Here is a 191,717-nt window from a genome sequence, read left to right on the forward strand (position 1 = left end):
GCCCCCCCCCCCCCCCCCCCCCCCCCCCCCCCCCCCCCCCCCCCCCCCCCCCCCCCCCCCCCCCCCCCCCCCCCCCCCCCCCCCCCCCCCCCCCCCCCCCCCCCCCCCCCCCCCCCCCCCCCCCCCCCCCCCCCCCCCCCCCCCCCCCCCCCGGCGGACAGGCCCTGTTCAGCTTGGCCGATTGCTCGATATTAATCGGCCAAGCTGATAAAACCGCGTGCAATTTTGCTAATATTTGCAAAATTGCACGTCAATTAACCTCCGCCAGGTTAAAAATGGCTTTTTTGACGAGAAGCCCAGAGGCGTAATGAAGCCTCATTCGGAGCCTGCGGCATCCGCCAAAACTTCAACTATTCCTCGAATGTGCTTCTCAGCAATCCGAGCTCCTCGGCTCTTTGTCCCTGAGTGATTTTGCGTAATTTGCCGAGAGCTTTAGCGTCTCGAATCAATCGAAGTTTGAGCTCATAACGTTCCATGGCGATCCGTCGGGGATCGTCCTTCCTGTTGTTTCGTCGGAGAGGCTGCTTCGGGTTTGCCACGCACTTTTCAGGGCAACGGACGGGGTCTTGCGGAAGGTTATCCTGTGGAGGTTTCTGAAACGTTTGGTATGGTGTGTCGAGCACAGGTAAGCGGGCTCATCATAAGGCTTCTGATGGAATAACACGGACTGCCGGAACGGGCAGGCCGCTATGCCCGCAGTGAGGGATGGCTCGGCGTTTGGTGGTGCAGACCCGATTCAGGCGGGTTTTCCCGTGGCTGCGGGATGGTGCCATACTCTAGGCCCATCAAGCGTCGTTTGCCGGGATCAAAGCCCCACTTCTCCGTAGGGCCAGGCCACGCAGATTTTCGAGGGCGACTCATTCGAGGCCCCTTCGATAGTGCCGGTTTACGGCTGGTCTTAAAGGTGCGTCAGTCGGTCAAAGATGACACCATCCAACGTGTTGTAACCGACGGAGGCCATGTGTATCACTGATCGGTGGGCAGTTGACTGATGATCATACTCGAGCGAATGACGTGAAGTAAGTCCACGGCACAATGGAGTGACCAGTTAGGAATTAATTACATTAACTTTTTAACAGTTCTGCCCATTTAATGTGCCATTAAGCTTTGAGGGTGCCGTTAAATGTCGCGGAAGTCATTAAATGAGCAGGTCGAACCCTTTTAGGTTCCTATGTTATTAACTGATAGCAATCATCACATGAATAGATAGATATAGATGCAGTGGTGTCAGCAGATGTAGGGAGGACAATGGGCTCACACAGTGAAAGCCCAAAACAAAGCAATGATCAACAAGAGGCGGTAATGAGAGGTGATTCCCAAAAGAATCACCCCGACAGTTAAGTAAGGCAATACTGATGGTAGCGTAAACTTTTACCTGCCAGGTAATGGTATGAGCACAACGCTCACCCCATCTAACCTGGAGACTTACAATGGACCCATGCGCTTACCACGATACCCTGACTGACGACGAGATGTTGGACTGGTTAGGCGGATTGCACGGCGGTGCAATCATTTCCAATGCCCTCGGTCAGCCAATTACGATGCCTTCAGATCACTACTGGCGCAAGGATCTGATTTGGGTAGACCAGCAGCTAAAAACTATGTCCAATGGAAGGCAGGTTCTTGATCACCAGCGACTCATTCAGCCAGAGGCCTTCGGCGCTGAGAGAGTTGTATTGGCACCTGATCCGTTGTTAGAGATGTTGACCACGCTTTTCACCGTATTAGTGACCATGTTTCATGAGACGAACATTGGTCAATATTATCGACCTAGTCCCTACGCCACACGCTTCTTGTGGGCTTTTGGCCAGTGTGCGTACCTGAACGAGGTGGGGTTCAGTCAACCACCAGCGCTGAGCCGTGAGGCTGCAGAACAGGTAATCACGGATCTCAATCAACGCCTTGCCGCCTGGTATCAGAGCCAGCAGCAGCCGGACTTCACCTACGAATGTAATCGTAACCGGCGTAACAGCGCCAACAACTACAAGCGCCTGTGTGAGTTGATGGAGGCCCTCTTTGTTTGCCATAGCCGTTTGCAGGTTGTTCGAGTGGACATAGGCTACACTGAATTCGACAGCCCTTACATCGACTACGAGACGGCCCGCTACCATCGAGAGCAACTTTGCTACGCCTTTAACACCCACTCTCTGTTCAACCATCTATTAGGTTACGCCTGGAAGCTGGAATGGCAACCGAAAAAAGGCTTTCATTACCACCTCATTTTCTTCTTCGACGGTCATCAATGCCAGAAGGACATTACCCAGGCTCGTCTTATTGGTGAGATGTGGGCGAAAGCAATTACCGGGGGGCAAGGGCTTTACTACAACTGCAATCTTGATGCCGAGCGGCGCTATTGCTACAACGCCATGGGCCGCATCGACTACCATGATTTCGAAAAGCAGCGAGGGTTATACAAGCTGGCTAAGTACCTGACTAAGATCGACGAGTACGCCGCCATGTTGGTCGAAGGCAGAACTTTTCAGACTAGCCGCAAACCGGAACGTTACGATGGGCCAAGGCGCGGGCGGCCCCGTCTATACCAGAGCACCCACTTGACTCCCAGAAGTGCAGGCTTTTGAATTGACATTAGGGCAACTCGCTTCAAGTGGACGCTGGCCCGAAGGGTTCAACAGATGTAAGGGTGATGCATAAACTGGCCTGGCTAATTGTTCGTGATCAACCGAAAATCATGAGCAAAGGTTTGAAGTGGCCGGCAAGTTGGTCCAGGGAAGTCCATCGCAGTCTCAAGGTAAAGTATAACGTTAAGTGTAGCTATCCACTTCCAGTCTAAGAAAATTCATATAAAACAGTGATAACACACCGATGCATCATGGGTGTGTGCTGGGGTTTGGTGTTCTGAGCTGCTGACATGAACAAGTCCGGATAATCTTACTTTGGATGAAGCCACGGATTGTAAGAAAATTATGCCCGTGATGAAACGAGGGAGCACATTATGCCTGCCAGTGACCACGAACTCGAACAAGCTGGAGATCAATTAGCCGCAAAGTTGCTACAGCTGGGTTCCACGGTAGTGACTGCCGAGAGTTGCACCGGTGGCTGGGTTGCCAAGGTGCTGACAGATAAACCGGGATCTTCCGCCTATGTGGTGGGCGGCTTGGTCACCTACAGCAATGAAGCCAAGCAATCGTTGTTAGGCGTTACCGATGCCTCTTTGGGCAATCATGGTGCTGTTAGCGAACCGGTGGTGCGTGAGATGGTTGCAGGCGCACTTGCAGCCACCGGTGCGAATGTAGCGGTTGCCATTAGCGGGGTAGCCGGGCCAGGTGGGGGCAGTGAAGAAAAACCGGTAGGAACGGTTTGGTTTGCCTGGGGCGCCAGCATTGAGAGCACCGAAGCGGTTGTGCAGCACTTCAGAGGCGATCGCGATCAGGTGCGACGGCAGGCGGTTCTCTTTGCCCTGCAGGGAGTTAGCGGGTTTTTGAAGCAAACCTGAATGCTTTCACAATAACAGGGGTTGGCCTCTCTCTCGGGGTATGTTTTAATACTGTTCAAATATACAGGGAATTCGCTGTTACCACTGTACGGCTTCCCGATTAATCATACCTCCACCGGCTTGACTATCTTGCCGTTGGCCAAGGCAACAGAGGGTTTGCACTGATGGAAGACAACCGCAAAAAAGCATTAAGCGCAGCGCTGGGCCAGATTGAGCGCCAGTTTGGTAAAGGCGCAGTGATGAAAATGGGCGACCAGCCCCGCGAAGCCATTCCTGCGGTCTCCACCGGATCTCTTGGGCTGGACGTTGCCCTGGGTATAGGCGGACTGCCTTACGGCCGAATTGTTGAAATTTACGGCCCTGAAAGCTCTGGTAAAACAACTCTGACCCTCCAGGTTATTGCCGAAGCTCAGAAAGCCGGTAAAACCTGTGCCTTCATCGATGCTGAGCACGCGCTGGATCCCATCTACGCTGAGAAGTTGGGCGTTAACGTAGACGACCTTCTGGTTTCCCAGCCAGATACCGGTGAGCAGGCTCTTGAAATTGCCGACATGCTGGTACGCTCCAATGCGGTAGACGTCATCATTGTTGACTCTGTAGCGGCGCTGACTCCAAAGGCTGAAATTGAAGGTGAGATGGGCGATAGCCACGTCGGCTTGCAGGCCCGCCTCATGTCTCAGGCTCTGCGCAAGCTCACGGGCAATGTGAAACACGCCAACTGCTTGCTGGTTTTCATTAACCAGATCCGTATGAAGATCGGCGTAATGTTCGGCAGCCCTGAAACCACCACCGGTGGTAACGCGCTTAAATTCTACTCATCAGTACGTTTGGATATTCGTCGCATCGGTGCAGTAAAAGATGGCGACGAGGTTGTTGGCAACGAAACCCGCGTTAAAGTTGTGAAGAACAAGGTTGCTCCTCCATTCCGTCAGGCTGAGTTCCAGATTCTTTATGGCAAGGGTATTTATCACATGGCCGAAGTGCTCGATATGGGCGTTAAGGAAGGCTTTGTGGACAAGTCCGGCGCTTGGTATGCCTATAACGGCGATAAGATTGGCCAAGGTAAGGCCAATGCTTGCAAGTTCCTTGAAGAGAATCTGGAAATAGCAAAGGAAATTGAAGCCAAGGTGCGTGAAAGGCTGATGCCCAAGCCGGCATCCAAGAAAGATGCCGCTGCAGAAGCGCCTGTTGAAGCAGCAGGTGAGTTGCTTTAAGTCAGTATGGGAGGTGCTTTGTGGAACCTATAAAGAAATTGCTTATTGTTTCTCATGCGCCTTCTCCGAATACCCTCACCCTGCGCGATGCGGTCGCGCAGGGTGCAGGGCACGAAGATATCGAAAATGTTGAAGTAACCGTGCTGGCGCCCCTGGATGCTGGCCCGGATGATGTTCTTGCCTGTGATGCCATTATCCTCGGCACCACTGAAAATCTCGGCTACATGAGCGGCGCGCTGAAGGATTTCTTCGACCGCAGCTACTACCCCTGCCTGGAGAAAACCCAAGGTCTTCCATTTGCATTTTATATCCGGGCTGGCCATGACGGCACAGGAACGCGGCGCGCGATTGAAAGCATCACCACCGGGTTACGCTGGAAACTAATCCAGGAACCACTGATGTGCCGCGGAGAGTATCAGGATGAGTTCGAAGAGCAATGTCGGGAGTTAGGGATGTACGTTGCAGCCAGCCTGGATGCCGGGTTGGCCTGAGAAGTGTTAGCTGGCGAGGCGGTTGTAGAAGCCTTCGATGCGTGACAAAGCGTTGTCTACCGCTCTGGAATAGCCTTTTTTGTTAAGGTAATAGCTGAATTGAACACTTACCCGGTAGCCGGCCTGGAAAGGGCGGCATTCTACAACGCGGGCGCACACCTTTGATTCGCTGATGTACTTCCCTTCAAAGTCCATAAACAGGCGAGTACCAGGATCCAGCGGGCGTGGGCAGAGCAAGGCCATGCCGTAACGGTTCAGGTCGAGACAGGTGGCCTGGAAAGAAGGTTTGCTATTCTTGAAAAAACCGCGCTGACGAACTTGTACCTTAAGGCACGAAGCAGAATAGCGATCCTTGAGCCGGCGATCTTCGGAATCACTCATCGTAAACTGGCACCCATTGCTTATTATTATGTTGTTATAGCCGACTATAAGACTAAAGGCTGAGAGTCGGCTTGTGAAGTGTAGTGTTCGATGAAAGACGAGGGCAATGAGGAGATTGTGAAGCGTGACTTGCATCACAAAATCTTCCGCCTTTAAGCGTTTGTCACAATTCTTGCCCTCGAGCGCGACAGACAGGTTCACAGAACCTACAATGACCGGCCAATGAGTCAACCGTTACAGGACCCAACCTTGAAGTCACTGCCTCTGCATCAGCTTTACAAAGCCTGTGTTCTGAAAGATCTACCGTTCAAGTCGACCAGACAGCTGGAGCCGCTCGCGGAAATTGTGGGCCAGAATCGGGCCCAGGAAGCCGTGCGGTTTGCGCTTGCCATGCCCCATGGTGGCTATAACGTGTATGCCGTAGGGCGTAACGGCCTGGGTAAGCGCACGATGATGCTGCGTTATCTTGAGCACCACCTGGATACTGAGCAGCAAAGTCACGACTGGTGTTATGTCGCAGATTTTGAGGAGCCGCGGATTCCCAAGCTGCTGCAGTTGCCTGCGGGTAAGGGCGTGCTGTTGAAACAGGACATGGAAAAGCTCATGAGCCGGCTGGTGAAGGTCATTCCACAGACCTTCGATAGCGACAGCTTTCTGGAACGTTCAGAACAGCTCAAAGAAGAGTATGGCAAAAAGCAGGAAGATGAGCTCGAGAAGGTCGCTGCCCAGGCCCGCCGCAAGAAGGTCAGCCTGACCATCACCACGCCAGGTGGTTACCGTTTGGTGGCAATGAATGGTGATAAGCCGCATACCGCAGAGACGTTCAAGGCGCTAACGGATGCACAGCGCGACAAGTTCGAAGATTCAATCAACAAACTTGAGAAAAAGCTCCGGCAAGCACTTCGGAAATTGGCGGATTGGGAGCAGGAATATGCCGATGAACAACAGGCCCTGAACAAGGAAACGCTGGAAGGGATATCTGGCCACCAGATTGATGCATTGATTGAGAGCTACAAAAACCTGCCGGATGTAGTGGCTTACTTCGAGGCGGTACGCAAAGACCTGGTTGAGAATCTGGAGATTTTTCTCGACGACAACGAAGAGCAAGCAGCTATTGCCTATGCGTCGCTGGATAAAAAGATGCCCCGGCGCTATCTCGTTAATGTGGTGGTGCACCAGAAGACCAACGAAGTGCCAATGGTGGTGGAAGACAACCCCACTTATCACAACCTTTTTGGATACGTTGAGAACGTTACCTATAAAGGCACGGTATTTACCGATTTCTCCCTGATTCGGGCCGGCAGCCTGCACCGGGCCAATGGTGGTTATCTGTTGATGGATGCCATAAAGGTGCTTGAGCAGCCCTTCGTATGGGACGGCATCAAGCGGGCTTTGCGCTCGAAGTGCATTCAGATCAACTCTCTTGAGCGAGAGTTGACGCTCTCAGGCACCATCTCCATTGAGCCGCAGGCCGTGCCGCTGGATGTGAAGCTTGTGCTGTTCGGAGATCGTGAAACCTGGATGCTGCTGCAGGATTACGATCCCGAGTTTGCAGAGTTGTTCCGGGTGACTGCGGACTTCGAGAACGAAATGTACCGCTCCGAAGAAAGCCAGGTTATGTATGCAAAGTTTATTGCCAGCGTTGTCAAAGAAAAAAACCTGCTGCACTGCACCAATAAAGCTGTGGCAAGGGTCATCGAGCACAGCGCGCGTATGGCAGAACACCAGGACAGGCTTTCATTGCATGCTGCCAATATAGCCAACCTGCTGCGGGAATCGGACTTTTGGGCTCGCCAGGCGAATGCCAAGATGATTCAGGATGTTCATGTGGAAAGAGCGCTTGAGAGTGCGAAATACCGCAGTAGCCGTATCCGTGACCAGCTTTACGATTCAATTCGTGACGGCTCCACGTTTGTATCAACCCAAGGCTCGGTTGTGGGCCAGGTTAATGCGCTGTCTGTGCTCTCCACGGGAGGGTTCGAGTTTGGCTTGTCCAACCGCGTAACGGCCACCTGCTATTATGGGGATGGCGGGATTATGGATATCGAACGGGATGTGAAGTTAGGTGGCAATATTCATTCCAAGGGTGTGATGATTTTGAGTTCGTGGCTAGCCTCACACTTTGCGGTGATGGACCCCATGCACCTGTCTGCGAGCCTGACTTTTGAGCAGAACTACGGCGAGGTAGATGGTGATAGCGCCTCGCTGGCAGAGCTCTGTGCCCTGATATCTTCGCTTTCTGGCGTTCCGGTGCGACAAGACCTGGCCATTACAGGTTCCGTTAACCAGTTTGGCGAGGTGCAGCCGATTGGCGGCGTTAATGAAAAAGTTGAAGGCTTCTTTGCTACCTGTCAGCTCAAGGGTGGGCTTACAGGCACCCAGGGCGCCATTATTCCGGCCAACAACGTTCAGAACTTAATGCTGGACAGCGAAGTGGTTCAGGCTGTCCGGGAAAACCGGTTTGCGGTTTACTCAGTTTCAAATGTCGAGGAAGCGGTGACCTTGTTGTTGGGTAAGCCGGCGGGCAAGGCCGACAGTAAAGGCAACTATCCGAAACAGAGCGTTTTTGGCATTATCCAGCAACGGCTTGAGAAAATGCGTGAGCACGAACGCCAGGAACACGCCCGGGACGATCAGAAAGATCCGTCAATTCATTGACCGGTCGCCATAATAAAACAGACAGGAGAGAACACACCCATGACTGACATTCAGCAAACTGTATACGTGGTAGAGGACGACGAAGCCGTTCGTGACTCGCTGGAACTGTTACTGAAAACCGATGGCAAGTCGGTTAAAACCTATGAGAACGCGGCAGTGTTTCTCAAGGATTATTCCGAAAAAATGGCTGGCTGCATCGTGCTGGATATCCGTATGCCGGGCATGGATGGTATGGAGTTGCAGAAAAAGTTAAATGAAAAGCATTCTATTCTCCCAATCATTTTTGTGACCGGACACGGCGATGTCCCTATGGCTGTTGATGCCATGAAAGAAGGCGCCGTGGACTTTATCCAGAAGCCTTATCGCGAAGAAGCGTTGCTAGAGAAGATCGAAGCGGCGCTGGAACAGGATCTGGAACAGCGTAAAACACTGGGAGAGAAGCAGGAAATCATCCGCCGGGTTAAAAGCCTGACGCCTCGCGAACATGAGATTATGGATCGCATGATAGAAGGGCAGGCGAACAAGGTGATCGCTATCGAACTGGAAATCAGCCAGCGCACGGTTGAGATTCATCGCTCGCGGGTGATGCATAAGATGGGGACTCATTCGCTGGCACACCTGGTTCGAATGGTGCTGTCCGTAAAGAACCTTATCGACGAGAGGTGATCTGGCCGGCATCATGCGGTTATCTTTTTGACCGGCCTTTTTTTATATGACTGAAGTTGTCAGCGAAAATTCAGAAGTGACGGTTCTGCTGGTGGATGACAATCCACAGAACCTGAAAGTTCTCTATGAGACACTGAAAGATAAAGGCTATCGGTTGCTGATCGCCAATGAAGGCGAAAAAGCCTTGGATCTTGCCCACCGCCATCAGCCCGAAGTTGTCCTGCTCGACATCATGATGCCCGAAATGGACGGCTATGAGGTATGCGAACGCCTCAAAGCCGATCCTGAGACGGCTGACTGTGCCGTTGTGTTCCTCTCAGCCCTGGATGACCTGCAAGCGAAAGTCAAAGGCTTCGCGTTGGGCGGGGCTGATTATATCTCCAAGCCTTTCCAGTCCCAGGAAGTGATTGCCAGGGTTAAAACCCATGCCCGCGTTATTCGGCTTGAGCGTGAACTTCAGGCGCGAAACAGGGAGCTTCAGAGCGATCAGGCCCGTATCCTCAATTCGATCAGTGAAGGTATCTACGGGCTTGATGAGAAGGGCACGATCGAGTTCGCCAATCCTGCAGCAGGCATCATTATGCGATGCCCTGTTGAAGATCTGATCGGCCGGAATTTTTTCGATACCCACTTCAGTACAGCAGCCCAATGCCCTAGCGGACTCCCGGTTCATGCGACCTGTAGCCAGGGTGTGGCGGAAAATCAGCGCGATATAAGAATGCTGCGTGCCGATGGCACCGGATTTCCGGCTGAATACCGTTCCACGCCAAAGCTTGAAGGAGAAGAGTTGCACGGTGCGGTGGTTGTATTCCGCGATATAACGGTCGAGCTTGATGGCGAGCAGGCGCTGGAAGAGGCGCGAGAGCTGGTACAGGAGCAGCGTGACCAATTGGCGCACATATCCCGGTTGACCACCATGGGAGAGATGGCTGCAGGTGTTGCTCACGAGGTGAATCAGCCACTGACTGCAATTGCCAATTATGCTCGAGTCTCCAAGCGGATGATGTCCGTTGAAAACCCGAATTTGAGTCTGCTGCAGGAAACCCTTGATAAAATTGAGGCGCAATCGCACCGTGCCAGCGAGATAATTCGCAGGATCAGGCGATTTGTTAAAAAACCTGCGACTGGCAAAGAAGTGCTTTCTGTTCCTGCTCTGCTGGAAGACACCCGCGAGTTTGCGGAAGTGGACGCGCGCAACAACGACGGGGCCATTGAGCTACTTGTATCCGAGGATCTGCCGGAGGTGCTGGCTGACCCGATTCAGGTTCAACAAGTTGCGCTGAATTTGATCCGGAACGCGCTCGAAGCGACTCGCAGCCAAGAAGTTGCGTTGCCCGTTGAAGTAAGCGCGCGGCTCACGGACAAGGGCTGTGTTCGGATTGAGGTAAGGGACTATGGTGAGGGGCTTGCAGAAGATGCTGAGGAAAAGCTGTTTCTGCCGTTCTATTCCACCAAAGAAGAAGGCATGGGTATCGGCTTGCCTACTTGCCGCTCCCTGATACAGGCTCAGGGAGGGGAAATAGGGTTCGAGCGACCCGAAGATGGCGGCGCACGATTCTTCTTTACGCTTCCTGTCGCAGCATTACCCTCTTCGGGTGACGATGAGAGTTCCTCTGGCCCAATTTAGAGCCATTCAATGCGCCCACTGAGATGGGGAGCATCACCGCGAGCATTCAGCAGTTGATAGTCCCATGCGGTTTTCCCTTCCCGCCAGTTCAATTGGGCAGTTCCTGGTAAAAATACCGGTTTTTTGAACTGGCAACTTACCTTTACTGGCCCCGAATGCCACCCATCCTGTTGCCCCATAATCGCCAGAGCCTGTGCTTTACTCCACATGCCGTGGGCGATAGCGCGGGGAAAGCCGAAAGCCTTGGCGCTCAGGGCGTGCATATGAATGGGGTTGCTGTCACCGGAGACTTTGGCGTACTGACGCCCGATGGACTCCGCCACATTGATGTCCACCATGTTCGGGTATTGCTCGAGCGGCGGGGGAGTGGCTTTTTCCGCAGACCTGGCGTTTGGATCGGGTTGGCGGAAGAGCATGGTGCTATCGCCTTCCCAGACGACCGTGCCCGCGGAACGAGCGGTGGTGCCTACGTCAAACTCGATTCCTCGGCTGGTACGTTCTTGTCCGCCCAGTTTAACCTCCAGTTCCAGAACCTCTCCTTTTCCAATTGCCCTGTGCTGGGTAATGCTGTTGCGCAGATGCACCAGCCCAAGCAGTGGCAATGGAAAGGCTTTTTCCGTCAGCAGTTTCAAATGCAGTGGAAACGCAAGAATGTGAGGCCAGGTAATGGGTATGTGGTTGCTGGGGCTGAATCCGCATACACGCTCATATTGATTCAGATCATCGCTGGAAGTCTTTGCGTACAGGAGCTTGGCAGAAAGTTCCGGAAGCCTGATGTCGCTTTCAGAACTGACCTTTTTCGGTAATACAGCCTTACCGAACAGTGGGAGTAATGTTGGTGGGGTGTCTCTGTATATAAGTGTGTCTGACATAAGTGGTTCTCTCTGAAGGCAATACGATGATAGCTATGGCACGAAATATTGGTGAAAGTTGTTAAATGCAGGTACCTGATATGCATTGATTCTGGTACAACTGTGCGTCTGTGGCCTGATATGCTCTAATGAAAGACGATAGTCTAAGTAAACGTCTGAGCAAATCGGGCAGTTTCAGGGCTGATGCAGGTATTGATTACAGGCCTGCCGTCAGTCTGGCAAACCCGTGCTGACGACGCATTGACCTGGGGTGTTCCGGCGGGTGTCTGTCGGGCCAAAGTAGTATCCAATCGATACATAGCGGGATTTTATGCAGGAACTACGTGACGCGGGCGTGATGCTGCGCCTTATCTACGAGGCAATGAAAAAGAAGGGTCTGGATACCGATCTTGTTTTCAGCCGGCTTGGCGTGAATGCGGAGTATGTGTACACCGAACAGCTACGCACGCCCCACAGTGCCCAGATGTTTTTCTGGCAGGCGGTAGAAGATGTATCCGGTGATCCTGATATCGGGCTCCACCTTGGGCAGCTGTTACCGGTTTATAAAGGACAGGTTCTCGAGTACCTGTTTTTGAGTAGCCCTACGTTTGGTGAGGGGCTGCGCCGCGCGCAAAACTATCAGCGCTTGTTAAGCGATGCTGCCAATACGGATTTTTTCATCGAAGGTGAGGAGGCCTGCATGGTGCTGGATACTGCCTCTGATGAAGTTCGCCGCCTGCGACATTTTAACGAGTGCTTTGTGCAGGGCCTGCTTACTTTTTTCCGGTCCATCACGGATAACGAATTCCGTCCGTCGCGGGTCGAGTTTGAGCATGACCGTGAAGAAGGGCGCGAGTACGTTGCTGAATTGCTGGGTTGCGATGTGGTGTTTGGTGCAGATGAAAACCGCTTGTACTTCCCCGTGAGTTTGCTTTCTCATCCGTCCCCCCACGCAGAACCGGAACTCCTGGATTTGCATGAGCGCTTTGCCAGTGAGCAGGTTGCCCGGCTGGAGAAGAAGGATATTGTCGGGCAGGTGGAGCGCATCATTGCTGAATTACTGGATAGCGGTGAGGTAACACTGGATTCAGTAGCTACCCGGTTGGACATCAAGCCTCGCACGCTGCGCACCCGGCTTACTGAAGCAGAAACCAGCTTTAACCAGGTGCTGGCTGATTTCCGATACCGCTTGGCCCGGCAACTATTGGCGACAACAGACGAGTCGATTGATGAGATTGTCTATCTCACCGGGTTTTCCGAGCCGAGTACCTTCTATCGTGCGTTCAAACGCTGGTCAGGCATGACTCCCATTGAGTATCGGAAAACAGCTCAGGGCAAGGATGCGATGGTCGATGCGATGTAATATGCGGGGATTTATAGATTATTTTCGTAAAAGGCGTTGACTTAATCGGGCACCTCTTTATAATGCGCTCTCGTTGTCACCGAGCAATCTCTTGAAGGTTGCAATGCTTTGAAAGTATTTGGAAAGTAATCGGTTATAACACGTGGAGCGGTAGTTCAGTTGGTTAGAATACCGGCCTGTCACGCCGGGGGTCGCGGGTTCGAGTCCCGTCCGCTCCGCCACTATTTTAAAAAGCCGTTAGCTGCATAGCAGTTAACGGCTTTTTTCGTTTAAGTCTTCCTCATTGCATTGCATCTGCCGCTGGAAAGGCAGTCACTTCGCCTGCAGTGCTTCGCTCAAATAGTCCAACAGCATTCGAACCTTTGGTGATAAATGACGATTGTGTGGATAAATGGCCCAGATGCCATCGTCAGCTTCCTGGTAGGGTTCTAGCAGGCTAGTCAGCTTGCCGGAAGCCAGAGAAGGTTGAACGTAGTAATCCGGCAGTTGCACAATGCCGATGCCTTTCAAGGCAGCATCCAGCAGGGCCCAGCCGCTGTCACACATGATGTTGCCTTTGATTCGGACATTTTGTGGTTTTCCCATCACCTGAAATCGCCAGTAATCCAGGTTTCCCTGAAGGCAGTTATGCTTGTCCAGTTCCGAAAGAGAATGTGGGGTTCCGTGGGCAGACAGATAGGCGGGTGAGGCACATACATGCAGGGTTCTCGATGACAGTCGTTTTGCCATCATGCTGGAATCTTCGAGTTTACCCAGTCGTATTGCCAGGTCGTAACCACCCGCAACCAAATCCAGTTTCTGATTGGTCAGATTCAGCTGTACTTGAAGCTCCGGGTATCGCAGCACGAAGTTGTTAACCAGTGGAGCGATGTTTTTTTCGCCAAATGTCACAGGGGCTGTCAGCCTTAACTGACCTTTAGGCACCATCTGCAAATTGGTCATGGTGCGCTCCGCCTCTTCGAGGCCATCGAGCACTTGCCGGCATTGCTGATAGTAGATCTGTCCGGCTTCGGTCACCGAAACCCTGCGGGTGGTGCGGTAAAACAGCTTGGTTGATAGGCGGGCTTCCAGGGCACTGACCTGCCGGCTAACTTGAGCGGTTGAGATGCCCAGCGCCTTCGCTGCTGCAGTAAAGCTCTCTTCCTCCGCCACTGCCACAAACTCACTTACCCCTTCCCAAATATGCATGGTCTGCTTCCCGTGCTGTCGTTTGAGCTCCTCTGGAAAGAGCTGGTTTTTCGGATTTGCTCTTCCCAATTGTTACTCACTGGTAAAGGTGAGTTTATATAATATGGGATTATCAACCAGGGCGATAGACTATAGTATGTTCTTCATGGTGGCAGAAACCTCTGCCAGAGCTGGAACATAGATCGGAGAGCCACATGACTAAAACAATCAAATCCAAAGCCGCTATCGCCTGGGGCCCGAAACAGCCACTGTCTATCGAAGAAGTGGATGTTATGCCGCCGCAGGCCGGTGAAGTGCGAATTCGCGTTATCGCCAGTGGTGTGTGCCATACCGATGCATTTACCTTGTCTGGCGAAGATCCCGAAGGCATCTTCCCGGCTATTCTGGGTCATGAGGGTGGCGGTATTGTCGAATCTATCGGCGAAGGCGTAACCAGCGTTCAGGTGGGTGATCACGTAATCCCGCTTTATACCCCTGAGTGTGGCGAGTGCAAGTTCTGCACTTCTGGTAAAACCAACCTGTGCCAGAAAATACGTGAAACTCAGGGCAAGGGTTTGATGCCAGATGGCACCACCCGTTTTTCCCTCAATGGTGAGCCGATCTACCACTACATGGGTTGCTCAACCTTTTCTGAATACACTGTACTGCCTGAGATTGCGTTGGCGAAGGTCAACAAAGAAGCACCGCTTGAAGAAGTCTGCTTGCTCGGTTGCGGTGTGACCACCGGCATGGGTGCGGTGATGAATACCGCTAAAGTAGAAGAGGGTGCCACCGTGGCTATCTTCGGTATGGGTGGCATTGGTCTGTCGGCTGTTATCGGTGCCACCATGGCGAAAGCCAGCCGCATCATTGCCATCGATATTAACGAGAGCAAGTTTGAACTGGCCCGTCAGCTCGGCGCGACCGACTGTATTAACCCTAAGGATTACGACAAGCCGATTCAGGAAGTCATTGTTGAGCTGACCGATGGCGGGGTCGACTATTCCTTCGAGTGTATTGGTAATGTGGATGTGATGCGCTCGGCTCTTGAGTGCTGTCACAAAGGATGGGGCGAATCAGTGGTCATCGGTGTTGCCGGGGCCGGTCAGGAAATCTCCACTCGTCCATTCCAGCTGGTTACCGGTCGGGTTTGGAGAGGGTCTGCATTCGGTGGCGTAAAAGGGCGTTCTGAGTTGCCCGGTATTGTTGAACGGTATATGAAGGGTGAGTTCAAGCTTAGCGATTTCATCACTCACACCATGGGTCTGGAAAAGATCAATGAAGCCTTCGATTTGATGCATGAAGGTAAGAGTATTCGTACCGTTATTCACTTTGACAAATAACGAGGAGGGTCGCCTGAGCATGGCACGGGCGACCATTTATCAGGGAGATTGCAATGAATATTGAAAATCTTAGTCGAAACAAAAGTTTCGGTGGCTGGCACAAGCAGTACAGTCACCATTCAGAAACGCTGAATTGCGATATGCGTTTCGCTATTTATCTACCGCCACAGGCTGCCAACGGCAACAAGGTTCCAGCTCTGTACTGGTTGTCTGGCTTAACCTGCACCGATGAAAACTTCATGCAGAAAGCAGCGGCTCACCAAATGGCCGCTGAATTGGGCGTTGCTATCATCGCGCCTGACACCAGTCCTCGCGGCGATGATGTGGCAGATGACGAAGCCTACGATTTGGGTAAAGGGGCAGGGTTCTATGTAAACGCCACTCAGGCACCCTGGAACCGGCACTACCGCATGTACGATTATGTGCTGAACGAATTGCCGAATCTCATCGAGTCTGTTTTCCCGGTGAGTGATAAGCGGTCAATTTTTGGTCATTCTATGGGTGGTCACGGTGCACTGGTGCTGGCGATGCGCAATCCTGAGCGTTACCAGTCCGTATCGGCCTTTAGCCCGATCAGTAATCCGATAGATTGCCCGTGGGGAAAAAAGGCATTCACAGCCTACCTGGGCGAAGATACTGCCAGCTGGGCCGAATATGATTCCAGCCTGCTGATGAAAAAGGCCACGCAGTTCGTGCCTGCACTGGTAGATCAGGGTGAGGCAGATAACTTCCTGGTCGAGCAACTGAAGCCGGAAGCGCTGGAAGCTGCGGCAAAGGAAAGTGGCTATCCGCTGACTCTGAATCGCCACGAAGGCTATGATCACAGCTATTACTTCATTGCCAGCTTTATTGGAGAGCACTTGCACTTCCACGCTAAGCATCTGAACAAGTAATACTAATCCCCGCGGAACTGTTTCCTGTGTTCCCCCGGGCTTATTTCAAACCAGCGGCGGTAGGCTTTGTGCAATGCCGCTGGGTTGGAAAAGCCCAGTAACCAGGCAATTTCTGACAGTGATGTTTCAGTTTCCCGAATATAGTCTCGCGCCAAATGCTTTCTGGTTTCGTCCATAAGTTCTCTGAACCCTGTGTTTTCAGAGGCAAGTTGTCGTTGTAGTGTCCATGGTGTAACTCCCAACTTCGAGGCAATGGTCTCAAGGCTTGGTGTTTCTCCTCTAAACAGAGGTGTTAGTAAACTCTTTACCCTGTCTCCCGTTGTCCATCCTCGCTGAATGTCCCGCAGTTCCGCTTCACACATTAGTAGCAGCTTCTCGTGCATGGCCGGATGCGCCTGCAGGGTTGTCTGGCTCCATATATCTTGCCGCACCGTTATGCCGTTTGAGTCTGCCCCAAACTGAACCGGGCAACGAAACCAGGATTCATAGAGTTCATCCAGGCCGGTGGATGGGTATTCTATGCAGACTTTCTCCAGCACATCCCATTGCCCGCTCACAGTTCGCAGAAACTGAGTCCAGGCGCTTAGTACTGAGTCAACAACGAAATAATTAAATGCGTTGTAGGGCTGAATGGAATAAAACTGAATGAGCCGTTTTTCGGGATCTGCGGTGGGTGTTCCACGGCTATTCCGGCTGGTCAGCAGGGAATAGCGGATAAGTGTGTGTATAGCTTTGCCGGAAGTATTGGTGCATTCAGCTGTAAGGCCCGGCAATCCCATATCTACAGGCCTGGTCAATGCGCCCATGCGCAACCCCAGTGCGGGGTTGCCGCAGGCTTGAATTGCTGCATGCCCAAGCCTCATAAAGCGGGGAATGCTGATTCGAGCCTCAGGAGACGTGAGAGTTTGTGCGTTCAGTTGAAAGTGGCGAGCAAGTTCCTGCGAGTTTACGCCTTCGGCTTCAGCAGCCCGGAGCAATACCGAAATGTGGAGCACGCTGATATCGCCGAGCGGGTTGCGGTCCGGGAAGTGCTGAGGAGTGGTCGGATTCATGTGGATTCGCCACGAGCTGTTACCTGGGGATAGTATAATGTTATTCAGGGATATTGTTGAACGCAAGCCGCATGGGTACTTTAGAGTTCATCAAGAAAGAGCAGGGCGATTAAGACCCTGCCGTGATCAATTTGAGGAGACCAGTTATGACGACCAACACAGCACCAGGCCTTGCCAAGTATCCGAACCTGCTTGCACCGCTGGATTTGGGTTTTACTACGCTGCGCAACCGCACGTTGATGGGATCCATGCACACTGGCCTGGAAGAGGCTAAAAACGGTTTCGAGCGTTTGGCTGAGTTCTATGCTGAGCGGGCTCGCGGTGGCGTTGGCCTTATTGTAACTGGCGGTATAGCTCCCAACCCGGAAGGCGCTGTCTTCCAGGGCGCCGCCAAAATGACCAATGACGATGAAGTGGAAAAGCACAAGGTTATCACCAGTGCCGTACACAAAGCGGACGGTAAAATCTGCATGCAGATTCTTCATGCCGGTCGTTACGCTTATTCCCCTGCGTTGGTTGCCCCTTCTGCTATTCAGGCTCCGATCAACCCGTTCAAGCCCAAAGAGCTTGATGAAGCCGGTATCGAGAAGCAGATTGAGGATTACGCGGTATGTGCCGAGCTTGCGCAAAAAGCGGGCTACGACGGTGTTGAGGTTATGGGTTCTGAAGGCTACTTCATCAACCAGTTTATTGTTGCTCACACCAACCACCGCACCGACCAGTGGGGTGGCAGCTATGAAAACCGCATTCGCCTGCCCATCGAAATTGTGCGCCGTGTGCGTGAGCGTGTTGGAGAAAACTTCATTCTGGTTTACCGCCTTTCCATGCTCGATCTGATTGAAGATGGCAGCACATGGGAAGAAGTCGTTCAGTTGGCCAAGGCAATCGAAAAAGCCGGTGCTACGATCATTAATACCGGTATTGGCTGGCATGAAGCCCGAGTTCCTACCATCGCGACCTCTGTCCCCCGGGGAGCGTTTACCAAGGTTACTGCGCGGCTTAAGGGCGAAGTCAGTATTCCTTTGGTTACCACAAACCGCATCAACATGCCGGATGTTGCCGAAAATATTCTGGCAGAAGGCGATGCAGACATGGTGTCTATGGCACGCCCCTTCCTGGCGGATGCCGACCTTGTACTGAAAGCTGCTGAAGACCGTGCCGAAGAAATCAACACGTGTATTGGCTGTAACCAGGCATGTCTGGATCATACCTTCAGCGGCAAGTTGACTTCGTGCCTGGTGAACCCTCGCGCCTGTCACGAAACGGAACTGACATACGTAAAGACTGCCTCGCCGAAGTCGATTGCCGTAGTCGGCGCTGGGCCGGCCGGGATGGCATTTGCATCGGTAGCAGCAGAGCGCGGACATAAGGTGACCCTGTTTGACGCTGGCAAAGAGGTTGGTGGCCAGTTCAACGTGGCGAAGCTGATTCCAGGTAAAGAAGAGTTCTATGAAACCCTGCGCTACTTCCGTGTGATGTTGGAAAAGCACGGTGTTGATGTGCGGCTGGAAACCCGCGTGAGTGTTGACGACCTGAAAGCCGGTAATTTTGATGAGGTTGTGCTGGCAACGGGCGTTGAGCCGCGTACCCCGGATATTGAAGGTGTTGATCATCCGAAAGTCATTGGCTATCTGGATGCTCTGCTTGAGCGTAAGCCGGTGGGTCAGAAAGTTGCAGTTATTGGTGCTGGCGGTATCGGCTTTGACGTATCTGAATTTATCGTGCACAAGGGCACCTCAGCCGCACTGGATACTGACCACTTCATGCGCGAGTGGGGGGTGGATCTGACAGTGGAACATCGTGGTGGTGTTCAGGGTATGAAGGCTGAAGTTCCCGAGCCTGCCCGCGAAGTTTTCCTGCTGCAGCGTAAGGCGTCCAAAGTGGGTAAGAACCTGGGTAAAACCACCGGATGGATTCACAGAACGTCCCTCAAAAACCGTAAGGTTCAGATGGTGCCGGGTGTGGCTTACCGCAAGATTGATGACGAAGGCCTGCACATCACAGTCACCGCGAAGGGTGCAGAGCAGGGTGAAGACCGGGTGTTGCCGGTAGATACCATCATTTTGTGTGCCGGCCAGGAGCCGTTGCGTGAACTGCAAGGTGGGCTTGAAGCGGCAGGGCTGCCAGTGCACCTGATCGGCGGATCAGATGTTGCGGCAGAACTGGATGCCAAACGTGCGATTGATCAGGGTAGCCGACTGGCCTCTCAGATCTGATCACAAAACATTGCAGTTTTTACCTTTGCATCGGAAACTCTCTGAGTAGACTTTTAGTCTGTCAGAGAGTTTTTCGATTTTGGGGAGTCTGTAATGGTATCTGCCCGCCAGGCAACGGATGATTATTCGGCGGTTTTCTTTATAGAGGGCAACGAGGTGGCTCGGCAGATGCGGGCCAGCGAGTTTGGCGCTTTTCTGGACGGCTATGTAGGGCTATCAGACCTTGCTGAAACGGATGTGAAAGCCGTTCTTGTGGAGGTTGGCGGCGACCTTCTCGTGCGTTCGCTTGTGTTTTTCCGCATCTGGTTTGATGAGGAAGGCAGAGCTGACAGCAGCTGGAATGTGCCTATTGAAGAGCTTGCGCGCAAAGGTGCAAAAGGTCCGAATATGGGAGGCGGCGCGATTCGCCTGGTCTGTCGCAGCCTTTGCCCGGACCCCCAATATGCCTCTGAGTTATGGGACCCGGATATGACGCCGGGTAACAACCATTTCCAACTAATTCGAAAAGCGGTCAAAGCCAACGCGCTTAAATTCCGCCTTGTTGAGCCCGAAGAAGAAAATATCCCTGTCCTGCGTGCCGGGGAGCAGGATTCTGCTTTGGACGATGAATCCCGCACCGGTGCTGATCGTGCGCGCCTTGCCCAACTGATCCGTGAACAACGCTTGCGTATTAAAACACTGCAAAGCGTACACCGCGACATGCTGACTGAGGTGCAGCGAGAGCATCGGCTGGAAATCAGAGCGCTAAGTAATGAAATTGGTGATCTGGAGCAGAAGTGCGAGCGCCAAAGCCTGAACAACGAACAACTGAAACAACGCCTGGCGGAACGGAATCAGCAATACCTCACCATGCAGGAGCAAATGGCTTCTGGTGGAGCCGTCAAAGAACGCGGTGATGCCAATGTGACGGCAGAACTGGTTTTGCTCCGGGAGCAGTTGGATCGTAAACAGCGGGAGCTGGAACATCGGGATGAAAAGCTGGTTGCCCTGGAGCAGGAAGTGCACGAGCTCCGGCACCGGGAACCCATGGAAAACACCGTATTGAGGCACCTCAAGACCGAGTTGGTTTTTCTGGTGGCCTACCACCCCGGTGTCGGCCACCTGACCCTGCCTTATGATCAAATTGAAACCTACTTTAGCAATCCCACTGCCTATGCGGCGGAACGTTGTGGCATGAACGAGCCTGCATACCTTCAGTGGCTTGCACACTACGAGAATCCAGTGTGCCAGCATGGCTCCGGGAGCGATGCTCCCTGTGGCGAGCCGCTGTTGCGAGTGAGTCAGCCCGCGGAGTTCCGGCCTGGAGTCGACGACCGCTGCGAGAACCATCAACCCGAAAAATGAGCGGCCTTTGGAGGCACGCCCCAGAACTATTTTCAGTATCGGGGTGACTTTCGTTAGACTGTAGGTCAGATTGATATGGGCGTCAGCAGGATGGTCTGCTTTCGCCATGTTCCGACACCACAGGAAGCTTCATGGATCAATTCAGAAACATAGGCGTTATCGGCCGGATGGGCAGCGTTAAAGTGGTTGAATCACTGCGCCAGCTTAAACAGTATCTGGTCGCCAACCATTACCACGTTATCCTTGAGGAAGACACGGCCAGCATGTTGCCCGGTCACGGTTTGCAGGTTGCCAGCAAAAAGCTTCTTGGCGAAATCTGTGATCTGGTTATTGTGGTCGGGGGCGATGGAAGCTTATTGGGCGCAGCCCGAGAACTGGCTAAATCCAAGATTCCCCTGCTGGGTGTGAATCGCGGGCGCTTGGGCTTCTTGACGGATATTTCCCCCGTTGACCTGGAAGAGCGTCTGGGTAAGGTGCTTGAAGGAGAGTACATTGAGGAAACCCGGTTTCTTCTCGATGGTAACGTAGAGCGTAATGGCCAGCCACTGGGGTTTGGTACGGCGCTGAACGATGTCGTCCTGCACCCGGGTAAGTCTACCCGTATGATTGGTTTTGATTTGTATATTGATGGCCACTTCGTATACAGCCAGCGGTCGGATGGCCTGATTGTGTCCACCCCCACAGGTTCTACAGCCTATTCGCTCTCAGCCGGTGGGCCGATTATGCATCCGAAACTGGATGCCATCGTGCTGGTGCCCATGTTTCCCCACACCCTCAGTAGCCGCCCGATTGTGGTAGATGGCAAGAGTGAAATAAAACTGGTGATCGGGGAAACCAACGAAACTTATCCGCAAATCAGTTTTGATGGCCAGATGAATATTGCCTGCGCGCCGGGCGACATCATCCGCATCGCCAAAAAGCCTTTCAAAATTCGGCTGATTCACCCTACTGACCATAATTTCTATGCCACCTGCCGCGACAAGCTTGGCTGGGCAAGTGAAATAGCAGCGAGTTGATCATGGCTGGACCCAAGCATACTGCAAGTCGTGGTTACGACATCATCGGCGATATTCACGGCTGCGCGAATACGCTCGCGATGTTGCTCGAACAGATGGGATACAGCAAGGTAAACGGCGTATATCAGCACCGCCGGCGGCAAGCTGTGTTCATTGGCGATATTATCGATCGTGGCCCGAGAATTCGTGAAGCGCTGCACCTGGTAAGGAACATGGTTGAACGGGGATCTGCGCGTATTGTGATGGGAAACCATGAGTACAACGCTCTGGGCTACTGTACACGGGCGCGAGCTGGCAGCGGTAAAACCTGGCTGCGGGAACATAACCCGCGGCACGACCGCTTGATCCGGGAAACCCTGGAGCAGTTTGAAGCCTACCCTCATGAATGGAATGACTTCCTCGAATGGTTTTACACCATCCCCTTGTTTATCGAGGAAGACGATTTTCGTGCGGTTCACGCCTGCTGGGATGATGAACTCATTCAAAAGTTCAAACAGGTTCAAGGCGGCGCCTGCATCGATGAAGATTTCCTGCATGCATCTGCGGCAATCGACTCGTTTGCCGGGCAGGTTATGGATACCCTGTTGCGGGGGACAGATTTACGCCTGCCGCAAGGCATGAAAATAACCGGGCGGGATGGTTACGTTCGAGAGTTTTTCCGCACCAAATTCTGGGCCGACAATCCTCGCACCTACGCTGATGTGGTCTTCCAGCCAGACCCTTTGCCGCCAGAAGTGGCCGGCCGGGTTCTCAGTGAGGACGAGCGCAAGCAACTGATCAGTTACCCACTGGATGCGCCGCCGGTGTTCGTCGGCCATTACTGGATGGATAGTGAACCTGCACCGCTGAAACCCAACGTGGCCTGCATTGATTTCAGTGCCGTGAAATACGGCAGGTTGGTGGCGTACCGAATGGACGGCGAGCGCGAACTTTCCCCTGACAAGTTTGTTTGGGTGAATGTGGCTCGGGACCATAAGGATTCCCCGGATTATCCCACCAGTGAAGACAGCGTCGCCCGCTAGCGCGGCGGCACGAGTTGTCAGTCTGGATACCCCGCGAGGCAAGGTAGATTGTGTACCGAGTAAAGCAGCTAGATGCCAGTGTAGATCTTGGCGGGTTCAGCCAGTGGCTGAGAAGCCAGGGGGTTCCCCACAGAATCAGTGAAGAGGGTGGTTTCCAGGTGTTGTGGCTGGAGCATTCCGAACATGCTGGGCCAGTTCTGGAGGCTTTGGAGCGATTTCTGGCCGAACCCGGGATTCGTCAGGCAGTTGAGCGTCAGAACCATTCGCCTGTGTTTGTGGCAGGGCGGTGGCAGCCGTCTCCCCGTCATGCGCCTCTAGTGCTCGGTATCATCGCGCTGGGCGTGTTGATGGCCTGGCTCACCAATCTGGGCAGCAACGAGCTCACAGCGAGCCTGTTGATCGTAGACCCCCGAGCCTACGACTGGGGCACTATGGCGGAGCGCCTGGAAGCAGTGTTAGCTACGCTTGCCAGTGGTCAGATATGGCGGCTGTTCACTCCTGATTTCCTGCACTTCAGCTGGACCCACATTATTTTCAATTCTGTGATGCTGTGGTTTCTGGGAAGCCAGGTGGAGTGGTTTGATGGCCGTGGTCGGCTGGCTGTGCTTTTTGTCGTTACCAGTTTGTTGTCCAACGGGTTGCAGTACGTGGTGTCGGGACCATTTTTCGGCGGCCTTTCCGGGGTCGTGTATGGCGTCCTGGGCTACTGCTGGCTCAGCCAGAGAGCCTTGGCAAGATTCCAGTTTCCGCCTGCCCTGGTAACCTTTGCTGTGGTGTGGATGGTCATAGGGTTTACTCCTTTACCGGAGATGCTGGGCTTGGGCCGCATGGCAAACGAAGCACATTTGGGCGGGTTTGTTGCGGGCTTGGCGATAGCTGCCATTCTTCCGGCCCGTAACAAACAGAAAGCATAAAAAAACCCCACCAGAGGTGAGGTATGAAAGAAGCTTATTGCTCCTGATGAGAGAGACCAAATGATACGACCTTCGTCATTTGGTGGAGCAATGATAATCATTATCGTTTGCATCTGTCAAACGATTACTCTACTTTTTCATGAAGGTTTTTTCAGGAGAACCGGATGACTTACGAAGAACTTATTGAGCGGCTCGATCCCAACGTTTATCAAAACCTGAAGCAGTCTATTGAGCTGGGAAAGTGGCCGGATGGTCGCAAGCTAACCCCGAAACAGCGAGAGATAAGCTTGGAAGCCGTCATCTACTACGAAAATCTGCATAACATCCCTGAGCAGGAGCGTGTGGGATATCTTGATCGTGGAGCCAAAGCCGGCACTGCATGTGACCCTTCAGTGCGTCGCAATCAGCCAGGCGGGAACAACGTCGATCCCAATCAGTTTGTTGAGGTCAAGTCTTGAGTGATCTTACGGATGTAACCGGGCGACTCAGAAAAATGCCCGCAGAAGCTGGCGACCCTGTGTCCTATATTCTCGCGATCGGCGATGCCCGGGTGGCAATGAATGAACTTATAGGCAAACCCTTGCGCTTCGACTATGACGGTCTCATACGTTGCATTAACTGCGACCGAACCACCAAAAAGAGCTTTAATCAGGGGTTTTGCTACCCCTGTTTCCGAAAGTTGGCGGCGTGCGACAGTTGCATTATGAGTCCTGAGAAGTGCCATTATCATCTGGGCACCTGTCGTGAGCCAGAATGGGGTGAAACCCATTGCATGATTGAGCATGTGGTGTACCTGGCCAACTCATCAGGCCTTAAAGTCGGCATAACCCGTGGCTCCCAGGTGCCAACACGCTGGATTGATCAGGGGGCGGTGGATGCAATTCCCATGCTGAGGGTGGCTACCCGGTATCTTTCGGGCCTTGTTGAAGTGGCTTGCAAGGAGCATGTGGCCGATCGCACGAACTGGCGTGCCATGCTCAGGGGGGATGTTACGGAGCTGGACCTTGTGCAAGAACGAGAGCGGATACTGGCATTGATTGCCGGCGATCTTGCCGCGCTGCGTGAAGAGCACGGACAGGACTCCATTCGCGAGGTGGGCGAGCAGGGGCTCGAGCTCAGTTACCCCGTGCAGACCTGGCCCGAAAAAATCAAGACTCATAACCTGGATAAAACACCGGAAGTGGAGGGGGTTCTTGAAGGCATCAAAGGCCAATACCTGATTCTCGACACCGGGGTGATCAATATTCGCAAGTTCACCGGTTATGAAGTCCGTTTCCGGGTAATGGGTTCTTAAGATACCTGCTGCCCGCCCTATCTGATATTGCCTGATCGGCCCCGTATGGGCCGCTCAGGCTGGAAATCTGGAGACTATCAATGCGCACCAATCAGCCAACAACCATCCGCCTGAGCGAATACAAGGTGCCTGCGCACCTGGTAGATGCCGTCGACCTTCGCTTTGAGCTCTTTGACAATGGTGCAAGGGTGCACAGCACTTTAACGGTGCGCCGGAATCCGGAGTCCGCTGAGGAGTTTGCGCCCCTGGAGTTGGATGGCGATAGCCTCAAACTGGAACAGGTTATTTTGGATGGCCGGGAGTTGATGGCAGGTAATGACTATGATGAAACCGGTGCACAACTTGTTATAGCCAGGGTGCCCGCCCAGTTTGAATTAACAGTCGTAACCTGGATTGAGCCGCAGAACAACACCCGTCTTGAAGGGTTGTACAAATCTTCAGGAATGTTTTGCACCCAATGTGAAGCCGAGGGTTTCCGCTGCATTACCTATTTCCCGGATCGTCCCGATGTGATGGCGCGATACCGCACCCGTATTGAGGCAGACAAGGCGAGTTGCCCGGTGTTGCTGTCCAACGGCAATGACGTGGACAGAGGTGATCTCGAAGGTGGTCGCCATTTCGTAACCTGGGAAGATCCATTTCCCAAGCCGAGCTACCTGTTTGCTCTGGTGGCCGGCGATCTGGTGGAAAAACAGGATACCTTTACAACCTGTTCCGGCCGGGAAATCGATTTGCGCATATTTGTCGAGCCACGTAATGCTGCCAAGTGCCAGCATGCCATGGACTCACTCAAGCGCTCCATGCGATGGGATGAAGAGGTGTATGGTCGCGAGTACGACCTGGATATCTTCATGATTGTTGCCGTCGATGACTTCAATATGGGAGCCATGGAGAACAAGGGTCTGAATATTTTTAACTCGTCCTGCGTCTTGGCAAGCCAGGAAACCGCAACCGACCTTGCGTTTCAGCGCATTGAATCCATTGTTGCCCATGAGTACTTCCATAACTGGTCTGGTAACAGGGTAACCTGCCGTGACTGGTTTCAGTTGAGCCTGAAGGAGGGGTTCACAGTATTCCGGGATTCTACCTTCTCTGCCGACATGGGCTCGCCAACGGTAAAGCGCATTGAAGACGTAATCCTGCTGCGCACGGCTCAGTTTGCCGAAGATGCCGGCCCGATGGCACATCCAGTGCGGCCGGCCTCGTACATGGAAATAAGTAACTTCTATACCCTGACCATTTATGAAAAGGGTGCGGAGGTGGTACGCATGATTCATACCCTGCTGGGGCCAGAGCTTTTCCGCAAGGGCAGTGATCTGTATTTCGAGCGCCATGATGGGCAGGCGGTCACCACCGATGATTTTGTGAAGGCGATGGAAGACGCATCCGGTCGGGATCTTACCCAGTTCCGCTTGTGGTACGACCAGGCGGGGACACCAGTGCTAACGGTGTCAGACGACTATGATTCCGAGCGCGGTGTGTACAGTCTCAAGATACAGCAGGCAATTCCTGATACGCCAGGGCAGACGAACAAGAAACCACAGCATATTCCTTTCGCTTTGGGCCTGCTGGGCGCGGAGGGGGAGGCTTTGCCTCTAAGGCTGGTGAGTACAGAAGATGCGGCGAGTGCGCCAACCGAACGGGTTCTTGAGCTAACAGAGGCAAGCCACACGTTTGAGTTTCATGGTCTGTCGCAGAAGCCCGTGCCTTCGTTGCTTCGCCATTTTTCCGCGCCTGTGCGGCTGGTCTACCCATGGAGCCGAGAGCAGCTTGTATTTTTGATGAGCCATGATCCGGATGGCTTCAATCGTTGGGATGCCGGTCAGCGACTTGCTGTTGATGTAATCCAGTCACTGGTGGATTCCTCCGGGGCTGTTGATATTGATTCTCGCCTGGTGGAGGCATACCGAACCTTGCTGGCAGACAGGACGCTGGATCAGGCGCTGGTGGCGAAAATGCTCCATCTGCCTTCTGAGGCCTATCTGATTGAGCTGGCGGATAGCCCGGATGTGGCGGCAATTCACCGGACGCGCGAACAGGTGCTGAGCCATCTTGCAACCTCTCTCAGGGGTGAGTTGGTCGCCTGCTATCACCGTAATATGGATGACGGAGAGTACGAGGTAACACCTGAATCCGTCGCTCGTCGAAGCCTGAAGAATACGGCGCTCGCCTGGTTGCTGATGATCAACGACAATACCGGGCGCGATCTGGCTCTTCAGCAACTCCGCGAGGCCGATAACATGACCGATCGTATGGGTGCACTGAGAGCGTTGGTTAACTCGGATTATGCAGAGGAAAGAAGCCAGGCCCTGGCAGATTTCTACGAGCACTTCCAGAGCGATCCCCAGGTTGTGGAGCAGTGGTTCTCCGTGCAGGCATCCAGCGACAGGGCGGGTCAGTTACCGCAGATCCAGGCGCTTCTGAAACATCCAGCCTTTGACTGGAAAAACCCCAACAAGATACGTTCCGTTATTGGGGTGTTTGCAGGTCAGAATCTTGCGGCCTTCCATAATCCCGACGGGTCAGGCTATTCATTCCTTGCTGATCAGGTGTGTCGACTTGACGACAGCAATCCCCAGATTGCGGCACGGCTGGTTGCACCGTTGACGCGCTGGAAGAAGTTTGCACCTGCCTACAGCGCACTTATGCGTACTGCACTTGAACGGATTCGCGACAAGGCAGAGCTTTCGGCAGATCTTTATGAGGTTGTGCACAAAAGCCTTGAAGCCTGAGGTTTGGCTGGGGAAGGGGGCTGGCTGTGATTGATCGCACTTGATTACAGCCAGATACAAAATCGCACTTTCGATCGATAGACAACCTTGACGAATCGGCTAATCTGGTGGAAAGCCTGCCTTTCCATCAGGCAATAATAAAAAAGCCTTCCCATGGGCTTCCAGTTGAATTCAGGGCAATATATGAATCATAAAAAGAGTGCGATACTCGGGGGCTTGCTCGCCCTCACGATAGCATCATCCCCCTCTTGGGCTGCAGTTTCCTCCAGCGAAGCTTCCCGTCTCGGCAAGGACCTTACACCGTTTGGCTCCATCAAGGCTGGCAATGAATCCGGCACTATTCCGGAATGGACCGGCGGACTGACAGTGCCTCCGGCTGGCTATAAGGGGTCGGGGCAGCACCATATTGACCCCTTCCCGAACGACGAAGTGCTATTCACCATCAACGCGTCCAATAAAGATCAGTATGCAGAGCATCTGACGGACGGTGTTATGGCAATGTTTGAAACTTACCCGACAAGCTTCCGCATACCGGTCTACAAATCCCGTCGTACCCATGCAGTACCTGAGTGGGTGGCAGAGAACACCCGCGAGAATGCGGTGCAGGCGGAGATTGTTGGTAAGGGTGAAGGCCTGAAAGGTGCCTATGGCGGCTATCCGTTCCCCATTTTGAGTGGCAATGACGAGCAAAAAGCCTGGCAGGTTATCTGGAATCACCTGACCCGCTGGCGCGGAATTTCAGGCACGCGTCGCTCCAGTGAAGTTGCGGTCCAGAGCAATGGTGATTATTCGCTCGTGACCTCTCAGCAGGAAGCATTTTTCAACTTCTATAACCCTGAGGCGGATGAAAGTGAACTGGATAATATCATTTTCTACTACATCTCTTTCACTCAGTCTCCGCCCCGCCTCGCGGGCAGCGCCATCCTTATTCATGAAACCCTGAACCAGATCATCAGCCCGCGGAATGGTTGGGGTTATAACGCTGGGCAGCGCCGTGTAAGACGAGCTCCGAACCTGGGTTATGACTCTCCGATTGCATCGGCGGACAACCTTCGCACGGCGGATGACTCGGATATTTTTAACGGTGCTCTTGATCGTTATGACTGGACCTATGAAGGTTTGAAAGAAGTCTATGTTCCTTATAACAACTACCGTATTGGTGAAAAGGGTACCCGTTATTCGGAAATACTGGGTATGTCGCACATAAACCCGGACCTTACGCGCTGGGAGTTGCATCGTGTGCACGTGGTTGAGGCGACCCTGAAAAAAGGAGCGCGCCATATTTACGGAAAGCGTCGCTTTTACGTAGATGAGGACAGCTGGAACACCATACTACTGGACCAGTACGACGGTCGCGGCGAGTTGTGGCGCGTAACTATGGGTATCGCAAAAAATTATTATGAACTTCCAGGTGTGTGGACGGTCCTGGACGTCTATCATGATTTACAGGCCCGTCGTTATCATGTGCTTGGTCTGGATACGGAAGAACCCAATACTCGGGTCTTGACCGATGATATTCCGAACAAGCGTTACTATTCTCCGGCCTCCTTGCGCCGTCGGAGTGTTCGCTAAGGCGCGTGCTCAATTTATCAGTAGCGGGCTAAAACCGTAGTCTCCATGTTTGAGTCTGCGGGACAACATGCCGGTAACCCCAGGTGCCGGCATGTTTGCCGTTAATTGCCGGAGCTACCGGCCAGAGACTTACAGTTAAAAACAACACAATAGGCAATTTGAATGGCTAAAAGGTTGATGTGCAAGACGCTGGGGGCAGCCTGCCTCGGGCTTTCCATGGTTTGGACCGCGCCAGCCGCATTTGCGATTGCGGATCTCATTGAAACTCCGGCCCGCCAAACTGATCTGGCACCCACGAAACTCCTCAATGACGCCGCGCGCGCAGGCGATCGCATAGTTGCAGTGGGGGAGCGGGGACACATCATATATTCGGATGATGACGGGCAAACCTGGGTGCAGGGCAGTGTGCCCGTGTCCGTTACCTTGACCGCTGTGGATTTCGGTACCGAGACACACGGCTGGGCCGTTGGTCATAGCGGCGTAGTGCTTCATACCGAAGATGCCGGAGAGAACTGGAGCCTTCAGCTTACCGGAACCGATGCCTCCAAACTGGCTATTGAAAGTAAGGAAGAGCAGGTCGCGGCCATGGAGGAGCGCATTGAAGAGGCGCCTGAATCCGAAAAGGCCGATCTTGAGTGGGCAATGGATGACCTGGTGTTTGTTATAGAAAACATGCAGTCAGACCTGGATATCGGCCCGGTAAACCCATTGCTCGGCGTATGGTTTGAGGATGACCAGCACGGCTTTGTCATAGGCGCCTATGGCATGATCCTGCGCACAGAAGATGGCGGTCGTACCTGGAGCGACTGGGCATCGCAGATCCAGAATGCCCAGAACTTTCACCTCAATGGCATGGCTCGTATTACCGGCGGAGCGCTTGTTATTGTTGGAGAGGCTGGGCAAATCCACGTTTCTGTCGATGGTGGAGACACCTGGGAGCGGCGCGAGAGTCCGTATGAGGGCTCGCTGTTTGGAGTGATAGGAACCGGTCAGGTTAACGAGCTTCTGGCCTTTGGCCTGCGTGGCAACATGCTCTTTTCAGCCGATCTGGGAAAAACTTGGCGCATGGTGCCTAACAGTGCAGGTGCTACGCTTAATGATGGTTCAGTGGCTGATGACGGCCGGATAACTCTGGTTGGAAATGGTGGCACGGTGCTTATGAGCACCAATGGCGCAGAGTCATTTCGTGAGCACTTCCGGAATGATCGCGCAGGCATTATGAGTGTTGTTCCGGTATCTGGAACCAATCTTCTTGTTGTGGGTGAAAGCGGCGTGAAAATTACTGACGCGCGCGGAAAGAACCTTCAATAACGCCCTGATGTGGCAACAACTGAAAAAATAATAGAGGGGCTTTTGAATGTCCAACCCGAACCATGACAGGGGTGAACACTACCTGACAACGCCTAAGGCAGAACCGTTTCTGGAGCGCCTGATTTTCAATAATCGGGCCGTAATCCTTATTGGCTTCCTGCTGTTGACGGTGTTTTTGGGCTATAACGCTGTAAAAATCCAGCCGGATGCGAGTTTTGAGCGAATGATCCCGCTTGAGCACCCGTATATCATCAATATGCTGGATCACCGGAACGACCTGGAAAACCTTGGCAACTTTGTACGTATTGCTGTGGAAACCAAAACCGGTGATATCTTTTCTGCGGAGTACATGGAAACTCTGAAGCAGATCACCGATGAGGTTTTTTATCTTAACGGTGTGGACCGCTCGGGCCTGAAAACCCTGTGGACGTCAAACGTTCGATGGGTAGAGGTCACGGAGCAGGGCTTCCAGGGCGGCAACGTTATTCCCGATGACTACGATGGCTCGCCGGCAAGTCTGGAAAATCTTCGCCAGAACATACTTCGTTCTAATGAAGTGGGGCGGCTGGTATCAGATAATTTCCGATCCACGATCGTGTACGCACCTCTGTATGAAAAGAATCCTGAAACCGGGGAGCCTCTGGATTACGCAACGTTTTCCCGGGATCTGGAAGAGAAAATACGGACCAAGTACGAAGCGCAAAACCCGAACATAAAAATTCATATTGTCGGTTTTGCTAAAAAAGTTGGCGACCTGATTGAGGGTATTGGGTCGATAGCCTGGTTTGCTGGCATTACCATTCTACTGACAACCCTGCTGTTGTTCTGGTACTCCCGCTGCATCACCGGCACGTTGGTGCCTGTGTTCACCTCGATTGTTGCGGTGTTCCTGCAGTTAGGAGCCTTGAGGCTTTTGGGATACGGGCTCGACCCTTATTCGGTACTCGTGCCGTTCCTTGTATTTGCCATTGGTATCAGTCACGGCGTACAAATCGTAAATGCCATGGCGGTTGAAGCGGCGAAAGGCTTTGATGCTGTAACTGCTGCTCGCCTGGCATTCCGGGCGCTTTATATTCCGGGCATGTTGGCGCTGGTTTCCGATGCGTTTGGCTTCCTCACACTGTTCTTCATCGAAATTGATGTTATTCGGGATCTGGCCATTGCGGCCGGTTTGGGTGTGGCTTTTGTTATCATCACCAACCTGGTGCTCCACGTACTGATCATGTCTTACCTTGGTATTTCCAAGGGTGGCGTGCGCCACGTGCAGAATCACGGCGAAAAGCAGGATCGCAAATGGCGCCTGATGTCCTACTTTGCGCACCCCGGTGTCGCTCCAATTTCACTGCTTATTGCTGTGGTTGGTCTGGGTCTTGGCCTCTACTACAAGCAGGACCTTAAAGTTGGGGATCTGGATCAGGGCGCTCCTGAGCTTCGTGCCGACTCGCGCTACAACCTGGATAATGCCTATATCATCGACAACTACTCTACGAGTGCCGATGTATTGGTTGTGATGGTGAAAACTCCAGAAGAGCAGTGCACCCAGTACAATGTGTTACGTGCTATGGATTCACTGCAGTGGGAGCTTCAAAACACTCCTGGCGTTCAATCCTCTGCTTCGCTTGCTGACGTGTCCAAAATCGTTACCAAGGCTTTGAACGAGGGGAACTGGAAGTGGTATGAAATTTCCCGCAACCAGACCATCATCAACGCATCCATCCGTGAGGCGCCGTCCGGCCTTATCAACACCACGTGTAGCCTGACGCCTGTGCTGGTTTTTCTTGAAGACCACAAGGCAGAGACCCTGGAGACAGTGGTTGAGCGGGTGGAAGAATTTGCCAACAATAACAGTAATGATGAACACACGTTCCTGCTTGGCGCCGGTAACGCTGGTGTTGAAGCGGCTACCAACGAGGTTATCGCCAACGCCAAGGATATGATGCTAATCCTGGTTTACAGTGTGGTGAGCTTGCTGTGCTTTGCGACCTTCCGTTCTGTGAGAGCTGTGCTGTGTATTGTTGTCCCGTTAGGGCTGACATCGATTCTTTGTGAAGCGATCATGGCCGTGTCGGGTATTGGTATCAAGGTGGCAACCCTTCCGGTTATAGCACTTGGTGTAGGTATCGGTGTGGATTACGGTATCTATATTTACAGCAAGCTTGAGAAGTATTTGCTGGATGGCAAACCACTTCAGGAAGCTTACTTCGAAACTCTGCGTTCAACCGGTAAGGCCGTTATGTTTACCGGTGTTACACTTGGGCTTGGCGTAGTGACCTGGATCTTCTCGCCAATCAAGTTCCAGGCAGATATGGGCTTCTTGCTGTTCTTCATGTTCCTCTGGAATATGATTGGCGCAATCTGGCTGCTTCCTGCGCTTGCGCGATTCTTGCTACGGCCAGATCAAATGGTCGCCAAGGCTCGTGCTGCCAAATAGGAATGTCTACAACAAAAAAGCCCGCTTATGTGGGCTTTTTTGTTGTCCACTCAACTGGTTAGCGTGCTACCTCAAGCTTTATTTATGACGCAAAGTGGTCTATGTTCTATGGTGAGCGTGACACTTGCCCCCGTGCTCAGGCGGGCAGTTGATTACAACGATGATAATAAGGAATGATTCATATGACACTGAAACTTAAAGCCTCTGCATTTGCTATTGCTGCGGCTGTTACCTTGGGTGCTGCTTCTACCGCTGTTTCTGCGCAGGAGCAACGCTTTGTTACTATCGGAACCGGTGGTGTTACCGGTGTTTATTATCCGGCGGGTGGTGCTATTTGCCGCTTGGTCAATATGGATCGCAAAGAACACGGCATCCGCTGTTCCGTTGAGAGCACCGGCGGTTCTGTATATAACCTGAACGCAATCCGCCAGGGTGAATTGGATCTTGCCGTTGCCCAGTCTGACTGGCAGTACCACGCCTTTAACGGAACCAGCCAGTTCAAAGACGACGGTCCTAACAAGAAGCTTCGTGCTGTGTTCTCACTGCACCCTGAACCGTTCACCGTAGTCGCTAGCAAAGGCTCAGGCATCAAAAACTTTGAAGACCTTGCCGGAAAGCGGGTTTCTGTGGGTAACCCGGGCTCAGGCCAGCGCGCCACAGCCGAAGTGCTGATGAATGAAATGGGCTGGACCATGGATAAGTTCTCGCTGGCAGCTGAGCTCAAAGCGGCTGAGCAGTCCCAAGCCCTGTGCGATGGCAACATCGATGCATTCTTCTACACCGTGGGCCACCCATCTGGTGCTATCAAAGAAGCAACTACGTCTTGCGACAGCGTACTGGTAAATGTTTACAACAACTCAGCCAAAAAGCTGATCGATGACAACCCGTATTACCGGAAAGCCGTTATCCCGGGAGGCATGTATCGTGGCTCTGATAACGACGTAACCACCTTTGGTGTTGCAGCAACCTTCGTATCGTCAACGGATGTGCCCGACGACGTAGTATATGAAGTGGTTAAGGCAGTATTCGAGAACTTTGACAGCTTCAAGCGTTTGCACCCTGCATTCGCGAATCTGAACAAGAGTGAAATGGTAGCTGATGCTTTGAGTGCTCCGTTGCACCCAGGTGCGGCTAAGTACTACAAGGAAGCTGGCCTGATCGAATAATTCGATCCCAAGCACTTGAGTTGGCTGCGGGCAATCCCTGCCCGCAGCTTTAATTTTTCTATCGTTTCCCTCTGACAGGATTCTGCTATGACCAATAGCGACCCGAGAGCCGGGGATGGCATCGATAAGCAGAAGGTAGAGGAGTTTCTTCAAACCGAATCCGGTGGAAGGGCTGCAACTGGATCTGCTGCGATCATCCTTTTTGGTGTTCCTTTGCTCTGGTCTCTTTTCCAGCTTTGGATAGCATCACCACTACCCTATATTTTCGAATTTGGCGTGCTCAACTCTACAGAGTCGCGTTCGATTCACTTGGCATTCGCATCATTCCTGGCGTTTGCGGCTTTCCCAATGATCCGGGGGAAGCAGACGAATAAAGTGCCGATTTACGATTGGTTGCTGGCCCTCGCAGCTGCAGGGACAGCCTCATATCTTTACGTTTTCTATGATCAACTGGCAAGTCGCCCAGGATCCCCTAATACACAGGATCTTGTGGTTGCTCTGGCGGGCCTGGTTCTGTTGCTGGAGGCCACACGCCGCGCGCTGGGCTTGCCGCTGACGATTGTTGCCGGGGTCTTCATCATATACTCCCTCGCTGGCCCCCACATGCCAGATGTGATCTCCCACAAAGGGGCGAGCCTCAATAAGTTGGCTTCGCATCAGTGGTTGGGCACCGAAGGTGTTTTCGGTGTTGCTTTGGGCGTTTCAACCAGCTTTGTATTCCTGTTTGTGCTGTTCGGTGCACTGCTTGAGCGTGCCGGCGCCGGGAATTATTTCATCAAAGTTGCTTACGCCATGCTCGGCCACATGCGTGGAGGGCCCGCCAAAGCGGCGGTTGTTGCCAGTGGTCTCAGTGGCATTATTTCCGGTTCCTCGATTGCCAACGTGGTCACCACGGGTACCTTCACCATCCCGCTTATGAAGAAGGTCGGTTTTCCAGCCACCAAAGCGGGTGCGGTAGAAGTTGCAGCCTCGACCAACGGGCAGCTAACGCCGCCTATCATGGGCGCTGCAGCATTTTTGATGGTTGAATATGTGGGTATTTCTTACCTTGAGGTGATCAAGCACGCCATTCTTCCAGCAATGATTTCCTACGTGGCGCTGATTTATATCGTGCACCTTGAAGCCTGCAAAATGAACATGATCGGTGTGGAGCGCTTGAACAAGCCGACACTCGCTCAGCGCATGCTTGTGTGGGTGATGATTCTGCTAGGGCTGAGCGTGCTTACACTGGCTGTGTATTACGGCGTGGGTTGGATGAAAGACGTGTTCGGCAGCGCAGCTATGTGGGTGCTTACGCCCCTGCTGATAGCGATTTACATCGCACTTGTGGGCTATGGATCGAGGTTCCCGGACCTGGAGGATGATGATCCGAACGCACTTATGGATCAATTGCCCCCGGTGGGGCCAACGGTGAAAACCGGTCTGTATTTTCTTTTGCCTGTTGTGGTGCTGGTTTGGTGCCTCACGGTTGAGCGGTTCTCGCCGCAGCTGTCAGCATTCTGGGCCACGGTGTTCATGGTGTTTATCATTATTACCCAACGGCCGTTGAAAGCTTTCTTCAAAAACAGCGGTGATTATTTTGGTGGCCTGAAGCAGGGTGGAGTAGACCTGACCCAGTCACTGGTCACTGGCGCCCGCAACATGGTGGGCATTGGTGTGGCCACTGCCACTGCGGGTATCGTGGTGGGCACTGTGACATTGACCGGTATCGGCCTGGTTATGACGCAGTTCGTAGAGTTTATCTCCGGCGGTAACCTGCTTCTGATGCTGAGCTTCACCGCTGTCATCAGTTTGATTCTCGGTATGGGACTGCCTACTACGGCTAACTATATTGTGGTGTCTACCTTGATGGCGCCGGTCATCGTTACTCTGGGCGCAGAAAACGGCTTGTTGGTACCACTGATTGCCGTGCACCTGTTCGTGTTCTATTTCGGCATACTGGCTGATGACACGCCTCCGGTGGGATTGGCGGCTTACGCTGCTGCAGCGATTTCCGGGGCGGATCCGATAAGAACGGGTATACAAGGCTTCACCTACGACATACGGACAGCGATTCTGCCGTTCATGTTCATCTTCAACACTCAGTTGTTGCTGATCGGGCTAACTGGCTGGTTCGACTTGTTGGTGACTGTATTTAGTGCCGTGACTGCAATGTTGGTGTTCTCTGCAGCTACCCAGGGCTTCTGGTTTACCAAAACCCGTTGGTGGGAAACCATTGGCCTTCTGCTGATTACCTTCACTCTGTTCCGTCCCGGTTTCTGGTGGGATGAGATATACCCGCCCACTAACGACCGTCCCGGTTCGGAGTTAATGCAGCACATTGATGAAGTGGCACCAGGTCAGCCCATTATTCTGCAGGCCACCGGTATGTCGCTGTCAGGTGACGATGTCTCCAAATACCTGAAGTTGCCACTGCCTGCAGCCGAAACGCCAGAGAAGCGGCTGGCGGCGGCAGGGCTGGAGGTATCTGAAGCCGGTGACGTGATGAACGTCGAGTTCGTCAATTTTGGCAGCGATGCTGAAAAGGCGGGACTCAACTTTGGCTGGACGATAGATATAGTACAGGTGAAAAACCCACGTCCACCTAAAGAGTTGATGTTCATTCCAGCGCTGCTTTTGCTCGCGCTTTTGGCCTTTGTGCAGTTACGACGAAGGGCGGGTGAGGGCGAGCGGCCAGCATTCGTTCCCTCCCCATAGGCAGGCCAGCAAGTATCGTAAAGGCGCAGTAAGGCCCTAAGTAAACCCCGGCATTAACCCGTCGGGGTTTTTTCTGTTAAACTACGCCCCGAAACGGCTCGCGGTTTGTATCGCGGAACGCCGTAACCATGTGATCTCTGGTATAGATCACCGCTGAGTAATTAACAGGAGCTTTTCATGCCCGTCATAACCCTGCCGGATGGCAGTCACCGTAGTTTCGCAGAACCCGTTACCGTACACGATGTCGCCGCTGACATTGGAGCTGGCCTCGCAAAAGCCGCACTTGCCGGCAAAGTAGATGGCCAGCTTGTGGATACCAGCTATCGGATCGAGCAGGATGCCGAGCTTGCCATTATCACTGAGCGCGATGAAGACGGTGTTGATGTTATCCGCCACTCTACCGCTCACTTGCTTGCGATGGCGGTTAAAGAGCTGTTTCCTTCAGCTCAGGTGACTATCGGTCCGGTTATAGACAACGGCTTCTACTACGACTTCAAATTCGACCGGCCTTTTACCAATGAGGATCTGGCCCGAATTGAAAAGCGCATGGAAGAGCTCGCCAAACAGGATATACCCGTATCCCGCTCTGTGCTTTCCCGCAGTGAAGCGGTAAAGCTGTTTGATGAGATGGGCGAGGAATATAAAGTTCGGATTATTGAAGATATTCCGGGTGATGAAGATCTGTCCTTCTATCGCCAGGGCGACTTCATCGATCTTTGCCGGGGCCCTCACGTGCCCAGCACCGGCAAGCTTAAAGCATTCAAGCTGACCAAAGTTTCTGGCGCATTCTGGCGTGGCGATACCAACAACGAGCAGCTGCAGCGGGTTTATGGCACTGCCTGGGGTAACAAAAAAGACCTCAAAGCCTACCTGCATCGCCTGGAGGAAGCAGAAAAGCGCGACCATCGGAAACTTGGTAAAAAACTCGACCTTTTCCATATGCAGGAAGAGTCTCCAGGTATGGTGTTCTGGCACCCGGACGGCTGGACCGTTTATCAGGAAATTGAGCAGTACATGCGCTCAATCCTTCATCGCCATGGCTATAAAGAGATCAGAACGCCCCAGGTTGTCTCCCGCAGCTTGTGGGAGAAGTCCGGGCATTGGGACAAGTTCCGTGATGATATGTTTACCACGGAATCTGAAAAGCACGATTTCGCCATCAAGCCGATGAACTGCCCCTGCCATATTCAGGTGTTCAATCAGGGTTTGAAGAGCTACAAAGACCTTCCTCTGCGGCTCGCTGAGTTCGGCTCTTGCCATCGTAATGAAGCTTCTGGTGCGCTGCACGGCTTGATGCGGGTGCGTGGGTTTACTCAGGACGATGCCCACATTTTCTGTGAAGAAGATGCGATTCAACCGGAAGTGTCAAAGTTTATCGAGCTTCTCCATGAGGTGTATGAAGACTTCGGCTTTGAGGAGATTCTGTACAAACTTTCTACCCGCCCGGAAAAGCGTGTGGGGTCAGATGAAGTTTGGGATAAAGCTGAGGCCGCACTGGAAGAAGCCCTGAATCGCGAAGGAGTGGATTGGGAGCTGCTGCCGGGCGAAGGTGCGTTCTATGGCCCGAAAATCGAGTTTTCTCTCAAGGACTGTATCGGACGGGTGTGGCAGTGTGGCACTATTCAGGTAGATTTCTCTATGCCTGGCCGCCTTGGTGCCCAGTATGTTGCAGATAACTCCGAGCGCAAAACGCCAGTTATGTTGCATAGAGCAGTACTTGGCTCTTTTGAGCGGTTTATTGGTATCCTGATTGAAGAGTATGAGGGCGCGTTCCCTACATGGCTTGCTCCAACTCAGGTCGCAATTCTCAATATTACCGATAATCAGCGTGATTATTGTCAGGATCTGGCGAAAAAGTTGGATTCTTTGGGTTTTAGGGTTAATGCTGACTTGAGAAACGAGAAGATCGGCTTTAAAATCCGCGAGCATACAATTAACAAAGTTCCCTTTCTTGCCGTTGTCGGCGATAAAGAAGTCGAAAACAACGCCGTTGCGGTGAGAACCCGCAAAGGTGAAGATTTGGGAACCCTATCGCTTGAAGCGTTCGAACAACTTCTGAAAGAAGATGTTGAGCGCAAGGGCAGAATCAAGACGGAGATTTAACTATTAAACAGCGAACGAATCGGGGTGGGCGTACTCCAAAGGCGCCGATCAATGAGAATATTGATGCAACTGAAGTCCGCCTGATAGATGCCGAGGGCACGCAGGTAGGTGTAGTTCCGATCGCAGAGGCCCTCAAGATGGCAGAGGAGGCGACCCTGGATCTGGTACAGGTTACAGATTCCGATCCGATCGTCTGTAAAATAATGGACTATGGCAAAAAGGTCTTCGACGAGAAAAAGGCGAAGGCTGCTGCCAAGAAGAAGCAGAAACAGACGCAAGTCAAAGAGCTTAAGTTCCGACCAGGAACTGAAGAAGGGGATTATCAGGTAAAACTACGCAACCTGGTACGTTTCCTTGAAGGCGGGGACCGCGGCAAGATCACTATCCGGTTCCGTGGCCGTGAGATGGCACACCAGGAAATTGGTATGAAGCTCATGGAGCGCATCGAGGCAGATATCGAAGCGTTGGCGCAGGTAGAAATGCGCCCGAAAATGGAAGGCCGTCAGATGACCATGATTGTGGCTCCCCGCAAAAAGAAGTGAATCTGATTCAGTGATGAATCCCCTGCCTGTCGGTAGGGGTTTTGTCGTTCAGGTTCATATTGATGTATTAAAAAACAGAATGCGGAGTTTTAAAAAATGCCTAAGATGAAAACGAAGAGTGGAGCGGCCAAGCGGTTCAAGAAAACTGCTACCGGCTTCAAGCACAAGTCAGCCTTCACCAGTCACATCCTGACCAAGAAGAGCCCTAAGCGTAAGCGTCAGCTGCGTGGTACTTCATTGGTTGCCAAATCTGATGTGGCATCCGTAAAGCGTATGCTCCGTAAGTAACGCAGCAAACACTCTCAACGGTTTTAAGGTAGAAGGATTAAGGTATGGCTCGTGTTAAACGTGGCGTGGTTGCACGTCGTCGTCACAAGAAGATTTTAAAGCAGGCCAAGGGTTACTACGGCGCTCGTAGCCGTGTATTCCGCGTTGCCAAGCAAGCGGTTATCAAAGCCGGTCAGTATGCGTATCGCGACCGTCGTAACCGTAAGCGTGCTTTCCGCGCACTGTGGATTGCTCGTATCAACGCTGGCGCCCGGGCTAACGGCCTGTCTTACAGCCGTTTGATCGCTGGCCTGAAAAAGGCAAATGTTGAGATCGATCGTAAGGTTCTGGCCGATCTGGCCATGAACGAGCAGCAGGCGTTTGCCGCTGTTGTTGAGACGGCAAAAGCATCTCTCTGATCGCTTAGCTCTTTCATCGATTACGAATCGAGCCGGTGCCAAGCGCAGATTTATTCGCGTATCAGGCGCCGTTTAATAGGGGAAGGGCACGCTCTTCCCCTATTTTTGTTTAAAGATTTCTTTTTTGAAATCCTCATTTCTGGTTTGGAGCAGGGTCAATGGAAAACCTGGAGCAACTGGTTCAGGACGGTTTAACGGCGGTCGAAAAAGCCGACAGCTTGCAGGCGCTTGATCAAATTCGTGTTGAATATCTTGGCAAAAAAGGCGCTATTACCCAGCAGGCCAAAACCTTGGGTAAGCTTTCCGCCGAAGAGCGACCCGCCGCCGGCCAGAAGATAAATGAGGCGAAAGGACAGGTTGAACAGGCGATTAACGTCAAACGCAGCGACCTGGAGCGAGTTGCCATTGAGCAAAAACTTGCTGGCGAATCCATTGATGTAAGTTTGCCCGGACGAGGTCAGGACTTGGGTGGATTGCATCCGGTGACTCGCACACTGCAGCGTATCGAAGAATTCTTCTCCCGTGCCGGCTACACCGTAGAGCAAGGCCCGGAGATTGAGGACGATTACCACAACTTCGAAGCGCTCAATATTCCTGGCCACCACCCGGCCCGTGCTATGCACGATACTTTCTATTTCAATCCCGGTACCTTGTTGCGCACCCATACCTCTCCAGTGCAGATTCGCACCATGGAGGCTGGTAAGCCGCCGTTCCGTATGATTTGCCCGGGGCGTGTGTATCGTTGCGATTCGGATATGACCCACACCCCTATGTTTCATCAGGTTGAGGGGCTGCTGGTTGAGAAAAATGTCAGTTTTGCTGATCTGAAGAGCACAGTAGAGGAATTTCTACGGGTGTTTTTTGAGCGTGATCTTCAGGTTCGTTTCCGGCCATCTTATTTCCCGTTTACCGAACCTTCTGCTGAGGTGGATATTGAGTGGGGGCGCGAAGCCGATGGCAGTATCAAATGGCTTGAGGTTATGGGGTGCGGCATGGTTCACCCGAACGTGTTTGGGCACTGCGGTATTGATGCCGAGGAATATCGCGGCTTTGCATTCGGCATGGGCGTTGAGCGCCTGGCGATGCTCCGCTATGGCGTGAACGACCTGCGTATGTTCTTCGAGAATGATTTGCGCTTTTTACGCCAATTCCGTTAATAACACGTTTTACGGCATCCGAATTAAACGTCGAAACCGCATCAGAACAAGGCATTTACCATGAAATTCAGTGAGCAGTGGCTGCGCGAATGGGTCAACCCGGAAATCAACTCCCAGGAGTTGATGGATCAGATAACCATGGCAGGGTTGGAAGTCGATGGCTTCGAACCTGTGGCTGGCAAATTTGAGGGCGTCGTCGTTGGAGAGGTTCAATCTGTTGAGCCTCATCCGGACGCAGACAAACTGCGTGTATGCCAGGTAAGCGATGGCACCCAGGTTATTCAGGTTGTGTGTGGGGCCCCTAATGTACGTCAGGGTCTGAAGGTACCTTTTGCAGTGGTTGGTGCAGTGTTGCCCGGTGATTTTAAAATCCGCAAGGCCAAGCTTCGCGGCCAGCCGTCTGAAGGCATGCTGTGCTCTGAGTCTGAGCTGGGTTTGTCTGAAAGCCATGAGGGCTTGATGGAGTTACCCTTTGATGCACCCGTCGGAGCATCCTTGAGTGACTATCTCAAGCTGAATGATGTGGCCATTGATGTGGATTTGACTCCCAACCGTAGCGATTGCCTTTCAATTAAAGGTATTGCCCGTGAGGTTGGCGTTCTGAACAGCCTGGTTCCAGAGGCTCCGCAGATTGAGCCAGTAGAAGCTGTGCACTCAGAAGTTCCCGATATCCGCGTGGATGCACCGGAAGGTTGCCCCCGCTACCTGGGGCGTATTCTCCGAAATGTGAACCTCCAAGCCGAAACACCCTTGTGGATGCAGGAAAAGCTCCGCCGTTCCGGCGTGCGTTCGATTGATGCAGCTGTGGATGTGACCAACTTCGTGATGCTGGAGCAGGGCCAGCCAATGCATGCGTTTGATCGCGATGAAATCAGTACGGGCATTATTGTTCGTATGGCGCGCCCCGCTGAAAAGCTGGTTCTGTTGGATGGGCAGGAAGTCGAGCTTACTGAGCAGACGTTGGTGATTGCCGACCATGAAAAGCCAATAGCCATCGCAGGCATTATGGGTGGCGAGCACTCGGGTGTAAGTGCAAAAACCCGTGATTTGGTACTCGAGGCAGCCTATTTCGACCCGATTACGCTTGCGGGCAAGGCCCGTCACTTTGGCTTGCATACAGACGCCTCTCATAGGTTTGAGCGTGGGGTAGATTACGAGCTTGCCCGTGACGCTATGGAGCGAGCTACCCAGCTGCTGATGGATATCGTAGGCGGTGAGCCTGGAGAAATCGTTGAAGTGTCCAGCGCCAAGCATTTGCCAAAGGCGCGCTCAATTGACTTGCGATCCAAACGCTTGGCGGATGTGCTCGGTCTGGAAATTGACCGCACAACGGTTGAGGAAATTCTTATCCGGCTAGGATTTCGTGTTGATAAACTCCTGAAGGATGGCTGGCGGATTATGGTGCCCAGCTTCCGTCCGGATATATCCATTGAGGAAGACCTGATTGAAGAAGTTGGCCGCATCTATGGTTACAACAATCTTCCGGTCACCGAACCTACGGGCTCTCTCGGGTTGCGTGTAAATGACGAAGCAACCCGGCCAGTGTCTGCCATACAGAATTACTTTGTTTCTCATGGCTACCAGGAAGCGATTACCTACAGTTTTGTAGATCCGAAAGTACAAGCACAGGTGGATCCCGAGCATGAAGGTATTGCTTTGGCGAATCCTATTTCTTCGGATTTGTCCGTTATGCGAACCACTCTCTGGAGTGGTTTGCTGAAAACGGTTGCTCACAATCAGAATCGTCAGCAACCACGGATACGTTTGTTCGAGACAGGTTTGCGCTTTTTGCAGGATGGCCAGAGAATTGATCAACAGCCCATGTTGGCAGGTGTTGTTGTTGGCCCCCAATATCCTGAAAACTGGGTAAACGGTCGCAGAACTGCAGATTTTTTTGATGTAAAAGGTGAATTGGAAGGTCTTTTCAGTTTGCTGGGTATTCAAATCGGGTTTGTTGGCAGCCGGCACCCGGCTTTACACCCAGGTCAGACTGCTGAGCTAATCCGGGATGGGGAGCATGTAGGATGGCTGGGCACACTGCATCCACAAGTTCAGAAAAATCTTGAACTTAATGGCACCATTCTAATGTTTGAGCTATCCTTGAATTCGGTCATTACGGGATATGTGCCTAATTTCAAAGAAATTTCGAAATTCCCGGAAGTTCGACGGGATTTGGCGATTATTATTGGTAATGATGTCTCGTTTGCTGACGTAGAGCGTGTAGCCCGCAAGCATGCCGGCGAGCGATTAACAGCGTTGCGTGCGTTTGATGTTTATGAAGGTGAAAGTCTGGGCGAGGGTAATCGTAGTCTGGCTCTCAGTTTGTTCTGGCAGCATCCTGAACGCACGTTGAATGAAGATGAAGTGCATTCGCTCTTTAATGGTGTTATCAACGCACTGAAGGAAGAGCTGGGGGCAACACTGAGGAGTTGAGACATGGCGGCTTTGACGAAAGCGGAAATGGCAGAGCGCTTGTACGAGGAATTGGGCCTGAACAAACGCGAAGCCAAGGAAATGGTGGAAGCTTTTTTCGATGAGATCAGAGGCGCACTCAGCCACAACGAACAGGTAAAACTGTCGGGTTTTGGTAATTTCGATCTGCGGGATAAAAAACAGCGTCCTGGCCGAAACCCGAAAACTGGTGAAGAAATTCCGATAAGCGCACGACGTGTTGTTACGTTTCGCCCGGGCCAGAAACTGAAACAGAAAGTAGAAGCGTATGTTGGAACCCAGTCATAACAACGAACTCCCTACGATTCCCGGGAAGCGTTACTTTACGATAGGTGAAGTCGCAGAGCTGTGTGCGGTTAAGGCACACGTACTGCGTTATTGGGAGCAAGAGTTTCCGCAGCTGTCACCAGTCAAGCGTCGCGGTAACCGCCGTTATTATCAGCGTGCTGATGTGATAACCATCAGGCAGATACGCAGCTTGCTTTACGAGCAGGGCTATACCATCGGTGGTGCGAAGCAGAAGCTGAGTAGCCACGAAGTGAAAGACGACACAACTCAGTACAAGCAGCTTATTCGTCAAATGATTACCGAGCTGGAAGACGTCCTGGACGTGCTCAACGCCCCAGTAAAATAGACCGTGTAATTAAGTAGAAAAGCCGAAGCGATTTACCATCACTTCGGCTTTTCTGTATCTTGTATCCGGTCTTAGCCAGATTCGTTGCTTACTGCTTTTTGCAGGTTTTGATGCCGAGCAGTGAATAAGCAGGGCAGTTGCCCAGCAGAGCGGTCGCCAGTGGCACAATACCAATCCAGCCCCAAGGTGTTTGTGGCCCAACAAACACCAACGCCAGAAGCACAATGCCGACAATGGCGCGAATAATTCTGTCCGCAGAACCCATATTAATGCTCATAATCCATTCTCCTGTGTTGGTATGAGGCTACAGTTGTCACTTTAGCCCTCACCGTGAGTCCGTTCAGTGATAAAGTCACACTGACCCCTTCATTATTCAATGCCCATGGAAGAGTTCATGCTACAGCACAGTATTCTGGAGACGTTGCCCCGGGAGCTTCAAAAAGAAGCCCTTGAGAGTATTCAGGTTATGCGATTCCCGCCAGGTAAGATCCTGTTCCGGGCCGGAGAGCATTGCCAGGGCTTGCCCCTGATGCTCAGCGGTGCAATCAAAGTGCAGATGACGGGCGTGTCTGGTAACAGTATTGTGCTTTATCGCATGGGAGCCGATGACATTTGCACCTTGTCTATCGGTTGCCTGATGACAGGGTATGGCTATCGGGCAGAAGCTATCGTGGACGAAGAGGCTGAGGCAGCAATGGTTCCCCGGGGGCTATTTGACCGGCTGATGGACCAGTCTGCCGCCTTCCGTCTTGGAATAATGGAGTCATACGGACGCCGGCTGGATGACCTGATGCTCCTGGTAGAGGAAGTGGCATTTCGCCGAATGGATGAGCGCCTTGAAGAATGGCTTCAGGCTCGCAAAAGCCCAATACACATCACCCATCAGGAGCTGGCTGTTGAGCTCGGCACCGCCCGAGAGGTTGTTAGCCGGCTTTTGAAGGAGCTTGAGCGCAAGGGGCGGGTGAGCTTGGCGCGAGGGAGGATTGATGTCTCAGGTTAAGATTACAAGCGCCCCGAAGGTTTAGTCCGGAGCGCCCAAAGTGCTCAGTTGATCAGGCGAATTCTGGGTGACAGCTTAGCCTCATCCCAGTTAACTGTTGCCGGCTGAGTGTCTTTGCCGGTAAACAGGTGCCCAACCTCTGGTATGGCATAACGCAGATCGCCACGAGTTGGGCGTTGCTGGTTAAACTCCGCATGGCTGATGCCAACTTCCCAGATGTTATCTGAGCCTTCACTCGCCCAGCCCTCTGGGCGCAACTCAACGCGCACTTCGGATCCAATCAGGCTAACGGCTTCGATGCGCAGTGGAAGATTGGCGTGTGCGGCAGGCGCTGTGGCCAGGCGTACTTCATGGGGCCGCAGGTAGAGCTGAGCAGTGCCTTGGTGCTGGATGTCCGGAACTGTTACCCAGGCGCTGCCCTGGCTCAAGGTGCCATGCTTGATGTCACCAGACAGCACATTTACCTGCCCGAGGAAGTCGAACACGAAGCGGCTGTCTGGTCGGGCGTAAAGCTCAGTTGGCTCGTTCACCTGTTCCACATTGCCTTGGCTCATGACCACTACCTGATCCGATAGCTCCAGAGCTTCTTCCTGATCGTGAGTCACGAAAATGCTGGTGAAATGGAATTCATCGTGCAAATTGCGCAGCCAGCGCCGCAGGTCTTTACGCACCTTGGCATCCAGTGCACCAAAAGGCTCGTCCAAAAGCAGAATTTTGGGTTGTGTTGCAATGGAGCGGGCAAGGGCTACACGCTGTTTTTGACCGCCAGAGAGCTGAGCGGGGAAGCGATTGGCCAAATGCGGCAACTGAATCATTTCCAGCAGCTCGCCAACTCGCTTTTGAATCTCTGCTTTGGATGGACGCTGTTTCCGCGGCAGTGAATCCAGACCAAACGCTATGTTCTGTGCCACGGTCATGTGGCGGAAAAGGGCGTAGTGCTGGAACACAAAACCTATGTTTCGGTCACGTACGTGCAGCTTGGTTACATCTTTGCCCGAGAAACTGACTCGTCCGCTATCGGCAGACTCGAGGCCGGCAATAATGCGCAAGAGCGTTGTTTTGCCAGAGCCGGAAGGGCCAAGGAGTGCGGTCAGTTTGCCTTCAGGAATATTCAGAGAGACGTTGTTGAGCGCCTGGAACTTCCCGAAACGCTTGTTGATGCCATCAACAGTGATAGTCATTACGCTGTCTCCTCTGTTTGCAGACGATTCAGGGAGCGTGTCTGCCGCCATTCCACGAAACCTTTTACAGCCAGCGTAAATACAGCGATGCCGGCCAGTAGCGAGGCGCTCGCAAAAGCGCCAACAATATTGTAATCCTGGTACAACAGCTCGACGTGCAGGGGGAGCGTGTTGGTTTGTCCGCGGATATTGCCGGACACTACCGATACAGCGCCAAACTCGCCCACTGCCCGAGCGTTAGTCAGTACTACTCCGTAAATCAGCGCCCATTTGATGTTGGGCAGTGTGATTGTGCGGAATATTCTCCAGCCAGAAGCGCCCAGCACCACACCAGCCTCTTCTTCTTCGCTGCCTTGCTGCTGCATCAGCGGTATCAACTCGCGGGCAACAAATGGGCAGGTAACGAACACAGTAACCATCACAATGCCGGGCCAGGAGAACATCAGCTGCATGTCGTAACCAGCAAGCCAGCCGCCAACCCAGCCGTTACGACCGTAGAGCAGAAGGTATAACAAGCCCGCAACAACCGGAGATACCGCAAACGGAATATCAATCAGAGTGATCAGTAGTTTGCGGCCGGGAAAACGAAAGCGTGTGACAAGCCAGGCCAGTGCAGTGCCAAAAACCAGGTTAAGGGGCACGGTAAGCGCAGCCACAAACAGCGTCAGGCCGATAGCATGCAGCGTGTACTGGTCCGTCAGGTTGTCTGCCAGGGTTCCCCAGCCAGCGCCCAGAGCCTCAACAAAAATCACAAGTAATGGCACGATCAACAAAGCTAGCGCTATAGCGACAGCAATGCCGATCAACAGCCATTTTATTGCCGGGCTATCGCCAACACGCCGGTGCCGGGAAGATTGGGAGGCATTCATGGATTTAGCGCCCCTCTATGCGTTTAAGGTAGCGGGCCTGCCACAGGGTGATTGCAAAAAGCATCACTAGCGACACCATCAGTACCACGGAAGCTATGGCACTGGCGGCGGCATAGTCGTATTCCTGCAAGCGGACAAAAATCATCAGGCTGGTGACTTCGCTCACGTAAGGCATGTTGCCTGCAATAAAGATAACGGCACCGAACTCACCGAGGCTGCGGGTAAACGACAAGGCCACGCCAGTCAGCAGAGCCGGCCAAAGGGCAGGGAAGATTACCCGGCGGAACACCAGGCCATCGCTGGCGCCCAGGCTCACGGCTGCCTCTTCGTCTTCAAGCGCGAGTTCTTCAAGAACCGGCTGAACTGTGCGAACTACAAACGGCAGACTGGTAAACGCCATGGCCACAACTATTCCTACAGGCGTAAAGGCAACCTCAATTCCCAGCTTGCTCAGCCATTGCCCGTACCAGCCATTCTCTGCAAACAGTGTAGCGAGAACGATGCCCGCTACAGCAGTGGGCAGGGCAAACGGTAAATCAACGACCGCATCAATCAGTCGTTTTCCCGGAAATTCGTAGCGCACCAGAACCCAGGCCAGAAGTAATCCGAAGATGCCGTTAAACAGTGAGGCCGCCAGTGCTGCAAGGGCGGTAACTTTGTAAGAGGCGACTACCCGAGGGTCAGTGATTACAAACCAGAACTGATCGAAGCTCATGGCAGAAACTTCCATCACCAGCCCAGTGAGTGGCAGCATCAGGATAAGGCTGATAAACAAAAGCGAAATACCGAGGCTCAAACCGAACCCCGGTAGTACCCGCTTGCTGCGGTTTCCGATCCGTGGCCAGCGCTGAGAGGAGACTACAGCGCCGGCCTGGTTAGCCGTGGACATGAATTACCGCCGGCGTTGCAGTTGGTCGAGTTTGCCGCCACTGGCAAAGTGCTCTTTGGTGGCGTTTTCCCAGCTGCCGGCAATGGCATCGATGGGCAGCAGTTTTACTTCAGGAAAGCGATCTGAAGTTTCTTGCTTCACGGTCTCGTTATGAACCCGATAGTTGAATCCAGCCAGCAGGCGCTGGGCGTCTTCACTGTACAGGTGCTCAAGATAGGCTTTCGCAAGATCCTCGGTTTTGTTCTGCTTCACGTATTCATCGATCCAGGTAACCGGGAACTCTGCCAAAAAGCTTACTTTTGGCGTTACAACTTCATATTCACCATTGTCGTAGCGATCTGCCAAATTCAGTACTTCTGATTCAAATGTCAGAAGAACATCACCAATTTCACGCTCAATAAATGTAGTGGTTGCACCACGCCCGCCGCTGTCGAATACCTTTACGTGCGAAAGGAAATCCTGCAGGAAACTATCAATTTTTGTCTGGTCGTCGCCAAAGCGGTCCTGGGCGTAACCCAGGGCAGCCAGGTAAGTGTAACGGCCGTTGCCTGAGGTTTTCGGGTTGGGCATAACCAGGGCCACATCTTCTTTAATCAGGTCGTCCCAGTTTTGAATGTTTTTCGGGTTACCCTTGCGAACCAGAAACGCCATGGTGGAGTAGTAGGGCGAGCTGTTATTAGGCAGACGCTCGGCCCAGTTCTCCGGAATCAGGCCGCCACGAGTGTGCAGGATATCGATATCCGTAACCTGGTTGAAAGTCGCTACGTCTGCTTTCAAGCCCTGGATGATGGCCTGTGCCTGCTTTGAGGAGCCAGCGTGAGACTGGCTAACTTCAAGCGTTTCACCGGTTTTCTCTTCCCAGTACTGGTTGAAGTGCACGTTGTAAGCCGCAAACAGTTCCCGGGCAATGTCATAGGAGGTGTTAAGCAGCTCTCGATCGGCGGACACAGCCGGTTGTGCAAAAAGTGAAGCGCCTAGCGCAAGACCGGTAACCAGGCCCTTGAGTTTACTTGGCATGACAATCCCCTAAACCAGATGATTTGATGGTGGGTAATTTACCAAAGTCATCTTAAGTCTTGAAAGAATATAAAATGATTTATTCAGATCAATATGGAATAAGCGGGGGTGTGTCAGATATAAAAAAAGGGCACATCCAAAGATGTACCCTTTTCGTGATATTTGGTCGGGACGGTAGGATTTGAACCTACGACCCCTTGCACCCCATGCAAGTGCGCTACCAAGCTGCGCTACGCCCCGATTCGCTAATTTATGCCGTTACAAAGCTTGGCTTTGATGGCGTGTGCCGCGGAGACTTAAAAGAGGAATCTCAGTGGCTTAGCGGGAGCGAAGTCTACACTAGCCCGGGTTGAAAATAAACAGGCATTGTCGAATTCTGGTTCGAATTTTTAGCGTAGCTTGGTTTCTCTGAGTTTTTGGATGAATTCTGGTGGATCAAAGCTTTCTGCCTGTGAATCGGCCCAGTATTTATCGAAGACAGCCATGCCGGTTTTCCCTTCAAGCAGAGCGCCAGGGGCAAGGAAGGGGAATAGGTCGATGTATGAGTGCACTACTGTTTTCGATACCCGGCGAACTATGTGTTCGGGCCCGAGTTCACCAGGATGGCGCAGTCCAGAGGCTTCCAGCATGTTTTGCAGGGCATCCAGGGTGTTCTTGTGAAAGTTGTACACCCGTTGGCTTTTGTCTTCTACATCAAGCTTGCTGCTCCTTCTGGGGTCCTGGGTTGCCACCCCGCTGGGGCAGCGGCCGGTGTGGCAGTTCAGGGCCTGAATGCAGCCAAGCGAAAACATGTAGCCCCTTGCAGAGTTGCACCAGTCGGCGCCGAGGGCCAGAGTACGGGCGATATTAAAGGCCGAGGTGATTTTGCCAGCTGCGCCTATGGATATGTCTTCTCGTAGATTGGTGCCCACCAGCGTGTTGTGTACGAGGAGCAGGGCCTCTGTCATGGGGGTGCCAATGCGATTGATGAACTCCAGTGGTGCTGCACCAGTGCCACCTTCGCCGCCATCAATAACAATAAAGTCGGGTTTACGACCGGTTTCGAGCATGGCTTTTACAATGGCGAACCACTCCCATGGGTGGCCAATGGCCAGTTTGAAACCCACAGGTTTGCCGCCGGACAGATCCCGCAACTGATCCAGAAATTCCAGCAGTTCAATGGGGGTTGAAAATGCCGAGTGCTGTGATGGAGATACACAATCCTCTCCCACAGAAACTCCTCGGGCCTCTGCGATTTCCGGGGTTACCTTGGCGCCAGGAAGAATACCTCCATGGCCGGGTTTTGCACCTTGAGATAGTTTGACCTCTATCATTTTTACCTGGTCGAGCGTCGCATTCTTCCCGAACATTTCAGGGTTGAAGGTTCCGTCTTTGTGTCTGCAGCCGAAGTAGCCGGAGCCGATTTCCCATACCAGATCGCCACCGGGTTGTTTGTGGTAGCGGGAAATAGAGCCTTCGCCGGTGTCGTGGTAAAAGTCGCCCATTTTTGCGCCCGTGTTCAGGCTTAGAATAGCGTTGGCAGAAAGGGCGCCGAAACTCATGGCGGAAATGTTGAAAACACTTGCGCTGTATGGCTTTTCACAGCGTGAGCCAATCAGCACGCGGAAATTACTGTCTGGTATTTTGGTTGGGCGGAGGGAGTGGTTGATCCACTCGAACCCATCTTCGTACATTTTCAGTTGTGAGCCGAATGGCCGCTTGTCCAGCACATTTTTTGCCCGCTGGTAGATGAGTGTGCGCTGGTCCCGTGAGAACGGCTGCTCATCGTTGTCGGACTGGATAAAGTACTGGCGAATCTCGGGCCCTATAGATTCAAACAGGTAACGAAAGTGCACCATGATGGGGTAGTTTCGGCTGATAGTGCGTTTCTTTTGCAGCAAGTCGTAGGTGCCAAGTATCGCCAAAGCGCCGAATATGCCGGGGAAAAGATAACCTGCTTCAAAGTACAGGCTCAGGGAAAGCGAAACAAGAAAGCCTGCAATACTTAAAGCGTAAGCTGAGTACCGCATCGGGAATGTGGTTGTTTTCTCCATGAATTTCTCACTTGGCTCAGTAAATACTGTGAAGAGGGTGCATCAATCGGTTGGTCTTCAGTATATCCATGCGGTCCGTAACTTATAGCCGATTGCATGAGTTTTTTGCTTTCAAGTTCGTTGTTTGGTCTATGCTGAAGGAGTACTAATAGCGCTTTTGATGTTTTGAGCTCAAAACATTAATATGGCGCGCCTGTAACATTTGAATCCAGATTATTACGAATTTTCGATACCAAATTCAAAAATCAGGAGGCGCCATCACGTGGGCGACGTAGTTAAAGACGAGTATCAAACAGATTACGTAGCCGGCCAGGATAATGTAAGACCATTCGGGCTGGATCTGCACGCACCGGTATTTCCTATTACGGCAATACTGGTTGTGCTTTTTGTAGTGGGGACGCTCATGTTCCCGACAGCGGCTAATGAATTGCTGGTTGGCACCAAGGACAGCATCATCGAAAACTTCGATTGGTTCTTTTTGCTGAGCGCCAACGTATTTGTGGTCGTGTGTATTGCATTGATTTTTATGCCAGTAGGTAAAATCCGCCTGGGCGGTATGGATGCCAAGCCGGATTTTTCCACCATTTCCTGGTTCTCAATGCTTTTTGCAGCAGGCATGGGCATTGGCCTGATGTTCTGGGCGGTGGCAGAGCCGGTGGCTTATTACACGGACTGGTTTGGTACACCGTTCGGGGTTGAAGCGAACACGCCTGAGGCGCGCAAACTTGCCATGGGCGGCACCATGTATCACTGGGGTCTTCACCCGTGGGCTGTTTACTCCATTGTTGCGCTTTCTCTGGCATTCTTTGCCTACAACAAGAATATGCCGTTGACCATTCGTTCTGCGTTCTTCCCGCTTTTGAAAGACAGGGTGTGGGGTTGGCCGGGCCATATCATCGACACGCTGGCGGTTGTTGCCACAATTTTCGGCTTGGCGACCTCCCTCGGGTTTGGTGCGCAGCAAGCGGCGTCGGGCCTTAATTACCTGTTTGGTATGGGGTCAGGCATCAACGTTCAAATGGCGATCATTGTTGGTGTAACCGCAGTTGCGCTTTTGTCGGTACTGCGGGGTCTCGATGGCGGGGTTAAGGTGTTGAGTAATATCAACATGGCACTGGCAGGCATTCTTCTGTTCTTTGTTATTTTTGCCGGCCCCACCATGAGCATTCTGGAAAACCTCTGGGCAACATCGTCCAGTTATGTGGGCAACGTAGTGGCTTTCAGCAACCCGTTCGGCCGTGATGATGAAGCCTGGATGCGTGGCTGGACTGTATTCTATTGGGCCTGGTGGATTTCCTGGTCACCATTTGTAGGCATGTTTATCGCCCGGGTTTCCAAGGGCCGGACCGTTCGTGAATTTGTAATGGCAGTTCTTATCATCCCTACGGTTATTACCGCCGTGTGGATGAGCTCCTTTGGTGGTGCAGCGCTTGAACAGATTGATCAGGGCATTGGTGCGCTGGCAGAAGATGGCATCACAGAAGTATCCCTGGCGATGTTCCAGATGTTTGCAAACCTTCCGCTGACTGAGATCCTGTCGTTTGTTGGCATTGTGCTGGTGCTGGTGCTGGTGTTCTTTATCACCTCATCGGATTCTGGCTCGCTGGTTATCGACAGCATCACGGCGGGTGGCAAAACTGACGCACCTACCGCGCAGCGTGTATTTTGGGTGATTATGGAAGGTGCCATTGCAGCGGCACTGATCTTCGGTGGCGGTGCGGATGCGCTGAGCGCTATCCAGGCGTCTGCAGTGAGTGCGGGCCTACCGTTCACCGTGATCCTTCTGATCATGACTTGGGGCTTGCTGAAAGGTCTGGCTCATGAGCGCAAGTTGCTGATTGCACGAGGTGAAATGTCATAGGAAGTGACGCATAAAAAAACGGAGCCTTGGCTCCGTTTTTTTATGTTCGTTGTATTCCGTTCAAAGGCTCGCGAAGTTTTTCATAGCGTAGTTCGCGCGCTCACCGGGTGTGAAGTGAGGACGCTTGAGACGCTCAACAGCGCGCAGCCTGGGTAGCAAGCCGCGGCCGTTGGCCATCTGGATAGCCAAGCCTGGCCGTGCATTCAGTTCTAAAAGCTGTGGGCCATGCTGAGCGTCCACTACAAGGTCAACGCCCATGTAGCCCAACCCTGTTGCCTCGAAGCAGCGTGAAGCCATCTCCAGCATTTCATCCCAAGCTTCAATTTGGATGTTTTCGAGGGGCAAGCCAGTATCGGGGTGCAGTGTAATGGGACGGTTGAATTGCACCGCGTTCAGGCTTTTTCCTGTACCCAGATCCAATCCTACACCCACTGCACCTTGGTGCAGGTTTGCTTTGCCATCCGAGTCGGTTGTGGCAAGGCGTAGCATAGCCATCACCGGGTAGCCCTGGAATACGATTATGCGTATGTCAGGTACGCCTTGGTGTGAATAGCGAGCCAGCGATGGGGCAGATTCCACCAGATCTTCAACAATCGCTACATCCGGTGTACCCGCAAGTGAGTATAGGCCAGCCAGAATGTTGGTCAGGTGCCGCTCAAGTACCGAGGCGCCCACTCGTGCACCAGATGCCTTTACAAAGCTATCTCCGTCCCGGCCAGTGATCACCGTAATGCCTTTGCCGCCAGACCCCTTTGCAGGCTTGATGGCGAAACCTGCAAGCCCTTCCGCCATTTCCCGGAAGCGAGAGATTTCGTGTTGCTGCTTTACAACCTGCAGCAGCTTTGGGGTTTTCACATCATACTCGGCAACAGCCAGCTTCGTTTTGAGCTTGTTGTCCACCAGCGGATATGATGAGCGCTCGTTATAACGGGCAATGTAGGCAACGTTGCGCCGGTTCATGTTAAGCATGCCCAAGCGATTCAGTGCGCGCGGAGAGATCCAGTCCATATCAGTCGTAGACCTTCATTGGAGTAAAGCGTCTGAGCTCGCTGAGCTTGTAGCCGGTGTATTGGCCCATCAATAGAATCAGTCCCAGAATTGTCAGATGCAGTTCAGGGAAGTTGAATGTCAGGTGGCCTGCCAGGGGGGCGCTCATCAACAAGTAGGCGCAAATCGCAACGAAGAGGCTGCCTGAACCCTGAACCAGAACCTCCTGGCCACCTTCTTCCTCCCAGAGAATGGACATGCGCTCAATCGTCCAGGCGATGATGACCATGGGGAAGAAGGTCACGGTCATGCCTGTGTTGAAGCCCATCTGATAACCAAAGATGCTCAGGCCTGCGGTGATGAAAATAACCAGAATTATGAGGGCTGATATCCGTGACACAAGCAATAAGTTCAAGCTCGAAAGATATCCGCGCATTGCCAAGCCAATAGATACGACGGAAAGGAAGGCAACGAGGCCCGGCACCAGTGTAGTTTGAACAAAGGCCACGGCAATCAGCACCGGCATGAACGTGCCCGAGGTACGGATGCCAATGACGATGCGCATGAAGGCCACCACAAGCGCTCCCAATGGCAGAAGCAGAAGCATACGGAACATGCTCTGTTCTTCAATTGGAAGCTCATAAAAACTCAGAAAGCCCAGGCCATTGCCATCGGATTGCATGGCCGCCAGCTGAAGCGCCGGGATGGTTTGCCGGAGTATGGAGAAACTGATTTCGGAATTATCTCCGCCAACAACATCGAGTAAGGATTCGGAACCCTGTCGCCAAAGCAGCAGGTCTTCGGGAACACCCTGAGCGGCGGTTTTCGGGTTCAGGGTGAGCCACCTTTCTCCGTTATATATCTGCAGAAAAGGTGTTAGCTGTTGCCTGCGCCGAGCATCCTCAAGTTTCAGGCCATCGGCCGTGCGAGCAGGAATCCCCGAGTGGTTAAGCATGTCTACCAGTAGCTGCAGATAGTTATCTTCAGACACAAGAAGCGTTGTGTTCTGAACGCGGGTATCTGGCTGCATCAACCGGATCAGTTCGCGGGTCATACTTTCAGGTGTGCTTGAGCGAGCCTCTGCCTGGGCCAGAATTTCACGCACAGCTGTCGCCTGGGGTTCTTCCCAGAACAGTCGGCGGGTTTTTGGTGGTTGGGCGGGGGGAGTTTGCTCTGCGCCCGGGTCGGGTATGAACTGCGCCTTGAAGTACAAGGTTTGCGGGCCAGCAACTTCGCGCTTCGTCCACTCTGCACGCCGGCTACCCGCTTTATCAATAATCGAAAACCCGTAACCTGGCGAGGCAGCTTGCTCGGTCAGAATCCGGAATCCGGGCGGATGCTCAGGCACATTCAAGCTTGCTACGATTGGTTGATTTGATCCATTAAAGTCTACCCGGGCCTCAACCATCCAGACTGGGTGCTGTTCCCCGGTGAGCCAAGGAATTCCCAGTTCAACGTTGCGCCAAATGGCAAGTGAGATACCCGCAGTAATCAGCAGGAAGACAGCAATATAGAATGGCAGGCGGGAGGGGCTAGTCACGATTATTTCCCGTTGTCGTTATCTGTGCGAATGGAGTCAGGCAGTTCCGTTACGTACTCCTTGCCAACATCAATCAGCATGACATCCCGGAGAACGTTGCGGCCAATGAGTGCCTGGTACGTGAGGTTGCTCCGGTCTGAAAGCGTAAACTCTGCTACCTGTTGATGGTCACCAATGGAGAATTGTAGTTCTACTACTACGCGCCTTTCTGCGCCATCTGCACTGGCCTGAATTACTTTTACGCGCCGGGAAATCTCTTTCTCAAGGGTAACGAAATCTTTTGTGCCGGGAACTGGAACATCAAAACGCACCCAGTTGCTGCCGTCGCGTTCGAAACGGGTAATATTGCGAGCATCAATGGAGGACGTTTCAGCACCGCTATCAATGCGGGCTTTGTAGATCAGCCCGGGGCCGGCCAGATAAAAGTTCTCTACTTCGCCAACGATTACTTTCCCTTTAAGTCTGTCAGCCCGGCCTTTCGATCTATCGGTAGCGGGGCAGGCTTTCTGCGCAGGGATGGGGGGGCAAGAAGGCTTCGCAACTTGCGTTGCAATGGCATCCAGCACCTTTTGTGTTGCGACTTCGTTCTGTTCCAGAATCTTGTCGTGGCGAATCGTTGCGTTGTTTTCCATAGTGACCAGTGTCGCGCGCTGGGTCTGAACTGATGTGTTGAGATCGCCAAGATCGGATTTTGGCACCATGAAATACCTGTCTGCCGAGCAACCCGTCAGCAGAGCAGTGCCTGCTAAAACCACAACGGATAACGTCGATAGACCAGCTCGCAATTGTTTGGAACGCATTAAAAACCCCTGAGCCGGTTGCCGGTCACACCTGGAATAGAATGGGTGTAACAGTCATAAAAAAGATTAACGGAGAATATCCGGGGCAGGAGTATACAACAACCGACGTGTGTATTTGTTTTACAGTTGGTTAAGACGGATTCGCTATCTGCTCTGGCTGCTGCTTAGCGGAACAGAAAGTGGCTGGTGCCCAGAACCTCATCGGAACGTAAATATTCCTGAATCACCGGTGAGCAGTTGAGGTAAAAAAGAAGCAGCTCCTTTTGAATGTCCTGATCCTGAATCCGCGCGGCAAACACAATTAAATCGCGAATAGCATCGTCAGAGGCGGCATCCGACGTTTCGGGGCTCTTGCCATACCGGTTCTTGAGCAGGAGCGTGAGTCGTTCAAGGTGGAACTCGCCAGTGTGGGTAATGTGAGGCAGTAATCTGAAATCGCCTGAACCATAAAAATGAGGATCGCCTTCTCCGCACTCATTATAAGGGCTGTCGGTCTGTCGGAAATCAGCGCCCAGCTTTCGCCAGAGTTCTTTCAGCATGATAAAGGATCCAGTTTGGTTCGGTGTCGGCCCAATAAGCAGTTAACAAAGTGTAATCCGCCAGTTTTGGGCGACATATACTCTTTTAGTGGATATTACGGTGCGCGTCCATAGTCGGATTCGAGCGCATTACCAAATTGCCAAACAGTCGTGATGTACGCCGTGCATATGCCTCATGGCAAAGACTGCCGGCGAAAAGGTTATTGCGTTCCTATAGAATGTAGTGCGTGGGTAAGCTCACGTTAATCCGAACAAATACTGAACCAACCAGAGGAGCTTTACCTGTGCCCGAGGCCGTAAGTGAGTTTGCAGTATCCCGGCCAGAGATGTTGGTTGTATTGGTTACTCTGTTGTTTGCAACTCTGGTTGTTATTGTTGGGCTCATGGCAAAGGCAAGAGCGGAAAGCAAGGCGGCTGGCCTGCAATCTGATGTGGCGGCCCACAGCCGGAGAATTGAAGAGCTTTCAGAAGAACGCCAAAGCCAGCAGTTGAAAATTGACTCCCTCCGGAGTGAGTTGGGTGAGGCCCGAGCTTTACTGCGAGAGCAGCAGGTTGTGCTGAAAGAGGAGCGGCGGTCTGCTACCGAGAAGCTTGCGTTGCTGGAACGCAATCGGGATGCGCTGAAACAGGAGTTTGAAAATCTTGCCAACCGGATTTTTGAGCAGAAGAGTGAGCGTTTCACTCAGCAAACCCGCACAAGTATTGATTCCCTGCTCAACCCGTTTCGGGATCAGTTGCAGGACTTTCGGAAGCGGGTAGAAGATGTCTACACCACCGAAACCCGGGATCGACAAGCGCTTCGCAGCGAAATTAAATCGCTTCAGGACCTTAATCGCCAGATTACTGAAGAAGCTGCCAACCTTACACGGGCGCTTAAGGGCGACAAAAAAATCCAGGGCAACTGGGGAGAGTTGATTCTGGAGCGGGTTCTGGAAAAATCCGGGCTGCGTAAAGGTATTGAGTACGACACCCAGGGTAGTTACCGGGATGCTGAAAACCAGTTGCTTCGGCCAGATGTGGTGGTGCATCTTCCGGATAGCCGAAATCTGGTGATTGATTCCAAAGTGTCACTGGTGGCCTATCAAACATGGGCCACGGAAGAAGATGACAGTGCGCGAGAAGAGGCGCTTAAGGAGCACGTGGCTGCCGTGCGGAACCATATTCGCACTCTGAGTGCAAAAGACTACAGCCAATTAGGTGGCCTGCACTCGCCGGACTTTGTTTTTCTTTTTATGCCCATAGAACCGGCTTTTGTGGCAGCTTTTCAGCAGGACGAGAACCTTTTCTCAGAAGCCTTCGAGCGAAAGATTATTGTAGTCACACCAACAACGCTGTTGGCGACCCTGCGCACGGTTGAAAATATTTGGCGGTACGAACGCCAGAGCCAGAATGCCCGTTTGATAGCGGAGCGCGCAGGCGCTGTTTATGACAAACTCAGAGTATTCGTAGAAGCCATGGAACGCTTGGGCGGGCAACTGCATACTGCCCAGGTTACCTACGACTCGGCGATGAACACACTCACCAGAGGCCGTGGAAACCTTGTTTCCCAAGCCAACAGGTTTGTGGAGCTTGGCGTGCGGGTGAAAAAAGAACTGCCGAAGGCTGTCATGGATCAGGCCGAGGTGGATTTTGAGCAGAACGTGCCCCGCGAAGAGCCGGGTTCGGAAAATCAGGCAATCGGTGCAGATAACGATCAGGAGTAAGTACCATGGCAGTACGTTTTGGGAACAGCCGTTTACCCGCCTTGGCATTAAAAGGCCGGCAGCTGGCCAAAGTGGCAATTATTGCTTCGGCCTTGCTGGCAGGGCAGGCTGCCGCACTGGCACCGGAGCATGAAACCCGTCGCTTGATGCTGGCGACTGAAGAAGCAGTGGCCGCAGAAAACTGGGCTGAGGCGAGTGAGTATCTTAATCGCTTGCAGCTGCTGGATGCAGAAAAGCCCGCCGATTACTTCTACTACCGTGGCAGGGTAATGCTTCAGTCTTCGCACCTCAATGAGGCGCAAGCCGCACTCGAGGGCTATGTCACCAAAGCCGGAGCTGACGGTAGTCATTACCAAAGCGCCTTGAAACTGATTACCGATATTGAGCGGGCGCGGAAAGAGAAAGCTCTTACCCCTCAGATTGAAGGTGAGGCTAAAGTTGCGGTGATTGAGCCGGCAGGAGATAAGCGCCTTGAGTCTCTGCGCAAATTGTATCTGGCCGATACGGACCGCGAAGCTCTGGTATTGCACCTCAATAGCCTTTTTGGGGTTGCTGGATGGCGGCAGGACCAGGCAATTGTGCGACTTGATCGGCCAGCGGATATTGAATATCGCCTGAGCGTTAGCGGTGATGCAATCGCCTATCAGGAAATCAGGCGCAATAGCTCTGGCGGCGCCACACGGATAGCCGGCCAGATTCCCGTGTATGGGGTAAACCCTCAGGTCGAGTGGCGGTGCGACACGGCCTTGGCGACCTGTTGGGTGTACGATCCACGAGATGGCTCCCGCTTGTTCCAGCTTTCACCGAATCGCAGCCAGGCAGAAGAGATTGCCCAGACTCTGGGGCGACTGATTCGTAACCTGCAGGCCCCCTCCGGCTCCTAGCTTTCGGTTTTGAGGTTACCCCGCTCGCCTTCACGATAGGCACCCGGGGTAACCCCTGTCCATTTCTTGAAAGCCCGGTGAAATGTTGAGGGCTCTGTGAACCCGACTTTTTCTGCAATATCGTTAATAGACAATTCCTGCCGGCTTAAATAGTAAATTGCCATATCCCTACGCAGTAAATCCTTGATCTCCTGAAACGATGTGTTTTCCTGCTTCAGTCTGCGACGCAATGTTTGCGGGCTGGTATGCAGTTCGCTGGCAATCCATTCGAAATCGGGCAGGGGCTTTGAAAAGTCCCGACCAATGAGTGCCCTGATTTTTCCGGTAAATGTATTGCTCTCATCTGGGCGAGATAACAGATCTGCTGGTGACGTTTTCAGGAATTGCAGGATTTCCGGTTTATCCCTGATCACCGGTGCCGACAGAAAACGTTTATCAAACGTGAGGGCGGTGGAGTCGGAATCAAACTCGAGGGGACAATGGAAAATATGACGGTATTCATCGCCATGAGCGGGCCGTGGGTAATTAAACTCGGCTTTTTCCAGCTCTACCGGTTGGCCTACCAGCCAGCTGCCCAATCGATGCCAGATAACCAGAATGCTCTCGCGCAGAAAATAGTCGGGGTCGTGAATCTCGCCTTCAATGCGTGACACCAGTCGCACTTTTTGACCACCGGCTTCCAGCTCCATTGTGGCCATGGGATCAAATAGCCGGGAAAACTGATACGCGCGGCGATAAACTGCCCCAAGCGTAGGGCAGTCGATAACCAGCGCACACATGGTAGCAAAGGTGCCGGCTCGGGCTCGCCGTGGCCCCATGCCCAGAAACTCATCATCCATGCGGTACCAGGCAATCTGTAGCAGCGAACTGAATTGATCGCTATTGACCCGAGCCATCTCAATGCGCAAAAGATCAGGTGATATGCCTGCATCCCGAAGCATCTCCCCGGTATCAAGCCCCAAACGCTCAGCGCCAGACAGGGCAGCCTGCACAAAGTGCCGTGAAACTGTCAGATCAGACATTAATTTCGCCATTCCATAAAAACCAGACCCATCATAAAACCCCCAAGCCACAATGCAACCGAAGCCATTGTAAGAATTGGCTAATTGTAATGGCGTAACCGGCGGTTGGCCCTTATGGCAAAACCGGGCAGCATGGGGAAAGCACGAACAACCTATCACAAACAAGGAGAACACTATGGCAGGTCCGTTGACCTCGATGAAAATTCTGGACTTCAGCACGCTGCTGCCCGGGCCATACGCCACCATGCTTTTAGCAGACATGGGCGCAGAAGTATTGAGAGTAGAAGCGCCAGACAGGGTTGATCTTACGCGAGTGATGCCGCCCCACGATGCGGGCGTAAGCACCGCCCACGCATTTCTAAATCGGGGCAAACAGTCACTGGCGCTCAACCTGAAAAAAGAAGGCAGCAAAGAAAAGATTCTGGAACTGGTGAAGGATTACGACATAGTGATCGAACAGTTCCGCCCCGGCGTTATGGACCGGTTGGGTATTGGTTACGAAACCCTGAAAGCCATCAATCCCAAGCTTATATACTGCGCCATCACCGGCTACGGCCAGACTGGCCCATATAAAGACCGGGCAGGGCACGACATAAATTACCTCTCCATAGCCGGCGTGAGCAGCCATTGCGGCCGCGAAGAAGGCGGCCCCCCACCTATGGGTATCCAGATTGCCGACGTGGCTGGCGGCTCTCACCACGCAGTGATGGGCATACTCGCCGCAGTGATCCATCGCCAGCAAACCGGAGAAGGGCAGTTTGTTGATATCAGCATGACCGACGCCGCCTTCGCACTCAACGGCATGGCCGGTGCCGCTAACCTGGCTGGCGGCCAGGAGCAGAAGCCCGAGGGCGCCATGCTCAACGGTGGCTCTTTCTATGATTACTACAAAACCCAGGACGGCCGCTGGCTATCTGTTGGAAGCCTGGAGCCACAGTTCTCTGCAAGGCTGTGCGACATTCTTGAGCTGGCAGAGATGAAAAGCTTTGCCCTGAGCCAGAACCCGGAGCACCAGGTAAAGTTTAAAGCTGCACTGAGTGAAAAGATTCTGCAGAAAACGCTGGAGCAATGGCAGGCCATTTTTGCCGATGTGGATGCTTGTGTGGAGCCAGTGTTGAGTATTGCTGAGGCGGCTGAACATCCTCAGTTAAAAGCCAGGGATATGGTGATTGGCGTTGATCGGGGCGATGGCACACTGCAGCGGCAGATTGGGTTTCCGATTAAGTTTGAGAAGACTAAGGTGCAAGCAGCAAGGAGTATAGGAAAGCCGCTGGGCTCTGATGACGATAAATTTATGTGAACGAGTTGCTGTCTGCCCTGAGTTCTTCGTAGCAGAAGTGCGTAGCTTGGGCTACCTGCTGTTCACAGCAAATGAAGTGTCCTACTTTGCTTAATCGACTTAGTCGTATCTGGGTTGTTTGGACTTGAGGCAGGCGGAAAGAAAAATGCCTCGGCTAGGCCGAGGCATTTAATTTCAACCCTGAACTCTTAGGGTGTTGGTGTTGGGTTAACAATTGATACTGACGTATCGGGGCGCGGAGGTGTTGCTGTGGCATCCCCAGTATCAACAACAACCGCAGTGCCGCCTGTTCCTACCAAGCTGAGCGTCTGAGCCGCCATTTGACCAAAGGTGGCTTTAGCAATTGCCTCGGACCCGGCTACATCATCACCGTTCGCATCTTTACGAGCTCTCGGAAGCACGGGTGTTGAGTGCTGGGCCAATTCGTTGTAGCGAACGAAGGCAGGTAGCGTCACCGGCGTTGTAGCAGTGGACAGCACATCTTGAGCACCAGTGAGCAGATCTAACGGTTCAGATCCAGACAGCGGTGACATTGAGGAGTGCATCTCTACTTGAATAACTTGGCCGCCAAGCTTGCCTGGGAAAATCCCGTCAAGGTTGTTCATACCATCGTTAATCGTTGTGTTGTCATTATTAATCTGAGAGAACACTACGTTTTGAAGATCGTCAGTGAAGTTCACAGGATCTACAGAGTCGATGGCATGCTGCAGCACATTGAAGTAGGTTTGAAGCCCTGAATCGTTCTGTGTAAGACCGGTCTGAGCTGTCAAGCCTGCAATAATTGTAGGGCCGAAGGCAGGAGAGTTCTCAAGCATCCGGACAACACCGCCTGTTGGGGTAAGAAGATTCGCAGCTTTGACCTTCAAATCCTTCCGGCCAGCATTGCCCTCAGCGGCGGCATTTGTGGATGCTACGAAAGCAGCCCCATTAATGGTGCCGAGAGAGTGACCAACGAAGTAAACGTTGCTTTCATCAAATGCGGGAGCAATATCACCGATTGAAGCGCGGACCGTCATCAGATCAACACTACCTTGGCGCAGGTTGTCGCGAGAGCCAAGGAAGTTGGTCAGGTTGATGAACAGATCTCCAGAAGCACCAGCGGCTGCATCGGCATTAAAGTTCATTTTAATGATTTGATTGAAATCATTTTTTCCGAAGCCAAAGTGCCGTTCTGTAGCGCCGTTTGTTGCTATACCTTGCGCAGTGGATGTAGGGGCAAGCCCTGGGATCGTGCTTCCCGCATTTGCTACTGTACTCTCTAGACTGATAGCTGCCAGTAAAGAGGGTTTTGCAGTTGGTGCTTGAGCATCAAGAACACCGCTTAGGACAGTTTCAATGGCTCCATTTAACTGATCCAAATTATTTGGATCCGATATGCCCAGGCTGGGAGGGGTAGATGTCGGGGCTGCGTCCAAGGCCTGCTGGATTTGAAGCACTGCGCCGTACTTAAATGTTCCATTAATCACTGCAGTGACGTTTTCGGCTGAGTACTTGTTTGCAGCTTTTAGTAAAGTTTCAGCAAGATCTTCTTGCTCGGCATTGCTGAAGGGCCCTACGCCATGAAGTGGCTGGTCGATTGCAATAACCGCAACACCTTGAGCTGCAAGAACGCTACCGAATGCCAGCGCTGCACTACGATCGGTAGTGATGCCGTGCTGGAAAATGACAACCGGAAGGTTAAGTGCTTCGACTGTTGGGTCTACTACCACAGTACCTCCACCAACAGTAGCCGGGTACATTACCAGCATTGGAACTTCTACATCCGCATGCTTTTTCGGGAACGGGAAGTTGGCGTTAAGCACCTCACTCTTGCCAGCGCCTTGGGGGATAACTAGCCCTGCATCTTTAAAGGCTGTATTTAGAGCGGCAGCAAGCTGCGTATCTGCTTTCCAGAAGCCAGTGTTAATTGGGCTTCCATCAGCTGAAGTTGGCGCTTCCAAGTAGTAGGGAAGTTTGATTGTGCCTTGAGCGACCTTAACATTTGCAGAACCAGGAATGCTGCTGAGTATTGCTGATACTGCTTGCGCTGGTTTGGCCGTGCCGAAATCGATCGCGATATCAGACTTTTTTGGCTCTGGGAACGTAAGGCCTTTGGCGGCAAGCCCGCCTTTCAGCAGAACGCCAACGCATTCGAACTTGTCATCAACCGCTAAATAAGTTGGAGGGGGGCTAACTATAAATGGAGTTTCATCACATGATCCCAAGTCAGGGTCTACGCTGCTAGGTTTAAAGGTCGCTAAAGCTCCATTTACAGCTGCGACAATTTCAGCGCTGCCAAATCCGCCAAGAATTGCAGGCATCTGAGCTTTGTATATGTCGTAGAAAGGCTGGAAGTCGTCTTTCTTCACGAAGCCGTCTTTATTGATATCCCAGGTGCCTGCTGTCATGACTGGTGCGCTTTTCACACCGGCCTCATTCAATAGCAAGAAGTGCGCACCGCGTGCTTTTTTCGCTGCAGTAGTTGTAACCGACAGCCGGAGTTGATCTTCAATCCATTGAGCTGGGTTGGCGATGTACTGCAGTACCTTCTTGTCATTAGAGGTAGTGAAACTGTATGTCAATGCAAGGTTGTCGCGAGAAAGTTCTGGAAGGTTATTGGCAGCCCTGGCTTGATTTAGTGATACACCAAAGGCAGGAATGGTTGTTGATAGTGCGTCTTCAGCCACTTTCTCCCAAAAACTGTTGATCAACGATCGAACTCTATCCACGCTTGGCCCTAGGACAATTGTGTCATCTTTCAGTCGCGTGTAGGCGGGCGATGAGACAATAGGTTCACCGGAAGCGTCCTCTATTTCATTGGTAAGAATGACAACATATCTTCTGTTTGGTTTTAGCGGCTCTACCGGAGTGATGCGCAGGAAAGATTCACCGTTGAAGTCTTTAGGTTCGACAAAGAAATTGTTAAATGGAGCTCCTGCGGAGGGGAGTTCAGATGCGCTTAACCCGCGAAGTGGATCACCGCTTGCATAATCCAGCTCTATTAGGAAAACGTTTTGTTGAACAGCCTCTGCAGGGTTAGACGACGGGCCTTTTACGTTTGAAATCGCGCCAGAAAATTTGATGTCAATTGGAGCGACTGTCGAAGCACCGCTAAGCCCGTTCAGGGCAGTAGTAACAGGAGGCTTGCTATCAGCAACAGAGAACGAGCCATCGCCAGCTTCAGAGTCATATATCAAGTCGTTAGGAATTGGTAGAGCTGAGGCGGAAGGGTATGGGTCAAAAACCGGCCAGGTTTTTCCTTCAAACTGAGCCATGAACTCAGTCGTGAATGTATCCTGACTGATCGGATAATCCGGATTAGCATTCGCCCCTTCGTCACCGCCACTAAGGCAGCCTGTTAGCCCAAGGGAAGACGCCACGGCAAGACTTATTAGAGTTTTCTTGAACATGGGTGGAACCTTTTCCTGTTGTTGTATCGTTATGTTCGGCAACTAACGGGGCCGGTCTGAAGCGGTAAACCCGATGTCAGTGGCCTGTTCTGCATAAACGGTTGTCTGAAATTGTAGCCAGCGCTTTAAGCCAATTTCTATATCTATGACTATAGCGACACTAAAGCGCGTGTTGATCAGCCAAAAGTGTGATTCTTGCTGTTTGAATCCTCCTCGCACAACCTCTTTAAACTCTCCTTGGAAGGAAACTTGGCCTTTATGAAAAATAGATGGCTGTACGACGTTTGTCGAGCCCAAGCTGACGATATCCGGGGGTTTTTACAAAATGTAGCAAATGCCCGCCAGAGCAAGACAACTGGCGGGCGAGAGGATTATTTAAAACGTGAGAAATCCGGTTTGCGCTTTTGCATGAAGGCTCCGAAGGCTTCTGCAGCTTCTGGTGATTTCAGGCGAGCTGAAAACAGTTCACCTTCGGCCAGCATGGTTGCCTCAAGTTCCTGTTGGATGGGCTTGTTGAGAAGCATTTTCGTTGCCCGAATGGCAGCTGGTGCCTGGTTGACGAGCTTTTCACAAGTTTCCAGCGCGGCTTTCTCGGTGTCGGAGGGATCGCACACTCTATTAATCAGTCCCAGCCGATAGGCGTCTTCCGCGGTGAAGGCTCCGCCCAGCATCAATAGCTCGGCTGCCCGTACCCGGCCGACCCAGGAAGGAAGTAAAAGGCTTGAGCCACCCTCAGGGCACAGGCCCAGGTTTGCAAAGGGCATCTGGAAGCGAGCGTTAGTGCCTGCGAAGACGAAATCGCAATGCAAAAGCATAGTGGTGCCAATGCCTACGGCTGGGCCATTTACAGATGCCACGACTGGCTTTGTGGCTTTGGCCAGCAACATCAGGAACCGGCCTACAGGCGTTTCTCTGAAGCTGCCTTTCAATCCGCTGGCGAAATCACTGAGGTCGTTGCCGGCGGTAAAACAGTCTTCACTGCCAGTAAATAGTACGCAGCGAATGCCGTCATCGGATTCGGCTTGCTCAAGCGCATCGCCCAGTGTCGTGTACATGGCGTGAGTAAGAGCGTTTTTGCGCTCCGGGCGGTTAATGCGAACAGTCAAAATCTTGTTGTTGATTTCGGATTGAACAAAGTCTGTCACTGTCTCTCCTGGGGTGCTTCCTGAAGTGGTTTTTGTCATTTGGTTAGGATGATACCTTTTTTCAGGTGATTGTTAAGATAAAAGGCTTTGCCTTTTGCCCAATCCCTCGCGCTCGCGAATTTCTGGTAAACTATGCCTCCTGTTTTTTGACGATCCGATCATAACGATACCAACCTGATGAGGCGCCTATGACCACCGTAATCCGCCAGGATGACCTGATTGAAAGCGTAGCGGACGCGCTGCAGTTCATTTCTTACTATCACCCGAAAGATTTTATTGACGCGGTGCATGAGGCTTACCAGAAGGAGGAGTCCCAGGCGGCCAAGGATGCCATGGCGCAAATTCTGATTAACTCGCGCATGTGTGCTCAGGGGCATCGCCCGCTGTGCCAGGACACCGGCATTGTGACCGTGTTCGTCAATATCGGCATGAATGTTCAGTGGGACTGCGAGATGCCACTGGACGATGTAATCAACGAAGGCGTGCGCCGCGCCTATGCCAATCCGGACAACGTACTGCGTGCGTCGATTCTTGCGGATCCGGATGGCAAGCGTGAGAACACTGGCGACAACACCCCAGCAATTATTCACTGCAAAATGGTGCCGGGTAACACGGTTGAAATCCACGTGGCAGCCAAGGGTGGCGGTTCTGAAGCCAAGTCCAAATTTGCCATGCTGAATCCGTCCGATTCCGTGGTGGATTGGGTTCTTAAGATGGTGCCGCAAATGGGTGCCGGTTGGTGTCCGCCTGGAATGTTGGGCATAGGCATTGGTGGTACGGCTGAGAAGGCCATGCAGCTGGCAAAGGAATCACTGCTGGACCCCATCGATATTCACGATCTGCAGGCACGTGGTGCGTCCAATCGCGCTGAGGAACTGCGCCTGGAGCTGTTCGACAAGGTGAACGACCTTGGTATTGGTGCCCAGGGCCTGGGTGGCCTGACAACCGTGTTGGATGTGAAGGTTAAAGATTACCCAACCCACGCAGCAAACAAGCCGGTTGCGATTATTCCGAACTGTGCGGCTACGCGCCACGCGCACTTCACTCTGGATGGCACTGGCCCGGCTCTGCAAACACCGCCGAGCCTGGAAGACTGGCCCGAAATCACCTGGGAAGTGGGTGAGGGCGTGCGCCGGGTGAATCTGAACACCATCACGCCGGAAGAAGTAAAAGAGTGGCAGCCGGGTGAAACCGTTCTGTTGTCTGGCAAGATGCTGACCGGTCGCGACGCAGCCCACAAAAAGATGGTGGATATGATCAACGCTGGCGAAGAGCTGCCGGTGGATCTGAAAGGCCGCTTCATCTATTACGTGGGCCCGGTTGATCCTGTACGTGAAGAAGTGGTTGGTCCTGCAGGCCCCACTACGGCTACTCGTATGGATAAGTTTACTCACACCATGCTGGAGAAGACCGGTCTCACCGGCATGATTGGTAAAGCCGAGCGTGGCCAGGTAGCTATCGACGCCATTAAAGAATTTGGCGCGGTGTACCTGATGGCTGTGGGTGGCTCTGCTTACCTGGTTTCCAAGGCCATCAAGCACGCCGAGGTGGTTGCCTTCCCTGAGTTGGGTATGGAAGCCATTTATGAGTTTGATGTGGAAGACATGCCGGTAACCGTGGCGGTGGATTCCAAGGGTACGTCGGTTCACCAGACTGGCCCGGTGGAGTGGCAAGAGAAGATTATTGCTGCGAAATCCGTCTGAAGCTAGTTAGCTGAGTTATAAAGCCGAGGGTCAGGTTGCAACATCTGGCCCTCGGTTCTCCCTTCCTGTTTCCTCGCCGTTAACTCGAACAACTGATGTTTATGTGCTTGCCCCAGTCTGGCGGCAGCGCAGCGTACTTTTCATAGCCCGGCTGTTCGTCGAACGGCTTTTCCAGAACCTTGAGCAATGCCTTCATGGGTTCAAAATCACCATTCTGAGCCTCCAGAATCACTTTTTGAGCCAGATAGTTTCGCAAAATGTATTTTGGATTCACTCTGCGCATCTCGAAATCCCGTTCATCCCGTGCGCGGGTTTCTTTCTCAAGTCGTTTCTCATAACGTGCAAGCCACTCATCCGCCACCTGGCGATCCACAAACAAATTCCGTAAGGGCGCATGGCCGTGGTCATAAAGGTTGGACAGTGCGCGGAAGAAAGCCGTGTAGTCGACATGGTGTTCGTTGAGCATGCTGAAGGTGTCCATTACCAGGCTGAGATCGTTTTCGTCCTCCTGCACCAGACCAAGCTTGTCCCGCATGTTCTGCAGGAAGCGCCCGTTGTAGGCGGCTTCATACCGCTGTAATCCTTTGCGGATGGTGTCCTCGTCCATTACTGGCAAGAGGGCGTTGGCAAGGTACTGGCAGTTGGCAAAGCCTACCTGAGGCTGGCGGTTAAAGGCGTAGCGGCCGCCCTGGTCCGTGTGATTGCTGATGTAGCCAGCATCAAAATCGTCCAGAAAAGCGAAGGGCCCGTAATCGAAGGTGTCGCCAATAATCGACATGTTGTCGCTGTTCATCACGCCATGGCAGAAGCCTATTGCTTGCCAGTCTGCGATTAGCCTTGCAGTACGCTCCACCACTTCTTCAAACCAGCGTGCATGGCGTTCTTCCTCGGGTAATTGAATCAGGTGTGGGAAGTGCAGTGATATGACGTGTTCCAAAAGGGTTTTTACCGCTTCTGGGCCTTCGTGGTGGGCCGCAAACTCGAAGTGGCCAAACCGTATGTGGGTCTGGGCGACTCGCACCAGTGCGGCAGCGGTTTCGATGGATTCTCTGCGAATCGGGTCCCGGGCGCTGACCATAAACAGGGCGCGGGTGGTTGGGATTCCAAGCCCATGCATGGCTTCGCTGCACAGGTATTCGCGAATGGTCGAGCGCAAAACCGCTCGGCCATCGCCAAAGCGGGAGTAGGGAGTTGTCCCTGCGCCTTTCAGATGCCAGTCCCATCGGCGGTTATCGGGCCCGACGGTTTCCCATAACAGCAGGCCGCGGCCATCGCCCAGTTCCGGATTGTACGTGCCAAACTGGTGGCCGGTATATTTCATAGCCACCGGGTCCATGCCTTCAAGCAGCTCGGCACCGCCACCGATGTTTGCCCAGTCGGCTTCGTTGGAAACGTGGAAGCCCATTTCCTGCGCCAGCTTGTGGTTGAAGCACGCCATTTTTGCGTCTTTGAGTGGAGTGGGCTGAACGCGGGTGTAGAAGCTGTCTGGGAGTCCCAGGTAGCGATGCTCTACACGAAAACTATTGCTGCTCATAAAAGGCCTATACTCCAAATCGATAAGAATACTTGCAAACTACCAACTAACACCGGGAATCAGTTCTGCTTGTGAATGCGCTCGAAAATACCATCGCCACGTTAATAGACCAGGAAGGTCTACCCAAAAGCTACGCCAACACGGTGCAGCAGATCATTGTGCCCCTGGTGCATTATGTCTCGCAGCTCCATAAGTCGGCGCAACGAACGCTTGTTGTAGGCATTCATGGTGCGCAGGGAACGGGCAAATCTACCCTCGCGCTGTTCATGAGGGAGCTGCTCTCAAAACACTGGAGCTGCCCTACAGCCAGCTTCTCTCTTGATGACATCTACCTTACCAGAGCAGAGCGCCGGGAGCTTGCCGAGCAAGTGCACCCATTGCTCCTGACCCGTGGGGTGCCGGGTACACACGATATTGAGCTTGGCCAGCGGGTGATAGATCAGCTCCGCTCAGCCCAACCGGGGGATGAAACGGCCATCCCTGCGTTCGATAAATCAATAGATGACAGGGCACCAGCAGATGATTGGCCAGTATTCAAAGGCAGACCGGCTGTCATCTTGCTGGAAGGCTGGTGCGTGGGTGCCCCCGCACAAAGCACGGAGGCACTTATAGCTCCGGTGAATCTATTAGAAGCGCAAGAAGACACGGAAGGAGTATGGCGCGACTACGTGAACCAATGCCTGAGCACCACTTATAAGGAGTTCTTCAGTCAGCTGGATAGCCTGATTATGCTTAAAGCGCCTTCCATGGAAAGCGTTCTGGAATGGCGCACCTTACAGGAAAACAAGCTGGCAGAGCGAATCAGAACCGCAGCTGTTTCTGCTGACAAGTCGCGACCGTTGCGGGTAATGAGCAGTGATGAAGTTGCACGGTTTATTATGCACTATGAACGGATAACCCGAGCATCCCTTGCGGAAATGCCCGCGAGGGCGGATGTGGTGATAGACGTATCGGAATCTCATTCCCTTAGCTTCAAAGTCGAACCACCCATCCACATGGGGTATCCTGACAAGAGACGCGATTCATAGCTGGATATTCAATAGCTGGACACCCAAGAGTGCCGAGATTCGATACATGATGAAAGCAATCAAGATAGTCGGTGATTCCCTGGTGTGGGAAGACTATGCGAGCTCCGAAGAGCTGCCTGCAAACCACGTAGAAATCGATGTTGTCTGGACGGCCGTTAACCGGGCTGATTTGTCTCAGCGAGCGGGCGTTTATCCTCCACCTCCCGGAGCATCGGAAATTCTCGGGTTGGAAGTCAGCGGCCGTATTGCAGCCATCGGCGAAGCCGTAACGGGCTTTGGAGTGGGCGATGAAGTGTGCGCGCTTCTGACCGGGGGAGGCTACGCAACCAAGGTTGTGGTTCCTGCTGCTCAGGTGTTGCCCATACCCAAGGGGTATTCGTTGCAAAAAGCCGCAGCGCTTCCGGAAGTGTTTGCGACAGCTTGGTTGAATCTATATCAGGAAGCCGACCTTAGGCCCGGTGAGCGTGTGTTGCTGCACGCGGCAGGAAGTGGCCTGGGTACTACGGTTATTCAGATAGCCACAGCGTTTGGTAATCCGGTATTTGCCACTGCAGGTGACGACGACAAGCTGGAAGTGTGCCGCAAGCTGGGTGCAACGGGCACCTGGAACCGCAAGAACGGATCGTTTGTGGATGCGGTGAAAAGCTGGGGCGGCGTAGATATGGTGTTGGACCCGGTTGGTGGTGGCTACATTAAGGACGATCAGAAGGTTCTGAGTGCCGATGGCCGAATTGTTCTGATCGGTCTTCTGGGAGGGCGCTTTGCGGACGTCGACCTGGGCCTCATGCTGATGAAACGCCACAAGCTGATCGGCTCGACCCTGCGTTCCCGTTCAGTCGCGGATAAGGAGCGAGTAATGCAGGATTTGTATCGCCATGTTTGGCCATTGCTGGTTGCCGGGCAGATTGAACCTGTGATCGACAGTGCCTGGCCCATTGAGCAGGTTGAAAGCGCCATGGCCCACGTGGAAGCCAACAAAAACACCGGGAAGGTGCTCCTACAAATAGGAGAGTAGCCCTCCCGGTGTTAAGCGCCAGTGACTTTAATCGGCGATGTGCACCAGCTGCTTGCCGAAGTTCTTACCCTTCAGCATGCCTTTGAAGGCCTCAACGGCGTTTTCGAGGCCTTCAGCAACCGTTTCGCGGTACTTCAGCTGGCCTGCGGCAATGCGGCTGGTGAGGATATCGGTAATTTCCTGGTGCTGATCCTGCCACTCGGTTACCAGGAAGAAACGGTGCTCTGGAACCGGGTCGAGGCGCTTGAGAATATCAAACGGCGTTTCTACCTTATCGGTGCTCTTGGCGTTGTAAGCCGATACGAAACCGCAAATGGGCACCCGCGCACCTTGGTTCAACAGCGGCGCAACGGCTCTGGTTACGTCACCACCTACGTTTTCATAATAAATATCGATACCGTTTGGGCAGGCGGCTTTCAAATCGGCTTCCAGATTGCCTGCTTTGTAGTCCACGCAGGCATCAAAGCCCAACTCGTCTACCACATAGCTGCACTTCTCTGGCCCACCTGCCACACCCACCACGCGGCAGCCCGCAAGTTTTGCAGTTTGGCCAACCACTGTTCCTACCGGGCCGGAAGCTGCGGAAACTACCACCGTTTCGCCGGATTTTGGCTTGCCCAAGTAGGTTAAGCCGCAGTAGCCAGTACGGCCTGGCATGCCTGCCACACCGAGATAGGTTTGCAGTGGAACGCCTTCTTTTTGATCGATTTTGTACACCATCGGCGCATCTGCAGGGAAGGTGACATATTCCTGCCAGCCGGAATAGCAGGTAATCACATCACCTACTTTGAGCTTGTCTGACCGGGACTCAACAATCCGCGCCACGCTTTCGCCCACAATGGGGTCGTCTATCGCAATGGGATCCATATAGCCTTTCGCATCGTTCATACGTGGGCGCATGTACGGGTCCAGCGAAAGCCATAGCACCTGTGCAACCACTTCGCCCTCTTCGGGCATACGCACTGGGCGCTCTTCTATTGCCAGATCGCCCTCCTGAATTTCGCCGTTGGGACGCTGCTTCAGCACAATGGCGCGATTTTGGTATTGGCTCATGGTGTTTCTCCTTGCTGTGGTGGGGTACGCCGCCAAGTTTGAGATATGCAGTAGCTATTTTGCTACTTAGGTTGCGTAACGAAACCAGATTAGGGTGGCGCAGAATAGAGTTGTGGTCAAGCTCTCATGCTTGAAGCGCTCCGGTGCAGTGGGGTTACATTCACAAACGTGGTGGGTATAATCGGGCACCGGCTCAGGATGAGCATGAATAACACACCAATCTTCAGGGATAGAAGACATGCCCCAGGCAAGCGGACTGCAGTTTACCGCCCGTGTTGGCGAACTCCCCTCTGATCTATTTTCCGTTGTTGGCTTCACGCTGACGGAACGACTATCCGAGCTATTTCATGGCTGCCTTGAACTGGCCAGTACCGACCCGGACATAGATGCATCCGAAGTTTTGGAGCAGCAAGTGGATCTGGTGGTATGGCAGGACGGCATACCCCTTCGCCGCTTCACCGGCGTGGTCAACGAATTTGCTCGAGGCGATTCTGGCCACCGCCGCACCCGCTATGAGATTGTTATCGAGCCGCCTTTGTGGCGCTTGGGTCTGATGCACAACAGCCGTATCTTCCAGACCCAAACTACAGACACCATCGTGCGTACCCTGCTGGAAGAACGGGGCATTGTGGATTCAGTGTTTGACCTCAAACGTGCGCCCCAGGAACGGGAATACTGCGTACAGCACCGGGAAAGCGACCTGGCCTTTATCGGGCGACTGGCTGCCGAAGAAGGTTGGCACTACCGCTACCAGCACGGCAGCGTGGATGGCAGCGAACAACCCGGCCTGATTGTTGCCGACCACCACGGCGATGCACCAAGGCTGGGTACTGCCGAATACAACGGCAAAGCGGGCGGAAGCACCAAACAATCCGCCGTATTCCGTTTCCGCTACGAAGAACGGGTTCGCGCCGCGTCTGTAGCCACCAAAGACTACACCTTCAAAAATCCCGCCTACGCCCTGATGCACGAACACAGTGCCACCAGTGCCAATCAACGGCAGGATTACCAGCACTTTGATTACCCCGGCCGTTTCAAAGCCGACGCCAGCGGCCAGCCGTTTACCGAAGCCAGGCTGGACGCCCTCAGAAACGACGCCAGCACCGCCACCGGCGAGAGCAACCGCGCAGACTTCACCTGCGGTGCCAAAACCGAACTCATTGAGCACGACAACCCCAAACTGAATCGGGACTGGCTGTTGACCGCCGTCACACATACCGGCAAACAACCTCAGGCCATGGAAGAGGAGGGCGGTTCTGGCCCGACGTCATACCACAACACGTTCAGCGCCGTACCCGCCGACAAAACCTGGCGGCCAACGGTTAGCCATCGCCCACTCATGGACGGCCCGCAAATCGCTCTGGTGACAGGCCCCGAAGGGGAAGAAATCCACTGCGACGAATTTGGCCGGGTAAAAGTACGCTTCCCCTGGGACAGATACAGCAAGAACGACGAACACAGTAGCGCCTGGCTAAGAGCCAGCCAGGGCTGGGCTGGCGGCCAATATGGCTTCATGGCCCTACCCAGAATCGGCAACGAAGTCATTGTCTCCTTCCTCGACGGGGACCCGGATCAGCCCATCATTACCGGCCGCACTTATCATGCGACTAACACACCGCCTTACCCGTTGCCGGAACACAAAACCCGCACCACCCTGAAAACCCAGACCCACAAGGGCGAGGGCAGTAACGAACTGCGGTTCGAGGACGAGGCAGACAAAGAACAAATCTACATCCACGCCCAGAAAGGCCTGGATCTGCTCACGGAAAACAACCGTACCGAAGTCATCAAAAACGACAGCCACCTGACCGTCGAGAACGACCGCTTCAGCCACGTAAAGAGCAACGACCACCTCACGGTGGACGGCGAAAATCGCCAAACCATCGGAGCCGACTGCAGCCAGACCATCGGCGGCACCCTGCACCAGAAATCTGGCAGCGCGACGCTGTGCGAAGCCGGGAGTGAAGTTCACCATAAAGCCGGTGCCAAAGTGGTTTTGGATGCCGGTGCCGAAATTACCATTTCTGGCGGTGGCAGCTTTATCAAGCTGGATCCCAGTGGCGTAACGCTGAGTGGGCCGGGGATCAAGATCAATTCGGGTGGGACGCCGGGGAGTGGTTCGGGGCAGGCGGTCGTTACTCCGGAACTCCCAGCAGTACTTGGTATAGATGGTGCGGCAATGCCACAGCCGCCGGAACTGGCGATGGTGGGCCAACGCAAAAATGCCTCTCCTGACCAAATGGAGGTTGATCAGTTACCGGGCACAGATCGAAAGCTGATCGTTGATGTGATTGGTGGGCATAACAGCGGGGGAGCAGTTGAGGTTATCAAGGATTCTTCAGAAGGGGGCAAAGCGTGACAGGTACTGTAACTTTTACGGATGAATCCAGGGAACGTTCAGTTCGTCGTAAAGCAGAATACGACGACAGTAATCCCCATGACCTGGTGCTCACAATCAACAAGCGGGAAGGGGGGCAGATTACTATTCCGCTTCTGAAAAATGCCCGTTCGAATATTGAACGGGAAGACCATCAGGAGAACACCCTGTTAAGGATTAAACCCCTGGCAGAAATCGAAAGCGCACTTCCTGTCTCTACAGGTTATGGAGCCCCAGTCTATCAAGGCAAGGCTGTTGCGATGCTCCGGCCAGGCTACTTATATGTGTTTCGCCGCGGCAGTTTGTGGCGTGAGCTGGAGATCGGGCCAGATTCAAAAGTGAGTGATGTTGATCTCACGGCAGCCCGGAATGAAATAGATAACCCGGATAGTAAATTAAGGGTTGAGCGACCAGCGGAAGGTGAATGGTTCGACGATGTACTCGTCCCCGTATTCCTGCAAGGCCACGCAGTTATGCACGACTTCCGCATGGCGTACAGTGAGGTGCAATGGGACTGGAGCTATATCCAGAAACTGGAGGCTGACGATAAGGCCAGGAATGCCCGCACAACAGGCATTGGCCATGCCTGGGCTGTAACTGCCGCAGAGGGCATCAGCTTCAAGACCGGGTTTCCGGCTTCCAGGGTTGAGGATTTGCCGGAGCTGCGGGCAAGGGATCTCGGCATTGAGCTAATGCTGGAAAATCCGCGAGATTTTACGCCAGCCTTCGAAACTCCATCGGATTCCGAGCTCTGTGTAAAACTGGCCGCCCGCTTGCGTGAAGCTCAGGAAGAAGGTGGGCAGCCCGTAGAGCTTGATATCAGCTGTGATCCCGACAAAGACCGGCTGGCCGACCTGAGAGGGCAGAAAGGGCTAGCTTGTATTGCCTTGCCAGACCCGCTTTTCAAGCTGCGGCATTCGCTTGCTCAGTTGCATTTGGCTTTGCATTATCTTGATGCGATTGATGTGTCTATTCAGAAAAACCCGATGGTTCATTCTGCAATGCTGATCCGGCAGGCGGTTTTTGATCCGCAAGCAGGTGGTAAAAAACCATCATTGGTAAAGTATGCAGAAGCCATAGACCGGCAGAAGTTAGATGAAGTGTTGCACACGTCTGAAAAGAATCATGCCATTCGCATCATTGAGCAGCACGCCGAAGACCTGATAGCCACGATCAAGATAGGGGAGCTTGATCCAATTTTTGAAGATTACCGGACATGCAGTGATCATGCGATCTGTGAAGCCTATTTGTTGGTGGCGGATAAACTCAATGTCTTGCAGCAGATCCCCGGCGTGCTTAAAGCTCAAGGTGCAAGCAGTGATGTCGAGGTCTTAACCGGATTAAAACAATGGATACTCAGGGGAAGTTTTCTAGCTGATTGGTCACCGCAACCTGATTCTGAGAGTTCAACTGATGAGAAGGGCGAGATGCCGTCTCCTTATGAACGCTTGCGAGCGCTTGCTGATGGGAGCGTCGAGATTGATGAGGCACTGCTAAACCGCCTGAATACGCAGTCTCTCGTATATCTGGAGAAGCAGCTGCAAGAGAAAACAGAAGGCGGTGATAGCGTTATTAAGGATATTTCCAATGCGGGAAAAGTTGGAGGGTTAGTATCCGGTGCTTTGTCAGAGTGGAGTTCCGCGATATTGGCGGTATGTAAGCGTCTGATGGAGGATGGGAAAATTCAGCAAGTTGAATTGCAGAGAGTTATGCAGGCCGTTTCATCGAACCTCGCGTTAACTGATCCCGAGCTGAAAAGCATTAAGGTGATGGATCGGGCTGGAGCTCTTATCAGCGGTTCAATTCTAGGTGTGAAAGGAAATGGGCTCGACCGGGGATTAAATGATTTTGACCACACAGAAGGCGTGCTCACCCGAAAAAAAGACTATTTGTATGCGGACCTATTGGACAGTTCTGATGAGGTAATTGCATCAAGCAGCCCCACACGAGCCGCTGATGCTTTGGAGGAAGCTGTTAATAAGGTAGCTGGTGGAACCATGGTGTTCTTTGCGCCCGATGCGCACTCCGAAGCCCAGAAGCTTAGCCTGTTGAAGGTGGATTTTGCTAAGCGTGTCGGGAAAGTTGTGGATGGGCCAGCTGTGTCCCGTGGGCTGGTGGTTTTGGCGGCGTTTAATGTTTTTATAGAACTGCAAAATTATGGTCGAGCCCAAGATTCACGTAATGGGAACATGCCCCTAGCAACCACGAAGTTGCTGGCGGGTGCTGGCGTGGATCTCTTCGCAGCGTCCATTAAATTGAGCGTTGTGATGGGAAGCGACTTAACTAACCAGCGTCGTCTTTACAAATTTTCTACTCGACCACTGTTCGATATGAAAAACTGGATTTTTATTGGTAGTAGGTTAAAAAGCTTGAATGCTTCTACCTTGGTTCGTACTGTAGGCTTGGCGAGTTTTGTTGCAGGTGCTATCAATGTTGTTGTGAGCGCCTGGGAATTGCGAATCAGTTTGTCACAGCAGGATTTGGATGCCGCCACGGGCCACGCTATAGCATTAATAGGTGGCTTGATTTTTGTGGCTCAGCCACTTTTTGGCACTTTGCTCGCCATACCTGGCTGGGGGTGGGCAATCCTTGGCATGACGATGGTGGTTGGCGGTGGTTTGTATGCCTCTGCTGTTGCAGATGATGTGTTCGAAAAACTCCTCAAGCGAGGTCCGTGGGGTACGTATCCTGACGACTTAATGGTTGGGCACGACGATCAAGCCTATTACAGTCAACTGCTTTCTCTTCTTTCACCGATTGAGATTACTGCGCAAAAGTATGCAGATATTGAACCGGATACTGCATTATCTCCCCCTAGTTACACACCCAAATCTGATGATTACGTGGTAACAGTAAAGTTCCCTTTGGTCAGCCGGTTGAACCTCTATCGTGGGTATGAGTGTAACGCAGGTATACCTGTGACCCCTTTCAACTTGGTTGTTCAGGAAGTCGCCTATCAATCCTCAAATACAAGTATCGTTGCTCCGGGCTCTATTGCGCCCGTTAGCAGTACTCAACTCGTAAAAACCACACCGTTGAAGAAAGTCGTGGCTCGACAGTCACTGCCACATCTATCTGCTGTTCGGTTTCTTGTAAAACGCGAGCTTCAAGATCGTGAATATCGTAGTTTGCTTTATCAAGAGTCAGTGAAGACACGGGTTCGAGTTGGACTTCAGGTTACTTTAGATACCGAATTAGGGCCGATCATATTTCCCGCACCAGTGTATGAATATTATGAACCATATAATTCGGCCCTGCACAGCAACCCACCACCTAAGGAGCGGGCTATCTTGGATCCATACGCTCAGCCAAAGTCGCCATACTGGTTTTTCACCGAGGTAACCGCATGAGTGCCCCAAAAGCTGTCTCTGAATATGCAGGCACGGCCTTCAGGGCAACTGCTATAGGGCCGTTGCCTCAAAGCCAGACCAAGCGCACCCGTATAGGCGAAGAACTGCAGCCCATTGGCATCTACGCTGGGTTTATTCCATACCACGGAACTATCCAAGATATTGATACTCTGCAGGATCAGGAAAGAAAAGATCCTGAATTCAAAGACAAGGATTGGTGGTGGGATCACCAGAAAATTCGATTTCTTAATGGCAAGCTAGGCTTTAAGTTTCTAATCCTGCTCTTGCCATTTACGTGGATCTTTATGCTTCTATTTGGTGGCTTGGCTTCTATTGTTTGGGGAATCATCCTGTTATCTGGGTGGTACGATCTTCCCGGGCTGCTAGTTGGTATGATTGGGTTGGTTATGGTATTCGCGTGGTTGTTTTTTGCATTTTGGATAATCCCTCCCACCACCAACTGGCTAATGAGCACCGGACTCGGATTTTTTCTCAAACCTTTCGAAAAAAACATCCATAAAAAACTGGACGACACCCTCGAAGATGGTTGCAGTGAATTCAACCGCCTCACAGGCCAGGTTCGCATTGCCCTCGGCCGAAAGCGCTTTTTCGACGCGCCTTTTGTGGAGTTTGATGCCTATGTTGAGCGGGTTGTTCAGCAAGGCGGTATCTTCTATCGACTCATGTTGGTACACCGCTACACCCAGAAAACCTTCAACAAGACCGCTTTCAGCACCATTGAAGCGGAAAAGCACGAAGTTTTGGCCCTGTGGGATATGCTTCAGCGCTACATGGATGTGACCCAGCCCTTGCCGGATACACCGCGTCTGGAACCCTTTCGTCACCTGGATCCGGTCACTGCGGAACATGATAAGCAAACCGGTCGTAACCCCCGTTACTGGCGTGACCTTGATCTGGACTCCTGGAAAGACGGAGAGGGGTGGCGGGAATTATATCAGCGGCAAAGACAGTATCCGTGGGGCAGCCGGGCTTGCAAACTTACGCCACAACTGGGCAGGATCTCGATGGAAGAATATCGCCAGAAACGCCCAGCAGGCTCCTGGCCAATTTGAGACAAAGAGCCCGCTAATGGCTTGACCTTGCGGCCAGGAAACTAACCATGGCCGGCGGGGAGCCTGAGGGTCTTGCCAGACAGAGGGAATTCAGCGGCGACGCACGGAGCAATACGGGAAACAGAGATTAAAAATTAACTCAACTTCAGGGAAGGTGAAAATGAGTGATTGTGTAGAAGCTACATGCACAGCCTGCGATGGCAGGAATCAACTTACTGCGGGTCAGATGGAAGTGCTTGGGAAATCCGAGCCTGTTGAGTGTTCCCAGTGTGGGGTACTGGTAAAGATTAAAGCGGATGCCGAATCAGAGCTAAAAGCAAAAGTATCGGTTTTAATACTCACCATTGGGGCGGCAACGGTTGGCGTGGTAGCGCTGATCAATATATTTGGTGATGCCGGATTTCCTACTTATTTTGTGGCGATTCCATTCATTTTGATTTCAGCAATCATGAGTTCAGCGCTGAGCGGTGGTGCTGTTCAGTTACAGAGTGTTGACGCTTCTGGTTGATGGGTATCCCCCTCTGGCTGGTGACCGCCTGATCGCCGAAGAAACTGACGAAAGGCTGTCTGGAAGTTGTGCTGAGTACCTGGCCTGGCTGGCGCATGGCCAATTGGATGTTACAAGGAGAGTAGACAATGGACTATCAAATCAAAGAACTCATGAAGCAGGGGCTTAGCCGAAATGAAATCTTCGAGCAGCTCAGAAAACAGTCGGGCAACCAAATGCGCTTGGCTAATAAGATTGCAACGTTCGAGCCTGGCTCATCCTCGAGACGAACTGTCCTGCTTAATCGAGTCCTCCTTACTCTCTGTCTGCTTCAGGCGTGTTTCGGGATCTGGGTGATATACTCCAACGTGGTGCCGATGGATGAAGAGTTCGGTTGGCAAGGAATCGTTGCAACGTTCATTTTGACGATCTTCTATTTTGTCGGCCTGTTCAGAATGTCTTTTACCGGGTACGCCTCATTTATTCTTCTCTGTATTAGCGTTGCTGCTGGCTATGTCTATTTCTTCAATTATTTCCCGGTTGTTTCAGTCGTGGGTGTTCTGTTGGCGATTTCAGGAGGTGCGCTTTCGTATTCAATAAAGGTTCGACTGTTTCCTCACATGGGATTTATGGATGTGAAGAAGGATGAAAACGGAACGTACATTTTCGAATGATGCTCGGAATCGGTGCTCGGAGGTCAGGGGGCAAGTAGCTCACTGACCACTCCCCCTCAAACCTTTAACCCGCTGCTCCAACATCTCAGCAGCCGCTTTTTCTGCCGAAACCGGCTCGCCAGCCACCAATTCGATTCGCGACCAGAAACGTTTCGGAAGGTGGCTCAGCGCCGGCCCGCCGCAGTGGCTGAAAAAGCTGCCCCATAGCCCCCGAAGTGCCATGGGCACAACCGTTACGGGCCTGCGCTGGATGATAATTTCAACGCCGTTTTTGAAGGTGCCCACTTCGCCGTCAGATGTCAGTTTTCCTTCCGGGAATATACACACCACGTTACCCGCATCCAGTTCTTCGTCGATGCGCTCAAAAGCAGCATCGTAAATCTCTGGTACTTTATTCCTTGGGCCGATCGGAATGGTTTTGGCGAGCCTGAACAGACCGCCGAGAATGGGCATTTTGAAAATTTGGTGGTCCATCACGAAACGAATGGGTCTGCGCACTGCGCCAGCGATGATCAACGCGTCCATGTAAGTCACGTGGTTACAAACCAGCAACACCGGGCCGTCATCCGGAATCTGGCGAAGGCCTTCATGGCGTACCCGGTAGATAGTGTGTGATAGCACCCAAACGATAAACCGCAAGGCGAACTCAGGAACCTGCTGATAAACGAAGCCAGCCACGATCAGGTTCATGATGGAGAGCACCAGAAAGAATTCCGGGATACTCAGCCCGATCACGCCCAGCATTAAAATACCCATACCAGCGCTGACTACCATGAATAGGGCGTTGAATACGTTTAGTGCCGCAATTACACGTGCCCGTTGGGGTTCCGGGGTTTGCTGTTGTACAAAGGCATATAGCGGAACGATAAACAGGCCGCCAAAGAAGCCGATGCCCAGAAGATCAATGGCCAGTTGCCGGTGCTGGCTGTCGGTGATGATCATCCACCAGTCGGTCGGTACCGGATTGGCGGGCATATTGAAGTACAGATCAAGCCCGAACAGGCTGATGCCCAGCGAGCCGATGGGCACTATGCCCAGTTCTATCCGATGCCCGGACAGCCGTTCACAGGCAACTGAGCCCAATGCGATCCCGATGGTGAATACGGCGAGCAGCAAGGTGACAACGGTTTCGTCGCCCATCAGATCTGTTTGCGCGAAGCTGGGGAATTGGGTGAGGTAGGCGGCGCCGAGAAACCAGAACCAGGAAATGGCCATGATGCATAGCAGCACCGAGTAATTCTCAGCCGCCAGTCGCATCAGGTTCCAGGTTTCTCGCAGAGGCCGGAAACCAATGGTCATATCTGGGTTAGTAGTGCCCGTCACCGGAACCTTTCGTGCAGCCAGGTAGCCAATAACGGCGAGAACCACTACACCGATCGCAGCCAGTTTCTCAGGTTGCTCGCTGCCCATTAACAAGCCCGCCGCAAGCGTACCCACCAGAATCGCAACGAAGGTGCCCATTTCTACCAGAGCATTGCCGCCTACGAGTTCATCGTCTGTGAGTACCTGGGGCAGAAGGGCGTACTTTACCGGCCCAAAGAAGGTGGATTGCACGCCCATCAGGAATAACAGCAGTAGCAAAGCCTCATACCATCCGTGCCACAAGCCAACAGCGGCCAGCACCATGATTGCAATTTCTGCCAGTTTTACCCATCGGATAACCTGGGACTTTTCGTATTTGTCCGCCAATTGACCAGCAATACCGGAGAACAGAAAGAACGGCACAATGAACACGAATGCTGCAATATTAACCGCCACATCAATCGGCAGGCCCATCAAACCACCTGCGGTATAGGTAATTAAAAGCAGCAGGACATTGCGAAACAGATTGTCGTTGAAGGCGCCGGAAAATTGCGTCAGGAAAAACGGCAGGAACCGGCGCTTTGAAAGCAGTCTAAATTGGCTGTGGTCATCCATGGTGCCTATCCTTTATCAGTGTTTTAGCGGCCTGCTTTGCTTGCAAGCTTGATCTGCATGGTGCTGATATTATTGGCTTATTGTGGCAGGCGTTTCCTGAAATTGGTACGAAAATCATGGCCAATCTTCCGGCACCACAAACACCCGATCCACCTCGTGCCAATTGCCGACCCGCGGATCTTCCCGCAATACCGCAAACAGCTGTGGAATGCCTCTGTCTTCTACGCGCCTAAGAGCATCCATAGCAAGCTCAGCATCTGGCTTCTCGCGCTGAAACCAGCCGCCAATCCAATGCGGTTTGTTGAGCACAACCCAATGTGACGTGTCTAATGCTTTTGCGTGGGACACATACATCCACCGCCCACGCAGATGCTCACTGGGAACATAATCCGGAGTGACTGCCTGCGAGGCATCGGGATAGAACAAATACCCCGGCATGAAAATCCGTGATGTCAGCGGTCCTGTAATGCCATATTCCGACAGCATTGCGATGGTTTCAGGCAACCATGTGCGCCTGCTTTGTTGTTCGAGCAGGCTGGTTGTTTTTATGTCCAGCCGGTCTCTGGCATTGGGGCCGTACCAGAGGGTTGTTCCGTTTGGCTCTGGCACACCAAGATAGAACTTGATGGCAATTTCGTGGTGTTCAATGCGGTCTTCTGCACGGTTGTGCACCACGAAATCCAGCTCTCCGATGGTGTGCCCGGCAGATTGTATCTGTTGGTTCTTCATCAGAATGGGCCAGCCGAGCAGGTTTTCCAGCAAAACCTGATACAGTCGTTCGAAATAGAATCCCAGTCTGCGCTGTGGCGGCTCTCTCAGTAACGGAGGTGAAGCTTCAGGATATTCATCCCAGAGCTTAAGCAGGTCAGGATAGTTCGAAGGCAGATACTCTGCAGGCTCAAAAATGATCGGCGAATGCATCAGTTGCGGTGCCTGGCACAGCCAGGCGATATGGTTGATCGCTGGAGTTTGGTAAGGGCTAGTCAGTTCCGACTTGAGGTTTGCGTCCATCCGTCCAGAATACCGTAAACTGTGAGGTAATAAAGATGCGGCAGCCCTGTGCCAGTCAAAGCGCAGTGTTCACCGCTTGAAGCAAAAGGATACGGAAGGAGGCAGTATGCAGTACCTACATACGATGATCCGCGTAGGGGATCTTGAGAAATCCCTGCATTTTTTTTGTGACTTGCTGGGTATGGTTGAGATCGACCGTAGAGACAGTGAGAAAGGGCGTTTTACGCTCGTGTTTCTCGCAGCGGCAAAGGACGAAGTTCAAGCGCGTGAGCATAAGGCACCCACGCTGGAGTTGACCTATAACTGGGACCCGGAAGAGTACACGGGTGGCCGTAACTTTGGCCATCTGGCTTATCGGGTAGATGATATATATGCGCTTTGTGAGAAGCTGCAGGCTGGAGGCGTTACGATTAACCGTCCTCCCCGGGATGGTTACATGGCGTTTATCCGCTCACCAGACAATATTTCCATAGAGTTGCTGCAGAAAGGCGAGCCGTTGGCGCCTAAAGAGCCTTGGGTCAGTATGGAGAATACCGGCAGTTGGTGAGTGCTGCATGCCCGTCGGAATTGCAGATCAACCGAAACATCCATAGAATTGTGAAGATTTTAAAGGTTAGTTTTAACTAACGCCTCAAGCATCAGGATGATGCGATAAAACAGGGAAACGTTTGATGGAAGATTGGCAAGGATGCCTCGCCCCCCAATGTCAGACTGCATTGCTGAATGCCCGCGAAGATGTTGATCGCCGTGGCGGCGCAGTGATAACGGTTGAAGACTTTCTGCTTGCATTACTGGAGTCCAGCCCCTCCGCAAGCTATTTTCTGCGCGGATCAGGCGTGGATATGGATGAGCTGATCCGTACTGTCCAGTGTGAACAACCCATAGTGACTGAAGTAGGCGGTGAAGGCCTGCTTTCCTCCCAGCTCATCTACTGGCTGGCAACGGCTCGAGAATCCTTTGGTACACCTGCCTGGCTTGATTGGCCTCAGCTTCTTGAAGTGCTCGCAAGACATGCTGAGCGCTTGCAGGAAAAAGCCTATGTTGCCGTGCTTGAGTTGGTATCGCAGTGGCCCGAATCGAGTGATGAATATAGTGATGGCGAGGGTTCTGCAAGGCCTGGTATTGAGGATGAGCAGACAGCGCCGGTGGTGGTTACCGATGCGAATTGGATCGAACTTGCAGAAGATGTAGCTATTACTCTTGCAGCAACGCCGGGCGTTGTGGTGTGGGTCAGAGGAGAACGTGGCGCGGGCAAGTCTGTTTGGCTGCGTTCCCTGTTATCATCGCTGGCACAACCTTATGTTGAGATGGATCTGCGTAGCGAAACGGAGGTAATGGCCAGTGAGCTTGCGGTCATTCCCGCGAATGCCAAGAAGCCTTGGCCGGTCCTGGTCCTTGATAACGTATCACCAGTGGATCTATTGGCATTGATGGATCGTCCTTCGGGCCTTGCGTCCGAGCTTGTTCAGCGATGGCAAGGGCCTTTAGTGTTATTGGGGCCGGATACGTCACAAGGCAACGAAAAACCTTGCCGTACTCTGGAGCAGTTGCTTGGTCGAACGCTGGAGATCTGTGACATGCCACTACCCAGCGAGATGCAGCGAAAAGCCATCCTGGTCGCCCATCAAGCAAATATAGAGCGTCGCTGGAATATACTGCTCTCTCAATCCGGGATACAGTTCGCTGCTTCCCGACACAGCCGATGTGTGTGTACACCCGGTGGAATGTTGCAGTGGGTTGAGCGGGCAGCGGCACGATTGGAACTGTTTGCCCGGCGCGGCCCCGTGGGCTCTGTAGCGCTTTCCGGGCAGGCTGACACGCTCCGGCGTCAGAGCCTTGTTGCTATGGCGCGGCAAGAACCGCTGGATGAGATCGAGCAATCTTTAGAGGAATTACATTTATTGCGTACGGCTGCTGAAGTGGCATGGCACGAACGCAAAGCTGCAGGAACCTTGCGCCTGTTAACGGCGGAGGATTTGCGGCATGAACTGGAACGCTGGCTTGCAGCGCGGCCCGGGCCGGTTCACTATGTGCTCCATTGTGACCACCACCATGGAGAATCTGCGAGTGCAGGATCTGGAAATCTACATTCGTGACCTGGAAGCAGGCGCCGTTCATCATTGGCTTGAGAGCCATGTAAAGCAGTTGGTGCTTGATGACAATAATGTTGCATCCGTTACCAAGGGCACTGCTGTTTTTGGGGAAGCTTTTCTGAAGATAACGCTCTATCCCCAAGCTTTCGGAAAGCGGTTCACATCATTGCTTATAGAGGGTGAGCAGCTACCCTGGAACAGCGATCTGGAGTGTGCACGCAGCGCATGGCGAACCATAGACACTGAAATCCGTTGCAGCCCCGGAGAGTGGAAAGAAGGCGAGTCAGCGGAAGACGAGAAGTGGTGGCGACTGGACAGTCGCGGTGAGCAACTAGTCGTATGGAACTGAGAGTCCCGGAACTGGATTAACCAGAACGAAAAAAGGCAGCCGCTAAATAATAGCAGGCTGCCTTTTTTGCATCAGATCAGATTTCAGTCGCTCAGGATAGAAACGTTATCTGCTTGCAGGCCCTTGTCGGCGTCAACAACGCTGAACCGAACCAGTTGGCCTTGGCGAAGTACTCGGCGGCCACTTCCACGAATGGCACGGAAGTGAACAAACACCTCGTCTCCGCTGTCGCGGACAATAAAGCCGAATCCCTTCTTAACGTTAAACCACTTCACAGTGCCTTCTTCGTCGCCTTCTGGGCTATCGTCGTCGTAATCGGCTTCACCATCGTCATAGTTCTGGTTAGAACTCTGGCTCCGTGATGGTGAACTGGCTCGCTTCGAAGTGGCGCGCGCGGGCTGTTTGGCTGCGATAGCGACGGCAAGAAAGCCGACAATGCCAAAAACAATTAAGCTGATTACGTACGCTGCGATACCCTGGGCGCTGCCGAGAACGAACGGCGTGCTTGTTGCCAACTCATTGCTCTGTGACTGAGAAAGGATCTGGAACAGCTCCGGGGTAAAAGAGACCAGCAGGAAGCCTAGGATAAATGGGGCGGGAATAGCGATCAGAATAGCAACAAGGATCGCTTTGGCTGGATTACGCATTGACTGAGAATTCTCCATTTTTCATTAACGCTGACGATAAAAAACCGGATATCGGGTAAAATCGTTTATCCGGCCAGTGATTACCACCTGACTTCCTGGAAAACGGGAACTCGGGCGGGCAAAAGCGGCATGATAACAGATTATCCCTGCTGCTTACCAAGCGACTGTTGTGCCGAATGCCTCAGAACTATATTTGAAAGCGCGCTGGCCGCAATTTGTACCCTATCTATTTGAACGATTCATCTGATGGAGTTTCAGTACCTGATGAGCCAAAAAGACCTGCAAAACAGACTGGATGAACTGGAAACACGGCTTGCCTTTCAGGACGACATTATCAATACCCTGAGCGAGCAGTTGGCAAAGCAGGAGATGGATATTCGTGAACTCTGGAATGCCAAACGATTGCTGCACAGTCAGATAAAGGATGTTTCTTCATCCAATATCAAACGAGAAGAGGAAGAGTCACCACCTCCGCATTATTGATCATCGAGATGCGACCTCATAAAACCAAAAGGCCAGAGCATGTGCTCTGGCCTTTTGGTTTCAGCTTGTTTTGAACCTGATGCTCAGGCGAGTAATTCCACCAGAATTTGTTCATAGATTTGAGAGAGGGTGTCCAGATCATCAGCTTTCACGCACTCGTTTACCTTGTGAATGGTTGCATTGATCGGACCCAGCTCTAAAACCTGTGCGCCGGTAGGCGCTATGAAGCGCCCATCAGACGTGCCACCTGAGGTAGAAAGCTCGGTTTCTCGCCCAGTCACATTGCGGATAGCACTTTGCGTGGCGGAGACCAGTGCGCCTTTGTCTGTAAGGAACGGACGGCCACTGAGATGCCATTGCAGGTCATATTTAAGGTTGTGCCGATCAAGCGTAGCGACAACTCTTTCTTCAAGACTTTCCGCAGTGTTCTCCGTGCAGTAACGGAAGTTGAAGTGCACCAGACACTCTCCGGGAATAATGTTGCTGCCGGTGCCGGCTTCCACTTTTGTGATCTGAAAGGTTGTGGGAGGAAAGTAATCGTTGCCGTTGTCCCAGAACTCATTAGCCAAAGTGTGCAGAGCAGGTGCAACGGCATGAATGGCGTTTTCTGCAAGGTGCGGGTAGGCCACGTGACCTTGGGTGCCATGCACAGTGAGGTAGCCATGCAAGGAGCCGCGGCGCCCATTCTTGATTACATCGCCTACTTCCTTAGTGCTCGATGGCTCTCCAATAAGGCACCAGTCCATTTTTTCTGAACGGGCTTCGAGTGCCTCGATTACCTTTACGGTGCCATTTTGGGCAGGGCCTTCTTCATCACTTGTGATCAGCAGGGCGATGGAGCCGCGATGGTCTGGGTGGGCGCTTACAAAGCGCTCGCAGGCAGTAACAAATGCAGCAAGGCTGCCTTTCATATCAGCCGCACCACGGCCATGGAGGTACCCCTCTTTTATAACCGGATCAAATGGGGGGTGGGTCCAGTTTTTTTCCGGCCCGGTGGGCACCACATCAGTATGACCAGCAAAGGCCAGTACAGGACCCTCGGTGCCTTTTCGGGCCCAGAGGTTATCCGTATCGCCAAAGCGCATGTGTTCGCCGATAAACCCCAGGGGAACCAGGCGAGACATCATCAGCTCCTGACAGCCAGCGTCTTCTGGAGATACCGAAGGGCGGCTAATCAGGTCGATGGCCAGATCGAGCGTTGGAGAATTAGTTGTTTGCATGCAGTTCTTCATTCAGCTCGATGGCGGATTGGTTGGTTTTGCATTCCACAGCGCCGGATTGGCTGTTTCGGCGGAAGAGCAAGTCTGGCTTGCCGGCCAGGTCACGGGCTTTTACAACTTCCACTAGCTCGTTGTTGCCATCGAGTAAGGCAACCTTGGTGCCGGCTGTAACATACAGGCCGGATTCAACCGTGCAGCGGTCACCCAGCGGAATGCCGATACCTGCATTCGCGCCAATCAGGCAGTTCTCACCAACGGAAATAACCATGTTGCCGCCGCCTGAAAGGGTGCCCATGGTGGAGCAGCCGCCGCCCAAGTCAGAACCTTTGCCTACCATAACGCCTGCAGAAATACGTCCCTCAACCATGCTGGTGCCTTCGGTGCCGGCATTGAAGTTGATGAAGCCTTCGTGCATAACGGTAGTGCCTTCGCCCACATAGGCACCAAGGCGCACTCTTGCTGTGTCTGCAATACGAACGCCGCTTGGTACCACGTAGTCAGTCATTTGTGGGAACTTGTCCACGGATTTCACTTCCAGAGTGCGTCCCTCAAGGCGAGCCTTGAGCTGTCGCTCCGGCAGTTCGTTCAAATCAATCGCGCCTTCGTTGGTCCAGGCAAGATTCGGCAAAAGGCCAAAGATGCCGTCAAGTTTTAGACCGTGGGGCTTAACCTGCCGATGGGAAATCAGGTGCAGCTTGAGGTAGACCTCTGGCGTACTGGAGGCAGTGCCGTCTGTTTCTAGTACGGTCACTACCACTGGGCGCTTGCTGCCGGCAGCCTTGTCTGCCAGTGACGCCTGCTCTGTGGCGCCGATCTGGCGGAGGGCAGTGGCAAGTAGGGTAAGCTGCTCAGCGGTTGCATGGATGGCCTGATTGCCACCCTGATAGTTCAGTGCAGTTTCGACTGCATCTATCAGCTCTGTTTCCGGTGTGATAATCGGTTGTTGGTAAAAAACTTCCAGCCATTCGCCCTGGTTGTTTTGGCTGCCGATACCTATACCGAATGCAAAACTCATGCAGTGATTGCTCCTGTCTATTATATGGTTGCTACTTGATGGCTATTGCCCAGTCGTCGGCGTTAAAACCGACATATACTGCGCCGTTATGTTCGACCACGGGTCGTTTAATGATGGAGGTGTTTTCCAGCATGATGTCGTGGGCAGAAAGGGCGCTAATAGTATCACGAACCTCTTCGCTGAGCTTGCGCCAGGTGGTGCCACGGCGGTTCAGCAGGGTTTCCCAGCCCACGGCCTGTTCCCACTCGGTTAGCGTGGCTTCGCTGAGCCCATCCTTTTTGAAATCGTGGAATTCGTAAGAAATGCCCTGTTCGTCAAGCCACTTACGGGCTTTTTTGACGGTGTCACAGTTGCGGATGCCGTACAGTTTCATAGTTCAGTTTGCCTTTACAAATTCAACAATGCGTTTTGCTGCTTCCACACATTCTTCCAGTGGCGCAACCAACGCCATACGAACCCTGTTCTCACCCGGGTTGTAGTCATCCACCGTGCGGGACAGGTAGCGACCAGGCAGAACATGAACGTTTTGTTGGGCTGACAACTCCTTGGCAAAGGTTTCGTCATCCATGGGTGTGACCGGCCATAGATAAAACCCGGCATCGGGAAAATCGACGTCCATTACTTCGCGCAGAATGGGCACTACAGCTTCAAATTTTGCGCGATAAGCCGCCCGGTTTTCCCGCACGTGGTCTTCATCCTGCCACGCGGCAATGCTGGCTAGCTGGTTATGAACCGGCATGGCACAACCATGATAGGTGCGATAGCTCAGGTAGCCTTTGAGTATGCTTGCATCGCCGGCAACGAAGCCTGATCTAAGGCCTGGCAGGTTGCTACGCTTCGAGAGGCTGTGGAAAACAACGCAGCGCGCGAAGTCGTGACGACCTATCGCTGCACAGGTCTGCAGCAAGCCTTCGGGTGGATTGTTTTCATCGGGATAAAGTTCGGAATAGCATTCGTCTGAGGCGACGATGAAATCGTATTTATCTGCCAGTTCAATAACTTTTTTCAGTGTCTCTCGTGGTATGACAACGCCGCTGGGATTGCCTGGCGAACACAGGAACAGAACCTGGCAACCCTGCCATACAGAATCTGGCACTGCATCAAAATCAGGAATGAAGCCGTTGGTACTATCACAAGGAAGGTATACCGGCATAGCCCCTGCCAGAAACGCTGCGCCCTCGTACACCTGATAGAAGGGGTTGGGACTTACAACGGTTGCTTGCTTGCTGGAATCCACCACCGCCTGTACCAGTGAAAATATAGCCTCCCGGGTGCCGTTTACCGGAACGATGTTCTGATCCGGGCTCAGGGAGCCAGTTTTCAGTTGGAAGCGCTTCGTAGCCCACTGACTTATCGTTTGCCGCAGCTCATCCAAACCACGGGTGGTGGGGTAGTTGGCCAGGCGGTCCAGATTGTCGGCAATCACCTGCTTCACAAAGTCAGGGGCCGGGTGTTTGGGCTCACCGATGCCAAGAGATATGGCCGGCAGATGCTTGGGTACCGAAATGCCTGCTTTGAGTTTCGCCAGTTTTTCGAAAGGGTAGGGGTGAAGCTTGTTCAAATTCGGATTCATTGAATTTCATCCAGCATTTTGCACAGGTCTTGCTGCAGGGCGCGGCATACGAAAGGGTCGCTGATTGGCTCGCCGTGCTCGTCGGTTACAAAGAAAACGTCCTCCACCCGCTCGCCCAGGGTGGCGATTTTGGCATTGCTCAGGCGTATGCGGTGATCCAGAAACACCTGCCCAATGCGCGCCAGAAGGCCGGGGCGGTCAGGTGTAACCACTTCAATCACCGTGCGTTCGTTAACGGTGTCGTTGGAGAACAACACCTCGGTCGGGAATGCAAAATGCCGGAGTTGCCGTGGGGTGCGACGATGAATAATATCGGGGTAGTCTTCAGGGTCGTCCAGCTCTTCGATCAGGCGCTTGCGCACCCGCTCTTTGCGGGCCGGGTCGATACCCAGAGGCTGGCCTTTCTCGTCCAGCACAACATAGGAACTGATTGTATAAGGACCATCATTTGAACTGATACGAGCATCAACGATGTTGAGATTGAGCTGTTCCAGCACGGCCGTTGTTGCCGCAAACAGAGTGGCGCGGTCGTTCATGTAAATTATGATCTGGGAAAAACCGTCAGTAGGGCCGCCGTGGGTATCCCGGATAAGTACCAGCGGGCCGGGCGTGTCGCCATGGTTGATTATGGCAGCCGTTTGCCAGGCTATATCCACCGTGGAGTCCTGCAGGAAATAGTCTTCATCAACGGTATCCCAGATAGCATTAATCTGCTCATCGCTGATGTTCTGTGCATGGAGAATTTCCCTTGCTTCAGATTGGGTTGCACGCACCCATTCCTGCCTGTCTACGGGAATCTCGGTGCCACGTCTGAGGGCGCGTTTGGCTTCTATATACAGCTGGCGCAGCAGGGAAGCACGCCAGGTGTTCCAGAGCTTGGGGTTGGTTGCACTGATGTCGCACACCGTAAGAATGTACAGATAATCCAGATGTGCCTGGCTGGGTACTGCCCGGGCGAATGAGCGGATGATATCCGGATCTGAAATGTCTTTGCGTTGAGCTGTCATGGACATAAGCAGGTGGTTTTCCACCAGCCAGGACACCAATTGGGTATCTCGCTCGCCAAGGTGGTGGCGCTGACAGAAGGCTTCGGCATCCACGGCGCCAAGCTCTGAGTGGTCGCCGCCGCGACCTTTGGCAATGTCGTGATACAGGCCAGCTATATAAAGTAGCTCGCGCTTGGGCAGGCCATGGATCAACCGCGCTGCTAACGGATAGTCGTCGCGGGCTTCCGGGCCGCTCATTCGTACCATGTTGCGCACCACCCGCATGGTGTGGGCATCAACTGTGTAAATGTGGAAAAGGTCGTGCTGCATCTGGCCAATAATCTGGCCGAATTCTGGCAAATAGCGACCCAGTACGTTGTATTTCTTCATGGCTGAGAGGACTTCGTCCAGCGCATGGGGGGTTCGCAGCAATTCCATGAACAAGGATGTAACCGCGAGGTCAGAACGGAAGGCGTCGTCAATCAGGTGCCTGTGTGCCCGCAAAGACCGGATGGTTGTTGCCCGGATGCCCTTGATTTCAGGGTGTTGGGCCATCAGCACAAAGATTTCCATAATCGCGTAGGGCGAGTAGGCAAAAACCTGGTTGTTTACTGCTTCTATATAGCTGTTGCGAATCTGGAAGCGGTTGTTGATCGGTTGAATGTTGTCTTCCGTGCCTGTGCCGAGTATCGCTTCGTCGTAAAACTGAAGAATTACGTCTGCAAGTTCTGCCAGCGCCAGTACCGCACGGTAATAGGACTGCATCATCAGCTCGACATCCAGCCGCTTGCCTTCGTCTTTGTAACCCAGCATCTGTGCGAGGGCGCGCTGGTGGTCAAATAACAGGCGGTTCTCATTCCGGTTTGCGATCAACTGCAGCCCATAACGCAGTCGCCAAAGAAGCGTTTCGCCTTCTACCAGAACCCGATGTTCCTCGTCGGTGAGGATGCTGAAGCGGGTCAGGTCGGCAATGCTCTGTAGCCCAAAGTGTCGCTTTGTGATCCAGCCTATGGTTTGAATATCCCGAAGGGCACCCGGAGAGCTCTTTACGTTGGGTTCGAGATTGTACTCGGTGTCACTGTATTTTTTATGGCGCCGCTGCTGCTCTTTGCGCTTGGCAATAAAGTAGTCGCGGTCGGTAATGATGTTATCGGAGTAGGCTTGCTCGCTGAGTTCTTTGCGCAGTTCATCCGGGCCTGCAATTGTGCGGGTTTCCAGAAGATTGGTCAGTGTGGCCACATCGCCCCGCGCCGCAGCTTTGCTTTCTTCAATGCTGCGAACACTGTGGCCGATATCGAGCTTCAGATCCCACAATAGTGTGACGAAAGCGCCAAGATCTTCCTGCCAGCCCGGATCGATACCCTCCCGGGTGAGAATAAGCAGGTCGATATCTGAATGTGGGTGCAGCTCACCCCGGCCGTACCCGCCAACGGCGATTAGCGCAATGTCGGGTGAGCTGGAGAAAGGGTAGCGGTTCCAGATAAGCTTCAGAACGGTGTCGATCGTGTCGGCTCTGGAGCGAACCAGAGCACGAACGTCGGCACCTTGCCTGAAGGCTTCGGCATCTGCACTGTAGCGTTCTTTCAGCAGTTCCCTGGCTGCCATAACCGGGGAAGGGTCCCTGCTGATTCTGGCTTCCAGTTCCTGGCGCGTCACTTAGAAGGACTCCTCCGACCGCTTGGTCAGAACTTCATAGCCATCGGCAGTGACCAGAATGGTGTGCTCCCATTGCGCTGAAAGCTTGTGGTCTTTGGTGACTACGGTCCATTGGTCTGGCAGCAGCTTGGTGTGATACTTGCCTTGGTTGATCATCGGCTCAATGGTGAAGGTCATGCCTTCTTGTAGTGCCATGCCAGTGCCTGGTTTGCCGTAGTGCATAACTTGCGGCTCTTCATGGAACACTTTGCCAATGCCGTGGCCACAATAGTCTCGAACCACAGAATAACGATGTTTTTCGGCGTGCTGCTGGATAACGTGGCCAATGTCGCCCAGGCGCGCCCCGGGTTTAACCAGTTCAATACCTTTATAGAGGCATTCCTGAGTAATTTTGATCAGGCGCTCAGTGCCGGGCTTTGGCTTGCCAACGATCCACATTTTGCTGGTGTCGCCGTGGTATTCATCCTTTATTACGGTAACGTCAATATTCACGATGTCGCCGTCCTTCAGAACTTTCTTTTCTGAAGGGATGCCGTGGCAGATAACGTGGTTAACTGAAATGCACACGGATTTAGGAAAGCCTTTATAGTTCAACGGAGCGGGGATCGCATTTTGCTCGTTGACGATGTAGTCATGGCAGATCTGGTTGAGCTCTTCGGTGGACACGCCAGGCTTGACGTGCTCCCCGATCATTTCGAGAACTTCAGCTGCCAGGCGGCCTGCCACACGCATCTTTTCAATTTCTTCCGGAGTCTTGATCGATACTTGCATTGGGCTTCCCATTGATTTGTGTCAAACGAGCATTTTAAGGGGCCCGGGCTCAGGGTACAAGGAAGCAGAGGTTCAAAAATAATGGCGTGGGCTGGTGGTTTTATGGTATAAACGCGCCCGCTGGAAACAATTCCGGCAAATTCGAGCACGAGTCAACACGTTGCCCCAGGGTGCCTGCTCCCGCTTTAAATCTATACAGGGAGCCTGGTTGGGGTAATTGGACGCGTGTAAGACTAACCCGAAGCTAAACTAAGGTACTATCATGGCTCAGGTAAATATGCGTGACCTGCTCAAAGCAGGTGCTCACTTTGGTCACCAGACTCGCTACTGGAACCCGAAAATGTCGAAGTATATCTTCGGCGCCCGTAACAAAATTCATATCATCAACCTTGAGCAGACTGTTCCTGCCATGAACGAAGCCCTTAACTTCGTTCAGCAACTGACAGAGAACAAGAACAAGATCTTGTTTGTTGGCACCAAGCGCGCCGCAGCCAAGGTTATCAAGGAAGAAGCAGAGCGTTCTGGCCAGCCTTTCGTTAATCATCGCTGGCTCGGCGGCATGCTGACCAACTACAAGACCATCCGTCAGTCAATCCGTCGCTACCGTGAACTGGAAGCCCAGAGCAAAGACGGTACTTTCGACAAGCTGACCAAAAAAGAAGCACTTGAGCGTACCCGCGAGATGGATAAGCTCGAGCGTTCTATCGGTGGTATCAAGGATATGGGCGGTCTGCCTGATGCCTTGTTCGTTATCGACGTTGATCACGAGCGTATTGCCATTAAAGAAGCCAACAAGCTGGGCATCCCCGTTATTGGTGTTGTTGATACCAACAGCAACCCGGATGGCGTTGATTTCGTAATCCCGGGTAACGATGACGCTATTCGCGCAATCCAGATCTACGTGAAAGCGGTTGCTGACACTTGCCTGGAATCTGCTCAGGCTGGCGGCGCTGACGAATTTGTTGAAGTTGCTGAAGAGTCTGCAGGCGCCGCTCCGGCTGCTGAGTGATACGCTCGCATCACTGATGAGATATAAGGCATGCTGGGGAAATCTCCTCGGCATGTCTTCCCACCGATTTCAGAAAAGTTAAGAGGACTGAACATGGCTGCTATTACCGCTGCAATGGTCAAAGAACTGCGCGACCGCACTGGCCTTGGCATGATGGAGTGTAAAAAAGCTCTGGTTGAATCTGAGGGCAGTGTAGACGCAGCAATTGAAGAGCTGCGCAAGTCTTCCGGTCTGAAAGCTGCCAAGAAAGCAGGCCGTATTGCCGCTGAAGGTGTTTCGTTGATCAAGATCTCTGACGACAACACCGTTGCATACATTCTGGAAGTTAACTCTGAAACAGACTTCGTTGCTCGCGACGACAACCTTCTGAACTTTGCTAACGACGTACTGAACGTTGCCTTCGAAAAAGGCGAAACAGACGTTGCCAAGCTGATGGAGGGCGAGTTGGAATCCAAGCGCGAAGCGCTGGTTCAGAAAATCGGCGAGAACATTACTGTTCGTCGTCTGGTTTCAGTTAAAGGCCCGGTAGTTGGCGGTTACGTTCACAGTAACAACAAGATTGCTTCTGTTGTTGCTCTGACCGCTGGCGATGCTGAACTTGCTCGTGATATCGCGATGCATGCTGCTGCAGTTAACCCGCGTGTAGCCAAGCCTGAAGACATGCCTGCTGAAGAGCTGGAAAAAGAGAAAGAAGTTATCCGTGCTCAGCCAGACATGGAAGGCAAGCCTGCCGAAATTGTTGAGAAAATGATGGGCGGCCGTATCCAGAAGTTCCTCAAGGAAAACAGCCTTGTTGAGCAGCCTTTCGTTAAAAACCCGGAGCAGACTGTAGGCCAGCTTATTAAAGCGGCCGGCGGCGAGTTGGTTGGTTTTGTTCGCCTGGAAGTGGGCGAAGGCATTGAAAGAGAAGAAGTGGACTTTGCTGCTGAGGTTGCTGCTGCAGCCGGTACAGGCAAGGCCTGATTTTTCTCGGCGCTGTGACGGTTAGTTACAGTGCCACCTGAGTCTGCCACGTTGGCTGGATTTTTCCGGCTCTCGTGGCGGGCTTGTATCTGAGATCCCCCTTTTTCAAGGAGTATGTCAGATGCAAGCCTGCAATGCGTATCACGCCGGATAGCAGTTAACAGACGAAAAGGGGATCAGTATGCCGACATCATCGAAAAACCAGCCAAGATATAATCGTGTTCTGCTTAAACTCAGTGGCGAAGCCCTGATGGGCGAGCATGATTTCGGTATTGACCCCAAGGTTCTTGATCGCATGGCGCTTGAAATCGGTGCTTTGATTGGCATCGGTATTCAGGTCGGCCTCGTTATTGGTGGGGGCAACCTGTTCAGGGGAGCGTCGCTGAGCGACGCTGGAATGGATCGTGTTACTGGCGATCACATGGGTATGCTGGCCACTGTAATGAATGGTCTTGCCATGCGCGACGCTCTGGAACGTTCAAACATACGCACCCGGGTTATGTCAGCCATTCCCATGAGTGGTATTGTTGAGCATTATGATCGTCGTCGCGCTGTCCGTGATCTTAAAGACGGTGATGTCGTCATTTTTTGTGCAGGTACCGGCAACCCCTTCTTCACAACAGATTCTGCGGCGTGCTTGCGTGGTATCGAGATTCAGGCAGATGCCGTACTGAAAGCAACGAAGGTAGATGGCGTTTACTCAGCGGATCCTTACCTTGACCCGACTGCAGAAAAGTACGACAAACTGTCTTATGATGAAGTACTCGACAAAAAGCTGGGTGTGATGGATCTGACCGCTATCCTCCTGGCGCGGGATCATGGCATGCCGCTGCGTGTTTTTGATATGAACCGTCCGGGCGCCCTGACGCGCATCGTGACCGGCGAGAAAGAAGGCACATTGATCGAATAACGGGTTTTATGACCACCCGATGAACGAATTGAGGATGATTACGTGATTAATGACATAAAAGCTGAAGCCGAGAAGAAAATGGAAAAGAGCCTTGAAGCTCTGCACTCGGCGTTCAACAAGATCCGTACCGGCCGTGCCCACCCGTCGATTCTGGACAGTGTGATGGTTAACTACTACGGTCAGGAAACACCACTGAAACAGGTGGCGAGTGTTAACGTAGAAGATAACCGCACGCTGGCAGTGTCGCCCTGGGAAAAGAACCTGGTGCCCGTTATCGAGAAAGCCATCATGGCTTCAGATCTTGGCTTGAACCCCGCAACCAGCGGCGATCTGATTCGTATTCCTATGCCGATGCTGACGGAAGAGACCCGCAAACACATGGTTAAGCAGTCGAAAGCGGATGCCGAGAATGGTCGTGTCTCTATCCGTAATGCCCGTCGCGATGCAAACAGCATGATGAAAGACCTGCTGAAGGACAAAGACATCAGTGAAGACGATGTGCGCAAGGGCGAAGAAGAAATCCAGAAGCTGACAGATCGCTACATCGCCGAAGTCGAGAAGATGCTGAAAGCTAAAGAAGAGGACCTGATGGCGGTTTGATCGCCATGGTTCACTTGCAAGCGAAACACACGGCCAATAGGGGTGTTCCATTGGCCGTACAGGGGATTTCATGACGGGATCAGTATCCGCAGAAATTCCGGTGTCGGCTGATAGCCGGCCCCGGCATGTGGCCATTATCATGGATGGTAACAACCGGTGGGCAAAATCACGCCTGCTTAAAGGAGTGGCAGGGCACAAGGCCGGGGTAGACGCAGTAAGAGCTGTTGTTGAAACCTGTGCCCGCGAGGGCGTTGAAGTACTTACCCTGTTCGCGTTCTCAAGCGAAAACTGGCGGCGGCCAAAGGATGAAGTCTCAGCCCTCATGAAGCTGTTTCTTTTTGCTTTGGAGCGGGAAGTCAGAAAGCTGCATCGCAACGATATCTGCTTGCGCATCATTGGTGATCGTTCCGCGTTTAATGCAACCTTGCAAGAGCATATGGCCAAGGCCGAGGAGCTCACCCGCAATAACACCAGAATGACCCTTGTCATTGCTGCAAACTACGGTGGCCATTGGGATATTGTCCAGGCAACACAACAGGTTGCCCAAATGGTTAAACGCGGCGAGCTTGAGCCATCTGACATTACCGACGACCTCATACAACAGCACCTGAGCGTTGGTGATCTTCCAATGCCGGATCTAATGATTCGGACGGCAGGCGAGCAGCGGATCAGTAACTTCATGCTTTGGCATCTTGCCTACACCGAACTGTATTTTTCGCCTGTGTTCTGGCCCGATTTCAAAGAAGAAGAAATGCGCAAGGCGTTACAGGCCTACGCCGGACGTCAGCGCCGCTTTGGTCAGACAGACGACCAGATCGTGGCCAAGACATCACAACAATAACGAATGACAGCGACCTGAATTGTGCTAAAAACCCGAATTATCACCGCCCTTATTCTTGCGCCTATCGCTATTGGGGGTATTTTTTTTCTGCCGCCCCTGGGGTTTGCTTTATTCACGGCGGCGATTATTACGCTGGGCGCCTGGGAATGGGCCAATATGTCTGGCTTCGAGCAGCAGCCGGCACGCATTGGTTATGCGGCCGTTGTAGCCATCATTCTCTATGGTCTGCTTGATGTGTCTGCCGTTCCGGTGCTTTGGCTGGCCCTTCTCTGGTGGGTTGTGTGTTTTTTGCTGGTACGCAGCTATCCAGCAGGCTCAGAGCGCTGGGGTAGCAGGCCAGTGCGCGCACTTATGGGCGTGCTGGTTCTTGTGCCCGCTTGGGTTGGGCTGAACCATCTTAGGGCTGCAGGCTTCCAGTTTGGCAATACAGATAACAACCTCCTGCTGATTCTGTATGTGTTCTGCGTTGTTTGGGTGGCAGACATTGGTGCTTATTTTGCTGGGCGAGCTTTCGGTAAAGCGAAGCTGGCTCCCAGAGTCAGTCCTGGTAAGTCCTGGGCTGGCGTATACGGCGGCTTGGTTGCTGTGGCGGTATTGGCTTTGGTTGCGAGCCTTCTTGCTTCCGCAAGCTTGACCGAAACAATAATGCTGGTGGTCGCAACTTTGGTAACCGGCCTGGTGTCCGTACTTGGGGATCTTCTGGAAAGCATGCTCAAGCGTTTCAGGGGTATCAAGGACAGCAGTGCTCTGCTGCCAGGGCATGGTGGGATACTGGATCGTATTGACAGCCTTACTGCCGCTGCTCCCGTGTTTGCGCTCATCATTACGCAACTTGGCTGGCTGACAGTCGGGCACTTGTGAGTATGGTAAAGCGCTCTGTTACGGTACTGGGGGCGACCGGCTCAATCGGACTTTCCACCCTCGATGTCATTCGCCGCCATCCCGATCGGTTTTCAATTTATGCGCTCACAGCCAGTACGCATGCAGAAGAGCTCGCGGTGCTTTGTCGCGAATTTCTTCCGCAAGTAGCCGTAATGGCAGATGCTGCAGCAGCAGAAAAACTCACGGAATTGCTTTCAGACCTTCCCCGGATTTCAGTACTCAGTGGGGAGCCGGGGCTTTGTGAGGTGGCTTCAGCTCCGCAAGCTTGCACAATTATGGCAGCTATTGTTGGTGCGGCAGGCCTCGCGCCAACACTTGCCGCTGTGCGTGCAGGTAAGCGTGTGTTGCTGGCCAATAAAGAAGCTCTGGTGATGTCTGGCAAACTGTTTATGGATGCTGTTGCGGCGTCTGGTGCAGAGTTGCTACCGATAGATTCCGAGCACAATGCAATCTTTCAATGTCTGCCTGCTGAAAAGGTTCGCGACCCCGAAGGTGCCGGTATTACCCGTATTCTGCTCACCGCCTCCGGTGGCCCTTTCCGGGAGACCAGCGCTCAAGACCTGCGCTCAGTCACACCTGCTCAAGCCTGCGCTCATCCAAACTGGTCTATGGGACAGAAAATCTCGGTCGACTCTGCCACTTTGATGAACAAAGGGCTCGAGTTGATTGAAGCGTGCTGGCTGTTTAATACAACGCCAGACCGTATTGAAGTTCACGTACACCCCGAGAGTATCATTCACTCAATGGTTGAGTACGTTGACGGCTCGGTATTGGCTCAGCTGGGCAGCCCTGATATGCGTACGCCCATAGCCAACGGCCTGGCCTGGCCAGAGCGTATTGATGCCGCGGTGGCGCCACTGGATCTTTTTGCAATAGGGCGGTTTCATTTTGAGCGGCCGGACCTCTTGCGCTTTCCCTGCCTGCGATTAGCTGCTGAAGCATTTGAGCTGGGGGGTACAGCGCCGGCAGTGCTGAATGCGGCCAATGAGGTTGCAGTGAGCGAGTTCCTGAAAGGAAATCTGGCTTTTACAGACATTCCAGTTGTTATTGAGCGAACTCTGTCAGTCACTCCAGTGGTACCTGCGGACAGTTTTGATACCATCTTCGCGAAGAACTCAGAGGCACGGCAGCAGGCACGAGAACAAATCCGCCTGTTAACGGTCTGATGTAACTTAGAGCTTTTCGCCGGGCTGGCGCTTAAACCAGGAATGCTATGCAGATTATTCAAACCGTACTTGCTCTTGCGCTTACATTGGGGATACTCGTCACCCTGCATGAGTATGGCCATTTCTGGGTCGCGCGCCGATGCGGGGTGAAAGTGCTGCGTTTCTCAGTGGGTTTTGGTAAGCCCCTGTTCTCTTGGTACGATCGCCACGGCACTGAATTCGCAATAGCCGCCATTCCATTGGGCGGCTACGTAAAGATGCTGGATGAGCGAGAGGGTCCGGTCCCTGAAGAACTCAGAGACCAGGCTTTTACATCCAAACCTCCTTCTCAGCGGATTGCCATTGCGGCAGCTGGCCCGGTTGCCAATTTCCTGTTTGCCATTTTCGCCTACTGGCTGCTTGGCGTGGTGGGTGTCACTCACGTTGCGCCCATCGTGGGTGATGTTGCCAGGGAAAGCGTTGCCAGTAATGTTGGCCTTCGTGAGGGTATGGAAATCCACGCTGTAGATGGGCATAGAGTGAGCTCCTGGCGGGATGTGAATATGCGCATTCTTGAGCGTGCTGGCGAGCAAGGAATAATCACCCTGGATGTATCCAGTGCTGGCGCTCAGGGCACCTTGAGCGGCGAGCTGGGTGGTTGGAGCTTGAGCAACGAAACACCGGACCCGCTTGGTGAGTTTGGTATTACGCCCTGGCGGCCAGATGTTCCAGCCATACTTGGCCAGATTGCAGACGGTGGCCGTGCTCAAGCTGCAGGGTTGCAGGCGGGAGATCGTGTTCTTGCGGTGAATGAAGAGCCAGTTGAAGACTGGTTCGAGTTGGTTGCTTTTATTCGCAGTGCACCCGAGCAAATGCTCGAACTCAGTATTGAGCGTGCTGGGACTGAGCAGTCTGTTCAGGTAACTCCGGCGCAAAAGCAGCAGGACAATGGCGAAGTTATTGGTTTCGTGGGGGCCGGTGTTAAGCCAGTCTCATGGCCAGATGATGTAATGCGCGACGTTCGTTATGGCCCCTTGGCTGCCATCCCCATTGCGCTGGACGAAACCTGGGCAGATACAAGGCTTACGCTGGTTGCCATCAAAAAGATGGTTACAGGACTACTCTCACCCAGTAATCTCAGTGGCCCGATTACGATTGCCCGTGTAGCTGAAGCCAGTGTCAGCTCGGGGTTTGAAGACTTTATTCGATTTTTGGCGTACCTGAGTGTCAGCCTGGGTATCCTGAATCTGTTACCTGTACCGGTGCTGGACGGTGGTCATATCTTGTATTACACCATCGAAGCAATCCGCAAAAAGCCGGTATCGGACGCCGTTCAGGAGCTTGGATTACGAATTGGTATGGCAATGATCCTCACATTAATGGTGTTTGCTCTTTACAACGACCTGATGCGGTTGTGAGAATTGCGGGCTCCTTACGCGCATTAACCAGGCGAAATAATTGAATGAGACGTTCTCTTCTAGGCATAGCCATTGGCCTCGCTGTTGCCGCAACCGGCATGAAGCCAGCATTTGCAGATGAATTTACGGTTGCAGATATTGAGGTGGAAGGCTTGCAGCGTGTTTCTGCAGGTACTGTGTTTTCTGCTTTTCCTGTAAATATCGGAGAACAGATGGACGAAGCCGAACTGGCTGATGCGATTAAATCGCTGTTCCGTACAGGTTTGTTCACCGACATCGAAGCGAGTCGCGATGCCGGGATTCTGATTCTTACTGTTCGGGAGCGCCCTTCGATCACGTCGATCGAAATTGAGGGCAACAAGAACATCGAGACCGATATGCTCATGGATGCCCTGGCTGGTGCCGGGCTTCAGGAGGGGCAGGTATTCCGCCGGGCAACATTGGAGCGGCTGGAACTGGAAATTCTGCGCTCCTACATTGGGCAGGGGCGCTACAACGCGCGCGTGAAGGCAACGGCCGAAGAGCTTCCTCGAAACCGTGTGGCCATTCGCCTGGATATTAACGAAGGCACTGTTGCAGCCATTCAGCACATCAACCTGGTGGGTAACCGGGAGTTCAGTGATGAGCAGTTACGAGACCTGTTCGAGCTGCGTACCACTAGCTGGTGGAACTCCATTACTAATGCGGACAAGTATGCACGGGAACGCTTGAGCGGTGACCTGGAAACCTTGCGCTCATTCTATCTCGACCGGGGTTACCTCGACTTCAATGTGGAGTCCAGCCAGGTCTCTATCTCGCCAGACAAGCGACAGGTGTTTATTGCTATCGCTATCGATGAAGGCCCGCAGTATACGATTTCTGAAATAAAGCTCCGTGGCAATCTCATTGTTGATGAAGAGGAACTGCGTAAACTGATTCCGGTAGAGGCGGGCGATGTATTTTCCCGTGCCCGGATGACAGCCATTTCAGAGACGCTGTCTTTCCGTTTAGGCAGGGAAGGTTACGCCTTCGCAAATGTAAATGCCGTGCCTGAGCCGGGTCCAGATAACACCGCTGCCGTTACGTTTTTTGTTGAGCCGGGCAAGCGGGCTTATGTTCGGCGTATAAATTTCAGCGGTAATGTCTCTACCCGTGACGATGTTTTGCGCCAGGAAATGACGCAAATGGAAGGCGGTATTGCTTCATCCGACCGTATTGAGTTTTCCAAAACCCGCCTTGAGCGGCTTGGCTTTTTCAAGATGGTTAATGTGGACACGGTTCCGGTACCGGGAACAGATGATCTTGTTGATGTGAACTATTCGGTGGAAGAACAGCCAACAGGAAGTCTCTCCGCATCTGTTGGCTTTTCACAGGACTCGGGCATTATTCTTGGCGCCAACGTGGCCGAAAATAACTTTTTTGGCACGGGCAAGCGGGCATCATTTGGCGTAAACGTGAGTGATGCCGTTAGAAGCGCGAATATCTCCTACATGGATCCGTACTACACCGTTGATGGCGTAAGCCGTGGGTTCAGTGTGTTTGCCAGGGAGACCGATTTTGAGCGGGAGGATATTACTTCGTACCTGCTGGATGAATACGGTGGGCGTGTCACCTTCGGGTATCCGACAGATAGCATTACAAGGTTGAATTTCGGCTTGGGGTATACCTACTCCAAGCTCAAAGGTGGTGTGTTCACATCCCTTGATGTAACGGATTTTATTGACGAAGAAGGCGATAGTTTCAATAACTATTTCCTGTTTGGCAGTTGGCGCCGAAGCACCCTGAACCGGGGTGTTTTGCCAACCTCGGGCTACAGTCATTCGCTGTCTCTTGATGTGGCCGTGCCCGGCAGTGACCTTACGTTCTACAAAGCCACCCATAGAACCGACTTTTACTTCCCGATTACGGACAACAATCGCTGGGTTGTACGCACCAGAACAGAAGTAGGCTACGGAAATGGGTATGGCGACCGCTCGAAGATGCCATTTTATGAGCACTTTTATGCCGGTGGTTACGGCTCAGTGCGAGGGTATCGGGCAAATTCATTGGGGCCGCGTGCACGCCCTGCTGCCAACGATTATTCCGATCCCGATCCGTTCGGTGGTAACCTCCTCACAGAAGGGTCCCTGGAGCTGATTTTCCCGACACCGTTTGCCGGCGACAGTCGCTCTATGCGAACCGCATTCTTTCTGGACGGAGGGCAGGTATTTGATCCGGATCGCGGATATGACCCGGAGCTGGATGAATTGCGGTTTGCGGTCGGCGTAGGATTCCAGTGGATTACCGCGGTAGGACCATTGGCGTTCAGCCTTGCCAAGCCGCTGAACGACAAACCGAAAGATGAAACTCAGGTGTTCCAGTTCTCACTTGGCCAGACATTCTGATTTGCAGAAATTTGCTTAAGCGTTGCGAGAAACAAAAACGAATGAAACTCAGGAGACCCAAGATGTTCAGAAACCTAGTGATGTTTGCAGCAGCAATGGCGATCGCATTGCCAGCCGTAGCAGAAACCCGAATTGGTGTCGTAGATCTTCGGCAAGCATTGTTCTCATCAAACGACGCCAAGTCTTTCAGTGAAGCTATGCAAAGAGATTTCGCCGGCGACGAGGAAAAGGTTCGCGAGACCCAAGAGGCCGCTCGAAAGCTGAAAGAGCGTCTGGAAAAAGACGGCGCCATGATGAACGAGAGCGAGCGTAACAAGCTTGCCGGCGAATTCCAGGAAAAGGTCAAAGAGTTCAACTTCCTGAAGCAGCGCCTTGATACTACTGTGAACCAGCGGAAGCAGGCATTCCTTGAGGAAGCACGTCCGGAAGTAGATGCGGCTGTTAAAGAGTTGCTTGAAGAAAACGATCTGGATCTTATTCTGCCAAGCGAAGCTGTTGTCTATGTAAAGCCGGAAATGAATCTGACTCCACAGCTTCTGGAAAAACTGAACCGTTAATTCCTGCTGAAGAGCCCGGGGGCTCACAAGCGTGTTTTGGAGCGCGAGATGACGGAAAAGTTTTACCGGCTTGGAGAAATAGCAGAAGCCCTCGGCGCGGAGCTTAGAGGCGATCCTGAAATTCAGGTATCCGGCCTTGCAACGCTTCAGGCTGCAGGCCCGGATCAGCTGAGTTTTCTGGCTAATCCCACCTATGCAAAACACTTGGGAGAGACTCAGGCTGCGGCCGTTATTCTGTCGCCTGCAGCAGCGGTAGATTGCCCGACCAATGTCCTGGTACTTGCCAATCCTTATCTGGGTTATGCTCGGCTCAGTCACTGGTTTGACCCTGCGCCCATTGCGCCGCCGGGCATTCACCCTGCGGCAGTGGTTGACCCGAGTGCAACCGTTGCCACCAGTGCCAGTATAGGCCCTAATGCCGTTATTGAGGCGGAAGTGGTTATTGGCGAAGCGGTTGTCATCGGTGCAGGCAGTGTTATTGGTTCTCGCACCAGCATCGGGGCCGGCTCCATTATCAGGCCCAGAGTTACGCTCGCCCACGATGTGGTGATTGGGCAGCGTTGCCATATTCTCAGCGGTGCAGTCATAGGCTCTGACGGGTTTGGCTTCGCCAACGAAAAGGGCCAATGGCACAGAATTGCACAGCTAGGTCGCGTTGTTCTTGGTGACGATGTTGAGGTGGGTGCAAACACCACAATAGATCGTGGTGCTCTGGATGACACCGTTATCGGTAGTGGCGTTAAACTCGATAACCTCATTCAAATTGCCCACAATGTCCACATTGGTGATCATTGCGCTATGGCCGCAATGGTGGGGATTGCGGGCAGTACAAAGATTGGCAGCCACTGTGTATTTGGTGGTGCGTCCGGAGTAGCCGGCCACCTGGAAATTGCCAGCCAGGTACATCTTACCGGCATGACTCTGGTCACCGGAGATATTCGGGAACCAGGAGTGTATTCTTCCGGCACCAGCGCAGATACCAACCGGCAATGGCGCAAAAATGCCGTGCGTTTCCGTCAATTGGATACTCTGGCGCGGCGCGTCAAAGAGCTGGAAAAGAAATCAGAGGGCTGAGGCCGATCACGATGATGTATATTGATGAAATACTGGAGTACCTGCCACACCGTTACCCTTTCTTGCTGGTGGATCGGGTTACCGAGCTTGAAAAATCTAAGTCGATCAAAGGCTACAAGAATATCTCGTTTAACGAGCCTTTCTTTAACGGCCATTTCCCCGGTAACCCGATTATGCCTGGGGTTCTGATTATTGAAGCCATGGCACAACTTTCCGGTATTCTCGGTTTTGCAACAGTAGGGCGGAAACCTTCGGATGGGCTGGTACAATATCTTGCAGGCACCAGTAAGGCACGCTTCAAGCGCCCCGTGTTACCTGGAGACCGGCTGTGTATGGAGTCGGAAATTATCTCGGAAAAACGCGGTATCTGGAAATTTGAATGTCGCGCACTGGTCGATGGTGAAGTCGTCTGTGTGGCAGAGATACTGACCGCTGAGAGAGAAGTTTAATGGCGACAAATGATTGGTCGGGCGTCCATCCCCAAGCGATAGTAGACCCATCAGCCAAACTTGCGGATAACGTAACGGTTGGTCCCTGGAGCTATATCGGCCCGAATGTGGAAATTGGCGAAGGCACAGAAATCCTTTCCCATGTGGTTGTTAAAGGGCCAACGATTATTGGCAAGAACAACCGTATTTTCCAGTTCTCCAGCATCGGTGAAGAGTGTCAGGATAAAAAATACGCCGGGGAGCCAACCACGCTCATTATTGGTGATAACAACACCATTCGCGAGAACTGCACCATTCACCGTGGCACTGTACAAGATCAAGGTGAAACCCGCGTTGGCAGTCACAACCTGCTGATGGCCTATGTGCATGTGGCCCATGACTGCATTATTGGCAACAACATCATCCTTGCCAACTGCGCAACGCTGGCAGGCCATGTTACGGTAGGCGATCATGCTATTCTGGGCGGTGGCACCATGGTGCACCAGTTCTGCCATATAGGGCCCCACAGCATGGCAGCTGGTGGCAGTATCGTGCTCAAGGATATTCCGGCTTACGTTATGGCTGCGGGCCAGTCGGCGGAGCCACACGGCATGAATGTTGAAGGTCTCAAGCGCCGCGGCTTCAGTAAAGAGGTGCTAATGACCCTGCGCCGAGCCTACAAAGTCATCTACCGCCAGGGCCTAACCACTGAGCAGGCTGTGGAGAAACTGGAAGAAGAGTACTCCGATACGCCAGAAGTGCGCGTGCTTATCGACTCCTTGCGCGGAGCTCATCGCGGCATTATCCGCTGAGCCAGCAGGAGCTTTATTCGATGGATCATCCCCGGGCCGCATTTGTCAGTGACCGCAGTATAACCTTTGGAATTATCGCAGGTGAGGCGTCCGGGGATATTTTAGGCGCCGGCCTGATCCGATCACTTCGCAACCGCTACCCCAAAGCCCGATTTGTCGGCATTGGTGGTGATGAAATGATAGCCGAAGGTTTCCACTCCCTGGTTCCTATGGAGCGGCTCTCTGTTATGGGCCTGGTAGAAGTCCTTGGCCGTATCCGGGAACTCTTTCGTATACGCGCACGCCTCCTGAGTTATTTCTTCGCCACCCCACCAGATGTGGTGATCGGCATCGATTCCCCGGATTTCACCCTGGCTATCGAACGGCGTTGTCGGGAAGCGGGCATCCCCTCTGTTCATTACGTCAGCCCGTCGGTTTGGGCCTGGCGGCAGAAACGAATTTTCAAAATCGCCAAGTCTGTCGACCTGATGCTCACCCTGTTGCCATTTGAAGCCAGGTTCTATGAAGAGCATCAGGTGCCCGTTGCCTTTGTAGGGCACCCTCTTGCAGATCGCATACCGCTGGTTCCCGAAACAGGGAAAGCCCGCCAAGACCTTGGACTTGATGAGAATGCACCCTTGTTGGCGGTGCTTCCAGGGAGCCGGGCTGGTGAAGTCGAACGTCTGGGTACCTTGTTTCTGGAAGCCGCACGTTGGATTCAGGCCAAACGGCCGGATGTGCAACTGGTTATCCCCTGTGTGAACCGTGAACGGGAGCAGCAGGTTAGTGATCTCATCGAAGCGCTCGACGTAAAGCTTCAGGTCACTATTGTAAGAGGCCGCTCCCGGGAAGTGATGGCTGCATCAGATGTTGTATTGCTGGCGTCCGGAACGGCGACTCTAGAGGCTATGCTGCTGAAAAAGCCTATGGTCGTGGGCTATCGCTTGAGCAACGTCAGCTGGGCAGTGATTTCCCGCCTGGTGAAGGTGCCTCACGTTTCACTGCCTAACCTGTTGGCGAATCAACCTCTTGTGCCTGAGTTATTGCAGGATGACGCGACACCGGAATCACTCGGCGCTGCTGTGCTGGAGCGCATGGAAAACCAGCAAGAGCGAGACCGGTTAGTAGAGGCATTTTCAGAGCTTCACCACACCTTGAAACAGGATGCCGACGAAAAAGCTGCCAAGGCAATTTCTGAGCTTGTTGAAGAGCGAGCCCGTTGAATGGCGCGAGCACCTGCATTACCTCCGTTTGAATGTGCCTATCAGGGCCGGTTATTGGCTGGCGTGGATGAGGTAGGGCGCGGGCCACTCATTGGTGCGGTAGTGACTGCAGCGGTTATTCTGAATCCTGATCGGCCTATTGCAGGGTTGGCAGACTCGAAAAAACTCACAGAAAAAAAACGTAATGCTCTTTACGAAGAAATTATTGAGCATGCGACTGCCTGGTGTCTGGGCCGTTGTGAGGCCCATGAGATAGATCAGATCAACATATACCAAGCCACCATGATTGCCATGGAGCGAGCCGTTGCCGGTTTGGGCGTTGCCCCAGAGTACGTGCTGGTGGATGGAAACAAATGCCCGAAATGGCATTGGCCTTCCGAGCCGGTGGTAAAGGGGGATAGCAGGGTAGAGGCCATCAGCGCTGCATCCATACTTGCCAAAGTGACCCGGGACAGGGAGATGGAGGTACTGGAGCAGAGGTATCCCGGCTACGGACTTGCCAAACACAAAGGTTATCCCACGCCCGTCCACATGGAAGCCCTGTTCCGGTTGGGGGTAACGCCAGAACATCGCAAGTCCTTCCGGCCAGTTCAGGAGGCCATGGAGCAGGTTGGGTTCTTCAAGAATCCCGAGGCGTCGGTGACAGAAAACCTCCACTACCCAACAGATCTGTTTGAAAACAGTAATTGACAACGCGCCCACAAGTCCTTATTATACGCGCACGTTGATCGAGGCGACTCGGCAACAACCAGTTTGATGCGGGGTGGAGCAGTCTGGTAGCTCGTCGGGCTCATAACCCGAAGGTCGTAGGTTCGAATCCTGCCCCCGCTACCATATTAAAAGGCAAATCAGTAACTTACTGATTTGCCTTTTTTCGTTTTGAGTTACTCACCCTACTGGCGATAGTGCCTTTTAGAGCACAGCCCGCCGAACTTTTGCAGACACCCATTCAGAAACGACCACAGTCGCCACTATAACGAGAAAAATTACCGTTACCTGGTTCCAGGCTAGCGTGCTCAAGGATGACTGGAGTTGCAGACCCAGGCCGCCGGCACCCACCAGCCCGAGAATGGTCGATTCGCGAATGTTGATGTCCCAGCGGAACACTGATATGCCCCAAAATGCCGGCAGGATCTGCGGGATAATCGCGTAATCAATCACCTGAACCCGGGAGGCACCTGTTGCTCTCACTGCTTCCACCTGGTTCTCATCAATCTCTTCAATAGCCTCGTACAGTAACTTGGCAACGAAGCCGATAGAGCGTAGGCCTATCGCGACAATGCCTGCCAAAAGTCCAGGGCCGATGATTGCGACCAGCAGCAGCGCCCAGATAAGCGAGTTGATGGAGCGTGAGGTTACGATGATAAGCAGGGCCATCGGGCGTACAAAATGACGGCTCGGGGTGGTGTTGCCAGCGGCCAGGAAGGCAACGGGTATCGCGATGATCACTCCGATCAGCGTGCCAAGAGTTGCGATGTTCAGCGTATCCCAGAGCGGCTGCCAGAGTTGATTGAGGTAGCCCCAGCGCGGTGGGAGCATGCGGCCACCGATATCCGAAGCCTGTCGGGGTGCGTCTGCTACAAAGGCCCAGATGGTGTCTTCAGTCATCAGGTTCCAGCAGAATGCTGTTAAAGCTACCAGCCAGAACCAGCCAGCCCATCGGAGCAGGTGTTGTTTTGGAGTTCTGAACTGCCATGTTTTCGTGTTTGTGCTGGCAATCATTGGGCCCACCGCCGAATGTAGGATGATGAGTATTCCACCACTAATACAATAGCGATGATGATGATCAGGATGGCGCCAGCTGAATCGTACTCGTAGCGATCAATAGCTGTATTCAAAGTGGCTCCAACACCGCCGGCACCGACGATACCTATGACCGACGACTCCCGAAAATTTATGTCCAACCGATACAGAGAAAGGCCGATCAGTCTTGGCATCACCTGAGATTGGACTGCATAGTTAACCACCTGCCACCAGCCTGCGCCGGTCGCGCGAATGGCTTCTATCTGGGCGCTGTCGCAGCCTTCAATGTCTTCCGCCAGAAGCTTGGAAAGGAACCCGATGGAAGCAAACGTCAGAGTGAGGAACCCGGCAAAGGGCCCGAATCCGAACATCGCAACCAGCAGAATCGCTATGATGATTTCCTGGAATGAGCGAGATAACGTAATGAGGCTGCGGCAGAACATATACACCGGCGCCGGGGCCAGATTGCGGGCGGCACCAATACCGATGGGTACCGAGATCAACACACCTGCTGCGGTGGAGGTTAGAGTCATGGTCAGGCTTTCGACCAGCCCAGCCTGGATGTCCCGCCAGCGGGAGTTGAAATCTGGCGACAGAAACCCTTGAATGAACTTCCAGCCGCGCTCAAGACCTTCATAAACCCGAAACCAGTTGACCTCCACTGAGCTGATCGCCAGAACCAGGTAGATCGCACTCCCTAACAAAATGCTCCAGCGCCATCGTGGGTTTTTAAGTAGTACCGGAGGCCGCTTCCAGGTCCTCAAAGACGTGATTGCGCCGGTCATGTTAGCTCCAGCACTTTGGCGTTGCTGAACAGAAACTCGTCGTTTTGGGACTCGCTGCTCTGTTGCACCAGGTCCCAATCCTCTGCTCCGTAGATGCAGGTCAGTGCCTTATGGGACAAGGCTGACGGTGGGCCATCGAACACTACTTGGCCTGCCCGTAACCCGATGATCCGATCGGCGAAGTTTTGTGCCAGCACTACATCGTGAATGTTAATGATGGCTGGAAGGTTCATTTCCCGGCAGACGCCTTGAATCAGGCGCATGATCTGGCGAGACGTTTTCGGGTCGAGCGACGCCGTGGGCTCGTCGGCCAGCAGCAGTTCCGGGTTTTGCTCCAGCGCCCGGGCGATACCTACTCGTTGGCGCTGACCGCCAGAAAGTTCATCTGCCCGTTTGTTGTAGTGATCACCCAGCCCGACTCGCTCCAGCAAGCCGAATGCCTGGTCGATGTCAGTTTGTGGGTATCGGCGCAGGAAGGATCGCCAGCCGGAGACATACCCCAGACGGCCTGAGAGCACATTTTCCATTACTGTAAGGCGCTCAACGAGAGCATATTCCTGGAAAATCATCCCGATACGGCGACGAGCCTGGCGTAAAGCCCGGCCACTGAGTTTGGTCAGTTCTGTTTCACCGAGGTAAATGCGGCCGGAACTGGGTTCAACCAGACGGTTGATACACCGGATCAGACTCGACTTGCCGGCGCCAGAGGGGCCAATAAGTCCTACAACCTGGCCCGCAGGCACCGAGAAGCTGATGTCGGTCAGTGCCCGGTCGCCGGTTTTGTAGGTTTTTGATAAGGCTTTCAGTTCAAGCACAGTTTTCTGCCATTGCTGGTAATAGAAGAGTCAGCGGGCTGGCCACATCGAACGACATGTTCAACCCACTGAAAGCGGTTTGAGTCTTTAGCGGCAGTTGTACACCACGCCGTTGGCATCATCGATCTTGCGAATGACCTCCCAGTGCTCCTTAAACGTAATCGGGATGAACTGGGCCTCACCCGACTTTGAGAACTCTTCTTCCAAAGTGGTGCCTTCCCATTCAAAGGAGAAGAATGCCTGCTGGATTTTGTCTTGCAGTTCTGGCGTCAGGTTGTGAGCAACGCCATACCCTGTGGTGGGGAAGGTCTGAGACTTGTACAGAGACACGGTCTGATCTTCGCTGACAACGCCCCGATTCAGCATTCGCGCCATAACGGAGTTGGCGACTGCGGCGGCGTCATAGTCCTTATTGGCAACGCCGAGCACAGAGTTGTCGTGCTTGCCGGAAAACACCGGCGTGAAGTCTCTATTTGGCACAAGATCATAATCCGCTTTCAATATTGCAGATGGCGCTTTGAAGCCTGAGTTCGAGGTTTCGGAGGTGAATGCCAATTCGCGACCTTGCAGTCCGTCTACATCGGTAATGCCCGAATCAGGGTGGGTGATGATTTCCATCTCGTAGCCGAATGAGCCATCAGCGGACGCCATAATGGTGAAAGGGCGGAAGCCGCCACAGGCAACGGCTATCGGGTTGGATCCGGTATTGAAGCCGGCAATGTGGAGGCGACCTGCGCGCATGGCTTCAATTTGCGCTGCGTTCGACTGGACAGGGAAAAACTGAACTTTTTTACCGGTTTTCTCAGACAGATGGTCCAGAAAATCGGACCAGGCTTCAGCGTAAACAGACGGGTCTTCTACCGGGGTGTAAGCAAAAATCAGAGTGGAGGGATCGATCTGCTCAGACTTGGCAGGAATGTCAGCAATCAGATCCCCGTCATTGTCGCTGTATCGGGAGTCCAGTTTGAATGCGCCCTGCGCGAGCATAGGCGTCATCAGAGCAGCACATGTAAGAGACATCAACTTATTCATATTTGCATCCTCAAGTTATGAAGCATCATCGGCCAGATACTAACCAGGGATTGTTATGGTTCCGTGACAAAGACAGGATGTTGGAAGTGTCTGTTAATCGGGCGAGCAGGGGATTGAAAGGTTGGGGCAGCGAAGAAAGCCAGCGGATAACGGCATCCGCTGGCTCTGGTATGGCATTAACGAACGTTCGATTGCGGGACTACTTCAGGCCCATACAGTTGGCATAGTAGGTTGTCGTCGCAGGCCAGTCTGAAAAAATGCCTATGACACCAATCTCGCGAGCCAGCACATCAATTACTGTATAAATGTCGCCGTCGTTGTTAATGGCATCGTTGACAGTTTGGTAGTACCAGGCACCACCTTCGGCGAGCGGCCCACTGCGTTCCAGAGACCAACCAATCAAATCAAGGCCAGCAGCCTTGGCATTGAACGCGTACTCGGATGGCACGATCTCCTGGTGGCCGTTTAGAGTCAGCATTTTCCAGAGTGCCGGCGCCAGAATGGAAACACCTTTTTGGGCGAGACTTTCCATATATGCCATAGACACGTTATCCGGGTCGTTACTTTTCTCATCCAGAAATACGGCTTGGCGGCCAAATTCGGGCATTTGGTTAACCCAGAAAACAACATCGTCCAGCAGGAACGACTGTGGCCATACATCCTCGGGCTTCACACCGGCAGCGATGTATTCATTGATCATCTGCCGAGCATAATCTTCTTGTGTATAGTCACCCTCAAAAGGCATATCGACCACCGGTGTCTTCAGTTCCGGGGTGAACTTGAGGCCCAGCTTTTTGATCAGTTCGATGCTTTCGCGATGGCTTAATAGAGAGCCCTCAGTGGCATACAGGTTCGTGCGCCAATCGGCGGTGCCGCCCAAATACTCTTGAGGAGTGGTGGCATTCTCATCAAACGCATCCATTTTCCCTCGGAGCGACTTGAACTCAGCCAGCGTGATATCGCTGGTGCGGCATTCGGCCTCAGCTTTTGTGCCAGCGCCCGGATTGGCAGGCACGAAAGGCTTGGTACATTTGGCATTCAGCTCCGGTACGGCCACGATGTTGGTGGTGGTGTGCAGGTCGTTCTGTGCGTGGCGGCAAACTAGTTGCCGGTCTTTGGTAAAGGCAACGTCGCACTCAATGATTCCGGCTCCCATTTTGGCCGCCGCTACATACGATTCGCGGGTATGTTCAGGAAACTGCAGTGGTGCCCCCCGGTGGGCAATGGAGAAGTTGGTCGAGACCGCAGGTATGGATTCGCATGCTTGCAGCTTACTTTTCAGCTCACCGTCATCCATATCATTAACCAGAAAGTAAGGCCTTGGGCCGAGCTGAACCAGCTGCTCGTTGTTATCTGAAGGGTTTGCTTCTGGCACACTGGCGTTGCTATCGCTGTCGTTGCAGCCAGATAACATGGTGAGAGTGCCGATGATGAGAGGCAATAAAAGCGAAACTTTCATAACAGAGTCCTTCTGTTGGACATTTTGGGTTCGTCCCGGCATCGCTTTAGTTGGCGAGAACGGGGCGGTTGTTTAATCTCAGGCTGTACAGGCGCCAATATTGCCTGCACTTGATTAACGCCTGATGACAGCCTGACCCCCGCTTCTATTAGTTTGACCCGGCCCCCGCCCGATTCACTTCCTGCCACTTTTTAGGCGACAAGCCACTGCCCCTCAAAAAAAAGTGGTTAAACGAACTCTGTTCCCTGAACCCCAGCAACTGGCTGATCTGCAAAATACTCAAATTCGAATACTGCAGATAATCCTGAGCATGGTGTAAGCGAACATCGGCCAATAGTTGTTGATAGCTGGTTCCCTGTTGTTTTAGCTGGCGCTGCAAGCTGCGTTCGCTTTGCCCTAGAATGGCGGCTATTTGGGGGAGCTTTGGGCTGTTTAGCAGGTTCTTCCCAACATGGTTTTTTACCTGCTCAACCACTTGCCCTGCGGTGGAGTCGGCAACGGATGGGCGAGCTATGTTTTTTAAAGGCCAGGCTAATACGTCTGCGGCAAACATAATGCTGTTATGGCTTTGACTGAACCGGCATTGTGCCCGGAATCCCTGTTGGTACTCCGCTTCGTGATAATCCGCTGGCCTTGCATGAACGAAGCACACTTCCATTACAGGTATCAATCGCCCCGTTAGCTGTTCCGCAAGATGGATAATTCCTGCAATTACACTTTCACATACCAGCCGGGCCGCTTTGTGTTGCTGAAAATGGGCTCGCCAGATAAGACGAATGTTCCCGCCACCTGATTCTATGCGAGAGGTGCCCAAGCGATGCACCAGTCGTTCAAGAGTCATCATCTGATGTAAGGCATGCCCGAGAGTCAGTGATTTGGTTCGTAGATTGGTCAAGGCTTCACCCAGCACATCGAAGTTTTCGAGGCCTGCACTTTGCCCCGCCTTGATGCCGAGCAAGGGGTCTTTGAGAAGTTCGCTTGCGCTCAGAAAAAGTCGAAAATAGTCTTCTACCGCAATTGTTTCCGGAGGGTTAATCATCCACAGGTCGTTAACAGCGGCAGCATCTGCTAGAGGAGAGAGTCGGCCGCCTTGTTGAAGATAGGCTACGAGAATGGGCTGAATGTAGGCTCCAACCACAAAGTTGAGTGGGTGGTTTCGCGAAGTGTTTGCTTCTGATTTGTTGATCAAGGTTGCCGCCTTATAGTAATTTTTATTCGTGATCCAACAATTAAGTCAGGTTAAAGCAGGCTAGGATGCTTTTCAATTCGAGTCACAGACACTACAACAATTATAAATAGGCGGCACATGGGCAGTATTCTCAAAACCAGTACGATTGAAAGCAGCATTATCAAGCCGATCAAGCATTTTGAAGAGGCTCGTAAGTGCCATACTGCGCACTATCGACTGGAAAGCATGCGGAAAGCGGCGGTCAGTTTCCGCGATGACATGTTGGCAAAACCCCAGGCCAGGTTTTATCAGAGTATGGGCTTGATCCGTGTGCCGTACCCCACCAAGTACGCTTTTCTGAACTGCAATGTTATTCCAAGTCCTTTTATTCATATCCTGAATCGCCTGTTTATTGTGCAGGTTGATAGTGATGAGGGTGTGAAAACGATACTGCTCTCGCCTTCAGATGCCGAAGCGAACGCAGAAACCCCGTATTTCCGTAAGGTGATCGACAAGGCTGGCCCTCTCAAAGAGTTGGTTAAAAAGTTTCTCGCTCCTGAAATCAATACGGTTGAAGCGTGTCTGCAGCAGGCTGGTTTGACGCCGGAAGATGTGGACTACATCAGCTATGACCATCTGCACACCCAGGATATTCGTCGCTGGCTAGGCGATAGCAAGAATCCAGGTTTGTTCCCCAATGCCAAGCTTCTGGTGATGAGAGAGGAGTGGACTTCAGCTAATTTCCTGATGCCACCACAGATCGACTGGTACTGTCCAAATGGGCTGGCGGGTGTTCCGGAAGATCGCATTATTCAGCTGGATGGGGATGTAATGATTGGTGATGGGCTGGCGTTGATTCGCACGCCGGGCCATACCGTCGGCAATCACTCGTTTGTGGCTCATACCCCTGAAGGTCTTAAGGTAACGAGCGAAAACGGTGTTGGGCCGGATTGCTACGCGCCTCTGCACTCACGGATTCCTGGCTTGAAGAAATACGCACAGCAAACAGGCATGGAAGTAATTTTGAACGGCAACACCCTTGAGGGCGGGCTGGATCAATACATTTCTATGGTGGTTGAGAAAACCATCGCCGGTAATCATCCGCTGTATACAGATTTCCCCAACATGGCCAATTCCTCTGAGCTGACCAGTTATTGGGGCTTTCCCGGGTATAGGCCAACGGTCACCTATGGTGATCTGAGCTTTGGAGCTGTGTACAGGAAGAAGTGATCCAGCTTAGTGATAACCGCATTTTGATCATGGATTCAGGTTGTCTGGAGTCGGTATGAATGTATTTGGTTTGTGGGATGGATTTTATAACGATCCCTGGTTCTGGCAGTTTCCTATGGCCACACTGGCCATCAGCATGGCGGCGTTTTTGCTTGTGGCAACGCCTTGGACCATCGTTGCCTGGCTGGATCCTGTCTCGCTGAGAAAATACAAAATCCAGCAAAAGCCATTTGAGGTTAAAAAGTTTCTGCTGCCTTCCCTCGGACGCATACTCGTTAACAACATTATTCTGGCGTCGCTGCTGGTGCTGAGTTGGCCGCTGCTGAAACATACCGGCGTGCATAACAACGAACTGCCTGCGTGGTATGTGATTTTGGCGCAGTTGGTGTTTTTCGTGTTGCTGGATGATTTTCTGTATTACTGGATGCACCGGTACATGCACGAGAACAAATGGCTGTTGAGAAATGTGCACAGCGTGCACCATCGAATCCGCAATACCTGCGGAATCAACGGTAACTACATGCACTGGCTGGAATATACGTTAACCGCAACGCTCACCTTGATAGGCCCCATTCTTTTGGGTGCACATATCTATGTTGTTTGGCTTTGGGTGATCATCCGGCAAATTGAAGGTGCAGACGGCCACATTGGCTATGACATTCCCTGGAACCCGGTGCATCTGCTGCCTGTGTACGAAGGCCCTGTTTATCACGATTTTCACCACGCTAAATTCAAAGGCAATTACGCGGGCTTCCTGCCGTATCTTGATAAGTACATGGGTAAAACGCACATACCTGCGTACTTGAGGTATCTGCAGGGGAAGAAAAAAGGTTTAACCGCGGTAGAAATCGAGCAGCAGGAGAGCGTGAAGAAAACAGCTGGGAAGGCCCGTTAACCGGTACCCAGCTCCTCGTGGTTGACGCTAGCCATATTATCACTGATTCTGGAGCCTATAGAGACACTCCACCAAGAGGATAATATGGCACTCGGATCTTCAACACTGACCATGACCGTTTTAATGACCCCGGACAAAGCCAACTTTTCGGGTAACGTTCACGGTGGCACTTTGCTCAAATATCTTGATGAAGTGGCCTATGCCTGCGCAAGCCGCTATGCGGGAAACTATGTGGTTACTCTGTCGGTGGATCAGGTGACATTTCGCCAGCCTGTTCACGTGGGTGAGCTGGTTACCTTTCTGGCCAGCGTTAACTACACGGGCAACACCTCAATGGAGGTGGGCATCAAGGTGATAACTGAAAATATACAAGAGCAGATGGTCCGGCATACCAATAGTTGTTTTTTCACCATGGTGGCGGTTGATGAGACTGGGGCAACAGTAAAAGTCCCTCCGCTGGAACCGCGCACTGAAGATGAAATCAGGCGCTTTGCCAACGGTAAAGAGCGTCGTGCCATTCGTGCGGAATTAGCCGAGCGATACAAATCCCTCGAAGCCGCAAAAGCATAAGCAGGTGCCCGCTCAATCCCAGTAGGGCGGGTCACCGAAATACCCATCGATAAAATCAACAAAACTACGAACCTTGCTCGCTAATAGTTGGCGGTGGGCATACATCGCGTAAAGCCCCATGGGCTCAGGTTCAAATTCCTGCAGTATGACCTGCAGCTTGCCTTCCTTGATTGCCGGGCCAGAGATAAATGTAGGCTGCAAGACAATCCCCGAGCCTGCGATGGCAGATTCAACCAGTACGTCGCCATTATTGCTGCTCATACCGTTGCTGTCATTTTGCCCGTTGTTTTGCAGCCACCGGTGCAGGGGCTGGCTGGAATCGAGTTCAATGTAGCTGTAGCGCAGGTAGCGGTGGCCCTGCAGATCCTCCAGTTGCTTGGGGGTGCCATTCTGTTTCAGATAATCCGGGGACGCACACACTGCCATTCTGATCGGAGCAATGCGCTTGGCAATCAGAGAGGAGCTTTTGAGGTGACCGATCCGCAGTACTACATCGAACCCCTCTTCAACCAGGTCAACCTTGCGGTCATTAAGTTGCAAGTCGATGCCTACACCAGGGTGGGCTTTCTGGAATTCACTCAATAACGGCGCCATATGGCGAATGGCGAAAGAGACCGGCGCACTGATTCTCAGCATGCCACGAGCCTCGGTTTGCAGGTCGCCAATCTGGCACTCCATATCTTCAATATCGTGCAGCACCTGTTGAGCCCGCAGGTGATAGCTGGCGCCTGCCTCTGTGAGGTGAAGCTGGCGGGTGGTGCGGTTGAGCAGGCGCACGCCAAGATGTTTTTCCAGTTGAGAAACATACTTGCTGACGAGTTGGGGTGACATGTCCAACTTTTCGGCGGCGCGAGTGAAGGCGCCTTCACTAACAACCGTAACAAAAGCACGCATGGCATCAAGGCGATCCATAGGTTCATCCTGACTTTGTAGGCTCAATGATTATCAACGCTGTGTTGATAGTAACGCAACGTCTGCCATCTTATTCGTTCGAATGGGCGATAGTAAAGTAGGCTCATCATCTGGAGCGACGCTTCAGGAGGCAAATCAACAGACTACTATTTGAGGATTCATCATGAGCTCCAAACTTACCCACGCATTGTTCAATTCCAATGGCGGATTCGCTTCGCTTGTTTTGCGGGTCCCGGTTGGACTGACCCTGGCGGCACACGGTGCGCAGAAGCTCTTCGGTTCGTTCGGCGGCTATGGTCTTGAAGGCACCGGGCAGTGGATGGCCAGCATTGGTCTGGAGCCAGGTTATTTGATGGCCCTCATGGCTGGCGGTGCTGAGTTCTTCGGGGGGCTGGCGCTGGTATTGGGCCTGTTGACACGCCCGGCCGCAGCAGTTATTGCCTTTGCTATGTTGGTCGCCATTTTCACCGTGCACATTGGCAACGGTTTGTTCATGGAAAACAACGGTTATGAGTTCGGCCTGACCTTGTTTGTTGTGGCTGTAGCCCTTGCTATTCAGGGCGGTGGTCGGATTGCAGTGGATAACCTGCTGCTGGAACGGTTTGGTGGCAGTCGCCGATAAGGCACAACTTTCAATTTTGTTATCGAGGTCGATTATGCAAGCTCTACAGTTTTCAGCAACCGGCTCACTCGATTCGCTGCAAGTGATTGATCTGTCTAGGCCAGTACCCGGTGCCGGCGAGGTTCTTGTTGAGGTTCGGGCTGCTGGCCTGAACCCCAGCGACCTGAAAAACGTTCTCGGTCGCTTTCCTTACACAACAACGCCGCGCATTCCCGGCAGAGACTTCTCAGGTGTTGTTGTGGAGGGACCGGAAGAGCTTCTGGGCCAAGCGGTCTGGGGCGGCACGGGCAAAGATTTCAGTTTTACCCGGGACGGCTGCCATGCTCAGTATGTGGTTGTACCGGCGAACGCAGTCGCGCTCAAACCGGAATCACTGAGCTTTGCTCAGGCGGCAACCTTCGGTGTTCCCTACATCACGGCGTGGGATGCCCTGGAGCGTAGCCAGGTTAAGGCGGGCACCCGGTTCCTGATCATCGGCGCCGGTGCCGTGGCCAGAGCAGCGCAAGCGCTGTCCAAAGCAAGGGGTGCGAATGTGGTCATGGCCGCGCGCCGGGCCGATGTTGTGCAAGAGCTGATAGCGAAAGGTGTTGAGGCTTTTGAGTTGCCAGAGGCGGAGCAGTTACCAGAGCAGGCACTGGCGCATTTTCAGCAGCAAGCGCCTGAGGTGATTTTTGACACCACCGGCTACTGGTTGCCAGCAGCAGTGAATACCCTGGCTGCATTCGGGCGTATCGCGGTTATCGCAGCGCCAGTGGACGGGCTGATTAGCATGCCTATTCTTGCTCTTTACCGCCGCGGTGGTTCGGTCATCGGCATCAACTCGCTGCTATACAGCCTGGAAGAATGCGCGACCATGTTTGAGGAGATTGGTGCAGCCTTTGAAGGGGCGTTACCAATACCGGAAGACTTTACCGAGATGCCGCTCTCGGAAGCTGTTGCGGCTTACCACAAGGTAAATGAGGGTGGGGCTGAAAAAATTGTCCTGATCCCTTAAGGCGAAAATTTTAACCGTCACGAATGACACGAAGCAGGAGATCTTACAATGATTGAACTCAGACCCCACAGTGAACTCGGCGGTGCCCACCATGGTTGGCTGGATACTCGCCACCATTTTTCATTCGCCGAATACTACGATCCCAATCGCATGCACTGGGGAAATCTCAGAGTATGGAATGATGACACCATAGCCCCGCGCTCAGGCTTTCCACGCCATCCGCACCGGGATATGGAAATCATTACCTACGTTCGCGAAGGCGCAATCACCCACCAGGACAGTCTTGGTAACCGGGGACGCACGGAAGCAGGTGATGTGCAGGTAATGAGTGCGGGAACCGGCATTGCCCATAGTGAAATGAATGAGGAAGATGTGGCGACCAAAATCTTCCAGATCTGGATCATGCCTAACGAAGTTGGTTTGCCACCCACTTGGGGCACCAAGCCTTTCCCCAAAGGTGAGCGCAGTGGCTCGTTTGTAACCCTGGCGAGCGGCATGCCCGGTGATGGTGAGGCTCTGCCAATTCGCACGGATGCTCGCATGGTGGCAGCAACTCTGGAGACAGGTCAGGCTACTGAATATCACATCGCCCCCGGGCGTAAGGTGTATCTGGTTCCAGCTACCGGCAAGATTGAAGTGAATGGAGTGGTAGCGTCTGCCGGTGATGGCGTTGCGGTTAGAGATGAAGAGTTGCTGAACGTGAAGGCTTTGGAAAGCAGCGAAATCGTACTGGTAGACGTGGCGTAAGAAGCCAGGCGGGCTTGTTGGAAGCGGGCTGCACTACTACATTGAGTGGAAGTGTTGCCCGTCTCTCTCCTGAAAATATGCACATGTGTAAACCAAAACAGAAGAAGGATATATAAATGACGAAGATTCTGGTTCTTTACTACTCCATGTACGGCCATATCGAAACCATGGCAAACAAAGTGGCTGAAGGCGCCCGCAGCGTGGCGGGTGTGGAAGTGACCCTGAAGCGTATTCCGGAAACCATGGATGCCGAAGCTTTCAGAGGTGCGGGCGGCAAGGTTGATCAAGCGGCACCTGTTGCTTCACCCACCGAACTGGGTGACTACGACGCCATTATTGTTGGTACACCGACCCGTTTCGGCAACATGGCCGGGCAGGTACGCACCTTCTTCGACCAAACCGGCGGCCTTTGGGCGAAAGGTGCTCTGGCAGGCAAGGTGGCGAGTGTATTCACTTCAACAGGCACCGGTGGTGGTCAGGAAATGACGATCACGTCGACCTGGACCACCCTGGCACACCATGGCATGGTTATCGTTCCAATCGGCTACACCACGCCAGCGTTGTTTGATGTTTCGCAAGTAGGTGGCGGCACGCCGTATGGCGCATCCACAATTGCCGGTGGCGACGGCTCACGCCAGCCAGACGAACGTGAGTTGGGTATTGCCCGTCATCAAGGTGAGCATGTGGCAAAAATTGCCGCCAAGCTTAAAGGCTGATATACCCGGCAATAATCGGTTACCAACCGATACCATTGGGTTCTTGCTGCTGCATGGTAAGGGTCCTATAGTCAAAGTGAGTGAAGGGAAAAATGGGGGGGGGCAACCTATTTGTGTTGTTCCCTATATTTTTTCTGATCAACAGTGCACCGTACTGTGGTCAATTGAACGAACCTGCTACACAAGGAGTAGCGAATAATGGCAGATCTCTCAGGATTGAAGGGTATCGATGGTTTGGTTGGCGCTTGCTTGGTTGATAGTGATTCAGGGCTTGTGCTTGGTAAAGAAGGTGGCGGTGAGTTTGATCTTGATACAGCCGCTGCTGGCAACACCGAAGTTATTCGGGCTAAGCGTAAAACCATGAATGCGCTTGGTATCGATGGAGGCATTGAAGACATTCTCATTACATTAGACGATCAGTACCACTTGATTCGCCTTTTAAAGAGTAACGATGCGATTTTTCTGTATGTGGTTCTAGACAAAAATAAAGGGAATCTTGGCATGGCACGCATGGTGCTGAAGAAAGTGGAGAGCACGCTCGATCTCTCTATCTAAGATTTAGTTATACAGGGACTGGGCCGTCTTCGCTTACTGCTAGGTAAAGGCGGCGTCATATGTAAACGATCAAGGGCCCCTAGATAGGCTAAAACTTATCTTGGGTTAGGGTAACTTGCGATGCTAGCGTTTACTCGGAGCACCTTGAAGTTTCCAGAAAGGAAACGGTTTTGAAATACCTGAGTAGTTTAGGCCTCTCAACCAAGGACGAGACCGTTCTACTTGCGCTTGTTGACCTGCTGGGTGCAAGAACCCATGAGGTCTGGGCCTATGCAGCGCCGGAAAAAGCCGATGTGCTGCTTCTGGATGGAGATAACACCGCTGCGGTTGATCTCTGGCAGGGGCATTATTCAGGCAAAGGCGAGAGCACAATTGTTTACTCGTCGTCCAAAACCTCGGTCTCTGTTCCGGTGCACCGGCACTTGGCCAAACCGCTGCGTGCCGCAGACCTGATTGCCCATTTAAACTCCGTTAGTGAAGTCGCCTCGCCCTCGCCAACATCCGCGCCAACCCAAATAACGCAAACAGCGCAAAAGGTAGAAACCACGGCGCAGTCGAATGACGACACTATTCCGGCCGCCAGTTTGCCGCAGACCATCTTCGATACAAAAACGGGCTACCTTACAATTTCCCTAAACGACTGTGCTTTAACCCTGAATCGTGATGAGCGCAGCTGTGTGATGACCGGGACGTTAGAGCAGGTTATTGAAGGGCTAAATGCCCAACAGGGTGAACTGGAAGTATCGTTCACCCGCCACAAGCCCACGCATTTGGGCACATCAAGTGTTTGGTTGGGTGACCGCTCAATTCTCTGGCAACTCAGCCTCAGCATGTCTAATGGACAGATGCTGCAGCAGCTTGGAGCTAACGATACGCTGCGGCTAACCCGATGGCCGCCTCCCTCGCTACTTAAAAGCAACCCCGAACTCATGAACCTTTGCGCCCTGCTGAGCAGGCAATCGGGTGTCTCTTTCAGCGAAGCCCGCCAGCAGTTGAAGCTTTCTGTTTCTGAGCTTTCAGGGTTTATCAACGCAGTGGCCATTTGCGGCATGTTGGTGCACGACAGCACTCCGTCAACCAAGCGCGACCGTCCTCCAGTCAAAGAGGAGGACGGTCTGGCTGCCAAAGGGCTATTTGCGAGATTGCGCTCACGGCTGGGTATCTAACTAAAACTGGGGATGGGATCTTTGTGTCACAACTCAAATTTATCATTACGGGCAGTCCGGGGGCTGGTAAAACGACTGCCATAGCTGCAATCAGCGAAACACCGCCGGTGCGAACCGACGAGTGCACAACCGACAGCCTATCCGCAACCAAAAGTGAGACAACGGTTGCTATGGATTTTGGCGAGTTGACGTTAGAAGGTGGTGAGAAGGTATATCTATACGGCACACCTGGGCAGCGACGTTTTGAGTTTATGTGGAAGATATTGACTCAAGGCGGCTTGGGGCTGATTTTGCTTGTGGATTGCACCCGCAAAGACCCGCTTGCCGATATGGACATGTATCTTGAAAATTTTTCGGATTTTATTGCTCAAACCAGCGTGGTTGTGGGCATAACCCGCAGCGAAACGCCGGGGGCACCATCGTTGGATGAGTTCTATGATCGACTTGAGAAAACGGGCCGCCTGTTTCCTATTCTGGAGGTTGATCCTCGTGAAGCTTCCGATGTTGCGCTCATGATCAGTGCACTTATTTCCTCGCTTGAATACACAACGACTTGATCAGGGATAAAATCACTATGAGCCAGATACAAATGACTCAGACCGGAAAGGCGCTTTGTCATAAGGTCTTTGATGAGATGATGTCCAAAAGTGATGCGATCAATGGCGTGTTGATATCCACGGTTGATGGCCATGATGTGGTCCATAACTTTAAGTCGGATTTACCCTATGAGAAGCTCTCCGCAATGCTCGCATCTATGCTGGCACTTGGCGAAAATATTGCGGTTGAAGCAGCGCAGCAAAATTGTAGGTTTGTAATCGTCGAGAATAGCGACGGCTATATTCTTACGTTGCGCCTCAAAGAAAAGCTGGTGCTCAGTGTGATTGCTTCGGCTGAAGCAAATTTGGGGATTCTCCACAGTCTGAGCCGAAACGGTGCCAAAAAGCTGGCCTCACATATCCGCTAGAGCACTAGATGGCCTGCCTTAAGTGGGTTTGATGAACGTGCTCACGGCTTTGTCCGGAAACTATTCCCTGTATACTGCGGGTATCAAGAACGACCTGCCGTTACGGGGAAATCAGTTTGTCTGGCGAGACTGTTAGCTACGGACTAGAAAGCATCATCCTTCATCACTCCTTCAAGCAAGTGAAGGGGCGAACCATCAAAATCGACTGCCGCGAACGTACGCACCTGGGTGGTGTGAACGGGGCCGGCAAAACCTCTGTCCTGGCGCTTATACCGGCATTTTTTGGCGAAGAGCCAGAGCGCATCGTTACCAAAGCTTCGGGCAAGTTGTCCTTTCTGGACTACTACCTGCCCACCTTCCAAAGCCTCATCATTTTCGAGTACCGGCGAAGCACGGGGCTGCACTGTGCGGTGATGTATCGCCATGCACAGGGAAAACCCTGCTACCGGTTTGTGGCTGGCTCTGCTGAGGAGACCTTTTTCTCGCCAGAGGTGAAACCGTTGCTTCAAGCCGGGGCCAGTGCAGATGACGTGTTTGCTGCGCTCCGTAGCCGGGGTGTTAACCCTTCGAAAATGATCGATACCATTACCAGCTACCGGGCCATTATTCAGCGGAATCAAAAGTTGCTGAAAAGGTTGCCTGCGGATGCACGAGCGCTCCGCGCCTTGGCGGCCGAGCATGGTCTGGGTGACAGCGACACCCAGATGACCAACATTGAGCGACTTACCCATGTGGTGTTGAACAAGCACCGGCTGCTCAGCAGTTTCAAAACCATGATCTGCGAAACCCAGTTCGAGAATATCCACCAGCATGCCAAGCCTCGCGCCATTGATCGCAAAGACCTGATCGCGGACATACAAAGCCTTTCTGCCTTTGCGGGTGAGGAAGCAAAAATCCGTGAATGTTTGCGAAAGGACGCAGAACGCAGGGCGATTCTTGAGCAGGCGGATAAGTCCGTAGCCAATCTGCATGCGTCTGTTGATGAAGCCCGGGTGAAGGTCAGTGAACTTGGGGAGCAGAAAGAGCGGCTTGAGGCAGATAGAAGCAATCGAAGAGCGGAGTTTGAAGACAGCGATCGCCAACTGGCCCGCGAGGTAACGGATCGCAATGCCGAGTTTGAATCCCTGGACGGGCAAGTAGCCGCCCTGCACAAGCAGAACGACAGATATGAAGAGGATGGGCTCTCAGAGCTGGCCCAGAGTTTCGATAATCTCGCCGACTACCGCCAGCGCTTGGCCACAGCGCAAGCAGATTACGACAGCCTGACGGGTAAGGCCTCTGAGATAGAAGGCGAGTACGAGCAGGAAAAGCAAAGTATCCAGCGCGAGCATGAGAAGCAGCAGGCTCAGCGCCAGCAGCGGCTGAGGGAAGCTACTGACGCGCTTACCTCAGCAAAGCATGCCTATGATCTGAAACTGAATTCCATCAAAACAAGTCAGGTTACGGCGGTATCTGAGTACAAGGGTGGCCGTTCAGAGGAGCGCTCGGAACTGACGAGTGAGCAGGCTCGCTTGTTAGCGCTGCGGGAAAACCCGGGGCAAACGGAAACTGAACAGCAGGAAATTGCGGTTGCTGAGCAGGCCGCAGAAGAAGCATCGGAACAGGTGTCTCTGGCCCATGAAAATCGGTTAGAAGCTGGACGTAAAAGAGATCAGGCAGACCGGGACTGGAAAGTTGCGCAGGATCAGGTTCAGCAAATGGATGACAAGGTCCAGGCGCTGGAAGACAAGTTTAACGAACTGCAACGGCAGATTGCCCCTGAAGACGGTACCTGGTTATCACAGCTGCGGGCCCAGGACCCGGAGTGGGGCAGCCACTTGGCAAAAGTCGTCAATCCCGATCTGCTGCACAGAAAGGATCTTTCACCTACCCGCGATCATACTGCAAATAGCACGGCTGTTATGGGTTGGCAGCTCGCATTGGATACCTTGCCAATTCCGGATTTTGCAGCTTCTGAAGAAGCCTTGCAGGAAAGCAGCCGGAACATAGATACAGAGCGCCAGGCCGCGTTCAAGCAGCGGGCGGATACCGAGCGCGAGGCCCAGCGCAGGCATGAGACCTACAAGGAACGAGCCGCCGCTGCCGACCGGCTGGAAACTGAGTTCTCGCTGGTCAAACGTGCCCGCGATAACGCGCAGAACAAACTGGCTAACGTACGCCAGCGTGTTAAAGAGGCGCAGGCCGCTCGGATTGCAACAATCACAAAAGAGCTTGAAGCCGTCCAGGGCAAGCTGCAGGCCTTCGATGAGCAAACGGGTGAGGGCGTACGAGAGGTTGAATCCGGATTCCAGCAACAAGTGCTGGATATGCGCGCTCATTGGGCAGAGAGAGAGTCTGAGCTGCAATCCAGCATAGACCACCAAAGCGAGCTGATAGCTTCTGCGGATTCCGACCACAAAGCACGGCTCAAGAGTAAGCGCCAGATATACGATCAGCGCCTTTCGGAAGAGGGGATTGATCCCAAGGAAGTTCAAAAGGCTCGAGAGGCGTTAGCCAAGCTCAAAGACACTGTCGAAACCATTGTGGCGTCTGAAGACCTTGTGCGTGGCTATCGCAAATGGCGCGAGCAGGAGTGGTGCAAGGTTGAAGTGCTTACCGAGCAAGCCAATCAAGCCAAGGCAAAATGTGAGGCTGCCGCCCGTACCCGGGAGCAAGCAGAGCGCTCATGGAAAGAGCAGGACAGCAAGCTGAAGGTCTCTATTGCTGAGCATCAAGCAGCAATCAAAAACCTGCGGGATCAAACGGAAGCGGCAGAGGCTGTGCTCAAGCATTTCCAGAGCAATACGTTCTCCGAAGGTTTTCCGGGCAATATGGCCGATCTTACCCAGGAGCTTCAGGGTGCTTACCAAAAGCTGGAGCAGCTGCGCAGAGAGGTGGTGGGCACTTTCGATCAGGCTACAGCCATTTTGAACCGGTACGACAACACCCAAATCCAGCAGGCGTGGCAGAAGCTATCAGCCTATCGGCGCGGACAGATGACGGGCGAGGTGTTGGACCATGAGGAAAGCTTCAAGCTGGCGCGGGTCCCGGATTTGCGAGAGCTATTGGATACCGATATACCCCAGCTTCGCGATGCACTGATTGACCAGTTTGTGTCGGAAGCCGGCAGCCTGGTGAAGTATTTCGACAGCCTGGAAGTCATGGCTAGAGAAGTGAAGGCAGTTTCCAGCCTTCTGAAAAGAAAGATTAATACCGACCAGCACATTGAAAGCCTGAGCGACATACAGGTTGTGCTGGAACCCAGAATTTACGAAGACGAAACCTGGCAGCCGTTGAAAGAGTTTGTGGGTCAATGGCAAAACTGGATTCAAATGAATCGCCGCTCTCTACCGAGCGATGCCATTCTGCGCCGTTTTAAACTGGTTACAGACACGCTCAGTGATGCCAAGGTAAAAGACAGCGTTGAGTCGATGATCGACATGCGCCTGGAAATGAAAGAAAACGACCGCCAGGTGGTCATCCGCACCGATGCGGACTTCCTGTCGGCCAGCTCAACCGGCCTGACCTATCTGGCGATAATGACTGTATTCATGGGGCTCACCCGCTACCTGTGCCCGGATTTGAACACGCGCATTACCTGGCCCATAGATGAATTGGGCACGCTCAGCCCCAACAACATCTCTCATCTGGCGGATATGTTGGAGGCCAATAATCTCACCATGATTTCTGCCTGCCCGAAGCTGGACCGAAGTTTGAGGAAGTTCTTTGAGAATAAGATCTCCCTCAAGCAGGGACGGATTCACACCTACGAATCCTCCGGGATTGAAGGAAAACACGCGGAGTTGTTCTCGAGCGTGAGCCAGGATGTACAAGTAGCAGATGAGGTGACAAACCATGAGTAGTCCGTTATTCGAGCGAACCGTAACGGCCCTGCTTCAGGAGCGGGTTATCTGTGAGGTCAGTGACGATGAGTTGTACAACTACCTTCTTATGCCCGCCAATCAGGATTCTGTGAATCGATTCCTGGCTCAGATAAATCGAACGCTTCGTCAGACCAGTGCTCACGATGCCTTCGTTTGCGCCTATCTGGACACCTCCGACTCCGATACCAAAGATGCGATTCGCCACCAGTTTCGGGATGTTGCCAACAACCTTGAAGCCTTTGTGCAGTTTTTGCGGCTTGTGATGATGCTGGAGGCAAACGACCGGCCGATTTTGCCCGGGGACAAGCTGTCTGAGGGCGCCATTCTGGATCGCATTGCGGCAGCGCCTGCATTGGAATCGAAACTGAGATCGCTGGCGGAGAAAAAGGTGTTTCATACCAAGCGTGCAGACTCTGCTGGCCAGATTCGTGCTGTGCTCTCCAGTCTGGAGAAGATGGGGTACCTGAAGTCGGTAGGCACCAGCGGCAGCCTTTTCAGGGCCACTGGCCGTTGGAGCTGGCTGTACGATGCCATGACATTCATACAGACCCACGAAGGCATTCAGGGCTCTGACGACACAGATTCCGAGCAAATGAGGCTGCACTGATGGCCCGCGCTCATGATGCCCACGGAACGCTTCGTGCGTTGGCCAAATATGGCGAAGCGATTCTGGAGGCCCACCTGCGAAACGGCAACCGGGTGCCGGATTCCGATGACAACCTTGGCCTGATCGAAACCCTTGAACACCACCGCCTGGTTTGGCGGATTGGTGACAACGAAGACCTGCAACTGAAGAAGGTGCTGGTTCAGTTTCTGGATCACATCACCGAGTCTGAACGACGCCGTTACGCCAATGCTCAGGTGGATATTCTTTGGCAGCAACTCAGTGAGCTGTTTCTGGAATACAAAGAAGCAAAAAAGCGATCGGCTCTGAGTGATATTGATCGGCTGGAAGGTGAAATCAAGGAATGCCTTGCGGATGTTATTGAGGATATCCGAAACGCCACGGAGGCCTTCGCCACATACATCAATACCGGCTTCGCTTACATCACAGACTTGCAATTGCGCATCCGTGAAAACGAGCGGGTTATCGAGCGCGCGGGTCGTCTGATTACCTTGTTTGAAAGCTTTCGTATACGGGAGCTGGCGGAGCAGGCGGGCTCCGATGCCTTCTTGAAGCGACTGTTATTGCGGCATTTGCCCGCCACCCTGGAATCCTCACAGAAGAACCTCTCCTACGCCCTTAACCAGCTGCGCAAAATGCTGGTGCGCATGCGTGAGGATCAACGGCTAAGCCGAATGGTGGGTGCCTTTGAAGCGCACTTTATTAACAACCGCGGATTCGAACCCTCCATCGACCATCTGGACCTGAGGTATGTTCCGGAGTTTCTGAATACGGTAGAGCCGTTTCAGATAAAGGGCTTTGGCGATATTTATGATTCAGCCGACGATCTGGAGCTGATAGAGATTGCTGCAAAGGCCCGCACAATCCCTGTTGAAATAGAAGATAAGCCAGTTCCCGATGACGTGGCTACAGTCAACTTTGACGTAGCAGGTGAAACAGAAGTTGAAGAAGACGACCCGGTAGAAGAAGCCATTGAGGAGTTGATTCAGATGGTGGTTGATGGCGCTCTGGGTGAACGCAGCATTCTTGCTTCTGAAGCCTTGACCAGCACTGGCTTGAAGATAGATAAAGCCGATTGGCTGCAGGCCATTGTTTCAGAGATCGAATCCTTGTCTGATGGGGATCAGCAGTATATTGAGGTGATCTACCATCAGGTGCCACACCGGATCTATCCAGATAATGTGATGGTTTCTGACCTCACCCTGAGGCATAGCAATGCCGGCTGAAATTGCAGCCATTGAGCGTTTGTTAAGGGGCGGCAAGTCATCGGTCAGGCGCGGAAAAGTCTGGGACCAGATATGCGCAGAGACGGGTGTAGGGCAGGTCGTTGGCAAGGAGATTCGCTTCACGCCGGAAGAGCGCCAACGGCTTAGAGAATACGCCAAAGCTGAGCATGGTTTAGACCCGCAATATGATTCCCGTGCTGGTGGCCGCATGGCAATGGCCAGCCACAATGCCAGTGAAAAGCTCAGCCCTGATTCAGTCTTCGGCGAACTGCTTGTGTTGGCGACTGCCGGAACTGCACATTTAAGGGTAAGCGGTGAGAATGTCACAACACCTCAGGGCAGTGTGCTCAGCGTTCGACCGGACTGCCTGGATGCTGAACACGTTAAAACTCAGAATTTAGTGATTATCGAAAACGGGGGGTTGATGCCTTACTGGGGGGATATCATGCTTCCGGATTCCTTCGCGGACTCAATCATCCTGTACCGGGGGCACAGGGAAAACGTTCGCGGTGTTACAGAGCTGGTCAGCAATCAACCCGCAGACAAACTTGCCTGGTTTTTCGATTTCGACCCATCCGGGCAGTCCCTCGCTCTCGATCAGGGCAAAGGCAGCACACTCGTCCCTGCCAGTTGGCGTGAACTTGGCAAGCACACGCCATTTAACCAACCCAAAGTGCACCGTAACCAGTCCGTCGCCCTGACAAGGCTGAAAGGCCGAGCTGACGGGGAGCTTCTCGCCATTGCCGAACACATGGCGAGCGAAGAGCTGGCGGTGATGCAGGAGCACATGGTGCGGCGGAATATACTGCTTTCAGCGCTGCCGTTGGCCTGACGGCCGACTCCTTTAAGTGTCCATAAAAACGACGCTGGCCCAGAAGCCCGGGCCTGTGTCATTTCTGCCATGCACGATGCTTTTTGGCGTTGCTACAGTTTGGCGCCGACCGGGATAGACGTTTTGTCTCGTAGTGGTTGGGCTGGGTTAAACCAACAACTACAAAAAGGGACTGAATCGTGAGACCAATCAGAGTTTCTCTCTTACTACTCATTACGCTGTCATTCAATGCGCTTGCCGGGACTGGAAGCAACGCCCGCGAGGCAGTGTTTGTCGGCAACAATTGGGAAGGCATGATCGATGTTATTGATGCCGAAACCTATGAAAGGATTGGCCGCATCAATGGCATTCCTGACAGGAGAAAACGCCTTCGGGAAATAATCTGGCGCCCGGATAAGCTGTTTTTCTTTCAGGTTGTGCGTCATCTGATCGGTGAAGGTAACGATCAGTATGTGGACGATATGTACAGCACCCGGGACGGAAAATTACTGATCGTCTCCCGTCCCAGCTTTGCAGATGTGGTTGCTATAGATATCGCAACCAACAGGATTGTGTGGCGCTTTGAGGTTGAGGGGTATCGTTCGGATCACATGGCCTTGTCGCCAGATGGAACCGAAGTTGCAGTGTCTGCATCCACTGGCAAAGTTGTACACATATTGGATGTGCGCACGGGCAAGGAGCGGGGAAGATTTCCAACAGGAGATTCACCCCACGAAAATGTTTACTCCAAAGATGGCAAGAAAATTTATCACGCCAGCATTGGCCACGTATTCACATTGGCCGATAGGGGGGCACTCAGGGATATCAAGGGAAACCGCATCTTCAAGGTGGTTAACGCCGACACGCTTGAGGAAATCAAAAGCTTTGATATCAGCGACAAACTGGCAGAGGCGGGCTACCCCGGTATGAGCCCGGCGATTCGCCCGATGGCACACACCGAAGATGAAAAGTTCTTCTATTTCCAGCTTTCGTTCTTCCATGGTTTCGTGGAATACGACATGGAGAACGACCGGATTACTCGCGTGGCCGATTTGCCTAATTTGGTGCCCAACCTTCCCGTGGAACGCTACGTAAACGATTCTGCCCACCACGGTATTTCCATGGGCGGCAACGATGAAAAGCTTTGTGTTGCTGGCACCATGAGCGATTACGTGGCCATTGTTGATCGTGAGAGTTTCGAGTACGAAATTCTGGAAGGCCTCGGGAAGAAGCCCTATTGGATCACCCGGGACAAATCCGGAGAAAACTGCTTCGTATCCTGGAGTGGCACCGATCAGATATCTGTGATCAACATCGAGCGTGCTGAGGAAATTGCTCGCGTGGATGTTGGTGACCACCCTCAGCGAATTCGCGAAGGTTCGGTTCCGCAAGGTTGGGGTACCGGCTACTAATCCTTTGACAAGGGTCCCGTTGGGGCCCTTGTCGGGCAATATCCTCAAGCTACCGCTTCCCCTCCTTAACTCTTTTCTATCTCCTAACACAACCCCGAAATATCAGCTGCAAATTTTTTCACCCCCTCGGTAAGCGCCTACATCAAGTGTCGGGCAAAAAATTGCCTGACCAATCAAAGGTTCACGGTTATCCGTTCAATTTATTACGATTTGGTGACGGTATATTGACGAATTTTTAACTAAGGGAATGACAGGCCTCACATTGATAATCGCCGGCGTTTTGTACAATTTAACAAATGCGACGGATTATTGGTGGAGAAGTGATATGAAACGCGTCATTAAAGTGTCGAAGGCATGGATCGCCGCGTTTTCTATGGGAGTTTTGCTTGCTGGGTGTGGTGGCGGTTCTGATTCCGGCAGCCAAGGGCCTGTAGGCTCCAACAATGAGACCGTTTATCCAGAGGTCGAAAATGCGGCGGTGCTGAGCTGGAGCGCTCCCGAAAGTCGCGTTAATGGCGATAGAATCCCAATGGGTGAGTTGAACAAGTACATTATTCAGTACGGAAAAGATGCCGAGAAACTGGACCATAAGGTTGTTGTGGAAGGCGCCCAGGATTATGCCCAGATGACTCACAAAGTGGATAATCTGGATGCTGGTGTCTGGTACTTCACGATACTGGTTGAGGATAGCAATGGCTTGTTGAGCGCACCTTCAGCAATTGTTAACAAGGAAATCAAATCCTGAAGAAAGGGCGTGGCCGGCCTGCTGATTATAAGTGCGGGTTCGCAGGGTTTATGACAAGGGGTCGGCAATGGGGAGTTTAAGCGTAAACGATGAGCCTTCCCCGGGGCTGGACACAACGTATATCTCCCCGCGGTGTTTTTCTACAACGGTTTTTACAAACGAAAGCCCCAGGCCAGTGCCGTGAACACCTGCCAGTTCGCTGCTTTTTTGGCGCCGATAGCGGTCAAACAGATAAGGCAGTTCGTCAGGATCGATACCAGCGCCTTCGTCAGTAATGGTCAGGCATGCTTCATGCCCGGCTCGAAACACTTGAAGACTCACCGCCGAGCCAGTTGGGCTGTATTGCACCGCGTTGGTTAGCAGGTTGATCACGGCCCTCTCAAGCAGTTCTGCGTTACCTCTTAACCATAAATCTTCAGTCCCTTGGAGTTGCAGTGAAATTCGTTTCTCTACGGCCTGCTCACTGACGCTGTCACGGGCATTTTCAACAATGGCCAAAAACTCGCATTCATAAAAGCGGGTCTCGGTCAGCTGCTCGGCCCGTGCCAGCTGCACAAACTCTTCCGCCAAATGGTAGCTTCGTCTTGCCAGGCGCCCCAATTGCTCCAGTTGGCTCTGGTCGACATGAGTCGGGTCGCGCTTCAGTTGCTCGATAAGTGCCAGCTGCGACACCAGGGGTGAGCGTACATCGTGGGATATAAAGTCGATGGCTTCGCGGTGTTGGCGCTGCTGTTCCCGCAGTTCGGATATGTCAGAAATGTTCGCAATGATGCCGTATTGCACGCTGTCGGGAAGAGCAAAGGGTGCGAAATGGATCAGGAAGTCTTTCTCACGGATTTTGAGTTCCACGGTCCGGCTTTGCAGAAGCGTGAGCGTTTCAGAAACGGTTTCATGCCAGGGTGGTGTTTCCCGCGGGTCGTGCCCTTCAAGAAGTCGCGTCAATGGTAAGCCGCCCAAGCTTGGCATGGGCTCTCCGAACCACTCCTCAATGTGGCCGTTGGCAAACCGGATGATGCCGAGCTCGTCAGTAACGATAATGCCATCAGGCATGCGTTCAAAGCTGCGGCGGATAAATTCCTGAATGTGGTTCAGGCGCTCAGTCGCAACTTTAACGCGCTCAATGCGCGCTGAAATATTTTCACTGGGTTTTGGGTTTTTTGCAGCGTGTGCAGTATCTGAAAGCTTAAGGCGGCGTAAATAGCGCTGTATCGCCTCCCGGCTGAGGTCGTTGGGGAGCGTAAATCCCAATGTGTAGCTGTCGCTTCCACGGTAGAACCGAATCCAGCTTTGATTGCCGCTGTGGTGCCAGAGCCCCGGTTCCAGATTGCCGGGAATATCAGCCAGATTCAGGTTTCGTATGGAGAGAATGTTTTGCGCTTCCACCAGTAACCAGCCCTGGGGCTGAAACAGCGCCTGAAAGTGTTCAAGAAGCTGGGTTGCCGGGCGCTTTGATGGCTCCGGTAAGGCGACTCTGGGGCTGCGCACCAGTTCATCGAGTTGCCGGTTCAGAAACTGGTTGGCCATGGCCAGGCGCAGACCGCTGGATATGGGAAACGCAAGCAGGGGAATGATCAACGCGTGAGCAACCGAAAGCCTGATCTGGAATACACTCACCATAACCAGATACATTCCAACAATTGCTCCGCTGGTCATGAGGCATGCCAGCAAGGTGCGTGCAGGGCGTATTCGCGGCAACAGCAAGGCCAAGGTTACAAGGGTGATCATTGCCAGAGCAATGCCAACCCATTTGGGAGTTGTCCTGATGAGCAGCTGCTGATTGATGGCGGAAAGTGTGTTTGCATGAAACTCCACTCCCGACATCGGCTGGCTGAGACCGGAGAAAGGCGTGGGTAATATATCTCCCAGGCCCGCTGCCGTGGCCCCAACAAAGACCGTTTTGCCACCGAATGTGTCCGGTGCGGGAGGGCTGCCAAGTACGTCGCTGTAGGAGTAGGTAGGTAAGGTGCCGGCTCCACCTGCAAGCGGAACTATCCGATAGTCGTCCCTAACGTTTACAAAGGCAGGCAGCCCTTGTGTGGCAGGTTTTCGGGGGCCAACACCTGATGCTGCAAGTGCAAGGCTGGGCCAGAGTTGTCGCCCCATGCCATTAAACAGATAGAGCCCTCTGGCGATGCCGTCATGGTCCAGTTCAACATGTGCATGGCCAAGGCTGGCCGCTGCAGAGATAAGGTCGCCAGGAGGAAGCTGTTCGCTGAGTAAAAGGCGAGAGCTCGAGGGTGCCAGATGAATGGGCAGTATTACTTTGCCATGGTCCTGCATGGCACTGCTTAGGTCCCCATCGTCTGGAGAAGGCTCTATGAACAATATGTCGAACACAATGGTGCTTGCGCCGGCTTGGTGCAGCTTCCTGATAAGATCGGCGTGGGTTTGTCTTGGCCAGGGCCAGCGGCCTTCTTGGGCGAGGCTGTGGTCGTCAATGGCGACAATGGCTATGTCGGGAGAAACAAAAGCAGGGCTGGCAAGCAGGGCAGAGTCCAGGAGCCAGTAATCAATACGTTGGGGCAACTCCGTTGTTTCGGCGAGCAAAAACAGGAGCAGGAGTGACAGACCGAGCGTCCATGGAGTCGTCTTAATTGGCAACCAATCCCGGTTCATGAGTCCTGCTTTGCGCGTTAAGTGTTCGAAGTTATTCCAGGTACAGTTCCCTCCCTGGTCCCCAGCGGCTCTGCAATGGGCCGTCAGAAAGTGCTTTCAGGCGCACAAAATACCGCCTTCCGGGAATAAGACGCAAGGCCGCTGTGGTGTCTGGTAGTGTAGCTTCTTTAATTATGTCGTTAAAACCGGGCTCTTCTGCCAGTTGTAACCGGTAATTCGACGCCGTATCCACCTTTTCCCAGAACACACGAACCTGGCTGTCGATGTAGTTGATGCTGATGATTCGCACCGGCGGGAGGGTGCCATTTACAATCAGTTTTCTCGGCTGGGTGGTTGCTACCGAGTTCCCGCCGGCTTCTGTTACTACGCGCCAATAATATTGACCTGGGCTCAAGGGGCGGGAGGGCAGGGCCGTTGTCCCCGGAGCCCATTCACTGGTTGCAATCAGGTTGCGGAAAGTATCGTCTTCAGCAATTTCAACCCGGGCCACTTCGTTTTCACCTTTAAGTACCCAGCGAAACTCCGGCATGTCGTCGTTCACGCTGCCACCGTTTTCGGGCGTAAGCAGGCTGGCTGTGCGAGCTTGCAGGTCAACCTCTATGGGTAGGATACCGGGCATTCCTGTCATGCCTTGCGGGTCGAGTGCCGCCAAATGCACAACATACTGCCCGTTATCCAGGCGGCTGATATCGAAACGGTTCCCGTCTACTTCACGGCTTTCAACCCAGCGCCCGCTTTCTGTTTCAAAGATATCAAGGCGATACTTGGCTGATTGGGCTGATTTCCAGGTCATCTCTGCCGGGAGTTGCCTGAGCACCGGTGGTAGTGAGTTGATTTCGGGAGCGGCTGGCATCTTCCGTATGTTCAGTTTGCTGCTGCTATAGCTGGCAACTGTGGCACTGTAGCCTGCAGGAATCTGGTGGGTCCGGTTAGGGGCCCCAAACTCAACAACGCCCTCGGTTACCTGCAAACGGGTGCCTTCAGGCCCGGTTTGCAGAGAAAATGCTGTGCCACGCACGGCAGCGACGGCAGAAGGCGTTTCGATCTCAAAGCGGGCGCCACCTTCAATGACTGGCTTTACTCGAGTGTGCACTTCTCCCCGGTTCAATCTCAGCCGTGTATCAACCATGCCTGATTTTCCATACTGGGTTAGCCGGTTGAAGATCAGTCTTGAATTTGGAGATATGCGCACTTCTGAGCCATCTGCTAATGCAATGGTTGCGGCGCCAGCGGCAGAAAGCACTTCATCGCCTACCCGTATAAGTGCGTCTTTTGCCAGAGGCTTTTTACGCCCGTCAATGCCGGATATCAGCTGAACGCTGCCAGAAACCGAGGTGACACGTGCGGGGTCGGGTTGTCTTTTGAGCCAGGATAAGGGAATGCGAATGCGGTCGCCTTCTCCCAGCATGGCGGCGTTTTCGATAGCGTTGTATTGCAGCAGTCGACCAGCACTATAGCTTTTAATCAGAAGATCGCTGGCTACTTCGGTAAAACTCTCGCCCGCTTTCAGAGTATAAACCCACTCAGGCGCAGTTTGGCTGGAGGCGTTCGCGATGGTTGTTGCCGAACCGCGTGTAAGTGAAAGTTCTGCGCTCACAGGTGCGCCCAATGCCAGCAAAGCCAGCATCAGGAATACTTTAGTGAGAAAGGGCACAGGGTTTTCAATCATTCTTCAGTGGTAGCCTCGGCTTTCATGGCTTCAAGGCGATAACCGCGCTGGTAAATTGTTTTGATGCGGAACCCGTTTTCCGGATTCAAGCCCAACCGCCGCCGCAAGCGGCTCATGTGAGTGTCTACCGTTCGCGTATTGATGTCGCGCGCCAAGCCCCAAACCCGCTCCAGAAGGACTTCACGGGTGAGCAGGCGGCCCTGATTCTGAAACAGGAATAAGGTCAGATCGAAATCTTTGTCGGTCAGGGTCAGCTCTTCACCGTGAAGGGCTATGGTTCTGTGTTGCGTGTTGACTTCAAAAGGCCCGTATACCAGGACTTCCTTTTCGCTGTCTGGATTGGCGCGGCGTGCCAAGGCGTTAATGCGTGCCACTAATTCCGCTGCCCGTGCGGGCTTTGCAATAAAGTCGTCTGCGCCAGCGTCCAGGGCTTCAACGATATCGGCTTCACTGTCGCGCTGAGTGAGAAACACTACGGGAATTGGCCAGTTAATCTGTGCTCTTATGCTTTTGAGCACATCAATGCCGGTCATGTCGGGAATCTGCCAGTCCAGAATCATCAGGTCATAGCTGCGGTGCAGTGCCGCGCTGATGAAGCTTTGGCCTGTAGGAAAGCTGTCGCAGTCGTGCCCATACTCCGACAAAATGGACTGTATGTGCTGCGCCTGTTCTTGTTGATCTTCAAGCAGAGCGATGCGCATTACGCTTCTCCCGGGATAAGTGGTGTTGTATCAGTCGATTATCACAAATTGGAGCACTGTATTCAGTGTCGTTATGTAGCCTTGCGTAAAGGAAATGCAGGCTTTCCGTTTTCGTCGTCCACTGTTTGTCGGCAGGCAGGAAAATTACTGCAGCCCCAGAACCAGCCTTTTTTACCTTTCCGTCTGACCAAGGGGGAAAAACAGTGGGGGCAGGGTACAGGCTTTTGCCCGGTACCGTCCTGGGGCGTTGCATCTTCAATCGGGCGCGTGCCACGGCAGTCGGGGTATCGAGTGCAGGCAAAGAAGCGACCGAATTTGCCGTCTCTCTCGGTCATTGGTGTACGGCACTTTGGGCAGTTTGGCGCCAGGGTTTCAGGCCCTGCACCTGGCGTGTCCGCCTTGGTGCCAATGAAGAGGCGAATTTCAGTCTTCAGTGTGTCCAGAAATTTACGAGGGTCGTCTTCACCCCTGCGAATACTCTCGAGCGTCGCCTCCCAGACGGCGGTTCTGTCTGGCTTGCTGACCGATTCCGGCAGTGCACTGATCAGCGTTTTGCCTTTGTCGGTGGCGCGAATATGGCGACTGTCCCGGTACAGGTAGTCCCGTTTGAACAGGGTGTCGATTATGTTCGCCCGGGTTGCCTCCGTACCCAGTCCGTCAGTTTCTCGCAGGGTTTTGCGGAGTTCCGGGTCGGTTACAAATCGGGCAATGTTGGTCATCGCCGAGAGCAGCGTTGCATCGGTAAAGTGCTGGGGTGGCTTGGTTTTGCGCTGGATTACGGTGCTGTCTTCGCAGAAAACGGGTTCGCCTTTGCTCAGGCGTGGCAGCGGTGCTTTATCTGTTTCTTTTTTATTGTCCCGGAGTTTTAGCTCCAGTACTTTCCAGCCGGGTTCGAGCACGGCGGTTTCTGAGGCGCGGAATCGGTGCTCGGTAATTCGCACGGTCAGTTGGCCTTCGCGGTGTATGGCATCGGCAAAAAACTGCATCAGATAATAGCGGCTGATCAAGCCGTATACCTTCTGTTCAGTGTCACTGAGCTTTCCGTTGGGCGCGGTTCTGCTGGTGGGAATGATGGCGTGGTGGGCATCCACTTTTTTGTCGTTCCACGCGGCTGTTCTGCGGCTGAAGTCTGCTTTGCTGCAGGCATCGGCAAGGTCGGGGGAGACTCGGGCAATGGCACCGGTGACTTGCTCACGCTGGGCAAAATGGCCTTCTGGCAGGTAACGGGAGTCTGATCGGGGGTAGGTGATCAGTTGGTGGCGCTCGTAAAGATTCTGTGCCGTGTCCAGTACGTCCTTTGCTCCCATGCGGAACAGGCGTCCCGCCTCAATTTGCAGAGCCGAGAGAGATAAGGGTAAGGGCGGCGCTTCCGAGCGGCCGCGAAAGCGAGAGTCCAGTACTGTGCCGGGCCGGTTGTGAATGCTGGCAGCAATCTGCTCAGCGGTGGCGCGATCCAATAGGCGGCTTTCTTCGTCCAGATGATCCTGAAACTGTTCGTCCGGAACCCATTTGGCGGTGAAGGGTTGTTGGTCTGCCTCTTCTTCCTGGGCTCTGAAGCGTGCCTCTATGGGGAAGTATGGTTTGGGCTCGAAGTTCTCTATGGTTCTATCACGCTCCACCACCAGACCCAGCACCGGAGTTTGCACCCGGCCTACGGAGTAAACGCCCTTTTGACCTTGCTGCTGGTAGTTCAGCGTATAAAAACGGGTAAGGTTGATGCCGTAGAGCCAATCGGCCCGTTGTCGGGCAAGGGCAGAGTGGGAAAGCCGGCGAAATTCGCGGTTGTCTCTGGGCTGCTGTATGGCCTTGGCGACTGCTGCAGGTGTCAGATCGTTGATGAGTATGCGCTGCACAGGTGCCTGAGTTCCGAAGTAGCGTATTACTTCATCAACCAGCAATTGGCCTTCTCTGTCTGGGTCTCCGGCATGGACGATGGTCTTTGCTTGCCGAATGAGGGATTCCAGTGCGTTGAGTTGATGACGCACGCTGTCTTTTGGGGTTAGCTGCCATTTGTCCGGGAACATGGGGAGGTCGTGCTGGCGCCATGTTTTCCATGCCGGGTTGTAGCTCGCCGGTTCGGCAGGTTCCAACAGGTGACCAATGCACCAGCTTACGGTCGCAGCTTCACTGCCGTTGCCACAGCGGATCCAGCCCTGGCCTTTTTGGTAGGGGCCGGGGAGGGCGGCAGCAATGGCTCTGCCGAGGCTGGGTTTTTCGGCGATGTACAGGAGCATGTTTGGGTATGGTTTTGTCTGGATTTGGAGTGGTGGGGAATGTGGCTGTTTGGTTGTTGGGTGTCAAGGTTCGGGGGCTGCTTGTTCTGTAGTAGACTGTTTGCTCTGGAGGTGGCGGCTGCGGGCGTCGGCTTCAGGCTCAGAGATATCGCCACTACATACAGAGCGAACTGTGGAGTTAAAAAGTAATGAAAATGCAGAATGCAATTGAAGCCAAGTTGAATGAGGCGTTCAACGCCAGCATTCTTCAGGTGGAGAACGAGAGTCACAAGCACAGCGTGCCGCCTAATTCGGAGACGCACTTCAAGGTGACCATGGTGTCGCCGGCCTTTGCGGGGCAGATGAAGGTTAAACGGCATCAGGCTATTTATCAGGTGCTTTCTGAGGAGTTGGAGATGACCGGTGGCGTGCATGCATTGGCGTTGCATCTATACTCTCCTGAGGAGTGGGAGGCAACGGGTCAGGTTGCACCCACGTCACCGAATTGTATGGGTGGTTCCAAGTCTGATGCTTAATCGGCGGCTTCAGATGGCTAAAAAACACAGCGGAGGGCTTTTATGAGTCAGTTTTTTCAGATTCATCCGGAAAACCCGCAAAAGCGGTTGATCAAGCAAGCGGTTGAGATTCTTCGCGCTGGTGGCGTAATTGTTTACCCCACCGACTCCGGGTATGCCCTTGGGTGCCATTTGGGTGAGAAACCGGCAGCAGACAAGATAAAGCGCATTCGAAAGCTGGATGACAAGCATAACTTCACATTAGTGTGCCGGGATCTGTCGGATATCGGTGTGTATGCCAAGGTGGATAATACCCAGTACAGGTTGCTGAAAACCTTCACGCCCGGTCCTTATACCTTTATTTTGGATGCAACGAGTGAGGTGCCAAGGCGCCTGCTGAACCCGAAGCGTCGCACAATTGGTGTGCGGGTTCCTGATAATGCGATTGTCCGGGATCTGTTGGGTGAGCTTGGCGAGCCTATTATGAGCAGCACGCTGATTTTACCGGGTGAGACTGACCCCATGACGGACCCCTACGACATACGGGATACGCTACAGCACGAGCTTGATTTGATTATTGATGGCGGCTTCTGTGGCATGGAGCCAACCACCGTGGTGAACTTTACCGGTGAAGTGCCGGAGGTTACCCGGGTGGGTAAAGGCGATCCGGCACCGTTTGAACAGTAGGGCTTAGGCTCGGGTGTTCAGGTTGAAGGCGTAAGCGCCCCGGTTGGCTGCAACGTTAAATTGGTCAGTCGGAGCGGAGCGGCGCAGGGTGTCGTAGCGGTGTACGAGATCCTGCAAGCCGTTGAATTGCTGGTTTTCGCTGATCAGCGTATCCAGCAGTGAATTATTAACCCCATAGGCTTGGCTGAGTTTCAGGGCGTTGTCCATGAAGTGCAGAGTTGGCTCGTTCACGCTCAGCCGGCTAAAGGCATCCGCAAAGTTTTTGTTAACATTCAAATCCTTCTCGATTCGACTTCGGGTTTCTTCTGCCAGGTTGCCGCCCACCTCAATCCTACCGCTGTCGTTTTTGTTGACGCTTATCGATAGGGATGGGTTCAGGTTATATTCGGCAAGTTTGTGCCGCAGCGTCTCCCTGATGAAGGCAAGATCCTGCCCTACGGTTTGCTTGTAATCCGATAGGGGCAGCTTCCGGGATTTAGGCCTGCCGGCATCAGTCAAAAGCTCTCCCGATGGTGTAAAACGGTCATCCCCCGGCCCTGAGGGTTGCAATGTCTCAGCACTGGCTGTGCCTTTGGCCTTTTGTTCATCGGCCCCGTTTGCAACAGGGCGCTTCTCCAGAGTTTGCTGAAAGCGGGTGCTTGCCTGGATAAGAGATGTCAGCAGTGACATGGCGTGCATTCCTCCACTGGCTCGCACAAGCGCGCCAGAAATTTATCGTCTGTCTCCTGGTATAAGCACATTCCGGGCCAGCCACTGAAAATACGTGCTTCTGATCTGAGTCAGTAAATATTTGACGCATGTCTATAAAGTTAACCGTCCTTTTGCCGTCAACCACATAGAATGTTTGAAAGAGCCAGGTAAAGCCTGGTGTTCATTGTTCTTTTGACTGAGTCGCTATGAAAAACCAATATTCCATTCGTTTTCTGCTGCTCGCTGCCCTGGCAGCTGCGTTTTCACTCATCCTGGTTTTTACCGTGCTCCATAGTGCCAGTGCCCAGCGCGACCACATGGAAGAGTTCAGTCACAAATACGTGGATGGCCTTGCCAAGTCCTATTTTGACGGACTGAACACCATGATGGTGACTGGTACCATCAGCAACCGTGATGTGCTTCGGGACAAGGTGATGGCGCCTGCGGATGTGCTGGATGTGAGGGTGATTCGTAGCGATCAGCTGAACCAGATGTTTGGCACCGGTACCCAGGCAGAGCAGAAACGTGATGCAGACGATAGAAAAGCACTGGACGGCCAGAGAATTGAGCGTTACTCAAGCAATGAAAATGGGCGTGTTTACACGTTAATTGACCCGGTTATTGCTCAATCAGACTATCAAGGTGTGGATTGCCTGGGTTGCCATCAAGCCCAGGAAGGGGATGTGCTGGGTGCGATTCGAGTGGATTATTCTCTCGCTGAAAGCGACGCCAGCTTGCACCAGCAATTGCTTACCAGTGGCGGTATTCAGATCGCCATCTTTGTTGCAGTATTCTTCCTGACCGGGCTGGTTTTGAATCGGCTGGTGTTCTCCCGTTTACGTCGGCTCCAGATGAGTATGGATGAGATTTCCGGAAACTCTGATCTCACGATTGAGCTGGATGTATCGCGCAATGATGAAATTGGGACTGTTTCCCTTGCGTTTAATCGCATGATGGCAAAAATCCGTGAAAGTATGCACACGGTGATGGATAACGCCGAGCAGGTTGAGCGGGCGGCCCGTAGCATTGCGGAAAAGGCCCAAACTACTGGCCGCGAAGTCACGGCTCAAAAAGACAATACAGACCAGGTTGCCAGCGCAACCACTGAAATGGCCGCATCGGCTGTTCAAGTGCGGGAGAATGCCAACCACACAGCTCGAAAGTCGGCGGAAACGGCTGAATCTGCCAATAGCGGTGAACAACTTGCGCGCACAGCAGTAGAGGGTATTGAAACGCTCAACACGGAAGTACAGAGTGGCGCTAAACGAATAGAGGACTTGAACGAACGTACCAGTCAGATGGCGAAGATGTTGGAAGAAATCTCTAATATTGCGGAACAAACCAATCTGCTGGCGCTGAACGCTGCTATTGAGGCTGCCAGAGCGGGTGAGCAGGGGCGTGGGTTCTCAGTGGTTGCAGATGAGGTTCGAGCGCTCGCATCACGCACTCAGGTATCTACAGAGGAAATCCGCAAAACCATAAACTCTCTTCAAAGCGAAGTAACCGAATGTGTGGCTACCATGCGCCATGCCTCTGATATGGCAGGGCATGAGGTAGAAGCCATTCTGAAAGTAGAAACCGAGTTGCAAACCATTGCGTCGGCCGTTCGTGAAATCACTTCACTTAACCAGGAAATGGAAAGCGCAGCGAACGAACAGAGCGATGTGTCTGAAATTATCAATCAGAACGTGATTGAAATCAGCCGCTCGGCCGAGCAGACAGCAACAGATGCTCAGGAAACGGCAGGCATTGCAGGTGATTTGCTGGTAATGGCGGAAGCACTCAGAGAAACCATTGAGCAGTTTCGGTTGGTCAGAAAGGATAGCTAACGGGGCGAGCCTTTCAGGCTGCCCCCGCAAACGATTACCCGGCGATTAGCCCTCTCGGGTAACCCCAATGATTTTGAGGTGGATGTTGTTGCGGCCACGGATTGGCCACTCAATGGAATCACCCACAGCAAGTCCAAGTAGTGCCGAGCCAGCTGGTGCCAGAATAGAAATCTTGCCTTCTCCAGTGCCCACTTCGTGAGGGTAGACCAAAGTCAGCTCCTGCTCCTGGCCGGTATCTGCATTCTGAAAGCGCACTTTTGAATTCATGGTCACTACGTGCGCTGGCATTTCTGCAAGCGGCACAAGCGTGGCGCGGCTCAGTTCATCATCCAGACCTTCTGCCACATCGGAATCACCCTGTTTTTCGATCAGGGTAGTCAAACGGTTGAAATCTTCTTCAGCAACCAATACTGCCGGCATATCAGCCATAGTTATCTCCAAAAAATATAATTAGTAATTCAAAATTTCAGGATTCAGGCGCCGAACCCGGCGTTTTTAAAGCGGATTCAGCGAGAAAAGAGAAAAGCGGGCAACACACCAGCAGTGCCTGCCTGACGGCGGGCGCTTGAATGATAGAAAGGAATAAACGCTGAGAATAATGATCTCACAGGTTCACCTGGTGTGTTGTCTGGATAAATAAAGAAAAAGCGGGAACTTGGCCGCTTTGGTCAATTTATAAGCTTTTGTCGGGTTCCACAAGTGGGCTTGCAGAAAACGTAAGAAATAAAGCGCATAACGCCAGATTTGTTAGACTCACACCATAGATGATTCATCCAGAAACTGCACCAGGCAAGGAATCTACGCCCCATGTCCAAATTGTTTCCTTCTGTTGACCCCGATGGGCTACTGGAATACTCCGTGGTATTCAATGATCGCTCGCTAAACCACATGTCTGCGCCATTTCAGCAAATAATGCGGGATATTTCCTCCACTTTGCGGCACGTGTACAACGCCAAAGCCGCTGTAATTGTGCCCGGCGGTGGTAGTTTTGGTATGGAGGCCGTGGCTCGCCAGTTTGCCAATGATGAAGGCTGCCTGATAGTCCGCAATGGCTGGTTCAGCTACCGCTGGACGCAAATACTGGAAGCAGGCCGAATCACCGATCGCGTGACGGTGCTCTCCGCACGGGCTATTGACGATTCACCCCTGGCAGCATTTGCACCTGTACCCGCCGAGGAAGTTGCAGGGCGCATCAGGGCGGAAAAGCCAGCCGTTGTGTTTGTGCCTCACGTGGAAACCGCTGCCGGGATCGTGCTGCCAGACGACTATCTGAAAATCATTGGGGAGGCTGTAAAAGAGGTTAATGGCTTGTTCGTGTTGGATTGCGTAGCCTCCGGTGCCCTCTGGGTTGATACCACCGCCTGTGGCGTGGATGTACTTATTACTGCGCCGCAGAAAGGCTGGAGCGCTTCACCCTGCGCCGCCCTGATCACCTTGAGCGACCGTGCGATTGCGCGGATAGAAGAAACCACCAGCAGCAGTTTCGCCGGGGATCTACGCAAATGGTCGCAGATTATGCAGGCCTATGAATCCGGCAGCTACGCCTACCATGCCACCATGCCCACCGATACCCTGGCTATCCTTCGTGATGCCATGCTTGAAACGTTGAAAACCGGCCCAGACCTGTTGTTTCAGCGCCAGGAAGAATTGGGCCGCAAAGTGCGCAAGCTGTTTTATGGCGCTGGTTTCAAGAGTGTTGCCAGCCCGGGCTTTGAGTCGCCGAGCGTTGTGGTGTTGCACACCGACAATATTAATATCCATAACACTAGCCTGTTTCGTGAGCAGGGCTTGCAGACGGCAGCTGGCGTGCCGATGATGTGTGGTGAACCAGAGAGTTTCTGCACCTTCCGTATGGGCCTCTTTGGCTTGGAGAAGTTGAATAACGTGGATCGAACTGTGGAGAAGCTGAGAGTGGCTCTGAAGGCGATTCAGGGCTGAGATTGTGGTATCAATGTCCCGGTTTCAGGAGATAGTGATGGCGTTCCCCAAGTTTTTTGATGATGCACCCGTTATTTCTTTACGTGATCCGCTGGCAGATCTTCTGGGTGCTGCCGAAGGTGGCGTTATCGAGTATCGCTACGCAGATGTTGTAAGGCTGGCGGGGCATTCCTGTCCGACTGTTGCCGGTGCCTACCTGAGCGTTCGGGCTGCACTGAATGTGCTGTATCCGAACTCACTGCCCGAGCGCGGCGCAATTCGGGTACACATGCCCGCGCCAGAAACAGAGGGCACTATTGGCGTTGTCGCACAGGTAATAACAATGCTTACCGGTGCCACTGCCCAGGGTGGCTTTAAGGGCATAGGAGGCCGTTTTGCCCGTAATGGACTACTCAGTTTCGCCAAAAACAGTGGTGAGAATGATGGGGCTGTTCGTTTCGAGCGCATCGATACCGGCGCAGCAGTAACGGTAAAATTTGATGCCAATCAGATCCCCCCGCATGAATCCCAACGCGAGCGTATGTTGGCTGTTATGCACAACCGCGAGACACCTGAGCAGCAGGTGGAGTTTGCTCGCCTTTGGCAGAAACGTGTACGCAAAATGCTGCTTGAGCACGCCGACGACCCGGAACTGGTTCGTGTTCTGCCGTTGAGTGGTGCGAAGGTTTAGGGGAAGGGCAATGCACGGAGCCTGATACCAGGCTCCGTAAACCAACTAGCGCTTAAGCGTTAGCTTGCTTGCGCCTGCGAGCCAGACCCAAGCCAATCATGCCAAGGCCGATCAGCGCGAAGCTGCTAGGCTCGGGTACTGCTACACCTGGATCGCTAGGGTTAGAGGCAGAATCGACACCATCCAACCATACACTCCAGTTTGGCCCCATGCCTCTGCGACTAGCAGGCTGGTCCCAATCTGCCAGAGCAATTGCAGCTTCACCATCAAACTGAAAGCCATCGCTAAGATTAGTTCCCAGAGAGAAGTTGTTATAGGTGGCTACTGTGAAGATATAGTCGCCAGCGGCAAGGTCGGCCAACAGGAAACCGGAATCCCACCGTGTCTGTGTTCCAGGATTGATGCTGGCGTTGTCATCGTTTTGCTGCAGTCTTGTGCCGTCAGCTTTCCATAGCGCGGTGATTGGATCGAAATTCTGGCCGTCTTCGTATGAGTCGGTCCAGACACGCACGTTTGTAGCGTCCTGATCCAGGGTGAAGTAGGTGTGAACAACATCGTTGTGATAATCGATGGTGCCTGTGAAGTTGATCAGGGCGGCGCTTGAGGTTGAAGCTGCTGTGGCTAGGGCAATGCCGGCAATAATAGACTGTACGGTTTTCATACTAAATGCTTCCTGCATATTAGGTTAAAGTCTTGGTTCGAGTGCGAAAGCACCCAGCGCGGATAGGCAATTTTTGTGCCAGCCGTTGGCCTGCCTGGGGTTTGGCGATTTTTCAATAAAATATTGCGGGTGCATTGTAAAATAATCTGACACAAACAGAGTGCTGGCCAGAATCGCTGCGGGCTTTCAGAAGGTTTTGGATAAGCTAAGACCGATAACGTATAACTTATTGTATTGACGGAAATTTATTTGATTCCTAGTATGGCGCTCCTCTAAACAGATTGATGCTAGGAGATCCCATGAGCGCAAACATATTGGAAGTTGCCGCCCGCAGTGAATGGAAGTCCGGATTAAAGACCCACAGCCAGATACGATCGTTTGATCCTGTAGTGATGGACGAGCCAAAAGAGCTGGGCGGTGACAACCAGGGCCCAAATCCACTTGAGTACCTGGTGGCTTCATTGAATGGCTGCAAAGGCGTGATGATTCCGCTGATTGCGAAAGAGTTGAAGTTCGAATTCAGCGAGCTGTCCTTCGATACCAAAGGAAGCGTTGACCTGCGGGGGCTGATGGGCGATCCCAGTGTGTCTACCCATTTTCAGAACCTTAGGTTTCAGGTGACTATCAAAACCGACGAGCCAGAGGAGCGGTTGCAGGCATTGCAAAGCGCCGTGGCAGACCGCTGTCCTGTTTACAACCTCCTGCGCGATGCCGGTGTATCCTTACAAACCCAGTGGGTTCGTGGTTGATAGGAAGTGCCCGGAGCCAGCCTCTGTCTCAATGGGTCGTGTTGATGGCGACCCCCGCGAGCAGGTTTTTCGTGACCGGGGTTTTGCTGGCGATATCCAATAGACGTTGCCACTGACTCTCATCAAGCTCCGATGAGGAATGTAGCACCCGATCGATACGTGTTTCACCTTCGCGGTTTTTCCAAAGACTTAACTCTACGCGCAGATCATCCAGTTCCCAGCCCTTGTGCTGGGCATACATCTGTAATGTGATCGCGGTGCAGGCCCCCAGACTGGTCAGCAAGTAGTCATAAGGGGTCGGCCCTGCATCCTGCCCTCCGGCGCTCACTGGCTCATCGGCCACAAAATTGCGCCCGGCTGTGCTTATTTCCTGGCGATAATTTTTATCTGAAGATTCAACGCTCGCATGGGCAATGGCTTTCATGGGAAACCCTCTTCTGGAGTAAATGGTTGTATAGCAGCCCTGAGCTCAGGGTGTTTTGTTCGGCTCGTTGCCATTCATCCCTTTTTCTCTATCGGCGCGGCAAGCAAGACGCACGTGTGCAACTCGACGAAGTATAGTTGAGTGATATAGTTATTTGTGAACTGCGCCAGGCTCATAGTGTGATTAGCGGATGCTTTCAGTAGCTGCAACACCTACCCCTCACTCAAACGAGGGATAGAAGATTGTTAATTCAACCGATAACCTTGTTGTGAAGCATAGGAATAGCCCGGCGTTCGCTGTTTTTTGCCGATTTTACCTGAAGATATGCGGGCGCCAACACAACGAGGTGTTGATATGAACAAGCGTTTATTGGCGAGTCTTGCTGTACCGTTTTCTGTCGCTTTGATTGCCGGTTGCGGCGGCAGTAGTGGCGGTGGTGACGAAGGAGGCGGAGGTGGCAACGGTGGCAGTGGTAACGGCCCCAGTGTCATCGAGGGAACAGCTGCTACAGGCGCGCCTTACACCGGGAGCGATACGATCCACATTATCTGTAAGGGAAATGACGATATTCCCATGATTGTGGAGGCGGATGCACAGGGTGAGTTCTCTCTGTCGCAGGAGGAATTCAATACTGGTGGTTCCCAATTTCCCTGCACGATTCGCTTGCAAAGCGGTCAGCTACAGAGCTATACCAATCAGGCTGGAAGAGTAAATCTGACGCCTTTTACTACCCTGGCCTTCCAGAGAGCTCTGATGGATCATTCCGGCCAAGCTGCGTTCGGTGGACTGGATGTGGATACAGTAGATCCTTCAGCTTTTGGAGCTGAGCTGAACACGGCTACCGGAAATGTAAAGGAAGCGCTAAAAGAGGCCTCCGGTAAGAGTAGCGTGCCTTTCGATATCTTCACCGAAGTCTTCAAGGCGGATCACAACAGTGTGTACGACCGTTGGCTTGATGGCTTTGGGGAAGCAGTGATAGCGGATTATCAACTCCCTGACACAAGTTTTATGGACGCTTTTCTGAGCTTTCCCCTGAAGTATGCCACGTCAACGGACCCGGCTTCTTTTGAAGAGTCAGCGTTGAGTCCTCCTTTTAGTATGACGGTGCCTCAGTAGACAAAATCCTTATTTAAAATGAGCGTTGGCAGAAGGCGGATTGCCCACGAATACTGTAGTTGCAGTTGTGTATTTCAATATAGTGGGGGAGCTTTTCAGGGCGACACGGAAGAGAAGGTGGTGCCCTCGGCAGGACTCGAACCTGCTACCTTCCCCTTAGGAGGGGGACGCTCTATCCAGATGAGCTACGAAGGCGCTTCTTTAAGAAGATCGGTATGATAACGGCCTGAGACTTATGGCTCAAGGTGTTACCGTGATTTCTGTTGCTCTGGGAGCGTGCTTTGTCTGATCCTTTCTCGTTAAGCATTATTGTACCTGTCTGGATGGAGGCTGCAGGTATTCTGGAGACAGTTGAGGGCCTTCAGCCGTTACGTGCCCGAGGCCATGAACTGATTGTAGTGGATGCCGGTAGTCCCGATGGTACCGCCGCACTGGCTAGCCCATTTGCGAGCAGCGTTGTTCAGTCTGGAAGGGGGAGGGCTGTGCAGATGAACGCAGGTGCTTCTGTTGCCAAGGGCGATGTCCTTCTGTTTCTTCATGCGGATACCCGCCTTCCTCTAAACGCCTTGGAGTGCCTGACAAGTTTTTTTCGAAGCGATAGGGCCTGGGGTCGTTTCAATGCGCGATTGAGCGGACGTGGAGTGATGTTCCAGACCATCGCCTGGTTTATGAACCAGCGCTCACGGCTAACGGGCATTTGCACGGGCGATCAGGCGCTGTTTGTGCGCAGGGATGTGTTTGAAGCCCTCGGGGGATTCGAGCCTGTGCCCATCATGGAAGATATTGAGATTTCCCGCCGGCTTCGGCTTGTTTCCCGCCCTTACTGCATAAAGAACCCAGTCATAACGGATAGCCGGCGCTGGGAGCAGGGCGGTGTCTGGCACACGATTTTTCTTATGTGGCGTATGCGCTGGCGATATTGGCGCGGGGAGTCCCCGGAAACCCTTGCTCACTCCTACCGGTCGGATGTTCGAAATGGCAAAGACTAACTCTTCCAATGCAGTGTTGATGCAGTTTGCTAAATGGCCGGAAGCGGGCCGGGTAAAAACGCGCCTTATACCTGCGCTGGGTGTTGATGGGGCTTTGAGAGCACATTTAACACTTACGCTTGCGGTGCTCGAAAACCTGCATCGTTCAGGTCTTACACTGCAGTTCTGGTGGGATAGAGAGGTAGAGTCTGCTCCTGTTGATGCGGTGGAGGTTGTTCGCGCTATCGAGCATCGGGGGCTGGGACAGCGAATACAGCAGGGCGCTAACCTGGGTAGTCGCATGTTGAATGCTCTGGAGAACGGCCTTCAATCACACGCCTACGCATTAATTGTGGGCAGCGATTGCCCATCGGTCGAACCGGGCTATGTGCACCAGGCGGTGTCTGGCCTTGAACACTACGATGTTGTCCTGGGGCCGTCCGATGACGGTGGTTACGTGCTGATTGGTGCTCGCCGGATTGTTCCTGGCATGCTTGATGGAATCGAGTGGGGCACTGAGGGCGTACTTGAGCAAACTTGCATTCGGCTTGAAAAACTGGGGCTCAGCGTTGGTTTGCTGGAGCCCCGTTGGGATGTGGATGAGCCAGAGGATTGGGCGCGCTTTCAGCTTACTTTGCAGTAACCGGAGGTTGCTGAAGGATAAGCTCCTGGGCTTCGTTTGCGCCCAGGCCCTCTCCGCCAGTTACGACACGCAATGCTCTGTCTCTGTTCAGAACTGAATCGCGGAAGGTGGCTTTCAGCTCTTCAAGGCTCACAGCGTTAATAGCCTTTGCGAGTTGTTCGCGGGAATCAAAGCTATCTGAGCCCCGGTCAATCTCACGCCAGTAGCGACCTGAAATCTCACCCAGCTGGCGATCTTGCTCCAAAATGCTGCTGATTACCGCCTGTTTTTCCTGCTTTAGTCGCTGTTCGTCCAAATTTCCGAGCGTCTCCTCAAAGCCTACTGTGAACTCGCGAACTGCTTGGTCTATGTCACTCTGGCTGGCGCCTGGAGACTGAACCACAAAGCCCAAAGCCGGTGTCTCGAGCATTTCAAACGGTGTGGCGTACACAATGTAGCCAAGCTGGCGAGTGGTGCGTATTTCTTCATAGAACGGGCTGCTTATAATCTGTGCAAGCAGGCGGAAGCGGGCGCGCTCTTCAAAACTGGTGTTATTGCCCTGCGTGTAAAGCGTATACCCGGTATCCGGATGCGCCACGTCCAGAGAAACGAGCATTTCGTTGGCTGGTAACTTTCTGACACGGCTGCGGTCAACTGCTACAAAATCGCTCTTGCCCAACACAATGGCATCAATTTGCTGTGCCAGGTTAAGAGCATAGGCTTCCGTAATATTGCCATGTGCCAGCAGCACCGGGTCTACTTCCGAGAGCAGTGCCTCGGTGAATGATATGAGTTCATCGCGGGTGACTTCCCGAGCTGCGCGCAGCTTTTCTTCGGTGCTCCAGGCGCCTTCCAGCAGAGCCGTCTGGATGAACTCGGATGTCTGGGCCACCGGCCGGTCCTTGGCTTTGTTCTGTAAGCTGTCTATCAGGTTTTGTCTGGCGATATCAAACCGCTGCTGCGTGATGTGGGGCGCTGAAATCTGCATAAGAATGCGATTCATCAAGGTGTGGAGCTTGTCGTTATAGCCACCGACGCGCACGGTAATGCCACGCAAATGCGGGTAAATGCTGTAGTCGAGCCCGGCAAGGCGTGCGGAATAAGCCCAGGCATTCAGGTTGCTGTTAATGTTGTCTACCAGCAAGTGTGTAAGCACGCTGCTACGGGCAGATACGCGGGCCGCCGGGGTACGCAAGCTGAAAAATACGTTGGCTTTGGGAGTGTTGAAGCGCGTATCCCGTGCAAACCATATCGCCATGCCATCGTGGCTACTCAAGAGCTCGGGCTTACTCATGGTTTTGCCAGATACCATGGTGAGGTTCTCAGGCACAAACGGGTTGGGTAGCGGAAGCCGAAGCGCATCGGCCAGCGCTTTGGGCGCTTTGAATTCAACTCCGTTCACATCCAGAGGCTCAAGTTGCCACGGTGTTTCATACCACCGGGTTAGGTTCGGGTTGTTCAGTTCAAGCTGCGGAGCCAGCAAATAGACCATCACGTTCTCCGGGGTTAGCCGGGCAAGAATCGCCTGATACTGATCGGGCGCGTACCGCTCCATTAACCAGGGTGCACTGAGAAGATCGTCTGCCGGATAATCCTGGAGTTGGCTCGAAAGGCGCATAACCTCGTGCATGGGCTCGCTTTGTTCGCGAAAGCGAAAATCGATCCGGGCCAGTTGCTGCATTTCTTCAAAACGGTTCTGGCTGATGCCTTGATCACGAATGATGTCGATGTATCGGAATGCCAGAGCTACGATCTCTTCCTGCCGGTTAAGGCCTTCGGGGGTAAGCGCAATGCTTATGTCCAAAGTGGCGTCTGTGCCCGTATCCATCCCTATGCCGGCAGACAAGCTATCTGCCAAGCCATTCTTCTTGAGTACATCAAAGAGGCTTCCGGGGCCTTCATGCCCCAAAAGATTGGCAATGTAGCTGGCGGGTTTGGTGCGGTAGTTTTCTTGCTGCGATGGCATCGGGAACGACAGGGACAGGCTGCGCACATCCTTGATGGCTTCTGCAGTTACCTTGGCAGGTAGAGTATCCGCACTCAGCAGGCTAGCGGAGTGAACCTTGGGCTTCAGGTTGCGATTTTCGATGGCATCAAAGCGCCCTCGTACCATGGCTTCAAGCGCATCGAGCGATTGGGGGCCGTATACCGCTAGCGTCATCAGGTTGGCAGAGTAACGGGTTTTCCAGAATTCGATCAGGTCGGGCCGAAGGGGGTTGTCATCGGTGTTTTCCAGGGTGGTCAGGTTGCCGACAGCAAACTGGTGGAATGCATGCTCAGGATTGCTGGCGGCTTTCTTGACTGAATAAAAGCGTCGACCATCTTCTTTCTGTTTGGCACTGAACTCTGAATGCACAGCGTTGCGCTCACGGTCGACCAGCTCAGCGGTAAACAGAGGGGCGGCAAATTGTTGGGCGAAGCGATCAAGAGCGGATTCCAGATAATTGGCCTGTATGTCAAAAAAGTAGTTGGTGTTACGAAAAGCGGTAAAGGCGTTATGGCTGCCGCCGTGGCTTTTTATGAACTGTTGATATTCACCGGGCTCTGGATATTTTTCCGTGCCCAGAAACAGCATGTGTTCAAGAAAGTGCGAAATACCCTCTCGCTCTCTCGTGTCATCACCGCTGCCGACAGCCACATTCATAGAGGCGGCGGCTTTTTGTACATGTTTGTCGGAAATCAGAATGGCTCGCAAACCGTTACTCAGCTCAACGAAACGGTATTCGTTGTTGTCATTGGGGCTCTTGTCGGGGGATGTTTCTGCCAATGATGGCAAGCTGACAAAGAGAAGCAAAAGCAGTACAAATACTTTTGCAGCCAGCAGCCGCATACGAACAGTTGTTGGAAAGCTGATATGCATAAAGCCTCTGTTATCCGTTTTGGAGCCTGAATAGATACGATCGCAAGCTGGTAAATGGTGCTCAGTGCATCATTGTTTTGCGAGTGCTATCCGGTTGTTGGTCGAGGGTCTTGCGGGCGAGATCTGCCGCTTTACCGTGGTCGAGTTCGCCAGACGCAATACGCTCCAGAACCGATGCCATAATGGCGACAGACTTGCGGTAGTCTGCAAATTCTGCCTGAAATGCGGTATCGATGGCTTGGTATACCGCTTGAATTTTCTGCTCCCTGTCGCCGGCATTTTTCGCCGTATCATTAATGGCTTTCAGGCAGGCGCGGGCAATGGCGATGTAGCGTTCTGTATTCGGGTTGTCGTTCTGCATGCTCTGGTTTCCGGATATCGCTTGGTCTGTGAAAAGGACTGACGCCTGAAGAGGCAATAAGTTCCGGATTATCGCATTGCTGGCGGGCTGTTTCATTGCTTTGCGGTAATTCATCAGCAGGGAGGGCGCGCGACGATTACTGTGCTAGTCTGAATTTCAATGTGTCGGGAAAATGAACACTCGTCTGAAATTGGTTTTAGAGTAATGGCTCTATTTAAAGCAATGAGTTACAGAGTAAAAGCTCTAAAATAGTCCGATACATGAAGGTTGCAATTAAGTACAATGCCGACCGTCAAAGGTCGTTCTAAGACTTTGGTCTAAGACGGTTGGCATGGATAGACAACAACAGAGCAACAAGCAGGGTGGATTATCAATGAATTATTTCCTGACCGGTGGTACCGGGTTTATTGGCCGTTTTCTTGTGGAAAAATTATTGGCACGCGGCGGCACTGTGCACCTGCTGGTGCGAGAGCAGTCCCAGGGCAAACTTGATGCTCTGAGGGAAGCTTGGGGTGTCGATGAGTCCCGTGTAAAAGCTGTTATTGGCGACCTCACCAGCAAGAATCTGGGCATTGATGCCAAAACCCTTAAAGCACTGGCAGGAAAGGTTGATCATTTTTTCCACCTCGCGGCCGTTTACGATATGGGTGCCGATGAAGAAGCCCAACAGGCCACGAATATTGAAGGCACACGAGCAGCTGTGAATGCTGCCGAAGCCATGAAGGCAAAGCATTTTCACCATGTTTCGTCCATTGCAGCAGCGGGGCTGTTCAAGGGCATTTTTCGCGAGGATATGTTCGAAGAAGCTGAAAAGCTGGATCACCCATACTTGATGACCAAGCACGAATCCGAAAAGGTTGTGCGCGAAGAGTGCAAGGTGCCGTTCCGCATCTATCGTCCAGGCATGGTTGTTGGCCATTCGAAAACAGGTGAAATGGACAAGATTGATGGTCCATATTACTTTTTCAAACTGATTCAGAAAATTCGCCGCACTCTGCCACAGTGGGTACCGACCATTGGTGTTGAAGGTGGCAGGTTGAACGTTGTTCCCGTGGACTACGTTGTAAATGCGATGGATCACATTGCACACCTGGAAGGCGAAGACGGGAAATGCTTCCACCTGGTGGATACCGACCCTTATAAGGTTGGCGAAATCCTTAATATTTTCTGTGAGGCTGGTCACGCACCCAAGATGGGTATGCGTATTGATTCACGCATGTTCGGGTTTATCCCGCCATTTATTCGCCAGAGCCTGAAGAACCTGCCGCCGGTTAAGCAGATCACCAGCGCAGTGCTGGATGATCTGGGTATCCCACGCTCTGTAATGTCTTTCATTAATTACCCCACGCGCTTTGATGCTCGGGAAACCGAGAGAGCACTCAAAGGAACCGGTATCGATGTGCCGCGCCTTGAGGATTATGCGCCCGTGCTCTGGGATTTCTGGGAGCGCAACCTGGATCCCGATCTGTTCAAAGATCGCACCTTGAAGGGTACGGTTAGTGGCAAAGTGTGCGTGATAACCGGTGCCACCTCTGGCATTGGTTTGGCCACTGCAGAAAAGCTGGCAGAAGCCGGTGCTATTCTGGTTATTGGCGCTCGCACAAAAGAAACTCTGGATGAGGTGAGTGCTGCTCTGGAAGCCAAGGGTGGCAATGTGCACGCCTACCAGTGCGATTTCTCCGATATGGAAGATTGCGACCGGTTCGTGAAAACCGTTCTGGATAACCACGGCCACGTTGATGTGCTGGTCAACAACGCAGGGCGCTCGATTCGTCGGTCATTGTCCCTGTCGTTTGATCGCTTCCACGACTTTGAGCGCACGATGCAGTTGAACTACTTTGGCTCTGTGCGCCTCATCATGGGGTTTGCACCATCCATGCTTGAGCGTCGTCGTGGGCATGTGGTGAATATCTCATCCATTGGCGTGCTTACTAACGCACCACGCTTCTCTGCCTATGTGGCCTCCAAGTCTGCATTGGATGCCTTCAGCCGGTGTGCGGCGTCTGAATGGTCGGATCGTAACGTAACCTTCACCACCATCAATATGCCGTTGGTGAAAACACCCATGATTGCACCTACCAAGATCTACGATTCCGTGCCGACCCTCTCGCCGGAAGAGGCTGCCGATCTGGTAACCAACTCAATCATTGAGCGCCCCAAGCGAGTTGCTACGCGCCTTGGTATCACTGCCCAGGTTTTGCACGCACTGGCTCCGAAGGTGGGCGAGATCGTGATGAATACGGGGTACCGTATGTTCCCGGACTCAACTCAGGCCGTAGGTGGAAAAGCTACTGAAAAGCCCAAGGTGTCCACAGAGCAGGTGGCATTTGCAGCGGTGATGCGAGGCATCCACTGGTAAGCAAAGCTTGTTTGTAACGCAGAATCAAAAAACCCGCATAAGCGGGTTTTTTTTGCGGGCTCTGTTTGCTATTCGCTTTCATCTAACATGAAAGGTGGCGGAAATCCGCCCAGATCCAGCCAGCGGTTCACAATGCCACAGAATAAATCGGCCGTCTTTTCTGCATCGTAAGCTGCGGAATGGGCTTCCTTGTTGCTGAATGGAATACCAGCCAGTTTGCAGGCTTGTGCAAGCACCGTGTGGCCATAGGCCAGGCCGGCAAGGGTTGCTGTGTCAAACGTGGAGAAGGGGTGGAAAGGATTCCGGTTTATTTCTGCCCGCTGAGCCGCTGCAAATACGAAATTGTGATCGAAGGTCGCATTGTGGCCTACCAATACCGCACGCTTGCAATCATGCGCCTTGACCGCCTTGCGTATGGGCCGAAAAATCTCGCTCAACCCTTCACGCTCGGGCACAGCCTCCCGGTCCGGATTCCAGGGGTCGATTCCTGTGAAGTCCAATGCCGATTGTTCCAGATTGGCACCCTCAAACGGATCAATCTGTTGTAGGTGGGTTTCAGCACGGTGCAAGCGGCCGTCCTCGTCCATCGTCAGCATCACTGCAGCTATTTCCAGCAGAGCATCACGGTCCGGGTTGAATCCGCCGGTTTCCACATCGACAACGACGGGTAAAAAACCACGGAATCTGCGGGACATTGGGTGCAATTGTCTGTTTTCGTCAGTCACTAAAACTCCGGTCTTGGCCGTTTATCAGGGAATTGGGGGGGTAGATCTATACCTGGCGCCAGTTAATGGTTTCACCGGCTTTCAGCGGAACAATGGTGCCGTCCGCCAAGGGCAATTCATCGGGCATCGTCCAAGGTTCCCTCACCAGCGTAATGGTATCTGTATTTCGTGGAAGACCATAGAAATCTGCACCATTAAAACTGGCAAAGGCTTCCAGTTGATCAAGAATGCCAAGCTCTTCAAAAATATCTGCGTATAACCCGATAGCACCAAAAGCCGAATAGCATCCTGCGCAGCCACAGGCGGCTTCCTTTTTGTCTTTTGCATGGGGGGCAGAATCTGTGCCGAGAAAGAATCGCTTGTCTCCGCTGGCGACTGCGTCTCTCAGGGCTTTTTGGTGGCGATTGCGCTTTAGAATCGGGAGGCAGTAAAGATGAGGGCGTATGCCGCCCACGAGCATATGGTTCCGGTTGTACATCAGATGCTGGGGTGTAATCGTGGCGGCCAGATTATTGCCCTGATAATGCCGTACGAACTCTGCTGAGTCAGCGGTGGTTATATGCTCAAGCACTACCTTGAGCTTAGGGAAGGCTTTTAGCGTCGGGGCGAGTACCCGGTCGAGAAACACCTTTTCCCGGTCAAAAATATCGATGTCTTCATCAGTAACTTCACCATGAACAAGCAACAGCATGCCGCATTCTTCCATGGTTTCCAGTACCGGGTAGATATTGCGAATGTCCGTTACACCAGATGCAGAGTTAGTGGTTGCGCCGGCTGGGTAGAGCTTGGCTGCAACAACACCCTCGGCGCTTGCTTCCAGAATATCCTGACGGCTTGTGGATTCGGTCAGGTAAAGCGTCATCAGTGGTCGGAAGTCAGTCCCTTCGGCTGCTGCCAGAATGCGATCCCGGTATGCCGAGGCTTCAGCGGCATTGGTTACCGGCGGAGCAAGATTCGGCATGATGATCGCTCGCCCGAAACAGGCAGCGGTGGCAGGTACAACGCTCTTCAGAGCATCGCCGTCGCGAACGTGGAGGTGCCAGTCGTCGGGGCGCACAAGAGTTAGCTGTTCGGTCATGGTCTGGTTTCCGCAGTGCCTTAAAAAGTTGGCAGATTATAGCAGAAGGTGTCAGTGATTGTTTTTCCTCTCATCGATTAAAGAACATGGCGCTGATGCCGTTAAACAGGAAACCACCAAACATCCGTGAAACAACGGTATGGCTGTTATGGCACTCGCATTCACAAAAAGATCGCAGAATGTATTGGCAACGCTGGCGCTCGGCATTCTTTTGCCCGTGACAAGCCAGGCTGCAAGCTATGGTGCCGGAATATCGAACAGCCAGTGGTATCTTGCCGAGTCCGTTTTCGAGTGTTCGCTGGTGCATGATGTTCCCGGCTATGGCCGGGCTGTTTTTCGGCACCGTGCCGGGGAAGAACTGTCATTTTTTCTGGAGTCCGAATCTCACCTCATGCGCCCCGGGCGAGGCTCTCTTTTTGTTGAGGCCCCACCTTGGCGACCGGGTGTTGCTCCACGCCCGGTAGGCACGGTAGATGTGTCTGAAGGGCTCCGGCAGGTATCACTTGAAACCCGGCATGCGGTGATTCTTGCCCAAAGTCTGCTGGATGGCATGCGGCCCACAGTTACCAGGGATTCCTGGTACGACGGCAGCCCGGTTCGGGTGCAGGTATCGAATATCAACTTCAGCGGGCAATACCAGCGCTATCGGTCATGCGCTGCGAACTTGCTTCCGGTTAACATCGATCAGATCGGTCGTTCGCGGGTGGCATTTTCCAGCGGTAGCGCAAAGCTGTCTGAAGCCGATATGGATTTGTTGGACAATATCGTTGCCTATTTAATGGCGGATTCTACGGTAGAGCGGGTTTTTGTCGATGGGCATACTGACCGTGTTGGAAGCCGGATCGACAATCGTGCGTTGTCTGAAGAGCGCGCTAATGTAGTGGCAGACTACCTCAAAGGTCGTGGGATAGACCCCGACATGATTACCGTACGGGCTCATGGAGACCAGTACCCGGTATCCAGAAACTATGGCGAAAACCGCCGCACAACCATACGCTTGCAGCGAGAGGGCGAACGCCCTGGCTTGCAGCAAGCTAACGGCTATGGTGGCGCCAGCGCAGGTTAAGAAATGCTAAACCGAACTCAATACGTCCAAATGGGCGTTTACGCTTTCTGCGAGAGCTTTCAGGTGATAGCCGCCTTCCAGCGTTGAAATAATACGATCGTTGCTGTGCTCGTTCGCGACGCTTGCCAGCGTTTCGGTCAACCAGCGATAGTCCTCGGTTTCCAGATTCAGTTCGGCCATCGGATCAAGTCGATGGGCATCAAACCCTGCAGAGATCAAAATTACCTGAGGCTTGAAGGCGTTCAGGCGCTTTAACCAGCCAGCTTCTACCCGCTTTCGGTATTCTTCGGAAGAGCAACCTGCCTCTATGGGAATGTTCACGATATTGTCAGCTTGGCGATGTACGTGGGAGTGGGGGTAAAGCGGATGCTGGAAACTGGAGCACATCAGTATGCGTTCATCTCCACTCACGATGTCCACCGTTCCGTTACCTTGATGCACATCAAAATCAATAATGGCAACTCGATCAAGATGATGAAAATTGAGCGTGCGCATGGCTGCCAGGGCGACGTTGTTGTAAAAACAGAAGCCCATGGACTTGGTGCGCTCAGCATGGTGGCCGGGGGGCCGTGCGCAGATAAATGCGTTGGTTACCTGGCTACTCATAACCATGTCTACCGCCTGGATATTTGCACCCGCAGCAAGCCTTGCTGCGCGGAGAGTATCAGGCATCATGGCAGTATCCGGATCAGTGAAGACCCGACCCCGCATTGGCTGCATCATGTCTAGCTGCTGCAAATAGCTTTCGGGGTGTACGCTCAGAAGCTGGTCGCGGGTAATTTCTTCAGGGCGCACCCAATCGAGCTTTTCTGCGATGCCAGTGTCGGCGATATAGCTAATGATGGCTGCGAGGCGAGCTGGGCTTTCGGGATGCTCCGGCCCCATGTCGTGTTTCATGCAATCATCATGAGAAAAAAATGCGGTTGTCATAATTCTCGAAACGTCCCAGCTATACTTGTATTTTCTTTGATCTTATCAGGGATAAACCGATAGCGCCGAGTTTCTTTAGCCGCATAAGGGCAATAGGCGTTTCATAAGGCTTCATCAATGCATAATATAGTGTTAACAACATATCAAGGAGAGATAGCGTGAGCACCCGGTACCTGGAGAGTTTATTTAATCCTGCTTCGATCGCTGTGATCGGGGCGTCGGAACGTGCTGGCAATCTTGGTGGTATGGTGTTGCGAAATCTGATGAGCAGCGGCTACCCGGGCAAGCTTTTAGTGGTCAACCAGAAGGACTACGACAACGTCCATGGTGTGCCCTGTGTCAGAAAAGTATCGAAAATGGAGTTCTCGCCAGATCTCGCCATTGTGTGTACGCCGCCAGAAACCGTTGCAAAAACCATAAGGCGATTGGGCGAGGCAGGGGTGCGTACCGCAATTGTGATGACCGGAGGCATGTCCCGTACTCATAGCAAAACCGGCCAGCCGCTGATGTACTCGGTGCGTGATGCAGCAAGGGAAACCGGAATCAGGGTGCTGGGACCTAACACGATAGGTCTGATGGTACCGGCGAGAAACCTCAATGCTACCTATGCGCACATGGGCACGTTGCCCGGACGTGTGGCCTTTGTTGGCCAGTCTGGCACCATTGCCAGTTCGGTGATCGACTGGGCCTTTGCCCGGGGGGTTGGTTTTTCCTATTTCCTTACCCTTGGCGACGGTATGGATATCGATCACGACGATCTCATAGATTATCTTGCCCAGGATACCCAGACGCAAGCCATTCTCTTGCACATTGAGCATATTCCCAATGCCCGGCGCTTCATGTCTGCCGTGCGCGTCGCCTCCAGAACCAAGCCTGTCATCGCTGTTAAATCCGGGCGAGTACCAGAGTCAGAATGGATGACCCATGAACTGCCTGCGGGCATCCGACGCAGTGACCCTATATACGACGCCATGCTCCAGCGTGCGGGTGTTCTTCGGGTAGACGGTCTTGGGCAAATGTTTGATGCTCTGGAAACGCTCACGCGGATGCGCCCACTGCGCAGAGAGACTCTCGCCATCATGGCCAATGGCGTAGGGCCAGGTGTATTGGCTGTAGATCGCCTTGCGGATTTAGGCGGGGAGCTTGCCAGTTTGTCAGAAGCCAGCATTGGCGCTCTGGCCGAGCTTCTGCCTGCTTACTGGACACGCAAAAACCCTATCGACCTTAACTACGACGCATCTCCGGAGCTTTATGGCAAGGCGATAAAAATTCTGGCCAAGGATCCCGAAGTAGCCAACGTGCTTGTGTTGTACGCACCCAGCTTGACAGAAGACAGCCTGCAAATTGCCGATGCGGTAGTGCAGGCTGCAAAGGGCACGCGATTGAATATCTTTACCTGCTGGCTTGGGCAGAGCACGGTCATGGAGGCGCGTGATGAGTTCTATCGTGCGGGATTGCCATCCTTCTTCAATCCGGAAAAAGCCGTTGTAGCGTTCATGCAGCATGTGCGGCACCAGAGGCTCCAGCGTTTGCTGAAGGAAACTCCCGAATCTTTCACTGACCATTTCTCGGACCATACGAAAACTCGCCGAGTAGTCATGAATGCATTGCGTTCTGGCCGTTTGCACCTTTCCAGCAAAGAAGCTCGGGAAGTGGTTCGTGATTACGGTATCAACACCATTGAGACGGTTTACTGTGACGATGTAGAGGAGGTGCTTGAAGCCTTCTCCATTGAGCGCCGCCCGGTAGACGTTACGATAGTGCACGAGCAGGCTTGTCACCCATTTGCAAAACTGACCGTGGCGCAACGCCGCCATAAGGCGACGGTGCAGAAGCTTAGCAGTGAGGCTGCAATCATTGATGCCTGCAGTTTTCTGATGGAGCAGTACCAGGAATACTTCCCCGAGAGCGGTTTTCTCGGCTTTGCCATGCAGCACTCCTACCAACATGTTGGCGGTATTGAGTTCAGCGTGGGTATAACCAGAGATGCCCAATTTGGGCCTCTGGTAGTCTGCGGAGCATCTGGTGCCCATGTCAACGTAATGACAGACCGGCAGATTGCGTTGCCGCCGCTCAATATGGTTCTTGCCCGGGAGTTGTTGCGCCGTACTTATATGTACAAGCTTCTAAGGGAGCATAGCCTGAAGCCCGAAACGGATATACGGGCGGTGTCTGAAACACTGGTTACCCTTTCCCAGATTGTGATCGATATACCCGAGATTCGCGGGCTGGAGATTTCGCCGCTCCTGTTCAACGACCAAGGTGCTGTCGCGGTTAATGTGGCGATCAATCTGTCTGAAGTGCCTGGACAGCCGATAATTCAGCCCTACCCAAGAGAACTGGAGGAGTGGCTGGTATTGCCCAAGTCTGGTCGTCGGGTGATCATTCGCCCAGCTCTTGCCGAAGACGAGCCGTCGCATCGCGTATTTCATGAATTACAGTCACCGGAGTCCATTCGCTATCGATTCTTTCAGTACCGTAAGCATTTTTCGCGGGAAGACGTCGCCCAGATGGTCCAGATCGACTATGACCGTGAAATGGTTTTCATCGCAAATGCCCCGAAAGAAGACGGTGAAGGCGAAGAAACCCTGGGCACCGTAAGAACCTGGACGGACGCAGATAACCTGCGGTGTGAATTTGCTGTGATGGTTCATGACAAAATGAAGGGTGAAGGCCTTGGCGTGGCGCTGATGCAGAAAATGATCGATTACTGCCGTGCCCGTGGCACGGTGGAAATGGTAGGTGACGTTCTGGCTGACAATAGGCCGATGCTGCAATTGGCTGAGCACCTGGGCTTTGAGATCAAGTATAACGTTGAGGAAGAGGTGATGGATTTGCGGCTGGTGCTGAACGAGCCGGAAAACGATTGGCAAAAAGAGCGGTTAGGCAAGTATACCCACTGAAGCTATTCACTGAGAGCTTCAGTGGGGTTGAGGCCTGGAGGCTTACTCTTCTATGAGGGCGGAACGATCTTCCCCGCCCAAAGCTTCCAGTAAGCCTGGAATCAGTTTGGACAGTTCCAGAGTCATGAGGCTGAACGCAGCATCAAACTTGGCGACAGCGTCATCCACATCTACATCATCGAGTTGATCCTGAAGTGTTTCCCCAAACTTCAGCCGGCGAATGCCCATTTCCTCATCGAGAACAAAGGATACGTTGTCGTCCCAGGTAAGTGCCAACTTGGTCACTTCCATGCCGGCATTCAGGTGGTTACGGATTTCGTCCGCTTTCAAATCCAGTCCTTTGCAGCGAACCACTCCGCCATCTTCGGAAGGATCCTTCAGTTCGCACTCATCGCCTAAAACCACACTGGCAGGCAAGTCGATGGACTCGTTCAACCAGCCAGTAAATGTAAATATTGGAGCTTGCTCCAGAGCGGGCGGGCGTACAGGCAGAGAGCCCAGGCTTTTGCGCAGTGATGAGGCCAGGTCTTCTGCCTGTTTTGAGGAGCCTGCATCAACAACCATAAAGCCGTCTTTCGGTGCCAGATACGCAAAGCTGCGTCGGTTCTTGGAAAATGCATGGGGTAGCATTTCCAGCATAACCTGCTCTTTGATCTCTTCTTTCTCTTTGCGTCGAACCTTGCGGCCTTGCTCGATCTCGATGGCTTCGGCTTTTTCTTCCACCGCATCCTTTATTACCGGCCCAGGCAGGATTTTCTCTTCCTTGCGCAGAGCAATCAGGTGATAGCCATTAGCACTGTGAACAAGTAGTTCACCGTGTTTGCCCAGTGGTGGAACCCAGCCCTGGCGAGCGGTTTCTTGTGGACCACAGGGTTTGAATGCATCGCCGCTGAGCTTTTCTTCCAACTCTTCAGCAGAAATATCAAATGGCTTGGTAAAACGGAAAACGCGGGCATTGCGAAACCACATCAGGCTTGATCCTTGTCTTTCATATTTGGATAACTTCTACGAGCACGGTTTTGACGATAAAGCCGAAAACACCAGCACCCAATACTGTAAAAAGGGCGATAGTACCAAACTTTCCGGCCTGTGATTTTTTTGCCAGGTCCCACACAATGAAACCCATCCAGCCAATAAGGCCTGTCAGAAACACCACCATGGCGATCTGGGAAAAAACTGCTTCGTTCATGATTTGCTCCGAGCTTAATCTGGATTAGTGTTCATCTCGCAGGAAAACCCAGTTATTTTTGTCGGATTGGTCTTCGCTGAAATAATAACCATCAAGGTCGAATCCCTTGAGGTCGTTTGCATCGGTAATACGATTCAGGATGGCGTAACGGCACATCAGGCCGCGGGCTTTCTTGGCGTAGAAACTGATCATCTTGTACTGACCGTTCTTCCAATCCTTGAATTGGGGGGTGATTAGCCGGCCTTCAAGGTCTTTCTTCTTCAGACTCTTGAAATATTCGTTGGATGCCAGGTTCACCAATACTTCGTCGTCGCTCTTCAGCAGGCGATTCATTTCCCGGGTAAGGCTGTCCCCCCAGAATGCGTACAGATCCTTGCCCCGTTTGTTCTCAAACTTTGTGCCCATTTCCAGCCGATAGGGCTGCATGAGGTCAAGAGGTTTAAGAATGCCGTAGAGACCGGACAACATGCGCAGATGCTTTTGAGCAAAGTTGAAATCCTGCTCACTGAAGCTTTGTGCGTCCAGCCCGGTATACACGTCACCTTTGAAAGCCAGAACAGCCTGGCGCGCGTTCTTTGGAGAGAAGGGAACTTGCCAACTCTGAAAGCGCTCGGCATTCAATTGGCCCAGCTTGTCGCTGACGCTCATCAGATTGCTGATCTGGTGGGGCTCCAGCTCTTTGAGCTGATCAATCAGCTCGCAGGCATCGTCCAGGAAATCGGGCTGGGTATAGGTTTCCGTAGCCAGCGGGCTCTCGTAGTCGAGGGTTTTAGCAGGTGAGATAACCATCAACATGTCAGATAATTCCTCATTGCAGAAACGTGAGTAACTGTTCCCGGGTAAATGGCCAGTTGAGTTCGCGTCCGGTATCCTTGCGCCGGAGCACGGGGATTCGTGTACCGTAACGCTCTACCAACTCTTCTGATTGCGCAATATCCACCACATCCACCGGTATCGGTACGGGCATGGGAGTGCTGATCAGCAGGGCTTCGGCCAGATCACACAGATGACATTGGGACGTAGTATAAAAAAACAGTTCCATTATTTGGGCTGGGCGTCCAGTTTCTGGCCATTAATGCCCGCGCTGTCACTGCCCATCAGATACAGATAAACAGGCATCAGTTCTTCCGGTGCCGGGTTCTGCTGCGGATTTTCTGCCGGGTAGGCATGGGCTCGCATATTCGTTCTTGTTGCACCGGGGTTCAGGCTATTAACACGTACATTGTTATGTTTGTCGCCCAACTCGTCGGCTAGCAACTGGCTCAGACCTTCGACTGCAAATTTGGAGACCGCATAGGCACCCCAGTAGGCTCGCGCCTGACGGCCAACACCAGAGGACGTGAAGATAACCGAGGCAGCATCGGATTTGCGCAGCAGGGGAATCATTGCCCTGCTCATCAGAAACGGTGCCGTGGCGTTTACATGCATGACCTTGTTCCAGATTTCCGAGTCGTACATTTCCACCGGGCTGCGGTCACCCAGGATTCCGGCGTTGTGGAGAAGGCCATCGAGCTTGCCGAAGTTGTCTTCCAGAGTCATCGCCAGTTCTTCGTAATCTTTTACAGCGGCGCCCTCGAAGTTCATGGGCACGATAGCCGGCTTAGGGTGGCCGGCCGCCTCGATTTCGTCGTAGACCGATTCCAGCTTGCTCAGAGTTCGGCCAACAAGGATGACAGTGGCGCCATGAGCTGCATAGGTTTTTGCGGCGGTACGGCCGATTCCGCTGCCCGCACCGGTCACCAGAATAATGCGGTCTTTCAGAAGATCAGCGGGTGCCTGGTAATCTTGCATAACCTGTCTCCGTAGCAGACTGGGAGTTCATCAGAGTTTAAAAATGCTCGTTCTAGCAGCGCGCTATTGTAACAGCTTTGCGAGATCGTTCACGGTGTCAGCGATCATGTCGGCTTGCCACAGGTCAACGGTTTCCGGCTCTTCGATATACCCATATCGCACGGCGATGGTTTTCATGCGGGCATTGCGACCGGCCACTATGTCTCGTTCGTGATCGCCCACATAAACTGCCTGCTCAGGTTCTGCACCAATTTGCTGGCACGCAAGAAACAGGGATTCCGGATGAGGCTTGCGATCGGTGACATGATCCGGGCATACCAGCGACGCGCAGCGCTTGGCCAGACCAAGGGCCTGAATCAGGGGGGCGGCGAAACGTACCGGTTTGTTGGTTACGATTCCCCAGGGAATTCCTCGCTGCTCCAACGACTCAAGCAAAGAATCCATGCCTTCAAAAAGGCGGGTTTCAACGGCAACGCCCGCTTCGTAAAGATCCAGAAAGGCGGTGTGTTTGGCAAGGTAACCCGGATGTTCAGGCTCCAGCCCAAAGCCTACACGCACCATGGCCCGGGCTCCGTTGGAAACGGATCGGCGTATGTGCTCTGCTGGAAGCGCCGGGAGCCCCTCCATTTGGCGCAGTTCGTTCAGGCAACGAATGAAATCCGGCGCTGTGTCGATCAGAGTGCCGTCCAGATCAAACAGAACGGTTGATAGTTGCTCAGTCTTCACGGGTATCCCTGGCGTGCATCAGGTAGTTTACGTCCACATCCCGGCCCAGCTTGTAGGAGCGGGTAATTGGGTTGTAGGTCATGCCGGTAAGCTCGCGCACATCCAGGCCGGCATGGCGCAGGTGGTCTGACATTTCTGAGGGCCGGATGAACTTCTTCCACTCGTGCGTGCCCTTGGGCAGCATGTTCAGCACGTACTCGGCACCCACAATGGCAAACAGGAAGGATTTGGGATTCCGGTTGATGGTTGATACAAACAGGTGCCCACCGGGCTTTAGCAGTGCAGAGCAGGCTTTGATAACAGAGGCCGGGTCAGGCACATGCTCCAGCATTTCCAAGCAGGTAACGGCATCGTACTGGCCTGCGTGTTCCGGATCGCGGGCCAGTTCTTCCACGGTGATTTGCTTGTAGTCCACCTTGATTCCGCTTTCCAGGCCGTGCAATCGCGCTACAGCCAAGGGTGCTTCGCCCATGTCTATGCCGGTTACATGGGCGCCGCGCAGAGCCATGCCTTCAGATAGCAATCCGCCGCCACAGCCAATGTCTGCCACCCGCTTACCCGCGAGGGAGACGCGTTCATCGATGTAGTTGAGGCGCAACGGGTTAATGTCGTGGAGAGGCTTGAACTCACTGGTGGGGTCCCACCAGCGGCTAGCCAAGGCTTCAAACTTGGCAATCTCGTTACGGTCAACGTTCTGGTTTGTCATTGTGTGCTCTACCTGATCAATCTATCGAAATATGGTTAGACAGCCTGTTGCTCGCGGATCTTCTCAGCCCATTCTTCTACGCGGAGCATGAGGTCCGGCACGTCAATACGCGTCAGTTTGCCATCCTGTACCTGAGGTACGCCGTTAATCCAGCTATGGGTTACCGCGCGGCCGTGGTTGCTGTACACAAGATGAGACGCAGGGTCGTAAACCGGCTGAATAAAAGGATCGCTCAGGTCGATGGCAATAATGTCTGCCAGCTTGCCCGCCACCAACGAACCCAGTTCGTGCTCCCGTCCGAGTGCTTTTGCGCCATTGAGCGTGGCCATTTGCAGTGCCTGATGAGCCGAAAGTGCTGCGGCATCATTGGCAACGACCTTGGCTATCATAGCGGCTGTTCGGGCTTCACCGAACAGATCCAGATCATTATTGCTGGCTGCACCGTCTGTGCCTATGGCGAGATTAATGCCGCGTTCCATGAGATTGTGAACCGGGCAAAGCCCGCTGGCGAGTTTGAGGTTGGATTCGGGGCAGTGGATAACATGCGTGCCGGAATCCGCAAGCAAAGCAATGTCTGAGTCGCTGACCTGGGTCATGTGAACACACTGGGTTTTAACGCCCAGAACGCCAAGTTTCGCAAGCCGCTTGATTGGGCGTTGCCCATGCTTTTCCTCAGCCTCTGTTACTTCGAATTCGGTTTCATGCAGGTGAAGCTGAATGCGAGCGCCGGTTTTTTCCGAGAGGGCGACAGCGCGGCTCAGTGGCTCGTCAGATACAGTATAGGGCGCATGAGGGCCAATGGCGGGCATGATGTAGGTGTCGCCTTTCCACGCATTGATCAGCGCTTCGCCTTTGCTCAGGTAGTCATCTGGCCCCGCGCCCCATACGGTGGGGAAGTCCAGAAGAGGGAAACAGATTTGTGCGCGCATGCCGGTATCATGAGCCATCTGGGCCACAATCTCCGGGAAAAAATACATATCTGAAAATGTTGTTGTGCCGGTTCGCAGCATTTCCGCCATGGCCAGCTGTGTACCGTCGGCAATGAACTGTTCGCTCACAAAACGGCCTTCTGCAGGCCAGATATGGTCGTTAAGCCAGGTCATCAAGGGGAGATCATCCGCCATGCCCCGAAACAGCGACATAGCCGCATGGCCATGCATATTGATTAGCCCGGGCATAACCACATGGTTGGGAAGGTTGATGGTCTCTCGCGTATGGAACTCGCGATCTGCCTGTGCCGTGGGCAACACAGCCGCAATCCGGCAGCCCTGAATAATAACGGCCTGATGCTCAAGCACCACTCCGCAGGGTTCAATTGGAATTAGCCAGCGAGCATTGATGCGAATATCGGCTGCGGTGATAGTATCTGCCGTCATTAACCCTACCTTGCAGTGCCGGCGACGAATGGGATTGTGCCCGTAGAAGTGCACAAGTGCGCCGAACGATAAAATGTAGCCCGGAAGTATAACCGTTATACTGCCCGTTTTCAGCGTTGTGAAAGCGGAGCCAGACGATGAATAATCCCAAAGAATCCCCTTCTTTACATACCCCTTGTTCTGATCCGCGATCGGCAGGCACGGTTGCCCTTCGGTGGCAGGGGGCCAGACTGGAATTACTGGATCAGCGGCTGTTACCAGCTCAGGAACACTGGATAACCCTGGAGACCGCAGCCGGTGTCGCGCAAAGCATTCACGACATGGTGGTGCGCGGAGCCCCGGCGATCGGTATCAGTGCCGCATATGGGGTAGCACTGGCTGCCCGGAAGGCTGAAGGCGATGACTGGCAAGCTGAGGTCAAAATGGCTATCCGGGAGTTAGCGGCTTCAAGGCCAACGGCTGTGAATCTGTTCTGGGCCTTGCAGCGAATGGAACGGGTGCTTGAGGGTTGTGTAGCTCTCGATGAAGCACGGCAGCGGCTGGAGGGTGAAGCCGTTGCCATTCATGAAGAAGATCTTGCAGCAAACCTCGCCATGGCAGATCACGCCCTCGAAGCAATGGGGCTTTCTTCTGGCAACTCTTCACCTGTCTCGGTTCTTACCCACTGCAACACAGGCGCGCTTGCAACTGGAGGCTACGGCACCGCATTGGGCGTTATCCGCCGGCTGCATGAGAAACAGCTGCTAAAACAAGTGTACGCGGATGAAACCCGGCCTTGGCTGCAGGGTAGCCGCCTTACCGCGTGGGAATTAGTGCGGGATGGTATCCCGGTAACTCTGAATGCGGATGGCGCAGCGGCAGCGATTCTTGCAACGGGTGAGGTACGGTGGATCATCGTGGGTGCCGACAGGATTACCGCTAATGGCGATGTGGCCAACAAAATTGGCACCTACAGCCTTGCGGTATTGGCACGGCATCACAAGGTCGGATTTATGGTTGTGGCACCCTCCAGCACCGTGGATATGGCGTTGAAATCAGGTGCAGAAATCCCGATTGAAGAGCGGGACGGCAAAGAGGTTCGAGAGATAAGAGGCATTGCACTGGCACCGGAAGGCGTGCCTGTGTTCAACCCGGTGTTCGATGTAACGCCTGCAAACCTGATTGATCTGATCGTAACGGAAAAAGGCGTGGTTCAGAATCCGGGTACTTCAGGAATGCACGGGCTATTTGGCTGAGGGTTTTTTTCCGGTGGCGGCTTTGCTGCTGTCTGGCAGTTCGCTGCTTTGCTTTGCAAGGCTCTCCCGCAGCTCCGCCACCTGCTTTTCCTGATCTTCTGCAAAGTGCAGTGACATCTCAAAACTCTGCCGTGTGAAATCCAGAACCTTACGAAAGCCTTCATCCGAGAGCGTTCGTGCCGAGTCATGCCGGCGGAAGATATTGATGAACTCCCGTTCCCGCTCAAACTGCAAGGGGACTCTTGCCACACCCCAGTCATTCAGGATTTGCCAAACTTCCGGGTTGTAGTTCCGGGTGGTTCGCATAATAAACGGGATGGGATCATTCCGCGCGATAAGGGCGGTCAAACGTAGAATAAGCTCAAAGGAGAGGGTTGCCGTGCCGTTCTCTATGGCTTCAAGAACGGACTTGTCACGGAGGTCGAGGGCTTCACTCATTTCCGAGAGTGTCAGCCCGGCTACTTCACGAATATCCTTGAGAGACTGCCCGGCTACCAGCATGGCCCGGAGTTGGTCCTGGGAATTGATCAGTGCTCGACCTACCCGCAAAGACGTGTCCGTAGCGCGAGCGCCGAAGCGGAAGGCCGATCCGGTGAGGCTGGCAAGGCGGTCAATAATGCCTTCAGGCGCTTTTTCCGAAGCAGGCGCTGCCGGTTTGCGCAGCACATCCACTTCTTCCTGGGAGCGCATGGCGTGCAGCGCATCCAGCAGCATATCCTGCATGGCTCGCGCTTTGTGCTGACGCTCCTGGTCGTTGGCTACCGGTTTGTCAGCTTTCTGGCCCATTACAGTGCTTCCGCCTGAGCAGCAAACTGCTGTGGGGTAAGAATGGAGGCCATGCGCTTATCCAGCTCCAGCATATCCGCCATGATGTCACCGCCTTCGCGAATCACGAAGTCGAGCTCTTCATCGGTAGACCCGAGATCTGCAGCTTGCTGATCTTGCCAGTCTTCAAGCTCTTCCAGAGACTCAAAAGGCTCGTCGCCACGCAGTTCCCGGCGAGCATTGGCAATGGTCAGCCGGGTTCGCTCTATTTGCTCTTGCTGAACGGTGCGCTCATCCAGATTAAGACTCACGGTTTCCCTCTGGCGCTGTTCATTCAGGAAGTCGATTTCCTGCTGCAGGAGCCTGAAATCCGGGCTCTTGGCAAAACGATCGTCATGGCGCTTGCGGAGCTCTTCAATAATGCCGCTGAAATCGAAGTAGCGGGTATGGGGGACTGCGTCGATCTGATCCCAGGGCAGGGCATGATCCAGCGCGTCTTCACCAATACGGGTTTTATCGATACGGGAAGGAATCTCTATATCCGGAATCACGCCTTTGTGCTGGGTGGACCCGCCAGATACCCGATAGAATTTTGATTGGGTAATTTTCAGCTGCCCATGGTTAAGAGGGCGAACGGCCTGCACCGTGCCCTTGCCAAAGGTTTGTGAGCCAACTACCAGGCCGCGGCCATAATCCTGAATCGCACCCGCAAAAATCTCGGAAGCTGAGGCGCTCATACGGTTGGTTAGCACGACCAGAGGCCCATCGTAGGCAACGGAGGCATCGTCGTCATTGAGAACCTGAACTTCGTTGCTCGAGTTGCGAATCTGCACGGTTGGGCCAGTGTCGATGAACAGACCAACCAGATCATTCGCCTCGTGCAAGGCACCGCCGCCATTATTGCGCAAATCCATTACCAGGCCATCGACTCCTTCTTGCTGGAGTTCTGCAATAAGCTTCCGCACGTCACGGGTCGTGCTCTTGTAGTTGGGGTCGCCGGCCTGCATGGCGCGGAAATCAGCATAGAATGTGGGAATGGTAATCACCCCGACAGTGTATTTCTGGCCATTGCGATCAAGTTCGATGGTGTCTTTACTGGCGCTTTGCTCTTCCAGCTTCACTTCATCGCGGTTGATAGAGATGGATTTGGTCAGGGTTTCATCACTTGAGCTGGCAGGAACGACTTCCAGTGTTACCACTGAATTGCGTGGGCCCCGAATGAGGTCGACCACTTCATCCAGTCGCCATCCGATCACGTTAACCGGTTTTTCATTTTCTTGGGCAACGGAAACAATTCTGTCGGCGGGCTTGAGCTGTCCTTGCTTGGATGCAGGACCGCCGGGAACCAGCCTGACTACTTTGGTGTACTCGTTGTCCGCCTGCAGAACCGCACCGATACCTTCAAGGGAAAGGCTCATATTAATGTTGAAGTTTTCAGAAGTGCGCGGTGAAAAATAGGAAGTGTGCGGGTCCCACATTCCGGCAAAAGCATTCATGTAGGCCTGGAAAGCATCCTCGCTACGGGCCTGATAGGCGCGCTTCAACTGGCCTTCGTAGCGGCGCTGGAGCGTATCGATTATATCATCGTCGTCGGCACCGTTAAGCCGTTGGGCCAATACGGCGTTTTTGATGCGCTTGACCCATAGGGCATCCAGTGCCTGCCGGTCTGGCTCCCACTCGGCTTCTGAACGATCAAGCAGGATGGTCTCATTGGTGGTGAAGTCCAGCTTTTCGATGCCATCGTCAAGGGTTTCCAGCGCGAATTGCAGGCGCTCGATAATCCGCTGTTGAACCAGGTTGTAGATATCAAAACCAGGCTGCAGTTGGCCGGTTTTGAGGGCAGATCCCAGTCGGTTTCTGACTTTGCTCATCGTCTCAATGTCGCCGCCGGTCAAATAGACTCGTTGGCCGTCGAGATAGTTCAGATAAGCGTCGAACACATCGCCAGAAAGCTTGTCGCTGATGCCCAGGTCGCGGAAATGGGTGAACTGCAGTTGCCTGGCAATAAGAATGTTGGCGCGCGCTTGGTCAATCGTTGGTGCAACCGGGGTATAGACCTCCGGTTCGACCGCTTTCGCCTGAGCACTGAAAGGTGCTGAGAGCAGCAGGGCGACGGTAAGCGCTTTGCATACACCCATCCGGCCGGCTTTGAACGGTGCGCGACGAACAGATGTTTTTTCCGCGGTGGTCATAGATAGATACCTGACGATGCTGGGTACCTGCCAGACAGATCTGGAACCGGTTAACCCGTGGGCTGATTGATTTATTGTAGGCAAGGGCTACACCCGTTGCTATAGGTATGACGTATCGGTTCGTGACAATCTGTCCATGACTCGGCCTTTTTTAGCCATAAAAGCACCGGGAATCAAAAGAGTAGAGGAGGATATTTGCGAGCTGGGGGTGATGGTCAGTGGAACATGGTGCCACGTGAACATGGGCACGCTGAGGGATTTGTATGGGTATTTACAGGTAGAGCGTGCGGCGGAGGACAGTGTCCTCCGCCGCGCGGCACCTTCAAACGAAGGGCTTTTCCTGCTCCGCGTGCTCAAGCAGCAGCGCGGGTGGTGCAAATCGCTCACCGTAAGCTGCAGCCAGCTCTTTGGCTCTTTCTGCGAAAGCTCTCACACCATACTGGTTAATGAACTGTATGGAGCCGCCTGTCCAGGGTGCATAGCCGATACCGAAGATACTGCCAATGTTGGCATCTTCCACGGTGCGCAGCACGCCTTCTTCCAGGCAGCGAACTGTTTCAATGGCCTGAATGAACAGAATCCGGTCTTTCAGTTCCTGCAGCTCCACCTTGCGAGCTTTTTCTTTGTCCACATAGAGAGTTTCAAGCTCTGGCCACAGGTACTTTTTGCCTTTGGCGGGGTACTCGTAGAAACCGGCACCGGCAGCCTTGCCTGGGCGGCCATGGTCGTTAACCATCTGGTCAATGATCGCTTCTGCAGGGTGGGGCTTCCATGTACCGCCGGCAGCTTCCGTATCCTTTTTACTTTGGCTGCGAACGAGGTGCATCAGAGTCATGCTGACTTCATCGGAAATGGTCAGCGGGCCGACAGGCATGCCTGCAAGCAAGCCGGCATTCTCGATGCTTGAGGGGTGAATACCCTCGCCAAGCATACAGATTCCTTCGTTAACAAAGGTGCCGAAAACTCGGGATGTGAAAAAGCCGCGGCTGTCGTTCACAACCACCGGTGTTTTGCCGATTTGCTGAACATAGTCGAACGCTCTTGCTAGCGTCTCGTCTGACGTCTTTTCGCCAACAATGATTTCCACCAGCGGCATTTTGTCTACAGGCGAGAAAAAGTGCAGCCCGATAAAGTTCTCTGGCTTGGCGGAAGCTTCGGCCAGTTGGGTAATGGGAATAGTGGAGGTGTTGGATGCGAAAATGCCGTTGCTGACCAGCTTCGGTTCAGCCTCGGCGGTAACCTTGGCTTTCAGATCGCTGTCCTCAAACACAGCCTCAATCACAAGATCGCAACCTTCGAGGTCGCTAGCAGAGTCTGTAGCCTTGATTCGGCCCAGGATTTCTGCTTTCTTCTCTTCGGCCATGCGGCCACGGCTAACTTGTTTTGCCAGCAGGTTTTCGGAGTAGCTTTTGCCTTTTTCAGCGCCTTCGACAGTGACGTCTTTTAGCACCACCTCTATACCGCGGATAGCGGTGGAGTAAGCGATACCAGCGCCCATCATTCCTGCGCCCAGTACACCCACCTTTTTAAAGGTTTCTTTCTCTACCCCTTCAGGACGGCTTCCGCCTGAATTAATATCATTCAGCTGGAACCAGAAGGTGCCCGTCATGTTCTTGGCAACCTGGCCAATCACCAGTTCGGCAAAATAGCGGGTTTCAATCAGGCTGCCGCTATCGAAGTCTACCTGGGCACCTTCAACGGCTGCTGCCAGGATGCACTCGGGCGCGGGGTAGCAGCCTTTGGTCTTCTGCTTCAGCATGGCCGGTACAATTGGCAGCTTCTGTGCCATTGCAGGGTGGTGAGGTGCGCCACCTGGCATTTTGTAGCCTTTCTGATCCCAGGGCTGCTGGCACTTGGGGTTGGCATCGATAAACGCACGAGCCTTGGCCATCATGTCTTCAGGGGAGTCGGCTAGCTCGTCAATAATGCCTGCTTTCAAGGCGGCAGATGGGCGCAGTTTTTTGCCTTCCATCAGCAGCGGGAATGCCGCTTCAAGGCCAATCATACGGGGCAAGCGCTGAGTGCCACCACCGCCTGGCAGCAGGCCCAGTGAGACTTCTGGAAGACCCAGCTGAATGCTGTTGTTGTTCAGCACAACTCGGTGGTGGCATGCCAGGGCAATTTCGAAGCCGCCCCCCAGCGCAGTACCGTTGATGGCTGCTACAACGGGCTTGCCACAAGTCTCCAGCGCGCGCATCTGGGCCTTCATGCCGTTGACCATGTCTTCAAAGTACTGGGCATCGTCACGGGTGACTTTGTGAATTTCGTTCAGGTCGCCGCCGGCAAAAAAGGTTTTCTTGGCAGAAGTAACAATGATGCCTCGAATGTTTTCCAGATCGCCTTGAACTTTGGCAACAGTCTCATCAAGGGCTTCCCGGAATGCCGCATTCATGGTGTTTGCGGACTGGCCCGGCATATCAATGGTAAGGGTCAGAATCTGATCTGAACCCAGTTCATAACGGATGGCACTCATAATCGGTTCTCCTATTAGAAAAAGTGTGGGGTTCAGACCCGCTCAATGATGGTGGCTATGCCCATGCCGCCGCCGACGCATAGCGTCGCCAGACCAAAGCGCAAATCACGGCGCTCCAGTTCGTCCAGCAGAGTGCCCACAATCATTGCGCCCGTGGCGCCGAGAGGGTGGCCCATGGCGATTGCACCGCCGTTAACGTTCACTTTTTCATCCGGAACCGAAAGTTCCTTCTGGAAGCGCATTACCACGGAGGCAAAGGCTTCGTTAACTTCAAACAGGTCGATCTGGTCAACAGTCATGCCTGCCTTCTCTAACGCTTTTAGCGATGCCGGGGCAGGACCGGTCAGCATGATGGTGGGATCAGTGCTGGTGACAGCGGTGGCAACGATGCGGGCTCGGGGTTTCAGGCCCAAGGCTTTACCCTTGGCTTCACTACCGATCAGCAGTCCAGTTGCACCATCTACCATGCCAGAAGAGTTACCGGCATGGTGCACGTGATTAATTGTCTCTACATAGTGATATTTTTCACGAGCCACACTGTTAAAGCCCATTTCTCCCATCATCTGGAAAGAGGGTCTGAGGCCAGAAAGAGACTCAAGGGTGGTGTCACCGCGAACGTGCTCATCGCGATCAAGAATTACGACGCCATTTTGGTCGGTAACAGGAACGATAGACTTGGCAAAGTAGCCGTTCTTCCAGGCATTCGCCGCTTTTTGCTGGGATTTGACTGCGAAGGCGTCGACGTCTTCACGGCTAAAGCCTTCCAGGGTGGCAATAAGGTCGGCGCCAATCCCCTGAGGCATGAAGCCTGTGTGCATGTTGGTGTGCGGGTCCATAGCCCAGGCGCCGCCATCAGACCCCATTGGAATGCGGGACATAGATTCAACACCACCGGCAACAACCAGGTCTTCCCAGCCGGAGCGGACTTTCATGGCCGCCAGGTTAACGGCTTCGAGGCCGGATGCGCAGAATCGGTTGAGGGTAACACCAGCGACTTTCTCGTCCCAGTCAGCCGCGAGTGCTGCTGTTTTGGCGATATCAGCACCTTGGTCGCCAACGGCGGTAACGCAACCGAGAACAATATCGTCTACCTGAGAGGTATCGAGATTATTTCTCTCTTGCAGCGCATTGAGCACAGTGGTCAATAACGTAATGGGTTTTACACTGTGCAGTGATCCGTCTTTCTTGCCACGCCCTCTGGGAGTGCGGACCGCATCGAAGATATACGCCTCGGTGGTCATTGCTTGTCCTCTGGTGTTTATTGCTTGGGGATTTACTTTCGAGAAACGTCACCATATCCCTTTGATAGCTATGTGGGTAATGACGCCACCTGCCAATCGCGTTGGCAAAATTGCTCAGAGGTAGTGACAGGCGAGGCTGCGACTTCTATGTTTAGGGTTGGGTCAGAGGTTTTGCGGATGCTCAAAATGGGCTTAAGGGGTGCAACGCCATGTCTTTCAGTAATGCTATCGACAATTTTTACGAACGCTTGGTGATGGATGCAATTGAGGCGACGAGGGAGCCGGGGGACACTGCAGATTTTTTGACTGATGTTATGTGTGTGGCCTTAAACCGGCTGCCTTCCCGATACTACCGGCACACCATCGATATGATGTTCTATTTGGCGGACGAAGAACTCAGAGGTATGAAAGACAACTCCCTGGCAGCCGTCAAGAATGCCAGGGAGTTTGTAAGGGAGCATCAGCGAGAGTGAAGCTCTCGAGGCTTAACTTGCAATCAGGCTATCCAGTGCCCTATTCAAGCGGTTTGCCAGCGACGGATCGGCTCCTTCGTCAGGGGCCTTGAGGCACCAGCCTGCGACAAGGCCCTCTATGCTTTGCAAGGCATTGTCCGCTTTTTCCATGGAGCCCATGCCTTCGGCCAGCCGTTGGACCTGAATTTCCATACGTTTTGTCTGTTCTGCATCCGGAGAGGGTATGCCGGCAAGAATCTCTGCGCGAATAACGATTTCCTGGTCTTCCAATTCGCCCGCAGTCCCCGCAAGTGCTGCCCACCGATCTGGCAAAGCACCCGTGTCCAGATCGCCGTCTGCGCGTGCTAACACGAGAGCCTGCCATTCTGCGATGCCTGCTTTGAGCTTCTGTGCTGCAACCGCTTGGGTCAATCGTTGCTTTTCTTGCTGAATCTGTTCCCTCACTGCTGCTGACGTCTGAGCGGCATCAATGCTGCGAAGATCCGCAATGGCTTTTTCCAGCGACTGCTCATCCTGATCAGAGCCGACACTCGCAACCTGATGCAGCAAGGCTTCCGCTGCTGAATCGGCCTCTTTTGCCGCGAGTTCCTGTTCCGTACGCTGGGCTTCCCGGCGCGCAAAGATTTCATCGCAGGCCTTACGGAACGCCTGCCACAACTTGCGGTCTTCGCGGTGACGGGTAATACCAACCGCTTTCCAGTCTGACTGCAGTGCTTTTGCCTTGTTCATGGCCTCTTGCAGCGGTTCGTGGGCTGTCAAAGCCTGTGCCTGTTCAACAATCGCCAGCTTCAGGGCTTCATTCTTTTGACGCTCTTGTTCGATAGGTGCTTCAAGCTTTTTCAGGAGGTCATCGAACTGCTTCTGCACCTGCCGGTTATCCCGGAATTCCACTGGCCAGGCAGATTTCCATTCCTGGCGGGCGGTTTGAAGAATATGCTCGACGGCCTTCCAGTCTATGCTGTTCCAGTCTGCGCCGTTTACAAAAAGCTCCAACTCGGCGCAGATCGTTTTGCGCTTATCCAGGTTCGCCTGTTTCAGGCCTGACTTGGCTTTGAAGTAGGCTTTGCAGGGCTCATATGCTTTGTCGGAGGCCTGTTTGAAACGTGCCCACAAGATGCGATCTGATGACCCGCCCAGTTCCCGCCATTCTTTTTGAAGGTCTTTTATGCGCTCGGATTTAGCTTCTGGTTCCATGGACTGTTCGGCCAGATACTCCATCTGTTCACACAGAGCTATCTGTTTGGGTTCAGTGGCAAATCCTTGCCAATCCGTTAGCTCCCGGAGCTGGCCAGTGAGCAGTTGTACTCGAGGCTGAAACCCCTTGCTATGGCGGTGGTCAAGGGATTTCAATTGCTGTTGGGCGGTTTTCAGGAGTTCACGGGAACTCTTGAGGCGCTTGGCTTCGAGGGCTTCTTCCAGTTGATCCAGCGTGGCTTTCAGGTTTTCCGACGACACCTGTTGCTGCTTGTTATCCTCGCTGGTCTTTGCCGGAGCCTTGGGCTTGCCGGCCAGCTTGCGTGCGGGTTCCAGCATGTCTGGGGCAGGGAAGCCTTGAGGCCAATTAATCTCAGCAAGGATATCTGACGCGCGCTTCTGGTCTTCAGGGGTTGCCTCCTGAATATTGGTCTCCGAGATGGCAATCAGTGATTCTTTTGTCTGGGTGATATGGCGGACTGCGCTGGTGTAATTGCGGAGCGCCATCATCGACATTTCATAGGATTTCTGTTGCTGCTTGTCTACGTGAGTCTCACGGGTAGCCTCCAGCCAGCGGTTTTCCTGCGTTTTCTGGAGTGCGTCCAGTGATGCAAGTGACGCGAGATTGTCTGTGGGTTGTTGCCGGAGATCATTCAGGGTTTGCGCAATCAGTTCGAGGGTTTCGTCGCGCTGAAGTCGCTGCTCAATCTCGAGTTTTTCTGCATCCTGCGCTGCTTTTACCTCGGCTAGCCGCTCTCTGCAGCGGTGTACGGACTTAAGGAAATCGTTTGTCTGATCGGGTGTCGCGCTGCCCTCAACCTTCGCCCACTGGTTGAGAAGTGTTTCCAGGCGGGCTTCAAACAGGCTGGTGTCGTCGCTTTTAGCCTGATCGTGGGCATTACGGATCAGTGTCGAGATAGTGTCCGAAATGGCATCCTTTATGGCCTGTTCTTCCCTGATAGACTGCAGCTTTTGCCGTACTAGCTGATACACGCCCTTGTCGCGGCTTTTGGCCTGCTTTTGTACGCGCTGCAGGAGATCGCCATCCTGCACCAAGTCAGCAGCTCTAAGCCGAATGTCTGCTGTTGAACCCTCAATGGCGAGGTTTGCCGCAATTTCCTGGCTCGGTGTGCCCTGCAGCATTTGTAGCTGCTCTTCCCTTAACTCTGCGCGTTTGTCCTCTACTGGCTCTGCCGGAGGGTGCGGGCGATCTGGCGCTTTGCGGCCCGATACGACAGGTTTGCGGGATTTGAACAGTTTCTGGAGGAATGCAGCCATGACGTTATCCTTAGGGATTGAAACCAGTCTGCGGTGTCGGGCAAAGTAAGCCGGCACCGGCCATCGGCTCTCGTAAATTCAGGTTTAGAGTGCCGGACACGTTTGTCGCAGCTTCGGGTATTGAAAGCCAAAAATCTGCGTCGACATTATAAAATCGGAGCTAGTCTAGCGTTTTGTGAGCGTTTGCGGGAAGGGTTGAATGGCAAAACAGGAAAATAGCGACGAACAGGAATACAAAGCGCGGTCGGTGGCGCTGAGGTTGCTTGCTCGGCGAGAGCACAGCCGGCAGGAGTTGGCGCTGAAATTACGTCAGCGGAAGCTTGAAGCTTCTATCATCTCATTGGTTTTGGACGACTATGAAAGCGAAGGTTGGTTGGATGACAACCGGTTTGCGGATGTCTATTCCCGCCAACGAATTGATCTGGGGTATGGTCCCTTGAAAGTACTTGCTGAGTTGCAGCAACGTGGTATTCATCAGGCGCCAGCCTGCGTCGACGAGCTTGCTGATGCGGATTGGATCCGAAATGCGCTTTTGCTGAGGGAGAAGCGTTTCGGGCTGTCGGATCTTGGCGATGACTGGGATGAAAGGCTGCGGCAAGCCCGCTTCTTCACTCGTCGGGGGTTCACGGCCAGCCAGGTAGAGCGCGTGTTGGAAGTCAGTGATGCGGCTGATCTTGGCTTTTAGGTGCTAAAGCGTTGGCGGTATCATTCCAAGCTCAGGGGGTAGGCTAGCTCTCATGCCTGCTCCGTCTCCTGCCAGCTCTCTTGAAGAGTTTTCATTTGCGCTCTGTTCCAGACCAACAAATGGGGAGGCCGAGGCAGCTATGCTTTCCGTAGGCTCCATCATCCGGGCGAGCACGTCGTAGTACCTGCGGATATTCTGCACATAGAGAACGGGCTCATGGCCGCGGGCATACCCGTAGCGTGTCTGTTTGTACCACTCTTTTTGGGCAAGTAGTGGCAAGAATTCTTTTACATCCATCCAGCGGTCGGGGTTTTTACCGGCATTTTCGGTAAGCCTGCGGGCATCCTCAAGGTGTCCGTAGCCAACATTGTAGGATGCCAGAGCGAACCAGGTGCGATCGGGCTCTGCTATACGCTCGGGAATTCTCCGGTGCACCATTCGGAAGTATTTGGCACCACCCTGGATGCTCTCTTCCGCGTCCAGTCGATTGTTGATGCCAATGTAGTTTGCGGTGTTGCGCGTGAGCATCATCAGCCCGCGGACCCCGGTCGGGGAAACTGCATTAGGGCGCCAGTGTGATTCCTGGTAGCCAATAGCTGCGAGCAGTCGCCAGTCCATATTAAATATGGCGGCGTTATCTCTGAAAAGAGACTCATATGTAGGCAGTCGGTTTTCCACATGATGCATGAAGGTGCGGGCACCGACATAGTTCAGGTGATCCAGGTGGCCATAAAAACGCTCTGAAAGCTGAGCGGTGATGCCGTTAGCCTGCATTTTTTCGATAAATGCTTTCGCTGCATTCACCAACGAGTCGTCCTGGCTCGCCGGAAGTAACCATGCCAGTTCGCTGGCATCGCCAAGTGCAAACGCTTGTTTGACCTGGGGAAAAAAGACGTGGTTCAGCTCCAGTTCATTGGATGAGACTACGGCGTAGGAGAGCTCGCCAGTTTCAACGCGCGCAAGAATACCGGCAGCGTCCAGCCCCGGGTGAACCTGCCAGGATACGCCTGATGCACTGTTCGTATGGGCTTGTAGCTGATACTCATGATTGCTGTCAGGCACCAGGTGAAGCATCTGCCCCGCCAGGTCAGCGAGTGATTCGGGCCGCTCCACATCGCGATTATAAACAACGACTGATTGCGCCATGATGCCGGTAGGGAGTGTCTTGTACTGGCCTTCAAAAAGCGGTTGCGCTGAAAGGCCTGCCAGCCCGATGTGTGCAAAATCACGGGAAAGTACGGAAAGAATTTCGGTGTTATCTTCTGCAACCCGGAGGCGGAGCTCGACTCCCAATTCGTCGGCAAAGAGTTTGGCCAGTTCGTAATCATAGCCTGTGGGGCCTTCACGCCCTTCGTAATAGATAGAAGGCGCAACCCGGGTAATAACGTGCAGAACTCCCTCGTTACGGATTTCCTGCAGGGTGCTCGGCTGGCTGCACCCGGCGAGAGCGAGCAGGGCCAGTGTGCAGGCGAGGAACGATCTGTAAGCCGTTGCTGCATTGTATACAGTCAGAATTCTTGGCAAGTCCCTGTTCTCCGTTACCGCTGGATCAACGGGATGCGCCCAAACAGGCTGGCGGCATCCGGTGTCTTGGTGCGTGTGGTCTCCATGTCCACTAGCTAATGATCCCTGTTGCAGCCAAAGGGGTCAATCAGGCTGATCAATTACTGCGCAAAATAATGTCAAATCTATGCGAATCGAATAAGCTTCCCAGCGCTGTATCCCGGCAGAGCTTTCAAGTATCATATGCGCCTTCTCAGAATGCACCCGGACTTCCCCGTTTCGCGCGATACAGGTTGATATCATGCTTGAACTTCGCGGCGCTCCCGCGCTTTCACCATTTCGTTCCCATAAACTGTACGCCAGAATTCAGGCCATTGTGCCTGAGATTGAGCATGTTTATGCCGAGTTTATGCACTTTGTGGATCTGGAGGGCGTGCTTTCTGATTCCGAGCAGGCCATCCTTGATCGGCTGCTGACTTATGGCCCCAGCGTACCCGCTGAAGAGCCAGATGGTGTGCTTTTTCTCGTTGTGCCGCGCCCGGGAACCTTGTCTCCCTGGTCCAGTAAGGCAACGGATATTGCGCGCAACTGCGGTTTGCGACAGATTCAGCGCATAGAGCGCGGCACGGCCTTCTATATCAAATCGAGTAAAAAGCTTGGTCTCGACCAGCGCGAGAAGGTTGCAGCGCTGCTGCATGATCGCATGACCCAGAAAGTCTTCCATGAAATGGGTGGTGCACAGTTGCTGTTCAATCGAGAAGAGCCGCGCCCTCTGGAGCGAGTTTCAGTATTGGCTGGCGGTCGAGCTGCGCTGGTAGAAGCAAACAGACGCCTCGGGCTTGCGCTGGCCGATGACGAAATCGATTATCTTGTGAAGTCCTTTGTCGGCCTCGAGCGGGATCCTACCGATGTAGAACTCATGATGTTTGCTCAGGCAAACTCTGAGCATTGCCGCCACAAAATATTCAATGCCTCCTGGGATATTGACGGTGAGGGCCAGGAAAAGTCGCTGTTTGCCATGATTCGTAACACCTATGAGATGAACAGCGAAGGTGTGCTCTCTGCCTATAAGGATAACGCTTCGGTTATTCAGGGAAGTCGAGGTGGTCGTTTCTTCCCGGATCCGGTAACAGGTATTTACGAATATAATCAGGAAGACATCCACATTCTTATGAAGGTGGAGACCCATAACCACCCAACGGCCATTGCCCCTGCGGCTGGCGCGGCAACCGGCTCCGGCGGTGAAATCCGCGATGAGGGCGCAACCGGTCGCGGTTCCAAACCGAAGGCGGGGTTGACGGGGTTCACCGTCTCCAACCTCAACATGCCAGATGATCCCCAGCCCTGGGAAATCAATTACGGCAAGCCTGAGCGGATAGCCTCCGCTCTGGATATCATGATTGAAGGCCCCATTGGCGGCGCCGCATTCAATAACGAGTTTGGCCGCCCCAATATCGCGGGCTATTTCCGTACATTTGAAGAGAAAGTTGCCGGCCCTGCGGGTGATGAAGTACGGGGCTACCACAAGCCCATCATGATCGCCGGTGGCCTTGGAAATATCCGCGCAGAACATGTTGAAAAAGGTGAGATACCTGTAGGCGCCAAACTCATTGTGTTGGGTGGCCCTTCCATGCTTATCGGTCTTGGAGGCAGTGCTGCTTCCTCTATGGACTCCGGCTCCAGTAACGAGAACCTCGACTTTGCATCCGTGCAGCGTGACAACCCGGAAATGGAACGGCGTTGTCAGGAAGTGATCGACCGCTGCTGGCAGATGGGCGAGCAAAACCCGCTCTGCTTCATCCATGACGTTGGCGCCGGTGGTCTTTCTAACGCCATGCCTGAATTGGTGAAGGACGGCGGTCGTGGCGGAAAGTTTGAGTTGCGGGATATTCCCAGCGATGAGCCTGGTATGTCGCCATTGGAAATCTGGTGTAACGAGTCTCAGGAACGGTATGTCATGGCGGTGGCTCCCGAAAATCTTGAGCTTTTCGACGCGCTGTGTCGTCGTGAGCGCTGCCCGTATGCCGTGATTGGAGAGGCGACGGAAGCCCATCATCTCGAGTTGAGCGATTCCTATTTTAACGACAAGCCTGTTGATCTTCCGATGGATGTGCTTTTCGGTAAGCCGCCCCGTATGCACCGGAGTATTAACAGAACATCGTTCAGCAAGCCGCTGTTTGACTCCACCCAGATTGATCTGAATGACGCCATTCGCAGACTTCTGAGGCTGCCTTCAGTGGGCTCCAAGAGCTTCCTGATCACCATAGGTGACCGCACGATTACCGGGCTTGTTGCTCGGGACCAGATGGTTGGTCCATGGCAGGTGCCTGTCAGTGATGTTGCGGTTACGGCAAGCTCTTTTGATGTTCTGACGGGTGAAGCCATGGCCATGGGCGAACGTACACCGATCGCAGCCATTGATGCGCCCGCATCAGGTCGGATGGCTGTAGGCGAAGCCATTACAAACCTGGCAGCAGCCGCAATTGGCAAATTATCAGACATTCGCTTGTCGGCTAACTGGATGTCAGCCGCAGGCCACCCGGGAGAGGACGAGAACCTCTACGAAACAGTTCGAGCAGTTGGCATGGAGTTGTGCCCCGAGTTGGGGATAACCATTCCTGTAGGCAAGGACTCCATGTCCATGAAGACGGTTTGGGAAGAGGATAACGGCGAACAGAAGAGTGTAACCGCGCCTCTCTCGTTGATTGTCAGTGGTTTTGCACCGGTTACCGATGTTTCTCGCACCCTTACGCCCCAGTTGATAACGGATGCTGGAGACACAGATCTGATTCTTGTGGATCTGGGCGCTGGGCAGAATCGGTTAGGTGGGTCGGCTTTGGCTCAAGTTTACCGTCAGGTCGGAGCTGTGGCACCTGATCTCGACGATCCGGAAGATATCAAAGCGTTTTTTGCTGTTATTCAGGGATTGAACGCCGACGACAAGCTACTGGCCTATCACGACCGCTCTGATGGCGGATTGTTTGTGACTCTTGCTGAAATGAGTTTTGCCGGCCGCACCGGTATAGATATCAAACTGGATGGATTGACAGACGACGCCAGTCAGATTGTCCGCGAGTTGTTCAATGAAGAATTGGGCGCTGTTATTCAGGTGCGCAGGGATGATACGGATTTCGTTCTACAGCAGTTTTCAGCGGCTGGCTTGGGGGACCACGTCAGTGTTGTGGGCACATTGAGTGATCAGGATCGCCTGCGATTGTCCTTTGAAGGTGAAATGGTTGCAGATGATGCGCGAGTGGATCTACAGCGCCTGTGGTCTGAGACCAGTTATCGCATTCAGTCCCTGAGGGATAACGCAGATTGTGCGCAGGAAGAGTTTGATAATCTGCTTGATGCGGATAACCCTGGGCTTCATGCCGAGCTCACCTATGATGTGAACGAGGATGTTGCTGCGCCTTATATCAACAAGGGAATTCGCCCGAGAGTTGCTGTCTTGCGTGAGCAGGGTGTTAACGGGCAGGTTGAGATGGCCGCTGCATTTGATCGGGCTGGTTTTGAGTCTGTCGATGTGCACATGAGCGATCTGCTATCCGGACGAGTGAATCTCGAGACGTTTAATAGTCTCGTGGCTTGTGGCGGGTTCTCATACGGGGATGTGCTGGGTGCCGGTGAAGGTTGGGCAAAGTCCATTCTGTTCAACGACCGTGTTCGTGATCAGTTTGCCGCTTTCTTCAACCGCCAGGACACTCTCGCGCTGGGTGTTTGTAATGGTTGCCAGATGTTGTCCAATCTGCACGAATTGATTCCGGGCAGCGAAGGCTGGCCACGTTTCGTTCGTAACCAGTCGGAGCAGTTCGAGGCACGGTTGGCGATGGTTGAAGTAATGTCGTCACCTTCAGCATTCCTGGAAGAAATGGCAGGTTCGCGTATGCCAATAGCGGTCGCTCATGGTGAAGGGCGGGTAGAGTTTTCCGGTAGTGCTTCTGCTTCAGAGCTCGCAGAAAGTGAGCGGGTAGCGCTACGCTTCGTGGATAACCGGGGTCAGGCGACGATGCGTTATCCTTATAATCCAAATGGCTCGCAAGATGGCATAGCGGGGGCAACTACTCGGGATGGTCGTATTACCATTATGATGCCTCACCCTGAACGAGTGTTCCGCGCTGTCCAGCACTCATGGCGACCCGCGGATTGGCAGGAAGACGGTTCCTGGATTCGCATGTTCCGAAATGCCAGACGCTGGTTTAGCTGATGGACTGATCGGTTGAAAGACTGGAAAAACCGGCTTTGGTGAGCCTCAAAAGGGAGGGCTTTCCGGAGCCGGTTTTTTTGTGCCTGAATTTTGAGCGTTTTGAGTTTATCAAGCGAATAATGCGGATATATTGGAAAAAAACTCCTTGACTCATTATGTTTATGCACATTGCGAGCTCAGTCTTGTGCATTCTGTGAACAATGCAGAGCGTAGGCGTTCAGTGTTTGTACAAAAGTTGTAACCTGTTGAAATATATCGGTTTAATGAATCAGGTGAATTTGTCGCCAATTTAACGGGAGTGCAGTAAGTACGGGGTTTATAGAGGTGTTCCCCAAAACTTTCCCCAGAGTTATCCACAGAATCTGTGGGTAAGTGCCTAAGCCATTAATCTGTACAAAAAATATCCTGCTCAAAGGAGGTTTCATGTATAAAATATGCTATTTCGTGCCGGAGACACATTTGGAAAAAACCAAACAGGCACTCTTCGATATCGGGGCAGGGCGCATAGGGGATTACGATTCTTGCGCCTGGCAGTGCAGAGGGCAGGGACAGTTCCGCCCTCTTGAGGGTAGCAACCCTTTTTTGGGGGAAAGTGAGGCGCTGAAGGTTGTGGACGAGTTCAAGGTAGAGCTTGTTTGCACCGATGAACTAATCCGTAAAGCGGTTGTGGCGCTCAAGCAGGCCCATCCCTATGAAGAGCCTGCTTACGAGATTTATCGCATGGAAATATTATAGATCGTCTTTGCTTCGGGTCGCGGCGATAGGGCGCCGGATATCACGTATGTGCACACCGAAAGAGTCGTTCTTCAGGTCATCCAGAAACAGTTCCAGGGTTTTTCGCACAGTCGGGAAGGAAATATCGCCCCAGGGAATTTCGTCCACAGCAAACAGGCGGGTTTCAAGGGACTCCTCACCAGCACCAAAGTTCCCGTTTTTTAGTGTCGCGCGATAGAACATGTGAACCTGGTTTATGTGCGGAACATCGATAATGGAATAAAGGCCGTCTATATTTACTTCGGCCAGTGCCTCTTCCAGCGTCTCGCGCTCGGCCGCCTCAACGGTTGTTTCGGCATTTTCCATGTATCCCGCCGGAAGGGTCCAGTACCCGTAGCGAGGTTCAATTGCTCGACGGCAAAGAAGGATCTTTCCCTCCCATACTGGCACTGTACCCGCGATGATGCGTGGGTTTTGATAGTGTATTGTGCTGCAGTTGATGCACACATAGCGGTGGCGGTTGTCGCCTTCGGGGATGCGCTGTTTAACCGGATGGCCGCATGTGCTGCAGTACTTCATATTTTTCCCCGTATACTTGAATTCAGCGAATGTTAAGTTTAATGATCGTTGCTACTGCTGTCTCATTCAACACCAGATTTGTTCAGGAGTTCCGGTTTGCGTGATTTACTTGTACAGCGTTTAACGGGCTATGCGCCTCAGAAGCTCGATCTGAACTATACCGAAGCAGGCATCCTTGTGCCGGTTACTGACGATCCTGGTAATCCTGAAATGATATTTACGCTGCGTTCGACAAATTTGAGCACTCACCGCGGTCAGGTTGCCTACCCCGGGGGGAAGCGGGATCCCGGAGATTTATCGTTGGCCGCGACGGCGCTGCGGGAAACCCATGAAGAGATTGGTCTGCCACCAGATCAGGTGGAAATCATTTCACCGTTGAGCCAAGTGATGTCACGTCACGGGATACTTGTCTCTCCTTACGTTGGTGTTGTGCCTGTGGAGTATCCGTTGGAACCAAATCCCGGCGAGATTGATAGCGTCTTTCGAGTGCCTCTTTCTTTCTTTCTGGAAGACAGGCGCGAACGTACAGATGCGATACCGTTTCAGGACCAAACAATTCATGTGCCTTGTTATCGGTGGGAGCGATATCAAATCTGGGGCTTGTCTGCTGTGGTTCTGGTCGATTTTTTAAATGCTGTGTACGATGCTGATATCGATTTGCTCAAACCCCGAACATAATAAGGAAAATAGAATGCTCTATGAGTTGGATGGCCGTGCCCCGGTGTTGAAAGGCAGTAGTCAGTTTGTAGCAGACAATGCGACGGTGATTGGCAATGTGGAGCTTCACGAAAAAAGTAGTGTCTGGTTCAACGTGGTGATCCGTGGAGATAACGAGCTTATTACGATTGGACCAGAGACAAACGTTCAGGATGGCTCTGTTCTCCACACAGATCCGGGTATCCCGCTGACGCTAGGGCGGGGTGTTACAGTTGGTCATAAAACCATGCTTCACGGTTGTGAGGTTGGGGACTATTCACTGATCGGTATCAATGCGGTTGTTTTGAATGGTGCCAAGATCGGAAAGTACTGCCTTATTGGTGCGAACACCCTTATCCCTGAAGGAATGGTTGTTCCAGACGGCTCATTGGTGGTTGGGTCGCCGGGAAAAATCAAAAGGGAACTCACCGAGCAACAAAAGAAGATGCTCGAACTCAGTGCCGCGCACTATGTACACAATGCAAGCCGTTATATGAAAAGCTTGAAGCCTGTAAAAAACTGAGATGAATTTGTTATGGCTGTTGAGGATAAAGTCCGATCGCCCTGCGTGAGTATATGCGCTCTTGATGAGCGGGATGTATGTATAGGGTGTCAGCGCACCAGTGATGAGATCCTGAGCTGGACATCAATGACCAACTGCGAGCGTAAAGCTGTGCTTGTGAAAGTCGCTGAGCGGGAGCGGGAAGTGGCGCTTTAACTGAACGCAAAAAGGATGCCTGAGAGATTTCAGGTACTTGCAGGAGGATCTGGTTTGAATGAAGTAGGGAATGTAACGCTGGGCACGCCACTTAAAGCAAACGCTTTTAAGGTATTGCTGTGTGGCTCAGGTGAGCTTGGCAAAGAAGTGGCAATAGAGTTGCAGAGGTATGGGGTTGAGGTAATTGCAGCAGACCGTTACCCGAACGCCCCTGCCATGCAGGTGGCTCATCGTAGCCACGTAATAGATATGTTGGATGCGCAGGCTTTAAGGAACATAGTCGAGATTGAAAAACCCGACCTCATTGTGCCCGAAATCGAAGCCATTGCGACAGCTGAATTGATCAAGCTTGAGCAGGAAGGTTATAGGGTAATACCTTCCGCAAGGGCAGCCCACCTGACTATGAACAGGGAAGGGATTCGGCGCCTGGCTGCAGAAGAGCTGGGAGTGAAAACGTCGCCTTACCGGTTTGTTGACACAAAAGAGGCATTCCTGGAAGCGGTCAAGGCGATAGGAATGCCCCTCGTTGTTAAGCCGGTAATGAGTTCCTCTGGTAAAGGGCAGAGTACGGTTAGCGATGAAAGTGAGATTGACGCCGCTTGGGAGTACGCGCAAACAGGCGGTCGTGCGGGAAAGGGTAGGGTTATTGTTGAAGGCTTTGTGACATTTGATTATGAAATAACCCTGCTGACCGTCAGGCACTCTGGCGGCGTTAGCTTCTGCGAGCCTATAGGGCACCGCCAGAAAGAGGGCGATTACCGTGAATCCTGGCAGCCGCAGCCCATGTCGGCTAAAGCACTGGAGCGTTCGCGTGACGTTGCTTTAAAAATCACCGAGAATCTGGGTGGCTATGGGGTATACGGAGTGGAGTTGTTCATACGCGGGGACGACGTGTATTTCTCAGAGGTGTCTCCCCGGCCCCATGATACTGGTCTTGTTACGCTGGTATCTCAGGATTTGTCGGAGTTTGCTTTGCATGCAAGAGCCATACTCGGATTGCCGGTTCCGGTTATTCGGCAGCAGGGTCCTTCTGCGTCAGCGGTCATTTTGCCAGAAGGGAATTCCTCATCTGTAGCCTTCAGCGGATTGAGCATGGCGCTTGCAGTACCAGATGTGCAGTTAAGGCTTTTTGGTAAGCCTGAACTCGTGGGGCGTCGGCGGATGGGTGTTGCTCTGGCACAAGGGGCCACTATAGAAGAGGCAAAGGCCAAAGCAATCGCTGCAGTTAGGGCGGTCGAGGTTCGTCTGTAAGCGGGATGATAAGGCCCCGGTTCATCTATGAAAGTGCTAAAGTGGACCTTGAGATCGGCGTGACAGGGATAAAGACATAAAAAGTTGCATTGCACCGTTGACACCCGCGCCAAGCTCTGTAGAATGCGCATCTCTTTCGAGGGGAGCACATCTGAGACGCTTTCCGATCAAAGAGTAACCGCTTGAATAAATTGAAGATTTTTAAATGCTTTCTTCGAGCAAGTGGTTGACAAGATGAGTAAACGCTGTAGAATGGCTTATCTGGATTAAGAAATGACAGTTTGATTCGAAAAGGTTCATTTTTAACTTCTCTCGAATTAAACGGTTGACAAGGCGGCGAGACGATGTAGAATACGCCACCTTGATTGAGCAGCGGCTCAAACGCTCTTTAACAAATTGACCAAGTAATTCGTGTGGGCGCTGGCTGGAGTATTTCGACAAGAAATACCAAGGCAAGCGACTCGTCGAAAATTGAGTTTTGTCTTGAGCAAAGG

General features: G+C 53.0%; 166 protein-coding genes and 4 tRNA genes. 103 read left to right on the forward strand and 67 right to left on the reverse strand.

Translation table 11 applies throughout. The features are described 5' to 3' along the window. Positions 1–687: 687 nt before the first annotated feature. A complete protein-coding gene (locus tag FE848_RS12950) occupies positions 688–861 on the reverse strand; it encodes a hypothetical protein (protein WP_200203678.1) in 174 nt (57 codons plus the stop codon). A 569-nt stretch (positions 862–1,430) separates the two neighbouring features. Here FE848_RS12950 and FE848_RS12955 point away from each other — a divergent pair. The 4 genes from FE848_RS12955 to FE848_RS12970 all read left to right on the forward strand — a co-directional run bounded on the left by FE848_RS12955 (position 1,431) and on the right by FE848_RS12970 (position 5,159). Continuing rightward, entirely contained in the window at positions 1,431–2,579 is a 1,149-nt protein-coding gene (locus FE848_RS12955) for an inovirus-type Gp2 protein (protein WP_200203688.1), read from the forward strand. Between the two features lie 374 nt (positions 2,580–2,953). After that, positions 2,954–3,454: a nicotinamide-nucleotide amidohydrolase family protein gene (locus FE848_RS12960; RefSeq protein WP_200203696.1), complete on the forward strand. Its 501-nt coding sequence runs from the start codon at positions 2,954–2,956 to the stop codon at positions 3,452–3,454. A gap of 164 nt (positions 3,455–3,618) precedes the next feature. After that, the gene (gene recA / locus FE848_RS12965; RefSeq protein ID WP_200203705.1) at positions 3,619–4,668 is read left to right on the forward strand and encodes a recombinase RecA; all 1,050 of its coding nucleotides are present in this window, start codon (positions 3,619–3,621) and stop codon (positions 4,666–4,668) included. 20 nt (positions 4,669–4,688) lie between these two features. Further along, positions 4,689–5,159 carry a flavodoxin family protein gene (locus FE848_RS12970; RefSeq protein ID WP_200203707.1) on the forward strand — a complete coding sequence of 157 codons (471 nt, stop codon included), beginning with the start codon at positions 4,689–4,691 and terminating at the stop codon, positions 5,157–5,159. 6 nt (positions 5,160–5,165) lie between these two features. Here FE848_RS12970 and FE848_RS12975 read toward each other — a convergent pair whose 3' ends face one another. Further along, complete coding sequence (locus FE848_RS12975; protein ID WP_200203709.1) at positions 5,166–5,540, reverse strand: PilZ domain-containing protein; 375 nt, start codon at positions 5,538–5,540, stop codon at positions 5,166–5,168. 249 nt (positions 5,541–5,789) lie between these two features. Here FE848_RS12975 and FE848_RS12980 point away from each other — a divergent pair, with 249 nt between their 5' ends. The 3 genes from FE848_RS12980 to FE848_RS12990 are packed head-to-tail and all read left to right on the forward strand — an operon-like array spanning position 5,790 to position 10,491. Further along, a complete protein-coding gene (locus FE848_RS12980; RefSeq protein WP_200204074.1) occupies positions 5,790–8,198 on the forward strand; it encodes a Lon protease family protein in 2,409 nt (802 codons plus the stop codon). Between the two features lie 39 nt (positions 8,199–8,237). Then, positions 8,238–8,864, forward strand: a complete 627-nt coding sequence (fixJ, locus tag FE848_RS12985) for a response regulator FixJ (RefSeq protein WP_200203712.1) — start codon at positions 8,238–8,240, stop codon at positions 8,862–8,864. A 46-nt stretch (positions 8,865–8,910) separates the two neighbouring features. After that, entirely contained in the window at positions 8,911–10,491 is a 1,581-nt protein-coding gene (locus tag FE848_RS12990) for a response regulator (protein ID WP_200203714.1), read from the forward strand. Here the strand turns inward: FE848_RS12990 and FE848_RS12995 are convergent. Next, positions 10,488–11,363, reverse strand: coding sequence for a MaoC family dehydratase (locus tag FE848_RS12995; protein WP_200203716.1), 876 nt, complete (start codon positions 11,361–11,363; stop codon positions 10,488–10,490). The two genes, FE848_RS12990 and FE848_RS12995, sit on opposite strands and share 4 nt — an antisense overlap. A gap of 310 nt (positions 11,364–11,673) precedes the next feature. Between FE848_RS12995 and FE848_RS13000 the strand changes: the two genes are divergently transcribed. Together FE848_RS13000 and FE848_RS13005 are read left to right on the forward strand one after the other, a co-directional pair. Beyond that, positions 11,674–12,705 (forward strand): AraC family transcriptional regulator, encoded by a 1,032-nt coding sequence (locus FE848_RS13000; protein WP_200203718.1) that lies wholly within the window; start codon positions 11,674–11,676, stop codon positions 12,703–12,705. A 144-nt stretch (positions 12,706–12,849) separates the two neighbouring features. Further along, positions 12,850–12,926 (forward strand) — tRNA-Asp (locus FE848_RS13005). Positions 12,927–13,017: 91 nt separating this feature from the next. Here the strand turns inward: FE848_RS13005 and FE848_RS13010 are convergent. Beyond that, positions 13,018–13,893 (reverse strand): LysR substrate-binding domain-containing protein, encoded by an 876-nt coding sequence (locus FE848_RS13010; RefSeq protein WP_200203720.1) that lies wholly within the window; start codon positions 13,891–13,893, stop codon positions 13,018–13,020. A 194-nt stretch (positions 13,894–14,087) separates the two neighbouring features. Between FE848_RS13010 and FE848_RS13015 the strand changes: the two genes are divergently transcribed. Beyond that, positions 14,088–15,215 (forward strand): S-(hydroxymethyl)glutathione dehydrogenase/class III alcohol dehydrogenase, encoded by a 1,128-nt coding sequence (locus tag FE848_RS13015; RefSeq protein ID WP_227714795.1) that lies wholly within the window; start codon positions 14,088–14,090, stop codon positions 15,213–15,215. Positions 15,216–15,268: 53 nt separating this feature from the next. Beyond that, complete coding sequence (gene fghA, locus FE848_RS13020) at positions 15,269–16,108, forward strand: S-formylglutathione hydrolase (protein WP_200203722.1); 840 nt, start codon at positions 15,269–15,271, stop codon at positions 16,106–16,108. A 2-nt stretch (positions 16,109–16,110) separates the two neighbouring features. On the opposite strand, the gene FE848_RS13025 is transcribed toward fghA, so the two are convergent. Beyond that, entirely contained in the window at positions 16,111–17,160 is a 1,050-nt protein-coding gene (locus tag FE848_RS13025; protein ID WP_200203725.1) for an AraC family transcriptional regulator, read from the reverse strand. Between the two features lie 146 nt (positions 17,161–17,306). Between FE848_RS13025 and FE848_RS13030 the strand changes: the two genes are divergently transcribed. The 21 genes from FE848_RS13030 to FE848_RS13130 all read left to right on the forward strand — a co-directional run bounded on the left by FE848_RS13030 (position 17,307) and on the right by FE848_RS13130 (position 44,448). Next, positions 17,307–19,376: an NADPH-dependent 2,4-dienoyl-CoA reductase gene (locus FE848_RS13030; RefSeq protein WP_200203727.1), complete on the forward strand. Its 2,070-nt coding sequence runs from the start codon at positions 17,307–17,309 to the stop codon at positions 19,374–19,376. A 93-nt stretch (positions 19,377–19,469) separates the two neighbouring features. Further along, positions 19,470–20,720, forward strand: a complete 1,251-nt coding sequence (locus tag FE848_RS13035) for a DNA repair protein (protein WP_200203729.1) — start codon at positions 19,470–19,472, stop codon at positions 20,718–20,720. Positions 20,721–20,851: 131 nt separating this feature from the next. After that, positions 20,852–21,736, forward strand: a complete 885-nt coding sequence (locus tag FE848_RS13040; RefSeq protein WP_200203731.1) for an NAD(+) kinase — start codon at positions 20,852–20,854, stop codon at positions 21,734–21,736. Between the two features lie 2 nt (positions 21,737–21,738). Then, entirely contained in the window at positions 21,739–22,758 is a 1,020-nt protein-coding gene (locus tag FE848_RS13045) for a metallophosphoesterase (protein ID WP_200203735.1), read from the forward strand. Positions 22,759–22,808: 50 nt separating this feature from the next. Next, entirely contained in the window at positions 22,809–23,672 is an 864-nt protein-coding gene (locus FE848_RS13050; protein ID WP_200203744.1) for a rhomboid family intramembrane serine protease, read from the forward strand. 164 nt (positions 23,673–23,836) lie between these two features. Beyond that, positions 23,837–24,130, forward strand: coding sequence for a YeaC family protein (locus FE848_RS13055; RefSeq protein WP_200203746.1), 294 nt, complete (start codon positions 23,837–23,839; stop codon positions 24,128–24,130). A gap of 35 nt (positions 24,131–24,165) precedes the next feature. Further along, positions 24,166–24,966 carry a DUF2797 domain-containing protein gene (locus tag FE848_RS13060; RefSeq protein WP_227714830.1) on the forward strand — a complete coding sequence of 267 codons (801 nt, stop codon included), beginning with the start codon at positions 24,166–24,168 and terminating at the stop codon, positions 24,964–24,966. 80 nt (positions 24,967–25,046) lie between these two features. Further along, complete coding sequence (pepN, locus tag FE848_RS13065) at positions 25,047–27,698, forward strand: aminopeptidase N (protein WP_200203750.1); 2,652 nt, start codon at positions 25,047–25,049, stop codon at positions 27,696–27,698. 183 nt (positions 27,699–27,881) lie between these two features. Beyond that, the gene (locus tag FE848_RS13070) at positions 27,882–29,270 is read left to right on the forward strand and encodes a DUF1329 domain-containing protein (protein WP_200203752.1); all 1,389 of its coding nucleotides are present in this window, start codon (positions 27,882–27,884) and stop codon (positions 29,268–29,270) included. A gap of 162 nt (positions 29,271–29,432) precedes the next feature. Beyond that, positions 29,433–30,581 (forward strand): WD40/YVTN/BNR-like repeat-containing protein, encoded by a 1,149-nt coding sequence (locus FE848_RS13075; protein ID WP_227714794.1) that lies wholly within the window; start codon positions 29,433–29,435, stop codon positions 30,579–30,581. A gap of 46 nt (positions 30,582–30,627) precedes the next feature. After that, complete coding sequence (locus FE848_RS13080) at positions 30,628–33,012, forward strand: efflux RND transporter permease subunit (protein WP_200203754.1); 2,385 nt, start codon at positions 30,628–30,630, stop codon at positions 33,010–33,012. 182 nt (positions 33,013–33,194) lie between these two features. Further along, the gene (locus tag FE848_RS13085) at positions 33,195–34,178 is read left to right on the forward strand and encodes a TAXI family TRAP transporter solute-binding subunit (RefSeq protein WP_200203756.1); all 984 of its coding nucleotides are present in this window, start codon (positions 33,195–33,197) and stop codon (positions 34,176–34,178) included. Positions 34,179–34,265: 87 nt separating this feature from the next. Beyond that, entirely contained in the window at positions 34,266–36,875 is a 2,610-nt protein-coding gene (locus FE848_RS13090; protein WP_200203758.1) for a TRAP transporter permease, read from the forward strand. Between the two features lie 177 nt (positions 36,876–37,052). Then, positions 37,053–38,978, forward strand: a complete 1,926-nt coding sequence (thrS, locus tag FE848_RS13095) for a threonine--tRNA ligase (RefSeq protein ID WP_200203760.1) — start codon at positions 37,053–37,055, stop codon at positions 38,976–38,978. Between the two features lie 2 nt (positions 38,979–38,980). Next, entirely contained in the window at positions 38,981–39,520 is a 540-nt protein-coding gene (gene infC, locus FE848_RS13100; protein ID WP_200204081.1) for a translation initiation factor IF-3, read from the forward strand. Positions 39,521–39,616: 96 nt separating this feature from the next. After that, entirely contained in the window at positions 39,617–39,808 is a 192-nt protein-coding gene (gene rpmI / locus FE848_RS13105) for a 50S ribosomal protein L35 (protein WP_100639828.1), read from the forward strand. A gap of 44 nt (positions 39,809–39,852) precedes the next feature. Further along, positions 39,853–40,206, forward strand: a complete 354-nt coding sequence (gene rplT, locus FE848_RS13110; protein WP_200203762.1) for a 50S ribosomal protein L20 — start codon at positions 39,853–39,855, stop codon at positions 40,204–40,206. 158 nt (positions 40,207–40,364) lie between these two features. After that, the gene (pheS, locus tag FE848_RS13115; RefSeq protein WP_200203764.1) at positions 40,365–41,363 is read left to right on the forward strand and encodes a phenylalanine--tRNA ligase subunit alpha; all 999 of its coding nucleotides are present in this window, start codon (positions 40,365–40,367) and stop codon (positions 41,361–41,363) included. A gap of 60 nt (positions 41,364–41,423) precedes the next feature. Beyond that, the gene (pheT, locus tag FE848_RS13120) at positions 41,424–43,796 is read left to right on the forward strand and encodes a phenylalanine--tRNA ligase subunit beta (RefSeq protein ID WP_200203766.1); all 2,373 of its coding nucleotides are present in this window, start codon (positions 41,424–41,426) and stop codon (positions 43,794–43,796) included. Positions 43,797–43,799: 3 nt separating this feature from the next. Then, positions 43,800–44,102, forward strand: coding sequence for an integration host factor subunit alpha (gene ihfA, locus FE848_RS13125; RefSeq protein WP_071264800.1), 303 nt, complete (start codon positions 43,800–43,802; stop codon positions 44,100–44,102). Then, the gene (locus tag FE848_RS13130; RefSeq protein WP_200203768.1) at positions 44,083–44,448 is read left to right on the forward strand and encodes a MerR family transcriptional regulator; all 366 of its coding nucleotides are present in this window, start codon (positions 44,083–44,085) and stop codon (positions 44,446–44,448) included. Before ihfA ends, FE848_RS13130 begins: the two co-directional genes overlap by 20 nt. 88 nt (positions 44,449–44,536) lie before the next feature. On the opposite strand, the gene FE848_RS13135 is transcribed toward FE848_RS13130, so the two are convergent. Then, positions 44,537–44,725: a DUF2892 domain-containing protein gene (locus FE848_RS13135; protein WP_200203770.1), complete on the reverse strand. Its 189-nt coding sequence runs from the start codon at positions 44,723–44,725 to the stop codon at positions 44,537–44,539. A gap of 117 nt (positions 44,726–44,842) precedes the next feature. Between FE848_RS13135 and FE848_RS13140 the strand changes: the two genes are divergently transcribed. Further along, positions 44,843–45,448 carry a Crp/Fnr family transcriptional regulator gene (locus tag FE848_RS13140; RefSeq protein WP_200203772.1) on the forward strand — a complete coding sequence of 202 codons (606 nt, stop codon included), beginning with the start codon at positions 44,843–44,845 and terminating at the stop codon, positions 45,446–45,448. 44 nt (positions 45,449–45,492) lie between these two features. Here FE848_RS13140 and FE848_RS18900 read toward each other — a convergent pair whose 3' ends face one another. The 6 genes from FE848_RS18900 to FE848_RS13170 all read right to left on the reverse strand — a co-directional run bounded on the left by FE848_RS18900 (position 45,493) and on the right by FE848_RS13170 (position 51,437). After that, on the reverse strand, positions 45,493–46,629 hold the full coding sequence (locus tag FE848_RS18900; protein ID WP_200203775.1) for a sulfate/molybdate ABC transporter ATP-binding protein: 1,137 nt from the start codon (positions 46,627–46,629) through the stop codon (positions 45,493–45,495). Further along, positions 46,629–47,498 (reverse strand): sulfate ABC transporter permease subunit CysW, encoded by an 870-nt coding sequence (gene cysW / locus FE848_RS13150; protein ID WP_200203777.1) that lies wholly within the window; start codon positions 47,496–47,498, stop codon positions 46,629–46,631. The genes FE848_RS18900 and cysW overlap by 1 nt, the downstream gene beginning before the upstream one ends. A 4-nt stretch (positions 47,499–47,502) precedes the next feature. Continuing rightward, positions 47,503–48,333 (reverse strand): sulfate/thiosulfate ABC transporter permease CysT, encoded by an 831-nt coding sequence (gene cysT, locus FE848_RS13155; protein ID WP_413785013.1) that lies wholly within the window; start codon positions 48,331–48,333, stop codon positions 47,503–47,505. A gap of 57 nt (positions 48,334–48,390) precedes the next feature. Beyond that, positions 48,391–49,404 carry a thiosulfate ABC transporter substrate-binding protein CysP gene (gene cysP, locus FE848_RS13160; RefSeq protein WP_200203781.1) on the reverse strand — a complete coding sequence of 338 codons (1,014 nt, stop codon included), beginning with the start codon at positions 49,402–49,404 and terminating at the stop codon, positions 48,391–48,393. 163 nt (positions 49,405–49,567) lie between these two features. After that, positions 49,568–49,644 (reverse strand) — tRNA-Pro (locus FE848_RS13165). Between the two features lie 149 nt (positions 49,645–49,793). Then, positions 49,794–51,437: an FMN-binding glutamate synthase family protein gene (locus FE848_RS13170; RefSeq protein WP_200203784.1), complete on the reverse strand. Its 1,644-nt coding sequence runs from the start codon at positions 51,435–51,437 to the stop codon at positions 49,794–49,796. Between the two features lie 262 nt (positions 51,438–51,699). Here FE848_RS13170 and FE848_RS13175 point away from each other — a divergent pair, with 262 nt between their 5' ends. After that, the gene (locus tag FE848_RS13175) at positions 51,700–53,298 is read left to right on the forward strand and encodes a BCCT family transporter (protein WP_200203786.1); all 1,599 of its coding nucleotides are present in this window, start codon (positions 51,700–51,702) and stop codon (positions 53,296–53,298) included. Positions 53,299–53,358: 60 nt separating this feature from the next. Here the strand turns inward: FE848_RS13175 and FE848_RS13180 are convergent, their stop codons facing one another. The 4 genes from FE848_RS13180 to FE848_RS13195 form a co-directional block, all read right to left on the reverse strand. Beyond that, on the reverse strand, positions 53,359–54,306 hold the full coding sequence (locus tag FE848_RS13180) for an alpha-L-glutamate ligase-like protein (RefSeq protein WP_200203788.1): 948 nt from the start codon (positions 54,304–54,306) through the stop codon (positions 53,359–53,361). A gap of 1 nt (position 54,307) precedes the next feature. Continuing rightward, on the reverse strand, positions 54,308–55,825 hold the full coding sequence (locus FE848_RS13185) for an inactive transglutaminase family protein (protein ID WP_200203791.1): 1,518 nt from the start codon (positions 55,823–55,825) through the stop codon (positions 54,308–54,310). A 2-nt stretch (positions 55,826–55,827) separates the two neighbouring features. Next, positions 55,828–56,625, reverse strand: coding sequence for an ATP-dependent zinc protease (locus FE848_RS13190; protein WP_227715343.1), 798 nt, complete (start codon positions 56,623–56,625; stop codon positions 55,828–55,830). A 164-nt stretch (positions 56,626–56,789) separates the two neighbouring features. Continuing rightward, the gene (locus FE848_RS13195; RefSeq protein WP_200203797.1) at positions 56,790–57,164 is read right to left on the reverse strand and encodes a hypothetical protein; all 375 of its coding nucleotides are present in this window, start codon (positions 57,162–57,164) and stop codon (positions 56,790–56,792) included. Positions 57,165–57,448: 284 nt separating this feature from the next. Here FE848_RS13195 and rmuC point away from each other — a divergent pair, with 284 nt between their 5' ends. Beyond that, positions 57,449–58,867 (forward strand): DNA recombination protein RmuC, encoded by a 1,419-nt coding sequence (gene rmuC / locus FE848_RS13200; protein WP_200203806.1) that lies wholly within the window; start codon positions 57,449–57,451, stop codon positions 58,865–58,867. A 5-nt stretch (positions 58,868–58,872) separates the two neighbouring features. Then, the gene (locus FE848_RS13205) at positions 58,873–59,751 is read left to right on the forward strand and encodes a hypothetical protein (protein WP_227714791.1); all 879 of its coding nucleotides are present in this window, start codon (positions 58,873–58,875) and stop codon (positions 59,749–59,751) included. Here FE848_RS13205 and FE848_RS13210 read toward each other — a convergent pair. After that, positions 59,748–60,773, reverse strand: a complete 1,026-nt coding sequence (locus FE848_RS13210) for an AraC family transcriptional regulator (RefSeq protein WP_200203808.1) — start codon at positions 60,771–60,773, stop codon at positions 59,748–59,750. The two genes, FE848_RS13205 and FE848_RS13210, sit on opposite strands and share 4 nt — an antisense overlap. 175 nt (positions 60,774–60,948) lie before the next feature. Between FE848_RS13210 and FE848_RS13215 the strand changes: the two genes are divergently transcribed. Beyond that, the gene (locus FE848_RS13215; RefSeq protein WP_200203811.1) at positions 60,949–62,073 is read left to right on the forward strand and encodes a CaiB/BaiF CoA transferase family protein; all 1,125 of its coding nucleotides are present in this window, start codon (positions 60,949–60,951) and stop codon (positions 62,071–62,073) included. Positions 62,074–62,261: 188 nt separating this feature from the next. On the opposite strand, the gene FE848_RS13220 is transcribed toward FE848_RS13215, so the two are convergent. Both FE848_RS13220 and FE848_RS13225 read right to left on the reverse strand, forming a co-directional pair. Next, entirely contained in the window at positions 62,262–65,462 is a 3,201-nt protein-coding gene (locus FE848_RS13220) for a hypothetical protein (RefSeq protein ID WP_200203813.1), read from the reverse strand. 371 nt (positions 65,463–65,833) lie between these two features. After that, positions 65,834–66,607 (reverse strand): enoyl-CoA hydratase, encoded by a 774-nt coding sequence (locus FE848_RS13225; RefSeq protein WP_200203815.1) that lies wholly within the window; start codon positions 66,605–66,607, stop codon positions 65,834–65,836. Positions 66,608–66,795: 188 nt separating this feature from the next. Between FE848_RS13225 and FE848_RS13230 the strand changes: the two genes are divergently transcribed. After that, positions 66,796–68,310, forward strand: coding sequence for a fumarate hydratase (locus FE848_RS13230; RefSeq protein ID WP_200203817.1), 1,515 nt, complete (start codon positions 66,796–66,798; stop codon positions 68,308–68,310). A gap of 79 nt (positions 68,311–68,389) precedes the next feature. On the opposite strand, the gene FE848_RS13235 is transcribed toward FE848_RS13230, so the two are convergent. Continuing rightward, a complete protein-coding gene (locus FE848_RS13235) occupies positions 68,390–69,844 on the reverse strand; it encodes a protein adenylyltransferase SelO (protein WP_200203819.1) in 1,455 nt (484 codons plus the stop codon). A 71-nt stretch (positions 69,845–69,915) separates the two neighbouring features. On the opposite strand from FE848_RS13235, the gene FE848_RS13240 reads away from it, so the two are divergent. Then, positions 69,916–70,872 (forward strand): hypothetical protein, encoded by a 957-nt coding sequence (locus tag FE848_RS13240; protein ID WP_227715344.1) that lies wholly within the window; start codon positions 69,916–69,918, stop codon positions 70,870–70,872. A gap of 46 nt (positions 70,873–70,918) precedes the next feature. Beyond that, entirely contained in the window at positions 70,919–71,887 is a 969-nt protein-coding gene (locus tag FE848_RS13245) for an NAD(P)H-quinone oxidoreductase (protein ID WP_200203821.1), read from the forward strand. Between the two features lie 27 nt (positions 71,888–71,914). Here FE848_RS13245 and FE848_RS13250 read toward each other — a convergent pair whose 3' ends face one another. After that, positions 71,915–72,940: an NADP-dependent oxidoreductase gene (locus tag FE848_RS13250; protein WP_200203823.1), complete on the reverse strand. Its 1,026-nt coding sequence runs from the start codon at positions 72,938–72,940 to the stop codon at positions 71,915–71,917. 238 nt (positions 72,941–73,178) lie between these two features. On the opposite strand from FE848_RS13250, the gene FE848_RS13255 reads away from it, so the two are divergent. From FE848_RS13255 to FE848_RS13275, 5 genes are all read left to right on the forward strand, one after another. Then, positions 73,179–75,299 carry a type VI secretion system Vgr family protein gene (locus FE848_RS13255; RefSeq protein ID WP_200203832.1) on the forward strand — a complete coding sequence of 707 codons (2,121 nt, stop codon included), beginning with the start codon at positions 73,179–73,181 and terminating at the stop codon, positions 75,297–75,299. Further along, complete coding sequence (locus tag FE848_RS13260; protein WP_200203835.1) at positions 75,296–78,667, forward strand: toxin VasX; 3,372 nt, start codon at positions 75,296–75,298, stop codon at positions 78,665–78,667. Before FE848_RS13255 ends, FE848_RS13260 begins: the two co-directional genes overlap by 4 nt. Beyond that, entirely contained in the window at positions 78,664–79,740 is a 1,077-nt protein-coding gene (locus FE848_RS13265) for a hypothetical protein (RefSeq protein WP_200203837.1), read from the forward strand. Before FE848_RS13260 ends, FE848_RS13265 begins: the two co-directional genes overlap by 4 nt. A gap of 226 nt (positions 79,741–79,966) precedes the next feature. After that, positions 79,967–80,248, forward strand: coding sequence for a hypothetical protein (locus tag FE848_RS13270; protein ID WP_200203839.1), 282 nt, complete (start codon positions 79,967–79,969; stop codon positions 80,246–80,248). A gap of 128 nt (positions 80,249–80,376) precedes the next feature. Next, positions 80,377–80,901 (forward strand): hypothetical protein, encoded by a 525-nt coding sequence (locus FE848_RS13275; RefSeq protein ID WP_200203841.1) that lies wholly within the window; start codon positions 80,377–80,379, stop codon positions 80,899–80,901. Positions 80,902–80,940: 39 nt separating this feature from the next. On the opposite strand, the gene FE848_RS13280 is transcribed toward FE848_RS13275, so the two are convergent. After that, positions 80,941–82,818, reverse strand: a complete 1,878-nt coding sequence (locus FE848_RS13280; protein WP_200203851.1) for an MFS transporter — start codon at positions 82,816–82,818, stop codon at positions 80,941–80,943. A 114-nt stretch (positions 82,819–82,932) separates the two neighbouring features. Further along, positions 82,933–83,829, reverse strand: coding sequence for a DUF1853 family protein (locus tag FE848_RS13285; protein ID WP_200203853.1), 897 nt, complete (start codon positions 83,827–83,829; stop codon positions 82,933–82,935). A gap of 106 nt (positions 83,830–83,935) precedes the next feature. Between FE848_RS13285 and gloA the strand changes: the two genes are divergently transcribed. The 3 genes from gloA (at position 83,936) to FE848_RS13300 (ending at position 86,271) form a co-directional block, all read left to right on the forward strand. Further along, a complete protein-coding gene (gene gloA / locus FE848_RS13290) occupies positions 83,936–84,376 on the forward strand; it encodes a lactoylglutathione lyase (protein ID WP_200203855.1) in 441 nt (146 codons plus the stop codon). 124 nt (positions 84,377–84,500) lie between these two features. Beyond that, positions 84,501–85,925, forward strand: a complete 1,425-nt coding sequence (locus FE848_RS13295; protein WP_200203858.1) for a hypothetical protein — start codon at positions 84,501–84,503, stop codon at positions 85,923–85,925. Then, entirely contained in the window at positions 85,897–86,271 is a 375-nt protein-coding gene (locus FE848_RS13300; RefSeq protein ID WP_200203860.1) for a hypothetical protein, read from the forward strand. The genes FE848_RS13295 and FE848_RS13300 overlap by 29 nt, the downstream gene beginning before the upstream one ends. An 83-nt stretch (positions 86,272–86,354) precedes the next feature. On the opposite strand, the gene FE848_RS18970 is transcribed toward FE848_RS13300, so the two are convergent. Continuing rightward, the gene (locus FE848_RS18970; protein ID WP_200203862.1) at positions 86,355–86,918 is read right to left on the reverse strand and encodes a cold-shock protein; all 564 of its coding nucleotides are present in this window, start codon (positions 86,916–86,918) and stop codon (positions 86,355–86,357) included. A 264-nt stretch (positions 86,919–87,182) separates the two neighbouring features. On the opposite strand from FE848_RS18970, the gene FE848_RS13310 reads away from it, so the two are divergent. After that, positions 87,183–87,401, forward strand: a complete 219-nt coding sequence (locus FE848_RS13310) for a SlyX family protein (protein WP_200203864.1) — start codon at positions 87,183–87,185, stop codon at positions 87,399–87,401. 83 nt (positions 87,402–87,484) lie between these two features. On the opposite strand, the gene dapE is transcribed toward FE848_RS13310, so the two are convergent. Genes dapE through map form a run of 6 tightly spaced genes read right to left on the reverse strand, consistent with a single transcriptional unit; the run spans position 87,485 to position 94,622 of the window. Further along, a complete protein-coding gene (gene dapE, locus FE848_RS13315; protein WP_200203866.1) occupies positions 87,485–88,621 on the reverse strand; it encodes a succinyl-diaminopimelate desuccinylase in 1,137 nt (378 codons plus the stop codon). Then, complete coding sequence (gene dapD / locus FE848_RS13320; protein ID WP_200203869.1) at positions 88,608–89,636, reverse strand: 2,3,4,5-tetrahydropyridine-2,6-dicarboxylate N-succinyltransferase; 1,029 nt, start codon at positions 89,634–89,636, stop codon at positions 88,608–88,610. Before dapD ends, dapE begins: the two co-directional genes overlap by 14 nt. Before the next feature lie 31 nt (positions 89,637–89,667). Continuing rightward, a complete protein-coding gene (locus FE848_RS13325) occupies positions 89,668–90,009 on the reverse strand; it encodes an ArsC family reductase (protein ID WP_200203871.1) in 342 nt (113 codons plus the stop codon). Between the two features lie 3 nt (positions 90,010–90,012). Next, positions 90,013–91,209 carry a succinyldiaminopimelate transaminase gene (gene dapC / locus FE848_RS13330; protein WP_200203874.1) on the reverse strand — a complete coding sequence of 399 codons (1,197 nt, stop codon included), beginning with the start codon at positions 91,207–91,209 and terminating at the stop codon, positions 90,013–90,015. Continuing rightward, entirely contained in the window at positions 91,206–93,851 is a 2,646-nt protein-coding gene (locus FE848_RS13335; protein WP_200203876.1) for a [protein-PII] uridylyltransferase, read from the reverse strand. Before FE848_RS13335 ends, dapC begins: the two co-directional genes overlap by 4 nt. Then, a complete protein-coding gene (gene map / locus FE848_RS13340; protein WP_200203878.1) occupies positions 93,852–94,622 on the reverse strand; it encodes a type I methionyl aminopeptidase in 771 nt (256 codons plus the stop codon). It abuts the gene before it with no gap. 262 nt (positions 94,623–94,884) lie between these two features. Between map and rpsB the strand changes: the two genes are divergently transcribed. The 16 genes from rpsB (at position 94,885) to FE848_RS13420 (ending at position 109,660) form a co-directional block, all read left to right on the forward strand. After that, positions 94,885–95,631: a 30S ribosomal protein S2 gene (gene rpsB / locus FE848_RS13345; RefSeq protein WP_200203881.1), complete on the forward strand. Its 747-nt coding sequence runs from the start codon at positions 94,885–94,887 to the stop codon at positions 95,629–95,631. Positions 95,632–95,724: 93 nt separating this feature from the next. Beyond that, the gene (gene tsf / locus FE848_RS13350; protein ID WP_200203883.1) at positions 95,725–96,594 is read left to right on the forward strand and encodes a translation elongation factor Ts; all 870 of its coding nucleotides are present in this window, start codon (positions 95,725–95,727) and stop codon (positions 96,592–96,594) included. Positions 96,595–96,775: 181 nt separating this feature from the next. Then, on the forward strand, positions 96,776–97,504 hold the full coding sequence (pyrH, locus tag FE848_RS13355) for a UMP kinase (RefSeq protein ID WP_200203885.1): 729 nt from the start codon (positions 96,776–96,778) through the stop codon (positions 97,502–97,504). 42 nt (positions 97,505–97,546) lie between these two features. After that, positions 97,547–98,104 carry a ribosome recycling factor gene (frr, locus tag FE848_RS13360; RefSeq protein ID WP_200203888.1) on the forward strand — a complete coding sequence of 186 codons (558 nt, stop codon included), beginning with the start codon at positions 97,547–97,549 and terminating at the stop codon, positions 98,102–98,104. A gap of 70 nt (positions 98,105–98,174) precedes the next feature. Next, the gene (gene uppS / locus FE848_RS13365; protein ID WP_200203893.1) at positions 98,175–98,945 is read left to right on the forward strand and encodes a polyprenyl diphosphate synthase; all 771 of its coding nucleotides are present in this window, start codon (positions 98,175–98,177) and stop codon (positions 98,943–98,945) included. A gap of 21 nt (positions 98,946–98,966) precedes the next feature. After that, on the forward strand, positions 98,967–99,806 hold the full coding sequence (locus FE848_RS13370) for a phosphatidate cytidylyltransferase (RefSeq protein ID WP_200203895.1): 840 nt from the start codon (positions 98,967–98,969) through the stop codon (positions 99,804–99,806). A gap of 2 nt (positions 99,807–99,808) precedes the next feature. Next, positions 99,809–100,993, forward strand: coding sequence for a 1-deoxy-D-xylulose-5-phosphate reductoisomerase (gene ispC / locus FE848_RS13375; protein WP_200203897.1), 1,185 nt, complete (start codon positions 99,809–99,811; stop codon positions 100,991–100,993). A 47-nt stretch (positions 100,994–101,040) separates the two neighbouring features. Beyond that, positions 101,041–102,390: an RIP metalloprotease RseP gene (gene rseP, locus FE848_RS13380; RefSeq protein ID WP_200203899.1), complete on the forward strand. Its 1,350-nt coding sequence runs from the start codon at positions 101,041–101,043 to the stop codon at positions 102,388–102,390. A gap of 44 nt (positions 102,391–102,434) precedes the next feature. Then, positions 102,435–104,753: an outer membrane protein assembly factor BamA gene (gene bamA / locus FE848_RS13385; protein WP_200203901.1), complete on the forward strand. Its 2,319-nt coding sequence runs from the start codon at positions 102,435–102,437 to the stop codon at positions 104,751–104,753. 62 nt (positions 104,754–104,815) lie between these two features. Continuing rightward, entirely contained in the window at positions 104,816–105,310 is a 495-nt protein-coding gene (locus FE848_RS13390) for an OmpH family outer membrane protein (protein WP_200203903.1), read from the forward strand. Between the two features lie 48 nt (positions 105,311–105,358). After that, the gene (lpxD, locus tag FE848_RS13395; RefSeq protein ID WP_200203906.1) at positions 105,359–106,384 is read left to right on the forward strand and encodes a UDP-3-O-(3-hydroxymyristoyl)glucosamine N-acyltransferase; all 1,026 of its coding nucleotides are present in this window, start codon (positions 105,359–105,361) and stop codon (positions 106,382–106,384) included. An 11-nt stretch (positions 106,385–106,395) separates the two neighbouring features. Then, on the forward strand, positions 106,396–106,833 hold the full coding sequence (fabZ, locus tag FE848_RS13400; protein WP_200203908.1) for a 3-hydroxyacyl-ACP dehydratase FabZ: 438 nt from the start codon (positions 106,396–106,398) through the stop codon (positions 106,831–106,833). After that, entirely contained in the window at positions 106,833–107,624 is a 792-nt protein-coding gene (gene lpxA / locus FE848_RS13405; protein ID WP_200203910.1) for an acyl-ACP--UDP-N-acetylglucosamine O-acyltransferase, read from the forward strand. The genes fabZ and lpxA overlap by 1 nt, the downstream gene beginning before the upstream one ends. Before the next feature lie 20 nt (positions 107,625–107,644). Next, positions 107,645–108,826 carry a lipid-A-disaccharide synthase gene (lpxB, locus tag FE848_RS13410; protein ID WP_200203912.1) on the forward strand — a complete coding sequence of 394 codons (1,182 nt, stop codon included), beginning with the start codon at positions 107,645–107,647 and terminating at the stop codon, positions 108,824–108,826. Then, on the forward strand, positions 108,827–109,516 hold the full coding sequence (gene rnhB / locus FE848_RS13415; protein ID WP_200203914.1) for a ribonuclease HII: 690 nt from the start codon (positions 108,827–108,829) through the stop codon (positions 109,514–109,516). Positions 109,517–109,583: 67 nt separating this feature from the next. After that, positions 109,584–109,660: transfer RNA gene (locus tag FE848_RS13420), tRNA-Met, on the forward strand. 78 nt (positions 109,661–109,738) lie between these two features. On the opposite strand, the gene phnE (FE848_RS13425) is transcribed toward FE848_RS13420, so the two are convergent. The 6 genes from phnE (FE848_RS13425) to FE848_RS13450 form a co-directional block, all read right to left on the reverse strand. Beyond that, positions 109,739–110,548: a phosphonate ABC transporter, permease protein PhnE gene (gene phnE, locus FE848_RS13425; protein ID WP_200203916.1), complete on the reverse strand. Its 810-nt coding sequence runs from the start codon at positions 110,546–110,548 to the stop codon at positions 109,739–109,741. Next, positions 110,545–111,354, reverse strand: a complete 810-nt coding sequence (gene phnE / locus FE848_RS13430; RefSeq protein WP_200203918.1) for a phosphonate ABC transporter, permease protein PhnE — start codon at positions 111,352–111,354, stop codon at positions 110,545–110,547. The genes phnE (FE848_RS13425) and phnE (FE848_RS13430) overlap by 4 nt, the downstream gene beginning before the upstream one ends. Continuing rightward, positions 111,351–112,169: a phosphonate ABC transporter ATP-binding protein gene (phnC, locus tag FE848_RS13435; RefSeq protein ID WP_200203920.1), complete on the reverse strand. Its 819-nt coding sequence runs from the start codon at positions 112,167–112,169 to the stop codon at positions 111,351–111,353. The genes phnE (FE848_RS13430) and phnC overlap by 4 nt, the downstream gene beginning before the upstream one ends. An 87-nt stretch (positions 112,170–112,256) precedes the next feature. Continuing rightward, positions 112,257–113,201: a phosphate/phosphite/phosphonate ABC transporter substrate-binding protein gene (phnD, locus tag FE848_RS13440; RefSeq protein WP_200203928.1), complete on the reverse strand. Its 945-nt coding sequence runs from the start codon at positions 113,199–113,201 to the stop codon at positions 112,257–112,259. 199 nt (positions 113,202–113,400) lie between these two features. Next, positions 113,401–114,660 (reverse strand): glycerophosphodiester phosphodiesterase family protein, encoded by a 1,260-nt coding sequence (locus tag FE848_RS13445; RefSeq protein ID WP_200203930.1) that lies wholly within the window; start codon positions 114,658–114,660, stop codon positions 113,401–113,403. 148 nt (positions 114,661–114,808) lie between these two features. Beyond that, the gene (locus tag FE848_RS13450) at positions 114,809–115,849 is read right to left on the reverse strand and encodes an AraC family transcriptional regulator (protein ID WP_200203932.1); all 1,041 of its coding nucleotides are present in this window, start codon (positions 115,847–115,849) and stop codon (positions 114,809–114,811) included. A gap of 117 nt (positions 115,850–115,966) precedes the next feature. Between FE848_RS13450 and FE848_RS13455 the strand changes: the two genes are divergently transcribed. The 3 genes from FE848_RS13455 (at position 115,967) to FE848_RS13465 (ending at position 118,523) form a co-directional block, all read left to right on the forward strand. Further along, the gene (locus FE848_RS13455; RefSeq protein ID WP_200203934.1) at positions 115,967–117,058 is read left to right on the forward strand and encodes a hypothetical protein; all 1,092 of its coding nucleotides are present in this window, start codon (positions 115,967–115,969) and stop codon (positions 117,056–117,058) included. 55 nt (positions 117,059–117,113) lie between these two features. Then, on the forward strand, positions 117,114–117,953 hold the full coding sequence (locus FE848_RS13460) for a sterol desaturase family protein (RefSeq protein WP_200203936.1): 840 nt from the start codon (positions 117,114–117,116) through the stop codon (positions 117,951–117,953). A gap of 84 nt (positions 117,954–118,037) precedes the next feature. Beyond that, complete coding sequence (locus FE848_RS13465; RefSeq protein WP_200203938.1) at positions 118,038–118,523, forward strand: acyl-CoA thioesterase; 486 nt, start codon at positions 118,038–118,040, stop codon at positions 118,521–118,523. A 12-nt stretch (positions 118,524–118,535) separates the two neighbouring features. On the opposite strand, the gene FE848_RS13470 is transcribed toward FE848_RS13465, so the two are convergent. After that, complete coding sequence (locus FE848_RS13470; protein WP_200203940.1) at positions 118,536–119,435, reverse strand: LysR family transcriptional regulator; 900 nt, start codon at positions 119,433–119,435, stop codon at positions 118,536–118,538. A gap of 163 nt (positions 119,436–119,598) precedes the next feature. Here FE848_RS13470 and FE848_RS13475 point away from each other — a divergent pair, with 163 nt between their 5' ends. The 14 genes from FE848_RS13475 to FE848_RS18750 all read left to right on the forward strand — a co-directional run bounded on the left by FE848_RS13475 (position 119,599) and on the right by FE848_RS18750 (position 133,881). Further along, positions 119,599–120,057: a DoxX family protein gene (locus tag FE848_RS13475; protein ID WP_200203942.1), complete on the forward strand. Its 459-nt coding sequence runs from the start codon at positions 119,599–119,601 to the stop codon at positions 120,055–120,057. 34 nt (positions 120,058–120,091) lie between these two features. After that, a complete protein-coding gene (locus FE848_RS13480; RefSeq protein ID WP_200203945.1) occupies positions 120,092–121,051 on the forward strand; it encodes a quinone oxidoreductase family protein in 960 nt (319 codons plus the stop codon). Between the two features lie 48 nt (positions 121,052–121,099). Beyond that, positions 121,100–121,798, forward strand: a complete 699-nt coding sequence (locus FE848_RS13485) for a pirin family protein (RefSeq protein WP_200203947.1) — start codon at positions 121,100–121,102, stop codon at positions 121,796–121,798. 116 nt (positions 121,799–121,914) lie between these two features. Further along, on the forward strand, positions 121,915–122,514 hold the full coding sequence (wrbA, locus tag FE848_RS13490; protein ID WP_200203949.1) for an NAD(P)H:quinone oxidoreductase: 600 nt from the start codon (positions 121,915–121,917) through the stop codon (positions 122,512–122,514). A gap of 198 nt (positions 122,515–122,712) precedes the next feature. Further along, positions 122,713–123,069 (forward strand): hypothetical protein, encoded by a 357-nt coding sequence (locus FE848_RS13495; RefSeq protein WP_200203951.1) that lies wholly within the window; start codon positions 122,713–122,715, stop codon positions 123,067–123,069. A 170-nt stretch (positions 123,070–123,239) separates the two neighbouring features. Next, positions 123,240–124,235 carry a hypothetical protein gene (locus FE848_RS13500; RefSeq protein ID WP_200203953.1) on the forward strand — a complete coding sequence of 332 codons (996 nt, stop codon included), beginning with the start codon at positions 123,240–123,242 and terminating at the stop codon, positions 124,233–124,235. A gap of 23 nt (positions 124,236–124,258) precedes the next feature. After that, positions 124,259–124,792, forward strand: a complete 534-nt coding sequence (locus FE848_RS13505; protein WP_200203955.1) for a GTP-binding protein — start codon at positions 124,259–124,261, stop codon at positions 124,790–124,792. A 17-nt stretch (positions 124,793–124,809) separates the two neighbouring features. After that, a complete protein-coding gene (locus FE848_RS13510) occupies positions 124,810–125,199 on the forward strand; it encodes a roadblock/LC7 domain-containing protein (protein ID WP_200203963.1) in 390 nt (129 codons plus the stop codon). A 116-nt stretch (positions 125,200–125,315) separates the two neighbouring features. After that, complete coding sequence (locus tag FE848_RS13515) at positions 125,316–129,041, forward strand: ATP-binding protein (protein WP_200203965.1); 3,726 nt, start codon at positions 125,316–125,318, stop codon at positions 129,039–129,041. Next, positions 129,034–129,669, forward strand: coding sequence for a condensin complex protein MksE (locus tag FE848_RS13520; protein ID WP_200203967.1), 636 nt, complete (start codon positions 129,034–129,036; stop codon positions 129,667–129,669). The genes FE848_RS13515 and FE848_RS13520 overlap by 8 nt, the downstream gene beginning before the upstream one ends. Continuing rightward, a complete protein-coding gene (locus FE848_RS13525) occupies positions 129,669–130,913 on the forward strand; it encodes a hypothetical protein (RefSeq protein ID WP_200203969.1) in 1,245 nt (414 codons plus the stop codon). The genes FE848_RS13520 and FE848_RS13525 overlap by 1 nt, the downstream gene beginning before the upstream one ends. Continuing rightward, entirely contained in the window at positions 130,903–131,745 is an 843-nt protein-coding gene (locus tag FE848_RS13530) for a hypothetical protein (protein ID WP_200203972.1), read from the forward strand. Before FE848_RS13525 ends, FE848_RS13530 begins: the two co-directional genes overlap by 11 nt. A gap of 179 nt (positions 131,746–131,924) precedes the next feature. Then, positions 131,925–133,136, forward strand: coding sequence for a YncE family protein (locus FE848_RS13535; protein WP_200203974.1), 1,212 nt, complete (start codon positions 131,925–131,927; stop codon positions 133,134–133,136). Positions 133,137–133,461: 325 nt separating this feature from the next. Continuing rightward, positions 133,462–133,881, forward strand: coding sequence for a hypothetical protein (locus FE848_RS18750; RefSeq protein ID WP_227715345.1), 420 nt, complete (start codon positions 133,462–133,464; stop codon positions 133,879–133,881). Between the two features lie 48 nt (positions 133,882–133,929). Here the strand turns inward: FE848_RS18750 and FE848_RS13545 are convergent, their stop codons facing one another. The 4 genes from FE848_RS13545 to FE848_RS13560 all read right to left on the reverse strand — a co-directional run bounded on the left by FE848_RS13545 (position 133,930) and on the right by FE848_RS13560 (position 141,101). Then, on the reverse strand, positions 133,930–136,497 hold the full coding sequence (locus FE848_RS13545; protein ID WP_200203976.1) for a CHASE2 domain-containing protein: 2,568 nt from the start codon (positions 136,495–136,497) through the stop codon (positions 133,930–133,932). Between the two features lie 31 nt (positions 136,498–136,528). Continuing rightward, complete coding sequence (locus tag FE848_RS13550) at positions 136,529–138,166, reverse strand: FecR domain-containing protein (RefSeq protein ID WP_200203978.1); 1,638 nt, start codon at positions 138,164–138,166, stop codon at positions 136,529–136,531. Then, positions 138,163–138,867 carry a response regulator transcription factor gene (locus FE848_RS13555; protein ID WP_200203980.1) on the reverse strand — a complete coding sequence of 235 codons (705 nt, stop codon included), beginning with the start codon at positions 138,865–138,867 and terminating at the stop codon, positions 138,163–138,165. Before FE848_RS13555 ends, FE848_RS13550 begins: the two co-directional genes overlap by 4 nt. Positions 138,868–138,938: 71 nt before the next feature. After that, entirely contained in the window at positions 138,939–141,101 is a 2,163-nt protein-coding gene (locus FE848_RS13560) for a DNA topoisomerase 3 (protein WP_200203982.1), read from the reverse strand. Positions 141,102–141,289: 188 nt separating this feature from the next. Between FE848_RS13560 and FE848_RS13565 the strand changes: the two genes are divergently transcribed. Continuing rightward, positions 141,290–141,616: a BolA family protein gene (locus FE848_RS13565; protein ID WP_200203984.1), complete on the forward strand. Its 327-nt coding sequence runs from the start codon at positions 141,290–141,292 to the stop codon at positions 141,614–141,616. A 42-nt stretch (positions 141,617–141,658) separates the two neighbouring features. Continuing rightward, positions 141,659–142,282, forward strand: coding sequence for an L-threonylcarbamoyladenylate synthase (locus FE848_RS13570; RefSeq protein WP_200203986.1), 624 nt, complete (start codon positions 141,659–141,661; stop codon positions 142,280–142,282). Positions 142,283–142,285: 3 nt separating this feature from the next. Here FE848_RS13570 and FE848_RS13575 read toward each other — a convergent pair whose 3' ends face one another. Beyond that, positions 142,286–142,951 carry a hypothetical protein gene (locus tag FE848_RS13575; protein WP_200203988.1) on the reverse strand — a complete coding sequence of 222 codons (666 nt, stop codon included), beginning with the start codon at positions 142,949–142,951 and terminating at the stop codon, positions 142,286–142,288. Between the two features lie 227 nt (positions 142,952–143,178). Between FE848_RS13575 and FE848_RS13580 the strand changes: the two genes are divergently transcribed. Next, positions 143,179–144,801, forward strand: coding sequence for a methyl-accepting chemotaxis protein (locus FE848_RS13580; protein WP_200203990.1), 1,623 nt, complete (start codon positions 143,179–143,181; stop codon positions 144,799–144,801). Between the two features lie 45 nt (positions 144,802–144,846). Here FE848_RS13580 and rnk read toward each other — a convergent pair whose 3' ends face one another. Then, on the reverse strand, positions 144,847–145,230 hold the full coding sequence (rnk, locus tag FE848_RS13585; protein WP_200203992.1) for a nucleoside diphosphate kinase regulator: 384 nt from the start codon (positions 145,228–145,230) through the stop codon (positions 144,847–144,849). Positions 145,231–145,608: 378 nt separating this feature from the next. On the opposite strand from rnk, the gene FE848_RS13590 reads away from it, so the two are divergent. After that, positions 145,609–146,739, forward strand: coding sequence for an aminotransferase class V-fold PLP-dependent enzyme (locus FE848_RS13590; RefSeq protein WP_200203994.1), 1,131 nt, complete (start codon positions 145,609–145,611; stop codon positions 146,737–146,739). Positions 146,740–146,776: 37 nt separating this feature from the next. Then, the gene (locus FE848_RS13595) at positions 146,777–147,409 is read left to right on the forward strand and encodes an FmdE family protein (protein WP_200203996.1); all 633 of its coding nucleotides are present in this window, start codon (positions 146,777–146,779) and stop codon (positions 147,407–147,409) included. Positions 147,410–147,461: 52 nt separating this feature from the next. Here FE848_RS13595 and FE848_RS13600 read toward each other — a convergent pair whose 3' ends face one another. Beyond that, positions 147,462–148,070, reverse strand: coding sequence for a DVUA0089 family protein (locus FE848_RS13600; RefSeq protein ID WP_200203998.1), 609 nt, complete (start codon positions 148,068–148,070; stop codon positions 147,462–147,464). A 299-nt stretch (positions 148,071–148,369) separates the two neighbouring features. On the opposite strand from FE848_RS13600, the gene FE848_RS13605 reads away from it, so the two are divergent. Beyond that, a complete protein-coding gene (locus tag FE848_RS13605) occupies positions 148,370–148,819 on the forward strand; it encodes an OsmC family protein (protein ID WP_200204000.1) in 450 nt (149 codons plus the stop codon). A 28-nt stretch (positions 148,820–148,847) separates the two neighbouring features. Here FE848_RS13605 and FE848_RS13610 read toward each other — a convergent pair whose 3' ends face one another. Further along, positions 148,848–149,243 (reverse strand): OsmC family protein, encoded by a 396-nt coding sequence (locus FE848_RS13610; RefSeq protein WP_200204002.1) that lies wholly within the window; start codon positions 149,241–149,243, stop codon positions 148,848–148,850. Positions 149,244–149,597: 354 nt separating this feature from the next. Between FE848_RS13610 and FE848_RS13615 the strand changes: the two genes are divergently transcribed. After that, positions 149,598–150,359 (forward strand): hypothetical protein, encoded by a 762-nt coding sequence (locus FE848_RS13615; protein WP_200204004.1) that lies wholly within the window; start codon positions 149,598–149,600, stop codon positions 150,357–150,359. Between the two features lie 118 nt (positions 150,360–150,477). Here FE848_RS13615 and FE848_RS13620 read toward each other — a convergent pair. Continuing rightward, positions 150,478–150,554 (reverse strand) — tRNA-Arg (locus FE848_RS13620). Positions 150,555–150,640: 86 nt separating this feature from the next. Here FE848_RS13620 and FE848_RS13625 point away from each other — a divergent pair. After that, the gene (locus tag FE848_RS13625; RefSeq protein ID WP_200204006.1) at positions 150,641–151,348 is read left to right on the forward strand and encodes a TIGR04283 family arsenosugar biosynthesis glycosyltransferase; all 708 of its coding nucleotides are present in this window, start codon (positions 150,641–150,643) and stop codon (positions 151,346–151,348) included. After that, positions 151,335–151,970 (forward strand): TIGR04282 family arsenosugar biosynthesis glycosyltransferase, encoded by a 636-nt coding sequence (locus FE848_RS13630; RefSeq protein ID WP_200204009.1) that lies wholly within the window; start codon positions 151,335–151,337, stop codon positions 151,968–151,970. Before FE848_RS13625 ends, FE848_RS13630 begins: the two co-directional genes overlap by 14 nt. On the opposite strand, the gene FE848_RS13635 is transcribed toward FE848_RS13630, so the two are convergent. Beyond that, positions 151,957–154,809: an insulinase family protein gene (locus tag FE848_RS13635; protein WP_227715346.1), complete on the reverse strand. Its 2,853-nt coding sequence runs from the start codon at positions 154,807–154,809 to the stop codon at positions 151,957–151,959. The genes FE848_RS13630 and FE848_RS13635 overlap by 14 nt on opposite strands. 61 nt (positions 154,810–154,870) lie before the next feature. Further along, positions 154,871–155,170: a hypothetical protein gene (locus FE848_RS13640; RefSeq protein WP_200204011.1), complete on the reverse strand. Its 300-nt coding sequence runs from the start codon at positions 155,168–155,170 to the stop codon at positions 154,871–154,873. Between the two features lie 373 nt (positions 155,171–155,543). On the opposite strand from FE848_RS13640, the gene FE848_RS13645 reads away from it, so the two are divergent. Continuing rightward, a complete protein-coding gene (locus FE848_RS13645) occupies positions 155,544–157,529 on the forward strand; it encodes an SDR family oxidoreductase (RefSeq protein WP_200204098.1) in 1,986 nt (661 codons plus the stop codon). A 68-nt stretch (positions 157,530–157,597) separates the two neighbouring features. Here FE848_RS13645 and rnt read toward each other — a convergent pair whose 3' ends face one another. Both rnt and pyrC read right to left on the reverse strand, forming a co-directional pair. Beyond that, the gene (gene rnt / locus FE848_RS13650; protein ID WP_200204013.1) at positions 157,598–158,254 is read right to left on the reverse strand and encodes a ribonuclease T; all 657 of its coding nucleotides are present in this window, start codon (positions 158,252–158,254) and stop codon (positions 157,598–157,600) included. Positions 158,255–158,300: 46 nt separating this feature from the next. Next, entirely contained in the window at positions 158,301–159,332 is a 1,032-nt protein-coding gene (pyrC, locus tag FE848_RS13655) for a dihydroorotase (protein WP_200204015.1), read from the reverse strand. 148 nt (positions 159,333–159,480) lie between these two features. Between pyrC and FE848_RS13660 the strand changes: the two genes are divergently transcribed. After that, complete coding sequence (locus tag FE848_RS13660; RefSeq protein WP_200204017.1) at positions 159,481–160,398, forward strand: flagellar protein MotY; 918 nt, start codon at positions 159,481–159,483, stop codon at positions 160,396–160,398. A 6-nt stretch (positions 160,399–160,404) separates the two neighbouring features. Here FE848_RS13660 and FE848_RS13665 read toward each other — a convergent pair whose 3' ends face one another. Next, positions 160,405–161,328 (reverse strand): histone deacetylase family protein, encoded by a 924-nt coding sequence (locus tag FE848_RS13665; protein WP_200204020.1) that lies wholly within the window; start codon positions 161,326–161,328, stop codon positions 160,405–160,407. Positions 161,329–161,486: 158 nt separating this feature from the next. On the opposite strand from FE848_RS13665, the gene FE848_RS13670 reads away from it, so the two are divergent. Continuing rightward, on the forward strand, positions 161,487–164,231 hold the full coding sequence (locus tag FE848_RS13670; RefSeq protein WP_200204023.1) for a GNAT family N-acetyltransferase: 2,745 nt from the start codon (positions 161,487–161,489) through the stop codon (positions 164,229–164,231). A 42-nt stretch (positions 164,232–164,273) separates the two neighbouring features. On the opposite strand, the gene rdgC is transcribed toward FE848_RS13670, so the two are convergent. From rdgC to FE848_RS13710, 8 genes are all read right to left on the reverse strand, one after another. Next, a complete protein-coding gene (rdgC, locus tag FE848_RS13675; protein WP_200204025.1) occupies positions 164,274–165,200 on the reverse strand; it encodes a recombination-associated protein RdgC in 927 nt (308 codons plus the stop codon). A 19-nt stretch (positions 165,201–165,219) separates the two neighbouring features. After that, on the reverse strand, positions 165,220–165,420 hold the full coding sequence (locus tag FE848_RS13680) for a DUF2788 domain-containing protein (RefSeq protein WP_200204027.1): 201 nt from the start codon (positions 165,418–165,420) through the stop codon (positions 165,220–165,222). Positions 165,421–165,444: 24 nt separating this feature from the next. Further along, positions 165,445–166,215, reverse strand: a complete 771-nt coding sequence (gene yaaA / locus FE848_RS13685) for a peroxide stress protein YaaA (protein WP_200204030.1) — start codon at positions 166,213–166,215, stop codon at positions 165,445–165,447. A 13-nt stretch (positions 166,216–166,228) separates the two neighbouring features. After that, positions 166,229–166,462 (reverse strand): glutaredoxin family protein, encoded by a 234-nt coding sequence (locus FE848_RS13690; protein WP_200204032.1) that lies wholly within the window; start codon positions 166,460–166,462, stop codon positions 166,229–166,231. Further along, on the reverse strand, positions 166,462–167,211 hold the full coding sequence (locus FE848_RS13695) for a YciK family oxidoreductase (protein ID WP_200204034.1): 750 nt from the start codon (positions 167,209–167,211) through the stop codon (positions 166,462–166,464). Before FE848_RS13695 ends, FE848_RS13690 begins: the two co-directional genes overlap by 1 nt. 63 nt (positions 167,212–167,274) lie before the next feature. Beyond that, positions 167,275–167,937, reverse strand: coding sequence for an HAD family hydrolase (locus FE848_RS13700; protein WP_200204036.1), 663 nt, complete (start codon positions 167,935–167,937; stop codon positions 167,275–167,277). Beyond that, positions 167,927–168,643: a bifunctional 2-polyprenyl-6-hydroxyphenol methylase/3-demethylubiquinol 3-O-methyltransferase UbiG gene (ubiG, locus tag FE848_RS13705; RefSeq protein ID WP_200204038.1), complete on the reverse strand. Its 717-nt coding sequence runs from the start codon at positions 168,641–168,643 to the stop codon at positions 167,927–167,929. The genes FE848_RS13700 and ubiG overlap by 11 nt, the downstream gene beginning before the upstream one ends. A 35-nt stretch (positions 168,644–168,678) precedes the next feature. After that, on the reverse strand, positions 168,679–170,019 hold the full coding sequence (locus tag FE848_RS13710) for a TRZ/ATZ family hydrolase (RefSeq protein WP_200204040.1): 1,341 nt from the start codon (positions 170,017–170,019) through the stop codon (positions 168,679–168,681). 137 nt (positions 170,020–170,156) lie between these two features. On the opposite strand from FE848_RS13710, the gene mtnA reads away from it, so the two are divergent. Continuing rightward, positions 170,157–171,254, forward strand: a complete 1,098-nt coding sequence (mtnA, locus tag FE848_RS13715; protein ID WP_200204042.1) for an S-methyl-5-thioribose-1-phosphate isomerase — start codon at positions 170,157–170,159, stop codon at positions 171,252–171,254. Here mtnA and FE848_RS13720 read toward each other — a convergent pair. The 4 genes from FE848_RS13720 to FE848_RS13735 all read right to left on the reverse strand — a co-directional run bounded on the left by FE848_RS13720 (position 171,243) and on the right by FE848_RS13735 (position 177,925). Beyond that, positions 171,243–172,040, reverse strand: coding sequence for a helix-turn-helix domain-containing protein (locus tag FE848_RS13720; RefSeq protein ID WP_227715035.1), 798 nt, complete (start codon positions 172,038–172,040; stop codon positions 171,243–171,245). The genes mtnA and FE848_RS13720 overlap by 12 nt on opposite strands. After that, complete coding sequence (locus tag FE848_RS13725) at positions 172,040–174,211, reverse strand: carboxy terminal-processing peptidase (protein WP_200204045.1); 2,172 nt, start codon at positions 174,209–174,211, stop codon at positions 172,040–172,042. The genes FE848_RS13720 and FE848_RS13725 overlap by 1 nt, the downstream gene beginning before the upstream one ends. Before the next feature lie 322 nt (positions 174,212–174,533). Further along, positions 174,534–176,684 (reverse strand): 3-hydroxyacyl-CoA dehydrogenase NAD-binding domain-containing protein, encoded by a 2,151-nt coding sequence (locus FE848_RS13730; protein ID WP_200204047.1) that lies wholly within the window; start codon positions 176,682–176,684, stop codon positions 174,534–174,536. 32 nt (positions 176,685–176,716) lie between these two features. After that, positions 176,717–177,925 carry an acetyl-CoA C-acetyltransferase gene (locus FE848_RS13735; RefSeq protein WP_200204050.1) on the reverse strand — a complete coding sequence of 403 codons (1,209 nt, stop codon included), beginning with the start codon at positions 177,923–177,925 and terminating at the stop codon, positions 176,717–176,719. A 209-nt stretch (positions 177,926–178,134) separates the two neighbouring features. Between FE848_RS13735 and FE848_RS13740 the strand changes: the two genes are divergently transcribed. Next, the gene (locus tag FE848_RS13740) at positions 178,135–178,398 is read left to right on the forward strand and encodes a late competence development ComFB family protein (RefSeq protein WP_200204052.1); all 264 of its coding nucleotides are present in this window, start codon (positions 178,135–178,137) and stop codon (positions 178,396–178,398) included. A gap of 12 nt (positions 178,399–178,410) precedes the next feature. Here FE848_RS13740 and FE848_RS13745 read toward each other — a convergent pair whose 3' ends face one another. Continuing rightward, positions 178,411–180,870, reverse strand: a complete 2,460-nt coding sequence (locus FE848_RS13745) for a DUF349 domain-containing protein (protein ID WP_200204054.1) — start codon at positions 180,868–180,870, stop codon at positions 178,411–178,413. A gap of 199 nt (positions 180,871–181,069) precedes the next feature. Here FE848_RS13745 and FE848_RS13750 point away from each other — a divergent pair, with 199 nt between their 5' ends. After that, positions 181,070–181,555: a regulatory protein RecX gene (locus FE848_RS13750; RefSeq protein WP_200204056.1), complete on the forward strand. Its 486-nt coding sequence runs from the start codon at positions 181,070–181,072 to the stop codon at positions 181,553–181,555. Positions 181,556–181,558: 3 nt separating this feature from the next. Here the strand turns inward: FE848_RS13750 and mltF are convergent, their stop codons facing one another. After that, entirely contained in the window at positions 181,559–183,070 is a 1,512-nt protein-coding gene (gene mltF, locus FE848_RS13755; RefSeq protein WP_413785014.1) for a membrane-bound lytic murein transglycosylase MltF, read from the reverse strand. 289 nt (positions 183,071–183,359) lie between these two features. Here mltF and purL point away from each other — a divergent pair, with 289 nt between their 5' ends. Together purL and FE848_RS13765 are read left to right on the forward strand one after the other, a co-directional pair. Continuing rightward, complete coding sequence (gene purL / locus FE848_RS13760) at positions 183,360–187,265, forward strand: phosphoribosylformylglycinamidine synthase (RefSeq protein ID WP_200204060.1); 3,906 nt, start codon at positions 183,360–183,362, stop codon at positions 187,263–187,265. A gap of 423 nt (positions 187,266–187,688) precedes the next feature. Then, complete coding sequence (locus FE848_RS13765) at positions 187,689–188,000, forward strand: YqfO family protein (protein ID WP_200204062.1); 312 nt, start codon at positions 187,689–187,691, stop codon at positions 187,998–188,000. On the opposite strand, the gene FE848_RS13770 is transcribed toward FE848_RS13765, so the two are convergent. Continuing rightward, positions 187,995–188,558, reverse strand: coding sequence for an NUDIX hydrolase (locus FE848_RS13770; protein WP_200204064.1), 564 nt, complete (start codon positions 188,556–188,558; stop codon positions 187,995–187,997). The two genes, FE848_RS13765 and FE848_RS13770, sit on opposite strands and share 6 nt — an antisense overlap. A 96-nt stretch (positions 188,559–188,654) precedes the next feature. Here FE848_RS13770 and FE848_RS13775 point away from each other — a divergent pair, with 96 nt between their 5' ends. Genes FE848_RS13775 through purT form a run of 4 tightly spaced genes read left to right on the forward strand, consistent with a single transcriptional unit; the run spans position 188,655 to position 191,223 of the window. Next, positions 188,655–189,236, forward strand: a complete 582-nt coding sequence (locus tag FE848_RS13775) for an NUDIX hydrolase (protein ID WP_200204066.1) — start codon at positions 188,655–188,657, stop codon at positions 189,234–189,236. A gap of 13 nt (positions 189,237–189,249) precedes the next feature. Continuing rightward, positions 189,250–189,777: a gamma carbonic anhydrase family protein gene (locus tag FE848_RS13780; RefSeq protein WP_200204068.1), complete on the forward strand. Its 528-nt coding sequence runs from the start codon at positions 189,250–189,252 to the stop codon at positions 189,775–189,777. A gap of 12 nt (positions 189,778–189,789) precedes the next feature. Next, positions 189,790–189,972, forward strand: a complete 183-nt coding sequence (locus FE848_RS13785) for a DUF1289 domain-containing protein (protein WP_200204070.1) — start codon at positions 189,790–189,792, stop codon at positions 189,970–189,972. 54 nt (positions 189,973–190,026) lie between these two features. Continuing rightward, on the forward strand, positions 190,027–191,223 hold the full coding sequence (gene purT, locus FE848_RS13790; protein WP_227715347.1) for a formate-dependent phosphoribosylglycinamide formyltransferase: 1,197 nt from the start codon (positions 190,027–190,029) through the stop codon (positions 191,221–191,223). 201 nt (positions 191,224–191,424) lie between these two features. Here purT and FE848_RS18755 read toward each other — a convergent pair. Then, a partial coding sequence (locus FE848_RS18755; protein WP_227715348.1) for a hypothetical protein occupies positions 191,425–191,717 on the reverse strand: 293 nt, incomplete at its 5' end.

The sequence above is a fragment of the Marinobacter sp. 1-3A genome, from assembly GCF_016597775.1.
Lineage (GTDB): Bacteria > Pseudomonadota > Gammaproteobacteria > Pseudomonadales > Oleiphilaceae > Marinobacter > Marinobacter xiaoshiensis.

What these genes read in the sequence shown, in the direction of transcription:
- FE848_RS12950 (WP_200203678.1), bottom strand. Translation starts at nt 861, where the DNA reads ATGAGTCGCCCTCGAAAATCTGCGTGGCCTGGCCCTACGGAGAAGTGG.
- FE848_RS12955 (WP_200203688.1), top strand. Translation starts at nt 1,431, where the DNA reads ATGGACCCATGCGCTTACCACGATACCCTGACTGACGACGAGATGTTG.
- FE848_RS12960 (WP_200203696.1), top strand. Translation starts at nt 2,954, where the DNA reads ATGCCTGCCAGTGACCACGAACTCGAACAAGCTGGAGATCAATTAGCC.
- recA (WP_200203705.1), top strand. Translation starts at nt 3,619, where the DNA reads ATGGAAGACAACCGCAAAAAAGCATTAAGCGCAGCGCTGGGCCAGATT.
- FE848_RS12975 (WP_200203709.1), bottom strand. Translation starts at nt 5,540, where the DNA reads ATGAGTGATTCCGAAGATCGCCGGCTCAAGGATCGCTATTCTGCTTCG.
- fixJ (WP_200203712.1), top strand. Translation starts at nt 8,238, where the DNA reads ATGACTGACATTCAGCAAACTGTATACGTGGTAGAGGACGACGAAGCC.
- FE848_RS12990 (WP_200203714.1), top strand. Translation starts at nt 8,911, where the DNA reads ATGACTGAAGTTGTCAGCGAAAATTCAGAAGTGACGGTTCTGCTGGTG.
- FE848_RS12995 (WP_200203716.1), bottom strand. Translation starts at nt 11,363, where the DNA reads ATGTCAGACACACTTATATACAGAGACACCCCACCAACATTACTCCCA.
- FE848_RS13000 (WP_200203718.1), top strand. Translation starts at nt 11,674, where the DNA reads ATGCAGGAACTACGTGACGCGGGCGTGATGCTGCGCCTTATCTACGAG.
- FE848_RS13010 (WP_200203720.1), bottom strand. Translation starts at nt 13,893, where the DNA reads ATGCATATTTGGGAAGGGGTAAGTGAGTTTGTGGCAGTGGCGGAGGAA.
- FE848_RS13015 (WP_227714795.1), top strand. Translation starts at nt 14,088, where the DNA reads ATGACTAAAACAATCAAATCCAAAGCCGCTATCGCCTGGGGCCCGAAA.
- fghA (WP_200203722.1), top strand. Translation starts at nt 15,269, where the DNA reads ATGAATATTGAAAATCTTAGTCGAAACAAAAGTTTCGGTGGCTGGCAC.
- FE848_RS13025 (WP_200203725.1), bottom strand. Translation starts at nt 17,160, where the DNA reads ATGAATCCGACCACTCCTCAGCACTTCCCGGACCGCAACCCGCTCGGC.
- FE848_RS13030 (WP_200203727.1), top strand. Translation starts at nt 17,307, where the DNA reads ATGACGACCAACACAGCACCAGGCCTTGCCAAGTATCCGAACCTGCTT.
- FE848_RS13035 (WP_200203729.1), top strand. Translation starts at nt 19,470, where the DNA reads ATGGTATCTGCCCGCCAGGCAACGGATGATTATTCGGCGGTTTTCTTT.
- FE848_RS13040 (WP_200203731.1), top strand. Translation starts at nt 20,852, where the DNA reads ATGGATCAATTCAGAAACATAGGCGTTATCGGCCGGATGGGCAGCGTT.
- FE848_RS13045 (WP_200203735.1), top strand. Translation starts at nt 21,739, where the DNA reads ATGGCTGGACCCAAGCATACTGCAAGTCGTGGTTACGACATCATCGGC.
- FE848_RS13055 (WP_200203746.1), top strand. Translation starts at nt 23,837, where the DNA reads ATGACTTACGAAGAACTTATTGAGCGGCTCGATCCCAACGTTTATCAA.
- FE848_RS13060 (WP_227714830.1), top strand. Translation starts at nt 24,166, where the DNA reads ATGCCCGCAGAAGCTGGCGACCCTGTGTCCTATATTCTCGCGATCGGC.
- pepN (WP_200203750.1), top strand. Translation starts at nt 25,047, where the DNA reads ATGCGCACCAATCAGCCAACAACCATCCGCCTGAGCGAATACAAGGTG.
- FE848_RS13070 (WP_200203752.1), top strand. Translation starts at nt 27,882, where the DNA reads ATGAATCATAAAAAGAGTGCGATACTCGGGGGCTTGCTCGCCCTCACG.
- FE848_RS13075 (WP_227714794.1), top strand. Translation starts at nt 29,433, where the DNA reads ATGGCTAAAAGGTTGATGTGCAAGACGCTGGGGGCAGCCTGCCTCGGG.
- FE848_RS13080 (WP_200203754.1), top strand. Translation starts at nt 30,628, where the DNA reads ATGTCCAACCCGAACCATGACAGGGGTGAACACTACCTGACAACGCCT.
- FE848_RS13085 (WP_200203756.1), top strand. Translation starts at nt 33,195, where the DNA reads ATGACACTGAAACTTAAAGCCTCTGCATTTGCTATTGCTGCGGCTGTT.
- FE848_RS13090 (WP_200203758.1), top strand. Translation starts at nt 34,266, where the DNA reads ATGACCAATAGCGACCCGAGAGCCGGGGATGGCATCGATAAGCAGAAG.
- thrS (WP_200203760.1), top strand. Translation starts at nt 37,053, where the DNA reads ATGCCCGTCATAACCCTGCCGGATGGCAGTCACCGTAGTTTCGCAGAA.
- rpmI (WP_100639828.1), top strand. Translation starts at nt 39,617, where the DNA reads ATGCCTAAGATGAAAACGAAGAGTGGAGCGGCCAAGCGGTTCAAGAAA.
- rplT (WP_200203762.1), top strand. Translation starts at nt 39,853, where the DNA reads ATGGCTCGTGTTAAACGTGGCGTGGTTGCACGTCGTCGTCACAAGAAG.
- pheS (WP_200203764.1), top strand. Translation starts at nt 40,365, where the DNA reads ATGGAAAACCTGGAGCAACTGGTTCAGGACGGTTTAACGGCGGTCGAA.
- pheT (WP_200203766.1), top strand. Translation starts at nt 41,424, where the DNA reads ATGAAATTCAGTGAGCAGTGGCTGCGCGAATGGGTCAACCCGGAAATC.
- ihfA (WP_071264800.1), top strand. Translation starts at nt 43,800, where the DNA reads ATGGCGGCTTTGACGAAAGCGGAAATGGCAGAGCGCTTGTACGAGGAA.
- FE848_RS13130 (WP_200203768.1), top strand. Translation starts at nt 44,083, where the DNA reads ATGTTGGAACCCAGTCATAACAACGAACTCCCTACGATTCCCGGGAAG.
- FE848_RS13135 (WP_200203770.1), bottom strand. Translation starts at nt 44,725, where the DNA reads ATGAGCATTAATATGGGTTCTGCGGACAGAATTATTCGCGCCATTGTC.
- FE848_RS13140 (WP_200203772.1), top strand. Translation starts at nt 44,843, where the DNA reads ATGCTACAGCACAGTATTCTGGAGACGTTGCCCCGGGAGCTTCAAAAA.
- FE848_RS18900 (WP_200203775.1), bottom strand. Translation starts at nt 46,629, where the DNA reads ATGACTATCACTGTTGATGGCATCAACAAGCGTTTCGGGAAGTTCCAG.
- cysW (WP_200203777.1), bottom strand. Translation starts at nt 47,498, where the DNA reads ATGAATGCCTCCCAATCTTCCCGGCACCGGCGTGTTGGCGATAGCCCG.
- cysP (WP_200203781.1), bottom strand. Translation starts at nt 49,404, where the DNA reads ATGCCAAGTAAACTCAAGGGCCTGGTTACCGGTCTTGCGCTAGGCGCT.
- FE848_RS13170 (WP_200203784.1), bottom strand. Translation starts at nt 51,437, where the DNA reads ATGGAGAAAACAACCACATTCCCGATGCGGTACTCAGCTTACGCTTTA.
- FE848_RS13180 (WP_200203788.1), bottom strand. Translation starts at nt 54,306, where the DNA reads ATGGACTGGATCTCTCCGCGCGCACTGAATCGCTTGGGCATGCTTAAC.
- FE848_RS13190 (WP_227715343.1), bottom strand. Translation starts at nt 56,625, where the DNA reads ATGCGTTCCAAACAATTGCGAGCTGGTCTATCGACGTTATCCGTTGTG.
- FE848_RS13195 (WP_200203797.1), bottom strand. Translation starts at nt 57,164, where the DNA reads ATGCTGAAAGAACTCTGGCGAAAGCTGGGCGCTGATTTCCGACAGACC.
- FE848_RS13205 (WP_227714791.1), top strand. Translation starts at nt 58,873, where the DNA reads ATGGCAGTACGTTTTGGGAACAGCCGTTTACCCGCCTTGGCATTAAAA.
- FE848_RS13210 (WP_200203808.1), bottom strand. Translation starts at nt 60,773, where the DNA reads ATGTCTGATCTGACAGTTTCACGGCACTTTGTGCAGGCTGCCCTGTCT.
- FE848_RS13215 (WP_200203811.1), top strand. Translation starts at nt 60,949, where the DNA reads ATGGCAGGTCCGTTGACCTCGATGAAAATTCTGGACTTCAGCACGCTG.
- FE848_RS13220 (WP_200203813.1), bottom strand. Translation starts at nt 65,462, where the DNA reads ATGTTCAAGAAAACTCTAATAAGTCTTGCCGTGGCGTCTTCCCTTGGG.
- FE848_RS13230 (WP_200203817.1), top strand. Translation starts at nt 66,796, where the DNA reads ATGACCACCGTAATCCGCCAGGATGACCTGATTGAAAGCGTAGCGGAC.
- FE848_RS13235 (WP_200203819.1), bottom strand. Translation starts at nt 69,844, where the DNA reads ATGAGCAGCAATAGTTTTCGTGTAGAGCATCGCTACCTGGGACTCCCA.
- FE848_RS13245 (WP_200203821.1), top strand. Translation starts at nt 70,919, where the DNA reads ATGATGAAAGCAATCAAGATAGTCGGTGATTCCCTGGTGTGGGAAGAC.
- FE848_RS13250 (WP_200203823.1), bottom strand. Translation starts at nt 72,940, where the DNA reads ATGAGCCAATACCAAAATCGCGCCATTGTGCTGAAGCAGCGTCCCAAC.
- FE848_RS13255 (WP_200203832.1), top strand. Translation starts at nt 73,179, where the DNA reads ATGCCCCAGGCAAGCGGACTGCAGTTTACCGCCCGTGTTGGCGAACTC.
- FE848_RS13265 (WP_200203837.1), top strand. Translation starts at nt 78,664, where the DNA reads ATGAGTGCCCCAAAAGCTGTCTCTGAATATGCAGGCACGGCCTTCAGG.
- FE848_RS13270 (WP_200203839.1), top strand. Translation starts at nt 79,967, where the DNA reads ATGGAAGTGCTTGGGAAATCCGAGCCTGTTGAGTGTTCCCAGTGTGGG.
- FE848_RS13275 (WP_200203841.1), top strand. Translation starts at nt 80,377, where the DNA reads ATGGACTATCAAATCAAAGAACTCATGAAGCAGGGGCTTAGCCGAAAT.
- FE848_RS13280 (WP_200203851.1), bottom strand. Translation starts at nt 82,818, where the DNA reads ATGGATGACCACAGCCAATTTAGACTGCTTTCAAAGCGCCGGTTCCTG.
- FE848_RS13285 (WP_200203853.1), bottom strand. Translation starts at nt 83,829, where the DNA reads ATGGACGCAAACCTCAAGTCGGAACTGACTAGCCCTTACCAAACTCCA.
- gloA (WP_200203855.1), top strand. Translation starts at nt 83,936, where the DNA reads ATGCAGTACCTACATACGATGATCCGCGTAGGGGATCTTGAGAAATCC.
- FE848_RS13295 (WP_200203858.1), top strand. Translation starts at nt 84,501, where the DNA reads ATGGAAGATTGGCAAGGATGCCTCGCCCCCCAATGTCAGACTGCATTG.
- FE848_RS18970 (WP_200203862.1), bottom strand. Translation starts at nt 86,918, where the DNA reads ATGCGTAATCCAGCCAAAGCGATCCTTGTTGCTATTCTGATCGCTATT.
- FE848_RS13310 (WP_200203864.1), top strand. Translation starts at nt 87,183, where the DNA reads ATGAGCCAAAAAGACCTGCAAAACAGACTGGATGAACTGGAAACACGG.
- dapE (WP_200203866.1), bottom strand. Translation starts at nt 88,621, where the DNA reads ATGCAAACAACTAATTCTCCAACGCTCGATCTGGCCATCGACCTGATT.
- dapD (WP_200203869.1), bottom strand. Translation starts at nt 89,636, where the DNA reads ATGAGTTTTGCATTCGGTATAGGTATCGGCAGCCAAAACAACCAGGGC.
- FE848_RS13325 (WP_200203871.1), bottom strand. Translation starts at nt 90,009, where the DNA reads ATGAAACTGTACGGCATCCGCAACTGTGACACCGTCAAAAAAGCCCGT.
- dapC (WP_200203874.1), bottom strand. Translation starts at nt 91,209, where the DNA reads ATGAATCCGAATTTGAACAAGCTTCACCCCTACCCTTTCGAAAAACTG.
- map (WP_200203878.1), bottom strand. Translation starts at nt 94,622, where the DNA reads ATGCAAGTATCGATCAAGACTCCGGAAGAAATTGAAAAGATGCGTGTG.
- rpsB (WP_200203881.1), top strand. Translation starts at nt 94,885, where the DNA reads ATGGCTCAGGTAAATATGCGTGACCTGCTCAAAGCAGGTGCTCACTTT.
- tsf (WP_200203883.1), top strand. Translation starts at nt 95,725, where the DNA reads ATGGCTGCTATTACCGCTGCAATGGTCAAAGAACTGCGCGACCGCACT.
- pyrH (WP_200203885.1), top strand. Translation starts at nt 96,776, where the DNA reads ATGCCGACATCATCGAAAAACCAGCCAAGATATAATCGTGTTCTGCTT.
- uppS (WP_200203893.1), top strand. Translation starts at nt 98,175, where the DNA reads ATGACGGGATCAGTATCCGCAGAAATTCCGGTGTCGGCTGATAGCCGG.
- ispC (WP_200203897.1), top strand. Translation starts at nt 99,809, where the DNA reads ATGGTAAAGCGCTCTGTTACGGTACTGGGGGCGACCGGCTCAATCGGA.
- rseP (WP_200203899.1), top strand. Translation starts at nt 101,041, where the DNA reads ATGCAGATTATTCAAACCGTACTTGCTCTTGCGCTTACATTGGGGATA.
- bamA (WP_200203901.1), top strand. Translation starts at nt 102,435, where the DNA reads ATGAGACGTTCTCTTCTAGGCATAGCCATTGGCCTCGCTGTTGCCGCA.
- FE848_RS13390 (WP_200203903.1), top strand. Translation starts at nt 104,816, where the DNA reads ATGTTCAGAAACCTAGTGATGTTTGCAGCAGCAATGGCGATCGCATTG.
- lpxD (WP_200203906.1), top strand. Translation starts at nt 105,359, where the DNA reads ATGACGGAAAAGTTTTACCGGCTTGGAGAAATAGCAGAAGCCCTCGGC.
- fabZ (WP_200203908.1), top strand. Translation starts at nt 106,396, where the DNA reads ATGATGTATATTGATGAAATACTGGAGTACCTGCCACACCGTTACCCT.
- lpxA (WP_200203910.1), top strand. Translation starts at nt 106,833, where the DNA reads ATGGCGACAAATGATTGGTCGGGCGTCCATCCCCAAGCGATAGTAGAC.
- lpxB (WP_200203912.1), top strand. Translation starts at nt 107,645, where the DNA reads ATGGATCATCCCCGGGCCGCATTTGTCAGTGACCGCAGTATAACCTTT.
- rnhB (WP_200203914.1), top strand. Translation starts at nt 108,827, where the DNA reads ATGGCGCGAGCACCTGCATTACCTCCGTTTGAATGTGCCTATCAGGGC.
- phnE (WP_200203916.1), bottom strand. Translation starts at nt 110,548, where the DNA reads ATGATTGCCAGCACAAACACGAAAACATGGCAGTTCAGAACTCCAAAA.
- phnE (WP_200203918.1), bottom strand. Translation starts at nt 111,354, where the DNA reads ATGACCGGCGCAATCACGTCTTTGAGGACCTGGAAGCGGCCTCCGGTA.
- phnD (WP_200203928.1), bottom strand. Translation starts at nt 113,201, where the DNA reads ATGAATAAGTTGATGTCTCTTACATGTGCTGCTCTGATGACGCCTATG.
- FE848_RS13445 (WP_200203930.1), bottom strand. Translation starts at nt 114,660, where the DNA reads ATGAAAGTTTCGCTTTTATTGCCTCTCATCATCGGCACTCTCACCATG.
- FE848_RS13455 (WP_200203934.1), top strand. Translation starts at nt 115,967, where the DNA reads ATGGGCAGTATTCTCAAAACCAGTACGATTGAAAGCAGCATTATCAAG.
- FE848_RS13460 (WP_200203936.1), top strand. Translation starts at nt 117,114, where the DNA reads ATGAATGTATTTGGTTTGTGGGATGGATTTTATAACGATCCCTGGTTC.
- FE848_RS13465 (WP_200203938.1), top strand. Translation starts at nt 118,038, where the DNA reads ATGGCACTCGGATCTTCAACACTGACCATGACCGTTTTAATGACCCCG.
- FE848_RS13470 (WP_200203940.1), bottom strand. Translation starts at nt 119,435, where the DNA reads ATGGATCGCCTTGATGCCATGCGTGCTTTTGTTACGGTTGTTAGTGAA.
- FE848_RS13475 (WP_200203942.1), top strand. Translation starts at nt 119,599, where the DNA reads ATGAGCTCCAAACTTACCCACGCATTGTTCAATTCCAATGGCGGATTC.
- FE848_RS13480 (WP_200203945.1), top strand. Translation starts at nt 120,092, where the DNA reads ATGCAAGCTCTACAGTTTTCAGCAACCGGCTCACTCGATTCGCTGCAA.
- FE848_RS13485 (WP_200203947.1), top strand. Translation starts at nt 121,100, where the DNA reads ATGATTGAACTCAGACCCCACAGTGAACTCGGCGGTGCCCACCATGGT.
- wrbA (WP_200203949.1), top strand. Translation starts at nt 121,915, where the DNA reads ATGACGAAGATTCTGGTTCTTTACTACTCCATGTACGGCCATATCGAA.
- FE848_RS13495 (WP_200203951.1), top strand. Translation starts at nt 122,713, where the DNA reads ATGGCAGATCTCTCAGGATTGAAGGGTATCGATGGTTTGGTTGGCGCT.
- FE848_RS13510 (WP_200203963.1), top strand. Translation starts at nt 124,810, where the DNA reads ATGAGCCAGATACAAATGACTCAGACCGGAAAGGCGCTTTGTCATAAG.
- FE848_RS13520 (WP_200203967.1), top strand. Translation starts at nt 129,034, where the DNA reads ATGAGTAGTCCGTTATTCGAGCGAACCGTAACGGCCCTGCTTCAGGAG.
- FE848_RS13525 (WP_200203969.1), top strand. Translation starts at nt 129,669, where the DNA reads ATGGCCCGCGCTCATGATGCCCACGGAACGCTTCGTGCGTTGGCCAAA.
- FE848_RS13530 (WP_200203972.1), top strand. Translation starts at nt 130,903, where the DNA reads ATGCCGGCTGAAATTGCAGCCATTGAGCGTTTGTTAAGGGGCGGCAAG.
- FE848_RS18750 (WP_227715345.1), top strand. Translation starts at nt 133,462, where the DNA reads ATGAAACGCGTCATTAAAGTGTCGAAGGCATGGATCGCCGCGTTTTCT.
- FE848_RS13545 (WP_200203976.1), bottom strand. Translation starts at nt 136,497, where the DNA reads ATGAACCGGGATTGGTTGCCAATTAAGACGACTCCATGGACGCTCGGT.
- FE848_RS13550 (WP_200203978.1), bottom strand. Translation starts at nt 138,166, where the DNA reads ATGATTGAAAACCCTGTGCCCTTTCTCACTAAAGTATTCCTGATGCTG.
- FE848_RS13555 (WP_200203980.1), bottom strand. Translation starts at nt 138,867, where the DNA reads ATGCGCATCGCTCTGCTTGAAGATCAACAAGAACAGGCGCAGCACATA.
- FE848_RS13560 (WP_200203982.1), bottom strand. Translation starts at nt 141,101, where the DNA reads ATGCTCCTGTACATCGCCGAAAAACCCAGCCTCGGCAGAGCCATTGCT.
- FE848_RS13565 (WP_200203984.1), top strand. Translation starts at nt 141,290, where the DNA reads ATGAAAATGCAGAATGCAATTGAAGCCAAGTTGAATGAGGCGTTCAAC.
- FE848_RS13570 (WP_200203986.1), top strand. Translation starts at nt 141,659, where the DNA reads ATGAGTCAGTTTTTTCAGATTCATCCGGAAAACCCGCAAAAGCGGTTG.
- FE848_RS13575 (WP_200203988.1), bottom strand. Translation starts at nt 142,951, where the DNA reads ATGTCACTGCTGACATCTCTTATCCAGGCAAGCACCCGCTTTCAGCAA.
- FE848_RS13580 (WP_200203990.1), top strand. Translation starts at nt 143,179, where the DNA reads ATGAAAAACCAATATTCCATTCGTTTTCTGCTGCTCGCTGCCCTGGCA.
- rnk (WP_200203992.1), bottom strand. Translation starts at nt 145,230, where the DNA reads ATGGCTGATATGCCGGCAGTATTGGTTGCTGAAGAAGATTTCAACCGT.
- FE848_RS13590 (WP_200203994.1), top strand. Translation starts at nt 145,609, where the DNA reads ATGTCCAAATTGTTTCCTTCTGTTGACCCCGATGGGCTACTGGAATAC.
- FE848_RS13595 (WP_200203996.1), top strand. Translation starts at nt 146,777, where the DNA reads ATGGCGTTCCCCAAGTTTTTTGATGATGCACCCGTTATTTCTTTACGT.
- FE848_RS13600 (WP_200203998.1), bottom strand. Translation starts at nt 148,070, where the DNA reads ATGAAAACCGTACAGTCTATTATTGCCGGCATTGCCCTAGCCACAGCA.
- FE848_RS13605 (WP_200204000.1), top strand. Translation starts at nt 148,370, where the DNA reads ATGAGCGCAAACATATTGGAAGTTGCCGCCCGCAGTGAATGGAAGTCC.
- FE848_RS13610 (WP_200204002.1), bottom strand. Translation starts at nt 149,243, where the DNA reads ATGAAAGCCATTGCCCATGCGAGCGTTGAATCTTCAGATAAAAATTAT.
- FE848_RS13615 (WP_200204004.1), top strand. Translation starts at nt 149,598, where the DNA reads ATGAACAAGCGTTTATTGGCGAGTCTTGCTGTACCGTTTTCTGTCGCT.
- FE848_RS13630 (WP_200204009.1), top strand. Translation starts at nt 151,335, where the DNA reads ATGGCAAAGACTAACTCTTCCAATGCAGTGTTGATGCAGTTTGCTAAA.
- FE848_RS13635 (WP_227715346.1), bottom strand. Translation starts at nt 154,809, where the DNA reads ATGCATATCAGCTTTCCAACAACTGTTCGTATGCGGCTGCTGGCTGCA.
- FE848_RS13640 (WP_200204011.1), bottom strand. Translation starts at nt 155,170, where the DNA reads ATGCAGAACGACAACCCGAATACAGAACGCTACATCGCCATTGCCCGC.
- FE848_RS13645 (WP_200204098.1), top strand. Translation starts at nt 155,544, where the DNA reads ATGAATTATTTCCTGACCGGTGGTACCGGGTTTATTGGCCGTTTTCTT.
- pyrC (WP_200204015.1), bottom strand. Translation starts at nt 159,332, where the DNA reads ATGACCGAACAGCTAACTCTTGTGCGCCCCGACGACTGGCACCTCCAC.
- FE848_RS13660 (WP_200204017.1), top strand. Translation starts at nt 159,481, where the DNA reads ATGGCACTCGCATTCACAAAAAGATCGCAGAATGTATTGGCAACGCTG.
- FE848_RS13665 (WP_200204020.1), bottom strand. Translation starts at nt 161,328, where the DNA reads ATGACAACCGCATTTTTTTCTCATGATGATTGCATGAAACACGACATG.
- rdgC (WP_200204025.1), bottom strand. Translation starts at nt 165,200, where the DNA reads ATGTGGTTTCGCAATGCCCGCGTTTTCCGTTTTACCAAGCCATTTGAT.
- FE848_RS13680 (WP_200204027.1), bottom strand. Translation starts at nt 165,420, where the DNA reads ATGAACGAAGCAGTTTTTTCCCAGATCGCCATGGTGGTGTTTCTGACA.
- yaaA (WP_200204030.1), bottom strand. Translation starts at nt 166,215, where the DNA reads ATGTTGATGGTTATCTCACCTGCTAAAACCCTCGACTACGAGAGCCCG.
- FE848_RS13690 (WP_200204032.1), bottom strand. Translation starts at nt 166,462, where the DNA reads ATGGAACTGTTTTTTTATACTACGTCCCAATGTCATCTGTGTGATCTG.
- FE848_RS13695 (WP_200204034.1), bottom strand. Translation starts at nt 167,211, where the DNA reads ATGCAAGATTACCAGGCACCCGCTGATCTTCTGAAAGACCGCATTATT.
- ubiG (WP_200204038.1), bottom strand. Translation starts at nt 168,643, where the DNA reads ATGACAAACCAGAACGTTGACCGTAACGAGATTGCCAAGTTTGAAGCC.
- FE848_RS13710 (WP_200204040.1), bottom strand. Translation starts at nt 170,019, where the DNA reads ATGACGGCAGATACTATCACCGCAGCCGATATTCGCATCAATGCTCGC.
- mtnA (WP_200204042.1), top strand. Translation starts at nt 170,157, where the DNA reads ATGAATAATCCCAAAGAATCCCCTTCTTTACATACCCCTTGTTCTGAT.
- FE848_RS13720 (WP_227715035.1), bottom strand. Translation starts at nt 172,040, where the DNA reads ATGGGCCAGAAAGCTGACAAACCGGTAGCCAACGACCAGGAGCGTCAG.
- FE848_RS13725 (WP_200204045.1), bottom strand. Translation starts at nt 174,211, where the DNA reads ATGACCACCGCGGAAAAAACATCTGTTCGTCGCGCACCGTTCAAAGCC.
- FE848_RS13730 (WP_200204047.1), bottom strand. Translation starts at nt 176,684, where the DNA reads ATGAGTGCCATCCGTTATGAACTGGGTTCAGATCAGATTCTGACCCTT.
- FE848_RS13735 (WP_200204050.1), bottom strand. Translation starts at nt 177,925, where the DNA reads ATGACCACCGAGGCGTATATCTTCGATGCGGTCCGCACTCCCAGAGGG.
- FE848_RS13740 (WP_200204052.1), top strand. Translation starts at nt 178,135, where the DNA reads ATGTCTTTCAGTAATGCTATCGACAATTTTTACGAACGCTTGGTGATG.
- FE848_RS13745 (WP_200204054.1), bottom strand. Translation starts at nt 180,870, where the DNA reads ATGGCTGCATTCCTCCAGAAACTGTTCAAATCCCGCAAACCTGTCGTA.
- FE848_RS13750 (WP_200204056.1), top strand. Translation starts at nt 181,070, where the DNA reads ATGGCAAAACAGGAAAATAGCGACGAACAGGAATACAAAGCGCGGTCG.
- purL (WP_200204060.1), top strand. Translation starts at nt 183,360, where the DNA reads ATGCTTGAACTTCGCGGCGCTCCCGCGCTTTCACCATTTCGTTCCCAT.
- FE848_RS13765 (WP_200204062.1), top strand. Translation starts at nt 187,689, where the DNA reads ATGTATAAAATATGCTATTTCGTGCCGGAGACACATTTGGAAAAAACC.
- FE848_RS13770 (WP_200204064.1), bottom strand. Translation starts at nt 188,558, where the DNA reads ATGAAGTACTGCAGCACATGCGGCCATCCGGTTAAACAGCGCATCCCC.
- FE848_RS13780 (WP_200204068.1), top strand. Translation starts at nt 189,250, where the DNA reads ATGCTCTATGAGTTGGATGGCCGTGCCCCGGTGTTGAAAGGCAGTAGT.
- FE848_RS13785 (WP_200204070.1), top strand. Translation starts at nt 189,790, where the DNA reads ATGGCTGTTGAGGATAAAGTCCGATCGCCCTGCGTGAGTATATGCGCT.